We start from the raw sequence: 229,612 nt of genomic DNA, 5'->3' as shown, positions 1-229,612 counted from the left end.
GGATCCGGCCCAGCGCGGTTCCGGGGCGGTGTCGGGCCGGCCCTCGGCGAGGCCGGCGACGCTGTCGTGGCCGTCGCGGACGACGACCTTCGCCTGGCAGTCGCGGACCACGTAGTCGATCTCGTCCTCGGTGAAGTGCCAGTTCACCGGGACGTGGTAGGCGCCGATCTGGTAGGTCGCGAGCATGAGCGCGACCGCGTCGGGCCCGTTGCGCACCACGGTGACGACCGCGTCGCCCCGCCGTACCCCCCGGGCCAGCAGGCCGTGCGAGACGCGGTTGACCGTGGCCAGGAGGCGGCCGTAGGTCAGGTCGGCGTCGAGCAGGGCAGGTCGTCCAGGATCGGCTGCGGCGATCTCGTAGAAGCCCCTCATGGATCGGATCCTACAGAACAACGTTCTGTCGGCAAAAGGGTTCAAGGGGTGACGTAATCTCAAGCGCATGGGCGACCACGATCCCTACCACCCCTCGCACGAGGCCCCGACCACGCCGTTCCGCCGGATCGTGGTCCCTCAGGAGACCCCGCAGGCGCCCCCGCGGCCGGTCCCGGCGCCGCGGCCGCCGAAGCGGAAGCTCGGCGACGTCCCGATCCGGACGGTCTACCTGGTGGTGGCCGTCGTGGTGACGGTGCTCGCGGTCGTGGCCGTCTTCGCGCTCTTCTCCGGCGACCAGCCGGACAACCAGCCGATCACCACCGCCGCCGCGCCGCAGGCGACCGCCGCCGCGACGCCCGCGCCGACCGGGGTGGTCGCGGCCGAGCCGCCGGCGGAACTGGCGCTGCCGAAGCCCGAGGGCAAGGCCACCAAGGTCGTCGGCAGCTTCACCGACAAGAACACGTTGCTCACCTATCCGCGCCTGGGCAAGCCGTGGGACGCCAGGTCCTACAGCCCGTTCTCCATCGCCCAGCGGATCGGCGAGAAGGCCAGGCCGCACACGGTGATCGGCTCGGCGATGGTGCCGGTCGAGGTGAGCGCCAAGCCGAGCGGTGACGCCGACTACCGGGAGATCGCCTACCGGGCCACCCGCTGGGCCGCGCGCACGCATCTGCCCGACGGCGCGGTGATCGCCTGGACCGGTTCGCAGAAGCCGGCCAAGGGCAAGGGCTGGGTGCTCGGCTTCACCGCGACCTACCCCGGTGGCAGCTCGCAGGGCGTGGTCGCGGTCATCGAGGTCGGCAAGGCGAAGCCGGCGATGCTGCTGGCGACCGTACCGGACACCAGGCCCGATCAGCAGCCCGATCTGTACACGCTGGTCAAGGGGCTACGTAAAACATAGAAGCATCCTCTAGAATATCCTTCTAGGCTATGTCTGGGAGGACACGATGGCGATCGGGTTGAGCGAGGAGCACGAGGCGCTCCGCGAGTCGGTGGCGGGCTGGGCCGAGCGGCACATCACCCCGCGCGAGCAGGGGAGCGGCCGTCCCGGCTTCTGGGCGGGGCTGGCCGAGCAGGGCCTGCTCGGGCTGCACCTGCCGGAGGAGGCCGGCGGCTCCGGCTACGGCCTGCTGGAGACGGCCGTCGCCATCGAGGCGCTGGCCGAGCGGGTCGCCCCCGGCCCGTACGTGCCCACCGTGCTGGCCAGCGCCGTCATCCACGCCTCCAAGCGGCACGAGCTGCTGCCGGGCCTGGCCGACGGCACGCTGACCGGCGCCGTGGCGTTGCGCGGCGAGCTGACCGGCACCCGGGGCCAGGACGGCACCCTGGTGGTCTCCGGTACGGCGGAGCCGGTGCTGGGGGGTGACCTGGCCGACGTGCTCGTGCTCCCGGTGAGCACGCCGGAGGGCGAGGAGTGGGTCGCGCTCGACGCCGCCTCGGCCGCCGTGACGCCGGTCAAGTCCCTGGACATCACCCGCGCCGTGGCCAAGGTGGAGCTGGCGGCGGTAGCCGTACCGGCCGAGCGGGTCCTGGACGGCGTCGAGGGGTCCGACGTCCTCAACCTGGCCGCGATCCTGCTGGGCGCCGAGGCGGCCGGGCTGGCCTCCTGGTGCGTCCGGGCCGCCGCCGACTACGCCAAGGTGCGCGAGCAGTTCGGCCGGCCGATCGGCCAATTCCAGGGCATCAAGCACAAGCTCTCGCGCATGCTGGTCGCGCTGGAGCAGGCCCGCGCCACCGTGTGGGACGCCACCCGCGCGCAGGGCCGCGAGCTGGAGTTCGCCGCCGCGGTGGCCGGGGTCATGGCGCCCGACGCCGCCGTGCAGTGCGCCAAGGACGCGATCCAGACCTTCGGCGGCATCGGCTACACCTACGAGCACGACGCGCACCTCTACTTCCGCCGCGCGCTCACCATCCGCGCGCTGCTCGGCTCCTCCGCCGAGTGGTCGGCCTCGGTCGCCGAGCTCGCGCTCGACGGTGTCGCCCGCGAGATGGAGATCGACCTGCCGGAGGAGGCCGAGGAGCTGCGCGAGTCGATCCGCGCCGAGCTGGCCGAGATCGCCGGGCTGAGCACCGAGCCGAGCGGCCACGGCAACCGCGGCAGCGACCAGAAGCGGGCGCTGGCCTCGCGCGGCTTCGTCATGCCGCACCTGCCCAAGCCGTGGGGCCGCGACGCCAAGCCGCTGGAGCAGGTGCTCATCCACCAGGAGCTGCGCGCCGCCAAGCTCAAGCTGCCGCAGATGATCATCGGCGCGTGGGTGGTCCCGTCCATCGCCGTGTACGGCACGCCGGAGCAGCAGGAGCGCTTCCTGCCCGGCACGCTGAGCGGCGAGATGATCTGGTGCCAGCTCTTCTCCGAGCCCGGCGCCGGCTCCGACCTGGCGAACGTGCAGATGAAGGCGGAGAAGGTCGAGGGCGGCTGGCGGCTCAACGGCCAGAAGATCTGGACGTCCGTGGCGCACGTCGCCGAGTGGGGCATCTGCATCGCCCGCACCGACACCTCCAAGCCCAAGCACGACGGCATCACCTACTTCCTGGTCGACATGAAGGCGCCCGGGGTCACCGTCCGGCCGCTGACCGAGATGACCGGCGAGAACCTGTTCAACGAGGTCTTCCTCGACGACGTCTTCGTGCCGGACGACCTGGTCGTGGGCGAGGTCAACGACGGCTGGCGGGTGGCGCGCAACACGCTGTCCAACGAGCGCGTGTCGCTGTCGTCCGGCTCCGGCGGGACCGGGTCGTCGGTGCCCGACCTGGTCGGCCTGGCCGGCCGGCTCGGACGCGAGCTCACCCCGGCCGAGCGGCAGGAGCTGGCCGCGGTGGTCTGCGAGGGGCACTCGATCAACGCGCTGTCGCTCCGGGTGACGCTCAAGCAGCTCGCCGGGACCGAGCCCGGGGCGGACGCCTCGGTGCGCAAGCTGCTGTCCACCTCGCACGCGCAGCACGTCTCCGAGTGCGCGGTATCGCTGCTCGGTCCGGCGGCGACGATCGCGGCGGACATGCGGCTGGGCGACGCGGGCTACTGGAACCGCGCGGTCCTGGCCACCCGGGCGATGACCATCTACGGCGGGACCACCGAGGTGCAGCTCAACATCATCGGTGAGCGCATGCTCGGGCTGCCCCGCGACCCGGAGCCCGGCAAGTAACCGCGGGGAGCGGCTCCGGTGCTCGCCGGTCACCGGAGCCGCTACTCTGACCCGCTATGGGCAGGATTGTGCACGTCTGGGGGCCCGCGTTCCTGGGGCTCGCCCTGGGCGTCCTGGCCCTCTGGCCTGCCCTGGGTCCCGGCTTCGTGCTGCGCTACGACATGGTGTTCGTGCCGGACCCGCCGATCCTGCCCGACACCGGCGGCTTCCCCCGGGCGATGCCCAGCGACCTCGTCGTCGCGCTGCTGTCCGGGGTGCTGCCCGACCAGCTCGTGCAGAAGGGCATCCTCCTCGGGATCTTCGTCCTGGCCGCCTCCGGCGCCGCCGCGCTGGTCCCGGGCGAGCGGCTGCTGCCGCGCCTGGCGGCGGCGGCCTTCTACGCCTGGAACATCTACCTCGCCCAGCGTCTGCTCCTCGGGCAGTGGGCGCTCCTGCTCGGCTTCGCCGGCCTGCCGTGGGTCGTGCACGCGGCCGGCCGGCGCTGGTGGCACCTCGCCCTCGCCCTCCTGCCCGCCGCCGCGGGCGGCTTCCAGGCGATGCTCGTCACCGTGCTCACCTTGGCCGGGGTCGCCCCGCGCCGGCTCTGGCTGCCCGCCGTCCTCGCCCTGCCCTGGCTCGTCCCCGCGCTGGCCGCCGACGCCGCGACGGACCCGGCGGGCGTCGACGCCTTCGCGGCCCGCGCGGACGGCCCGTTCGGGACGCTCGGCAGCCTCCTGTCGCTCGGCGGCGTCTGGAACGCCGAGGCCGGCGTGCCCGGCCAGGACGGCTGGTGGCCGGCCAGCGCCCGGCTGCTGCTGGCCCTCGTGGGCCTGGCCGGTTTCGTACGGCTGCGCGGCAAGGTGACCTGGTGGCGCGGGCTGGCCCTGGCGGCGTCGGCGGGGCTGGTGATCGCCTGTGCTGGAGCCTTCGCGCCCGGCCTGGTCAAGGCGCTGATCGCCGGATGGCCCGGCTTCGGGCCGCTCCGTGACGGGCAGGCGTACCTCGCGCCTCTCGTGCTGGCGGCCGCCGTCGGGTTCGGCACGCTGGTGCCGCACTGGCTGGGGGTGCTCGCCCCGCTGCTGGTGCTGCCCACCTTCGCGCTGGGCGCCTTCGGGCGGCTGGCGGCGGTGGACTACCCGGCGGACTGGCTCGCCGTGCAGCGGATCGTCAACGCGGACCCGGCTCCCGGTGCGGTGCTGAGCCTGCCCTGGGGCGCGCACCGGGCTTTCGCGTGGAACGGGGGGCGGGTGGTGCTGGATCCGGCGACCAAGCTGTTCGAGCGGCGGGTGATCTGGGACGACGGGCTGTCGGTGAGGTTGCCGGACGGCCGGCGGCTGCGGGTGCGCGGCGAGGACCTCGGCGAACGGCCGCCGATCCGCTACGTGCTGATCGCGGGGGATGAGAACAGGTTCCTCGCCCAGTACCCCGGGTGGGGTGTGGCTTACCGGGGTCAGGAGGTGGTTCTTCTGCGAGTTCCAGGGGGTACCCGAGGGTAACTTACTCTGTTACGGTTTGAGCAAGCCTATGGCGATGATTGGGAACACGTTCTAATCTCGGGCCCATCCCGCTTCCGATCTGGAGGGAGAACCAAGTGGTTCGCATCCTCGCGGCACTCATCATCGGGGCCGTTCTGGCGGTCGGAGCCTCGGCAGCGGTCGTCAATGTCGCCGCGCCGACGGCGGAACCGCCCAACCAGCCGTTGTACAACTACGGCTCCCGGTGATCTGAGCGCTCAGGCGACACCGGAACTCCCTGTTCGACACCCCACGGCGATGAGCTGTGTTCAGCCATGCCCGCATGCGCCCTACCCCCCGTGGAGCAGACGTGACGAGATCAGGCGGGCCCAATCTCGGAGACATCCGGGTCGCCGTGCTCAACTTCCGCGAGCCCCTGCAGAGCGTGGCGGGCGGCGCGGAGGAGTACGCCTGGCAGGTGGCCAGGTACCTCGCCGAGCAGGGCGCCGGCGTGCACTTCGTGACCAGCCGGGAGCGCGGCCAGGTGGCCGCCGAGCGGGTGGACGGCATCGAACTGCGCCGGATGGGCAACCGCTACCTGGTCTACCTGCTCGTCCCGCTGTGGCTGCTGCTGCGGCGCCGGCGCTTCGACCTGGTCGTCGACGCCATGAACGGCATCCCGTTCTTCGCGCCGCTCGTGGTGCGCCGCCGTACCAAGGTCATCTCGCTGGTGCACCACGTGCACCAGCGGCAGTTCTACGCCTTCCTGCCGAAGCTGGTCGCCCGCGTCTGCTGCTTCGTGGAGGGCCCGCTGGCCAGGCGGCTCTACCGGCGTTGCACCACGGTGACCGTCTCGGAGTCGTCCAGGCGGGGCCTGCGTGAACGGCTGGGCTGGATCGCGCCGATCCAGGTGATCCACAACGGGGTGCGGGTCGTCCCGTCCGGGGTCGAGCCCACCGGCGAGCCGGTCATCACCTACGTGGGCCGGCTGGTCGGGCACAAGCGGATCGAGCAGGTGGTCGAGCTGGCCGAGACCCTGCGGCCGCAGTGGCCCGACCTGCGGGTGCACGTGATCGGCCGGGGTCCGGAGTACGCGAATCTGGCCGATCTCGTCGCGCGGCGCTCGCTCGGCGACCGGGTGACCCTGCACGGCTTCGTGCCCGAGGAGGACAAGAACCGGCTGCTCGGCGAGTCCCTGCTGCACGTCATGCCCTCGGAGTGGGAGGGCTGGGGCCTGACCGTCATCGAGGCGGCCGGCCAGGGCGTGCCGACCGTGGCCTACGACGTCGGCGGGCTGCGCGACTCGGTGCGCGACGGGATCACCGGCTGGCTGGTGCGCGAGGACGACACCCTGGCCAACGTCGTCGACCGCTCGCTCAAGCGGCTCACCGACCCCGTGCTGCGGGAGGAGACCGCGCGGCAGTGCCGGCAGTGGGCCGACAGCTTCCACTGGGAGCGCACCGGCGAGGCCTTCGCCCACCTGATCGTCGCCGAGCTGGCGGAGGTGCGCGCCACCCGGCTGGCCAAGGTGTCGCGGCTCAGTGCTTCCTGAGCACGATCACCAGGTTCCAGGTGACCAGCTCGCGCAGTCCCGGGACGCCGACCACGAACTTGGCCCAGCGTGGCAGGTAGCGGGGGAGCGCGTCCACGACCACGGCGTCGGGACGGCTGCGCGCCCAGCGGAGCATCCGGGCCACGGAGACGGCGTAGAGGCTCTCGCCGAACACGTTCTTGGGACGCCTGCCCATCTTCCTGGCATAGCGCCGGGCGGCCGTGTGCCCGCCGAGGTAGTGCCAGGGCGAGGTCTCGTGCCCGCCCCAGGGCGAGAGCCAGTTGGTGTAGGACAGGTACACCGTGCCGCCCGGCCGGGTCACGCGGAGCATCTCATCGGCCATCCGGATCGGGTCCGGCACGTGCTCCAGCACGTTGGAGGAGAAGCAGAGGTCCACCGAACCGGTGGCCAGGGGCAGGTCGAGCGCGCTGCCCAGGATCGAGTCCACCGGCATGCGGCCGTCGCGGGCGGTCATCTCGCCGGCGTCGCAGTCGACGCAGACCACCCGGGCCCCGCTGTCGCGCAGCGCGTCGGAGAAGTAGCCGGAACCGCCGCCCACGTCCACGATGAGCGTGCCCTTGAGCTCGGCGTAGGAGTCGAGTTGCGCGACGGTGTCCCGCGCGAGCAGGCCGTAGAAGAAGTCGGGATCGGTCTGTTCCTTGCGGAAGGCGCTGAACAGCCGGACCGAACGCGCCAGGGTCGCGCGGAAAGGGGTGGGCGAGGGCACGGCGAGAGCGTACTAGAACGTGTTGCGATTCAGCAGGCCCCCGCTTCTTTCCTGGCCAGTAACAATTGGAAGACGCGTCTGGTTCCGGCGGCGGAACGCGCTCTAGCCTCGGATCTGTCCAGATGAGGGGATATGACGACGTGGAACCGCGCTTCAGGCACTGGCTCAGGCTGTTCGCCGGATGCGTCGGGCTCCTCTGCGTCACCTTCTCCACCGCGCCCGAGCGGATCATCTCCGAGACCAAGCTCGACATGCCGGTCAACCCGCTGGGCTTCCTGGAACGGGCGCTGAGCCTGTGGGACCCGGCGCACTTCGGGCACCTGCAGAACCAGGCCTACGGCTACCTGTTCCCGATGGGCCCCTTCTACGCGGTGGCCGACTGGGCGGGGATGCCGGACTGGATGGCGCAGCGGCTGTGGATGGGGCTGGTGCTCTGCGCCGCGTTCGCCGGAATGATCTACCTCGGCCGGGCGCTGGGCATCGGCACGCCCGACACCCGGGCGCTGGGCGCCCTCGCCTACGCACTGGCCCCGCACGCGCAGGCACTGATCGGGGTCAACTCCTCGGAGTTCCTGCCCAGCGCCATCGTCCCGTGGATGCTCATCCCGCTGGTGCGCGGCAGCCGGGAGGGCACCGACGTCCGGCGCGCCGCCGCGCAGTCGGCCCTGATCTTCGTGCTGTGCGGCGGCATCAACGCCGCCGCCGAACTGGCCGTGCTGCTGATCCCGCTGCTCTACCTGCTCACCAGGAAGTCCGGGCCCCGGCGGCGCCGGCTGCTGGCCTGGTGGCTGGGCTGCATCGCCGCCGTCTCGTTCTGGTGGCTGGCCCCGCTGGTCATCCTGGGCCGCTACATCTTCTCCTTCATGCCGTTCACCGAGAACGCCGTCACCACGACCGGCGTCACCTCGCTGGCCAACACCCTGCGCGGCGCCGCCAACTGGCTGGGCTACCTACCCGTCGACGGGCTGCCCTGGTGGCCGGCGGCCTTCGAGCACTCCACCCGCCCGTGGCTGATCCTGGCCACCGCCGCGGTGGCGGCGCTCGGGCTGGTCGGGCTGATGCGGCGCAGTATGCCGGAACGGACCTTTCTGGCGCTCCTGACCATCCTCGGCACCGCGATCATGGTCACCGGGCACGTGAGCGTGATCGCCAACCCGCTCGCGCCCGAGGTGCGCGACCTGTTCGACGGGGTGCTGTCGGCCTTCCGCAACATCCACAAGTTCGACGCGCTGGTCCGGCTGCCGCTCGCGCTCGGCCTGGCCCACCTGCCGGTGCTGATCGCCTGGCGGCTGCGCCGGCCGCTCACGTTCGTCGCGGCGGCGCTGGTGGGCGCCACGCTGATCCCCATCGCCACCGTGGGCCTGGCCGCCCGCGGCTCGATGCAGGAGATCCCGCCCTATTGGCGGGACGCGGCGGCCTGGCTCAACGCCAACACCGGGCGGCAGAGCGTGCTGGCCGCCCCGGGGTCCCGCTGGGGCGAGTACCTCTGGGGCCGGCCGATGGACGAGCCCATGCAGCCGCTGCTCAACGTGCGCTGGGTGAGCCGCACCATCGTGCCGTGGGGCTCGCCCGGCATGACGCGGCTGCTGGACGCCATCGACGAGCGGATCGCCACCGGGCGGGGCTCGCGCGGGCTGTCGCAGGTGCTCGCCCGGATCGGCGTGCGGTACGTGCTGGTGCGCAACGACCTCGACAAGTTCTCGATCCAGGGCGCCTGGCCGGCCCGCGTCCACCAGGCCATCGAGGACACCCCCGGGCTCAAGCTGGTCAAGGCGTTCGGCCCGGCGGTCGGCGACCCCAACGCGGGCAGCGCGTCCAACTGGTTCAACCAGCCCTACCACGCGCTGGAGATCTACGAGGTGGCCGAGGCCGCGCCCATCGCCGCCACCGTCCCGGCGGCCGAGCCGCTGCGCGTCACCGGCGGGCCCGAAGCGCTGCTGCACCTGGCCGACCAGGGCCTGCTCCAGAACGACCGGCCCATCCTCATCGGGGACGAGGGTACGGCGGAGCAGATCCCCATGGCCGACACGGTCGTCACCGACACCCTGCGCCGGCGCGAGGTGGCCTTCAGCGACCTGCGCTTCGCCGGGTCGCAGACGCTCGCCGCCGACGAGCCGTTCCGCCGCAAGGCGGCCCAGCACGACCTGCTCGACCCGGAGTGGAACAGCCACATGGCGGTGGCGGAGCTGGCCGGGCTGGCGAGCGTGACGGCCTCCTCCTCGGCCGCCGACATCACCTCGGTGCCCAGCGGGCGCGACCCGGCTCGCATGCCGTACGCCGCGGTGGACGGCGACAGCCGTACCGCCTGGTGGTCGGACGGGTGGAAGGGCGCGGTCGGCGAGTGGCTGGAGCTGAAGTTCACCCAGCCGATCATGCTGCCGCACGTCGAGGTGACCTTCAGCAAGCTGGTCGGCCCCGCGGTGACCGAGGTGGAGATCGAGCTGGACGGCGGCCAGAAGCTGCGCCACCCGGTGACGGCCACCACGGGCTCCCAGCTCATCCCGGTGCCGCCGGTGGTCACGCAGCGGATGCGCATCACGGTGACCAAGATCGCCTGGCCGCCGAGGAGCCCGGTCGGCACCCGGGTCGGCATCGTGGACCTGAAGGTGCCGAAGCTGCTGAGCTCGCGCTCCGTCGCCGTGCCGCTCCCGGCGACGAAGGACCGCGAGCTGCCGGACTACCTGCTGACCGGCGGCACCGGCTCGGCGCCCGGCTGCATGCGCGGCTCGTCGATCTGGACCTGCTCGCCCGAACTGCAGATCCGCGGCGAGGACGGTTACGGCTTCAGCCGGACGATCACCTCGCCCGCCGACAGCAGGCGCGAGGCCGAGGGGCTGGCCGTGCTCAGCGACCCGGCCGCCGCCGCCAAGGCCACCACCTTCCCGAACCTCTACCCGAAGATCAGGGCCTCCTCCACGCTGGTCGAGCACGGCGCCGCGCTCGGCGGCTCGGCGTTCGACGGCGACCTCAAGACCATCTGGTACGCGGGCGGCTTCGACCCCCGGCCCAGCCTGACGATCGAGCTGGAGAAGCGGACCAAGCTCAACCGGATCCGGGTGCACTACGCCAACCTGCTGCTGGATCCGGCGCCCATGCGGGTGCTGCTGACCGCCGGCAACGAGACACGCACCGGCTACCTCGACGCCGACGGCTTCTTCCGGTTCAAGGCGCTGGCCGCCAAGCAGTTCAGGGTGCAGTTCCTGCCCGCCCCCAGCCAGCGGGTCCAGATCGCCGAGCTGGAGATCCCGGGCGTCGTGCCCGTGGGAGCGCCCGACGAGCTGCCGATCCGGACGGTCTGCGGCGCCGGGCCGGTCCTGTCGGTGAACGGCGCGGAGATCCCGACCCGGATCGTCGGCGGGACCGTCGACGACATCCTGCAGGGCCGGCCGCTGACCTTCCGCACCTGCGCGAACTGGGGCCTGGCCGAAGGCAAGAACCACCTCGCCTTCTCCGTGCAGGACCCCTACCGCGTCACCGCGCTGCGCGTCCACGCGCCGATCGAGAAGCCCCGCCCGCCGGTCGTGCGCACCGAGGCGAAGGTCGAGAAGTGGACCCCGGACAGCCGCGTGCTGACCTACACCGCGGCGACCCGCTCCTACCTGGTGGTCAACGAGAACTACAACGCCGGCTGGATCGCGACGGTCGCGGGCAAGCGGCTGCAGCCGGTCCGGCTCGACGGCTGGCGGCAGGCGTGGCTGGTCGAGCCGGCCGACGCGGGCCGGGTCGTGATCACCTACGAGCCCGAGGTCGCCTACCGCGCGGCCCTGGCGGCGGGCGGCGCGCTGGTCCTGCTCGTGCTCCTGCTGGCCGCCTGGCGGGGCAGGCCGGCCGGCTCGCGGACCCTGCCGGCGATACCGCCCGCGAGCGTGCCGGGCAGGCTGGTGCCGCTCGTCGCGGTCGCGACCGGCCTGTGGGTGGGCGGGATCTTCGGCGTGATCGGCGTCGCGCTCAGCTACGCCCTGCTCGCCGGCATGCGGGCGGCGCCGGCCCGGAACCCCGACATGGCGCCGGGGGTGCGCCGCTGGGTGCACGCGATCTGCTCGCCCGTGACCGGCGGCGCCTTCCTGATCCTGGCCGGGTGCTCCATGGCCCTCGGCCACCTGCTGGCCGGCGGACAGCACCTCGACCTCGCCGCGGCGCTGCGCGACGCGGTGAGCCAGATGCTCTGCCTGCCGCTGCTCGGGCGGCTGGTGCTGGCCCTGCACGGCGAGCCCGAGCCGGCCGGACCACCCGATGACATGACGACGAAGCCCCTGGCCGCAGAGCTGGCCGAGCCGGTGAGGAGCCTTCGATGACCCTGGTCGTGACCACGCAGCCGCCCACCCTGCGCCGGGCCTCGGTGCCGGGCCGCTGGGTGTTCCCGCTGGCCCTGGTCCTGCTGGCCGGTCAGCTGGCCCTGCTGGGCTGGGTGGTCGGCGGCTCGTTCTTCAAGGAGGACGACTTCCACCTGATGGTCCGGGTCACCGAGCCGGGCGCTGGGGTGGGCATGCTCTTCGAGTCGCACGCCGGCCGGTTCATGCCCGCGGTCCTCGCGCTCGGGTGGCTGCTGGCCAAGATCGACGCCTACGGCTGGGTGCTGGTCACGGCCGTGGTCCAGGTGGTGCAGGCGGCGGCCTCGCTGGCGGTGCTGCGGATGCTGACGACCGCGTTCGGCCGGCGCCCGACGGTGTTGCCGCCGTTCGCGCTCTACCTGTTCTGGCCGCTCGCGCTGCCCGCCCTGACCGCGTGGGCCGCGGCGATGCAGACCGTGCTGGTCCATCTGGCGATCGCCCTGGCCGTCACGTCCTACCTGCTCCTGGTGCGCTGGGGCGGGCGCGGCCACGCGGCGGGCGTGGCCGGCTGGAGCCTGCTCGGCATGCTCGCCGACGGCTCCGCCCTGCTGATCCCGGTCCTGCTGCTCGCGCTGCACGCGATCTTCCTGGCCGGGGAGCGCGGGCGGGGCGCGCTGGTGGAAGCCGTCCGCTCGCGGCCGGTCTTCTGGGCCCTGTACGGCTCGGCCACCGCGGTCGTGGCCCTGCTGCACCTGACCTACCGGCTGGGAGCCCGGCCCGCCGGCCTGCCGTCGGGCTCGGACGCCTTCGCGTTCCTGGTGCGCGTGGCCGGGGAGACCTTCGGCGCCGGTTTGGCCGGCGGTCCGGTGCGCTGGCACTTCCTGCGCTCCGACTACGGCGTGGCCCTGCCCGAGCCGCCGGTGACCCTGGCCGCCTGGATCCTGGTCCTGCTGGTGGTCTGGGCTTCGATCCGCACCCGTGGCCGCCGCCCGGCCCTGGGGGCGTGGGCGATCCTCGCCGGATTCCTCCTGGTCTCGACGGTGGTGCCCGCGCTGCTGTGGACGGTGCCCGCCGCCGGTTCCTTCGCGGGCACCGAGACCCGGCTGGTGGCGCACCTCACGCCGGTGGCGGCGCTCTGCCTGGCGGCGGCCTTCCTGCCGTTCGCCGGCGAGCACCGCACGGGGGAGCGGCATCCGGCGGGACGGGTGCTGACCTCGACCGGCCTGGTCCTGGTCGCCGCGGTGACCGCGCTGTCGTGCTGGAGCGCCGCGGCGCTCGCCCGGGGGATGGACAGCTCCCAGGTGCGGACCTACCTGGCCACCGCGGAGGCGGAGCTGGCCAAGGTGTCGTCGGGCACGCAGATCTACGACGGCTACGTGCCCAGGTTCGTCATGTTCCCCTGGTTCGGGGAGGACCGGCTGACCTCGAAGGTGCTCGCTCCGCTGGCGCGGCCTGCCGTACAGGACGTCATGCGGGACCCGAAGCCGGCCGCCGCCCCGGTCGTCTTCGACGAGTCGGGACGCCTGCGGCCGATGACCGTCGCGCCGATCGTCGCCGTGCGCGCGCCCAAGCAGGGCTGCTACCGCTCGGTCAAGGGGCTGATCGACGTGCCGCTCGGCGGGGACCTGCCGCCCCGGACCTACACCGTGGCGATGTCCTACATCGCCAGCCGTCCCTCGCTGGCCGTGCTCTCCTTCGGCGGCCGGCAGGTGCGCATGAACCTGGAGCGCGGCGTGCGCCTGGTGCAGTTGCAGGTGCCCGAGGCGGGCGGCCCGCTGGTGCGGATCGGCGGGCTCACCGAGGGCACCACGCTATGCGTCAGCGGACTCAACCTGGGCAGCCCGATCCCGGTCCCGGGCCGCTGAGGGCCGGCCGAGGTAGCGCCCCAGCTTGTGGAAGGGCTCTTCCACGGCGTGGTAGGAGAGCACCGACAGCACGATCGTGCCGGCGGCGGCGATGCCCAGCACCTGCCAGAAGTCGCCGCCGAGGAAGAGCGTGTTCCCGATGACGAGGTAGTAGCCGTAGATCACGACGAACTGCCAGAGGAAGATCCCGTAGGAGATCTTGCCGAGGTAGCGCACGACCGGGTTGCCGAAGATCAGCGTGGCCAGGCCGCGGCGACCGGCGAAGGCCGAGGGCGCCACGAGGAACAGGCCGACCAGCGCCGACAGCAGGGCCTTGCCGGTGCCTTCCTGCGCGGGCGCGACGCCCAGGTGCAGCGGGCCGGTCATCGGGGTGCTGGCGACGGCGTAGGCGGCCACCGCCACCGTCCACGACAGCGGGGCGAGCCGGCTCACGCCCGAGCAGAAACGGGCGAGCCTGCCGTCCGGCTCCAGCTCGGCCCAGACCGCCAGCACCGCCAGCGCCATGCCGGGAGCGAACCACAGCAGGTAGCGCGGCAGGATCATGTTGATCTCCGGCGGCACGCCGGGCAGGTGCGCCACGAAGACCACGCCCATGGAGAGCGCCGCCATGACCAGGAGCGCGACCAGCAGCCGCACCGCCCGCGCGGCCACGCTCACCGCCCGGCCGGCCAGCCAGGTCAGGACCGCGCCGAGCAGGGGCAGCACCAGGTAGAAGGCGATCTCCACCGACAACGACCAGACCTGTTCGATGCCGCGGCCCTCGGCGCGCTGCCACCAGGAGTCCACGTCGTAGATCTGCAGGAGCAGCAGCCACTTGGCCCAGAACCACTGCGAGGCGCTGTGCGCCTGGTTGAACAGGGTCAGCGCGACGGCCGCCACCAGCCAGTAGGCCGGCACGATGCGGAACAGCCGGCGCAGCAGGTAGGCCCGCGTGTCCGGTGCGTCCGTGCCCGCCAGCGCCGCCCTGGCCCACGGCTTGTAGAGCAGCAGGCCGGACAGGGTGAAGAAGATGGCCACGCCGATGTCGCCCCGCGAGGCGAGCCAGGCGCCCCAGCCCTCGGTCAGGCCGGTCTTGGCGGCCACGTGGAAGACCAGGACGGCCAGCGCTGCGACGGCACGGACGCCGTCGAGGGCGTCGATGTGCTCACCGGCGGGCCGCTTCACCTTCGCCGGCTTCACCGGCTTCTCCGGCTTCTCCGGCCGGGTCGGTCGCGGCTCGGCGGCCTTCGGCGCCTCCGGCCGCTTCTCGGGCAGCGGCGCGAGCGGGACGCTCTCCCGCGCGGGCGCGGCGGCCTGCGCGGTCATGCTGCCCTGCACCCGGGAGAACGGCGCTTCCAGCAGGTAGTAGGTGAGCGTGGCGAGCAGGAGCGTGATCAGCAGGCTCAGCGGCAGCACGTACCAGAAGCCGCCGCTGAAGTAGGGGGTGCCGGTGAACCGGTAGATCGCCTCCAGGGCCACGAACTGCCACAGGAAGATGCCGTAGGAGATCTGCCCCAGGAACCGCATCACCGGCCCGCTGAGCCGGCGCGCGTACCCGGTCTGACCCGGCCGCGCGCAGACGAGCGGCGCGATCAGCAGGAAGGTGATGCAGGTGTGCAGGACCAGCCGCACCTCCTCGTGCAGCAGCGTCGTGTACGGATCACCGAAGCGGCCGACGATCGGTGTGGACAGCAGCAGGTAGCTCACCGCCGCCGCCACCAGGCACAGCGGGGTCGAGGCGGCGATGGTGTCCCGCAGCCGGCCGGCCCGCCGGGCGCCGGGCGAGTCGCCGTCCGCCCAGACCAGTAGCAACGCGATCCCCATGCCGACCGCGAAGAAGACGGCGTGGTGGGGCAGGAGCGCGTAGAGCCAGTAGATCCGCTCGGGATAGAACATGACGATCGCGAACAGGAACGACACCGCGCCCATCGCGAACAGCGCGGTCATCGCGCGGGCGGCCCGCCGGTCCCTGGTCTCGCCGCGCCGGGCGTAGCGGCCGATGAGCCAGGCGATGACCGGCAGCAGGAGGTAGAAGGCGACCTCGACGGCCAGGCTCCACATCTGGCCGAGCGCCGCGGGCCCCAGCCCGCCGTTGGGCCACTGCGCCGCCGGGTCGTAGATGTGCACCAGCAGCAACATCTGGACCCACTGCTTGACCGAGTAGCCGCCCGCCTCGGCGATCAGCGTCATCGCCACGATGACCGTCGCCCAGTAGCCGGGCAGGATGCGCAGGGCGCGGCGGCGCAGGTAGAGGCCCACGCCGGGCGCGGGGGTGCCGTCGACGATCCGCCGGGCCCAGGGCCGGAACAGCAGTAGCCCCGACAGGCCGAAGAAGACCGAGACCGCCAGGTCGCCGCGGGCCAGCAGGGCGCCGGTCACGCCGCTGACGCCGATGAAGCCGGTGATGCCGGCGGCGTGGTAGACGAGGATGGCCAGCGCCGCCACGGCCCGCAGGCCGGTGATGGCGTCGACGCGGGCTTCGAGCCGGGGCGCCGCCGGGGGCGCCGTCGTGGTCGCGGTCATCGCGGCTTCGCCCAGGCGCGTTCGATCCGCTTGCCGAGGATCCGGCCGGGGCGCTCCACGAGGTGGTAGGTCACCCACGCCATGGCCAGCGAGCCGATCAGGACCGGCAGCAGGACCGGGAAGAACGCCATGTCCAGGTAGGGCCGGCCGGTGAGGTCGTAGTACAGCCAGAGCAGCAGGATGTGCCAGGCGAACAGGCCGTAGGAGAGGTTGGCCAGCCAGACCATCGCCCGGTTGCCCAGCACCAGGTTGACCCGGGTGCGGCCGGGCGGCTGGAAGGCCACCGGGGCGATGAGCAGCAGGGCCATGAGCGTGTAGGCCAGCAGGCGGAAGGCGCTGTGCTGGATCTCCGGCCAGCCGCCCGGGACCTTCGGGCCGCCCAGCTCGGTGGCCGCCAGGCCGAAGATCAGGGCGGCGAGCGCGAAGCAGATGCCGGCGTTGCGCGCCAGCTCCGAGCAGGCACGGCCCACGCGCTCGGACAGCGGCGTGCCGGCTCGGGCCCAGACCCGCAGCACGCACAGCGCCATGCCCGCCGCGAACCACGGGAAGTAGCGCGGCAGGATCCAGTCGAGCTGCATCGTGTAGCCCGGGAAGTGCACCACGAACAGGTAGCCGAACGAGGCGACGGAGAGCACGCCGAGCATGACCAGCACCCGGACCGCCCGCTGGTCCGGCGTGGGATCGCCGCGCCTGGCCAGCTTCGCCAGGCCCCACGCCAGCAGCGGCAGCACCAGGTAGAAGCTGAGGTCGACGGCGAGCGTCCACATCTGCTGCAGCCCGATCGGGCCGAGCTGGGCGCCCGGCCACCAGGGGCTGGGGTCGAAGAGGTGGACCAGCAGCAGCACCTTGACCCAGTCCCAGGCGTCCCGGATCTGCGGGAGGTTGTAGGCGACCAGGCAGGTGACCGCGACCAGCCAGTAGAGCGGGAAGATGCGCAGCAGGCGGCGGGTGAGGAAGGTCCGGGCGCTGGGCGGGCCGCCTTCGGTCAGCAGCGACCTGGCCCACGGCTGGTAGAGCAGAAGTCCCGAGATCGCGAAGAAGATCGCCACCCGCGCCTCGCCGCGGGCCATGAGCCAGGCCAGCGCACCGGTGCCGTACTGGAGCCCGACCACACCCGCCACGTGGAACACCAGCACGCCCAGCGCGGCCAGCACGCGCAATCCGTCGATGCCGTCCAGCCGTGCGGTGGAACGGGTATCAAGCTGGACCTGCATCAAGCTCCACCGGGGTGCGGGGGGAAGGTCGCATCAGGGTATCCCTAACCTAGAATCCGTTCCACTGTCGAGAAATAACGGGTGGGGCGCGGATGAGATCACCGGCGGGCATGGCCCTGATCGCTGCTGGCGCCTTCCTCGCGGGCCTCGCGCTCCTGCTGCCCGGCTACGTGGTGCGGGCGCTGACGGCGGCGCCGGCCGACCTGCGGACGACCTTCCTGATCCGGGCGGACGACGCCACCGTGCTCGACTCCGCCTACGGCCGGCTGCATCGCGGGGTCGAGGTGGAGGCGATCTCGGCGCTGGAGGGCGACGCCGACGCTGCCTCGGGCGACACGGTCGTCTGGAACAACGCCACGCTGCTGCGCAAGGGCGACCTGACCCTCGGCTACACCGAGCGGCGCTCGGCCTTCGACCGGTTCAGCGGCGAGTCGGTCAACTGCTGCGAGGCCCATGTCGGCGACCTGTCGGTGGTACGGCAGGCCGGACTGGCCTTCAAGTGGCCCGCCTTCACCCAGCCGCGCGCCTACCCGTTCTTCGACACCGTCACCCGCTCCGCGCTGCCCATGGAGTACGGGGGGAGCGAGGAGATCGACGGGCTGCTGGTCTACCGCTTCGTCCAGCAGGTGCCCGAGACCCGCACCGAGGCGGTGCCGGGCGGCGTGGCCGACACCAAGGGCCGCCGGCGCCCGGCGCACACGAGGGTGGAGCTGGAGCGGACCTTCTGGGTGGAGCCGGTGACCGGCACTCCGGTACGGCTGGCCGAACGCCGACGGCATACGATCGTCACCGACGACGGCGCGTTGCGGCAGCTCAGCCTGGAGGCCGACCTGGTCTCCGCGCCCGAGGAGGTCGCCGGGCGGGTGGCCGAGGTGCGGGACAAGGTGGGCGTGCTGCGGCTGCTGGACCGGCCGGAGCTGCGCTGGTCGCTGACCGGCGCGGGCGTGCTGGCGATCGGGCTCGGGGTCGTGCTGGCGCTGCGCCGGAGGCGACCGGTCAGGTAGAACCTGTTTCGGTCACTATTTGGCATCCCCATCGTGACGCGGATCACTCTCGTGGATAACATTACCGGTCAGTAGAAACTCAGTTCCATTGCATCTCGGGCCCTCAGAACCCCCAGCAGGAGGATCCATGCGCCGGGTCGTGACAGTCGTACTCATCGGGATCGGGGCCTTTCTCATCGCACTCGCGGCCCTGATCAAGTTCTGGGCCGCGGATCAGCTCATCGCCTCCGGCGTCAAGGCCAACCAGTACGGCGTCTCCCAGCTCGAGGCCAAGGGCGCGCAGTACTTCTCCCGCCAGGACCTCAAGGTCCTCACCGCCGACCTCGACATCATCGTGACGACCCGCGGCGACGTGAAGGAGGCCACCGGCGAGCGGGTGGTCTGGGACGAGGCGATGGTCGTCAACGACCGCACCAACAACCGCCGCCTGATCGACCTGAGCGAGCGGCGCAGCGCCTTCGACAAGACGACCGGCGCCGGGATCAACTGCTGCGGCGTCAACGTCGGCAAGGAGCCGGTGCAACTGGAGGGGCAGATCTACAAGTGGCCCTTCAACGTGGAGAAGACCACCTACAAGGTCTTCAACAGCTCGGTGAAGAAGGCGCTGGACGCCAAGTTCGTCCGTGAGGACGTGGTCAACGGGCTGCCGGTGTACGTCTTCGAGATGACCGTCCCGGCGACCAAGACCGAGACGATGGTGGCGCCGGCCTCGGTGTTCAACGTCGAGGGCATCACCGGGGACATCCAGCTCGAGCGGTGGTACGAGGGCAAGAACACGTACTGGATCGAGCCGGTGACCGGGTCGCCGGTGCGCCAGGAGCAGCAGCGCCACGAGGTGCTCAAGGGCGTCGACGGGGTCGAGCGGGCCAAGGCCTTCGTGGCCGACGCCAAGATGACCGACGAGACGGTCAAGGGCCTGGTGGACAACGCTGCCAGCGGCAAGAGCCAGATCAACCTGCTGACCACCGTGATCCCGCTGTCGTTGCTGGGCGCGGGCATCGTGCTCCTGGCGGGCGGGATCCTGATCGGCCGGCGCCGCCGGGCCTAGCGGGCGCTTGGTCTGGGCCTAGCTAGAACGCGTTCCAGTTTGTATCGTCGGTCGCATGCGGACCCGTGTGACCGACCAACTGGGTATCGAGTTTCCGATCTTCGCGTTCAGTCACTGCCGCGACGTCGTCGCGGCGGTGAGCCGGGCCGGGGGCATGGGCGTCCTGGGGGCGCTCTACTTCACCCCGGAGGAGCTCGAGACCGAGCTCGCCTGGATCGACGACCATGTGGACGGCCGGCCGTACGGCGTCGACGTGGTCATGCCGGCCTCCTACGAGGGGGCCGGGTTCGAGGCCGGGGAGCTGGTCGGCCGGCTCCAGGGCATGATCCCGGAGGGGCACCGGCGCTTCGTGGACGGCCTGCTGGCCGAGCACGGCGTGCCGGAGCTGTCCGGCGGCGAACCGGGCAAGGTCCTGCTCGGCTGGACGGACGCCACCGCCCGCCCCCAGGTCGAGGTGGCCCTGCGGCACCCGATCGCGCTGCTGGCCAACGCGCTCGGCCCCCCACCCGAAGACGTGGTACGGCAGGCGCACGAGCACGGCGTGCCGGTCGCCGCCCTGGCCTCCACCCCGCGGCACGCGATCAAGCAGGTCGAGGTGGGCGTGGACATCGTCGTCGCGCAGGGCACCGAGGCCGGCGGCCACACCGGGGAGATCACCACCATGGTGCTCATCCCGCAGGTCGTGGACGCGGTGGACGTGCCGGTGCTGGCCGCGGGCGGCATCGGCAACGGCCGCCAGATGGCCGCGGGCATGGCCCTGGGCGCCGAGGGCGTGTGGACCGGCTCGATCTGGCTGACCGTCGAGGAGGCCGACACCCCGGAGATGGCCCGGCGGCGCATCCTGGAGGCGACCTCGCGCGACACCGTGCGCTCGCGGTCGTGGACCGGCAAGCCGGCCCGGCTGCTGAAGAACGAGTGGACCGACGCGTGGGAGTCGGCCGGCTCGCCGGGCACGCTGCCGATGCCGCTGCAGTTCATGCTGGTCGCCGACGCGTTGCGGCGGATCGGCCGCTCCGACGCGGCCGAGCTCGCGACCTTCCCGGCCGGGCAGGTGATCGGGCAGATGAACCAGGTCAGGTCGGCCAAGGACGTGATCTTCGAGATGGTGTCGGAGTACGTCGAGACCATGGAGCGGCTGACCCGGCTCGGCGGCTAGCGGCCCTCGAAGCGCGCCGGGCGCTTCTCGGCGAACGCCCGCGAGCCCTCGCGGGCGTCCTCCGAACCGATCACCGGCCAGCCGAGCTCGTCGGACACCTTGAACGCCTCGGCCTCGGCCAGGCCCAGGGTGTCGCGGTAGGTGCGCAGGATGGCCTGGACGGCCAGCGGGCCGGAGGCGGCCACGTCCCCTGCCAGGTCGAGCGCGGCCGTCAGGGCCTGGCCGTCGGGCACGACCCGGTTGACCAGGCCCATCGCCAGCGCCTCGGCGGCGGTGATCGAGCGGCCGGTGAGCAGGAGGTCCATGGCGTGGCAGTAGGGGATCTGCCGCGGCAGCCGGATGGCCGCGCCGCCCATCGGGAACAGCGCGCGCTTGGCCTCGAACAGGCCGAGCGTGGCCGACTCGGCGACGACCCGCAGGTCGGTGCCGATGAGCAGTTCGGTGCCTCCGGCGACGGCGTAGCCCTCGACCGCGCAGACGATCGGCTTGGTCGGGACGTCCTGGCGCAGCAGGCCCTTCCAGTGGAAGTCGGGCAGGGCCGCGGCCCGGGCCTGGACCTCCGGGTCGGCGGAGGGCCGGCCCATGGCCTTGAGGTCGGCCCCGGCGCAGAAGGTGCCCTCGGCCCCGGTCAGCACGGCGACCCGGACCTCCGGCTCGGCCGAGACGTAGGCCCAGGCCGAGGCCAGGCCGACCAGCATGTCGGAGGACAGGGCGTTGCGGGCCTCGGGGCGGTTCATGGTGACGAGCACGACGTGGCCGTCGCGCTCGACTCGGCAGTGCGGGGTGCTGATCGGCAGGAGCTCCATGCGGCACAGCGTAAACAAGCGAGCGCTAGTTCACCAGCCGCCCGGGCTGAGCGTGGTCAGCTCACCAGGTGCGCATAGATGATGACGTTGTCCTCGTAGTGCCCGGTGGCCGGGTCGAACTCGCCGCCGCAGGTGATCAGCCGCAGCTCGGCCGCGTCGGCCGGGCCGTACACCTTCTGGGTGGGGAAGGCGTCCTTGTCCACCCGCTCCAGGCTGTCCACCGCGAACGTCGCGGTCGAGCCGTCGGCACGCGCGACCTCGATCGAGTCGCCCGGCTCCAGGGTGTGCGCCCGGTGGAAGACCGCGGGCTTGCCGTAGGCGTCCACGTGCCCGACCAGCACGGCCGCGCCCCGCTCGCCGGGGGTGGGCCGGTGCTTGTACCAGCCGACCAGGTCCGGCTCGCTCAGCGGCGGCACCTCGATCGTCTGGTCGGCGTTGAGCCCCACCGGGTCGATCGTCGCCGTCTTGACGCCGATCTTCGGGATGGAGATCGTGGCCGGCTCCGACTCGGGCAGCACCGCGGCCTCCTCGGTGAAGACCGCCGGCTCGGCCGCGGGACTGGCCGCCGCCACCGGCAGCTCGGCCGCGTGGGCCGGCTGGACGGGCGTGCCGCGCAGCGCCCCGGCCACCATCAGCAGCCCGCAGAAGACCAGCATCGCCGCGGCGACCTGGGTCAGTGTGCTCCTCATCTCGCTCCCCGTGGATGCCCCGAAAGGGGTACGGCTCGCGCGAGCCGTACCCCTTCCGAGTGAACTGCGGTGATCAGGCCTGCTCGGCCTTGCGGCGGCCGAACAGGGCCGAGCCGACGCCGCCGGCGATCAGCAGACCGCCGAGCGCCACGCCGGCCAGCGGGCTGCCGGACAGGCCGCCACCGGTGGCGGCGCCACCCTGCGGCGTGAGGGCGAGCGACTGGGCGACGACCTTCGGCTTGACGGTCAGCTTCTCGGCGTCGGAGGCGCCGTTGACGTAGACCTTGAACCAGTACGTGCCCGGCTTGACGCTGGTGGGCACGTAGAACTTCTTGCCGCCGACGCCGTGGCCGTTGAGCTTGACGGTGAAGTGCTTGCCGTTCGGGTCCACGATGGTGGCGGTGCCCTTGCCGACGTGCTTGGTGAGCACGAGGGCGGAGAACTTGCCGCCGGCGTTGACCTTGTTGGTGCTCAGGACCAGGTCGACCTGGGCCTTGGGGGCCGGCTTGACCACGGTCAGGGTCGCGGTGCCGGACTTGCCGGCCACCGTGGCGAGCACGGTGTAGCGGCCCGGCTTGACGCTCTTCGGCGCGGTCAGCTTGACGCGGGCGGTGCCGTAGGCGTCGAGCTTGGCGTAGTGCTTCTTGCCGCCCGGGTCCTTGACGGTGACCCAGGTGCCCGGCTTGACGTTCTTCGTGGTCACGCCGGCGTAGTAGCTCTGGCCGGGGTGGACGAAGGGCGGCTCCAGGCGCAGCGCGACGCTGGCGGCGGGGACCGGCGCGGCGACGACGGTGAGCGTGGCGGGCGCGCTGACCTGGCCCGAGGGCAGGACCGCGACGACCTTGCTCGCGCCCACGGCGGCGTCGGCGGGCACGTTGAGGACCGCGACGGCCTTGCCGTCCTTGACGGTGGCGGGGATCTCGCCGCCGGCCCACTTGACCTTCACCACGGTGCCGTCGGCGACGGCCTTGGTGGTGACGGAGGCGGTGGTGGACTTGCCCTGCACGACGGTGCTCGGGTCGAGCGTGACGCCGACGCCCACGATCGGGGTGGCGCTCTCGCCGACGGTGATGCTGCCGACGGCCTTGCCCCAGCGGCCGAAGTCGGCGCGGACCTCGGAGTAGCCGAGCTTGGCGTCCTTGGCGATGGTCACGGTGACCTGGCCGCGGCCGACGCCGTTGCCCTGGTCCTTCAGCGGGACGTGGTAGACGCGCTCGAAGGCGTCGCCGCTCAGGATGGCGGTGCCCTCGCGCAGGTCGCCGGCGACGTCCACGACGACCTGCTCGCCGCGGACGACCTTGTCCTTCATGCCGATGCGCGGCTCGATCGAGGCCTTCTCGGAGACCTTGAGGTCACGCGAGTCCTTGCCGTAGCGGCCGGCGTCGGCGCGCACCGCGAAGGTGCCGCTGTCGGCCTGGGCCGGGACGGTGAAGGTGTACTCGGCGACCGCGTAGCCGTCGCTGTCGCCCTTGGCCTGCACCGGCTTGGCGCCGAACAGGTCGGAGCTGAAGATGACGTCGCCGGCGCGGGAGTCCACGTGGGCGCGGACGGTGACCTGGTCGCCGGCCTTCGCCTCGTAGGTGCTCAGGCCGAGCTTGAGCTCCTTGGCGACGTGGGTGACCTTCAGGTCGGCCGAGGCCGAGGTGTAGCGGGTGGCCGCGGTGACCTTGAAGGTGCCGCTGTCGGCCTGGGCCGGGACGGTGAAGGTGTACTCCGCGAAGCCGCGGTCGGTGGCGACGGTCTTCGTGCCGAACAGGTCGGAGCTGAAGGTGACCGTGCTGGCGAAGCGGCTGGCGTGGGCGCGGACGGTGACCTGGTCGCCGGCCTTCGCCTCGTAGGTGCTCAGGCCGATCTTGACTGCGGCGTGGCGCTCCTCGGCCGCCTGCTCGGAGGGCTTGTTCTCCGGGGTCTGGCCGTTGCCGGGCTTGCCGGTCTCGGGCTTGGACGTCTCAGGGGCCTTGGTCTCGGGCGCCTTCTTCTCGGCCGTCTCCGGCTTGGGCGTCTCGGGGGTGACCGAGGTCTGAGGGTCGGCCGGGACCGGCTCGGCCAGGGCGGGACCCGCGGTGAGGACGGCCAGGCCCAGGGCTCCGGCTACCGCGAGGGACTTGTTGAAGCGCATGTTCTCCCAATCGACGAGAACGGCGCGGGGTTCGTTGAGACCCCCGATCTCGGGAACACGCCGTCTCGCGGGGGCCATCCTCTCTCACAAATCACACCTTTAACGGCCAAAACGGACATAAGGTCAAGTTTCTTTGCCGTTTCATTACCTTTAGGGCACAAAGTGATCTCGTGGGTGATATCTAACCACGCGTCCGGGTCTATCAAGCGCTTGCTAGGGGAAGCGCCCCGGGGTTACGCTGCGACGGCGAACGAGAACGTGTTCTCGCTGTCGACGGACCGATGAGGGAGCTGCGATGGGCACGCTCGGATTCTGGAGACTCGCACAGGCCGACCCCGAGTGGGTCGCCGCAGTGGATCCCGACGGCGTCGAGCACCGCGCGGGCGACCTGCTGGCCAGGGCCAACCGGCTCGTCCACGGGTTACGTGAGCTGGGCCTGCGGCCCGGCGACGGCTTCTGCGGGCTGGTGCCGAACGGGTCCGAGGGCCTGGTGCTCTACCTGGCCGCGCTGCAGGCCGGCTGGTACTACACCCCGGTCAACTGGCACCTGACCGGCCCCGAGATCGCCTACATCGTCGCCGACAGCGAGGCCAAGGCCTTCTTCGCCGACCAGCGCTTCGCCGCCGAGGCGGTCCGCGCGGCCGAGGTGATCGAGTCGCACCGGCGCTTCGCCTTCGGCGAGGTGCCGGGCTTCCGCCCGGCCGCCGAGCTCACCGCCGCCCAGCCCGCCACCTTGCCCGAGGACCGTACGGCAGGCGCGACCATGCACTACACCTCGGGCACCACCGGCAAGCCGAAGGGCGTGCGGCGCCGGCTCAGCGGCCTCGACCCCGACGACGGCGCCGAGCTGATGACCTTCCTGCTCTCGCTGTTCGGCATGACCCCCGGCAAGCCGAACGTGCACCTGGTGACCTCCCCCAACTACCACACCGCGGTCACCCAGTTCGGCGGCACCGCGCTGCACATGGGGCACACGCTGGTCTTCATGGACCGCTGGGAGGCCGAGGAGACGTTACGGCTGTGCGAGCGGCACCGGGTCACCAACTCGCACCTGGTCCCGACGCACTTCAAGCGGCTGCTCGCGCTGCCGCCTGCCGTACGGGACAAGTACGACCTGTCCTCGCTGCGCTGGATGATCCACGCGGCCGCCCCCTGTCCAGTGCCGGTGAAACAGGCGATGCTCGACTGGTGGGGCGACTGCGTCTACGAGTACTACGCGGCCACCGAGGGCGGCGGCACGCTGGCGACGCCGCAGGACTGGCGGGCGCACCCCGGCACGGTGGGCAAGGCGTGGCCGATCAGCGAGCTGCTCATCGTCGACGACGAACTGAAACCTGTTCCACCCGGCACCCCCGGCACTGTCTACATGAAGATGATGGGCGTCTCCTTCGAGTACAAGGGCGACGCGGCCAAGACCGAGGCCGGGCGGCTGGACGACTACTTCACCGTCGGCGACATCGGCTACCTCGACGAGGACGGCTTCCTGTTCCTCTGCGACCGCAAGGCGGACCTGATCATCTCCGGCGGGGCGAACATCTACCCGGCCGAGATCGAGAACGAGATCATGATCCACCCCAAGGTCGCCGACGTCGCCGTCTTCGGCGTGCCGGACGAGGAGTGGGGCGAGCAGATCAAGGCCGTCGTCGAGCCCGCGGCGGGCGTGGCCCCCGGGCCCGAGCTGGCCGCCGAGATCCTGGCCTCGCTGGACGGGCGGCTGGCCCGGATGAAGTGGCCGCGGACCATCGACTTCATCGCCGAGATGCCGCGCGAGCCCAACGGCAAGCTGCTCAAGCGCAAGCTGCGCGACCCCTACTGGGAGGGACACGGCCGTGCCATCTGAGGAGCCGCTGGTCGCCGAGCACGTCCTGGAGTTCCCCGGCGGCTACACCCGCAGCACCGGGCCGGTGATCGGGCGCTTCCTCACCGAGCTGCGCGAGCGGCGGCTGTACGGCGTGCGCACCCGCGAGGGCCGGGTGCTGGTGCCGCCGCTGGAGTACGACCCCGACACCGGCGAGGCGGTCACCGGCGACTGGACCGAGGTGGGACCCGCCGGAACGGTCACCGCCGCGTCCTGGGTCGCCGAGCCCCGCCCCGAGCATCCGCTCGACCGGCCCTTCGCCTGGGCGCTGATCAGGCTCGACGGCGCCGACACCGCCCTGGTGCACGCGCTCGACGCGGGCAGCCCCAAGGCGCTCAAGCCCGGCCTGCGGGTGCGGCCGGTCTGGCGCGAGCAGCGCACCGGCGACATCACCGACCTGGCGTGCTTCGTCCCCGAGGTCACGATGATCACCTCGGCGATCCCCGCGCGCTACCGCATCCGCGCGAGCGACTCGCTCACCCGCTTCCTGGAAGGCGTGCGCGACGGCTACTTCCTGGGCGCGCGCTGCGGCTCGTGCGCCAAGGTCTACGTGCCCTTCCGCACCTCCTGCCCGGAATGCGGTGTGGCCGTCGGCGAGGAGGTCCGCCTGCCGGACACCGGCACGATCACCACCTTCGCCATCAACAACCTGCCCGACCCGCGCGCCCCCGAGGTGCCGTTCGTCTCGGCCTACATCCTGCTCGACGGCGCCGACGTCCCGATGATCGCCCTGGTCGGCGGCCTGCCCGCGCACGAGGTACGGCAGGGCATGCGAGTGCGCGCCGAGTGGCTGCCGCCCGAGCAGCGCACCCTGTCGATGAGCAATGTCCGCTGGTTCGCCCCCACGGGCGAGGAAGACGTGGCCCTGTGATGCGAGAGGTAGCGATCGTCGCCTTCGCCCAGACCCGGCACACCCTCACCGACACCGGCCTGTCCGAGCCGGAGCTGCTGCTGCCGGTCCTCGACGAGGTGCGCGAGCGGACCGGGCTGCGGCGCTTCGGCTTCACCTGCTCCGGCTCCTGCGACTACCTGGCCGGGGCGCCCTTCTCCTTCGTCTCCGCGCTCGACGCGCTCGGCGCCTGGCCGCCGATCTCCGAGTCGCACGTCGAGATGGACGCCGCCTGGGCGCTGTACGAGGCGTGGGTCCGGCTGCAGCACGGCGACGTGGACACCGCCCTGGTCTACGGCTTCGGCAAGTCCACCCTCGGCGACCTGCGCTCGATCGCGACGCTCCAACTCGACCCCTACTACCTGGCCCCCCTCGGCCTCGACCAGCTCTCGCTCGCCGGGCTCCAGGCCGCCGCGCTCGGTGCGCCGCAGGCCGAGCTCGACGAGATCGTCCGGCGGAGCCGTACCGACGGGCTGGCCAACCCGCACGCGCCCGACCTGCCGCTGGAGGGCGACGCCCCACCGGTCACCGACGGCGCGGCGGCGGTCGTGCTGGCCGCCGGGGAGGCGGCCGGGGAGCTGTGCGCGCGGCCCGCCTACCTCACCGGCCTGGCGCACCGCATCGAACCGCACTACCTGGGCATGCGGGATCTCGCCCGGTCGGCCTCCGCCGCCGACGCCGCCCGCGCGGCGGGGGTCGGCAAGGGCCACGTGGACGTGGCCGAACTGCACGCCTGCTTCGCCCACGAGGAGCTCATCCTGCGCCGCGCGCTCGACCTGCCGCCCGAGACCGTGGTCAACCCGTCCGGCGGGCCGCTGGCGGCCAACCCGGTGATGGCCACCGGCCTCATCCGGCTCGGCGAGGCCGCGCGGCGCATCCACGACGGCGACGCCACCCGCGTGGTCGGCCACGCCGCCGGCGGCCCCTGCCTGCAGCACAACCTCGTCGCGGTGATGGAGGCCGGCCATGGGTGAGCGGTGCGCGGTGATCGGCGTCGGGCAGACGCGGTACACCACCAAACGCCAGGACGTCTCGATGCCCGGCCTGGTGCGCGAGGCCGCGCTGGCCGCGCTGGAGGACGCCGGGCTGACCTTCAAGGACATCGACGCGGTCGTCATCGGCAAGGCGCCCGACCTGTTCGAGGGCGTGATGATGCCCGAGGCGTTCCTGGCCGACGCGCTCGGCGCGGCGGGCAAGCCGATGATGCGCGTGCACACCGCCGGCAGCGTCGGCGGCTCGACCGCGCTGGTCGGCGCCTCGCTGATCCAGGCCGGCGTGCACGAGCGGGTGCTGGTGGTCGCCTACGAGAAGCAGTCGGAGTCCAACGCCACCTGGGCGCTGTCCACGCACCTGCCGTTCAACGCCTCACTGGTGGTGGGCGCGGGCGGCTACTTCGCCCCGCACATCCGCGAGTACATCCGGCGCAGCGGCGCGCCCGAGCACATCGGCACCCTGGTCGCGGTCAAGGACCGGCTGAACGCGCTGAAGAACCCCTACGCCCACCTGCGCATCCCGGGGATCAACCGGCAGATGGTCGAGTCGACGCCGATGCTCTGGGAGCCGATCCGCTACCTGGAGACCTGTCCGTCGAGCGACGGCGCCTGCGCGATGGTGCTGGCCGCCGAGACCAAGGTGACCGGCACCCCGGCCTGGGTCCACGGCGCGGCGATGCGCTCGGAGCCGATCTTCCGCGCCGGCCGCGACACGGTCAACCCGCAGGGCGGCAAGGACTGCGCGGCCGACGTCTACGCCCAGGCGGGCGTGAGCGACCCGCGCCGCGACCTCGACGTGGCCGAGGTGTACGTGCCCTTCTCCTGGTACGAGCCGATGTGGCTGGAGAACCTCGGCTTCGCCGCCGAGGGCGAGGGCTGGAAGCTGACCGAGTCGGGCGCGACCGCGCTCGACGGCGACATCCCGTGGAACGCCTCGGGCGGGGTGCTGTCCAGCAACCCGATCGGCGCCTCCGGCCTGATCCGGTTCGCCGAGGCGGCCCAGCAGGTGCGCGGGCAGGCGGGGGAGCACCAGGTGGACGGGGCACGGCTGGCGCTCGGCCACGCCTACGGCGGGGGCGCGCAGTTCTTCGCGATGTGGATCGTGGGGGGCAGGAAACCCTAGGCCCAAGGAGGAGCCGATGGAGTTCAACCACGCCGACCTGTTCGAGGGCCTGGCCGACACGATCGGCGACCGCGTGGCCGTGGTCTGCGGGACGGAGCGCCGGACCTACGCCGAACTCGACGCCGAGGCCAACCGGCTGGCGCACCACCTCCTGGCGCAGGGCGTCGGGCCGGGGCAGCACGTGGGGCTGCAGCTCTACAACGGCATCGAGTACATCGCCGGCATCCTGGCCGCGCTGAAGATCCGCGCGGTGCCGATCAACGTGAACTACCGCTACGTCGAGGCCGAGCTGAGCTACCTGTTCACCGACGCCGACCTGGTCGCGCTGCTCTACGACGCCGAGTTCGAGGAGCGGGTCTCCAAGGTCTCGGCGCCGCTGTTACGCCACCGGATCGTCGTCGGCGGCTCCTCCGCCACGGCCGTGCCGTACGGCGAGGCTCTGAAGGACCAGCCCTCGACCAGGGGCTTCCCCACCCGGTCCGGCCAGGACGTGTACATCATCTACACCGGCGGCACCACCGGCCTGCCCAAGGGCGCGATGTGGCACACCGAGGACCTGTTCATGGCCTTCGGCGGCGGCAACCCCTACGGCGAGCCGCGCGCCACCCCGCGAGAGGTGATCGACGAGGCGGTCAAGGCCACGCCGATGGTGATGATGGCGGCCCCGCCGCTGATGCACGGCGCGGCGCAGATGGCCACCTTCATCGCCTGGTGGATGGGCTCCACCATGGTCTACGTGCGCAAGTTCGACGCCGCCGAGGTCTGGCGCACGGTCGAGCGTGAGCGGGTGTTCACCATGAACATCACCGGCGACGCCATGGCCCGGCCGCTGGCCGAGGCACTGGCCGCCGGCTCCTACGACGTGTCGTCGTTGTTCGTGGTCAGCTCCACCGGGGCGATCCTGTCCGGCGCGGTGCGCGACCGGCTGCAGGAACTGCTGCCGAACGTGATGATCCTCGACAACTTCGGCTCGACCGAGTCGGGCTACACCGCCTCGGGCGTGGCTGGCTCCTCGCCGGAGAGCGGGCTGAAGTACCAGCCCAACTCGACCGCTCGGCTCGTGGTGCTCAACGAGAAGCTGGAACCGGTCGGGCCCGGCGAGATGGGCACCGTGGCCAAGTCGGGGCGGATCGCCTTCGGTTACTACAACGACCCGGCCAAGAGCGCGCAGACCTTCGTCACCGACCGCGACGGCACCCGCTGGCTGCTCACCGGCGACCTGGCCACCGTGCACGACGACGGCACGATCACCATCTACGGCCGGGGCTCGCAGTGCATCAACACCGGCGGGGAGAAGGTCTTCCCCGAGGAGGTCGAGGCCGTGCTCAAGGGCCATCCGGCGGTCTTCGACGCGGTGGTCACCGGGGTGCCGGACGAGACGTGGGGCACCAGGGTCGCCGCCGTCGTCGAGGCCAGGCCGGGCGCGGAACCCAGCGCGGCCGAGCTCGACGCGCACTGCCGGGAGCGGCTGTCCGGGTACAAGGTGCCGCGCAGCTACGCCTTCGTCCCCGAGATCGTCCGCTCGCCCGCGGGCAAGGCCGACTACCGCTGGGCGCGGAAGATCGTCGAAGCGTCAGCTCTTTGAGGCGGTGGCGAGGAAGGCGCCCATGCCCAGGTAGATGACGCCGCTGCCGATGTCGAGCCGGCGCCGGGCCCGCTGCGAGCTGCGCAGCCGCCCGGCCAGGCTGGACGACAACACCGCGAAGGCGCCGTCGGACAGCAGGCCGAGCCCGACCCAGAGCCCGCCGAAGACCAGCACCTGCGGCAGGATCGGCTCGGTGGTCGAGACGAACTGCGGCAGGAAGGCCAGGAAGAACAGGGCGGTCTTCGGGTTGAGCACGTTGACCACGAAGCCCTCCCAGAACAACCGCCGCTTGGAGTAGACCCGCAGCTCCGGGGTCTCGCCCGCGTCCTTGCGCAGCAGCGTGCGGACGCCGAGGTAGAGGAGGTAGGCGACGCCGAGGATCTTCACCACGGTGAAGGCGGTCGCCGAGGCGGCCAGGACCGCGCTGATGCCGAGCGCGGCGGCCACGATGTGCACCAGCGAACCGGCGTGCACGCCGGCCACCGAGACCAGCCCGGCCACCCTGCCCTGCGTCACGCTCCTGGTCACGATGTAGACCACCGCGGGGCCGGGCACCAGCAGGATGCCCATCGTCATGGCGCTGAACAGCAGCAGGGTCGCGAAGTCCGGCATGCTCTCATGCTAGGGAGCCCGTCAACGGGTTATCGGCGGCCAGCGCCTCCAGCAGGGCGAGGGTGCCGGGCTGGTCGGGCGGCTCGCCGTACACCGCGGCCATGACGTGCCGGGTGGAGCCGGGTATGGCGGCGATGCCGACCTCCGGGTTGCGGTGCGCGCGCAGCGCCAGGCCGGGCAGCACGGTGACGCCCATGCCCGCGGCCACCAGCGCCTGCACCGCCACGATGTCGTCGCTGGTGAAGGAGATCGACGGCTCGAACCCGGCCTGCTCGCACAGGTCGAGCAGGTGGCTGCGGCAGCGGTCGCAGCCGGCGATCCAGGAGGCGCCGGCGTGCCGGGCCAGGTCCCCGGAGACCTCCAGGTCGGGGGAGACGAGGTAGCTGGGGTCGTCGAGGAGCGGGATGAGCCGCAGGTCGCCCGCCTCGGGCGCGGTGTCGTCGTAGCGGAAGATCACCGCGACGTCGACGCGGCCGGCTCTGAGCAGGCGCAGCGCCTCGGGCGGTTCGGTCTCGGTGAGTTCGAGGCGCAGGCCGGGGTGGGCGGTGGCCAGGCGGCGGGCGGCCTGCGGGACGAAGGTGCCCAGCGCGGAGGGGAAGGCGGCCAGCCGTACGCGGCCGGAGCGCAGGCCCACGTGCGCGGCGAGCTCCTCGGAGGCGGCGTCGAGGCGGGCGATGATCTCCGCGGCGCGCTCGGCGAGCAGGCGGCCGGCCTCGGTGAGCCGGATCCCGCGCCCGGCTCGCTGCACCAGCTTGGCCCCGGTCTCGGCCTCCAGCCTGGACAGGTGGTGGCTGACCGAGGGCTGGGAGTAGTGCAGGTCGCGGGCGGCGGCCGTGACCGAGCCGCGCCGGGCGACGGCGAGCAGGACGCGGAGCCGGATCACATCAAGCACATCTATATATAACCCCAAATACTTCTGTTGGACCTATGGGTGCGGCGCAGGGCACTGTAGGAGGGGAAGGAGAGTTGGCTCCATTCCCTAGGGGGAAACTATGAAAACCCTCGTGCGTCCCGGCCTCGACCACCTGGTCGACGGCATCCGCGAGATCGTCGCCCTCGGGCGGCCCCGGCGGGAGACCGCCTTCGCCGTGGCCGACCACCTGCGCGCCCACCTGCCCACGCCGGAGATCCTGACCGAGGACGAGCGGCAGGGGCGGGCCGACAGCTACCACTCCTTCCCGCTGCACACCGAGACGGACTTCTCCGTCGTCGCCGTCGTCTGGCGGCCGGGACAGGGCACCGTGATCCACGACCACCTGTCGTGGTGCGCCTTCGGCGTGCTCAGCGGCAACGAGCACGAGACGCTCTACCGCGACCACGGCGACCACCTGGAGGAGATCGGCCGGGCCGACAACCGGCCTGGCGACGTCAGCGGCTTCGCGCCGCCCGGCGACATCCACTCGGTGCTCAACACCAGCGACGAGATCGGGATCTCCATCCACGTCTACGGCGCGGACGTCAGCGCCACCGGCAGCAGCGTGCGCCGCGTCTACGACCTGCCCGTCCGCTGAGCCTCGACGCGGCGGCCGATCCGGTCCACGTCGCCGCGCTCGCCCGGCGCCAGCGGCGCGCCGACCGACTCCCGCAGCGCGCCGGCCTCCGCCAGCAGGCGGGCCGCCCGCTCGGTCTCCCCGGCCAGGGACCACGCCCCGGCCAGCCCTTCCTTCGCGAGGGCCACGGCTCGCGGATCGTTCGTCGCCTCGGCCGCGGCCAGGCCCTTGAGCTGCAGCTCCAGCGCCTGCTCGGCGTCCTCGCGCAGTTCGGCGACGAAACCCAGCTCGGCGAGGACGAACGCGGTGCCGGCCGTACCCCTGACCTGGTCGAGCCAGCCCAGCCACCGCCGCAGCCGCGTCTCCGCCTCGTCCAGCCGCCCCTGCCGCCGGGCCACCAGGCCGAGGCCGACCTCGGCGAACTCCAGCGCCGAGGCGTAGGACTGCTCGGTCGCCAGCCGCAACGCCCGCTCGTGCAGCTCGCGGGCCTTCGCGTACTCGCCGGTCAGCAGGGCGATCCGGCCCAGCCCGGCCAGCTTGAACGAGACGGTCGGCCACAACCCCAGCTCCTCCGCGTGCCGCAGCCCCTCCTCGCGCAGCTCCCAGGCCCTGGCGTAGTCCCCGGCGATCTCGGCCGGCATGCTCAGCGCGTCGGCCGCCTCCGCCTGCCCCCACCGGTCGCCCAGCTCGCGGAAGAGCGCCCGGCTCCGCTCCCCGTCGGTACGGCAGGCGCCCAGATCCCCCCGCGCCAGCGCCAGCCTGGCCCGGGTGGAGAGCGCCGCGGCCTCCGTCCAGGTGTCACCCGCCGCTCGAGCCCGCGCCAGCACGTCCTCCACCCGGCGCAGGGTGGCGGTGAAGTCGCCGTAGGCCCACCGCACGTGCTCGACGAACCAGGCGGCCCGCGGCTCGGCGGTGGCCGCCTCGGCTCCGGGCGCGCCCAGCGCGACCGACAGGCCCATCAGCCACGCCGGGTCCCCGCCGGAAGCGGCCAGCGCGTCGCGGCCCTCGACCAGCCGGCCCCGCAGGTGCCGGTACCACGCCAGCGCGTCGGCCAGCCGCCGGTCACGCACCAGCCGCAGGTTCGCCGCCTCCGCGTCCAGCCGCGCCAGCCACTCGCGCTGGTTCGGCCCGCGCAGCTCCGGCTCGGCCGTGACGGCGAGGCGGACGAAGTAGTCGTGGTGCCGCGCCCTGACCTTCTCCTCCTCGCCGGAGGCGGCCAGCTTCTCCCGTGCGTAGGCGGCGATCGACTCCAGCAGCAGGTAACGCGGCCCGGGCGCGACGCTCACCAGGGAACGCTCGACCAGCCTGGCGACCTGCTCGGCGCTCGCGCCCACCGCCTCGGCCGCCTCCAGGGTGCAGCCCCCGGCGAACACCGCCAGCCGGCGCAACGCGGCGCGCTCCGGCTCGGCCAGCAGGTCCCAGCTCCAGTCGATCACCGCCCGCAACGTGCGCTGGCGGCCCGGCAGCCCGCGGATCTCCGGAGCCAGCGTGGCGAACCGGTCGTCGAGCCGCCTGGCCAGCTCCGCCACCCCCAGCGCGCGCACCCTCGTCGCGGCCAGTTCGAGGGCCAGCGGCAGCCCGTCGAGCCGGCGGCAGATCTCGCTCACCTCCGGGCCGGGGCCGACGTTGGCCCGCGTGGAGAACAGCTCCACCGCGGCCTGCTCGGTGAGCGGAGGCAGGTCCACCAGCCGCTCGCCGGGCAGGCCGAGCGGCTGACGGCTGGTGGCCAGGACGCGCAGGCCGGGCGCGGCGCCGAGCAGCGTTCCCGCCAGCTCGGCCGCCTCCTCGATCACCTGCTCGCAGTTGTCCAGCACGAGCAGCAGCTCCTTGCCGCGCACCGCCTCGGTCAGCGGGATGTCGTCGCGGATGCCGAGGGCGGCCGAGACCGCGCGGGCCAGGTCGGCGGCCTCGCGGGCGGAGGCCAGCTCGACCAGCCAGACGCCGTCCGCCGCGCCGCCCGGCGGCAGGCCGGAGGCGGCGGCGAGCGCCAGCCGGGTCTTGCCCACGCCGCCGGGGCCGGTGACGGTGACCAGGCGGTCGCCGGCCAGCAGGGCCTGGACCCTGGCGACCGCCTCCGCCCGGCCGATCAGCGGGGTGAGCGGCGTGCTGAGGTTGGTGCGGGCGGGCTCGTGGCGGAGCATCTGCTGATGCAGCTCGGCCAGTTCGGGGCCGGGGTCGGTGCCGAGCTCGTCGGCCAGCCGTACCCGGAGGGACTCGAAGGCGGTGAGCGCCTCGTGCCGGCGGCCGGCACGGTAGAGCGCCTTGAGGTGCGCGGCCTGCAGCCGCTCGCGGAAGGGGTGCAGCTCGGCCAGGTCGCCGAGCTCCACCGGCTCGCCGAGGGCCAGCCGTACCTCGGCCTGTTCCTCGACCAGGGTCAGCCGCAGCTCCTCCAGCCGGGCGGCGAAGGGCGCGGCGAAGTCGAAGTCGGGCAGCACCGGGCCACGCCACAGCGCCAGCGCGTCGGCCAGCAGCCCGGCCCGGGTGGTCAGGTCGGCGGCCGAGCGCGCCTGCCGGGCCAGCCGCTCGAACTCGGTGCTGTCGAGCCACTCGGCGGCCACCCGGTAGCCGCCCGGCTCCCGGACCACCAGCTCGCGAGCGCCCAGCGCGCCCCGGAGCTGAGAGATGCGGGCCTGGAGCACCGAGGTGGCGTTGCGCGGCGGCTCGTCGCCCCACAGGTCCTCGATCAGCATCCCGGCGGGCACCGGCCGCGGCGCGTGCACGAGCAGGTCGGCCAGCAGGGCCCGGACCTTCGCGTCGGGGACGGCGAGCGGACGCCCCTCGGCCGTCCACACCGTCAACGCACCGAGCACCCCGAACCGCACCTCACCAGGCTAGCCGTAGGAAACCCGTAGCCCGTTCCTGGAGAGTCGCAGCATGACGAAGAAAGTGACGATCGCCGGTCTGGGCGCGATGGGTTCGACGATGGCCGCGGTCTACCTCGACCGGGGTTACGAGGTGTCGGTCTGGAACCGTACGGCGAGCAAGACCGAGCCGCTGGTGGCCAAGGGCGCCAAGGCGGCCGATTCGGCCGCCACCGGCGAGCTGATCGTGCTCAGCCAGGTGGACTACCAGTCGATGTACGACAGCCTGGGTGAGGCCGACCTGACCGGCAAGGTGCTGGTGAACCTGAGCTCGGACACCCCCGAGACGTTGCGCCGCGCGGCCGGCTGGGTGCGCGAGCGCGGCGGTGAGCTGATCACCGGCGGCATCATGGTCCCGCCGCAGGGCATCGGCCTGCCCGGCGCCTACGCCTTCTACAGCGGCCCCGAGCACCTCGTCGAGCAGCACCGGGCGGCGCTGGAGGAGCTGGGCGCGGTCAAGTTCATGGGGGAGGACCCCGGTCTGGCGATGGCCTACTACACGGCCAGCCTGCACATGTTCTTCTCCATCCTGGCCGCCTTCGCGCACGGCGCCGCGCTCGTGGGGGACATCCGCGCCTTCCTGCCCTTCGCCCAGGAGACCGCCACCGAGCTGGGCGGCGACGGCCCGATGGGCTATTTCAAGATCTTCGCCGACGAGATCGAGAAGGGCGTCTACCCGGGCGAGTTCAACAACATGCACATGATGGCCGTGAGCATGGAGCACATCGTCCAGGCCAGCAAGGACGCCGGCCTGGACCTGGCCACCCCGGCGGCGCTGAGCGACCTGATGAACCGCACCGTCGAGGCCGGTTACGCCGCGGACGGCCTGTCCAGCATCTACGAGGTGATCCGGCCGCGCAGCAGCTCCAGCACCATCGCGTGAACCTGCTCGATCGGGCGGTCGGGATGCAGCACCGACCGCTCGATCGACACGGTCAGCACCATGCCGAACAAGCCGGTCGCCGCCGTCTCCACCTGGCCCTCGGGCAGCTTGTCCCGCAGCTCGCGCACGTACACCCCGATCGCCTCGGCCCGCAGCCGGGCGATCGCCTCCTGCCAGGCCGACTGCCACATCTGGCCGAGCAGCACCCGGGCGAACGGGCCGTAGTCGGCGAAGAACCGGAGCTGCGCCATCACGGCGCCCTCCAGGTTCTCGGCCGCCGCCATCTCAGTGGCCAGCAGGCCGATGCCGTAGTCGAGGAGCTGCGCGAACAGCGCCTCCTTGCTGCCGAAGTTGTAGAAGACGGTGCCCTTGGCCACCCCCGCCCGCTCGGCGATGGCCTCGACGGTCGTGGCGTTGTAGCCCTGCTCGGCGATCAGGTCGATGGCCGCGGCGAACACCTTCAGCCGCGTCTCGGCCCGGCTCACAGAGCCAGCTCCGGATGCAGGCGCTTGAGCGACCAGGTGCGGCCCTTGTGCACGGCCAGGACCGTGAGCGCCAGGCCGAGGGCGAGGAAGGCGGAGAGCACCCCGCAAGCCTGCCACACCACGGTCAGCTCGCCGCCGCTGATCAACCGGCGCAGCGCGGCCACCAGCCAGCTCATCGGCAGCCACGGCGAGATGGTCTGGAAGAACCCGGGCGAGGTCTCGATCGGGTAGGTGCCCGCCGCCGAGGTGAGCTGCAACATCAGCAGCGCCAGCGCGGCCACCCGGCCGGGCGGCCCGAGCAGCGCGTTGACCGCCTGGACCAGCGCCAGGAAGGCCGCCGTCGCCAGCAGCAGGATGCCCACCACGCCCCACCAGTGCGCCGCCTCCAGCCCCAGCGCGAACTTCAGCACCGCGACCAGCACGCCGACCTGCGCGAACCCGAGCGCCACCGCCGGCGCCCAGCCCGCCAGCGCCACCCGGAGCGCCCCCGCGGTACCGGCCAGCAGCCGCGGGTTGAGCGGGCGCAGCACCATGTAGGCGATCATCGCGCCGACCCACAGCGCCAGCGGCACGAAGAACGGCGCGAACCCGGTGCCGTAGTTCGGCACCTCGTTCCGCACCGACTTGGCCAGCCGGACCGGGTCGCTCATCGTCTCGGTACGGCTGTCGCGCTCGGCCTGGTCGTAGTCGGGGATCTGCCCGGCACCGTCGCCGAGCCCCTCGGCCAGCTCCTTCGAGCCGCCGGCCAGCTTGTCCAGCCCCTTGTCGAGGCTGCTCGCGCCGTCGCCCAGCTTGCCCAGGCCGCCGCTCAGCTTGCCCACGCCGTCACCGAGCTGGTCGAGCCCGCCGGCCAGCTTGGCCGCCCCGGCCACCACCTTGCCCGCGCCCGCCTCCAGCTTGCCCGCCGCGGCGCCCACCTCGCCGACCTTGCCGTGCACGGTCGCCGCGCCCTCGGCCAGCTTGCCGAGCCCGTCGTCCAGGGTGTTGTACTGCTCGCGCAGCCCGTCCAGCTTGGGGCCGAGCTCCGGCGCGACCGCGGCGATGCGCCGGGCCTGCCGGGCCAGGTCCCGGGCGGCGGCGGGCAGGTCGCCCGAGCCGCTCAGCCGTTCCTCCAGCCTGGCGGCCTTGGCGGCGGCCCGCTCGGCCGAGTTCGCCGCGTCCCGCAGTAGGGACCGCACCTGCGGATCGGTCTCCGGGCCCAGCCCGTCCAGCGCGGCCCGGGCCGACTGCGCGGCCTCCTGGGCGCTGCCGCCCGCCTCGGCCGCCAGCCCGTCGAGCCCCGCCGCCAGCCGGTCGGCCAGCTCGGCCACCTGCTCGGCCGACTCGGCCACCTGCGGGCCGTACTCGTTGAGGACCGGCACGTACTTGTCGGCGAGCTGGTTGACCTTGCCGCGCTGCGCGTGCACCTGCTCGTAGGCCTGACTGGTACCCGCCGCGAGCGCCCCCGTGCCCTCGCGGCGGAGCTTGTTGACGCCCTGCTCCAGCTCACCCAGCTTGTCCTGGAGCGTGGACAGTCCGCTGGTGAGCTGGCCGGCGCCGTTCTGCAGCTTGTTCACCCCGCTGGACAACTGCGCCGTCGCGCTGCTGGCCGACGCCAGGCCGACCTGCAGCCGGCCCGCGCCCTCCCCGGCCTTCACCGTGCCGTCCTGCAGCTTGCGCGCCCCGTCCGCCGCCTCCACGGTCTTGTCGTGGATGTCGCCGATGGAGATGAACACCTCGTCGAAGTAGCCCTGGATCGCCGTCCTGGCCGCCGCCGCGCGCACCTCGTTGAACACCGCGTCGGAGATCGACCCCATGATGTACGACCGGCCGGTGTCCACCGTCACCCCCAGCGACGCCGGGACCGCCCTGTCCGTGGACGGCGACTCCAGGCGGCTGCTGAAGTCCGCCGGGATGGTCAGGGACAGGTAGAAGCTGCCGTCCCTGACCCCGTCGGCCGCCTGCCGCGCGCTCACCTCGTGCCAGCCCAGCACCTCGCGCTCGCGCAACTCCTCGGCCAGCTCCTTGCCGTACTTGCCGGTGTCCTCCGTCACCAGCGCCACCGGCAGCCGGTCGAGATGATCCTGCGGATCCCAGAACGACCACAGGTACAGGCCCGCGTACAGCAGGGGCAGCAACACCACCGCCGCCAGCGCCAGCCGCGTGATCCGCGCCCGGGTGAACCTGCGCAGCTCCCTCATGACAACTCCACCACCTGATCGGCCACACCCGCGACCTGCACACACGACACGACGACCATCAGGCCGCCTGCTCGAACCAGCCCTCCGCGGGCCCCCCGCTCGTCTTCGCCGGGATCTCCCATTTCGGAGGCGGCCCCCTTGGCCACCCCTCGAGCCTTGGGGACGACACCGTGGACCTCGGGGGCCACTCCGCGGGCTGCCGGCCCGTCTCCCGGCGCTGCCGCCGATCGTCCCCCTGAGGCCAGTTCCGTCAGCAGGGCCCACACCGCGGCCCGCCCACTCTCCGGCAGCCCCACGTCCACGTTGTCAGCCACGATCACCTTCGGCCGATCGAGCAAGGCCAGCGCCAATCCGAGGCGCACCTGCCCCTCCCGATCCAGCTCCCCGACCGGCGTACGGTCACCCGCCGTGAACCCCACCCGCTCCAACACCTGCTGGTACGGCTGCCGCCCCCGCTCCCGCAGATGCTCCCGAACCGTCAACCGCCGATCGAAGTCGGTGACCCCGTCCACCAGCGCCAGCGCCGCCACCTTCCGGATCGCCCGCCGCCGCTCCACCCCGGCCACCGACAACTGACCCGCCGACGGCTTCATCCGCCCGGCCAGCGTCAGCAACAGACTCGTCCGCCCACTCCCACCCGGCCCCACCACCGCGGTGAGACTCCCGGGCTCCGCAACGAACGAGACCCCCTCATACACCCCAGCCACCGCCAGGTCTTTCGCGACGATCACTCCGCGCACTCCTTTGAACTGACCGGTCAGTACAAAAGATAGCGCATAGGACACCACCGCTTCCCCGCCACCCCCTCCCAGGCGCCCGCCGCCGACGCCCCTGATCTCAGGGACGCCTCCCGACGGCCTTGGGGAACCACGGCCCGCGCCTGCGCCTGGGGGACCTCAGGCCACGGACCCCTACCTCCGTACGAGGCCTCAGCCTCCGTCTCGAGCCGGGGGCCAAATCTCGCCTCCGACCCGGGCCGCCCGTGCCGTCACCGCTGACCGACCCCCCAAAGGCCCCGCCGCCCCGGAAACAGCGAAACCCCCGGGGTCCGGGGCCGGAAGGCCTCGGCGGGGGTGTGGGGGGCTCGGCCCCCCACCGAGGGGAGCCCGAGCTCAAACGCGCGAAGCGCGCCTCAGACGAAGGCCGAAGTAGTTCAGGCGAGGGTCAGCGGAGTTCGCCCTCCAGCAACCCCATGAGGACCATGTCATGCCACTTCCCCGCCCGCCGGAAGGACTCCCGCGCCACGCCCTCCTGCACGAAGCCCACCTTCTCGTACACCCGCCGGGCAGCCACGTTCTCCGCCACCACCCACAGCGTGATCCGGTGCAGGCGCAGTTCGTCGAAGCCGTACCGGCACATGGTCCGCATGGTGTCGGTGGCGAAGCCGCGTCCCCAGTGGTCCTTCTCGCCGATCCAGATGTCCAGCTCCGCGTCGCCGATCTCGGGCTGGGCGTCGCGCAGCCGGACGGCGCCGATGAGCTTGCCGGTCTCCAGGGTCTCGGCCCCGAGCAGGGTGTTGCTGTAGGTGTTGGTCGGCCGTTCGAGGTGCCGCTTGGTGAGCTGGGCGAGGGATTCGGGCTGGCCTGCGCCCATGTACCGGATCACCTCGGGGTCGCTGCCCCAGCGCCAGAGGGCTTCGGCGTCGCCGGGTTCGAGGGGGCGCAGGCGGATCAGGTCTCCGGTCAGCATGGGGTTCTCCTCAGAGTCGGGTTGTCCCGGCATTCGTAGCAGGAGGGGATGCCGGGTTCCACCGAGTTTCCGTCCCGGCCCTCTGAACGCCGGAAGCCGAAGCGCTCGCCCTGGCCCCCCGAACCCCGGAAGCCGAAGCGCTCGGCCCGGGTCACCAGGACCCGGGCCGAGCGCGACGACCGGAGGATCAGACGCCCAGCACCGAAGGCTGGCCGAGCTCGTGCAGGAAGAGCGCCTCGGCGGTAGCCGTACGACGGAGCTCTTCGAGGTCGACGCGCTCGTTCGGGGCGTGGATGTTCGCGCCCTCGTCCTCGGCGCCGAAGAGCAGGATCTCCGCCGCGGGGAACTGCTTGATCAGCGTGTTGACCAGCGGGATCGAGCCACCGGCGCCGACGTCGCGCGGGGTGCGGCCGAAGGCGCGCTCCATGGCGCGGTTGAGGGCGGAGCGGGCCTTGCCGCCGGAGTCGGCCTGGAAGCCGGAGCCGACGGTGAGGTCGCCGAAGGAGACCTGGACGCCCCAGGGCGCGACCTGCTGGAGGAAGCCCATCACGGTGTCGACCGTGGTCTTGGGGTCGCCGGACGGGGGGATGCGGACGGTGACGCGGGCACGGGCCAGCGGCTGGACGGCGTTGACCGCGCCGGAGACGGAGGGCACGTCGAGGCCGGTGACGGTGATCGCGTAGGAGGCCCACAGGCGGTCGGCCAGGGAGCCGGAGCCGACCAGGGAGACGCCGTCGAGGACGCCGGCGACCTGGCGGAACTCCTCCTCGGACGGGCCCTGCCCGAGGAAGGCGCCCCGGGGGAGGCCGGGCACGCGGATGTCGCCGTTCTCGTCGTGGAGCGCGGTGAGCATGCGCATGAGCGCGGCGAGGGCGTCGGGGGCCGCACCGCCGAAGGAGCCGCTGTGCTGGGCGGTCTTGAGGGTGCGGACCTCGATGGTGAAGGCGGCCATGCCGCGCAGCGAGGTGGTGACCGAGGGGTCGCCGACCTTGGGGTTGCCGGTGTCGGCGACCACGATGGCGTCGGCGCGCAGGAGTTCGGGGTTCTTCTCGACGAAGGCTTCGAGGCGCTCGCCGGCGTACTCCTCCTGGCCCTCGATGATGACCTTGATGGTCACCGGGAACCGGCCCTGGAAGGCGCGCAGCGCGGCGACGTGCGAGATGATGCCGGACTTGTCGTCGGCGGCGCCGCGGCCGAAGAGCTGCCCGTCGATGAGGGTCGGCTCGAAGGGCGGGGTGTTCCAGGCGGCGGGGTCGCCGGCGGGCTGCACGTCGTAGTGGGCGTACAGCAGCACGGTGGGCGAGCCCGCGGGGCCGGGGGCCTCGCCGTACACGGCGGGGAAGCTGCCCTCGACCGGGATCTGCTGGACGTGGTGGAGCCCCACCGAACGCAGCAGCTCCTCCGTCACGGCCGCGGCGGCGAGGACGGGCTCCTCCGGGTGACCGGGAAAGGCCACGGAGGGGATGGCGACGAGGCGCTTGAGCTCCTCGACCGCCTGAGGCATCGCGGCGGCGACAGCGCTCTCGATCTGATCTGGTGTCACCGGACTACTCTCCCGGGGTCGTTGCGTGGGTACAGCTCATTGCATCACACACAGTTACCTGGCCTGCAAACCGGGCGTTGTACCCCGATAACCTACCTGCGGATTTCGTTGTTGTTACAAGTCGAAACTGCGAATACCTGACTTCTTGCAGAGTGTTGCCACGCTTTCGCTTGGCAATCCGCAGCTCAGCAGGCAAACTGTGAGCAGTCCGACACAAGGGAAGATACGTATGGACGTCCAGACGGCGGCCCAAGAGCATCTCTGGTTGCATTTCACGAGACACGGCGCGTACAGCAAGTCCGACATCCCGATGATCGTCCGGGGTGAAGGGGTGTACATCTACGACGATCGCGGCAAGCGATACCTGGACGGACTCGGCGGACTCTTCGTCGTGCAGGCCGGGCACGGCCGCACCGAACTGGCCGAGGCGGCCGCCAAGCAGGCGCAGGAACTGGCCTTCTTCCCCCTATGGTCCTACGCCCACCCCAAGGCGGCCGAGCTGGCCGCGCGCCTGGCGGAGCACACCCCGGGCGAGCTGAACCGGATCTTCTTCACCACCGGCGGCGGCGAGGCCGTCGAGAGCGCGTGGAAGCTGGCCAAGCAGTACTTCAAGATGACCGGCAAGCCGCTCAAGCACAAGGTCATCAGCCGCCAGGTCGCCTACCACGGCACCCCGCAGGGCGCGCTGTCGATCACCGGCGTCCCCGCCTTCAAGCAGATGTTCGAGCCGCTGGTCCCCGGCCGGGTCGCGGTGCCGAACACCAACCACTACCGCGCCGACGAGATCACCGGCGTGCCGGGGATGACGCCGGAGCAGTTCGGGATCTGGGCCGCCGACCGCGTCGCCCGCGCGATCGAGATGGAGGGCCCCGACACCGTGGCCGCCGTCTTCGTCGAGCCGGTGCAGAACGCCGGCGGCTGCTTCCCGCCCCCGCCCGGCTACTTCAAGCGGCTGCGCGAGATCTGCGACGAGTACGACGTGCTGCTCGTCTCCGACGAGGTCATCTGCGCCTTCGGCCGGCTGGGCACGATGTTCGGCGGGCAGAAGTTCGACTACGTGCCCGACATCATCACCTGCGCCAAGGGCATGACCAGCGGCTACTCGCCGATCGGCGCGATGATCGCGCACGAGCGGCTGTTCGAGCCGTTCAAGGCCGAGGGCGAGATGTTCGCGCACGGCTACACCTTCGGCGGTCACCCGGTGAGCGCCGCGGTCGCGCTGGCCAACCTCGACCTCTTCGAGCGCGAGGACCTGCTGGGCCACGTCACCCGCAACGAGCCGGCCTTCCGGCAGACGCTGGAGCGGCTGTACGACCTGCCGATCGTCGGCGACGTGCGCGGCTCGGGCTACTTCTGGGGCATCGAGCTGGTCAAGGACAAGACCACCAAGGAGACCTTCAGCGCGGAGGAGAGCGAGCGGCTGATCCGCGGCTTCCTCAGCCACGCGCTCTACGACGCCGGGCTCTACTGCCGGGCCGACGATCGCGGCGACCCGGTCATCCAGCTCTCGCCGCCGCTCATCGCGGGCCAGAAGGAGTTCGACGAGATCGAGTCCATCCTCCGAGGCGTGCTCACGGACGCCTGGAAGTTGTTGTAACCACCCCCCGCCCGGCACGACGGCGTGCCGGGCACGTCCAGGAAAGGACCCACACCAATGAAGATCGGTGTGCCCGCTGAGGTCAAGAACCACGAGTACCGCGTCGCGGCGACGCCCGCCGGTGTCCACGAGCTCGTCCGCCACGGCCACGAGGTGTTCGTCCAGCGCGGAGCCGGCCTCGGCTCGCACATCACCGACGAGGAGTACCTCGCCGCCGGCGCCAAGATCCTCGACACCGCGGACGCCACCTGGGGCGAGTCCGAGATGGTGCTGAAGGTCAAGGAGCCCATCGCCGAGGAGTTCCACCGCCTGCGCGGCGACCTCGTCCTCTTCACCTACCTTCACCTGGCCGCGGGCGCCGCCTGCGCCGACGCGCTGCTCAAGGCCGGCACCACCGGCATCGCCTACGAGACGGTCCAGGTCGGCAACGCCCTGCCGCTGCTCGCCCCGATGTCGGAGGTCGCCGGCCGGCTCGCGCCGCAGGTGGGCGCCTACAACCTGATGCGCTTCAACGGCGGCCGCGGCGTCCTGCCCGGCGGCGTGCCCGGCGTGGCCCCCGCCAAGGTCGTCGTCATCGGCGGCGGCGTCTCCGGCCTCAACGCCGCGCAGATCGCCGTCGGCATGGGCGCGGACGTCACCGTCCTCGACACCAACGTCGACCGCCTGCGCTTCATCGACGCCGTCTACCAGGGCCGGCTCAAGACGCTGGTGTCCAACTCCTACGCCATCGAGCAGGAGGTCCTCCAGGCCGACCTGGTCATCGGCGCGGTGCTCATCCCCGGCGCCAAGGCCCCGACGCTGGTCTCCAACGACCTGGTCTCCCGCATGAAGCCGGGCTCCGTGCTCGTCGACATCGCCATCGACCAGGGCGGCTGCTTCGAGGACTCCCGCCCGACCACGCACGCCGAGCCCACCTACAAGGTGCACAACTCGATCTTCTACTGCGTGGCCAACATGCCCGGCTCGGTGGCCAACACCTCCACCTACGCTCTCACCAACGCCACGCTGCCGTACGCGGTCAAGCTGGCCGACCTGGGCTGGAAGGAGGCCCTGCGCGCCGACACCGCGCTGGCGCTGGGGCTCAACACGCACGCCGGGCAGCTCACCAACGAGCCGGTCGCGGAGGCCCTCGGCCTGCCGTACGTGCCGGTTTCCGACGTGCTGGCCTAGCTTCCAGGCCAGGTACGGCAGGCCGTGGTTATATCCCCTTGGGGGGCGAAGACCACGAGGAGGCCGTCGATGGCTATCGGAATCAGCCAGATCACGCTGTACGTGAAGGACCAGGAGGCCGCGAGGCGCTTCTGGTCCGAGCAGATGGGGTTCGACGTCGTCATGGACCAGTCCTACGGCGACGAGCGCTGGGTCGAGGTGGCGCCGGCCGGCGGCGGCCCGCGCCTGGTCCTGTACAAGGAGAGCGCGGACTGGCCCTCGCTCTCCGGCGAGCAGCCGAACTACGTGCTGTTCGAGGCCGACGACCTGGTCAAGACGCACGAGGAGCTCGCCGGGCGCGGCGTGGAGTTCGTGACCGAGCCCAAGCAGGAGCCGTGGGGCTGGTCCTCGACGTTCAAGGACAACGAGGGCCACCTGTTCCACCTCGGCCAGCGCCGCTAGCCCGCCTCGCCGCGGGCTAGCGCACCAGCCGGGCGCGCAGCAGCCTGGCGGTGTCGAGCACGTGCTCGATCTCGGCCCGGCTCGGCCACGGCGCCGTGCCGGGCCGCAGCAGCGTGGCCCGTACCGAGGCGAGGTGCTCGACCGCGGCGGTGTGGACCCCGCTGCGCTCGGTCAGCCAGACCACCACGTCCGCGTGGTCGCGCAGGGGCCGGGTGAGCAGGTCCCAGGTGCCCAGGATCTCCGTCAGCTCGGGCACCGGCAGCGGCACCCCGTCGCGCCGGCCGGTCGCCGCCGAGGCCAGCTCGGCCCTGGCGCTCAGCTCCGGCTCCGCCAGCCGGTCCCAGGTGGGCGGCGGCGGATCGGCCAGCCACCGCTCGGCTTCGCCCGGGTGACCCGTCGCGCTCAGCAGCCCGCCCAGCTCCATCGCCGCCCGGTGGTGGCCCGACAGCGCCGCCTGGCGGAACCAGTGCTGGCCGCCGGCCAGGTCGCCGTTCTCCGCGATCAGCAGGAGGCCGAAGTTGAAGGCCGACTCGGCGTCGCCGCTGGCCGCCGCGCGGCCGAACCAGTGGCTGGCCCCGGCCGAGTCGCTCAGCTCGACGCAGACGAACCCGGCCATGCGCTGGTCATCCAGCCGCCCGGCCGCCGCCGCGCGCTCGAACCACGCCAGCGCCGTGCGCAGGTCCCGGCGCGACAACGCGATCCCGCCGAGCTGCGAGGCCGCTCCCGGATGCTCGTGCTCGGCCGCCAGCCGGTAGTACCCCTCCGCGCCCTCCGGATCGCGGGTGGCCTGCAGGAACAGCCCCAGGTGGTAGGCCGCCTCCGGATGCCCGCCCCGGGCCGCGAACTCCCACCACCGCACCGTCTCGCCGCCGTCACCCGCCGCGTAAGCCAGGAACCCCAGGTCGTGCGCCGAGGCCAGGTCGCCGTCGGCCGCCGCCCGCCGGTGCCACTCCCGGCCGATCGCCAGCTCCCCGGCGTCCTCGCAGATCAGCGCCAGCTTCCGCGCCGCCGTACGTGACCCGTTGTGGGCGGCCCGCTCGAACCAGATCCGCGCCGCCGCCAGATCGCCCCGCTGCTCCAGCAGCAAGGTGGCCAGGTTCAGCGCCGCCTCGATGTCGCCCATCCCCGCGGCCAACTCGTACCACGTCACCGCCTCGTCGAGGCTGCCGTGCTTCTCGTGCCAGACGCCCAGGTTGAACGCGCTGTCCACCTGCCCGGCCGAGGCCGCCCGCTCCCACCAGTGCCGCGCCGCCGACCGATCCCCGCGCGCCGCGTAGAGCTTGCCCAGCCGATGCGCCGCGCCCGCATCACCCTGGTGCGCCGCCACCAGCAGATCGGGCTCGTCTCCGGACCGCGGCGCGGGCACCGCGGTCGCCTGCTCGAGTTGCCACCAGGACATGTCCCCTCCCGGGTGTGTAGGACAGGGTGACATGTAATCACTTCGTTGCGGAGGGTAATTGCGGTCTTTGCTGGGCCTGGCTTTCCGGTTGTCAGAGTTTCTTGTGGGAACCGTGCTATTTCTGACACCAGTGTTGACAGTTCCGGGAAAAGCCCGATATTGGCCGCAAATTGACTTTTCTCTGGAACGATCCCACCGAATGCACTCCTAAGGAAGGAATCCAGTGAGTCTCGCAGCACACGCGAGGCGCGGCATCGGGGGGCTCGTCCTAGTCCTGTCCGCCGTGCTCGCCGCCGGGGGCCTCGCCGCCCCCGCGAGCGCGGCCCCGGCACCTGTGGTGTTCGGTACGGCTGCCGCCTCGCCCAAGGTCCAGAGCGTGCCGTGCCCCGCCACCGTCAAACTCGCCACGGCGCTGAAGGTCAAGGCGCCGGCCACGCTGAAGTACCGCTGGCTCTTCAGCGACGGCGGCAAGAGCGTCGTCAAGACCTACCGCGTCGGCGGCAAGGGCATCAAGAGCCTCCGGCTGACCACCACGCTGAAGGTCGCCGACAGCCTGCGCGGCTGGGGCGCGGTCGGTCTGGTCGCGCCGGTGAAGAAGGTTTCCAGGAAGGCGCACTTCGCGGTCACCTGCACCACCGGCGGAACCGGCACGCCCGACCCGATGATCGCCGTCGGCTACGGACAATGGACCGCTCCACCCGCCACGGGTCAGCCCCAGCAGGACAACCCGCCGGCCACTGACCCCAACCCGGTGCGCGGGATCACGCTGGAGGCCACGCCCAAGAGCTACGCCGGGCGCTGCCCGACGAAGATCGCGCTCAAGGCCGGCTTCACCTTCGCCGTCGCGCCCAAGCCGGGCGCCACCGTCACCTACCGGCTGATCGGTTCCGACGGCAAGGTCTCCGACTGGAAGTCGCTCACCCTGCCGGCCGGCGCGAGCACCAGCCACCAGGCCGACCTCGGCCAGATCGAGGTCGCCAAGACCGGCTGGCAGCAGCTCGAAGTCGCCCAGCCCGACCAGATCAAGTCCAACCAGGCGCACTTCGCCCTGGTCTGCGGCGACCCCGAGGTCAGTGTCAGCAAGGCGGTCGCGCACCCGGGCGAAACGGTCACCGTCACCGCCAAGTTCGTCGGCGCCGACGTGAAGAGCATCGCCTCCAAGGCCTTCGTCCCCGAGACCCACGCGGTCCCGGCGGGCAAGAAGGAGTACTCCTTCGAGGCCAAGGTCTCCACGCAGCTCGGCGAGCACGAGGTCAAGGCGCTCTTCGCGGACAACGACAGCGCCACCACCAAGATCAAGGTCGTCGAGGACCCGAACCCGGTGAAGGGCGTCAAGCTCGCCCTCGACCCGGCCGCCTACGAGGGCCGCTGCCCGGCCCCCGTCAAGGTCACCGCCACCTTCGACCTCGGCACCTACCCGGCTGCCCCGCTGACCATCGCCTACCGCGCGGTCGGCACCGAGGCATGGAAGACGATCTCGGTGCCCGCCGGGCACAACGGCAGCCACACCGCCGAGCTCGAGCCCCTGCGCTTCGCCGAGAGCAAGAAGGGCGCCTACCAGATCGAGCTCAAGCAGGCCGACGGCGCCAAGTCCAACGCCGTCGCCTACGACATCGCCTGCGGCGAGCACTCCATCGTGCTGAGCAAGGCCTCGGGCCACCCCGGCGAGGAGGTCACCGTCACCGTCAAGGGCTTCGGCTCCGACGTCAAGACCGTCGTCTCCAAGGCGTTCACCCCCGAGACCCACCAGGCCCCGGCGGGCAAGCGCGAGTACACCTTCAAGGCGACGGTGTCCGCGGTCATCGGCGAGCACCCGGTCAAGGCCACCTTCGCCAACGGCGACGACGCCGGGACCGGCTTCACCGTCGAGGCGGTCAAGAACCCGGTCGCCCAGGTCGCCGTCGTCGTCGATCCCACGGGCTACCGGGGCGAGTGCCCGGTCACGCTCAAGGTGCGCGCGACCTTCAAGGGCATCCCGTCCTACGTCACGAGCATCCAGTACCGCCGCGTCGGCGCCGGCGCGTGGCAGACCCTCACCCTCCCGGCCGGCCACGGCGGGACCCACGTGGCGGACCTGCCCTCGCTCACCTTCACCTCGTCCGATGCGGGCAAGGTCCGGCTGGAGGTCAACCAGCCCGACGGCCTGAAGTCCAACGAGGCCGGCTATGAGGTCGTGTGCGGCAAGGCCGGCATCACCCTCGACAAGACCACCGCCCACCCCGGCGACAAGGTCGAGGTCAGGGTCGACGGCTTCCACTCCGACGTCAGGACGATCAGCTCCGAGGCCTTCGTCCCCAAGGACCACACCGTCTCGGGGACCAAGCGGGTGTACGAGTTCGACGCCACGGTGGGTGACAAGCTCGGCACCTTCACGGTGACGGCCAAGCTGGCCGACGGTTCCAGCGTCACCGCCTCGCTCAAGGTCGAGGCCGCTCCCATCAAGGTGACGGGTCTCAAGATCGAGTTCAAGGACGACGACGTGCGGGCCAGGTGCCCGGTGTCGCTGCCCATCTACGCGCTGTTCTCGGGGTTGCCGCGCGGATCGCAGACGCTGGAGTACCGCATCGTCGGCACCGCCACGTGGCAGTCCGTCACGGTGACCGGTGGACATGACGGCAAGGACCTCGTCTGGCTGGAGCCGCTCCAGGTGACCGCGAGCGGCAAGGGCAGCATCCAGATCGAGATCAAGGGCACCAGCGTGCGCTCCGACCAGGAGTCGTACGAGGTGACCTGCCTCGAGCGCTCGATCACGCTCAGCAAGTCCTCGGCCATGCCCGGCGAGAAGATCGAGGTCGAGGTGAACGGCGTCGACTCCAAGGTCGACAAGGTCGTCTCTCAGGCCCTGGACCCCTCGCCCAAGGACCCCACCTGGGAGGAGTACCGGTACTCCTACAACGCCGAGGTCAAGGAGATCGCCCCCGGCACTTACCCGGTGACCGCGTACCTGCGTGACGGCACCACGCTGGTCGCCCAGCTCACCGTGCTCAGCCCGGTCCACGTCAAGGGCGTCTCCTTGTCCGTCGCCCCGGACCTGCCGAGCAACGGCAAGGTCACCTGTGGGACCACCTTCCAGTTCAATGCCACCTTCGACCTGACGGGCGCGCCTGCCGGCGCGTTCACCATCCGCTACCGGTTCCCCGAGAACCGCGCGGTCAGGGAGATCGCGGTCCCCGCCAACCACGGCACCTCTTTCACGGCGGCGGTGCACAGCGTCACCATCCAGAGGAACGAGGGGTACAACACCCAACTGGAGCTCGTGGTCGACCAGCCCCGCCCCGTTTCTGACAGGTTCCATTTCAAGGCGCGGTGTGACTGATTGACCTGAAGGGTGGTCATTGACTCCGGTCAATGACCACCCTTCACTCTTTCCCCATAAATACCTCTAGTCACCTTTTGTCTGGAAGGATCGCTCCCCGGGGAGATGGGGAGATCTTCCGATGAGAGGGAAAGCAGTGAAACTCGCAAGTACGGCGAGGCGCGGCTTCACGGGATTCGCGATGGCTGTCGTCGCGCTCCTGGCCGCTGGGGGCCTCGCCGCCCCGGCGAGCGCGGCTCCGGCACCAGTGGTGTTCGGTACGGCTGCCGCCTCGCCCAAGACGCAGACCACGAAGTGCCCGGCCACGGTCAAGCTGTCGACCGCGGCCAAGGTGAAGGCCCCGGCGACGCTCAAGTACCAGTGGGTCTTCAGCAACGGTGACAAGAGCTCCGTGAAGACCTACCGCGTGGGCGGCAAGGGCATCAAGAACGTCCGTCTGCACACCGCCATCAAGGTCGGCGGCGACGCTCGCGGCTGGGGCGCGGTGCGCCTCCTCAGCCCGGTAAAGAAGGTCTCGAAGAAGGCCTACTTCGCGGTCACCTGCACCGGCGGCGGCGACAACGGCGGCGGCACCGGCCACGCGACGAGCGGCGGCTGGGTGCACCTGTCCTACGGCCACGTCGAGGAGCCCCCGGCCAACCCGGGCAACGGCGGCACCCCGCCGCCCGCCGAGCAGAACCACGTCAAGGCCGTGACCCTGCGGCTCGGCGCGGGCGGTGAGGAGAAGGCCGACCGCTGCCCGAAGGAGTTCGCCCTCGCGGCGAGCTTCGACATCACCGGCGCCCCGGCCACGGCGTTCACCATCAACTACCGCCTGCTGGCCTCCGACGGCACCGTCGGTGCGTGGGCGAGTACCTCCGTCCCCGCCAACCACGGCACGACGCACGAGGTCGACCTGGGCAAGATCAGCGTGAGCCAGAGCGGCTGGCGTCAGATCGAGGTCGCCCAGCCGAACGCGCTGAAGTCCAACCAGGCCGCGTACACCGTCGAGTGCGCCCAGCCGAGCATCACGCTCAGCAAGCCCGCCGGCAAGCCGGGTGAGACGGTGAAGGTCACCGTCAAGGGCATCGACGTCAACGTCAAGAGCATCACCTCCAACGCCTTCGAGCCGGCCGTGCACACCGTCGCGGGCAGCCACAAGGAGTACTCCTTCGACGCCAAGGTCGCCGTGCAGGCCGGAGCGCACGAGGTCAAGGCGGTCTTTGCCGACAACACCAGCGTGACCGCGACCTTCACCGTCGAGGTGGACGTCAACCCGATCAAGAGCCTCTCGATCGCGGTCGACCCGGTCAAGTACACCGGGCGTTGCCCCAAGCCTCTCGCCGTCACGGGCACCTTCGACGTCTCGGGCCTGCCGGCGGTGGAGTCCACCGTCCAGTACCGCCGCGTCGGCACGGAGGAGTGGCAGTCGCTGACCGTCCCCGCCAACCACGGCGCCACCTTCGTGGCCCAGCTCAAGCCGCTGACCGTCCAGGCCACGGAGAAGGGCACGGTCAAGATCGAGGTCAGCCAGCAGAACAAGCTGGTCTCGAACGAGGTCGCCTACGACATCACCTGCGTCGGCCCGACCATCTCGCTGGAGCCGGACACCGTCCGTCCCGGTGAGCACGTGACGGTGACCGTGGACGGCGTCGACAGCGAGGTCAAGAAGATCGAGTCGAGCGCCTTCCGCGACTCGGACTTCCGCGGTGAGACCCGGGTGGTCTACCGGGTAGGGGTGTCGCTCGATGCCCGCAGCGGTGAGCACACGGTGACCGCGCGGCTGGCGAACGGCGAGGTGCTGACCGCCAAGCTGTCGGTCTACCGCTCGCCCGTGCGGAGCCTGTCGGTGGTCGCCGAGCCGGCCCCGTCCGGCACTCCCGTGGCCTGCCCGCACCGGGTGAACTACAAGGTGACCTTCAATCTCGCCGGGGCTCCGGCAGGGGCGTTGAAGATCAAGTTCCGCGTCGCGATCTTCCCCGTCGACCTGGTGACGCCGTTCCGGGACCTGACCATCCCCGCGGGTCACGGTGACAGCTACACCGCGGTGATCGACTCGGAGGACTTCTACTCCACGACCCAGCATGAGCAGTATCGGCGGGTCGAGGTGCCGGAGTTCCTCGGTGCCGAGCTGAGCAACGCGCTCAAGTTCAAGATCACCTGCAAGTGACGACCCGGGGGACGGGTGGCGGTGCCGCCCGTCCCCTGCTGTTGACCGAACGGTTACCTGGGTCTGTCAGGATTCCGCCTTCAAGATCCGTTGGAAGAGGAATCCAGTGACCTTAGTGACCGCGGCCCGACGCCGGGCCGGGAGCGTTGCGGCCATCCTGGCCTTCGCCGCCGGCCTGCTCGCCGTACCGGCTCAGGCCGCCCCCACCCCGGTGGTGTTCGGTACGGCTGCCGCAAGCCCGAAGACCCAGGCCGGGACCTGCCCCGCCACCGTACGGCTGGCAGTCTCGGCCAAGGTGAAGGCCCCCGCGACCCTGAAGTACGTCTGGACCTTCAGCGACGGCGACACCAGCGCCGTCAAGACCTACCGCGTCGGCGGCAAGGGCGTGAAGAAGATCAGGCTCGCCACCACCCTCAAGGTGCACGGCGACGTCCGCGGATGGGGCGCGGTGCGCCTGCTCGGGCCGGCGAAGAAGACCTCCGCCAAGGCCGCGTTCTCCGTCGACTGCCCCGAAGGCTCGGGCGGCTCGGGCGGCGGCGCCGACACGTGGGAGCCGGTGGGCTACACCGTCGAGGGCGCGACCAAGCCGGTCACCCCGCCGCCGGCCGGCCAGGGGCAGGAGCGTTCGCTCACGCTGAGCAAGTCCACCGCGAACCCCGGCGACAAGGTGACCGTGACGGTCACGAACACCGCCGCCGACGTCCGGACCATCACCTCGGCCGCCTTCACCCCGGCCGTGCACCCGGTCAGCGGGCAGAAGCGCGCCTACAGCTTCCAGGCCACCGTGGCGGAGGCGCCGGGTGAGCACGAGGTGCGGGCGGTCTTCGCCGACAACTCCTTCGCCACGGCGACCCTCAAGGTCGTCGCCCTGGAAGGGCCGGTGAAGAAGGCCACGATCGACGTCGAGCGGGTCACTGCGGCCAAGTGCCCGGTCACGTTCAAGATCCGGGGCACCTTTGAGGGGCTGCCGGCGGGAGCGCAGACCGTCCGCTACCGCTATGTGGGCACCGAGGCGTGGCAGAGCGTCGAGGTCCCGGCCGGCCACAAGGGCGCGCACACCGCCGTGCTGGAGCCGCTGGAGCTGACCGCGGAGACCAGCAAGGGCTTCGTCCAGGTGGAGATCGACCAGCCCGGCCGGCTGAAGTCGAACATCGTCTACTACCTCAAGTGCCACGGCTTCCAGGGTGGCCAGGTGATCGGCACCGCGACCGCCGACATCGCCCTCACGCCCACCGGTGGTCCCGTCGTGGAACTGGTCGCCGACGCGCTGCTGGAGTCGATCAAGTCCGTCTCCGGCGCCCAGATCGCGCTGGTCAGCCGCAGGTCCGTCGAGGCCGGGCTCAAGGCAGGACCGCTCACCATCGAGGACGCCCACGGCACGCAGCCGCGGGGCAACTCGCTCCAGGCTCTGAACCTGACCGGAGCCCAGCTCAAGAAGCTGCTCGGCGAGGCGACCGCGCAGACCGGGCCGCTGACCCCGTCGGCCGGAGTGCGGTACACGCTGACCGGCTCCACCGTCACCGAACTGACCATCAACGGGGTGGCGGTGACCGATGCCCAGGTGATCCGGGTGGCGGCCACGCACATCCTGATGTCCGGCTACGACGGCTTCCCGACCTTCCGGGAGGGCACGGACCGGTTCACCGGAGGCCTCGACGACGGCGGCGCGGTGGCGACCTACATCGCCCGCAACACCCCGGTCCAGCCGCCGAAGGGGGACCGCGTCACCCTCGTTCCGTGACGAAGCGGATGAACCCCTGGTACATCCCCATCGAGCACACATAGCGCAGGGTGCCCGCCCGCTGAGGCGGCAGCCGTACGGTCGCCGGGAGGGAGTGATCCGTCCCGGCGATCGTCACTGTCCGGGTGCAGCCCGGTTCGGCCACCTTGAACACCAGGTCCACCGGCTGCCCGGCCGGGGCGGTGACCAGGGCCGGACGGTAGCCGGTGGCGGTGGCCCAGACGACGATCGGGCCCCGCGCGGGCGGGGCGGCGGCGGCCGGGCGGGTCGAGCCGGGCCACCAGCCGCCGAGGCTGAGGCCGGAAGTGATGGTCCACAGGGCGACGGCGACCGCTGCCACGCCTGCCAGGAGGGCGAGGCGGGTCTGGGAGAGCTTGCGGAGGAGGAGGGCCAGGAGGGCGAAGGCGGGGGCGGTGCCCACGACGAAGCCGGTCATGACGGCGGCGCCGCCCACGGGGGAGGCGCTGGTGACGGCGACGAGTTCCATGCTCAGGGTGACGCCGCAGGGGATGAGGATGGTGGCGGCGCCCAGGAGGAAGGCGCCCCGGGTGCGGGTGGGTGTGGGGGCGCAGCCGGTGGGGCGGTGGTGCTTGGCGCGGTCGTGGCGGATCAGGCGGAGGGCGAAGGCCAGGACGCTGAGGCCGGCGGCGACGAGCAGGACGGCGCGGACGGTCGGGGGCAGGCGGATGGCGGAGCCGGCCCAGCCGAGCAGGGCGCCGGCCAGGAGGTGCGAGGTCAGGCGGCCGGTGAGGAAGCGGGCGATGACCTGGGGGGTGGCGGCGCTGGGTGAGTGGCGGTGGACGAGGCCGACGAGGAGGCCGCCCTGCAGGGCCGTACAGGAGGCTGTGCCGGCGACGAGGCCGGCGGCCAGGCCGCTGAGGAAGAGGGAGATCGGCTCCACCGGGCCTCAGTCCTGCGCGGGAGGGGGTACGGGGGGCTGCATCGGGTCCCTCGCTCTCGGGGGAGGTCTGGGCGGAGGTCTCGGGGGAGTTCGCAGTGGCGGTCTCGGTGGAGGTCTCGGTGAACGGGGAGGTCTCGGTGGACCGGGAGGTCGCGGGCGAGGTCTCGGGGGAATTGGCGATGGAGTCCTGGGGTGAACCTAACGCGATGCTCCGACAGCGGCCAGTAACACTTGTTTCACCCGCGGGGACGATTGATGATCAGCTCGTGATCGACAAAGAGACCGGCTGGTACTTCATGCACGCCTCGATCAAGGCCGTGGTGCTGCACGAGGGGCGGGTGTTGTTGTGCAGGAACCCGCGGGAGAAGTGGGAGCTGCCCGGCGGGTGGCCGGATCGGGAGGACGGCACGCTGGCCGAGGTGGTGCGGCGGGAGGTGCGGGAGGAGAGCGGGCTGGAGGTGAACGTCGGCCCGGTGGCGGGAGCGGAGATCTTCACCATCGGCCAGGGGAAGGTGTTGATCGTGGCGGTGCGGGCGACGGTCTCGGGCGCGGTGGAGCTCTGGCTGAGCGAGGAGCACAGCGCGGTGCGGTTCTTCCCGGTGGGGGAGCTGCCGGCGGACCTGGAGGACGGCTACCGGCCGCTGATCGAGGCGGCTACAGCCAGCCCGGCCTGACCAGGCCGGACTCGTAGGCGATCACCACGAGCTGCGCCCGGTCGCGGGCGTGGAGCTTCATCATCGTCCGGCTGACGTGCGTCTTGGCGGTGGCCGGTGACATGAACAGCTTGGCCGCGATCTCGTCGTTGGTCATCCCGGTGCCCACCAGGGCCAGGACCTCGCGTTCGCGGTCGGTGAGCTGGTCGAGGCCGTCGGTGGCGACGGGTTCCTTGGCCCGGGAGGCGTACTCGGCGATCAGGCGCCGGGTGACGCCGGGCGACAGGAGGGCGTCACCGGCGGCGACGACGCGGACCGCCTGGATGAGCTCGGTGGGCTCGGTGTCCTTGACGAGGAAGCCGCTGGCCCCGCCGCGCAACGCCTCGAAGACGTACTCGTCGAGCTCGAAGGTGGTCAGGATGACGATCCGCGGCCCGGCGGGCATGAGGCGGGTGGCGGTGAGGCCGTCGACGCCCGGCATGCGGATGTCCATGAGCACCACGTCGGGGGTGTGCTCGGCGGCCAGCCGTACCGCTTCGGCGCCGTCGGCGGCCTCGGCGACGACGGTCATGTCGGGCTGGGCGTCGAGCAGCGCCTTGAACCCGGCGCGCACGAGCGCCTGGTCGTCGGCGAGCAGCAGTCTGATCATGTGTCCTCCAGGGGCGGCCGGGCGTCCACGCCGGACAGGGGCAGCCGCGCGTCGACGGCGAAGCCGGGTCCGGCGGGTCCGGCGGTGAAGTCGCCGCCGAGCGCGGTGACGCGTTCGCGCATGCCGGGGATGCCGTTGCCGCCGCCCTCGCCGGCGAGGACGGCGGGCGTGGTGCCGCCGGTGTCGGTGACGCGCACCCGCAGGGAGTCACCGTAGGTCAGGGTGACGGTGACCTTGGCACCGGGTGCGTGTTTGGTGACGTTGGTGAGCGCTTCCTGGACGATGCGGAAGGCGGCCCGGTCGACGCCGGGCGGCACGGGCCGGGCGCCTTCGCGCTCCAGGGTGACGTCGAGGCCGGAGCGGGCGATGAGCTCGTCGAGCCGGTCGAGCCCGGCGGTGGGGGAGCGGGGCGCGCCCTCGCGCAGCACGTTGAGGACCGAGCGCATCTCGCCGAGCACCTCCTTGGACGCGGTCTTGATCGTCGCCAGCGCGGTGCGCGCCTGCTCGGGGTGCTCGTCGATCAGGTGGAGCGCGGTCGAGGCCTGGACGTGGATGAGCGAGATGTTGTGCGCGAGCACGTCGTGGAGCTCCTGGGCCATGGTCAGCCGTTCCTCGCTGGCCTGCCGCCGGGCTTCCTCCTCCTCGACCCGGTGGAGCTCGCGGCGTTTCTCGCGGATGATGCGGGCGAGCTCGGAGGCGAGCATGACCAGCAGGATGAAGGCGGTGACGGCCAGGTTGTGGAACAGGTCGCGGCGGCCGATCACCCAGGCGTAGGTGAGGAAGGTGACCAGGGTGAGCCCGGCCAGGGCCCACGCCTGCAGCCGTTTGCGCTCGACCACGAGCAGGAAGGCGAACATCACGATCGGGCTCAGGAAGATCGGCCCGTACGGGTAGCCGCCCCACACGTAGGCGTAGGTCGCGGCCAGGGTGGCCAGCGTCGCGGTGATCGGGCAGTGCCGCCTCACCAGCAGCATGAGCGGCCCGACCAGCAGCAACGCGTAGGCGTAGGGGTCGAGCGGCTCGCGGAAATCCCTCTGTCCCCAGTAGGCGCCCTGGGAGGCCACCACCTGGACCACGGCGACGATCAGCGCCACCAGAGGGTCGTTCTTACGCACGGCCCCACGTTAGGCCACCGCTCCGACGAAAAGCATCCGCCCGGTGTGGGAGTGGGCCCTACCCCGGGGGGCGTACCTGAGTCATGGTGAGTGCATGATCCGACTCATCCTCGCCGGGACGCTGATCGTCCCGATCCATCCCGTGGAGCAGGAAAAGGTCCCGGTTCAAGAGGGGTACGGCGGAGCCGTCGCCACCGTCGACCACGACGCGAGCAAGGCCGCCGTCGAGATCCTGCGCCGGGGCGGCAACGCGATCGACGCCGCGGTCGCCGCGGGCGCGGTGCTGGGCGTGACCGAGCCGTACTCGGCCGGCGCGGCCGGCGGCGGCTTCATGGTCATCTACCAGCGCGGCCGGGTGCACACCATCGACGGCCGCGAGACCGCCCCGGCGGCGATGACCTCGTCCTCGCTGGAGGGCATCCCGTTCGAGGAGGCCGTCACCAGCGGCCTGTCCGCGGGCGTCCCGGGCGCGGTGGCCCAGTGGGAGCTGGCGCTGCGGCGCTTCGGCACCATGAAGCTGCGCGACGCGTTGCGCCCGGCCATCGAGGTGGCCGAGAAGGGCTTCGTCGTCGACCAGACCTTCCACTCCCAGACCGCCGCGAACGCCGCGCGCTTCCGCGACATCGCCTCCACCGCCAAGCTCTACCTGCCCGGCGGCCAGCCGCCCCCGGTCGGCTCGGTCTTCCGCAACCCCGAGCTCGCCGACACCTACCGCCAGCTCGCGCGCCGCGGACCCCAGTGGCTGTACGGCGGGCAGCTCGGCCGCGAGATCGTCGCCACGGTCAAGAACCCGCCGGTCACCCCCGGCGCCACGCGCAACGTCCGCCCGGGCCTGATGGAGGTCGGCGACCTGCGCGACTACCGCGCCCTGCTGCGCGAGCCCACCCGCGTCGACTACAAGGGCCTTCAGGTGTACGGCATGGCCCCGCCCTCCTCCGGCGGCTCGACCGTCGGCGAGGCGCTCAACATCGTCGAGGCGCTGCCCAAGGTCGGCCTGCACGAGTACCTCGAAGCCTCCCGCCTGGCCTTCGCCGACCGCGGCAAGTACGTCGGCGACCTCCCCGGCGTCCCGCTGCGCGAGCTGCTGTCCGACGGTTTCGCCAAGGAGCGCTCCTGCCTGATCGGTGAGCGGGCCATGGCCCACCCGGCCGCCCCGGGCTCGCCCGACGGCTCCTACTCCGGCTGTCCGGCCCCCGCCGAGACCGCCACGCCGGTCGCCGACGAGGGCCCGGAGACGACGCACCTGGTCGTCGCCGACCGCTGGGGCACGGTCGTGGCCTACAACCTCACCATCGAGTCCACCGGCGGCAACGGCATCGTGGTGCCCGGCCGCGGCCTGCTGCTCAACAACGAGCTGACCGACTTCACCTTCGGGCCCGCGCCGGGCGACCCCAACCTGCCCGGTCCCGGCAAGCGGCCCCGCTCGTCGATGGCGCCGACCATCGTGCTCGACGAGGGGCGGCCGGTGCTCGCGGTCGGTTCGCCGGGCGGGTCCACCATCATCACCACCGTGCTGCAGATCCTGCTCAACCGCTACGAGTTCGGGATGAGCCTGCCCGAGGCGCTCGCCGCGCCGCGCGCCACCCAGCGCAACACCGAGCAGACGCAGGCCGAGCAGGCCTTCCTCGACCAGCACCGGGCGTCGCTGGAGGCGCTGGGCCACAAGCTGGTCCTCAACCCGGAGATCGGCGCGGCCACCGCGCTGGAGTTCCTCGGCCGCGGCCGCGTCCAGGCGGTCGCCGAACCCACCCGGCGCGGCGGCGGCAGCGCCCTGGTCGTCCGGCCCGCCCGTCCCTGATCCCGCTCCCCGGTACGGCGGCGCGGAACCGCCGTACCGGGGTCAGCGGATCAGCTCGTAGGCCTCGCTCCTGACGCGCCGGGTGCGGGCCCAGTACTCGAAGGTGAAGCCCGGCCACAGGGTGCGGTTGACGCCGTGCTCGTCGAGGTACCAGGAGTCGCAGCCGCCCTCGGTCCAGACCCGCCGGCCGAGCCGGGCCCGCAGCCGCCGGTTGTACGCGCGCTGATGGCCGGGCCGCACGTCGAGCGCGCGGGCGCCGGTCCTGGCCAGCAGCCGCAGGCACTCCATGACGTACCGCACCTGAGCCTCGATCATGAAGACCACCGAGGTGTGGCCGAGCCCGGTGTTCGGCCCGAGCAGGAAGAACAGGTTGGGGAAGCCCGCGGTGCTGACCCCGTGGAATGCCTCGGCGCCCTCGCGCCAGGCGTCCTGGAGGCTGAGCCCGCCGCGCCCGGTGATGTGCTGCTCCCTGAGCTTCTCGACGACCTTGAACCCGGTGCCGTAGACGATCGCGTCCACCTCGATCCGCCCGCCGGTCCGGGTGCGCAGGGCCGTGGGGGTGATCTCGGTGATGCGCTCGGTGTGCAGGGTGACGTGCGGCCTGGTCAGCGTCGGGTAGTAGTCGCTGGACAGCAGGATGCGCTTGCAGCCGATGGTGTAGCCGGGGGTCAGCTTCGCGCGCAGCTCCGGGTCGGGCACCTGCGCCGCGAGGTGGTTGAGCGCCAGGCGCTCCTGCGCCTTCATCAGCCGGGGGTCGACCGTGAAACCGAGCGCGCGGGTCTCCAGGGCCCAGTAGAGCGTGTTGCGCAGGGCACGGGCGGCTCCGGGGAGGGCGAGAGTACGGCGGGCCCGCTCGGAGAAGGCGAAGTCGGGCTTGGGCTGGATCCACGGCGGGGTGCGCTGGAAGACGTGGAGCTCGGCGGCCTGGGCGGCCAGGCGCGGGACGAACTGGACGGCCGAGGCGCCGGTGCCGATGACCGCGACGCGGCGGCCGGCGAGGTCGGCGGTGTGGTCCCACTCGGCGGAGTGGAAGGCGGGGCCGGCGAACGACCCCCGCCCCACGATGTCCGGAAATTTCGGGATGTGGAGGGCGCCTAGGGCGGACACCACCGCCTTCGCGCGTAACGTCTCCCCGTCGGCGGTGCCGATCGACCACTCCCGGGCCGCGTCGTCCCAGTCGAGCGTGACGACCTGCTTGCCGTACCGCAGGTGGGGCTTGATGCCGTACTTGTCCACGCAGGCCCGCAGGTAGTCCCAGATCTCGGCCTGCGGGGAGAACATCCGCGACCACGAGCGGTTGAGCTCGAAGGAGAAGGAGTAGAGGTGCGAGGGGACGTCGCAGGCGCAGCCGGGATAGGTGTTGTCGCGCCAGGTGCCGCCCAGGTCGGCGGCCTTCTCCAGGATCAGGAAGTCGTGGAAGCCGGCTTCCTTGAGCTTGATAGCCATGCCGACGCCGGCGAAGCCGGACCCGATGATCACGATGCCCGGTCCGGCCACGTGCCCTCCCGCTATTGGACTTGCCGTCCAAGGTAATCGGCGGCCCGGGAGGGCTCAAGGGGTGCGGCTCAGCGCGCCACAGGCTGCCCGTGGCGCGACCGAGCGGTAGGTCACTTCAGCAGGAGGTAGGCCCCGACCGCGACGATCGCGATGAACAGGACGACCGCCAGGATCGGCAGCAGAGGGGATCGGCGCTTCGGCTGCTGGGCTGCTTCGTTCTCCACCCGGTGCGCGAACGCGCGGAACTGCTGGGTGTTGCCCGCGGGGTCGATGTGCTGGTCAGACATGCCCTGAACTCTAGCTGGGGGCCTTGGTTGATTTGTACCTTTTGATCGAATTTCGCGATCGGGGCTGGTGGGGAGACCGGTCCTGCCGGGAGATACCTTTGAGGCATGCTCCGAACCCTCCTGTCCCCCCGGCTCTGGGGTCTGCACCTGGTGGTCATCGGGGCTGTTGCCGCCTTCATCCTGCTCGGGCGCTGGCAGCTCGGCGTCTTCGAGGAGTCGGGCCGGCCGCACGCGAGCGCCGACCCCGCGCCGGTCGCGGTGGAGGAGCTGGTCAAGGCGGGCGCCACGTTCAGCGAGCCCGGCCGCCGCGTCGTCGCCTCGGGCGCCTACGACGCCGGACGGCAGCTCCTGGTGCCCGACCGCAAGCCGGACGTCGACGCCGTCGGCGGGCGGGCCGCCCGGGGTGCGGGTTTCTGGGTCGTGACCCCGCTGCGGCTGGCGGACGGCTCGCTCGTGCCGGTGGTGCGGAGCTGGGTCGCCCAGCCCGCCGCCGCGCCGCCCGTGCCCGCCGGGCCGGTCAAGGTCGAGGGGCGCACCCGGCCGCCGGAGCCCACCGACAGCGTGCAGCGCACCGCCAGCTCGCTGCCCGCCGGGCAGGTCTCCACGGTCACCCCGGCCGAGCTGATCAACCTGTGGCCGGGGGAGAGCGTGCGCAACGGGTTCGTGGTCGCCGCCGACTCGGGGATCAAGATCCCCTCGCCTCAGGTGGGCGGGAGCGTCACCTGGCGCAATCTGGCTTATGCCTTGAACTGGTGGATATTCGCAGTGTTCGCCGTGTTCATGTGGGTTCACTACGTACGCGAAGCCGTACGGACATCGAGAGGACAGCAGTGGAGTCAGCCCTCAAGCCCTTCCGAGTACTCGCCTACATCGTCGGCGTGATGCTCCTCGTGCTCTGCGTGGGCATGGTGCTGAGGTACATCGTCGGGGTGGACTGGTGGCCGTCGCTGATCATCGCGCAGGTGCACGGCTTCCTGTACATGATCTACCTGGTCGCGACGATGAATCTGGGCATGAAGGCCCGCTGGAGCTGGCCGAAGATCCTCGGCGTCATGCTCGGCGGCACCGTGCCGTTCCTGTCGTTCTACGTGGAGCGCAAGGTCACCGAGCAGGTGCTGGCCACCGCCTGAGCGGTGACGGGCCGATGGTTGGACAGGACCTCCCGCGGACGGGAGGTCCTGTGTCAACGGCCGATGCCGCGGCGGCGAACTCGCTTGAGCCGCGCGCGCTGGGACGGGTCGAGCATGAAGTAACCGACCACGGGTGCGGCGATCACGCCCAGGAAGACGAGGGTGGTGATCCACCCCCAGCCGAAGACGATCAACGACAGCAGGACGGCGGCGCCGGCGCCGATGGCGTACTTCTGAACGGGCGACATCTCAACTCCTAGGGACGCGGGCCCTTCCCATTGTGCAACGCCGAACCGCTCATGGCGGTTCCAGGCCGCGATATATCTCATCCGGATCAGTTCGGGCGCCTTCGGCGAAGTCGGCCTCGAAACCCGGCGGGATGGCGGCGGTGACCCGGTCGATGTCGAGCTGCTCGATCGGCGAGGCCGGAACCTCCCACTCGGCCTTGGCCTTCTGCGCCGTCCCCAGGCAGCGGGCCGCCTCGCCGTACCGCCCGGCCAGGGCCAGCGCGCCGGCGAGCCCGATGAGCGCTCCGGCCATGTCGCGCCGCGCCTCCAGCCGCCTGCCATCCTCGTAGCCGGCCCGGTGCAACTCCAGCGACCGTACGGCGTCGCCGAGCTCCTCGGCGACGAAGCCGAGCTCGGTCAGCACCATGGGGTGGTGCACCGCGCCCGGTTCGAGCAGCTCGCCCAGCCGGCGCTCGGCCTCGGCGTGCCGGCCGCCGCGGCGGGCGGCGAAGGCCAGCACGACCTGCGCGAAGTCGTGGCCGAGCTGGAAGCCCTGCTCCACGGCCAGCGTCAGCGCCCGCTCGGCCAGCTCGACGGCCTCCTCGTGGGCGCCGCGCTGCAGGGCGATCCAGCCGAGCCAGCACTGCCGCTCGGCGACCTGGGGCCACAGCCCGAGCTCCTCGGCCAGGGCCACGCTCTCGTGCGTCAGCCGCATGGCCTCGGCGTAGTCGGCGGCGATCTCCGCCCGCGCCGCCTGCCACTCGACCGCCTGGAGCAGCCCCCACCGGTCGCCCAGCCGCGCGAACAGCTCGGCGGCCCGGGCGGCGGCGGCCTCCAGGGCGGGCAGGTCCACCCGCACGTGCGCGTCGCGCGCCTCCAGGATCAGCGCCGCCGCCTCACCCCACTCGTCCCCCAGCTCACGGAAGTCCGCGGCCGAGAGCGCGGCCGAGCCGGAGTCCTCGGCCGCGACCAGGTTGAAGCCGTTGAACGCGGTGAACCAGCGGGCCCGCAGCCGCTCGCGCGGCCCCTCGATCTCCTCGTACGGCACAGCCGCCCCGGCCTCGCCCTGCGCGGCGGCGAACCCCGCCTGCCAGGCCAGCGCCCGCGCCACCGCGTCCGGCGTCCCGCCCCGCTCCAGCGCCGCCGCGATGGCCCGCCGGGCCTCCCCGAGCCGCCCGCGCAGGAACCAGTACCAGCCCAGCGCGTCCACCAGCCGCAACGCGTGCGGCCCGGCCAGCGCCACCCGCAGGTTGGCCGCCTCGGCGTCGAGCCGCGCCAGCCACTGCCGCTGCTCGCTCCCACGCACCTCGGCGCGTTCGGCGAGCGCGGTGTAGTACTCGGCGTGGCGCTGCCGTACCTCCTCCAGCTCGCCCGCCTCGCGCAGCCGGTCGGCGCAGAAGGCGGCCACCGACTCCAGCAGCCGGTAGCGCGGCCCGGCGGGGCCGTGCACGACGGTCACCAGCGAGCGGTCGACCAGCCGGACGAGGTGGTCGAGCACGTCCACCCCGCACACCGCCTCGGCCGCCTCCAGCGTGCAGCCGTCCACGTGCACGGCCAGCCGGCGCAGCACGGCCTGCTCGGGCTCGCCGAGCAGGTCCCAGCTCCAGGCGATCATCGCGGTGAGCGTCTGCTGCCGGGGCGGCGCGCCGCGGTGCCCGGTGGCCAGCAGCCGGAAGCGGTCGTCGAGCCGCGCGACCAGGCCGTCCACGCCGAGCGCGCGGGCGCGGGTGGCGGCCAGTTCGAGCGCGAGGGGGATGCCGTCCAGGCGGCGGCAGAGCAGGGCGAGCGCCTCCGACTCCGGCACCCGCGCGCGGGCGGTGAACAGCCGCATCGCGTCCGGCAGGTCGAGCGGCGGCACGCTCCACACCGCCTCGCCGGGCAGGCCCAGCGGCTCGCGGCTGGTGGCCAGCACGGTGAGCCGGGGCGCGGCGCGCAACAGGGCACGGACCAGGTCGGCGGCCTCGTCCACGAGGTGCTCGCAGTTGTCCAGCACGAGCACCATGTCGCGCTCGCGCAGCGCGGTCTCCAGCGGCACGTCGTCGCGCAGCCCGAGCGTGGCGGCGACGTGCGCGGCGAGGTCCCAGGTGTGGTCGAGGCCGGCCAGCTCGACCAGCCACGCCGCGCGGGCCGTGGCGCGGGCCGCCTCGATCGCGAGGGTGGTCTTGCCCACTCCTCCGGAGCCGGTCAGGGTGACCAGCCGGTCGCCGGCCAGCAGCTCGCCCACCTCCGCCAGGGCCGTCTCGCGGCCGACCAGCTCGACCAGCGGGGCGGGCAGGTTGGGCGTGGGGGCGGTGCGCGGCGCGGCCGGCGCGGGGGAGAGCGTGGGGTCCTGGCGCAGGATCGCCTGGTGCAGCGCGGCCAGCTCGGGGCCGGGGTCCAGTCCGAGCTCGTCGGCCAGCCTCTCGCGCAGGTCCTGGTAGGCGGCCAGCGCCTCGCCCTGCCGCCCCGCGCGGTAGAGCGCGGTGATCTGCACCGCCCGCAGCCGCTCGCGCAGCGGATGCGCCGCGACCAGCTCGCTCACCTCGACCGACAGGCCCAGCTCCAGCCGGGCCTCGGCGAGCGCCTCGTGGCAGCTCAGCCGCTGCTCCTCCAGCCGGGCGACCGCCGCCCGCGCGAACTCCTCGTCGGCGAAGTCGGCCAGCGCCGGGCCGCGCCACAACTCCAGCGCCCGCTCCAGCAGCTCGGCCCGCTCGCGCGGATCGGCGGCGGCCTCGGCCTTGGCGACCAGGTCGGCGAAGTCGGCGGTGTCGAGCGAGCCGCCGTCGACCAGGTAGCCGGGCGGGCGCGAGACGATCAGGCCCTTGTCGCCCAGCGCGGCACGCAACTGCGAGACCCGCACGTGCAGGCTGGCCCGGCTCAGCGCCAGATCCTCGGCCAGCCGGTCGGCCGAGACCACCCGGCCCGGCGTCAGCAGCAGGTCGGCCAGCAGGGCTCGCACCTTCTGCCCCGGAATGGCGACCGGCTCGCCGTCGTCACCCCAGACGGCGAGCGGACCCAGCAGCCCAAAGCGCATGTAGGCCACCTTAAGACTTCGGTAAGGGCACTCGGTCAGGGTGAAGACATGGAAGAGCTGCGGATCGCGGTCATCATCGCGAGCACCAGGCGCGGACGGTTCGGCCCCACGGTGGCCGGCTGGTTCGCCGCCAAGGCGCGCCGCCGGGTGACGGTCGACCTGATCGACCTGGCCGAGACGCGGCTCCCCGAGACGCTGGAGGACACGGCCCCGCCCGCGGTGGCCGAACTCGGGCTCCGGCTCGGCGAGGCCGACGGCTTCGTGATCGTCACCCCCGAGTACAACCACAGCTTTCCCGCGCCCCTGAAGACCGCGCTCGACTGGTACTTCGACGAGTGGCACGCCAAGCCGGTCACCTTCGTCTCCTACGGGAGGGAGACCGGCGGGCACCTCGCGGTGGCGCAGCTCCGGCAGATCTTCATCGAGCTGCGTGCCGTACCGATCAGGGAGACTGTCTCCCTGCCGAACTACTGGGACCTGTTCGCCCCCGACGGCGGCTGGCCCAGGGCGGGAGCCGACTGCGAGCTCGCCGCCAAGACGACCCTCGACCAGCTCATCTGGTGGGCCAAAGCCCTCCGCACCGGAAGGACGACCTCATGAGGAAGATCATCAACTCCACCTACGTCTCGCTCGACGGCGTGCAGAGCAACCCGCACGAGTGGTCGCTCAAGTACTTCAACGAGGAGGCCGGGGCCCTGGCCTACGAGCAGCTCTTCTCCAGCGACGCCATGCTCATGGGCCGGCTGACCTACGAGGGCTTCGCCGAGGCGTGGTCGGCCCGCGCCGGGCAGGACGAGTTCGCCGACCGGTTCAACTCGATGCCCAAGTACGTCGCCTCGACCACGATGGACAAGGCCGACTGGACCAACACGCAGGTCCTGGAGGGCGACCTCGTCGAGGCGGTGCGCGGGCTGGAGGGCACCATCCTGATGTACGGCTACGGGCCGGTCGCCCGCACGCTGCTGGAGAACGGGCTCCTCGACGAGCTGCGGCTGTGGGTGCACCCGGAGATCGTCGGGCGTGGTGGCCTCGACGGGCTCATCTACCACGAGGGCAGCGCCGGGCAGCTCGAGCTCGCCGAGGTCAAGACCTTCAGTAACGGGGTGGTCGTGCTGTGCCTGCGTCCGAAGGCTGAGAGCTGATCAGTCTCAGCTCCTCGCGCAGCGCCTCCGGAGCGGGGCGCTGCGCCGGGTCGCCGGCCAGCAGCCGGAACAGCAACGGCGCCAGGCCCTCCGCCCTGGTCAGCGGCGCACCGGGCGACGGCGGCCGGCCTTCCACGGCGGTGTACAACGTCGCGCCCAGCGACCACAGGTCCGAGGCCGGGCCCATCCGGCCCTCCGGCGGCGTGTACGGGCTGTTGCCCAACTGTGGCTGCGGGGGCGCGAGCGAGGCCCGGCCCTCGGCGTCCAGCAGCACGCTGGCCGGGCGGACGTCGCCGTGCTGGCCGCCCTGCGCGTGCAGGCCGGCCAGGTGCTCCAGCAACGCCAGCCCCACCCCGGCCACCTCCGCGGGCGGCAAGGGGCCGTCGGCCCCGATCAACTGATCCAGCCGCACCTCCTGGGACTCCACCTCGGGTACGGCAGGCGGTACGGGCACCGGCTCAGGCACGGCAGGCGGTGCGGGCTGGGGCTCAGGTACGGCAGGCGGCACGGGCTCGGGTACGGCAGGCGGCTCGGGCATCGCCAGCGGCGCCGCGGGCGTCCCCAGCACCGGCGCGGGCGGACGCAGCACCGGCGCGGGCGGACGCAGCACCGGCGCGGGCGGACCCATGGCCGGGGCGGGCGCGCTCACCGCAGGCGCCGGGGCGTCGTTCCGCTTGCGCCGGAACCTCCCGAGGAGCCCCCGCTTGGGCGGCTCGACCAGGTCCGTCCTCGGCCGCTGCTGCACCGCCGCCTCCTCCCATGCGGGCGGCGGCGGCCCGACCGGCCCGGGCAGTGGCGGCGGCGGGGGCGGCGGAGCAGGGGGCTGCGGCAGAGCCAGGTTGTTGAGCACCACCCCCACCGTCTCCGCCGGCACCTGCCCGTCCAGCATGTCCCGGATGAGCGTCCGCAGCGGATCCCCACCGGCGGCCGGCTCGTTACCGGGCGGCCGCCCTTCGAGCGCGAAGTGCAAGGTGGCCGCCAGCGACCAGAGGTCGGCCGACGCCGGGAGCCCGGGCCGCGGCCCGCACAGCCCGGTGAGCACGGCCCGCCCGGTGGTGGTGAGCAGCACGCTGCCCGGGTTGACCCGCCCGTGCACCAGCCCGGCCCCGTGCGCGGTGGCCAGCGCGTGGAAGACCTGCAACCCCATCCGCGCCGCCTGCGCGACGGGCAGCGGGTGCCGGGAGGCGACCGCCGCCTCCAGCGACCCGCCGGAGACGAACTCCATCACCACCCAGCCCTCGTCCAGCACCTCGTGCACGGGGACGAGCGAGGGGTGGCGCAACCCGGCGGCGGCACGCGCGTCGTGCACCGCGTTCTGTCGCAGTTCCGGCGGAACCCGCAGCTCTTTGACGGCCACGTCCCGATGCAGCGCCTCGTCGAAGGCCAGCCGTACGGCACTGTCCGTGTCGCCGAGGGGGTTCAGTAGCCGATAACGCCCGGCCAGCTTCATGAAAGTGAACGATATCTGGAGTTCGACCGGCATAGCCATCGAGTGTTGTGGTTTGCGAAGGTTGCCATTAGTGTCGATCTCCAGCTCGACCAGGACAAAAGCCCTTAGGAGGTGAGGACGCCGTGTTTTCCGCAGTCTCCCGGCGCTCCCGCCTCAGGGAGCGCTCCTAGCCTTCAGGAGCAAGTCCCGTGACCGATCTGGTCTTCCGCCCTCTGCGTGACGAGGGCGAGTTCAAGCTGTTCTCCGCGATCACCGCTCCGCTGCCCGTGACCGGCGTCGGCGTGCGCGCCAAACCGTTCGAGGACCTGCTGGAGGAGTACCGGCCCGACTGGCTGTGGCTCGCCCAGCGCGGCGACGAGGTGGTCGGCCGCGCCGCCTTCTGGGGTCCGGCGGGGGCCGAGCACCCGTGGGCGCTCGACCACTTCGACTTCGACACCGTCGAGACCGGCGCCGCGTTGCTCGTCGCCGCCTACGTCGCGCTGGTGGGGCCGGACTACGTGCATCCGTGGGGGTCCAAGCGTCCCGAGTACAGCCTGTTCCTGCCGCCCGACTGGCGCGAGCGGCCGGACGCGTTCGCCGAGGCGAGCGTCCGCATCGAGGCCGCCGAGCGGGCCGGCCTGACGCTGCTGGTCGAGCGGCTGGCCGAGCGCTGGGAACCGGAGTGGGGGCTGCCGCCCCGCTCCACCCGGCTCACCTTCGAGCCGGTCGGCCCCGGCGACGAGCCGCTGCGCGGGCTGCTGGAGCAGATCGTCAGCGGCAGCCTCGACGCCTACGACCTGCGCGACGTGCGCGAGCTGGGCGTGGAGGGCGCGGCCGGGCACGCGCTGGAGTCGCTGAACGACATGGACCCCGGGCGGAGCCGCTGGCGGTACGGCTACGACGCCGCCGGGGACCTGGTCGGCATGGTCCTGCCGGTGGACAACGGCCGCTTCGCCACCATCGGGTACATCGGCGTCGACCGGCGCCACCGGGGCCGGGGCTACGCCTTCGACCTGCTGGCCGAGGCGCTGCACCTGTTCGCCGCCGAGGGCCGGCCGTACGTGCTGGACAACACCGACGTCGGCAACCACCCCATGGCCGCCACCTTCGCCCGCGCAGGCTACCGAGTCACCGGCCGCCGGATGATCTTCACGTGACCGCCGGGTCCGTGCCGTTCAGCCAGGCCTGGTGGGCGGCGTGGACCCGCTTCCACAGCAACGCCTTCTCCTCCTCGGTCGCGTCCTCCAGGGTGAGGCCGAAGACGTCGGCGAGGGCGGCGAAGTAGTCGGCGGCGGTCTCCAGCGTCGTGCGATGGGCGCCGTGGCCGAGCCGGGTCAGGACCAGCCCGCGCAGGTTGTCCACCCCGGCCCGGTCGCGGCGCTGGACCACGGCGGTGCGGACGAAGCCCGACTCGGGCGAGGTGGTGAGGTGCTCGTGCATGGCCGTGAAGGCCGACATCTTCGTCTCCTCCAGGGCGAAGTCCATGCCGGCGAAGCTGCCGCTCGGGTCGTGCTCCAGCCGCCAGCCGCCCGGCGCGACCACCGAGGGACGCATGCCGTACTCGAAGGGGCCCTGCCGGTAGCGGCCCTCCGCCAGCGGCAGCGGCTCGTGCAGCGCGTCGCCGAGCCCGAGGTCGGCCAGGTAGCGGCCCTCCGGCAGCTCGACGGTGAGCACGAGGTGGTTGCCGGTGATGGCGGGCGGGGCGTCGGCGGTGTGCACGCCGCCGACATGCCGGCCGACCCGGAAGCCCATGGCCGTGGCCAGCGCGGCGAAGGCGCCGTTGAGGTGGTAGCAGTAGCCGCCGCGCCCGCTCACGATGCGCGCGGCCGACTCGGCCGGGTCGATCCCGGTGGGGCGGCCCAGCCAGATGTCGAGCACTTCGTACGGCACGCGTTCCACGTGGGCGGCGTGCAGGGCGGTCAGGGTCTCCAGCGTCGCCGGAGCGCCGAGCAGGTCGGGGCGGCCGAGCCGGCGAAGGTACGAGGGGATGTCCACTGCCCCAAGTCTGCACGAGATGTGCACAACCGGGGCATGCCTTTCTGCACGCCCCGTCTCTACGCTCTAGACCTGTGAAACGGGTTCTGCTGGTCGAAGACGACGAGACGATCGCCCTGGCGGTACGCGACCGGCTCGCGGCCGAGGGGTTCGACGTGCGCGTCGCGGGGGACGGCGCGGAGGCCGTGGCGGAGTACGGCAGGTCCGACCCCGACCTGGTCATCCTCGATCGGCTGCTGCCCGGCCTGGACGGCCTGGAGGTGTGCCGCCGGATGCAGGCGGCCAGGCCGGTGCCCGTGCTGATGCTGACCGCGCTCGGCGAGGAGACCGACGTGCTCGTCGGCCTCGGGGTCGGCGCCGACGACTACCTCGCCAAGCCGTTCAGCATGCGCGAGCTGGTCGCCCGCATCCACGCGCTGCTGCGCCGGGTGGAACGGGCCGCGCAACTGGCCGTCGAGGACACGGTGATCCGGGTCGGCGAGGTCGAGATCGACACCGCCGCCCGCCGGGTCTTCGTGGCCGGGACGGAGGCGCAGCTCACCAGGACCGAGTTCGACCTGCTGCGCCGGCTGGCCGAGCGGCCCGGCCAGGTCTTCGAGCGCGACCGGCTGCTGTCGGACGTGTGGGGCTTCTCCGAGGCCGCCGCCACCCGCACGGTGGACAGCCACGTCCGGGCGCTGCGCCGTAAGCTCGGCCCCGACGTGGTCCGTACTGTCCACGGGGTCGGCTACGCGCTGGTGCGCCGGTGAGGCCGCTCGACTTCCTGGGCCGGATCAAGGTCAAGCTCGGCCTGCTCATCGTGGCCGCGCTGGCCGTGGCCTTCTTCGTCTACGAGGTGCTGCTCACCGACCTGGCGCGCGGCTGGCGGATCGCCGTCGCCGTCGCGCTCGGGCTGGCCATGGTCCAGGTGCTGGCCTGGGGGATGACCCGGCCGCTGCGCGAGATGGCCCGGGCCGCCCAGATCGTCGCCAAGGGCCGCTATGACCTGCGCGTGCGCGCGACCTCCCGCGACGAGGTCGGCGAGCTGGCCCGCGCCTTCAACGCGATGGCCGCCGACCTCGGCGCGGTCGACCGGCAGCGCCGCGAACTGGTCGCCAACGCCAGCCACGAGCTGCGCACGCCCATCACCGGGCTGCGCGCCGTCCTGGAGAACGTGATCGACGGCGTCTCGCCGCCGGAGGCCCTGCGTACCGCGCTCGCCCAGACCGAACGGCTCGGCCGGCTGGCCGCGCAACTCCTCGACCTGTCGCGCCTGGAGTCCGGGGCGCGGTTGATCGAGGAGGACGAGGTCGAGCTGGCCGCCCTGGTCCGCCAGGCGGTCGAGGAGGCCGCACCGGCGCGCGAGGACGTCCGGGTGGAGATGGCGGTGCCGCGCGGGCTCGTGGTCCTCGCCGACCCCGACCTGCTCGCGCAGGTGCTGGCCAACCTGCTGGACAACGCCGTACGGCACAGCCCCGCGGGCGGGGTCGTGACCGTGCGCGCCGACGAGCGGGAGCTCGTGGTGGCCGACGAGGGGCGGGGGATCCCCGAGTCGGCCAGGGCCAGGGTGTTCGAGCGCTTCTCCCGGCTGGACGCCGCCCGCGCGGCCGACGCCGGGGGCGCGGGGCTCGGGCTGGCCATCGTCAAGGAGATCGTCGAACTGCACGGCGGCTCCATCCACATCGGCGACGGACCGGGGTGCCGGATGGTCGTCGCGTTACCGGGGAGGCTTGTGATGGCACTCGACGGACCGCAGGACGCGGAGCTGGGCAAGCAACCCTCGCCCACCGAACCCCCAGCAACCGACCCCGGCCCGGCATCCCCGGCCACCTCCCCTGCCGCGTCGGCGGCCGGGTCGTCGGCCGCGTCCCCAACCGTCTCGGCGGCCGCGTCGCCGGCCGGGGAACCGGTCGCGGCCGGGTTGCCCGCCGGGGCGGCCCCGACCACCCCCGCGGTCGCCCCTTCCGCCGCCCAGCCCGCCGATCCCTCCACCGGCCCCTCAGTCGGCCCCTCAGTCGGCCCCTCCACCGGCCCCTCCACTGTGCCGTCCACCGGCCCCGCCGTCGGCCCGGTCCCTGCCGGCTCTCCCACCGACCTGGTGACCGTCCCGGCGGGGGTCGGGGCGGCCACCGGGCCGGGGACGGACGTGCGGCCGGACGAGGCCGGGGCCGGGGCGGAACCGCGGGTCCCGGGGGTCCCGGGGGTCCCTGGGGTCCCTGGGGGTCCTCGGGTCCCGGGGGTGCCGGGCGGGCCGGGCAGCCCGTCGGTTCCGGGTGTCCCGGCCGTGCCGCCGGTGCCGGTGTTGCGGGCGGGCGAGACGCCGGTGCCCGGGCTGGCGCGGGTGGTGTTCGGCGGGCTGCTCGGGTCGGTCGTCGGCTTCATCCTCGGCATGGTCGCCGCCGTCTTCGCCGTAGTCGCGATAGACGAGGAGGGCGCCGGCGCCGTGGCGCTGGTGCTGGTCACGCTGGGGGGCGCCGTGGTGGGCGCCGCGTCGGGAGCCTCCAGCAGGGCCAGGGTCTACCAGCAGGCCACCACCCCGCCCCCATCCCCCGGCCAGCCGCTCCCGCCGTACGTGCCGCCACCGCTGTTCCCCCGCCCCGACCTGCCGGACACCCCGCGCTGGCTGCTCCCGGCGGCGGCGGGGGCGGGCGTGTTCGGCGCGATCGCGCTGCCCGAGTCGCAGGCCGGCCTGGGTCTGGTGCTCACCTTCCTGGTCCTGGCCGGCGCGGCGGTCCCCGCGGCGCTCAAGCGCATGACCCCCTGGACCGCGGCACTGGGCGCGGTCGCGCTCGCCCTGGTCGCGGTGGCCGCCTGGCGCGACGCGACCTGGTACGTGCTGCCCGCGCTGGCGCTGGGCTGCGCGGTGGCCGCACTGGCGATCTCCGGCGCCGGGGCGGGCTGGCTCGGCGTGATCAGGGGCGCCGCCGCGGCGCTGCTGTCGCTGGCGCCCGCGCCCTGGTTCCTGGCCGAGCCTCTGCGCCGCCCCGCCACCCGCAAGCGGTTGCTGCCCGCGGTGGGCGCGGTCGGCATCACCACCGTGCTGCTGCTGGTGTTCGGCGCGTTGTTCGCCTCGGCGGACGCGGTCTTCGCCAGCTTCGTGGAGCGGGTGCTGGCCACGCCGGAGTGGGCGGAGTCGATCCCGGGCCGGCTGGTGGTGTTCGTGCTGATCGCGGTCCTGCTCGCCTCGGTGGTGCTGGTCGCGTTGCGGCCGATCAACGACCCGGCCAGCCCGTCGCTCAAGCTGAAGCTCAGCCCGAGCCTGTGGATGCTTCCGCTGACCGCGCTCAACCTGCTGTTCGGCGTCTTCGTGGTGCTGCAGATCGCGGTGCTGTTCGGCGGCGCGGAGCGGGTGGTGCGCACGGCGGGGCTGACCTACGCCGAGTACGCCCGGCAGGGCTTCTTCCAGCTCGCCGTGGTCAGCTTCATCGTGCTGGCCATCGTCACCGTGGCCAGCGTGGTGGTGCGGGCGCGCGGCCGGGCCCGGCTGGTGCTCGCCGCCGAGCTCGGCACGTTGTGCGCGCTCACCCTGGTGATCCTGTTCTCCGCGCTGCACCGCATGGACCTCTACACCGAGGCCTACGGCCTGTCGCGGCTGCGCATCTCGGTGCAGGCCGCGATCTGGTGGCTGGCCGCGATCTTCGCGCTGGTCCTGATCGCCGGCGCGGTACGGCTGGCCGGCCGCGGCACGGTCTGGCTGCCGCGCACGGTGGTGCTGGTCAGCGCCCTCGGCCTGGTCGGCTTCGCCGCGGTCGACCCCGAGGCCCGGGTGGCGGAGTCGCAGGTGGCCCGCGGCGTCGACCGGGTGGACTACGGCTACCTGCGCGACCTGGGCGCCGACGCGGTGCCGGCGCTCGACCGGCTGCCGGAGCCGCAACGCTCCTGCCTGCTGCGCGAGATCGCCACGGGGGTGCGCAAGGCGCCGGAGTGGAACTCCTGGAACCTCGCCCGGGTGCGGGCGCACGACGTGCTGGTCAAGCGCCCGATCGTGGAGTCGGCCAGTTGCCCGTCCCGGTGATCGCCGGGTCACAGGCCGGTGGGGGTGCCCTCCTCGGGGACCAGGACCTCGGTGTCGGCGGTGAGCGTGCGCCCGCGGAAGTAGGCGGGCTCACGCAGCCAGCAGAGCATCATCAGCACCACCCCCACCGCCAGCGAGCCGATGCCGATCACGAAGACGCCGCCGACGCCGAGCAGGGAGGTCTCGCCGTACTCCGGGTCCCACATGTCGATCGCGCTCCGCACGAAGGCGGCCAGCATGATGATGCCGCCGAGCAGCGGGAAGATCCCCTTGAACCACAGGTCGCGAGCCGACCTGCGCAGGTCGCGGCGGAAGAACCAGACGCAGGAGAAGGCCACGATGGAGTAGTAGAAGGCGACCGCGAGGGCGAGGGAGGCCACGGAGTCGTAGAGCACGTTCTGGCTGATCAGCGACAGGCCCACGTAGTAGCAGATCGCCACGATGCCCATGACCGTGGTGGAGAACGACGGCGTGCCGTACTTCGGGTTGACCTTGGCGAAGCGCTGCGGCAGCGCCCGGTAGGCGGCCATCGCCAGCAGGCCGCGGGCGGTGGGCAGGATGGTGGTCTGCGTGGAGGAGACCGCCGAGATCAGCACCGCGATGACCACGATGATCGCCAGCGGGCCGAGCACCGAGTCGCTGAGCGCGGCGAAGACGTCGTCGGCGATGTCCTCGTTGCCCAGGCCGGTCGGCCCGTCCCCGGCTCCGCCGTACGCCAGGAGAGCGACGGTGGTCAGCGTGTAGACGCCGAGCAGGATCACCGAGCACAGCAGCGCGGCGCGGCCCGGCGTGTGGTGGCGGTCGGTGGTCTCCTCGTTGACCGCCAGGCAGGAGTCCCAGCCCCAGTAGATGAAGAGCATCAGCAGGAAGGCCTGGGTGAAGCTGGAGACCGAGTCGAAGGCGAACGGGTTGAACCACTCCCAGCTCGGCCGCACCGAGGTGTCCAGGGCGTCGCCGGCGTAGACCCGCCACAGCGCGACCACGCTGAACAGGATCAGCGCGCCGATCTGGATCGCGGTCAGCCAGCGCTGCATCTTCGCGCCGAACTCCAGACTGCGGGTGCTGACCCAGGTCATCACCGCGATGCTGGCCGCGCCGATCACCGTCAGCGCGACCCGGTTCCCGGCCAGCTCGTCCTGGCCGATCAGCCGCAGGCCGTACTGCGCGGCCACCTCGGCGACGTTGGCCAGGGCCAGCGTGCCGGACATCGCCACGCCCCAGCCGCCCAGCCACCCGACGACCGGGCCGAAGGCCTTGGCGCCCCAGGTGAAGGCGGTCCCGCTGTCGGGCACCGCCCGGTTGAGCTCGCGGTAGGCGAAGGCGGTGAACAACATCGGCACGAACGCGACGATCGCCGCGGCGGGCGCCTGCAGGCCGACGGCGATGACGACATAGCCGATCGTGCAGGCGATGGAGTAGGCGGGGGAGGTGGACGCGATGCCGATGATCGCGTTGTCCCAGAGGCCGATCGCGTCGTGGCGCAGCCCCTTGTCCGCCAAGGCTCCCCGCAGCCCCTTGTCCTTCAATCAGTCTCCCGGGTGGTTCAATCCTTTGCGTGACTTTTGACGTGGTCATCACCGGCGGGCGCGTGCTGGACGGCACCGGAGCCCCGGCCTTCAGGGCCGACATCGGCATCAACGGCACGCGCGTCACCGCCGTGGGGCGGCTGGAGGGCGCGGCGGCGGGCGAGGTGATCGACGCCACCGGGCGCTTCGTGGCGCCGGGTTTCGTCGACTGCCACGCCCACGGAGATGCGGTGGTGTTCGACCCCGAGGTCCAGCTCGCCGCGCTGCGGCAGGGCGTGACCACGTTCGTGCTCGGCCAGGACGGGTTGTCGTTCGCGCCCGGCTCGGCGACCACCGTAGCCTATGCGACCAGGTACTTCGCCGCGGTGAACGGGTCGTTGCCGCGCCCGGAAGGGCCGCTGTCGGTGGCGGAACTGCTCGACGCCTACGACCGGGCGACCGCGCTCAACACCGCCTACCTCCTGCCGCACGGCACGATCCGCTACGACGTCATGGGGGCCTCGCCCGAGGAGCCGTCGCGCGAGCAGCTCGCCGCGATGGTCCGGCACGTGGAGACCGGGCTGGCCGAAGGGGCGGCCGGGCTGTCCACGGGGCTGGAGTACCTGCCGGGCCGCTACGCCGGCACCGCCGAGCTGGCCGCGCTCTGCCGGCCGCTGGGCCGCCTGCCGTACGTGACGCACATGCGCGCGTACGGCGTGCGAGCCGGGGTCGGCATGGCGGAGGTGGCCGAGATCGCGAAGGCGTCGGGCGTCGCCGCGCACGTCTCCCACCTGCACGGCCCGGCCGACGTGCTGCTGCCGCTGGTCGAGCGGGCGCTCGGCGAGGGCGTCGACCTGAGCTTCGACAGCTACCCCTACCTGCGCGGCAGCACGATCCTGGCGATGGTGGTGCTGCCGCCGTCGGTGCCCGCCGCCGAGGTGGAGCGGGCGATCGAGGTGCTGGAGTCCGACGGGCTCGACGAGCACTGGGCCTCGCTGGCCGACACCTGGCCCCGGCTGACCGTCTCGCACGCGCCCGGCTCGGAGTGGGCCGAGGGGCTGACCGTCCCGGAGGCCGCCGAGCGGGCCGGGACCACCCCGGCGGAGTTCTGCCGGCGGCTGCTGATCGACACGCGGCTGGAGGCGGGCTGCGTCTCCGCCAGGCCGGACGAGGGTCCCGAGGGCGAGGAGTCGGTGCGGCGCGTGCTGCGGCATCCGGCGCAGACCGGCGGCTCCGACGGCATCTACGTGGGCGGCCACCCGCACCCGCGCGGCTTCGGCGCCTTCGCCCGCTTCCTCGGCCGGCACGTGCGCGAGCTGGGCGACTGGAGCTGGCCGGAGGCCGTGGTCCACCTGGCCTCGCACCCCGCCCGGCGCTTCGGCCTGGACGGGCGCGGGCTGGTACGGCCCGGCTTCGTGGCCGACCTCGTGCTGATCGACCCGCGCACGGTCGGCGACGTGGCGACCTACGCCCAGCCGCGGGCGGTGGCGACCGGCGTGGACGACGTGCTCGTGTCGGGCACCAGGGTGCTGGCCGGGGGAGCCCTGACCGGGGCGACCGCAGGCCGGGCCCTGCGTTGATAGGGTCGGACGCGGACAAAAGGGGGTTTCGGTGGGGTCTGTTTTCGACGGGTCGTATGAGTTCCCCCTGATGGTCGTGCACCGGGCCGCGCTGGAGCACAACATCGCGACCATGGCCGCCTTCACCCGCGACCACGGCCTCGCCTTCGCCCCGCACGCCAAGACGCACCTGTCGCCGGAGATCGCCCGGATGCAGCTCGACGCGGGCGCGTGGGGGCTGACCGTGGCCACGCCGGCGCAGGCCCGCATCGCCCGGGGCTTCGGGGCCCGGCGGCTGATCGTGGCCAACCAGCTCGTCGACCCGGCCGGGCTCGACTGGGCGCGCGCCGAGCTGGAGCGCGACCCCGGCTTCGAGCTGTACAGCTTCGTGGACTCGGCCGCGAGCGTCGAGCTGCTGGCCGCCCGCGCGGGCGGCCGGCCGTACCGGGTGCTGGTGGAGCTGGGGCACGCCGGCGGGCGGGCCGGCTGCCGGACGCTGGAGCAGCTCCTGGAGCTGGCCGCGCTGGTGCAGCGGACGCCCGGGGTGGAGCTGGCCGGCGTGGCCGGCTACGAGGGCTCGCTCAAGGACGCCGCGGAGGTGCGCAAGTACCTGGGCGTGCTGCAGGACGCGGTGGAACACCTGCGCGTGCGCACCCCGATCCTGTCGGTCGGCGGCAGCCAGTGGTTCGACGTGATCGCCCGCGAGCTGGTCACCACCCAGGCCCGCGTGGTGCTGCGCAGCGGCGCCTACGTCTCGCATGACGACGGCTACTACCGCGAGCGCACCCCGTTCAACCGCGTCGAGGGCGAGCTGCGGCCCGCGCTGGAGGTGTGGGCGCACGTGCTGTCCACGCCCGAGCCCGGCCTGGCGATCGTCGGCATGGGCAAGCGCGACGCGCCCTACGACGAGGGGCTGCCGATCCCGCGCCGCCCCGGCGTCGAGGTGCTGAAGATGCAGGACCAGCACACCATGGTGGCCGGGACGCTCCAGGTGGGTGAACTGCTCGCCTTCGGCATCTCCCACCCGTGCACCGCCTTCGACAAGTGGCGCGAGCTGCCGCTGGTCGACGAGGACTACCAGGTTGTCGGAACGATAAGGAGCCTGTTGTGAAGAAGGAACTGAGGACGACCGAGGGCGCGGCGCCGGTCGGCGCCTACTCGCAGGGACTCGTGGTGGGCGACTTCGTCTACACCTCGGGCGCCGGGCCGCTCGACCCGGTCACCGGCGAGGTGGTCGGCGACGACATCGAGACGCAGACCCACCAGACGATGCGCAACCTCGGCGCCATCCTCGCCGCGCACGGGCTCGGCTTCGACGACGTGATCAAGGCGACCGTGCACCTGCAGCACCTCAAGCGGGACTTCCCTGCCTACAACGAGGTGTACAAGTCGTACTTCAGCCAGCCGTACCCGGTGCGGACCACGGTCGGCTCCGACCTCATGGACATCCTGGTCGAGATCGACTTCGTCGCGCACAAGAGCGCGTAAGGTTCGCCTGTGGACAGTTCGGTGTACGTCTTCGCCGAGGACCTGCGAGGCGAGGGCACGGAGCGGGTGCTCGACCGCATCCGTGGGTACGGCGTGGCCGGCGTGACGGTCGGCGCGGTGCACCACGGCTCGCGGGACGTGACGCCGCACGGGCTGTCCAAGCTGACCCTGCGCCACGACGGGGCGCACTTCCCGCTGCCCGGCGACCTGTTCGCGGGGCAGCGGCTCCGGCCGCCGGCCGGGTACGCCGACGTCTTCGACGGGCTCGGCGAGGCGTGCCGGGCTCGCGGGCTCAAGCTGCACGGCTGGACCGTCTTCCTGCGCAACGGCAGCCTCGGCGCCGAGCACCCCGACGTGACCGTGCGCAACTGCTTCGGCGACCGCGGCTACCCGACCGACCTGTGCCCGGCCCATCCCGACGTGCGGCAGTACGCCGTCTCGCTGGCCCGCGCGGTGGCCCGGCTCGGAGTGGACAGCGTCGTCGCCGAGTCGCTGCACTATCGGCCGCTCAAGGCCGAACGCTCCTTCGTGCCGCTCGGGCCGATGGACGCCTACCTGATGGCGTTGTGCTTCTGCGACTACTGCATGAGCCGCGCCGCCGACCTCGGGGTCAACGCCGAAGGCGCGCGCGAGGAGTGCGCGCGCATCGTCGGCGGCGTCCTGGGCGGCGACCCGGCCGCGCAGGGCGAGGTGACCCGCGCAGCGCTCACCGCCTACGCCGGGCCCGAGGTGGTCGCCTACGCGCGGGCCCGCTCCGAGACGGTGACCTCGCTGGTCGCCGAGGTCTCCCAGGCGGTCGCCGCCGAGGGCAGCCGGTTGGTCTTCGTCGACTCCACCGGCTCGGTCAAGGGCTACCAGGACGGCCTGCCCACCCCCGGCCTCGCCGCGCACGACGCCTGGCAGTTCGGGGTGGACCTGGTCGCGCTCGGCGACCTCGTGCCCTCCTTCGCCGTGCTCGCCTACGCGCGGGACGCGGCCCGCGTGGCCGACGACGTGGGCGCCTACCTGCGTTCGGTCGGCAAGGACCGCGAGGTCAGGGCGGTGCTGCGGCCCGGCTACCCGGACAGCGACTCCGCCGACCGGCTCGCGGCCAAGGTGCGCGGGGTCAAGGCGGCCGGCGCCTGGGCGGTGGACTTCTACGCCTACGGGCTGATGTCCTTCCCGGTGCTCGACCGCATCCCGGCCGCGCTCATCTGACCGCCTCGACCAGCATCGGCAGGGCCTTCTCCAGCTCCCGGGTCCAGTAGGGCCACGCGTGCGTGCCGGGGCCGTACAGGTTCACGGTGAGTCGCACGCCGGCCTTGCGGGCGGCCTCGACGAAGGTCCGGTTCTGGCGTTCGATGACCGCTTCGCCGTCGTCGCGGCTGGTCGTGCTGTCCAGCGGGCCGGGCTCGCCGTTGCCGCACGAGACGTAGACCGGCAGGCCCTTCAGCTTGGCGGCCAGGGCGGTCGGGTTGCGCCGGGCGATCTCGGCGTCGTCGGCCCACAGGTCGCGCGACTGCTCCTGGGCGATGTAGTCGGCGTCGGACCTGGAGGCGTCCAGCAGACCGGAGAAGGAGGCGGCGGCGCGGAACAGGCCGGGGTGGCGGGCGGCGTAGGACAGCGCGCCGAACCCGCCCATCGACAGGCCCGCCACCGCCCGGCGGTCGGTCGCGCCGTACTTGCGCTCGATCAGCGGGAGCAGCTCGGTGAGGTGGAAGCTCTCCCACTTCGGGCCCTTCGCCCAGTCGCTGTAGAACCCGGCGCGGCCCCCTTCCGGCACGACCACCACCAGGTCGAGGTCCTCGGTGAGATCGTCGGCGTGGCCGCGGGAGATCCAGTCGACGCCGGTGTGGCAGCAGCCCTCCAGCAGCAGCAGGAGCGGATGACGGCTGCCCTCTCGCCAGCCCTTCGGCAGGAGCACCTCCACCGTCGCCTCGCGGCCCAGCGCCGGGGACTCCACGGTGAGCGTGCGCCGGCGGCCGTCGGCCTCCTCGTCGACCACCTTCAGCGCCGCCGGTGGCTTTTGGTACGGCTCCTTTTGGTACTGCTCCGCCGCCGGGGCGCACCCGGGCAGGAACAGGACGAGCGCCAGCAGCAGCCGCTTGATCACGCGAGGATTGTTCCCCGTGCGGTCACCGGCGTCCAGCGAGCGCGGTCACCGCGCCCAGCCCCAGGTACACCACGCCGCTGAACAACCGCAGCCCGCGCGCCTTGGCGGCCAGTTTCGTGCCCAGCGCCCCCGCGGCGAAGGCGTAGACCAGGTCGGAGATCAGGCCCAGGGTGAAGAGGATCACCCCGAACACCGCGATCTGCGCCGCCGGGGCGCCCCGGCCCGGGTCCACGAAGGCGGGCAGGAAGGCCAGGAAGAACAGCGCCACCTTCGGGTTCAGCACGTTGACCAGCACGCCCTCCAGGAACACCGCCCTGAGCGGCTGCGCTTTCACCGCCTGCTCGCCGCCGCCGTCCCTGCCCGTCAGCGCCCTGACGCCCAGGTACACCAGGTAGGCCACCCCCGCCCACCGGACCACCTCGAACAACGTCGCCGACTGCCGGACCAGCACCGACAAGCCCAGCGCCGCCGCCGCGACGTGCACCAGCGTCCCGCACTCCACCCCCAGCGCGCTCGCCACCCCCGCCCGCCGCCCCTGCGCGAGCGCCCTGGTGGTGATGTACAGGTGGTTGGGGCCCGGGATCAGGACCAGGGCGAGCGAGGCGGTGGTGAAGACGACCAGCGTCGACCAGGCGAACATCTACCCGACGCTAGGCCGCCCGCCGCCCCGAGGACAGATCCATTCCCCCTGCCCGTCCCCGGACCATTCCTATGTGGGGGCCCGCCTCCCCTTGGTCCTCTATGCGGTCCGCACCCCCACGGCGGATCATGCCGCGCACAAAGCCCCCACCCAGCCACAAAATCCAGGTTGTCACCGGCCCATGGCATAGTGGCAGCGTGACCAGGGTTTTGATCGGCCGTTCCACGGAGCTGGACGCGCTAGTCCAGGTGCTGGACGCCGCCGCGTCCGGCACCGCCGGCGTAGCGCTCGTCGGCGGCGACGCGGGCATCGGCAAGACCCGCCTGGTCACCGAGCTCGCCCAGGAGGCCCGCGACCGCGGCTTCCACGTCCTGGTCGGCCAGTGCGCCGAGCTGGGCGACGCCCTGCCGTACCTCCCGCTCCTCGACGCCCTGCGCGAGCCGTCCATCCGCGAGGCGGTCGAGGCCAGGCCGATCCTGCGCGGGGAGATGCTCGACGGCGGCGCCTCCTCCGGCCTGACCCAGCAGCGCCTGTTCGGCTCCCTGCTCGACCTGCTGGGCGAGGTCCAGCCGGTGCTGCTGGTCCTGGAGGACCTGCACTGGGCCGACCGCTCCACCCGCGACCTGCTGATCTTCCTCAGCCGCATGATCCAGTCCGGCCGCGTCTGCGTGGTCGGCACCTACCGCACCGACGACCTGCACCGCCGCCACCCGCTCCGCCCCGTGCTGGCCGAGCTGCAGCGCCTGCCCACGGTGACCGCCCTGGAGCTGCGCCCGCTCGCCGCCGACGACATGACCGACTTCCTGTCCACCCTCGGTGAGGTACGGCAGGCGGTGATCAGCCAGGTCGTCGCCCGCGCCGAGGGCAACCCCTTCTACGCCGAGGAGCTCTTCGCCGCCGCGGCCGACGGCGAGTCGATGCCCGACACCCTGGCCAGCCTGCTCATGTCCCGGGTCGAGGTGCTGTCGGAGGAGGCCCAGCGCGTGCTCCGGGCCGCCGCGGTCGCCGGGCGCAAGGTGAGCGACGGGGTGTTGCGCGAGGTCACCGGCCTGGGCATCGCCGAGTTCGAGGAGGCGGTCCGCGAGATCGTCTCGCGCGGCCTGCTCCGCGTCGACGGCTACGGCTACATCTTCCGTCACGCCCTGCTCCAGGAAGCCGTCTACACCGACCTGCTGCCCGGCGAGCGCACCCGCGTCCACGCCGCCTTCGCCCGCCTGCTCACCGACCCGGCCGAGCTCGCCCACCACCACCTCGCCGGGCACGACCTGGCCGGCGCGCTCAAGGCCTCCGCCGAGGCCGGCCGGCTGGCCGAGCGGTACGGCGCGCCCGCCGAGGCGCACCGCCACTACGACCAGGTGCTCAGCCTGTGGGACCGAGTCCCGGACGCCGAGACCCTCGCCGGCGAGGACCGCCTGGCCCTCGCCCTGCGCAGCGCCGTCATGGCCTCCGACAGCGGCGACAACCACCGCGCCGTCGCCCAGCTCCAGGCGCTGCCGGCCACCTCCGAGGTGGAGGAGCGGCTGGCCTACTACCTCTACGAGCTCAACCAGGACGAGTCCGCCACCGCCATCGCCGAGAACGCCGTCCGCACCGCCCCCGACGACGGCCGCCGCGCCCGCGCCCTGTCCACCCTCGCCCGCTGCCTGTGGTGGGGCCCGAGGCACAGCGAGGCCCGCCCGGCCGCCGTCGAAGCCCTCGAAGTCGCCCAGCGCAGCGGCGCCCGCGAGGCCGAGGTCAGCGCCCTCATCACCCTCGGCGTCTACGAGGAGCTCGAAGGCGACCTCGAACGCGGGCTCAAGTACCTCGACGCGGCCCTCGACTCCTCCTCCGGCGACCTGGCCACCGACCTGCGCGCCCTGTTCATCCGCAGCCGCGTCTCCTTCGACCACGGCGACCTGTCCGGCGCCGCCGAGTTCGCCTCGCGCGGCATCCGCCTGGCGCAGGAGACCGGGCTCACCTGGAGCACCTACGGCACCGACCTGCGCTTCCTCCGCTTCCTCGTGCACTACGCGGCGGGCGAGTGGGACCACGCCCAGACCGTCGCCGCCGGCTTCGGCGCCCGGGTCGGCACGGTCCAGGAGGCGTTGCTGTCGTCCTTCGCGCTCTTCATCGAGGTCGGCCGCGGGCTCGACGGCGTGGAGGAGCGGCTCGACCTGCTCCGGCCCTTCTGGACCGACGACCTGATCGCGTACATGTCCCGGGGCATGGCCGCCGAGCACGCCCTGTGGAACCGCGACCCGGCCACGGCCATGGAGCACGTCGAGGCCGTCCTGTCCTCGCTCACCCCGGCCGACCCCGGCATCATCCGCGTCGCCGCCACCGGCCTGTGGGCGCTCGCCGACCTCGGCCGCACCGACGGCGCCGACGCCCTCATCGAGGCGGCGCGGCACGGCTACACCACCGGCCCGTCCGGCCGCCGCAACGCCATGGGACCCGAAGGCCAGGCCTGGATGGCCCGGGCCGAGGCCGAATGGGCCCGCCTCCACGGCCGGGACACGCCCGACCAGTGGCGGGGCGTCGTGGCCGCCTTCGACTACGGCTTCACCTACGAGGTCGCCCGGGCCCGGTGGCGGCTTGCCGAATCCCTCGCCGCCGCCGGTGACCGGGACGCCGCCCAGGCCGAATGGGCCCTCGCCCGTGACGCCGCCACCCAGCTCGGGGCCCGGCCCCTGGCGACCGCGCTGGAGGAGTTCGGGCGCCGTGCCCGCTTCGTCGAACGGCCCGCCGGGGTGCTCACCGCCCGTGAGCTGGAGGTCCTTCGGCTGGTCGCCGAGGGGTTGCCCAACCGGGAGATCGCGGGGCGGCTCTTCATCGCGCAGAAGACGGTCAGCGTGCACGTGTCCAACATCCTGGCCAAGCTCGGCGCCTCCACCCGCACCCACGCCGCCGCCGAAGGCCGCCGCCTCGGCCTCCTCTGACTGCTCGGCCCTTCGCCTCCTTTAACTGCTTGGCCCTTCGCTCGGCGCGCTTCGCGCGTTTGGGCTTGGACTCCTTTCATGGAGGAGCCGAGCTCCCCCACACCCCCTAGCCGGGGGCCTCCCGGCCCCCGGACCCCCGAGTCTGGGGCAGTGGCACACAGGTCCTTCGAAGCGAGTAGAGCCGGGCGGTAGCTGGCTCGAGTGGAGCGCGGTGAGTTTGGAGGCGGCCGGGAGTCGGTATCGGTGAGCACTGCACCTGAACCGAGAGAAGGGCCAGTGGCATGGCGAAGTTCGTGACCATCGGATACGGCGATCAGGACGGCTACGACCGCACCGACGCGGCGGTGCGGGATGAGGCGCACGCCCATGACGCACGCCTGATTGAGGGAGGGGCCACGGCGGGGATCGCTGGGGTGCCGGTGCAGGTGCGGAACCACGACGGGGCCGGGGTGAGGGTGGAGCGGGGGGCGTTCATGTCCTCGGAGCTGCCGGTGGCGGGGTTCGGGATCATCGAGGCCGACACCCTGGAAGAGGCGATCGAGCTGGTGTCGAAGACGCCGTGCGCGGTGGCTCAGGGAGTGGTCGAGGTGTGGCCGCTGCGGGAAGCGCCCTGAGGCGTGTTCTGTAAGTCGCGGAGCCATTGGTTGATCGCAGCGATCGTCGCGGTGCCCTCGAGGGGAACGGCGAGCCTTTCGTGGCGAGTGGCTTTGCCACGACCGCGGCCCCAAGAGGCCCGAGGCGCTCGCGAGAAGGCGGCGTCGTGGTCAGCGGCTTGGCACGGCGGGTGAGCCTGCTGTTGAGGCGGACGCTGACGGAACCAAGACCATGGGCACCCCGGAGTGGCAGGCTGCCGTCCGAGCGCTCTGAGACGGCCTTCATCCAGGGTGCCGGGCACCTCGTTCCGGCGGAGAAACCGGTCGAGTACAACGCGCGAGTCCTGGAGTCCCTGAAGAAGTGAGCCCCCGTCACCGGCCTGCGAAACCCGGGAGCAGGCCGGGTGACCGGCTCGCGCGAGGCCGATGGCCGAACCCGACCTGGAGGGCCGGAGACGCCTGCCGTACAGGAGAGGGTCCTAGAGGGCCGGAGACGCCTGCCGTACGTCAAGAGTCGGGAAGGAGCCGTCGCCGAAGAGGACGCGGGCGGCGAGGGCGCGGCCCGGCGGGGTGCGGAGGAGGGCGACGGCGGCCTCGGTGGCGGCGGGGGAGCCGAGGGCGGCGAAGGTACGGCGGAGCAGGAGCCGGCCACGGAAGCGGCGGCGCAGGGCCCGGCCGTCGTAGCGGCGGAGGATGGTCTCGTCGCCGGTACGCAGGTAGGCGAGGGTGATCGCGGCGGCCCAGGCGGACATGCGGCAGCAGGGGTCCAGCCCGCCGGCGGTGAGCGGGGAGACGGCGCCGGCGGCGTCGCCGACGAGCAGGCCGGTGGGGCAGGCCAGCCGGCGGAGGACGCCACCGACCGGGATGGGCCCGCCACGGCGCTCGATCGGGCCGGTCGGAGCCGCCAGGCCGGGCGCGGTGGCGGCGAAGGACTCCAGTAACGGCCGCAGCCCGGCGCGCATGGCGTGCGGGTAGCCGGCGATGCCGACGTGCGCGTGGTGGCCGTCGTCGATGACCCAGCCGAGGTAGCCGGGGGCGTATCGGGGGTCGAGGACGCAGTGGAAGGCCGGGGTGGTGGTGCCGGTGGCGATGGGGTGCAGGAGTTCGGCGCCGACGAGGAGGTGCCGGTTGACGTCCAGGCCCAGGTCGCGGGCGACGGCCGAGCGGGCGCCGTCCGCGCCGACGAGGAAGCGGGCCCGCACCGGCTCGGCGCCGTCGAGGTGGACGAGGGTGCGCGGGAGCCTGGCGTCGGCTCCGCGGGCACCGGCAGGTCTGCGGCGGGGCTCTCGCGTGCTGCCCGTGTAGCGGACGCCCAGCAGGACCCGCGCCCCGGCGGTCTCGGCCGCGCGGTGTTCGTGCCGGTAGATCCCGGCCATGTCGGCCACGCGGTACTCGTCGCGGTCGCTGGTGAGCCGGATGGGGGAGCGGCGCGAGGGCGGGTAGAGGAGCACGTCGCGGATGCCGGGGCCGAGCAGGTGGCCGGGCAGGTCGAAGTCGTCCAGGGTGCGGCGGACGAAGATGCCCGTGGTCCGGATGCCGGAGGCCAGGGAGCGGCGGCGGTCGACCACCAGGACGTCGAGGTTGCGTTGCGCGAGCAGGCGGGCCGTCCGCAGCCCGGCGAGGCCCGCGCCGACGACCAACACGTCCACTGTCTGCATGGTCAGGACGATAGGAGGGATGCCCCGGCGAAGGGGCCGATGCACCGGACCTGACCAGGAGTTTCACACCGCCGCCACATCCTCTGCATCGTTTCGGGCGGCGACGGCACCGGGCATGAGTGCCATGCGGCTGACCGAATGTTGACGCTGCACACATTCCGGCTAATATAAGCGGTGTAAACATCGATCGAGGGGAAGTCACATGAAGGCGATCACGATCAAGGAGCCGGGCGGCCCGGAGGTGCTGGAGTGGACCGAGGTCGACGACCCGGCGCCCGCACCCGGCGAGGTGATCGTCGACGTGGCCGCCACCGCGCTGAACGGCGCCGACGTCGCCCAGCGGCTGGGGCTCTACCTCGTGCCGCCGGGCGCCTCGCCGTACCCCGGGCTGGAGGTGTCCGGCCGGATCAGCGCCCTCGGCGAGGGGGTGAGCGGCTGGCAGGTGGGCCAGGAGGTGTGCGCGCTGCTGACCGGCGGCGGGTACGCGCAGAAGGTCGCCGTCCCCGCCGGGCAACTCCTGCCCTTGCCCAAGGGGGTCGGGCTGGTCGAGGCCGCGGGGCTGCCGGAGGCGACGGCGACGGTGTGGTCCAACGTGGTCATGACCGCGCGGCTGGCCGAGGGCGAGACCTTCCTCATGCACGGCGGGGCCGGCGGGGTCGGGACGATGGCGATCCAGATCGCCAAGGCGCTGGGCGCGCGCGTCGTCACCACCGTGAGCGGCGCCGGCAAGACCGCCCGGGTGCGGGAGCTCGGCGCCGACACGACGATCGACTACCGCACCGAGGACTTCGCCGACTTCGGCCCCTACGACGTGATCCTGGACGTCATCGGCGGGCAGTACCTGGAGCGCAACGTGCAGTCCCTGAACGTCGACGGGCGGCTGGTGATCATCGGCATGCAGGGCGGCTTCGAGGGCAAGCTCAATCTCGTCGAGCTGGTCTTCAAGCGCAAGTCCGTGTTCGGCACCACCCTGCGGTCGCGATCGGGCGAGCAGAAGGCCGAGATCGTCGCGGCGCTGCGCGAGCACGTCTGGCCGATGATCGAGGCCGGTGCCGTGCGCCCGATCGTCGACCAGATCCTGCCGCTGTCGCAGGCCGCCCAGGCGCACCAGCTCATGGCTGACTCACAGCACGTCGGCAAGATCCTGCTGGTCAACGAGTAGGTCGAGCAGGCTGTCGATCAGTACGGCCCGGCGTTCTGTGTGGTCGTCGAGCGCGATGAGGACCAGGCACAGGTCCAGCTCCGGCACCCGCGCATGCAGCAGGCGCAGCCCCGGCCACCCGCCTCCGTGGCGGTAGACGCGATGCCCGGCATGCGACCGCACCCCGATGCCGCAGGCGTAGTCGAGAGGCGTCCCGTCGTCGAGGCGCCCCGGCGTCTCGAGGAGCGCCGAGACGCCGAGCTCGTCGCGATTGAGAGCATGCCCCCAGCGCAGCAGGTCGAGGGCGGTGCTCCACACCCCACCGTCCCCCAGCGACAGCGGAGCCGGACGCGGCCGGACCAGCGGGGAGCGCGTAGACGGCCGAGTCGGCCGGCAGGCCCGCCGTGTGGTGGACGAGATGCCGGAGCCGGACATCATCCGCCCACCCCGGCAACTCGGGCAGCCAGCGTGACAAGGCGGATTCCGGATCCAGCCCGCCCTCCTGGACGAGCAGCGCGACGCAGGCGGCGGTCATCTGCTTCGACAAGGAGGCCGCGTAGGCGAGCGTCGCCGCCCCTACCGGCTCGCCGCGAAGCGTCGCCCCCTGGCACAGCAGCACGGGCGGCCGGTCACCGTGCCCGATCCCCACCACAAGCGGCTCATCGGGCCGGTAACCGGCATTGCCCACCACAGCAGCCAAGGACCACACGGAAGTGATCCTTCCAGGACCGGTCCCGGCAAAGCGAAGTATTGGCCCATCCCGGGGCTCGCCATGGCCGGCGGGCGGGGATCCCTTCCGCCATGGGTGTCGTTTCGCGGGGCTTCTCCGGCAAGCACTTCCACCGCCCCGGACCCGAGCTGGCCGGCCGCGTGCCGCCGGGGCAATACCTCGCGTCCGGCTTCCCGGTGCTGACCGCGGGCGCGACGCAGCACGTGAGCACCGGCCAGTGGAGCTTCACCATCCGCGGCGGCACCACGGAAGCCCGCTGGACCTGGGACGACCTGCTCGCCCTGCCCGCCGAGGAGATCACCACCGACATCCACTGCGTGACCCGCTGGACCAAGCTCGACACCCACTGGACCGGCGTCCCGCTCGACACCCTGCTCGCCGCGGCGGGCGAGGTGCCGGAGTTCGCGCTGCAGATCAGCCACGGCGGCTACGCCACGAACCTGCCGGTGAGCGAGCTGACCGGCGGCAAAGCCTGGCTGGTCTATCGGTACGAGGGTGAGCCGATCACCGCCGAGCACGGCGGGCCGGTGCGCATGCTGGTGCCCGCCCACTACCTGTGGAAGAGCGCCAAGTGGATCCGCGAGCTCTGGCTCAGCGCCGAGGACCGACCGGGCTTCTGGGAGCAGTCCGGCTATCACCACTTTGGGGACCCATGGCGGGAACAGCGGTATTTCAACGACTGACCTGGCTGCCCGCCACCGTCGCCGACGTCGTGACCGAAACCCCGCGGGCGCGCACGTTGCTGCTGGAGGTGCCGGGCTGGCCGGTGCACCGGGCGGGCCAGCACGTCGACGTACGGCTGACCGCGCCCGACGGCTACCAGGCGTCGCGCGCCTACTCCCTGGCCTCCGCGCCCGGTGAGGGCCCCGCGCTCACCGTGGTGCGGGTGGAGGACGGGGAGGTCTCGCCGTACCTCGTGGACGTGGCCTCGCCGGGGGACCGGCTGGAGGTCCGCGGGCCGGTGGGCGGCTACTTCGTCTGGGAGCCTGCTCCGCCGTACCGGCCGGTTTTGCTGGTCGGCGGCGGGTCCGGGGTCGTGCCGCTGCGCGCCATGCTGCGCCACCGGGCGCGGCTCGACGACACGACGCCCATGCGGCTGCTCTACTCCGTGCGCGACCCGGCGAGCGTGATCTACCGCGACGAGCTGGTACGGCAGGCGGACCTCGTCACCTTCCACTACACCCGCACCGCCCCGCCCGATGCGCCGCACGCACCGGGACGGATCGACCGCGCGACGCTCGAACGGGCGAGCCGGCCGGCGGCCGAGGAGCCGATCGCCTACGTGTGCGGCCCCACCGGCTTCGTCGAGCACGTCGCCGCCCTGCTGCTCGACCTCGGCTACCCGGCCCCCGCCATCCGCACCGAACGTTTCGGCTGACCCAAAACACGAAAGGCCCACTCCTCATGACAGAGCTGGACGCCAACTCGGCCGCAGGACCGCTGACCCTGCTCTTCGGCCGCGACGTCACCCTCGCCGTCGGCATCTGCGCCATGTGCGGCACCACCGGCCCGCTCGGCGAGACCGTGATGTACGGCCCGGCCCCGGGCGCGGTCCTGCGCTGCCCCCAGTGCTCGAACGTCCTGATGACCATCGTCGAGGCCCCGGACCGGCTGCTGGCCACCATGCCCGGCCTGCGGCTGCTGAGCGTGCCGACCGGGGGGACGAGCTGACATGGGCATCGTCTCCAGCGGATTCACCGGCCGCCGCGAAGCCGACCACCGGCTCCCGCCCGGCCAGTACGAGACGCACGACTTCCCGGTGCTGTCCGCCGGGCCGACCCCGTTCATCTCGCTCGCCGAATGGACCTTCACCGTCGTCAGCGAGCTGGGCGCGCGGCAGCGGTGGAGCTGGGACGAGCTCATGCGGCTCCCGCAGTCGCACCCCGAGGTGGACATCCACTGCGTGACCCGCTGGTCGAAGTTCGGCACCCGATGGACCGGCGTCTCCCTCGACCTGCTCCTGGCCGACGTCGAGACCGGCGCCGACTACGCCGTGGCCTACAGCCACGGGGGCTACACCACGAACCTCCCGCTGGAGGACCTGCTGGACGGCAAGGCCTGGATCGTCCACGAGTTCGACGGCGAACCGCTCAGCCCGTCGCACGGCGGCCCGGCGCGGCTGCTCGTCCCGCACCTGTACTTCTGGAAGTCGGCCAAGTGGATCCAGGGCCTGCGCCTGCACACCGTGGACGAGCCCGGCTTCTGGGAGACCGCCGGATACCACAACTACGGCGACCCCTGGCGCGAGCAGCGCTACTGGGGCGACTGACGCCGCTGAAGCCCGGCCGGGCCGATCAGCGCGCCTTCTGCCCGCGCCCCTGCCCGGCCGCCGCCAGCTCCCGCACGATCCTGATCAGCTCGGCCGGATCGAACGGCTTGGTGAGGTAGGCGTCCACCCCGATGCCCAGACCCCGCTTCTTGTCGTCGTCCTGCGCCCGCGCGGTGATGAGCACGACCTTGATGTGCCGTGTCTCGTCATCCGTCCGCAGCCTCGTCGCGGTCACCCACCCGTCGAGGTACGGCATCATCACGTCCAGCGTGATCACGTCCGGCCTCACGTCGAGCACCCGCTCGAGGCAGTCCTGCCCGTCCGTCGCGGTCTCGACCTCGAACCCCTCCAAGGTCAGATTCACCGCGATCAACTGACGGATCACTTCGTCGTCGTCAACGACCAGTACCCTGCCCAATGCCTCACCCACGGCCGCCAAGCTAACTCCTCCCGAGGGGGTCACGCGCGGTTTTCGAGGGATGTGGGCGGAGCTGTTTCATGCGGTGCAGAGTGGTGCGGGAAAGCTGATAGCCTTGTCACGCATCGCTCCCGTAGCTCAGGGGATAGAGCACCGGCCTCCGGAGCCGGGTGCGCAGGTTCGAATCCTGCCGGGAGCACCGCCGAACAGCCGGGTCAGATCTCATCTGGCCCGGCTTTTTGCATGGCCGGCCGGAGGACGTCTCGCCCGTCGGGCCCGCAGGGGATCGGCCCTCACACCGAGTGATGACACCGCGCAAAGCCGGAACCACTGGGGCCTTGGCGAACGTGCGTGACTTCAATGAATTGCCGATTCGAACGTTCTGCCGCCATTTTCGAAAGACTGAGAAAACCCGCTCGCAGAGTGCTGTGAATATGCCTTGACGGATTTCCTTGTCTCGGGTGAAGGTGAAACGCAGATGATATGACCCCTGGCCGTCAGGATGAGGGTTGTATGGCGACGGGAACCTCCGCAGACCTGTTGAACGATCTCGACCGCAACGCTCAGTCCCTGTTCAAGCACGCCATCCTGAGTCACTATCTGGAGCCGTTCATCGCGATGACCGGTTCCACCGCCCGTGGTAGACGCGTGGTGGTCATGGACGGATTCGCTGGTCGAGGCCGCTATGACGATGGAAGCCCCGGCTCCGCCGAGCATATCCTGCAGGCCATTCTCCGACTCAAGGCGAGGCGAAATGTCTCAGCCTTTTTCGTGGAAAAGGACCCGAATCATTTCGCCGTGCTCGCCGAGGTCGTCGATGAATACGCCGCGCAAGGACTGGCGGTCACCGCATGGAATGGTCGTGCGGAGAACCATCTGGCGACCGTGGTCGCCGCCGCATCCGGAGTGCCGCTTTTCCTGTTCCTGGACCCCACCGGCGCCGGAGTGTCTTTCGAGCCGCTCTCGGAAGTGCTGAGAGCGCGACCGCACAAGGGTCCTGCCACTGAGGTGCTGGTCAACTTCAGCGCCGACCTGTCACGCCGTGTGGTCGGCGCGGTGGAGAGCGGCCGGAGCAATCAGCGAGTCATGGACGACTTCTGCGGTGGCACGTGGTGGCGGCAGACTGCCAAGGACGTCCTGTCCGCCGCTTCCGGTGACAGGCGTTTCGAAGCGGTCGCTGACGCCCTCGCCGCGGAGTACGCGGCACGGCTCAGCGAGGCGGGGCAGATGACCCCGGTGTGCGTTCCGGTGCGCCGTCAGTTGAGCCATCAACCCATCTACCACCTGGTGTTCTTCACCAGAAGTCCCTACGGGTTGTGGGTGTTCGCCAACGCGGTGGGCATGGCACGGCGTCAATGGCTCGCGCACCTGGACCAGCAGGTTCAGCAGCAGGCTACGACCGAGCCGCTGTTCGAGTTGCATGATCATGTAGCGCAGGCCGAACAGTGCAGAGCGATCGAACGATTGCGCGCCAACCTGCTGGTTCCGCTCCAGGACGTGGCTGCCTACAGACTGGTCACTCGGACGACTCAGGTCTTTGACGGGGTGTACGGCATCGCCACCGACGACATGGTCCGCACGGCCATGACGGAGCTCGAGGCGGCAGGACGCGTGCGACTCGGCCCCGGAAAGTTCGTACGGGACTGGTACGTGCGCCGTCCTTAGGGAGGGCTCAGCGAGCGGCCGGCGCAGGCATCTGGTCCCAGACGACCCCTTCCAGCTGGCGCCCGCCGGCCTTGGGGGTGTGGCCTCCCCACTGTTTGAAGAAGAACGGCACACCCGCGTCCAGGCATCGGTCGCGCAGATCAGTGACCCAAGCAGGGTGGATCGGGCGACGCCCCGGCCCGGATTCTCCGCCGACGATGACCCAGCCGACTCCGGCGAGGTCCAGGGTGGGCAGAGGCCCGAGCAGGGGTTCGAGCGACAGGAACCGTAGGGCCGAGGGGACGGTGCGCAGATCGTCGATGCGGTGGGTTTGGGTGTGGTCTTCGACCGATACACCCATCCACACGTTCGGCGGCCAGTCCAGGAGCGGCGCCAGGTGGCGCAGCCGGCGGCTGCGTTTGGTGAGGATCTGATAGGTGTGCTGCGGAGTGGCGGCCATCACGTCGAACACCTGCCGGAGGTAACCCAGAGGAACGCGGGCATGGAACAGGTCGCTCATGGAGTTGACGAACACCATCCGCGGGCTGCGCCAGCGCAGCGGCTGGCGGAGCGTGTCCGGATGGGTGGTGAGAGCGAACCCGGGGCCGGAGGTCCGCGGGTCGCCGTCGGCCTGGTACTTGGCCGCGCCCATCGCCTTCAGGCGGGCGGAGAGGGTCAGTGCGTAGCAGTTGTCGCAGCCGGCGGAGATCCGATCGCAGCCCGTGGTGGGATTCCAGGTCAGCTCGGTCCACTCGATGGACGTCGTTTGAGCCATGCGGTGGTGACCTCCGTTTCGGTCGCGGCTCAGCCGGTGCTGCGACGCTTTCAGGTCTACCGCCGGCGGACCACCGATGCCAGGCGGTCAGCGAAATCGGCCCGGGTTCCCGTCTGTCATGAGCCGGACGGGCTTTCAGGGACACTGCTGGGACAACACGGGAAACCTGAGGAAGGCGGCCGTCCCCCATGAAGACCGCGATCGTCACCGGCGTGAGTCGCCGGATCGGCATCGGTTACGCGATTGCCCGGCGGCTGGCTGCGGCCCCCATGAATGTGTTCGTCTGTTCGTGGGAGCCGCATGATGCGGGTCAGGACTGGGGGGCTGATCCGCTGGGGGCGGAGGGGGTGGTGGCGGCGCTGCGGGAGGAACTGCCCGAGGGGGCGGGGCAGGTGGAGCATCTGGCGGTGGATCTGGCGGAGCCGGGGGCGCCGGGCAGGGTGGTGGCGGCGGCGCGGGAGTGGTTCGGGCGGGTGGAGGTGCTGGTGGCCAACCATGCGCGAAGTGCCGAAGGCGGGCTGGGGGAGCTGACGGCGGAGGAGCTGGATCTGTGCTGGGCGGTGAATGTACGGGCGACGTTGTTGCTGGTGCAGGAGTTCGCGGCGCAGGCGGATCTGGAGGGTGGGCGGGTGATCACCTTCACGTCGGGGCAGCATTTGGAGCCCATGCCGACGGAACTGCCGTACAGCGTGACGAAGGGGGCGATCGAGCAGATGACGCGGAGTCTTGCCGCGCCGCTGTCCACGCGGGGGATCACGGTGAACTGCGTGAATCCGGGGCCGGTGGACACGGGGTACGCGGCGCCGGAGGACGTGGTGGAGCTGGCTCGGCGGCATCCGCAGGGGCGGTGGGGGACGCCGGAGGACACGGCCCGGCTGGTGGGGTGGCTGGCTGGGGAGGAGAGCGGCTGGGTGACCGGGCAGACGCTGGTCAGTGACGGCGGGTGGTCGATACGGACCGGGGTGCCGCCGAGGGACTGACGAGTCACCAGAGGTCTTCAGGTGAGGGGGCGCTTGCCGTACACGAAGGAGTGGATGCGGAGGCCCGCCCAGACCAGGGCGGCGAGCACGGCCACCAGCACGTACTCGATGGCGGGGATGCGCACTGCGACCAGCAGAGCGCCCATGAGCAAGGCCGCGATGACGTACACGCCGCCCAGGCCCCAGCGGATGCCGGCGCCCAGGCCGAGGCCGTGCATCTGGGTGATGACGAAGATGCCGAGGAAGCCGAAGAGGAACATCGCCCAAGGCCCGTCGGTGCTGAGGTAGGCGACCAGGGTGCCGTGCACGGCGACCATGAGTTCGAGGGTGAGAGTCCACCAGCGGTTGGTGTGCGCGCGGGTGAGGAACAGGCTGCCCTGCACCAGCAGCAGGAACATGTAGAAGAAGCCGACCAGGTGCCCGGGCGTGGCGACGGCGGGGTGGTACCAGAAGGTGTAGACGGCGGCCCAGCTGAACAGGTAGCCGTGGTAGCGCCGCACGAAGGCGACGACCTCGGTGCCGAGCGGGGCGGGACGGCCGAAGAACAGGCCGCGCCGCCGGTTCTCCATGAGCAGGACGGCGACCAGGAGCAGGATCACCGAGCCCTGCGAGCTGAAGATGGAGACGTCCTGGGCCAGGCCGTCGTAGAACAGGTGCGTCTGGAGCAGGTGCAGGAGGATGAATCCGGCGTTGACCGCGAGGGCGGCGACGTTCACCCGGTGCAGGCCGGAGGTGTAGGTGCGCACGCGCGTCTGGGCGTAGTAGATCAGGCCCCAGAAGGCGAGCTGGTGCAGCGCGTATCCGGCCCAGGCCGTGAAGCGGGTCCAGAAGGTCGGGTCGGGGAGCTTCCAGTAGTACCAGGCCGCGCCCCGGTCCGGGAGGAGGGCGACCGCGTCGAGGCGCGCACCCAGCAGCCAGATCGCCGCCGTGAACAGCGCGCTGGCGGCTACGCCGTACAGGAGGGTTCTCGACGAATTGCTCAGCATGCTGAACATTATGACTCTGGAACAATGGGCGTGTGGTCGAGGACATTCACTCCTGGCCGACCGGACGCCTGCTCTCGGTCGCCGCCCGCCTGGTGGAGGGCCGCTTCCACGACTTCCTCGTCGAGCACGGCTTGACCCATGCCGGGCTGATCGCGCTGCACCACCTGGAGGGCGGCCCGCTGACCCAGCGCGAGCTGGCCAGGCTCTGCCGGGTGACCGACCAGACCATGAGCCGCACCGTCGAGCACCTCCGGCGCGCGGCATACGTGCGCAAGGAGGCCGACCCGCAGGACCGGCGGCGCTTCCTGGTGAGCGTCACCGCTGACGGCGAGAGCGTGCTGGAGCGCGCCCGCGCCGCCGAGCGCGGCTCGGACCGGCTGCTGGGCGCGGTCGACGACTACGAGCAGTTCCGAGCCCAGCTCATCAAACTGATCACCTTCGACTGACCGGTCGAGCCGTCAGGAAACCGAGAGGTCCGCTCCCGCCAGGCGGAGGGCGTACGTGGCGTAGGTGTCCGCGATCTCCTCCGGGCTGTACGGCAAGCCGTCCTCGTACCAGCTGGCCACCCGCATCCCCATCCCGCTGATCGCGGTCACCGCGAGGAAGGCGTCGTCGAGGTCGAACACCCCCGCGGCGATGCCCTGGTTGAGGATGTCGGTGAGGAGCTGCCGCCCGTCGGCCCGCAGGAGCAAAGCCTGGGAGGCCATGTCAGGCGAAAGGGCGTGGAGCTCGTTGTTGGCGACGACGGCGAGCAGCGGGTAGCTGGCGTGGGACAACACGTGCGCACGGACGACCGCGCGCAGGTGGCTGACGGGGTCGGGGCCGTGGGCGGCCATGAGCTGGGCGTGGTGCGCCTCGTGTCCGATCCGCACGAGCTCGGCGAGGATGTGCTCCTTGGTGGGGAAGTGCGCGTAGAGGGTGGCGGACCGGATCTCGCAGGCCAGCGCGAGTTCGCGGATGGAGGTGCCGTGGAAGCCGCGTTCGGCGAAGAGCAGCAGCGCCGCCCGCAGGATCCGGCCCGAGGTGCCTTCCAGCAGTACGTGCGGCGGCAGCCGTACCTCGGAGGCGGCGATCCGCCCCTCGGCTGCCGATCGATCGTTCGTCACGCCCTCATTCTGCCGTGAGGTCGGCCTGGTTCGTCTCGCGCAGGGCGAGGGCGGACACGAGCGAGACGAGCATCGACGCCGCGACGTAGGCGGCGACCGCCCAGGGTCCGGCCGCGGCGAGCAGGGCGGTGGCGATGAGCGGGGCCAGGCCGCCGCCGAGCACGGCGCCGATCTGGCCGGCCAGGGAGGCGCCGCTGAAGCGCACCGACGTCGGGAACTGCTCGGCGATGAAGGTGATCAGCGGCGAATAGAGGATGGTGACGAAGCCGAACATCACCGCGAAGGCGGTGTAGATCAGGCCGGTGGAGCCCGTCCCGAGCAGCCAGAAGAACGGGAAGGCGAACAGGCCGGTGAGCGCGGAGCCGGTGACCACGAGCGGGCGGCGGCCGAGGCGGTCCGACAGCTTGCCGAACAGCGGTCCGAGCACGATCACCACGACCGAGCCGATGGCCACCGCGACCAGCGGCACCTGGGTGGGCAGCTTGAGCGTGGTGGTGAGGTAGGAGCCGGCGAAGACGAGCAGCACGTAGAAGACGACGTAGAAGCCGAAACCGGTGCCGGTGCCGAGCAGCACGGTGCGGGTGTGCCGGCGGAAGACCTCCAGGATGGGCGCGCGGTGCCGAACGGTCGAGCGGGTGAAGGCCGGGCTCTCCGGCGCGGTGGCGCGGATGGCCAGGCCGACCACGACGAGCAGCGCCGAGACCAGGAAGGGGATGCGCCAGCCGTACGAGAGGAAGTCGGCCTTGTCCATGCCGGCGACGATCATGATCGCGATGGTGGCGAGGAGCAGGCCGGCGGGCCCGGCGGCGGGGATGAAGCTGCCGACGTAGCCACGCCGGTGGCGCGGGGCGAACTCGGTGGTCATCAGGACGGCGCCCGTGACCTCGCCGCCGTAGGAGAAGCCCTGCACGATGCGGAGCGCGATGAGCAGGGCCGGCGCCCACAGGCCGATGCTCTGGTAGGTGGGCAGCAGGCCCATCGCGGTGGTGGCGACGCCCGCCACCAGGAGCGTCATGACCAGCATCGACTTGCGGCCGACGCGGTCGCCGTAGTGCCCGGCGACGATCGCGCCGATCGGCCGGGCGATGAAGCCGATGGCGAAGCCCGCGAAGGCGACCATGGTCCCGGCGACCGGATCCGAGCTGGGGAAGAACAGGGTGTTGAACACCAGGCCGGACATGAAGCCGTAGAGCAGGAAGTCGTACTGCTCGATGACGGTGCCCACGAAGCTGCCGGCGGTGACGCGGAGGAGGGCGGGTCTGGGGGGATTCTCGATGATCATTTCATTCCTATCGATCGATCGGTAGGCGCGACTCTACCGATCGATCGATCGGGTGAAAAGGGCCTCAGAAGCCCTTGATCCGGACATCGGAGAAGGTACGGCTGCGCAGGCTCACGTCGAACAGCCACGCCCGCGCCTCCGCATCACCCATGAGCTGGGCGCGGAACCATGCGGTGGTCGGCCCGGCGAACGGGCCGGGGTTGCCGACGATGGTGAAGTGGTCGGCGCCCCGCACCTCGCCGTAGATCGCCGGGATGTTGTCGGCGTCGTTGTAGAAGGCCTTGACCAGCCAGGGCATCACGATGCTGTCCCACTGCCCGGCCATCAGGAACGCCGGAACCCGCACGTCGTCGATGTCGGCCAGCGGTCCGGGCTGGATCGGCAGGATCGCGTCCACCCGCGGGTCGGCGCCCACGACGATCGCCGCCGCACCGCCCTGCGAGTGGCCGGCCGCGCCGATGTGCGCCAGGTCCACCTTGCCGTGGAAGGCGCTCGCCGGGTCGGCGTCCCGCCGGGTCAGCTCGTCGATGCCGGCGCGCATCGAGATGCCCAGGTTGGACATCGGGGTGTTGGCCGCCGAGACGATGAAGCCGTGGCTGGCCCAGCGCAGCAGCAGGTCGCGGTAGACCAGCGGGGCGCCGCCGGTGCCGTTGCCCCACACGATCACCGGGTGCCGGCGCGGGCTTTGTGCGATGTCCCGAGGGAAGTAGAGCGTGTTGACCGCGCCGATCTCCACGTCCGTGGCGTACGGCCCGGCCGCGCCGTAGTCGACGGCGGCGTGCGCCGGTGCGGGCGCCACCACCGCGGCCAGCACGATCGCGAGAGCGGGGAGCAGGCGTCTGAACATCTGGAGCCTCCAGGCGTTGGGGGGTTGCTCGCATCCTGGAGAATTCGGAGCCCGCCGTCTTTGCGCACTTGGGGCAATGATTGACGGCTCGGTTTGGGCGATGTGACGATCCGCGGATGGGCGACGACCTGCACACCCGGCTGGCCCCGCGAGTCAGAGAGCTCACCGCGGCCGTCGTGGCGCGGTGCGCCGCCGAGGTGCCCTTCTACCGTGACCTGCCCAGAGAGGCGCTCGACGGCGAGGTGACCCGGTCGGTCACGGCCGTCTTCGGGCTGCTGCTGCGCTCGGTGCGCGACCCCGGCTCGGTCGGCGCCGCCGACCTCACCCGGATCATCGAGTGGTCGGCACGCCGGGCCGAGGAGAGCCTGCCGCTGGAGGCCGCGCTGACCGCGTACCTGATCGGGGCCGAGGTGTGGTGGGCCGCGCTCACCGAGGTCGCCGAGCCGGAGGAGGTGGCCGCCGCCGGGGCCGGGCTGCTGGGCTGCCTGCACACCGCGGTGCCCGCCGTCGCGCTGGCCCACGTGCAGGCGCAGGAGGACATCCGGGGCGAGGACCGGCGGGTACGGCGGGCCTTGCTGGACGCCCTGCTGGAGGGCCTGCCGTACGCCGGGCTCGCGGAGGCGGCGCGGGTGGAGGTCGGCGGCGAGCACGACGTGGTCGTGCTGGAGTTCGGGCGGGCGCCGCAGCCGCGGCTGGTGCAGTCGGCGCTCGACGCCTACGCGGGCACGCTCGTGCTCGCCGACCCCGCCGCGGGCCTGGCCCTCCTGCCCGTACGGCCCGGCGGCTCGCTGGAGGCGTTGCGCCGGGACTGCGGCGCGACCCTGGCCGCGGCGGCCCGCGCGACGGAGCCCGCGGCGATCCCCGCGGCGGCCGAGGAGGCCCGGCAGGTGCTCGACCTCGTGCGCCGCCTGGGCCGGCCGCCCGGCCTGTACCGCTTCGACGACGTGCTCCTGGAACACCAGCTCGCCCGGCCCGGCGCGGGCCTGACCCGGCTGGCGGCCAAGCTGGACGCGCTGGAGGAGCACCCGTACCTGCTGGAGACGCTGCGTGTCTTCGTCCACCACGGGCACAACCGGCGCAGGACCGCGCTCGACCTGCACGTGCACCGCAACACGCTCGACTACCGGCTGCACCGGGTCACCGCGCTGACCGGCCTGGACCTCGCCGTCCCGGCCGAGGCCCGGCTCCTGGAGGCAGCCCTCACCGCGCGTGAGCTGGCTCCGCCTAGAGCCAGACCTTGAGCTCCTCGGCCCGCGGGTCGTGCATCACCTCGCTCCGCCGGTCGAAGATCATCACCGGCCGCGAATCGTCCCACGCCGGCCAGCCCGGATCCCTGTCCCGCGCGAAGCCGACCCACGCCCGGTGCATCTCGTCGGCCAGGTGCTGCGGCGCGTCCGGGCCGGCGAGCTCGACGTTGTGCCGCAGGGTGTCGAAGACGAAGCCGATCTCCAGCCCGTGGCAGGCGCCCAGGTCGAGCACCGGCGAACGCCAGGCGAACTCGTACACGTGCGCCTTCGGCGAGCGGGAGGCCAGCTTGGCGAGCGGGCCGCGCAGCAGGAAGTCGTTGGCCATCTCACCCAGTAGCTCGCCGGGCAGCATGCCGGGCCGGGAGGAGCGGTAGAGCTTGGCCACCCGGCCGGGGATCTTGAGCTTGAGCATCGCCAGCCGCAGCGCCACCGCGCCGATCTTCTGGACCACCCCGGTCGGCACGAACCACAGCCGGTACTCCTCCCGGTTGTAGCCCAGCAGCAGCTCGACCTCGGGCATGACCACCTCGCCGGTGACCACCTCGCCGTCGGCCACGATGCTGAAGCCCGGCCCGCCGCCGATCGGGTTGGACTTCGAGGTCACCTCGACCTGCGCGTCCAGCAGCCGCTCGCGGTCGACCGCGGCGAACGCCTCGGCCGTCGGCGCGACGCCCAGGACCTTGGCCATCAGCGCGACGATCCGCCCGCCCTCGGCGCGGCTGACCGTGTGCGGCGGCCCGCTCTGCAGCGCCGCCCGCCGGAACAGGCCCCTCGCCCGCGGGCTGGTCAGCAGCGCCGCGATGCTGATCGCGCCCGCCGACTCGCCGAAGACGGTCACGTTGGCCGGGTCGCCGCCGAAGGAGGCGATGTTGTCGCGCACCCACTCCAGCGCCGCGAGCTGGTCGAGCAGGCCGCGGTTGTCGGGGGCGTCGGGGAAGGAGCCGAAGCCCTCGATGCCCAGCCGGTAGTTGATCGACACCAGCACGACGCCGTCGCGGGCGAACGCCGAGCCGTCGTAGAGCGGCAGGCTGTTGGAGCCGTTGCGCAGCGAGCCGCCGTGGATCCACACCATGACCGGCCGCGCGCCGTCGTCGGCCGCCGGGGTCCAGACGTTGAGGTGCAGGCAGTCGTCGCCGGGGCGGTCGGGGTCGGGGATGATCTCGTCGAGCGGCGGACGGTAGGGGCGCTTCGCGGCGGTCGCGCCGTACTCCAGGGCGTCCCGCACGCCGTCCCACGGCTCGACCGGCTCGGGCGCGCGGAAGCGACGCCTGCCGTACGGCGGGGCGGCGTAGGGGAGGCCGAGGAAGGTCGCGATCCCGTCCTCGCTCCGGCCACGGACCTTGCCCTGCCGGGTGATCGCGATGGTGTCCATGCCGCCGATCCTACCGATCGATCGATCGGTAGCCTAGAGGTCAGCCCGCGGCCAGGGTGGCTTCCAGCCGCGCCGCCAGCGCGGTGTTGCGCCGCCCGCCGATCCGCTCCACCGCCAGCTCCAGCGCCTTGCGCTGGCCCACCAGCACGACCCAGGACTTCGCCCGGGTCACCAGCGTGTAGAGCAGCCGCCGCCGCAACATGATCCCGCCCGCCTCCACCACCAGCGGCGCGACCACGAACGGGTACTCGCTGCCCTGCGCCCGGTGCACGCTGATCGCGTAGGCCTGGGTCAGGTCGTCGAGCTCGTCGAAGCCGTAGCTAACCGTCTCGCCGTCGTCGATGCGCACCTCGACCGTGCGCTCCTCGGCCGAGATCGCGGTCACGACCCCCGTCTCGCCGTTGAAGACGCCCTTGTCGTAGTTGTTGCGGATCGGCATGACCCGGTCGCCCACCCGGTAGACGTTGCTGCCCGCCCAGTGCTCGGCCTTGCCCTCGGCGGGCGGGTTGAGCCGTTCCTGCACCATCCGCCCGAGCTCCGCCGTCCCGGCCAGGCCCTTGCGCATCGGGCACAGCACCTGCACGCGGGCGGGGTCGACGCCCTGCTTGCGCGGGATCGCCTCGGTGGCCAGCTCCACCACCCGGTCCGCCGCCCGCGCCGGATCGTCCACCTCCTCGAACCAGAACCCGCCGCCGCCGGGAAGGTAGGGGAGCTGCCCGGTCCGGATGTCGTGCGCCGCCCGCACGATCGAGCTGCCCTCCGCCTGCCGGAAGACGTGCGTCAGCCGTACCCGCGGGACCTCGGCCACCCGCAGCAGGTCGGCGAGCACGCTGCCCGGGCCGATGCTCGGCAGCTGGTCGCTGTCGCCCACCAGCAGCAGGTGGCTGCCGGACGGGATCGCCGAGCACAGCCGGACCGCCAGCCCGAGGTCGAGCATCGACGCCTCGTCCACCACGACCAGATCGGCCTGCACCGGAAGCTGGTCGAACAGCGCCTCGGGGTCGGGTTCGAAGCCCAGCATGCGGTGGACGGTCATCGCCGGCAGCCCGGTCAGCTCCGACAGCCGCTTGGCCGCCTTGCCGGTCGGCGCGGCCAGCGTCACCGAGCCGCCCATCGCCCGCACGGTCGCGGCGATCATCCGCACGGTGTGGCTCTTGCCGCAGCCCGGCCCACCGGTCAGCACCGACACCGTGCTGGTCAGCGCCATGTTCACCGCGGTCTGCTGGTCCTCGTGCAGGCTCGCGTCGTCCTCGAACAGGCGCAGCCGCAACGTCGAGCGGGCCCGCAGCAGCCGGGTCAGCTCGGCGGCCAGCTTGACCTCCCGGCCGTGCAGCTCCTTCAGGAACACCGCGTCCGGCTCGGCGACCACGCGGTGCTCGGCGCGCAGCGCGTCGAGCTGCGCGCGCACGGCCTCCTCGTCCTGTTCGAGGAGCTCGACCGTCTGCGTGACCAGCGCGGTCGGCGACAGGTAGCAGTGCCCGCCGCCGCTGGCCGCCGACTCCAGCCGGTCGACCAGCGCCGCCTTGATCCGCTGCGGGCTGCTCTCCGGCACGCCCGAGCGCAGCGCGATCCGGTCGGCGGTGGCGAACGCGATGCCCCGCACCCGGCCCACCAGCCGGTACGGGTCCTCTTTCAGCACGGTCTCGGCGTCGGCGCCGAACACCTGGAAGATCTTCGCGGCCAGCAGCGAGCTCACCCCGAAGCCCTGCAAGGTCACCATCAGCGCGGCGATCGAGCGCTGCTCGCGCCACGCCTCGACGATCTGCTGCTGCCGTACCGGACCGATGTTGACCACCTCGACCAGCCGCTGCGGCTGGGTGTCGATGACGGTCAGGCTGTCGGCGCCGAAATGGTCGACGATCGCGTGCGCCAGCCGCGGCCCGATGCCGCGGATCAGACCGGAACCCAGATAGAGCTGGATGGCCCGGACCGTCGACGGCATGACCCGCTCACAGGCCGTCACGGTCAGCCGCTGTCCGAAGCGCGGGTGTTCCTCCCACTCGCCGGAAAGCTCCAGCCGCTCGCCCGGCTGCACCCCCGCCAGCGCCCGGCCCGCGGCGACGAACGACTGCTGCCCGTCGACGCTCACGCGGGCGACGGTGTACTCGTCCTCCCGCACGTAGACGAGCTGTTCGACGGAGGCCTCCACGGAAGAACAGTACGGCACGCGCCGGGTGTGAGCGCTCGCCTCCTGGGCATGAAGCGCGCATGAAAACGCGGTTAACCTGTGGGGCCCTGGCCCTGGGACTGCTGCTCACCGGATGCGCCAAAGGCACCGGCGGGCAGAACGCACCGCAGGCGGCCGGCAGCTTCGACCCCGCCGCCAAGCACACCGGCACGCTGACCGTCATGGGCTTCGGCGGCGTCGACGAGATCGCCACCACCCGCAAGGACCTCGCGCAGGCCGCGCTGGGCGGCGCGCAGGTCAAGCTGGTCGAGGGCGACCTCGACCTGCAGCAGTTCCTGTCGTCGGTCGCCTCCGGCACCCCGCCGGACCTGATCAACGCCAGCCGCGAGCAGATCGGCACCTTCGCCTCCCGCGGCGCGATCATCCCGCTGACCGCCTGCATCGCCGGCGAGAAGATCGACACCAGCATGTACGGCAAGGCGGCCCTGCAACAGGTCACGCTCGGCGGCCAGGTCTGGGCCATCCCCGAGTTCAACCAGCCGCAGCTCACCATGGCCCACGCCGGCCTGCTCAAGGAGGCGGGCCTGACCGTCGCCGACGTCAACGGCTCGAACTGGGAGGCCATCACCGCCGCGGCCGGCAAGCTGCACCAGGCGCCCGGCGGCAAGCTGAAGGTCATCGGCTTCGACAGCAAGCTGCCGGAGTTCCTGCCGCTCTGGGCCAAGGCCAACGGGGCCGACCTGCTGTCGGCCGACGGGCGCACCGCGCAGCTCAACCACCCCAAGGTCGTCGAAGCGCTCACCTTCGCGGCCGGCATCTACACCGCCCAGGGCGGCTTCGCCAAGGTCAAGGCGCTGCGCGACTCGGCCGACTTCTTCGGCAAGGGCAACCAGTTCGCCGAGAAGCAGCTCGGCGCGATGCCGATGGAGCACTGGTACCTCAACGTGCTCAACAACATGTCGCCCAAGGAACCGCTGGCCTTCGACGCCTTCCGCGACCGGCAGGGCAAGCCCCTGGCCTACACCAACGGCAACGCCTGGGCCATCCCCAAGGGCGCCAAGAACGCCGCGGCCGCCTGCCGCTTCGCCAAGACCATGACGCTCGTCGACACCTGGAAGGCCGCCGCCGACAAGCGCCTGGCCGCCCGCAAGGCCGAGAACAAGGCCTTCACCGGCCTGCTCACCGCCAACACCCGGGCCGACGAGGCGGTCAAGACCATGGTGACCAGCGCCGGCGAACCCTGGGACTCCGGCGTGCGCGCCATGTACGAGGCCAACGCCGCCAGCTTCAGCATGCCCGCCAACCCGGCCGGCGAGGAGTTCAAGAAGGCCTGGCAGGACGCGGCCAACCGGGTGCTCAACGGCCAGGAGACGCCCCAGCAGGCCCTCGACCGGGCGCAGCGGGAAGCGCAGACCGCGCTCGACCAGGCGTGGGCGAGCTGGGCGAAACGAACCGACTGAGATGCGCGAGACCAGAGCGGCGCTGCTCTTCATCAGCCCGTGGATCGCCGGCTTCCTCATCTTCACCTGCTGGCCCGTGCTCTACAGCGGCTACCTCTCGCTGACCGACTACGACGTGATCAACGACCCGAACTTCGTCGGGCTCGACAACTACCGGCAGCTCTTCGAGGACCCGAAGATCGGGCTCGCCTTCCGCAACACGCTGATCTTCGCCGCCCTCTCGGTGCCGGCCCAACTCCTCGTCTCGGTCGCGCTGGCCCTGCTGCTCAACTCGGCCGTGCGCGCCTCCGGGCTCTTCCGCACGGTGTTCTTCCTGCCCAAGATGACGCCGCCGGTCGCGGTCGGCATCCTGCTGCTGATGCTCTTCAACGGGCAGAACGGGCTGATCAACAGCTTCCTCGGCATCTTCGGCATCCAGGGGCCGGCCTGGACCACCGACCCCGCCTGGATCAAGCCGGGGCTGGTGCTGATGAGCCTGTGGACCGTGGGGGCCTCGGTCATCATCCTCTTCGCCGCGCTGCGGGCCGTACCCCAGGAGCTGTACGACTCCGCCCTGGTCGACGGGGCCGGCTGGTGGCGGCGGACCACCCGGATCACCCTGCCGATGATCAGCCCGACGCTCTTCTTCCTGGTCGTCGTGGACAGCATCAACGCGCTGCAGTCCTTCACCGAGGCCTACACCGCCTTCTTCGGCTCCGGGAACACCACCTACAGCAACGACGCCGCGCTGTTCTACGTGATCTACCTCTTCCAGCAGGCCTTCGAGTTCCTGCACATGGGGTACGCCTCGGCCATGGCCTGGGTGCTCTTCGTCGTGATCATGGCGATCACCGCGGTGCAGGTGCTGGTCAGCCGGCGGGTCGTGCACTACGAGGGGCCGCGGACATGAACGGCCGCGCGCTGCTCAAGACGCTGAAGTGGGGCCTGCTCACGCTGGTCTCCATCGCGTTCATCTACCCCTTCGTCTGGCTGCTCAGCGCCTCCTTCAAACCGCGTGGCGAGGTCTTCGACCACCGGATCATCCCCGAGACCTTCACCTTCGACAACTACCTCAAGGTGTGGCAGGAGGCGCCGATGGGGGTGTGGCTGCTCAACACCGCCTTCGTCACCGTCCTGGCCGCCGTCGCGGTCACCATCAGCAGCGCCATGGTCGCCTGGGGGTTCGCCTACTTCCGCTTCCCCGGGCGCAACCTGCTCTTCGGCATCGTGCTCGCGACCATGATGTTGCCCGGGGCGGTGACCATGATCCCGACCTACCTCATCTGGAACTCCCTGGACATGGTCGGCACCCTCACCCCGCTCTGGGCCCAGAACCTCTTCGGCAGTGCCTTCTACATCTTCCTTCTCCGGCAGTTCTTCCTCGGGCTGCCGCGTGACCCCTTCGAGGCCGCCAAGATCGACGGGGCCGGCAACTGGGTGATCTTCACTCGGCTGGCGTTGCCGCTCTGCCGGCCGGCGATCGTGGTCACCTGGCTCTTCGAGTTCCAGGCCGCCTGGACCGACCTCATGCGGCCGCTCATCTACCTCCGGGACTCCTCGACCTTCACCATCCCGCGGGGGTTGAAGTCCTTGCTGGACGCTTACGGCTTCGGCGGGGAGTGGCACTGGGAGATCGTCATGACCGCCAGCGTCATCGCCACGGTGCCCATGGTCGTGCTCTTCTTCCTGGGGCAACGGCACTTCATCCGCGGCATCGCCACCACCGGCAGCCGCAACTGACCCTTCTCGCGGTACGGCCCGCCACCGGCGACCACCACCGACTCGCCCTACTATCTCCTTCCATGGAGCAAGCTGAACTGTTGGACCGGGTGCGCGAACTGCGGGCCGAGGGCAAGTCCCCCAAGCAGATCGCCCGGACCCTGGGCCTGGCCCCCGCCGCCGTCGCCCCGCTGGTGCGCGCCGTCGCCGCCGCCACCGCCCAGGAGACCGGGAGTACGGCCGGCGAACTCCTCGGCAGTTGGGCGAACGCCGGCTGGAGCGTCGGCCTCTCCTTCGACCCCGCCCTCGGCTGGACCGACGACCTGCCCGGCCACGAGGAGACCGGGGGCATGGTCAGCGTCCTCGTCGCCCGCCGCCACGGGTTCGACAAGGTCGCCGTCTGCGGCTACCTCGCCGACGTGTGGTGCCTGGGCGTCAAGGGCGCCATGGGGCCGCAGATCATGGACGAGCGTGAGTTCAGCCGCTTCCGTGAGTACTTCTTCGGCGAGTACGCCGCCTGGCAGGCCGTTCCGCTCGACCTGGCCCGGCAGATCGTCCTGGGGTCGGTCGAGTACGCCAAGGGCTTCGGCTTCGAACCGCACGACGAGTTCACCCCGGAGGCCACGGCCCACCTCGGCGAGTGGGAGCCCCCGTCCGCCATCACCTTCGGCCGCGACGGCCGCCCGTTCTACGTGCCCGGCCCCCAGGACGAATCGCGCCGCATCGAACGCACCCTCGCCCAACACCGCTACGCCTGACCCAAGTCCACCCCAGCCCGCGCACCCCGGAGCACCCGCGCACCCCGGAGCACCCGCGCACCCCGGAGCACCCGCGCATCCCGGGGGACCCGCCACGGCCTGGAGGACCTGCCAAGGCCCAGAGGACCGCGCACCCGTGGGAAGCCGCCACCCCTCCCCTGGAGGACCCGCACCCCTTCCCCGGAGGACCCGCACCCTTTCCCAGGAAGACCCGCACCCTTTGGGGCCCACCCAGCCCTCTGACCCGGTCAGCCCCGCCTCTGCTGCGTCCGACCGGGTCCGGTGAGTTAGAAGGGCCCTGTCAGGGACGGAACGCCAGCCCGTGCTCGGCCAGCGACTCTCGCAGAATACGGACCGCCTTGGGCCCAACCCCGTGCAAGGCCAGCAGATCCTTCTCGCTGACCCCGTTGAGCTGCTCGAGCTGGGTGTAACCGACAAGGGCAAGGGCCTGCGTGGCAGGGCGGCCGATCTTGGGCAGCGGCGTCATGGCCTCAGCGTGCCAGACCCCACCGACAGTCCGGCCGTCACGGAAGCCACCGCCGTTGAAAAGCCCGCGGCCAAATGGGCAGCCTCCCGTGGATACGGAAGCTCACCGCCGATACGGAAGCTCACCCCCGATCCCCAGCCGTGCCAGCCGAGCCTCGATCGCCCACCGACTCCGCCCGAAAGCATCCATCAGCCCCGAAATACTGGCATCAGCGGCCGAGGCAAGCTCACGCAAGCACTGCTCATCCTCCTCCGTCCACGGCTGGTTGGCGTTCGGGTGCCGGGCAGGACGACCACCCGCGGAGGCGGCCGCACCGAGCAGCCGCGAGAGAACACGCAACTCGCCTACAGGCACATGCCCGGACAGCGAGGCGATGGGCAGCCCGGCATCGTCAGAGCCGGTGACCTGAACCCGCAGGTCACCGCTGTCGGTGACATCGGCGCACAGGTCGTAACGACGTCCGTTCTCGGAGACGTGCAGGGCGAGAGCCTCGGCGGCCATGGGGACCTCCATCGAGTCGGGGGGTAGGAGCCACCACATGTATCAGCCGCCTGCGACAGAATCCGCACCCTGAGTAATCACTCATCAGCATCCGCACTCGGAGTGATCCCTCGACCAGACCGCACCCTGAGTAATCGCCCAACCGCACTTGCTACTGTTGTTGCGATCGAGTCGCAACAGGAAGAGAGGCGCAGGAGTGAGCGGTCCGCCCGTCACTGTCGAGGTGATCGTGCTGCGCGTGACCGAGGACGGCTGGGCCTACCGGCCGGAGTCCAAGCTCCTTAAAGACGGCGACTCGCCCTGCGACGTGGCCCGCGAGGTCGCGGAAGGCCCGGCGATCCTGCACTCGACGAGCTGGCGGCACGAGCTGGGCCGGGGCGTGATCCTGACCTATGCCGCCTACCCCGACCGGCGTCCGGGTGCCGGGGCGCGCGGGCTGGACGAGGCCGCGGTCGCCTTCGGGGAGAGCGCCGACACGCCGCGGCCTGCCGTACTGGCTCTGGGGAACGTGACCGCGCACGCCATCCGCCACCTGGCCTTCCTGGCCCGGACGGACCCGGCGGTCAGCGCGGCCGTCGCCGCCGACCCGCCGCTGGCCGCCAGGCTGGCCGGGGCTCCCGCCGAGCCGGCCGCCCAGTTCTGAGCCCCCGCCCGGTCGAGGGAGCGGTTTTGTCGGTGGGACCCGGCACACTGAGCGCCATGAATGTGGAGAGCATCAGGATCGTCGGCGCCCGCGAGCACAACCTCAAGGACGTCTCCCTGGAGATCCCGAAGAACAAGATCACCGTTTTCACGGGCGTCTCGGGCTCGGGCAAGTCCTCGATCGTGTTCGACACTCTGGCGGTCGAGGCGCAACGCCAGCTCAACAGCACCTTCAGTTGGTTCATCCGCAACCAGCTCCCCAAATACGAGCGTCCGCACGCGGACGTGGTGGAGAACCTGACGACCCCGGTGATCGTCGACCAGAAGCCGGTCGGCGGCAGCAGCCGCTCGACGGTGGGCACGATGACCGACATCCTGCCGGTGATCAGGGCGTTGTTCTCCCGCGCGAGCGGCCTGCCGGCGAACCTGTTCTCCTTCAACGACCCCACCGGCATGTGCCCGGAATGCGATGGTCTCGGGCGCAGCGTGGTGCCCAACGTCGAGCTGATGATCGACCGGGACAAGTCGCTCAACGAGGGCGCGATCCTGCTGCCCAACTACAAGGTGGGCGGTCCCGACTGGCAGGTGTACGGCCTGCGGTTCGACCCCGACAAGCCGCTGAGAGACTTCACCGAGGCGGAGCTGGCCGACTTCCTGCACGGCAGCGGCGGCAAGGTCGAGGTGTCCTTCAAGAACGGCAGCTTCGGCGTCAACTACGAGGGCTTGGTCACCAAGTTCACCAGGCAGGCACTCAAGCGCGACACGAGCCAGTTGAGCGAGCGCACCCGCGAGCAGATCCAGCGCTTCATCAAGGAGGGCGTCTGCCCGGCCTGCGAGGGCGCGCGGCTCGGCCCGGCGGCGCTGGAGGCGCGCATCGACGGGCGCACCATCGCCGACTGGTCGCGCCTGCAGATCGCCGACCTGCTGCCGCTCGTCCCGGAGGGCAACGCGGCGCGCACCGCGCTGGAGCGCGTGGCCGCGATCGGCCTCGGCTACCTCAGCCTCGACCGGCCCAGCGCCACCCTCTCCGGCGGCGAGGGACAGCGCCTCAAGCTGGTGCGGCACCTCGGCAACACGCTGACCGGGATGACGTACATCTTCGACGAGCCCAGCATCGGCCTGCACCCCCATGACGTCGGCCGCCTCAACGACCTGCTGCGCGAGCTGCGTGACAAGGGCAACACGGTGCTCGTCGTGGAGCACGACCCCGACGTCATCGTCATCGCCGACCACGTCGTCGACGTCGGCCCCGGCGCGGGCGTGCACGGTGGCGAGATCGTTTTCCAGGGCACCATCGACGAGCTGCGCCAGGCCGACACCAAGACCGGCCGGGGGCTCCGCCGTACCGTCGGGTTCAAGGAGCAGGTGCGCGTCGCGGACGGCAAGCTGCCGATCGTCGACGCCCGGCTGCACAACCTGCGCAACGTCTCGGTGGACATCCCCACCGGCGTGCTCACCGCGGTCACCGGCGTCGCCGGGGCGGGCAAGAGCAGCCTCATCGACGTCTTCGTCGAGACCTATCCCGACACCATCTTCGTCGACCAGTCCGGGATCGGCGCTTCGTCACGATCCACCCCGGCCACCTACCTCGGCCTGATGGACCCGATCCGTACCCTCTTCGCCAAGGCCAACGGCGTCGCGCCCGGGATGTTCAGCTTCAACTCCACCGGCGCGTGCGAGGAGTGCCAGGGCCGGGGCGTGATCATCACCGAGATGGCCTTCATGGACCCCATCACCACCCACTGCGCCTCCTGCGACGGCCGCCGCTTCAAGGAGTCCGTGCTCGCGCACACCCTGCGCGGCAAGTCCATCGCCGACGTGCTGGAGCTCTCGGTGGAGGAGGCGCTCGGGTTCTTCACCGAGAAGGCCCTGCTCACCAAGCTGCGGGCGCTCGCCGACGTCGGCCTCGACTACCTCAGCCTGGGCCAGTCCCTCAGCAGCCTGTCCGGGGGTGAGCGGCAGCGGATCAAACTCGCCGTCCAGCTCCACCGCACCGGCAGCGTCTACGTCCTCGACGAGCCCACCACCGGCCTGCACATGTCCGACGTCGACACTTTGCTCGGCCTGCTCAACCGCCTGGTCGACCGTGGCAACACCGTCGTCGTCATCGAGCACAACCTCGATGTCGTACGGCAGGCGGACTGGGTCATCGACCTCGGCCCCGGCGGCGGGAGGGATGGCGGCCAGGTCATCTTCACCGGCACCCCGGAAGACTTGCGCTCCTTCCCCGGCTCTCTCACGGGCCACCACCTCAAACTGGAGGCCTGACGACGCCGAAGCAGCAGAACTAGCTCGGCCACCAGGTGAAGCCTGGTGGCCGCCCTCTTACCAGAGCCCCCGCCGACCGCGCGAGGCGAACACCGCGCCTAGCCGGCCTCCCGGCCACCCTGCACACCCGGCTAGCCAGCGCCCGGCCACCACCGCATCGGTAGCCCGGCCCCCGCCGCCACCGCGCCGGGCCGCCACCACACCCGCTGGTCAGCCGCTCTAGTCAACGCCGCGGCCAGCCAGAGGCGGGTGCGGTCGCTTGGCAACCACCCACCCGGCTGGCCCCCGGCCATCGTTGCGGCCAGCGGGAGGCGGGTCCGGTCGCTCGGGCACCGTCGCGGCCGGTGGGAAGGTGAGGCCGGTCGCCAGGTCAGGCACGTCGGTCGTCCCCGCGTGGTGACGCTGTCCACCGGGTGGAGCAGCTCCGTCATGCCCGCGGGGTGACGCCGCCCTCCGGGTGGAGCAGCTCTGTCGCCCCTGCATGGTGATGGACCCCACCGGGTGGAGCAGCTCCGTTACCCCCGCATGGTGACGCCGTCCACTAGGTGGAGCAGCGTGGCCACCTCTGCATCATGACGCCGCCCTCCAGGTCGAGCGGCTCGGCCACCCCTGCCTCGTGGCACCGCCCGACAGGTGACGGAAGCGTAAGTGTCCGGTTAGTCCGGCGAGCCGATGACTTTTCGGCGACGTGAACGTCTACAAAGGCAAGGGGAGGTGAGGCCGATGCTCGGCGGGTACATCGGAACGCCGTGACGGGGGGACTCGCGCTACTGGAACGCGCGATCTCCTACACGCTTGGCAGTCTGGTGCTGGTGACGCCCGAGGCGTTCGGACGGGCGACACCGTGCCGGGGGTGGCGGCTGGTGGACCTGCTGGTGCACATGGACGACTCCCTGGCCGCGCTGAGCGAAGCCGCGGGGCTGGGGGAGATCGCCCTGGAGCCCCGCCCGGTGCACAGGGGCCGCCATCGTGCCCCTGAACCACCCGCCGACCAGCTACCGCAAGGGGCCGGGGAGCCGTGGGACAACGGGTGGGTGCCGGATCCGGTGGCGAACATCCGGTTGCGGGCCTGCCGGCTGCTGGGGGAGTGGGCGTACGCGGGGGAGGAAGGCACGGTCACCGTCGGCGGGTGTCCGCTGACCGCGATGACCGTGGCGGCGGTGGGGGCGATCGAGATCGCGGTACACGGCTGGGACGTCGCCAGGGCGTGCGGGACGGATCGTCCACTGCCGGAAGGGCTGGCGGGCGAGCTGCTGGATCTGGCGCCGGTACTGATCGATGACGAGGATCGGCCGCTGCGGTTCGGGGCGAAGGTCGAGGTCAGCGTGGGGGCCGGCAAGAGCGAGGAACTGCTCGCGTACCTCGGCCGACGATCCCGATTGCCTTGACAGAAAAATTTGTCGGTGGCATCGTGAGGGCATGTTCGACGTCGCGGTGATCGAGGATGCGCAGGCCGCGGAGGTCTCGCTGGACCCGGTGCGGGCACGACTGCTGGCCGAACTGGCCGGGGGGCCGGGGTCGGCGACGACCCTGGCCGCCAAGGTGGGCCTGCCGAGGCAGAAGGTCAACTACCATCTCCGGATCCTGGAGCAGCACGGGCTGGTGGAGCTGGTCGAGGAGCGCCGGAAGGGCAACTGCACCGAACGGATGCTCCGGGCCAGCGCCGCCTCGTACGTGATCTCGCCCTCGGCGCTGGCCGCGGTGGAGCCGGATCCGGACAAGGCGCCGGATCGGCTGTCGGCGCGGTGGTTGCTGGCGCTGGGCGCTCGGATGATCAAGGAGGTCGGGCTGCTGCTGACCGGGGCTCATCGGGCCGGCAAGAAGGTCGGGACGTTCGCGCTCGATGCCGAGGTGCGGTTCGCGAGCGCCGGGGATCGGGCGGCGTTCGCGGAGGAGTTGGCGGCGGCTACGGCTGCGCTGATCAGCAAATATCACGACACGACGGCTGAAGGCGGGCGGCCTCACCGGCTCCTGCTGGCCGTACATCCGCGAGCCGTACACCCGGCAGCGGAGCAGGCAACAGCCGGGCGCGCGGCAGCCGTACAGCCGGAAGCCGAGTAGGCAACAGCCGGGCGCGCGGCAGCCGTACAGCCGGAAGCCGAGTAGGCAACAGCCGGGCACGCGACAGCCGTACCGCCGGAAGCCGGGCACGCGGCCAGAAGTCGTGCACACGACAGGCGAAGAGCCACAAGACGGGTAATCCGCAGGGAAGGAGCCAGCAGATGGCCAAGGAATTCGAGATCCGCAAGCAGGTGGAACTGCCCGCCAGCCCCGAGGAGGTGTGGGCGGCGATCGCCACCGGGCCGGGGCTGAGCTCCTGGTTGTTCCCGTTCGAGGTCGAGCCGGGCCAGGGCGGTGTGCTGCGCCTGGTGGTCCAGCATTACCGCGAGGAGTCGACGATCACCGCCTGGGAACCGGGCGAGCGCCTGGTGGTCGAGGGCACGCCGGGCGAGGACGGCACGACGATGGCGTACGAGTACCTGATCGAGGGCCGCGACGGCGGGACGACCCTGCTGACCTTCGTGCACAGCGGCCACCTGGGCGACGGCTGGGGCGACGAGTACGAGGCCATGACCAGCCACGGCTGGGACCAGTACCTGCACACGCTCGACCAGTACCTCCGCTACTTCCCCGGCCGTCGCGCGGTCTACGTGCTGGCCGAGGGGCCCAAGGGCGGGAAGGACATCTGGCCGCGCTTCGCCGAGGCCCTCGGACTGAGCGAGATGCCGCAGCCGGGCGCGACGGTACGGCTGCCGCACGGGGAGGAGGGCGTCGTGGACTATGTCGTCCCGCCCGCTTTCTACGGGTTCTTCCTGGGTGTCCGCACCGGCGACGCGCTCTACCGCTTCCACGGCAAGCCCGACGGCGTGGACGTCGAGAACCGGTTGTTCGCCGCGGACGCCGATCAGAAGGAGGCCGAGCGGTACTGGACCGAGTGGCTCGGGCGCACGTACGCGTGACCGGCCAGCGCCGCCAGCGCGGTCAGGGCCAGCCCGTACGGCAGGGCGGCCCCGCCGACGCCGAAGCTGACGGCGGCGCAGGGGAGCAGCACGGCCAGGGCGGTCTTGCGGTGTCCGAGCAGGAGCGCGACGACCGCCACCAGGCCGCTCAGGCCGGACCCGGTGAGGAGATCGGCCACCATCAGCGGGTCGAGCAGGCCGAGGCCGGCCAGGGTGCGCAGGGTCGAGTCGGGTAGCCAGGGGGTCCAGGCCCAGGGCATGGCCGGGTTCAGCAGGGGCGGGAGGGCGGCCAGTGCCGCCGCGCCCAAGACCAGGAACGGGCTGCGCTTCCCTAAGAACACCTTCAAAGGCTGACATGTCGCCACCGTGGCCCGCAGGCGAACGCCCGTTCTGGCCCGGCGGAGGCTCGGTGGCAGGGAACCACGGCCCCGGGTCGGGAACCGGGGACCTGCGGCGGGGGTTGGAGCCCGGAGCCGGGGGCCGGTCGGGGTGGTGGCGGGGTTGGTCAGGGGTGGTGGCGGTGGTAGGCGAGCAAGGTCAGCGTCCCGAGGAGGCAGGCTGCGGCCACCGCGCACATGACCACCGGGTAGCCCGCCGCCTGGGCGGTCGCCGCCGCCGCGAGCGGGGCGGTCGCCTTGGCGGCGAAGATGGGCAGCGCGGTGGCCCCGCTGATCGAGGCGTAGGCGGCGGTGCCGTACCGCTCGGCGAGCAGGGCCGGGCGGGCGATGGTGGCCACCCCGAAACCCAGGCCGAACCCGACCACCGCACAGACCGCGCCCACCGGGCTCCGGCCGACCACCGGAAGGGCCAGTGCCGCCAAGCCCTGGACGGCGAAGACGGCGGCGGTGATGAGGGAGATCGGCCAGCGGCTCTGCAACCCGGTGGTCACCAGCCGCCCGGTGACCGACAGCACGCCGAGCAGGCCCGCGACGGTGGCCGCGAAGACGGGGGAGTGGCCGAGCGCGATCAGGTAGGTCACCAGGAGGACCGCCACGACCGCCACCGCGCCGGTCTGGGTGAGGAAGGCCGCGGTCAGCAACCAGAACGGCCGCCCCCGCACCGCCGCCCTCACCCCGACCTCCACGACACCGGCACCCGCCGAGCCACCCGCTTTCTCGTGGAGTCCGGGCGGTGGGGAGGGGGACGGCGGGCGACGGAGCAGAGGCCGGCGGGGAGTCGTGGGGAGGAGGGCGTGCAAGGGCACCGCGGTCACCCCGTAGCCAAGGGCGAGCACGACCAACGCCTGCCGCCAGCCGTACCGCTCGACGAGCACCCCGGTGAGCGGCAGGAAGACGGTGGAGGCGAAGCCCGCCACGATGGTGACCGCGAGCAGGGCACGGGAACGACGGGCGGCGTCGAACCAGGCGATGACCACCGCGAAGGCCGCCTCGTACAGGACCATCGCCGAGGCAAGCCCCAGCACGACACACACCAGGTAGAGCTGAAGCGGCGACCGCACCTGCGACCAGGCGAGCAACGCGACGGTCCCCAGGAGCGCGCCGACGGTCATGACCCCTCGCCCACCACGCCGGTCGAGCAGCCGCCCGACGACCGGGGCGGCCAGGCCGGAGACCAGCACGGACAGGGTCAGCCCGACGGTGAGCTGGGCGACGCCGGTGCCCAGGTCACGAGCCATCGGGGTGAGAAAGACCGAAAAAGCGTAGTAAAGGACGCCGAAGCCGATGGTCTGGGTCACCGCCAGAGCGGCGACCAGCCTGACGTCGGTGGTCCGCACATGAAGGACCCTGCCCCCCGGAAATGCCGAAAAATCGTGACTATCGTCACGGTATGAGCAGCTCGTATGTCGTCACCGGAGGCGCCCAAGGAATCGGCCAGGCCATCGCCCGTCGTCTCCCAGGCACGGTCGTGGTCATCGACACCGTCCCGGCCGAGGGCCTGTCGGTGCTCGGGGACGCGGGCGACCCCCACATCGCCGAGCAAGCCGCCGACCTGGCCGAGAAGCACGCCCCCCTGGCCGGCTGGGTCAACAACGCGGCCGTCTTCAAGGACGCCAGCCTCCATCTCGCCCCGCCCGAGGAGGTGCTGGCGCTCATCTCCGCCAACCTGCGCCTGGCGGTGACCGGCTGTTCGGTCGCGGTCCGGCGCTTCCTGGCCGCCGGCCGGGGCGGGGCGATCGTCAACCTCAGCTCGCACCAGGCCGCCCGGCCCGTCCCCGGCGCCCTGCCGTACGCGACGGCCAAGGCCGGGATCGAGGGGCTGACCAGGGCGCTGGCCGTGGAGTACGGCAGGCGGAACATCCGGGTCAACGCGGTCGCCCCCGGCACCGTCGCGACCGAGCGGTACGCCGGCCTGCTGGACGAGCGGGGGACGGAGGCGGCCGCCGACGTGGCCCGGCTGCAACCGCTGGGCCGTGCGGCGGAGCCGGGCGAGGTGGCCGACGTGGTGGCCTACCTGCTGTCGGAGGCGGCGAGCTTCGTCACCGGCGCCGTGCTCCCGGTGGACGGCGGCCGCGCCGCCCTCGGCCTGGACCCCGAGGCCCGCCCGGGCCCCTGAGCAGGTGGACAGCGGCGTCGTGGAAAAGCGAAGGCCCGGCTCGCATGCACGAGCCGGGCCTTCGGAGCGCTTCAGCCGGTCAGAACCGGCCGGACGCGGTCAGGTCAGCGGTGGTGGTACCAGCGGACCACGCGGACGTAGTCGTAGTTGCTGGCGGAGCCGTTGAGCTCGTCGTCACCGTCGAACACGGCCTTGAAGGTGCCGCTGCGGTAAGCCTTCGTCTTGGCGTAGAACTTACCGTTCTCGTCGGTGTCGGTGGAGGTCACGTACTTCCAGCCGCTGTGCCCGTTGGCGCGGTAGTAGATCTCGACCTCGGCGTCCTCGACCCCGCCCCACGCGTCGTCATGCGCCTGGAGCCGGCCGGAGAAGTAGATCTTCTTGCCCTTCTTCACCGTGCCGGGGTCGGCCGAGAACCGCTTGAAGCGGGTGTCGAGCTTGCTCTTCGGGACCTCCAGGGCGAAGGTCGCCTTGTCGCTGTCCTTCTTGCCCGTCTCGTTGTCCGTGCCGACGGCGGTGGCCAGCCACTTGCCGGCCGGGTCGCCCGCGTTGAACGGAACGGAGAAGACCCACTTGTCCTGAGTGATGTTCCTCGCGGACAGGGTGCGAGCCTGCGCGTCCTTCGGCTTTACGGACACCTCGACCTTGTCGACATCGGGCGAGGTCTCGACGGTGATCTTGACTACGATCTCACCGGTCTTCGGGACGACGACCGGGTTCGGTGCGATGTCGACGATCTCCACGGAGGGATCGGTCGCGGCGTTGGCAGCTCCGCCCGTAACGAGCAGGGCGCCGCCCACCACGGCGGATGCCAGTGCGGCAGTCATCTTCTTCATGAGGGTGCTGATTCCTCTCCCCGTACTGCGGGCCGGCCGGGACTGCCGACCCTCTATCTACTTTGAGGCAGAAAATTGGGGAAAGGTTGACGCAAGTGACAGGAAGTTTTTGATCATTCGTCTGACCTGGGGGAAGATCTCAAAAATCCGTAACCCTAATTTCGGACGTCCGTAAGCAGGCCCACCGGCTTAAAGATCGTTCCCATCTGGGCTTTCCCCTGGTTGGCGCGCTCCAAGGCCCGCTCATGGCCCGCGCGGAGGCCGAATCGTGACCGCAAGCGAGTGCAAGAACTTGCGTGCACCGCCGTACCATTTGCGAGTGACCAGACGACTCGCAGAGGTGGCCAAGAAGGTCGGCGTGAGCGAGGCGACCGTGAGCCGGGTGCTCAACGGCAAGCCCGGCGTCTCCGAGGCCACCAGGGAGGCGGTGCTCACCGCCCTCGACGTGCTCGGCTACGAGCGGCCCACGCAACTGCGCGGCGACCGCGCCCGGCTGGTCGGCCTGGTGCTGCCCGAGCTGCAGAACCCGATCTTCCCCGCCTTCGCCGAGGTGGTCGGCGGCGCGCTGGCCCAGCAGGGCTTCACCTCGGTGCTGTGCACCCGCACGCTCGGCGGGGTGACCGAGGCCGAGTACGTCGACCTCCTCCTGCAGCAGCAGGTCTCCGGCGTGGTCTTCGCCGGCGGCCAGTTCGCCCAGGCCGACGCCGCGCACGCGCACTACGAGCTGCTGCAGGAGCGCCGGCTGCCGACCGTCCTGATCAACGCCGCCGTCGAGGAGCTGCGCTTCCCGCAGGTCTCCTGCGACGACGCGGTCGCCGCCGAGATCGCCCTCGCCCACCTGCGCGCCCTCGGCCACGAGCGGGTCGGCATGGTGCTCGGCCCGCGCGACCACATCCCCTCGCGCCGCAAGTACCGCGCGGTGCGCGACTCGGTCGACCCGGCCCTGGTCGAGCACTCGATGTTCTCCCTGGAGGGCGGGCACGCCGCCACCACGCGGCTGCTCCGGCGCGGTGTGAGCGCCGTCGTCTGCGCCAGCGACGTGCTCGCGCTGGGCGCGGTCCGGTCGGTACGGCGAGCCGGCCTGTCGGTGCCCGGCGACGTCTCCGTGATCGGCTACGACGACTCGGCGATGATGAACTGCACCGACCCGCCGCTCACCACCGTGCGCCAGCCCATCGACGCCATGGGGCGGGCCGCCGTGGAGCTGCTCGTGGCCCAGATCGACAAGGCCGAGGTGCCCGCCGAGGAGCTGCTGTTCGACCCCGAGCTCGTGGTGCGTTCCTCCACCGCCCGCGCCCGCTGACCCCTGCTCCGCCAAGCGCCTGCCGGATTCCGGCAGGCGCTTTCGTCATGTCACGCAAACGGCTTGCGCGAGCCGTACTTCCGCAATGAAGTCGTTATTTTGCAGTGCACAGTCGAGATATTGCGTCCACCTGTCGCCAAGCCTATGGTGAGGGCTCCCCCTGCCAGAAAGGTCGCGCCAATGAACAGACCGTTGAGGTTCGTCCTCGTGGCCGGACTCGGGCTGAGCGCCGCCGCGTGCGGTTCCAGCAGCGAGCCGGCCAAGCCCGCCGCCCAGGGCTCGGCGGGCGCCGCCGCGCCGGTGTCGATCACGGTCGCCTGCCAGCCCGCCAAGACCGCCCCGGCGCAGCGCAAGGCCTGGGACGACGACGTGGCCGAGTTCCAGAAGATGTACCCGAACGTCACCGTGAAGAGCACCGACCAGCAGCCGTGCTTCGACCCCAAGACCTTCGGCCCGAAGCTGGCCGGCGGCCAGATGGAGACGGTCTTCGTGGTCCCGGTGACCACGTACCAGCAGGTCATCAGCCAGGGCCAGGCCCTGGACATCACCCCGTACACCGGCGAGATCAAGACGTGGGGCGACCTCCGCCAGGACGTCAAGGACCTGGTCACCAAGGACGGCAAGGTGTACGGCGTGCCGAACGTGCACTACAGCGTCGGCCTCGTCTACAACCGCAAGCTCTTCACCCAGGCCGGCCTCGACCCGAACAGCCCGCCCAAGACCTGGCAGGAGGTGCGCGACGCGGCCAAGAAGATCGCCGCGCTCGGCCCCGGCCACGTCGGCTACGGCGAGTACTCCGGCGGCAACACCGGCGGCTGGCACTTCAACCAGGCCATCTACGGCCGCGGCGGCGAGATGGTCAACCCCGACGGCAAGACCGTGGCGTTCAACTCGCCCGAGGGCAAGGCCACCCTGCAGTTCCTCAAGGAGCTGCGCTGGACCGACAACAGCACCGGCGCCAAGCTGCACAACGGCTGGGAGGCGCTGATGCAGGCGATGGGCGGCGGCAAGGTCGGCATGATGCTCGGCGCGCCCGACGTGGTGACCGACGTGGTCAACAAGTTCAAGGGCAGCAAGGAGGACTACGGCATCACCGGCTTCCCCGAAGCCAAGTACTCCCTGTCCGGCGGCGAAGCGTTCATGATCAACCCGAAGGCCACCCCCGAGGAGGCCAAGGCCGGCCTGGCGTGGGTGAACTTCCAGTACAACACCGTCGGCAAGGGCCGCTTCAACTTCGAGCGCGGCAAGGCGATGGGCAACCCGGTCGGTGTGCCGGACAACGATGTCTTCGGCGCCTCGCCCACCGGCCAGGCGATCCAGGCCGAGCGCAAGAAGTGGGCGACGCTCCCGGTCGAGAACTACCAGACGTACGTGGACGCCTCGGCGACCATCCAGCCCAAGATGGAGCCGCCGCACGCGCAGGAGCTCTACGCCATCCTCGACGTGGCGATGTCCGCGGTGCTGAGCCGCCAGGACGCCGACGTGGACCAGTTGCTGGCCGACGCCGAGACGAAGGCCAACGCGATGCTGGCCGCCAAGAGCTGATGCGGCTCAAGCAGAACCTGACGGCCTACGGCTTCCTGTGCGCGGCGCTGGCGTGCTTCGCGGTCTTCGCGTGGTGGCCGATCGTGCAGGAGTTCGTCCTCAGCTTCCAGAAGACCAACCTGGTCGATCCGCCGGAGTGGGTGGGCCTGGACAACTTCAGGACCGTCGTCCAGGATCCCGCCTTCGGCGAGGCGTGGCTGAACACGCTGAAGTTCACCGCCCTGGCGTTGCTGTGCGGATACGTGGTCCCCTTCGTGGTGGCCCTCGTCCTCAACGAGCTGCGGCACGCCAGGGCCTACCTCCGGTTCGTGGTCTACCTGCCGGTCATGCTCCCGCCGATCGTGGCGGTGCTGCTGTTCCGGTGGTTCTTCGACCCGGGGCCCGGCCTGTTCAACCAGCTTCTCGACGGCGTGGGCCTGCCCGCCCTGGCCTGGCTCGACTCGGCCGACACCGCCCTGATCTCCCTGGTCATCGTCTCGACCTGGATGAACATGGGCAGCGCGACGCTGATCTACCTGGCCGCCCTGCAGAACATCCCCTCCGACCTGTACGAGGCGGCCGAGCTGGACGGGGCGGGCATCTTCCGCCGCATCCGGCACGTCACCATCCCGCAGACGCGGCTGATCCTGCTGCTCATGCTGATGTTGCAGATCGTCGCGACGATGCAGGTCTTCATCGAGCCGTACATGCTGACCGGCGGCGGTCCGGAGAACGCGACGCTCACCGTGGCGTACCTGATGTACCAGTACGCCTTCGTCTACGGCGGCAACTACGGCGCCGGCGGGGCGCTCGGGATGATGCTCATGATCGCTCTGCTCGCCTTCGCGGCGGTGCAACTGCGCCTGACGCGCGAGGAGAAGGTGTGACATGGCGGACCTAGCCGTCCCGCGGCGGGCGAGGCGCCGGCGGGTGAAGAGCCCCAAGAAGATCGAGGTGCAGTTCCGCACCATCGTCTCGCCGCACCAGCTCAACAGCCGGTGGGGCCGGCGGATCTACTGGGCGGTCCTGGCCGCCACCGTGGTGCTCTTCACCCTGGCCTTCGTCTTCCCGCTCTACTGGATGATCACCGGGGCGATGAAGACCCCGGAGGAGCTGGCGCAGATGCCGCCCACCCTCATCCCCGCAGATCCCGATTTTTCGGCATTCGCGGAGGCGTGGGAGCTCTTCGACATCGGCCTGCTGCTGAAGAACACCGCCTTCTACGCGCTGGGCGGCTGGCTCTTCACCATGGCGGTGGACGTCAGCGCCGCCTACGCCCTGTCCAAGCTGCGGCCCATGTTCGGCAACGTCATCCTCGGCGCCATGCTGGCGACGCTGATGATCCCGCCCATGGTCGTGCTCATCCCGACCTACGTGACGATCGAGAGCCTCGGCCTGCTCAACAACCCGTGGGGCCTGTGGTTCCCCGCGGCGGCCAACGGGTTCAACATCTTCCTGCTCAAGCGCTTCTTCGACTCGATCCCGCGCGAGCTGGTCGAGGCGGCCCAGATCGACGGCGCCGGGCCCGTGCGGGTGCTCCTGTCGGTGATCCTGCCCGTCTCGCGGCCCATCCTCGGCGTCGTCTCCATCTTCACCGTGGTCAACGCCTTCCGCGACTTCGTCCTGCCCTTGCTGGTCATGTCCGACAGCGAGAACATGACGCTCAGCGTGGGCCTGTCCCAGACCGCCGGCGCGGTCGGCCAGAACGCCGTGATGGCCGGGCTCGTCCTGGCCGGAATCCCGACGATCATCGTGTTCTTCATCTTCCAGCGACACATCATGGCGGGACTCACCGCCGGAAGCCTCAAGGGGTAGTCAATGCCGCAAACGTGGTGGCGGGGGGCCGCGATCTACCAGGTGTACCTGCGTAGCTTCGCCGACGGCAACGGCGACGGGATCGGCGACCTCGCCGGGCTCCGGGAACGCCTGCCGTACCTGAAGGAGCTGGGGGTCGACGCCGTCTGGCTGAACCCGTGGTACGCCTCGCCCATGGCCGACGGCGGATACGACGTGGCCGACTACCGCCGGATCGCCGCGGAGTTCGGGACGCTGGCGGAGGCCGAGGCGTTCATCGCCGAGGCCCACGCCCTCGACCTGCGCGTGATCATCGACATCGTGCCGAACCACGGCTCCACCGAGTCCGACTGGTTCAAGGAGGCGCTGGCCGACCCGGCCAAGCGCGACCGCTTCCACTTCGCCGACACGCCGCCGAACGACTGGCAGTCCATCTTCGGCGGCCCGGCCTGGACGCAGGTGGCCGACGGGCAGTGGTACCTCCACCTGTTCGCCGCCGAGCAGCCCGACTTCAACTGGGCCAACCCGGAGGTGCACCAGGAGTTCCTCGACGTGCTGCGCTTCTGGCTCGACCGCGGCGCCGACGGCATCCGCATCGACTCGGCGGCGTTGCTGGTCAAGTCGGAGGAGGCCTGGGAGGACGTCGACGGCGTGCACGACATCTACCGCTCCTGGCGCGAGCTGTCCGACAGCTATCCCGGCGACCGGGTGCTCATCGGCGAGGTCTGGCTGCCCGACCAGGAGCGTTTCGGCCGCTACCTGCGTGACGACGAGCTGCACACCGCCTTCAACTTCGACTTCCTGGCCTGCCCGTGGGACCCGGATGCGCTGCGCCGCTCCGTCGACGCCGCCCTCGCGCTCGGCGCGCCGGCGAGCTGGGTGTTGTCCAACCACGACGTCACCCGCCCGGTGACCAGGTACGGCAGGGCCGACACCTCCTTCGCGCACGGCGGCGCCCTGCACGGCGTGCCGTCCGACCTCGCCCTCGGCTACCGCCGGGCCCGGGCCGCCGCGCTGCTGGCCATGGCGTTGCCCGGCGGTGTGTACGTCTACCAGGGCGAGGAGCTGGGCCTGCCCGAGGTGGAGGACCTGCCGGAGGCCGCCCGCCAGGACCCGATGTGGTTCCGCTCCAAGGGCGCCAACCCCGGCCGGGACGGCTGCCGCGTTCCCTTGCCCTGGTCGGGGGACGAGCCGCCCTTCGGCTTCGGGACCGGCACGCCCTGGCTGCCGCAGCCGGAGGAGTGGCGCAAGCTCACCGTCGAGGCGCAGACCGAGGACCTCGGCTCCATGCTCACCCTCTACCGCACCGCGCTTCGCCTTCGCGCCGGCCTGCTCGGCGACGGCACGTTGAGCTGGCTCGACCTCGGCCCGCGGGTGCTGGCCTTCGCCCGGGAGTCGGGGGTGACCTGCGTGGTCAACTTCGGTCCCGATCCGGTACGGCTCCCGCCGCACAGCCGGCTCCTCCTGGCCAGCGGGCCGGTGGACGGCGGTGTGCTGCCTTCGGACACGACGGCCTGGCTTCTGGCGTAACCTGGTCTCTGTAGGAGACAATGTTTTTGGCTGGAAGGGGCGGCTCATGGCTGACCGCTATCTCGGCATGCTCGGACTCGCCGAAGCGCTGGGCGTGAGCCGCCACGCGGTCCACAAATGGCGTGCTCGCCACCCCGCGGGGTCCGAGCACGCCTTTCCCGAACCCGACATCGACCTCGACGGCGCGCCCGGCTGGCGGCCCTGGCGGCTGAGCGAGATCTCCGCCTGGCGTGCCAGCCTCCCCGGCCGTGGGGTCGGCGGCGGGCGGCCGACCCTTGCGCGGCAGGAGTACCTTCAGGAGGCCTACCACCGCGGCTTCGACCGCGAGGAGGCGCTCCGGGCCCTTGCCGTGTTCGCGGCGGACTTCCCGGAGATGAGCGAACCGGAACTGTGCGCCTGGATCGTCTCCAAGTGGCGCTGACCTTCCGCCTCCCAGTCCCCGCCGCCTGACCCAGGAGCCCCCGTGAGCCGCCTCAGCCCCCAGCCGCCGGACACCCCCGAAGCCCGCGCCCTCGTCGACCGGCTCACCACCGGCCCCCGCGGCACCTCCGTCCTCGCCCCGGACGGCAGTCTGGTCGGCCCCTTCCCGGCCATGCTGCTGAGCCCGCCCGTCGGCGACCCGCTCCAAGCCCTCGGCGCCGCTCTCCGCTACCACTCCAGCCTCCCCGACCGGGCCCGCGAACTGGCCACCCTGGCCATCGCCACCCACTGCCGCAGCCCCTTCGAGGCCGCCACCCACCGCCGCCTGGCCTCCGCCCTCGGCTGCACCGCCGCCCAGCTCGACGCCGTCGACTCCGGCGGCCCGGTGGGCGACGAGTACGAGGACGCCGTCCTCACGGTCACCCGCGCCCTGCTCACCACCGGCGACCTGGACGACGAGCAGTACACCCTGCTCGCCGAACGCGAGATCTTCGAACTCACCACCCTGGTCGGCTACTACAGCCTGCTCGCCCTCCAGATGCGCGTCTTCCGCGTCTGATCCGTCGTCATGAGTTGCCTGACCCGGAGTGGGATGCGCTCTAGGGGTTATTGCCCACTGGCCGGCGTGGTCGTCCTCGCGAGGATGACCGGCGCCCGGTTTCGGCGCCGGCCGTTGGACGGCACCTTCATCCGTATGCTGCAGGCCGTCCAGGCGGCTGGTCGCGGTGGACTCCGCCATCGTCCGCGCGCATCAGCACGCGGCCGGAGCGTGAAAGGAGGGCCCGGCCAAGGGGCAGATCGCGCACTCGGACGATCCCGTGGCGGACTGACCAGCAGGATCCCCCTGGCGTGCGACGGCAAGGGCCGGCCGCTCGCCTCCCTGGTTACCGGCGGGAACGTCAACGACTGCACCCGCCTGCGCCACGTGCTCCGAAACCGGGAACGGCCATAACCAGCGGCCGGCCGCAGGTTGCCGTAGGCAACCGCGGTGCCTCGGTGGGGCGAGCTGCCAGAGGACCCCAGCCACAGCAGGACCGGGGGCGGGAGGGTGGGTGGGCGGCGGGTGGGGGACCGGGGACGAGCGGCTGTTGGGGAAGGGTCAGGCGGAGTCGCGGATGATGAGTTCGGTCGGGAGGATGACCGGTTCGGCGGTGCCGGTGTGGAAGAGGCCGAGCAGCAGGCGGACCATGGTGGAGGCCTGCTCGGCGACGGGGTGGCGGATGGTGGTGAGGGGCGGGTCGGTGTACTTGGCCGCCTCGATGTCGTCGAAGCCGACCACCGCGACGTCGTCCGGCACGCGGCGGCCGGCCTGGCGCAGGGCCTGGAGGGCGCCGACGGCCATGAGGTCGTTGGCGACGAAGACGGCGTCGAGCTGGGGGTCGTCCCGGAGGAGCTGCCGCATGGCGACCGCGCCGGACTCGCGGGTGAAGTCACCGACGGCGACGATCGAGCGGGCGTCGGAGTCGCCCACGACCCGGCGATAGCCGGCCAGCCGGTCCTGGCCGCCGATCATGTCGAGGGGCCCGGCGATGGTGGCGATGCGGCGCCGGCCCAGCGAGACGAGGTGGCGGACCGCCGCGGAGGCCCCGCCGATGTTGTCGTTGTCGACGTAGGGGATGTCGATCGGTACGGCAGGCCTGCCGTACGAGACGACGGGCACGCGCATGCGCGCGATGGCGGCCGGCAGGGGATCGGCGCCGTGCATGGAGATGAGCATGACCCCGTCGACATGCCCCCCGGCGATGTACCGCTCCACCCGGGCGTGCGACTTGGCCGACCCGGCCAGCATGAGCACGACCTGCTTGTCGGCGGCTTCGAGCTCGACGCTGGCCGAGCGGATGACGGTGGCGAAGAGCGGGTCTTCGGAGAAGACCCGGGTGGGCGGCTCGGAGACGACGAGCGCGACGGAGTCGGTGCGCTGGGTGACCAGGCTGCGCGCCGCCGAGTTGGGGACGTACCCGAGTTCTTCGACCGCGCGGAGCACGGTGTCACGGATGTGCGGGGCGACCGTGGTCTGCCCGTTGACGACGCGGGAGACGGTGGCGCGGGAGACGCCCGCCCGGGCGGCCACCGCCTCCAGGGTCGGCCGCTTCATCCCTTGATCCCTCCGGCGAGGAGTCCGCGGACGAAGTAGCGCTGCATCGAGAGGAAGACCACGAGAGGAATGATGACAGAGACGAAGGCGCCGGAGGTGAGCCGTTGCCATTCGTCGCCGCGGGTGCCGGCCATCTGCGCCAGCCGTACCGTCATGGGAGCGGATTCGGCGGTGCCGCCGGCGAAGATGAGCCCGACGAGCAGGTCGTTCCAGACCCAGAGGAACTGGAAGATCGCGAAGGTGGCCAGAGCGGGCGCGACCAGCGGCAGGACGACCCGGCGGATGATCGCGCCGTGCGTCGCGCCGTCGACCCGGGCGGCCTCGATGAGCTCGCCGGGCAGTTCGGCCATGAAGTTGTGCAGCAGGAAGACGGCGAACGGCAGGGCGAAGCAGGTGTGGGCGAACCAGACCTGGACGAAGCGTCCGCTGTCGCCGAGGTCCCAGGCGGGCAGCACCTGCAGCCCGAAGATCTCCACCCCCTGGGAGAAGAAGGACAGCAGCGGGACGAGCGCCATCTGGAGCGGCACGATCTGCAGGGCGAAGATGCCGATGTAGATCCAGTTGCGCCCGCGGAAGTTCAGCCACGACAGCGCGTAGGCGGCGAAGGCGGCCAGGGCCAGCGGGAAGAGCACCGAGGGCACGGTGATGACGATCGAGTTGATCAGGAAGCGGAACAGCTGCCCGGAGGAGGACGAGGTGCCGAAGAGCACGTCCTGGTAGTTCTCCAGGGTGAAGGACGGGCTGCCGAAGAAGGTCCACCAGCCGGTGGACTTGATCTCGTCCTCCGGCCGGAAGGACGACAGCAGCAGGCCGAAGGTGGGGGTGGTCCAGAGGACCGCGATCAGCAGGGCGGCCAGGCTCGCGGTCCTGGTGGCCAGGCGGCTGCGGACGCGGACGGTTGAGCTGCTCATCGGGTCCTCTGCAGTTTCCTCTGGTACCAGACGATCGGCATGACCAGCACGAACAGGAAGACGGCCAGGGCCGCGCCCTTGCCGGTCTCGCCGAAGCGGAAGGCGTTGTTGTACATGTCGACCGCGATCACGCTGGTGTCGAAGTTGCCGTTGGTCATCGTGCGCACGATGTCGAAGAGCTTGAGCGTGCCGATCGCCTGGGTGACCAGGACGACCAGGACCGCCGGGCGGATCGACGGCAGCGTGACGCGGAAGAACATGGCGAACGGGCCCGCGCCGTCCAGCCGGGCGGCCTCGATGATCTCGGACGGGATGCCCTTGATCGCCGCCGACAGCACCACGGTGGCGAAACCGGCCTGGATCCAGATCAGGACCACCATCAGGAAGAAGGTGTTCAGCGGCGGCTCCTGGAGCCACTGCCTCGGCTCCATGCCCAGCCAGACGACGATCTGGTTGAGCAGGCCGATCTGGTCGGCGTCCTCGGGGCGGTAGGTGTAGACGAACTTCCAGATGATGCCCGCGCCGACGAAGGAGATGGCCATGGGCATGAAGACCAGCGACTTGGCCAGCGCCTCGAAGCGCGAGCGGTCGACCAGCACGGCGTAGACCAGGCCGATGCTGGTGACCAGCACCGGCACGAGCACCACCCACAGCAGCGTGTTGCGCAGCGTGAGCAGGCCCTCGGGCTGGGTCAGCATCCAGAGGTAGTTGTCCACGCCGACGAAGCGCCGGCTGTCGCCGCTCATGAACGACAGCAGCGCGGTCCGCACGGTCGGTACGGCGAGGCCGATGGTCAGCAGCACCAGGGCGGGGGTCAGCAGGATCAGCCCGGGCCGGGAGGAGAACCGGTCGAGCAGCAGCAGGATCAGGCCGACCACGGCGAGGAAGGCGACGACGCCGAGCAGCAGCACTACCAGCTTGGGCTGCTCGGCGCCGAAGTCGAAATCGTGGTTCATCGACTAGTCGGTGGGCCAGGACTTGTCGATGGCGTCGAGCGCCGACTTGGTGTCCTTGCCGTTGATCCAGGCGGTCATTTCCTTCCAGAAGGTGCCCGCGCCCACGGCGGCCGGCATCAGGTCGGAGCCGTCGAAGCGGAAGACCGTCTGCGGGTCGGCCAGGATCTCCATCGACAGCTTGTCGATCGGGTTCTGGGCGTTGGCCAGGTCGACGCCCTTGCGGGCGGAGACGTAGGTGGCCAGCTTCATCCGGGCGTTGGCGAAGTCGGCGGTGGCGAGGTACTGCTGCATCGCCTTGACCTCGGGCCGGTCGGTGAAGGCGGCGACGAACTCGCCCGCGCCGAGGACCGGCTTGGAGCTGGTGTCGTTGCCGGGCAGGTAGAAGGCGAAGACGTCGCCGTCCTCGGCCACCTTGGTGCCCTCGGGCCAGAAGTTGGCGTAGAAGGAGGCCTGGCGGTGCAGGCCGCACTTGCCGGTGGTGATCGGGACGCCGCCCTCCTGGAAGGCGGTGGAGGCGATCGACTTGACCGGGCCGTAGCCGCCGTTGACGTACTTGTCGTTCTTCAGGATCGCGCCCACCTTGTCGACCGCCGCGACGACCTTGGGGTCGTTGAACGGCAGCTTGTGCGTGACCCACTGGTCGTAGGCGTCTGCGCCGAGGTCACGCAGGATGATGTCCTCGATCCAGTCGGTCGCCGGCCAGCCGGTGGCGTCGCCCGACTCGATGCCCGCGCACCAGGGCTTGATGCCCTTGGCGGCGATGGTGTCGGTCAGCGTCATGAGCTCGGCCCAGGTCTTGGGGACCTGCCAGCCGTTCTCGGTGAACATCTTGGGCGAGTACCAGACGAACGACTTCACGCTCGCGCCCAGCGGGGCGGCGTAGAAGGTGCCGTCGACGGTGCCGTACTTCTTCCAGTCGGGCGACCAGCCCTCGTCGGTGAGCTTGGTGACCTCGGGGGAGGCGGGCTTGAGCTTGCCGGCCTTGGCGAAGCGCTCCAGGAGGCCGGGCTGGGGGAAGAAGGCCAGGTCGGGCGGGTTGCCGCCGTCGACACGGACCTGGATCTGCGCCTCGAACTCGCCGGTGCCCTCATAGGTGACCTTGATGCCGGTGCACTCGGAGAACTGCTTCCAGGTCTCCTGGAACAGGTCGGCTTCCTTGTCGCGGATGGGGGAGTAGATGGTGACCTTGGTGCCCTCGTGCTTGCCGTACGTCTCGTAGGGCTTGCACTCGGCCGAGACCGGGGCGGGTGCGCCGCCGGTGGCGGCGGGCTTGTTCTCGGGGGTACTGCTGCCGCAGCCCGTCGCGACGAGGGCGAGGCCTATGGTTCCGACCAGGAGTGGGCGCTTCGACATGGGGTGAGCCTCCATAAATGTGGGAGCGCTCTCTAAGCTGTTAAACCCGTGTAACGATGTCAATACCGGGATGATTACGGAGAGCGCTCCCATGTGCTTACACTGCGTTGGCGCTGACGGCGTCCCTGTACCAGAGGGCGCTGTCTTTCGGGGTTCTGGTGAGCGTGCCGTAGTCCACGTGCACGATGCCGAAGCGTTTGCGATAGCCCTCCGCCCATTCGAAGTTGTCCAGCAGCGACCAGACGAGATAGCCGCGCACGTCCGCGCCCTCGCCGATGGCGTCGTGCACGGCCCGCAGGTGGGTGCGCAGGTAGTCGAGCCGGTCGGCGTCGTGCACGCGGCCGTCCTCGACGGTGTCGTCGAAGGCCGCGCCGTTCTCGGTGACCATGAGGCCGACCTCGGGGTAGTCGCGCCCCAGCCGGACCAGCAGCCGCGACAGGCCGCTGGGCACGATGGGCCAGCCCATCGCGGTGGCCGGCCCGTCGACCGGGCAGAAGCGCACGCCCTGCGAGCCCGGCCAGGCCGGGTCGGCGGGCGTGCCGGGAGCGGCCTCGACGACGGTCGGGTTGTAGTAGTTGATGCCGACGAGGTCGATCGGCTGGTTGATCAGTTCCAGGTCGCCGTCGCGGACGTGCGGGGCGTGCGCGGCGACGAGTTCCTCGGGGTAGCGCCCGCGGAGCGCCGGGTCGAGGAACTGCCTGGTGAGCAGCGCGTCGATCCGCGCGACCGCCTCCGCGTCGGCCTCGGACACCGGCGCGGCCGGGTCGTGCACCTGCGCGGGGGTGAACACCGGCGCGCTGTTGATCACCAGCATGATCCGCTCGGCGCCGGCCTCGCGCAGCACCTTCGTGCCGAGCCCGTGCGCGAGCAGCAGGTGGTGGGCCGCCCGTAGCGCGTCGGCGGGCTCGGTGCGCCCCGGCGCGTGCACGCCGTTGCCGTAACCGAGGAAGGCGGCCACCCACGGCTCGTTCAGCGTCGTCCACTCGCGCACCCGGTCGCCCAGCTTGTCGTGGACGGCCTGCGCGTACTCGGCGAAGCGGTAGGCGGTGTCCCGGTTCGCCCAGCCGCCGCGATCCTCCAGCGCCTGGGGCAGGTCCCAGTGGTAGAGGGTGACGTAGGGCGTGATGTCGCCGGCCAGCAGTTCGTCCACCAGCCGGTCGTAGAAGCCCAGCCCCAGCGGGTTGACCGCGCCTCCGCCGTCCGGCTGGACGCGCGGCCAGGCCACCGAGAACCGGTAGGCCCCCAGGCCGAGCGAGCGCATCAGCGCCACGTCCTCGCGGTAGCGGTGGTAGTGGTCGGTCGCGGTCTCGCCGGTGTCGCCGCCCGCGACCTTGCCCGGTGTGGCGGAGAAGGTGTCCCAGATCGACTGACCGCGCCCGTCCTCCTTGGCGGCCCCCTCGATCTGGTAGGCGGCCGTGGCGGCGCCCCAGACGAAACCGGCGGGAAAAGTCCTCATCGATGCAGCCCCCGAAATGATCAAGGAGAGAGCGCTCTCTCGCATGAGAGTGGCGCACCGGAGGAATCCTGTCAACGGTGGAAAATGCTACGGAAGCACGCGGCCGAGCAGCCGGGCGTACATCCGCTCCGGGCTCGGGTCCTCGGTCAGGAAACCGGGGAGCATCCCCAGGTCGACCGCGAACGGCTCTAACCGCGCGTACAGCGCGTCCATGTCGGCCGGCCGGTCCTCCGGCTTCTTCTCCAGCAACGCCCCCAGCAGCTCCGCGAGCTCACGGGAGATTCCGGGTACGGCCGGCGGCAGCTCCTTGACCTGCTTCTCGAAGACCACATAGTCGGTCGGGCCGGTGAAGATCGGCTCGCCGGTGAGCATCTCGTGCAGCACGCAGCCCAGCGAGTACAGGTCGCTGCGCGCGTCGGAGACGCCCTCCTGGATCTGCTCGGGCGCCATGTACGCGGGCGTGCCGAGGATCTGCCCGATCCGGGTGAGCTGCGGCTTGCCGGGCGGCAGGTTCATGTCGGCCTCGCGCAACATCGCCAGGCCGAAGTCGAGCACCTTGACGCTGCCGTCCGGGCAGAGCATGAGGTTGGTCGGCTTGAGGTCGCGGTGCCAGATCGACAGCGCATGCGCGGCGGCGAGGACGGCGGCGGCCTGGGCGGCGATCGCGCACGCCCACGGCACGGGCAGCGGTCCGTGCTCGCTCACCACGTCGGCGATGGTGACGCCCTCGATGAACTGCATCACCTGGAAGAGCCGCTGCTCGTGGGTGCCGAAGTCGTAGAGCACCGGCGCGCCCGGGTGTTCGAGCCGCGCCAGGATGCGGGCCTCGCGGATGAAGCGCCGCTCCAGCTCCTCGTCGGGGTCGCTGTGGAAGCGCAGCAGCTTCACCGCGACGCGGCGGTCGAGATGGCGGTCGTGGCCGGCGTAGACGGCGCCCATGCCGCCCTGGCCGAGGGGAAGGTCGTCGAGAACGTAGCGGTCTCCGATGACCATCTCTCCCCCTCCCCAGTCGTTCCCGGCAAAACTACACCGTCATGGGCGCAGGTGGCCTTCCGTCAACCCCTCGAAACCCAGGCGGACAAGTGTCTGCCCAAGAGAGGCGCTTTCACGCTGCGCGTCCTCCATCGCGACGAGCGCGCGGAAGGCTTCGCCGTAGCGGCGCTGCTCCTGGAGCGGCACCCGCGGCAGGCGGGTACGGCGGGCGTCGAAGCGGCTGGAGCCGGTGCTGGCGCGGCTCCCAGCGGCCCGCAGGAAGCCGGCGAGGAAGTCGGGGTCCACCCGGTCCGGATCGACCCGGTAGAGCGTCAGATGCGGCCCCAGGAAGGCGCCCGGCGCGGTGATCACGCGGACGCTGGAGTAGGAGGCGACCACGTCGCCCGGCTCGACCGCGACCAGTTCGGCGCCGGGGTCGACGCGGCCCGAGGGCGGCGTGCCGTACAGCAGGTCGTCGGCGGTCAGGACGGGCAGCTCGCCGCCGGTGAGCGCCAGTCGCGGCGGGGCGAGCAGGACGGTGACCAGCCCGGCCTTGACCAGGTCGCCGACGGTGGTGGACGGGTGCTCGTCCGGTCGGTCGAGCACTTCCAGGTCAGGCGGAGGCACGCTGGTGGCCAGGAAGCGCGCGCGGGTCTCGGCGAAGCGCCGGCCGACGTCGTCCTGGCGCCGGTGGCGGGCCGGGGTGAGGTCCACGTCGTCGGTGAGCAGGTCGATGATCCGCACGTTCTGCTCGTGCTTGGCCAGGGCCTCGGCGACGGTCGCGGCGTCGCCCTCGGTGAGCAGCACCTCCGACGGCGGCCGCTCGCCGGCCCGGGGGCGGCGCAGCACCCACAGATCGACCGCGCCCAGGCCGGCCACGGCGCGGAGCGCGCCGGCGCGCAGCAGGTTGGCGCGGATGCGGCGACCGGCCTTGCGGCTGGCCGCGGCGGGCGGCATGAGGATGGCGACCAGGCCGCCGGGCCGTACGTGGGTGAGGCAGTGCTGGACCCACGCGAGCTCGGGCTCGCCGCGCGGCGGCACGCCGTACTCCCAGCGGGGGTCGCCGGTCAGCTCCTCGTAGCCCCAGAACCGCTCGCCGAAGGGCGGGTCGCAGATCACCCCGTCGGCGCGTTCGCCGGGGAAGCCGTCCTGGCGCATGGCGTCGCCGGCGACGATCTCGGCCTCGATCCCGCGCAGCCGCAGCCGGGCGGCGGCGATCCGGGCGGAGGTGGGGCTGAGCTCCTGGCCCAGCGCGCGCTGCGGCGCGGCGGCCAGCAGCAGGGTGCCGACCCCGCAGGCCGGGTCGAGCAGCGTGCCCTCGCCGACGACGCCGAGCATGAGCGCGGCGAGCTCCTCGCGGGTGACCGAGAGCTGGCGCGAGTGCGCCTCCAGGTAACGTTCGCAGAGCGTCTCGTAGGCCCGCGCGGCGCCCTGCTCGGCGGCGAGTTCGCTCACCAGGGCCGCCACGTCCGGCTGCAAAGCGTGATCTTGGCCGGTCAGGAGCGCCCCGGCCTCGGCGAGCACGTCGCCGAGGTGCAAATCTCCTGCCGCTTTCAGGCGTTGCCACACCCGGTCGGCGAGCGATACCTGGTAGGACTTGCCGTAACGGCGAAGCCATCCCTCGATCTGGCGCAGCGAGAACAGGGGCTGGCTGGCCGTCCCGCCGATGGGCTGGGGGAAGTCGTCGTGGCGACGCCGCCAGTTGCTGACCGCGGCCCGGCCGACACCGGCGAGCCTGGCGATGTCGCCGGCGTTCACGGTGTCGTAGGCGGGATCCTGGTCCATGAATCCACCGTAGCACGCTTGTGAAGTCTTTCAACCAATGATTTACTGGTGTCCATGAAGCACAACATCCGCTATGCCGCAGGATCAGACGTGGGCCGCCGCAGGGAGCAGAACGAGGACGCGGGCTACGCGAGCGCGCGCCTGCTCGCGGTGGCGGACGGCATGGGCGGCCACGCGGCGGGTGAACTGGCCAGTTCCGCGGCCATCGCGGTGATGCGCGAGCTCGACACGAAGCTGCCCGAGACCGGGGCCGACCTGGAGGCCGCGCTGGAAGGCGCGATCCACGAGGCCGGACGCCGGCTCGTCGAGCTGGCGGAGATCGACCCGGCCCGCCGCGGCATGGGGACCACTGTGACCGCTCTGCTGTGGGACGGCTACGCCTTCGCGCTGGCGCACCTCGGCGACTCGCGGGGCTACCTGCTGCGCGACGGCGCGCTCTACCAGATGACCAAGGACCACACCCTGGTGCAGTCGATGGTGGACGAGGGGCGGATCACCGAGGACCAGGCGGCGGTGCACCCGCGCCGGTCGATGGTGTTGCGCGTGCTCGGCAGCGAGGGCAGGGCGGAGCCCGACATGGCGCTTCGCGAGGCGCAGCCTGGAGATCGCTACCTCCTGTGCTCCGACGGGCTCACCAACGTGCTCGGACCGGAGACCCTGCACGAGGTGCTGACCACGTTGGCAGACCAGGCCGCCGCCGTCCAGCGGTTGATCGATCTGGCCAACGACGGCGGCTCGCCCGACAACGTGACCGTGATCGTGGCCGATGTGGTGGCGCCCGGGGAGGGCGACGAGACGGTCTTCCGGGTGGGCGCCGGCGCCTGATCCGTCACACCCGCGGTATTTCACCTCAGAGATTGACAACTTCGGGATGTCCGGCGCAGGTCGGCGAAGCGGCGATTACAGTCCATCGATAGCCGCTCGTTTCTCTTCTTCGCAAAGGGAGTCGTCCTGGATCCGATCGGTGAAGATCTCCTCGAAGTGGTGCGCCCCGAACTCGGTTACCGGGAGAAGGGCGGCCAGCACACCAAGTTCGGCGAGTGGTACGCGGATCGTCTCAACGACTCCCAGTACCGCAACGCGCCCTGGTGCGACATGTTTCTCGCCTGGGCCGCCGACAAGGCGGGGGTCGCGCAGTATGTCGGGCAGTTCGCCTGGACCCCCTCCCACGCCGCCTGGTTCATCAACCAGAACGCCTGGTCGGCCACCCCGGAGCCGGGCGCGCTGGTCTTCTTCGACTGGCAGGGCGGCAAGTCCTACAAGGGCATCGACCATGTCGGCATCGTCGAGCGGGTGGCGGGCAAGAAGATCCACACGATCGAGGCCAACGTCGACCGCGTCTGGCTCAAGCGCAAGACCCGCACCGACGAGAAGGTGGTCGGCTACGGCTTACCCCGCAAGGTCAAAGAGGCCCTCCAGGCCCCGCGTACGGTTCCCAGTGCCGACGCGCAGAGCCCGCTGGAGACGGTCAAGGTGCTGAGCGAGCGCGACGCGCCCGAGCCGTTCCTCGCCGGGCCGATCATCCCGCTGACGCTGCTGCTCGGCATGGTGCTCAGCATCGTGGTTGGAGCGTTCCGGTTCACCGGCCGCCGCGGCGTTCACCGCCGGCCGATCGCCGAGCCGGCACCCCTGCCGACACCGGTTCGACTGCATCCTTACGAGAAGCGGGAGAAGGCGGGAGCTGGGAAATAGTAGGACGTCCTAGTATCTTTCGTAGCGGCACCTCACGAAGGAGTGACAGGACGTGCACGTACCGGCCCACCCCGTACGGTTCGTGACCGCAGCGGCGCTGTTCGACGGCCACGACGCCGCGATCAACATCATGCGGCGCATTCTCCAGACCCAGGGCGCGGAGGTCGTGCACCTGGGGCACAACCGCTCAGTCCAGGACGTCGTGACCGCCGCCATCCAGGAGGACGTGCAGGGCATCGCGATCAGCTCCTACCAGGGCGGCCACGTCGAGTTCTTCAAGTACCTCGTCGACCTCCTGCGCGAGCGCGGCGCCGGGCACATCAAGGTGTACGGCGGCGGCGGCGGGGTGATCGTGGCCGAGGAGATCGCCGAGCTGCACGCGCACGGCGTCACCCGCATCTTCTCCCCGGAGGACGGCCAGCGTCTCGGCCTGCCCGGGATGATCAACCAGCTCATCGCCGAGTGCGACGAGCCCCTGGTCGAGCCGCCCGCGGTCGAGGCCGTGCTCTCCGGCGACCAGGCCGCCCTGGCCCGCGCGATCACCCTCATCGAGACCGGCATCGCCTCCGACGAGCTGCTGAGCGGCCTGCGCTCGGCCGGGCGCAGCGCCCCCGTGCTCGGCATCACCGGCACCGGCGGCTCCGGCAAGTCCTCGCTCACCGACGAGCTGCTGCGGCGCTTCCGGCTCGACCACGACGACAAGCTGCGCATCGCGGTCATCGCGATCGACCCCACCCGGCGCAAGGGCGGCGGCGCGCTGCTCGGCGACCGCATCCGGATGAACGCGCTCGGGCCGCAGACCTACTTCCGCTCCCTGGCCACGCGCGGCGCGGCGGCCGAGGTGCCGCCGCACCTCGACGACGTGATCACCGCCTGCCGGGCGGCCGGATACGACCTGATCATCGTCGAGACGCCGGGCATCGGCCAGGGCGACGCGGGCATCGTGCCGCACGTGGACGTGCCGATCTACGTCATGACCCCCGAGTTCGGCGCGGCCTCCCAGCTCGAGAAGATCGACATGCTCGACTTCGCCGAGGCCGTCGTGATCAACAAGTACGAGCGGCGCGGCGCCGAGGACGCCCTGCGCGACGTGCGCCGCCAGCTCGTCCGCAACCGCGGCGCCTTCGGCGTCAAGCCCGACGACATGCCGGTCTTCGGCACCATCGCCGCCCGCTACAACGACGCCGGGGTCACCGCGCTCTACCAGCACCTCCGCGGCCTGCTCGCCGAGCGGGGGCTGCCCGCCGGACCCGGCCTGCTGGCCCCCGTCGAGGGCCGCACCTCGCAGACCGCCGCCGCCATCGTGCCGCCCGCCCGGGTGCGCTACCTCGCCGAGATCGCCGAGACCGTGCGCGGCTACCACGACGAGACCGCCGCCCAGGCGGCCATCGCGCGCCGCCGCCAGCAGCTCGCCGCCGTCCGCGACCTGCTCGACGCCGGTACGGCAGGCGAGGTCGAGCGGCTGCACGGCGTGGCCGAGAACGAGCTGTCGGAGGAGAGCCGCCGCCTGCTCGCCGAATGGCCCGCGTTGCGCGAGCAGTACAGCGCCGAGGAACTGGTGGTGAAGGTCCGCGACCGGGAGATCCACACCCCGCTCTGGCGCGAGACCCTCAGCGGCAACCGCATCCCGCGCGTGGCCCTGCCGCGCTTCGAGGACCACGGCGACCTGCTGTCCTTCCTGCGCCGGGAGAACCTGCCGGGCCGCTTCCCGTTCACCGCGGGCGTCTTCCCGTTCAAGCGCGACGACGAGGACCCGACCCGGATGTTCGCCGGCGAGGGCGACCCGTTCCGCACCAACCGCCGCTTCAAGCTGCTGTCGGAGGGCCAGCCGGCCACCCGCCTGTCCACCGCCTTCGACTCGGTCACCCTCTACGGCAACGACCCCGACCTGCGCCCCGACATCTACGGCAAGGTCGGCACCAGCGGGGTGTCCATCGCGACCCTCGACGACATGAAGGTCCTCTACGACGGCTTCGACCTGAGCGCGCCCAACACCTCGGTGTCGATGACCATCAACGGGCCCGCTCCGACCATCCTGGCCTTCTTCCTCAACGCCGCCCTCGACCAGGCCGTCGAGCGCTTCCAGGCCGAGCACGGCCGCGCGCCCTCCGACGCCGAGGCCGCCGACCTGCGCGCCCGCACCCTGGCCACCGTCCGCGGCACCGTGCAGGCCGACATCCTCAAGGAGGACCAGGGCCAGAACACCTGCATCTTCTCCACCGAGTTCAGCCTGCGCATGATGGCCGACATCCAGGAATGGTTCATCGCCAACGGTGTGCGGAACTTCTACTCGGTCTCCATCTCCGGCTACCACATCGCCGAAGCCGGGGCCAACCCGATCAGCCAGCTCGCCTTCACCCTGGCCAACGGCTTCACCTACGTCGAGGCCTACCTCGCCCGCGGCATGAAGATCGACGACTTCGCGCCCAACCTGTCGTTCTTCTTCTCCAACGGCATGGACCCCGAGTACTCCGTCCTCGGCCGGGTGGCCCGCCGCATCTGGGCGGTGGCCATGCGCGAGAAGTACGGCGCCGCCGAACGCTCGCAGAAGCTGAAGTACCACATCCAGACCTCGGGCCGCTCGCTGCACGCCCAGGAGATGAACTTCAACGACATCCGCACCACGCTGCAGGCGCTCATCGCCATCTACGACAACTGCAACAGCCTGCACACCAACGCCTACGACGAGGCGGTCACCACCCCCTCGGCCGAGTCCGTACGGCGGGCCATGGCCATCCAGCTCATCATCAACCGGGAATGGGGCCTGGCCCGCAACGAGAACCCGCTCCAGGGCTCCTTCATCATCGACGAGCTCACCGACCTGGTCGAGGAGGCGGTCCTGCGCGAGTTCGAGCGCCTGTCCGACCGCGGCGGCGTGCTGGGCGCGATGGAGACCGGCTACCAGCGCGGCAAGATCCAGGACGAGTCGATGGTGTACGAGACGCGCAAGCACGACGGCTCGCTGCCGATCATCGGCGTCAACACCTTCCGCGGCGCGGCCGAGGAGGCGCCCCGCAAGCTCGAACTCGCCCGCGGCACCGAGCAGGAGAAGCAGTCGCAGCTCCAGCGGCTCACCGGCTTCCAGGAGCGCAACCGCAGCGAGGCCCCCGAGGCGCTGCGCCGGCTGCGCGAGGCGGCCATGTCCGACCGGAACGCCTTCGAGGTGCTGATGGAGACGGCCAGGGTCTGCTCACTCGGGCAGATCACCGACGCCCTCTTCGAGGCGGGCGGGCAGTACCGGCGGAACGTGTAGCTACTCCTCGCTCCACACCTGCCACGACCCGGTCGGGACACTCACCCCGATCGGGTCGGGCAGCACCACGGTCTCGCCCAGCTTCCACGCTTCGGTGTGCAGGTAGGCGCCGGCGGCTGCGTCGGGGATGGAGTGCAGGGTGACCTGAGCGACCTTCGGATCGAGGTCGATCAGCAGGTAGTAGGGGATCTCGGCCCGGGCGTAACCGCACCACTTGCCGCGGCCCGACGTCTTGCCCGTCGGGGGCCGGTCCTGGACGGCTGTGCTGGGCGAGGTCACCTCCACGACCAGTTCCACCTGGTCGGGCACCAGGTGGCGGAGGTTGGCGTTCCAGGCGTCCTCGTACAGGTCGACGTCCATGACGACAAGGTCGGGGATGTACCCGTTCTCCTCGGCCATGAAGGCCAGGCTGTTGTTCTGGACGCAGCGCCACCGGTAGCCGGGGTCCTTCACCAGCTCGCGGTCGAGCAGGTTGGAGAGCTGCTGGAGGATGCCGCCGTGCCGGAAGCGGGGGGCTGGGGACACGATGATCTTCCCATCGATGATCTCGACACGGGAACCGTCGTCGGGGATGTGAAGGTAGGCGTCGAGCTCGCCTGACAGCCACATCTGGAACGCCGTGTCGGGAAGCTGCACCCGGTGCGGCGAGACGTCGGCGATGGTCATCCTCTGTGACTCCTCCCTCACGCGATGCTCCCGTTCATCGTAGGGACCGGCCTTCCTCAGCGTACGCCGAACGCCGGAAGGCCCCTGGCCGCTAGGCTGGGCGATCCCGGCAAAGGAGGTCGAATCCGTGCTCCGGCGACTCGTGGTACTCCTCGCGCTTGCCGTACTGGCGGCCGGCTGCGGCGGCTCCTCGTCCGCGACGGGCGAGCAACTCGCCGCGGACGGCGAGAAGATCATGGCCTGGAAGGACTGGGTCGCCCCGAAGATCACCGCACGGGCCGACGCCGACCAGCCGTGCGACGGCGGGTCCAAGCGGGTGTTCGCCGCCACCACCGGGATCGCCTACGCCGAGGCCGACCCGGACAACCGGCTCGACAGCCTGCAGACCCTGGTCAGCGACCGGTTCACCGAGGTGGGCTACACCCCGGCGACCGCCGCCGACCAGGCGGACAGGACCGACTCGCGCACCCTCACCTGGACCAAGGAGGGCCTGACCTTCACGGCGGTCCTCACCCCCGGCGCCGGGGACGAGGTCGCCGTGCAGGTCAAGGGCGAGACCGCCTGCGGCTAGGCCCGGCGGCTCACTTCTTCTTCTCGTACTTGGTCTTGGCCTCGGCCTCCGCCTCGCGGCTGCTGCCCGTGGCGGAGGCGATGTCCACCTTCTTGTCGAAGGTCGAGCCGTCGCCGTCCACGTCGTTCTTGTCCATCCAGTCGGAGATCTGGACCAGCTTGTCGGCGGCGTTCTTGTCCTTCATGAGCTCCTCGATGGGGATGGGCTTGCCGTCCTTCATCAGCTCGGGCGGGAACGGGTGCTCGGTGGGGTAGCCGGCCTCCAGCAGGATGTAGGCCAGCTCGTAGCGCTGGATCACCGTCGCCGCGTCCCGGCCGTTGTTGAGCTTGGCCACCCGGGTGGCGTCCTGGTCGCCCTCCACCCACGAGTCCAGGCCCTTGCCGGTGGCGAACTTCAGCGCCTCCCAGCCGACCAGCACGGCCCCGCGGCCGCCGGGGATGCGGTCGATCACGCCCACGGTGAGCAGGTCCTTCATCAGGCCGCGGAACTTCTTGTCGCTCTCGTCCATGTCGCCGCGGACCTTGGCGGTCGCCGCGTACTCCAGCCCGGCCAGGTTGCCCATGACGCGCGAGGCGAGCTGGAAGTAGCCGGGGTCCTTGCCGGTCCTGGCGATGGCGTCGGCGTCGGCCCGGGCGGCCTCGGTGAGCAGCTCCCTGCGGAAGGCGCCCATCTCCACGTCGAAGTCCTGGGTCGCCTGGTCGTGGTCGACGAAGGTCTTGAGGAAGTTGTAGGTGTCCTGCTGGCTCAGGTAGAAGCTGGGCGTCAGGCCGGGCACCTTGGAGAAGTTGGGCGGCTCCTGCCGGCTGGAGCCGCGGCCCAGGGCGTCGTCGAAGCGCGCCCCGGTGGCCAGCTCGTGCTTGTAGGAGACGCCGAGCTTCGACAGGGAGTCCTTGAGGCTCCAGTTGACCTCCGGGCCCTTGGCGCCGGCGGCGAGCATGAACTCGAAGGCGAACTGCGAGGCGCCGGGGGAGTGCTTGCCCGGCTGCTCGTCGTGCACGCCGGAGCCGGCCTCGACGGCGCGGCCGAGGGCGTCGCCGACATCGTCGTTCATCCGCGAGTAGCCGAGCAGCGCGTCGAAGGTCTTGCGGTAGTCGCCCGGGTTCATGCCCCACAGGGTGTCGCGGGCGGCGACGGGGTCCTTGCCGAGCAGGTTGAGGGCGAGCGCGACGTTGTCCTCCGAGACGGCTCCGCCGTACCCGCGGGAGGTGGCGAAGCCTCCGCGGAAGTCCTGGTCGGGATTCTTGGCGAAGTCGTTGAGGGTGGCGCCGGCGACGGCCTTGACGACGTCGGTGGGGAACTTGCCGTACTGCAGGAGGGCGAGCTTGTTCCAGGCGTCGGCCTTGTTGCGCGGGTCGCCGGGGTCGGTGAGGAGCGTCTTGACCTTGTCCATGCCGGGCGTGGCGAGGTTCTGGGCGCTGAGCGCGACGCCGAGGGCCTTGGAGAAGATCTCCAGGTCCTGGGCGGCGGTCTTGCTGCCGGTGGCGTAGAGCAGGCTCGGGAGCATGGTGAGCCGGTGGGGCGGGTCGAGGCTGGTGAAGAAGGCCGCCATGACCTCGGGGTCGGCGAGGTACTTCTCCAGCTCCTGGGCGACCTTGTGCATCTCCTCGGCGCTGGCGCCGTCGGTGCGGTTGAGGGCGTTGAGCCGGGCGGCCAGTTCCTTGCCCTTGGCCTGCGCCTCGGCGAGGGTCATCGGCGGCTCGGGCACGAAGGTCTTGCTCTCCGGCTGGGTGGCCCAGGGGTCGCGGCGTTGTTCGAGGGCGATGCCCAGGTCGAGGCGGCGCCGGGCCTCGGGGACGATCCTGGCGATGTCATCGCCGATGGCGGCGAGCTGGGTGAGCAGCGAGGTGTCGATCCCGAGGTCGCCGAAGTCGCGGGAGAAGCGGCCCTTGACCGCGCTCAGCGTGCTCGCGCCGGTGGACATGGCGCTCACGGTCATCTTGAATTGGCCGCAGTGCATGCCGCTGAAACCGGACATCAGATGTTCCCCTTGCGCATCCAGCGGAAGGTCTGCGCCTCCGATTCGGTGACCTCCGCGGGCTCCGCCGCGATGGCGGCGTCGATGGCGCCGAGCACGGACTCGGCCAGCTTGTTCACCCTGTCGCGCCGGCCGGTGACCTCGGGCGCCACCTTGTCACGCCACGGGCCGCTGATGACCTCGCCGCCGCCGAAGTCCTTGGCCGGCCGGTCCAGGGCGGTCTTGACCGATTCGTGCTGGGCCAGCCATTGGCCCCGAAGCTGTTTCAGCGCGGAGAGTTTGGGGTTGGGCACCATTTTGTCCCCCATGGTGGCTGCCTCCCTTCTGCATCCGGAGTGGCACCCGATCCTAGGGAGACATAAGTGCATCATTCCCGCGAATTGTGGATCCAGCGTGAAAGTGCCGTTCAACCGGCTCGCAACCGGCACCCGTCTCACTGGACCCGATAGGGGGTTACACCGATGGTGAGCGATGTGCGCCAGTCCGACGGGTGCCCGGACCTCGAGTTCACGCTCAAGGGCGGCGAGCACGCCCTGCACGCCGAAGGCGACCTGCGCGCCGGCCGGCGCTGGTTCGAGTCCGCCTACCGGGCGGCCGAACTCGGCGGTGACGGCGAGGGGCTGGCCCGCGCGGCACTCGGGCTGGGCGGCGTCTGGGTGCACGAGCACCGCACGGCCGCCGAGGCCGCGGCGGTCCGCGCCCGCCAGAAGCGCGCCCTGGCCGCCGTCGAGCCCGGATCGCCGCTGGCCCTGCGGTTACGCGCCCGGCTGTGCGCGGAGGAGGACTACCGCACCGGCCGGCACACCGCGATCCTGCACGTCCTGGCCCAGGCCCGGCTGGCCGGCGACATGGTCGCCGTCGCCGAGGCGCTCAGCCTCGCCCACCACTGCCTGCTCGGCCCCGCGTACGGCCCGCTCCGCCTCGAACTGGCCGAGGAGCTCATCGGCCAGGCCTCGCACACCGGACGGCACGGCGACCTGGTCATGGGCCTGGTCTGGCGGACCGTCGACCTCTTCCTCGCCGGCGAGCCGCACGCCACCCGCTCCCTGGCCGAACTCCGCGGCACGCTCAAGCGCCGCGAGCACCTGGCCGGCTCCTTCGTGGTCCGCGCCATCGACGTCATGCTCGCCATCCGCGCCGGCCGGCTGGCCGAGGCCGAGGAACTCGCCCTGGAATGCGCCGAGAGCGGCGCCGCCGCCGGCGACATCGACGCCACCATCTGGTACGGCGCGCAGATCCTGACCATCCGCTGGTTCCAGGGCCGGCTCGGCGAGCTCGTCCCCGCGCTGACCGAACTGGTCAACTCGCCCGACCTGTCCACCCTCGACTACTCCTACACCGCCGCCCTGGCGATGGCCGCCGCCGGCACCGGCAACCGCCGCCTCGCCTCCGGCCTGCTAGCCCGGCTGCGCGGCGGCGACCTGCCGAGCTCCAGCATCCTGCTCGTCTCCCTGTACGGCATGGCGGAGACGGCCTGCGAGATCGAGGACGCGGGGACCGCGGCACAGCTCTACGAGCGGCTGCTGCCGTACGCGAAGCTGCCCATGATCGTCAGCCTGGGTGCGACCTGCTTCGGCTCGGCGCAGCACGCCCTCGGGGTCGCTGCGCTGACCACGGGGGCGGTGGACCTGGCGATCCAGCACTTCCGGGCCGCGGTGCGCGACAACCTGGCGCTCGGGCACTGGCCGGCGGCGGTGCTGTCCCGCTGGCGGCTCGCCCAGGCGCTGGCCCGGCGGCACGGACCCGGCGACGAGAGCGCGCGACGCGAACGCGCCCAGGCCGAGGACGAGGCGGCCGAGCTCGGGATGGCGCTGCCGGCCGAGTCCACCCCGCGCGCGCACGTCGAACGGCGGGGCCGCCAGTGGCACGTCGAGCTCGGCGGGCGCGTCGCGCTGGTCGACCACAGCGTGGGGATGGGCTACCTGGCCACGCTGCTGGCCAACCCAGGACGCGAGATCCGCGCCGCCGACCTGGCCGGCGGGTCGGAGGACGGGGTGACCAACCAGCCCCTGCTCGACGGGCAGGCCGAACGCACCTACAAGGAGCGGCTCAACGAGCTGGAGAGCGACATCGAGGAACTGGAGGCGATGTACGACACCGAGCGGGCCACCGCGCTGCGGGCCGAGCGGGACTGGCTCATCGCCGAACTCGCCGCCGCCACCGGGCTGGGCGGGCGGGTGCGTAGCTTCACGGGCAGCGACGAGCGGGCCCGCATCGCGGTCGGCAAGGCCATCCGGCGGGCGCTGGCCCGCATCGCCGAGGTGGACCCCGTCATCGGGGCCGAGCTCAAGGCCGGCGTCCACACCGGCCTCCGCTGCAGCTACCGCCCCCGCTGACGCGCCTCGCGCCACCTTCGCCCCGCCTTCCACCCGTGGACTGTGCACGGCCCGCGCTCGTCTGCGGTTCCTGCCGCGTGGACGCCCGCCTGCCCGCACTCTGTCGCTTGGGCGGTCCGCCTCGGCTGCCGGTTTCTGTCGGCGGGGCGGCGTACGCTCGCCCTGATGATTACCACCCTGGCCGTCGAGAACTACCGCTCCATCCGCAGCCTGGTGCTCGAGCTCTCCCAGCTCACCGTGATCACCGGCGCCAACGGCAGCGGCAAGTCCAACCTCTACCGCGCCCTGCGCCTGCTCGCCGACGCCGGGCTCGGCGGGGCCGTGGGCGCGCTGGCCAGGGAAGGCGGCCTGGAGTCCACCCTGTGGGCCGGCCTGGAACACCCCGGCGGGGCGGTCCGCCGGGGCGAGCGCCCGGTCCAGGGCACCGTCCGGTCCGGGCGGATCAGCCTCAAGCTCGGCTTCGCCGGCGACGACCTCGGCTACGCCGTCGACTTCGGCATCCCGATCCCCGGCGAGAGCCTGTTCAACCACGATCCCGAGATCAAGGCCGAGTCCGCCTGGGGTGGCCCCATCCTCCGGCCCGCCACCCTCCTGGCCGAACGCCGCGGCCCGGTCGTCCGCCTGCGCGGCTCCGACGGTTGGGAGCACGTGCCGTACCGTCTCAGCCCCTTCGACAGCATGCTCACCGAGGTGATGGACCTCGACCTCGTCAGCGTCCGTGAGCGGCTGCGCTCGTGGCGGTTCTACGACCACCTGCGCACCGACGCCGCCGCCCCGGCCCGGCACGCCCAGATCGGCACCCGTACCCCCGTGCTCGGCCACGACGGCGCCGACCTGGCCGCCGCCCTCCAGACCATCAACGAGATCGGCGACGCCGACGCGCTCGCCAAGGCCGTCGAACACGCCTTCCCCGGCAGCCGGGTCGAGATCGTCCCGCTGGGTGGCGGCCGCCTCGAACTCGGCTGGCGCCAACACGGCCTGCTGCGCCCGTTGACCGCCGCCGAGCTTTCGGACGGCACCTTGCGTTACCTGCTCCTCGTCGCCGCCCTGCTCACCCCCCGGCCGCCCGCGCTCCTCGTCCTCAACGAGCCGGAGACCAGCCTCCACCCCGACCTCCTCACCCCCCTCGCCGACCTGGTGGCGACTGCTTCACGTACCACCCAGATCGTCTTGGTCAGCCACGCCCGCCCTCTCGTGGCCGCCTTGCGTGACCAGGGGGCACAGACGGTTGAGCTGGTGAAGGAGCTCGGCGAGACCACCATCTCCGGCCACGGCCCCCTCGACGGCCCCGCCTGGACCTGGCCCAAACGCTGACCCACCGCTTTCCAGCCTGGGGATGCCCCCTGTACGGCGACCACCCCGCACCCCCACCCCACCGATGCGGCGAGAGGCCGTGCGGGAGGGTGGTGCTCCTGTGCGGTGGGCAGCCCGCCCGCCGCCCCACCGATGCGGTGAGAGGTCGTGCGGGAGGGTGGTGCTCCTGTGCGGCGGGACCCCGCCACCACCCCACCGATGCGGCGAGAAGCCGTGCGGGACGGTGGTGATCCTGTGCGGCGGGGACCTGGCCGCCGCCCCACCGATGCGGCGAGAGGCTGCGCGGGAGGGTGATGATCCTGTGCGGTCGCGAGCGGGGTGACTACAGAGTCCGGCTCAGCCCCGGCGCTCGGGTCGGATCGCCGGTGTGCAGAGCGCGCAGTGCGGGCGGCGGGGGTGGACGCGCTGGTGGCGGCGAGGGCGGGGCGGCGATTCGGGAGGTGGGGCAGCCGGTGGCGGGCCACCGAGGGCAGAAGGCGACGCTGGGTTAGCAGGGGCGGGTGCAGGGGCGGACGCGGGGGTGTTGGCGGAGGCGGCATCGGGGTCAGTGGTGAGGCCGGGGGTTGCGGCGGCGCCCGGGTTAGCGCTGGGGCTGGGGGTCGCGGCGGGGTGGGCGGGGAGGGGGTCAGAGGTGGGATTAGAGGTGGCGGGGCCGGCGGCGGGACTAAAGGGGGGCGTGGGGGCGGAGGCGGAGGCGGCAGGGTCGGGGGTGGGGCTGGAGGTGGCGGCGAGGCGGCGGGTGGGATCCGGGGTGTGACCGGGGTTGGGGGTGGTGGGGCTGGCGGTGAAGCCGGGGTTGGGAGTGGCGGTGGAACCGGGAGTCGTGCGGGGGCCGGGGGCGGGACTCAGGGTGGGGGTGGAGCCGAAGGTTGAGGGAGCGCCGGTGGCGGGGGTGGAGTCGAAGGTTGAGGGAGCGCCGGTGGCGGGGGTGGAGTCGAAGGTTGAGGGAGCGCCGGGCGTGGGGGTGGAGTCGAAGGTTGGGGGAGGGCCGATATTGGGCGTCCCGAAGGTTGACGGAGCGCCGACAGTGGGCGTGGAGACAACCAGGGGGGCGGGGAGGATGAGGGGTGGGCGGTCGGTGGGGTTGAGGGAGGAGTCGTTCGTGAGGATGGCCAGCTCCAACCGCCGAAGCTCCGCCGACGGCTCAAGCCCAAGCGCCTCGCAAAGGTGCCGCCGAGCGTCCCGGTACGAGGCGAGGGCCTCGGCCTGGCGGCCGGAGCGGTAGAGGGCAAGCATCAACTGCGCCCGGAACCGCTCCCGCAAGGGATGCTCCCGAACGAGCACGGACAGCTCCCCGATGAGCTCGGAGTGGCGGCCAAGGCGAAGGTCGGCGTCGATGCAGTCGCCATGAACGGCCAGCCGTTCCTCCTCCAGCCGGGTGGCCTCCTGGTGAAGGACGGGGGTGGCGTCCAGGCCGGACAAGGCGGGGCCACGCCAGAGGCCGAGGGCGGCACGGAGGAGGTCGCTGGCCCCGGCGAGCCGACCTGCCATGAGGGTCTGGCGCCCTTCGTGGGCGAGGCGTTCGAAGCGGCGGGCGTCGACGGCGTCGATCGGGGTGCGCAGGGCGTAGCCGTTGGTGCGGTGGACGATGACCTCGGCGGTGCCGAGGAGCCGGCGCAGGCGGTGGAGCTGGAGGCGGAGCCGCCGACCGCCCTGGTCGCCGGCGTCGGGGCCCCAGAGCGAGTCGATGAGCAGGTCGCTGTGGACGACCGCGCCCGGGCGGCACAGGAAGAGCGCCAGCAGGGCCTGCTGCTTGCCTGATCGGACGGGCAGCACGCGGTCGCCTTCGCTGACTTCCAGAGCGCCCAAGATTCCGAATCGCAGCCCGAATTCCATGGTCGCTCCAGGAGGATGCGCAGTGATTTTTGACTAAAGGAGGATAAAGCCTGCCTGGGTGCCGCATTGGCTGATCGGCGAGAAACGGGCCTGGAACTCAAGTGAAACTCTCTGATCTCACACTGTCTTCATCATTCGGCTGCCTAAGTCGCTAATGGCGGCACGTAGGAGATAAATCCGTGAAAAAAGGCTATATAGCGTGGACCGCCCTCCCGATAGCACTCGGCCTCACGGCATCGCCATTGCCGCAGAAGCCGCTTAAGCAAGAAAACGGGCAAACCCCAGCGCATGCCGCACCGGATCGGGGCGAGGTGGCCCGGCCCAAGGTGGAGAAGGGCAAGCCCCTGCCCAAGGCGACCGGCCTGGCCCCGGTGCCGGTCGACGGCCGGTTGAAGGCCGGGGCGGAGGCCGGGGCGGAGGGCGCGACCCGGTCTCTCGCCACCGCGGGCGAGGTCCAGGCGGCGCCGGTGACGTCGAAGGTGGGGCTGCGCGCCCTGGTGGTGGGGGTGGACGCCGACGACTTCGGGGTCGCGACGTGGAAGGCGGTCCTGGACCGGGTCGGCCTGCCGTACGACGTGGTCCTGACCAGGACCGAGGCGCTGCCCGAACTGCTGCGGGCGGACGGGGCGGGCCGGTACAACGCGATCCTGCTGACCAACAACGCGCTGCTCTACCACGACGGAAACGGCTATGTGAGCGGCCTGGACGCCCAGGAATGGAACGGTCTATGGGCTTACGAGCGTGACTTCAAGGTCCGCCAGGTCTCGCTCTACACCGCCTACGGCACCTACCCCGAGGACTACTGCCTGCGGCCGGGCAGCGAGGGCGGCAACCCGCTGACCGCGACGATGACCGGCCAGGGCGCGCCGATCTTCGACTACCTCAAGCCCACGGCGAGCATCCCGATCACCCTGTCGTACGTCTACAAGAGCACGATCCAGCCCGGCTGCGCCGCCGAGCCGATCCTGCAGTCGGGCTCGGACGTGCTGGGCGTCAAGAGCACGAGCGCCGACGGCCGCGAGCGCGCGGCGCTGACCTTCACCTCGAACCAGTACCTGCCGCAGGCCGACCTGCTCACCTACGGCCTGCTGCGCTGGGCGACGCGGGGCCTGATGCTGGGCGAGCGCAAGCACTACCTGAACGTCGACGTCGACGACTGGTTCTCCTACACCGACCACCTGCAGGCCAACGGCACGGTCAACAGCAACCCGGGCTTCCGGATCTCCCAGGCCGACGCGCAGAGCACGCTCAACCAGCAGAACGCCTTCCGCGGCGCCAACCCGCTGGCCGGCGCCTTCAAGCTGAACATCGCCTACAACGGCGAGGGCTCCAACCCCAACGGCCTGACGCTGTGCCTGCTCAACCTGGGCGGCGAGCCGCTGAGCAACTGGTCGAGGTGCAACCAGAGCGTGTTCACGTGGATCAACCACACCTTCACCCACCCGAAGATGAACACCACCGACTACGCGACCAGCCTGAACGAGATCAACCAGAACCTCGCCCGCGCCGGCCAGCTCGGCCTGGCGGTGGACAAGACGGTGCTGAAGACCGGCGAGTACTCCGGCCTGGGCGTTTACCACCCCGACCCGAACAACGACATCGACCCGCCCACCGACTACGGACTGAACGCCTCCAACCCGCACCTGCTCAAGGCGGCCAAGGACGCGGGCGTGAAGTACCTGCACGGGAACATGTCGTTCCCCAGCCACAGGCCGAGCTGCTTCAACTGCGGCACCTACCACCCGATGGAGCCCTCGCTCCTGGTCGTCCCGGACTGGCCGGTCAACATCGCCTACCACGTGACGACTCCGGCCGAGGAAACGCTCTTCTACAACTCCTATTACGGGCCTAACGGTAAATTCCCCTACTGGCCCACCGACCAGACGTATACCCAAATAGTCGGGCACGAGGCTGATGTCGCGCTTCAGCATGTGATGTCGGGATCTGTCTATGCGCACACCTTCCACCAGGGCAACCTGCGCAACTACGGCGGGAACAAGAACCTGACCTTCGACTGGCTCAACGCCGTCGCCGCCAAATACAAGAACTGGTACAACGTCCCCCTGCTCACCCCCGACTGGGGCGGCCTGGCCGGCTACGTCGCCGGCCGCAACGCGCACTTCACCGCCCTGTCCGCCGGCGCGGACGCCGTCCACGACCGCACCGCGGGCACGGTCACCTTCACCTCCCCGGTCAACGGCTCGGTCCTGGCCACCAACGCCGGCGGCACCGCCTACGGCACCGACAGGACCGCGACGATCACCCTCACCGCGAACACCCCTGTCACCGTCCCGGCGGGTGCGCGTCCGTGAAGGTGACCCTGGTCTCCGAAGGCACCTACCCCTTCGCGATGGGCGGCGTGAGCGTCTGGATGGACCAGCTCATCCGCGGCATGCCCGACCACCGGTGGGGCGTCGTGACGCTCACCGTGGACGGCGCCGAACGCCCGGTCTGGGAGCTCCCGGACAACCTCGACGAAGTCGTCTCGATGCCTTTGTGGCCGACCACCCCGCTCCGGCGCTCCACGCGGGCGCCGGAAACGGGGTTCCACGAGCCCTACGGCGAGTTCCTGCGCATGATCCTCACCCCGGCGGTGATGGGCGACGGCAGCAGGGAGTTCCTGGACATCCTGCGCCGCCTGTCCGCCTGCGAGGACCTGGTCGGCGCGCTGACCAGCGCGGAGGCGCTCACCCAGCTCATGGACTGCTGGTACTGGAACCGGCTCGACGGCATCAACCTGGCCGACGGCATCACCGCCTCGCACCTGCTGGGCCACATGCTGCGCCCGCTGGCCGCCGAGCCGATCCGCACCGACCTGACGCACGTGGCGATGAACGGCCTGAGCATGCTGGTCGCGATGGCCGCCAAGTGGCGGTACGGCACGCCGATCGTGCTCTCCGAGCACGGCGTCTACCTGCGTGAGCGTTACCTGCAGTACCTGACCGAGCCGGTGAGCCACCCGGTCCGCGTGCTGCTGCTGAGCTTCTTCCGCCGGCTGGCCGGCGCCTCCTACGCCATCGCCGACCGCATCGCGCCGCACTCCTCCTACAACAAGCGCTGGCAGGTGCACGGCGGCGCCGACCCCGAGCGCATCCACGTGATGTACAACGGCGTCGACCCGGCCGACTTCCCGCTCGCCACGAGCGAGCCGGAGCGCCCGACGCTGGTCTTCATGGGCCGGATCGACCCGCTCAAGGACCTGCACACGCTGATCCGCGCCTTCGCCATCGTCCGCGACAAGCTGCCCGACGCGGTGCTGCGCATCTTCGGCGGCACGCCCGAGGGCAACGAGACCTACCACGCGAGCTGCGTGGCGCTCATCGCCGAGCTCGGGCTGGAGGGCTCCGCCGTCCTGGAGGGCCGGGTGTCCACCCAGGTGGAGGCCTACCACGCCGGGCACGTCGTCGCGCTGACCAGCATCTCCGAGGGCTTCCCGTACACCGTGGTCGAGGCGATGGCGTGCGGGCGGCCGGTGGTCTGCACGAACGTCGGGGGAGTGGCCGAGGCGGTCGCCGACGCCGGGCTGGTCGTCGCGCCGCGCGACCACGTCGCGGTCGCCGAGGCGGCGATCCGCCTGCTGACCGACCACCACCTGCGCCACCGGCTGGGCGCGGCCTCGCGCGAGCGCGTCATGGAACGGTTCACCCTCCAGCAGTCGCTCGACGACTACCGACAGGTCTACGAGGAGCTCCTGCCATGAGCGAGGAGCTGGCCCGCCGGCTCAACCCGAAGCTGGTCCAGGCGGTCGAGCCGCTCCAGGTGGCCGCGGCCCTGGAGTCCGAGGGGCTGAACGACAAGATCGCCCGCGACCGGTACGGTCACCACGACGTCTTCTCCCTGGCCGAGGCGGTCTACGCCCGCCTGGTGCGGGAGTCGGAGCCGCCACCGGGCGGCGTGCGGCGGCGCTCGCGGGCGTTCGCGCAGCTCAGCCACGGCCTGCTGTACGCGATGCCGGGCGCCCTGCTGCCGGCCGCCTCCGCGCTCGTCGGGGCGCGGTGGCTGATGCCCGGCCTGGTGCTCACCACCGGCGCGGGCTGGGTGCTGGGCGGCTGCCTGGCCAGGTTCGGGTACGGCACGCCCGCCGCGGCTGGCACGGCGTTACGCCTCGGCCTGCTGCTGGGCGCCGGGATCGCCGCCGCGATCGGCCTGGCGTTGCAGGCCCCGCCCGCGCTGCTGGCGCTCTGCGTCGCCCAGATCACCTTCCAGCTCTGCTCCGGGATGTTGCTCATGCACCGGCGCGAGGGCGTCATGGCGGTGCTGATGGCGCCCGGCGTGCTGGCCGGGGCGCTGTACCTGGCGATCGGCGAGCCTGTGGCGGCCGTCCTGGCCGTGACCGTGGGCGCCGGGTGCATCGCCGCGGTGGCCTGCGCCGCCGTACTGCTCACCAGGGAGCAACGCGCACCGGTCCGGGCGCCGGCGGGACTGCCGGCCGGGCTGGCGCACACCGCGCTGACCGCGCTCTTCCTGCTCCAGGCGGAGGCGCGGTACGTGGTCGAACGGCCGGACCTGGCGGTGGCCGGGGCCGGGCTGGTGCTGGGCATGGGGGTGCTCGAGTACCGCGCGCACTGTTTCGAGGACGACGTCCGCGGGGTGACCAGGCAGGTCTGCTACCCCGTCGAGTTCACCAGGCAGGCCCAGCGCCTGCTGCTGCACGGGCTCGGCTGGTGCCTGGCCGCGCTGGTGGCGCTGTCGGCGCTGCCGTTCCTGTTCGTCGCCCTCACCCCGGAAGGGGTGGTGATGGCGCTCGCGCACGTCGTGCTCGGCGGCGCCTACTACCTGTCCTTCCTCCTGGCCAACCAGGGCCGGGTGGCCGAGCTGTGCCTGGCCCAGGGGGCGGCGCTGGTGCTGCATCCGGGCATCAGGCTGGCCGCGCCGCTGCCGGTGCTCTCCGACACCCTGCTCTTCCTGGCCGCCTGCCTGCTCTTCCTGTGCCTGCTGCTCGTCCTGACGGCCTCGCGGCTGCGGGACGTGTGGGCCTACCGATAAGGAGAACTTCCCCATGCACGTGGTCATCCTCGCGGGCGGAAAAGGCGTGCGCCTGCGCCCCTACACCTCGGCGCTGCCCAAGCCGCTGGTGCCGATCGGGGAGGAGTACGCCATCCTCGACATCATCCTGCGCCAGCTCACCGCGCAGGGCTTCAGCAGCGCGACGCTGGCCGTGGGCCACCTGTCACCGCTGATCAGGGCCTTCGTGGGGGACGGCTCGCGATGGGGGCTGCGGGTGGACTACACCGAGGAGGTCCAGCCGCTGTCCACCATCGGCCCGCTGTTCTCCATCCGCGACCAGTTGCCCGAGCACTTCCTCGTCATGAACGGCGACGTGCTCACCACGCTCAACTACGCCGAGCTGCTGGCCTCGCACAGCGGCTCCGGCGTGCCGCTGACGGTCGCGACCGCGCCCCGCGTCGTGAAGATCGACTTCGGCGTGCTGGAGGCCGGGGCCGGGTTCATCACCGGCTTCCGGGAGAAGCCGCTGCTGTCCTACCTGGTCAGCATGGGCGTCTACGCGCTGTCCAAGCAGTCGATCATGCATTACCCGGAGGGCATGGCCTTCGGCTTCGACGAGCTCGTCCTCGACCTGCTGGCCCGCGACACCCCGCCCGCGGTCTACGAGTTCGACGGCTACTGGCTCGACATCGGCCGCCCGGACGACTACGACGAGGCCAACGCGCGCTTCGACGAGTTCCGCGGCCTGCTGCTGCCGCAGGAGCCGGAGCCGGTCCGATGACCGCGATCCTGCTGCTCGGCGGCTCGGGTTTCATCGGCCGGCACGTTCGCGCGCTGCTGGAGGCCGACCCGCGGGTCACCTCCCTGACCTGCGCCGGCCGCGCCCGGCTCGACCTGCTGAACGCGGGCACCGCCGAGGTCGCGGAGCTGCTGAGGGAGAGCGGCGCCTCGGTGGTCCTCAGTTGCGTGGGCCGCCTGACCGGGCCCGCCGACCTGCTCCTGCGGGCCAACGCCGGGGTGGTCGCGCAGCTCATCGAGGCGATGGGCCAGGTCTGCCCGCGGGGCCGCCTGGTCCGGCTGGGCTCGGCGGCCGAGTACGGCGTGACGCCGCCCGGCACCGCCGCCGGGGAGGACGACCCGGCCCGGCCGGTGAGCTTCTACGGCGTCAGCCACCTGGCCGGGACCGGCCTGGTCGGGAACGCCCCGGTCGAGGCGCTCTCGCTGCGCGTCTTCAACCCGGTCGGGCCGGGCGTCTCCGCCCAGAACGTGCTGGGCCGGGCCGCCGCGCTCTTCGCCGAGGCGGTCGCGACCGGCCAGCGTGCGGTCCGGATGGGCTCGCTCGGGGCGATGCGCGACTTCGTGGACGTGCGCGACGTGGCCGCCGCGGTGGTCGCCGCCGCCTTCGCCGGGCCCGCCGGGGTCTACAACGTCGGCAGCGGCCAGGCCGTGCCGGTGCGCCTGCCGGTGCGGCTGCTCGCCCAGGAGGCGGGCTTTTCCGGGGAGATCCTGGAGGAGGAGGACGAATCGGCCCGCTCGGCCGGCGTCACCTGGAGCCAGGCCGACATCGCCCGGGCCCGCCGCCTGCTCGGCTGGTCGCCGCAGATCCCGCTGACCGCCTCGGTGCGGGAGATGTGGCTGGAGCTGGAGGGCGCCCGGTGCGCGGCCTCCTCGCCCTGACCCTGGTCCTCGCCACGGCCTGCTCGCCGTCCGGCGCGGTTCCGGGCCCGGCCTCCGGTACGGCAGGCAAGCCGGTGCGCTCGTTCGCCTACCAGCTCCAGGGCTACCCCGGCGGCAGGCTCGACCACCTGGCGAAGGCGCCGCACGACCTGGCGATCATCGACCTGTCGCGGGACGCCACCGTCCCGGGCTACTTCGGCCGCGAGGAGATCGAGCGGCTTCGCCGTACCGGCAAGAAGGTCCTGGCCTACTTCGAGATCGGCTCGATCGAGGAGTTCAGGACCGAGTTCCCCGCCACCGACGGCCTGCGGCTCAACCGCTGGGACGAGTGGCCGGACGAGCACTTCGTCCGCTTCTGGGAGCCGGCGTGGTGGGACCGGGTGATCCGCCCGCGGGTGGACCAGGCGGTCCGGGCCGGGTTCGACGGCGTCTACCTCGACACCCCGCTGGCCTACGAGGAGATCGACCTGAAGCTGGTGCCGGGGGAGAGCCGGGCCTCGCTGGCCCGGCGGATGGCCGACCTGGTCATCCGGATCTCCCGGCACGCACCCGGCCTGCTGGTCTTCCCGCAGAACTCGCCGGAGCTGCGCGAGCAGCGCGGCTACACCGAGGCCATCGACGGCATCGGCATGGAGGACCTGTTCTTCCGCGACGACCGGCCCTGCACGGAGGACTGGTGCGCCGAGAACCTCGCCGGCGCGAAGGCCCTGCGCGAGCTCGGCAAGACCGTGCTCGCCACCGACTACGCGACCTCCCCGGCCAACGTCCGTGCCGCGTGCGCCAAGTACGCCGAGCACGGCTTCGCCGGCAACGTCACCACGCTCGATCTCGATCACATAGGGAGACCCTGCAATGCCTGAAGTCGTAGGTGTCGTCGGCCTGGGCTACGTGGGCCTGACGCTCACCGCCGCCCTGGCCCGCAAGGGCTACGTCGTCCACGGCGTGGACGCCAATCCGGCGGTCGTCGAGGCGCTCTCGCACGGCCGCATCCACCTGTTCGAGCCGGGCGTCGAGGAGGTCTTCGCCGAGCACCTGGGCAAGACCGTCTTCATCGGCTCGGCCCTGCCCGACGTGCCGCTGGACGCGGCGATCCTGTCGGTCTCCACCCCGGTGTCCGGCGGCTCGCCCGACCTGGCCAACCTGGAGGCCGCGGCGCGCTCGGTCGGCGCCGCGTGCGGCCCGGAGACCCTCGTGGTGGTGCGCAGCACCGTGCCGGTCGGCGCCAGCCGCGGCGTCGTGCTGCCCCACCTGGCCGAAGGCGCGCGGCTGGTCATGGCGCCCGAGCGCACCATCCAGGGCCAGGCGCTGCGCGAGCTGGTCGAGCTGCCGCAGGTGGTCGGCGGCCTCGACGAGGCGTCCCTGGCGGCGGGCGTCGCGCTGTTCGAGGGGCTGGCCGACCAGATCGTCCCGGTGTCCTCGCTGGAGGCGGCCGAGCTGGTCAAGCTCTCCAACAACTGCCACACCGACCTGATCTACGCCTACGGCAACGAGCTCGCCCTGGTCGCCGAGCGGCACGGGCTCGACCCGCTGGAGGTCATCCGCGCCTGCAACCTCGACTACCCGCGGCCCGACCTGGCCAAGCCCGGGTACGTGGGCGGCGGCTGCCTGTCCAAGGACCCGTACATCATGCTCGCCAGCGGGGGCTCCGACCTGGTCCGCGCCGCCCGCGCGCTGAACGAGCGGCTGCCCGTGCACGTCGCCGAGCGCCTGGTGGCGCAGGTGCGGGAGGTCTTCGGCAGCACGGAGGGCATCCGGCTGTCGGTGCTCGGCTGGGCCTACAAGGGCTGGCCGGCCACCGACGACATGCGCGGCACCCCGATCGAGGCGATGCTGCCGGTCTTCGCCGCCGCCGGGCTGATCGTCCAGGGCCACGATCCGCTCGTCCCCGAGGAGGTGATCCGGCAGTACGGCGGGCAGCCGATGAGCCTCGACAAGGCGATCTCCTCGGCCGACGCGCTGCTGGTGATCAACGACCATCCCGACTACCGGGAGCTGGCGGTGGACTGCTCGCGGATCCGCGTCGTCTTCGACTCCTGGCGCATCCTCGACGAGGCGGCGGTGCGCGCCCAGGGCGCCCGCTACGCCGGGATCGGATACGCGCGATGAGGGCCCTGCTGCTGGGCGGCGCCGGCTTCATCGGCCTGCACCTGGCCCGCCGGCTGCTGGCCGACGGGCACTCGGTCACCATCGCGGACGACTTCTCGCGCGGCAGGCACGACTTCACCGACTTCACCGACATCCGGTCCTGCGACCTGACGGATCCGGCGTCGTACGCCGACCTGGACCCGGCCGGGTGGGACCACGTCTACCTGCTGGCCGCCGTGGTCGGCGTGCGCAACGTCGAGGCCGACCCGGCCCGGGTGCTGCGGGTCAACTCGCTCGTCGCCCTCCACCTGCTCGACTGGATCCGGCCCGGCCAGCGGCTCTTCTTCGCCTCCACCAGCGAGGCCTACGCCGGAGGCGTCTCCACCGGGCTCGTGCCCGTCCCCACCGCCGAGGACGTGCCGCTGGTCATCGAGCAGGTCGCCGCGCCGCGCTTCAGCTACGCCATCAGCAAGACCTTCGGCGAGGCCGCAGTTCTGCACAGCAAGGCGAGCGCGGTGGTCGGGCGCTTCCACAACGTCTACGGGGCGCGGATGGGGGTGGACCACGTCATCCCGGAGCTGTCGCTGCGGGCGTTGCGGGGCGAGGACCCGTTCGTGCTCTACGGGGCCGACCAGTCGCGGGCCTTCTGCCACGTCGACGACGCGGTCGAGGCGATGGTGCGGCTGATGGCCTCGCCGTACGAGGGGGTGGTGCACATCGGCAATCCCGAGGAGACGAACATCGGCGACCTGGCCAAGCTGATCCTGCGCATCGCGGGGGCGGACCCGGCCGTCCGGGAGGTGCCCGCGCCCGCGGGCTCGGTCGCGCGGCGCTGCCCGGACATCTCGCTGCTGCGCGAGGTCACCGGCTTCGTGCCCCGGGTCGGGCTGGAGGACGGGGTGGCGCGGACCTTCGCGTGGTATCGCGAGCACGTGTTCCAGGAGGTCTCGTGAGGGAGCCGATCTGCTTCTACTACGGCGACGGCGAGCTCGACCGGCTCTCCCGCTTCGAGAAGGTCGTCCTCCAGGCCGACTTCTACAGCCCCGCCCAGCTCGGCCGGCTGCGCGGGCGAGGCGTGCACACGCTGGGCTACCTGTCGCTGTCGGAGGACGTCGGCCCCTCGGCGCCCTGGCAACGGGCCGAGCGCAACCCCGACTGGGGCGGCGCGTTCGTGCACGTCGGCGACCCCGGCTGGATGGCGCACGTCGTCTCCCAGGCGCGGGACGCGATCGGCCGCGGCTTCGCCGGGCTCTTCCTCGACACGCTCAACCTGGAGCAGACCTACCCCGAGGACCTGCCCCACCTGCTCACCCTGATCGCGGCCATCCGGGAGGAGGCGCGGCCGGACTACCTGCTGGCCAACCGGGGGTTCGGGCTGTTGCCGCAGCTCGCGGCGCTGGTGGACGGCATCCTGTTCGAGTCGTTCTCGGCCCGGTGGGTGGACCTGGAGACCTACGCGCCCTGGCCGGACGACGTGCTGTCCTTCCACGGCGTGGTGGCCGAGCAGTTGCTGGAGTACGACCTCGACCTGTACGCCCTGGACTACGCGGACAACGAGGAGCTCACCCGGTTCGCGTATCAGCGGGCCCAGGAGTTCGGGATGCTCTGCTTCGTCAGCGACCGGGCGCTGTCGAGGGTGTGAACCGGCCGGTGGCGGATCCCGTCGGACTCCGCCACCGGCCTCCGTCCTACGGCTTGCGGCCGATCGCGCCGTGCGCGTCGATCGGCGTGACCTCCTCCGCGCCCTCCTCCAGCCGCCAGTGCGAGATCGGCGCGAGGCCCGGCTCGACCAGCTCCAGGCCGGCGAAGAACTCGCCCATCTCGGCGAGCGAGCGCAGGTGGTACGGCACGGCCCCGCTCTCGGCCAGCTTCTCGCTGCCCTCGGCCACCGCGTCGCCGGTCGCCGTGCCGTCCCACAGGACCAGGTGGCTGCCCGACGGCAGCGCGCCGACGACGCGGTCCACGATCGACCTGGCCGCCTGGTGGTCCTCGACGTAGCCGAGCACGCCCATGAACATCACCGCGATCGGCTTGGTGAAGTCGAGCACGTTGTGCGCGTCCTCGACGATCAGCTCTGGCTCGTTGTAGTCGCCGTCGAGGTAGGCGGTGACGCCCTCGGGCGTGGTGTTCTTCAGCAGCGCCCGCGCGTGCACCAGCACCAGCGGGTCGTTGTCGACGTAGACGATGCGCGAGTCCGGGGCGAGCCGCTGCGCGATCTCGTGCGTGTTCTGCATGGTCGGCAGGCCGGTGCCGATGTCCAGGAACTGCCGGATGCCCGCCTCGCCGGCCAGGTAGCTCACCGCGCGGGTCAGGAACTTCCGGGACTGCTGCGCCATCCGGACGATGTCCGGGTACACCGCGGCCACGGCGTCGCCGGCGGCGCGGTCGGCCTCGAAGTTGTCCTTCCCGCCCATCCAGTAGTTCCAGATCCGGGCGGCGTGCGGGATCTCGGGGTGGATCCTCGCTTCGAGGTCCAGGCGCTCGTTCGGCATGGTCGGTGGCTTTCTGGGTTGTTCGCGCAGGGATGTTACGAAGATCGTAAGCCGCGGCACCGTTTCGGACCGCCGAATCCACATAAATGCCCACAGAGCGACTTTGGAACGATCCATATGCGAGCTCGCGCGAAGCCGCCTAGCCTGCCCCGGGTCCGGGATCGCCGCCGCGAAAACCATGGCCACGGACGCGGCGGCGCTCCCTCTGTCCAGCCTCGAAAGCCCATGAGGAGAACCATGACGATCCTGGTGACGAGCGCGACCGGCACCGTGGGACGGCACGTCGTGACGGAACTGCTGAAGGCCGGCCAGTCCGTCCGCGCGCTCACCCGCCGTCCTGAGACCGCTGCCCTCCCGGCCGAGGCCGAGGTGCGCGGGGGCGACCTCGACCAGCCCGACACCCTCCGCGCCGCACTCGCCGGGGCGGAGCGGCTCTACCTGTTCCCGGTCCCGGAGACCGCGGCCGAGGTCGTGGCGCTCGCCGTCGAGTCCGGCGTGCGCCGCATCGTCCTGCTGTCCGGCGCGGGTGCGGACGACGACGCCTTCGACACCGGCTACCGCGTCGTCGAGGCGGCCGTCCAGTCCTCCGGCGTGGACTGGACCTGCATCCGTCCGGGCGAGTTCGCCGCCAACTGGCTCGACTGGGCCCCGGCGATCCGCGCCACCCGCACCCTGTCCCGGCCCTACGCCCAGGCGGTCACCCAGCCGACCCATGAACGCGACATCGCCGCCGTGGCCGCCGCCGCCCTCCTCCAGGACGGCCACGAAGGACGCACCCACACCTTCGCCGGGCCCGAGGCCCTGACCGTCGCCGCCCAGCTCGACACCATCGCCAAGGCGCTCGGCGAGCCCATCCGTCTCGACGAGCTCGACCCCGCGGCGGCCCGGACCCAGTGGATCTCCGACGGCTACCCGCCCGAGGTCGTCGACTGGCTCTTCGGCCTCTGGGCCACGCCCGCCTCGCTCAACGCCGAGTGGGCCGAGGTCGTCCCCGCCCTCACCGGCCGCCCGGCCCTGACCTTCGCCGACTGGGCGAACGAGCACGTGGCCGCGTTCAGATAGCCCGCGTCCTGACGCCGAGTGGCGCGGCCCGCCGGACCGCGCCGCTCCTTTCTCGGGGCCGCTTTCAGAACGTCAGCACCACCTTCCCGCTCAGCCCGCCCTGGTGGAACCGCTCGTGCGCGGCCCGCACCTGCTGCAGGCCGTACTGCGAGTCGACCCGGACCCGCAACCCACCGCCGTCCACCGCGGCCGCCAGCAGCGCGAGGCCCAATCCGTCCTCCCGAACCTGATGGACCGTGGTGCGCACCCCTCGATGCGACAGATCGGGCACCATCCCGGCCTGGGTGGCGATCGACGCATACCGCCCACCGTCGGCGACAGCATCCACCACGAAAGCCCCGAACGTATCGAAGACCGCGTCATACCCGCCCGCCCGCAGCTCGCTGACGTCGGTCGTGGCAGACCTGGCCCCCAACCCCTGCACCACCGCCACCTGCTCCGGCCTCGCCACCAGCCCGTCCACATGCGCCCCGCGCGCGGTCGCGAGCTGTACGGCCAGCCCGCCCACCGCCCCCGCCGCCCCGGCCACCAGCACCCTGTCGCCTGGCCCGACCTCCAGCCAGTCGAGGGTCTGCAACGCCGTCAGCCCCGGCAGCGGCAGTCCCGCCGCCTCCGCCAGACTGATCGACCCCGGCGCCCGCGCGATCGACCCCGCCGCAACCGCCACCAGGTCCGCCCATGTCCCCCGCCCGGTCTCGAGCTGGTGCACCATCCCGAACACCCGCTCGCCCACGGCCAGCCCGCTCGTCCCCGGCTCCACCACGACCCCGGCCAGCTCCCAGCCCAGCGTCATCGGCACCGGCGGCGTCCCCTCCCCGATGCCCCCGCTGCGGGTCTTGTCGTCCACGGGGTTGACGGCCGAGGCCACCACCCGCACCAGCACCTCCCCGTCCCCGGCGACCGGCTCCGGCACCTCCACCAGCCTGAGCTCGTCAAGCCCGCCGAAGCGGTCGATCTGTACGGCCCGCATGTCCAGCCCCCACTTGTTGGATGAGCATCCAACAATAACCCCGCCCGGCGATCACCTCCTCAGCGCCCACAGGGCGACCACCATGAGCAGGGCGACCAGCCCGCCGCACACCATCACGGCCGAGACGGAGAAGGCGTCGACCACCCGCCCCCCGAGGAACGCGCCGAGCGCGAAGGTCGCCTGGAAGGCCGAGGTGAAGACGACGGTGGCGGCTTCGGGCGCGTGCGGGGCGGCGGACATGAACGACGCCTGCGAACACACCGGCACCCCGCCGTAGGCCACGCCCCAGACCATGAGCAACACCACGGCCCCGACGGCCGTGCCGCCGATCGAGGGCAGCAGCAGGGTGGCCGCCGCGATCAGGGCTCCCGCGGTCGCGTAGGCGGCTCGCAGGCGGGTGGCGGTGGCCTTGCCGGCCAGGAAGTTGCCGGCGATCCCGGCGACGCCGTACGCCAGCAGGACGGCACTGACCGCCGCCGGAGCCAGCCCGGTGACGTCCTGGAGGAAGGGCGTGACGTAGGTGTAGGTGCCGAAGTGGGCCAGCACGATGAGGAAGGTGGCCACCAGCGCGACGGCCGCACCCCGGCTGCGCAGCAGGTCGAGCAGCACGCGAAGGCTGGTGACCTGATGGGCCGGCAGGGGCGGCAGCAGCACCAGCAGCGCGACCAGGACCACGACCGCCAGCGCGGCCAGGACCCAGAAGGCGGTCCGCCAGCCCGCGAGGTCGCCGATGAACGTCCCGGCCGGAACCCCGAGCACCGACCCCAGCGGCACCGCGGAGAAGATCACCGCCGTGGCGGTCCCGACCGCGCGCGGCGGCACCAGGCGCCCGGCCAGTCCCGCCCCGATCGACCAGAACCCGCCGATGGTGAGGCCGACCAGCACCCGGGAGGCCAGCATGACCCAGTAGGACGTCGCCGTCGCGGCCAGTACGTCGGCCACGGCCAGCACCGCCATGAGGACGCACAACATCATCCGCCGGTCCAGCCGCGCGGTGGTCAGCGTGACGACCGGCGCGGCGACCGCCGCGACGATCCCGGGCAGGGACATGGTCAGCCCGGTCGTGCCGTCGGAGATGCCGAAGTCGGCGCCGATCGCGGTCAGCAGGCCGATGGGCAGGATCTCGCTGGTGACGATGGCGAAGATGCCGAGCATCAGCGCGGTGATCGCGAGCCAGTCGATCAGGGGCGAGCGGGTGCGGGCGAGCGTGGCGGTGGACATGGTTCCCGTTCAGGCTGGTGGGCGAGTGAGGCGGCACCCAGCCAAACAGCGATCGACCCCTCGCCACCGGCACGTTTCGGACGCGACCAGTGGCCGCCCTCGCCCGCTACCGGGAGCCGTCGGGCAGCCCGAGTGACCTGATCAGGTCCTTCATCTCGGCCCGGTACAGGTCGCCCGGCCGCAGGGCCTGCGGCCCGAGGTGCCCGTAGATCTCCAGCGCGACCAGCCCGTGCATGCGCCCCCACAGCCGCAACGCCAGGGCGAGCGCCGCCGGGGGCAGGTCGGGGAAGGCCTCCCGGACGGTGGCCACCAGCCCGGGGGCGAACGCCTCCCAGGCCACGTCGTCGTCCTGCACCGCCTCGGCGTACGGCCAGGCCGCGGCGGCCAGCCCGGTGAGCCCGAGGCAGGCCCGTTTGGCGGCCTTGGGCGCCGGCCCGCCCTCGGGCGGCTGGTAGCCGGCCACCGGATCGCCGTAGATCAGCCGGAAGCCCTGCGGGTTGGCCAGCGACCACTCGCGCAGCGCGGTGGCCCAGGCCAGGATCCGCCCGGCGACGTCCTCGTCCGGCAGCGCGTCGCGGGCGGCCTCCACATGGTCGACGAGCGCGCCGTACACGTCGTTGATCAGCTCGGTGATCAACGCGTCGCGGGTGTCGAAGTAGCTGTAGACGGCGCTTCCGCTCATCTCCAGGTCCCGGGCGATGGCCCGCAACGAGATCGCGTCCGGGCCTCCCTCGGCCAGGTGCCGCAGGGCCGTCGCCTTGATGTCGGCGGTCGTCTGCGCCCGCAACCGCGCCCGTCTCCCCAGAGTCTGCTGTCCCACGGTTGACATCGTACAGCGCTCCGATACAGTGCGGCGTATGAAAGTTGTGCGCCGCACGGAAATCGTTCGGCGCACAATGCTAGCTGTCTACCAGGGAGAATGACGTGGCGAACGTGGTGCTGTTCGATCGGCTGGGCGGTCCCGAAGTGCTCCGGCTCGCGGAACTGCCGCTGCCCGAGCCGGGCGAGGGCGAGGCGCTGGTCCGCATCGACGCGATCGGGCTGAACCGGGCCGAAGCACTGTTCCGCTCCGGCGGGTACTACTACCAGCCCACCCTTCCCGCCTCCCGCCTGGGCAGCGAGGCAGCGGGCCTGGTGGAAGCGGTCGGCCCCGGGGTGACGGACTTCGCCCCGGGCGACCAGGTGAGCGTGCTGCTGGTCGGCATGGGGATGTCGGAACTCGGCGTCTACGCCGACCGCGTGGTCGTGCGGGCGGAGGCCCTGCTGCCGCGGCCCGCGTGGGTGGACGCCCCCGTCGGGGCCGCGACCTGGCTGTCCCACCTGACCGCCTACGGCGCGCTGCTGGAGGTCGGCCGCCTCCAGCCCGGCGACCCCGTGCTCATCACCGCCGCCTCCAGCAGCGTCGGCACCGCGGCCATCCAGGTCGCCGGCCAGATCGGGGCCGTGCCGATCGCCGTGACCCGCAGCTCCGCCAAGACCGAGCGCCTGCTCCAGGTCGGGGCCGCGCACGTCATCGCCACCGATCGCGACGACCTGGCCGAGCGCGTCCGGGACCTCACCGGCGGCAAGGGGGCGCGCGTCGTGTTCGACTCGGTCGGCGGACCCGGCCTCACCGCCCTCGCGGAGAACGTCGCCGAGGACGGCGCGCTCATCGTGTACGGCTGGCTGGACCCGCGCCCGGCGCCCCTGCCCATGAACTGGCCGCTCAACGTGCACGGCTACGGGGCGCACCACGTCACCCGCGACCCCGCCCGGATGCGCCGGGCCACCGCCTTCATCACCGCCGGTCTGCGCACCGGCGCGCTCACCCCGGTGATCGACCGCACCTTCGACCTGCGCGACATCGCCGAGGCCCACCGTTACATGGAGACCAACGGCCAGACCGGCAAGATCGTCGTCACCGTCCAGCACTGAACCCGACCGTGCAGCACTGGACTCGGAGGAGCCCCCTGATGAGCACCACGCCCGCGGACACCATCCAGCGCCTCATCGACGCCATCAACGAGCGCGAACCGGGCCGCCGCCGATCCCTGATCGAGCAGACCTTCACCCCCGACGGCGCCTACACCGACCCCGACGACGACGTCCAGGGCTACGACGCGCTCGACGCCCTCTTCGACCGGCTCCAGCACCAGGCACCACCCGAGCTGCGCTTCAGCCTGCTCGGCCAGGTCGACGCCCACCACCACCAGGCCCGCTTCACCTGGCAGTACGGGCCCGCCGACGCACCGGCCGCCCTGGCGACCGGCGGCGACGTCGCCGTCTTCCACGAGGGCCGCATCCACCGCCTGTACGCCTTCTTCGACCAGCCCTGATCCCTCGTCTGTGCGTGTTCCTTGCCACCAGGCGGGGCACCCGAGCAGCCGGCCCCTCCCCACATCCCACCTCGCTGCCTTGCGGAGATCACCCCACCCCTTGGGGGTCCGGGGCCGGGAGGCCACCGGTGTGGGGGAGCTAGGCTCCCTCACGAGGGGAGCCCGAGCCCGAACGCGCGTAGCGCGCTGGAACGAAGGACCATGCCGGTGCAGGACGATCTGGGCAATGTCGTGAAAATTCCGGCCAAAGTCCGGCGGGTGGTCTCGCTGGTGCCGTCGCTCACCGAATCGGTGGCGGACACAGGACTGCTGGTCGGGGCAACGGAGTGGTGCACACATCCCGAAGGGCTGGACGTCACCCGGGTGAAAGGGACGAAGAACCCGGACGTGGCGAAGATCGTGGAGCTCCAGCCCGACGTGGTGCTGGCGAACTTCGAGGAGAACCGCGAGCCCGACCTGCAAGAGCTGAGGGAAGCCGGGATCGCGGTGTGGGTGACTCGCATCCGCACGGTGGAGGAGGCGTTCCAGTCCCTCGGCCGGATGTTCACCGAGGCCTGCCGTACCGGAAAACCGGGCTGGCTGGCCGAGGCGGAAGCGGTGTGGGCGGAGGTCAGGCCGGAGCGGCGGCGGACGGCGGTGGTGCCGATCTGGCGCAGGCCGTGGATGGTGGTGGGAAGCGGCACGTTCACCGGTGACGTGCTGCGCCGGCTCGGGGTGGACAACCTGTTCGAGGAGCACGAGGAGCGGTACCCGAAGGTCCCGGTGGCCGAGATCGCGGCGATGCGGCCGGATCTGGTGGTGTTGCCGGACGAGCCGTACTCCTTCACCGCCGACGACGGACCCGAGTGTTTCCCCGGCCTGGACACCGCGCTGGTGAGCGGACGGTTGCTCACCTGGTACGGCCCGTCGCTGGTGCAGGCGCCGGCGACGCTGCGGGCGGCGCTCGGCACCTGAGCGGCACGTCGGACGGAGACGGGTCCACGCATGGCAGCCGGTTAGGCGGGTAGCCAGAGGCGGGTGCGGCTCGAAGACTGGTTCCTGACCGAAGAGGAGCGAGGCAACCCCGCGACCAAGCTGGACGCCTGGTCCACGGGGAATCTGGTACGCCCGCTCATCCACGGCGCGACCTACTTCAAGGAGCTGAAAGCCTGCATAGACGCCCTGGAGAAGGACGACCTGCTGCTGTTCTCCGACTGGCGAGGCGACCCCGACGAGCGGCTGACCGACGACGGGCCGGGCGTGGCCAAGGTCATGGCCGAGGCGTCGGAGCGCGGCGCGCTGGTACGGGGCCTGATCTGGCGCTCGCATCTGGACAAGCTGCGCTTCTCCGCCGAGGAGAACCGGCATCTGGGTGAGGAGCTGGAGGAGCACGGCGGCCAGGCTCTGCTGGACACGCGGGTGAGGCCGGGCGGCTCCCACCACCAGAAGTTCCTGATCATCAGGCACGATCGCCGCCCCGAGGACGACATCGCCTTCGTCGGCGGCATCGACCTGTGCCACAGCCGGCGCGACGACGCCGAGCACCACGGGGATCCGCAGGCCGCGCCGATGCCGAAGGTGTACGGCGAGCGTCCGCCCTGGCACGACGTGCAGGTGGCGATCAGGGGCCCGGCGGTGGCCGAGGTGGAGAAGGTGTTCTGCGAGCGCTGGGAGGACCCGGCGCCGGAGACCCGCCAGCCGATCAGGCGGCTGCGTGACCACCTGGCCCGCATGGACGACGTGCCGCCGCTGCCGAAGCCCGGGCCGCCGCCCGAGCCGGTGGGGACGCATGCCGTCCAGTTGCTGAGGACTTATCCCGCCAAACACCCGCCTTACCCCTTCGCGCCGGAGGGGGAGCGGAGTGTGGCGCGGGCTTACCACAAGGTGCTGCGGCGTGCCGAGTCGCTGGTCTACCTGGAGGACCAGTACCTGTGGTCGACGGAAGTGATCGAGCCGTTCGCGCGCGCGCTGGAACGGAACCCGGGGCTCAGGATGATCATCGTGGTGCCCCGCTATCCGGACCAGGACGGCTGGCTGGCGGGGATCGCCAGCGAGATCGGCCGGGCCGACGCGCTGGAGCGGCTTCTCAAGGCGGGAGGTGACCGGGTGGCCGTCTACGACCTGGAGAACCGGGCCGGGGTGCCGATCTACGTGCACGCGAAAGTGTGCGTGGTCGACGACACCTGGGCGACGGTGGGGTCGGACAACGTCAACCTGCGTTCGTGGACGCACGACTCGGAGCTGAGTTGTGCGGTGCTGGATCACGACTTCGCCCGAGGGCTGCGGCAGTTGCTGGCGGCCGAGCATCTGGAGGCCGACCGGCCGCCGGAGGAGATGTTCGAGGCGTTCGCCGAGTCGGCGGAGCGGCTGGAGGCGTGGCACCGGGGCGGGCGCAGGGGCGCGAGACCACCCGGACGGCTTCGGCCGCATCCGAAGGTCGAGCTGACGAGGTGGCGGCGGACGGTGGTGCTGCCGCTGTACAAGCTGGCGGTGGACCCCGACGGCCGGCCGCCGCGCCTGCGCCGGGCGGGTGAGTTCTGATGGCAGGACAGCAGACCGCCAAGAACCCGTGGGCCAACCTGGCCGTGGACCTGACCGTCGCCTCGCTCGTGGTCGCGCTGGTCAGCGTGCCGTTCCTGCTGATCGCCGTCCTGGTCAAGGTGACCTTCGAGCCGTTGCACGGCCTGGACCAGACGGTGGCGGCGAACCTGCACGCCTACGCGCTGGCCAATCCGGACCGCACCGAGTTCGTCTGGTGGTGGAGCGAGATCTTCGGCCCCTGGCCGTGGCGCATCGCGGTCCTGCTGCTCGCGGCCTGGGCCGGGTGGCGCGGGGCGACGAGGGTGGCGTTGTGGGCGATCACCACGATCACCGTGGGCGGGCTGCTCGGCCTGCTGCTGAAGATCATCACCGATCGGGCCCGGCCCGAGTTCCCCGACCCCGTGGCGTTCGCGCCGGGGGAGTCGTTCCCCTCCGGGCACGCGTTGAGCGCGACCCTGGGCGCGGGAGTGATCGTCCTGATGCTGCTGCCCTTCATGTCACGGAAGATCAAGATCGTGGCCTGGGCGCTCGCCGCCTTCCTCGCCCTGTCCGTGGCCTACACCCGCATCGCGCTCGGCGTGCACTGGGTGAGTGACGCCGTCGGCGGGGTACTGCTGGGCATCGCCGTCATCGCGGCGACCACGATCGCCTTCGAGCGCTGGCGCCGGGAGCGGGGCCGCCCGCCCGCCGACCCGCACCTCGAAGGTGTCGAACCTGAGATGACCCGGAAGTGAGGCATGGCCACATATTTACGAGAATTCGGCAAGACTCTGCTCGCCCCGCTGATCGCCCTGGCCCTGGTCACCTTCGCTGTGGGCAAGGCCGTGCTCGCCCTGGGGCTGTCCTCCGCGGAGTCGGGCCTGATGCGCGATCTGGCCGCGGCGCGCAACGGCGACCTCAACGCCCTGTCCGACCTGGGCAGCAGCCTGTCGGACACGCCGTACATCGTGGCCGGGACGGCGATCCTGGCGATCGTCTTCCGGCTGGTGTTCAAGCGCTGGCTGGAGTCGCTCTTCCTGATCGCGGCGGTCTGGTCGCAGTCGCTGGTCTTCCTGGCCACGACGCAACTGGTCGGCCGCGACCGGCCGCCGGTCGAGCACCTCGACCCGGCGCCGCCCACGTCGAGCTGGCCCTCGGGCCACGTCAGCGCGGCGGTCTGCTTCTACGCGGGCGTGGCCATCGTGCTGACCCTGCACACGCGCCGCTCGCTGCACGCGCTGTGGTGGGTGCTCGCGGTCGCCGCGACGCTGGCGGTCGCGCTCTCGCGCCTGTACCGGGGCATGCACTTCTTCAGCGACGTGCTGGGCGGTGTCGTGCTGGGCACGGTCTGCCTGGTCGTCGCCACCCGGGCGGTGCTGCTCAGGAGAGAGCGAGCGCGGCGTCGACCGTCTCCGGTGCCAGCACGTGCTCCATCACCATGACGGCGGTGCCGATGATGCCGGCCCGATCGCCCAGCGCGCTGGTGACGATGTTGAGGTTACGGGTGGTGTACGGCAGGCTCCGCCGGTAGACGCTCTCGCGGATGCCGGTCAGGTAGTGCTCGCGCGTCTCGGCCATGTCGCCGGCCAGCACGAGCACGCCGGGGTTGAGCAGGCTGACCGCGGTGGCCAGCACCACGCCGAGGGTCCGGCCGGCTTCCTGGGTGCGCGCGATCGCCTCCGGGTCGCCGGCGTGGACCAGGCGGACCACGTCCCGGCTGGAGTCCAGCCCGAGGTCTCCGGCCAGGGCGTGACCGGAGGCCAGGGAGGCCACGCAGCCGCGTGAGCCGCAGGTGCAGACCCGGTCGTCGGTCTCGCGCAGCCGTACGTGGCCGATGTTGCCCGCGCCCTCGTCGACGCCGCGGTAGATGCGGCCGTCGAGGATGAGGCCGGCGCCGATGCCGGTGGAGACCTTGATCAGCAGCAGCGAGCGCGTCTTGCGGTGCACGGACCACCACTCGCCCAGGGCCATCGCCTTGGCGTCGTTCTCCACCAGGATCGGCACGTCGAACTCGGTGCGCAGGGTGTCGCAGATCGGGTGGTCGTCCCAGCCGGGCATCAGGAAGGACCTGATCACCCGCCCGGAGGTGTGGTCCACCGAGCCGGGCAGGTCGAGACCGATCGCGCACACCCGCGACCGGTCACGGCCGGAACGGTCGAGGAGCCGCTGGAACGCCTGCCGTACCCAAGTCATCACCTGCTCGGGCCCGCGCTCGATGCGCATCTCGGTGAACTCCTCCGCTAAGGGCCGCGCGGCCAGGTCGGTCAGCGCGGCCCTGGCGTGGCTGGCGCCCAGGTCGGCGACGAGCGCCAGGTGGGTGCCCGCGTCCACGTCGAGCACGCTCGGCGGGCGCCCGCCTGCGGAGGAGGCCACTCCCGACTCGTGGATGTACCCGGCCTCGATGAGCCGGTCGACCCGGTCGGTGATGGTCGAGCGGGACAGCCCGCTGTACTCGATGAGCTCCTTGCGCGTACGGCAGGAGCCCTCCCGGATCAACTGGAGGACCTGGCCTGCCGTCAACATCTGAGGGTTATCCCTTCTCTGCTCCCGCGGTCAGCCCCTCGGTCAGGAGCCGCTCGCTGGCGAAGAACACGATCACGATGGGCAGCGTCAGAACCACCGATCCTGCCATGAGAACGGTGGTCGGAATCTCGATACTGCCCGCAAGCTGAGAAAGACCCAGGCTGACCGTCCACCGGTCGCGCCGCTCGACGAGGAAGAGCAGGGCGAACAGGAACTCGTTCCAGGCGATCATGAAGGCGTAGAGCCCGGTCGCCATCAGCGCGGGTTTCGACAGCGGCAGCACCACCCGCCAGATGGTGGAGATGCGCCCGCAGCCGTCGATGGCGGCGGCCTCCTCCACGCTCGGCGGGACGGTCTCGAAGTAGTTGCGCAGCATGTAGACGGTCACCGGCACGGTCTGCGCGATGTAGACCAGGATCAGCCCCGGCAGCGAGCCGCGCAGCCCGATCATCGTGAAGAGCACGAAGAGCGGGATGGCCAGGATGATGGCCGGGAAGAGGTAGACCGCCAGGAAGAGGAAGTGCACCTGGCGGCGGCCGAAGAAGTTCAGCCGGGCCACCGCGTAGGCGCCGGGGATGGAGATCAGCAGGGTCACCGCGACCGAGGCGACCGCGACGATGGCGCTGTTGGCCATGAAGGTGAGGAAGCCCTGCCGGGTCAGCACGTCGTGGTAGGTGGCGAGGGTGAAGCTGCGCGGCAGGAGCGAGCCCGGGTCGAGGATCAGCTCCTGGATGTCGCGGATGGACAACATCACCATGTAGAAGAACGGGAAGGCCGTGGCCAGGAAGAGCACGGCGATGGTCAGCGGCTTCAGCACCCGCAGGACGCCGCGCTCGACGCTATCCCTGCTCATCGGCCCTCCCGAAGAAGCGCAGGTAGATGACGAGGAAGACGACCAGCACCACGGCCAGCACGATGGCCTGCGCGGCGGAGGCGCCGATGTCGTCGCGGGCGGTCAGGAAGTTGTAGACCCGCACGCTGACCACCTCGGTGCCCGCGCCGCCGCCGGTGAGCAGGTACACGTCGTCGAACTTGGTGAAGGTGAAGACGAAGCGCAGCACGCTGAGCAGCGCCACGATCCGCCAGAGCTGCGGCATGATCACGTATCGGAAGCGCTGGGTCGGCGTCGCCCCGTCCACGGTGGCCGCCTCCTCCAGCTCGTGCGGCATCGCCTGCAGCCGGGCCAGGATGAACAGGAAGGCGAACGGGAAGTACCGCCACGCCTCGAAGGCGATCACCGTGAGCAGCGCGACCGGCACCTCCAGCCCGAGGAAGGTGCCCTTGGCCTGGGTGAGGAAGGCGATCGGCTCGTCGAGCCAGCTGTTGACGATGCCGTACTGCGGGTTGAGCATGACCTCCCACAGGAAGGCCACCGCCACCACCGGCGCGACGTAGGGGATGAGGATGGCCGCGCGCACCGCCGTCCGGCCGGGGAACCGGTCGCGCAGGGCGAGCGCGGCGACCAGGCCGATCGCGATCGACAGCGCGGTGCCGGCCACGGTGTAGGCCAGCGTGTTGCCCAGCGCGCCCCAGAAGCCGGGCTCGGCCAGGACGTAGCTGAAGTTCTCCAGGGTGTAGTTGCCGAACAGCCCCGCCTGGCGGATGTTGATCAGCCGGACGTCCTGGAAGGCCAGCATGATCGCCCACAGCAGCGGGAGCACCACCACGACCAGCGTGATGATCAGCGTGGGCGAGATGAGGGCCAGGCCCGCCCGGCCCTCCTGCTCGCGCAGTGTCCGCCCCCGCCGCGGCGGGCGGGGACGGGCGGTGGTGGCGCCGGTCACTGGCGGATCCCGCGCTTGATCGTCTCGACGTCGGTCTTGGCCTGGTCGGCCGCGGCCTGGGCGGTCAGCGAACCTTCGACGATGCCGCTGAGCGCCTTCGGCACCGGGAGCTCGCCCATGGCCGCGCCGACGAGCTTGCCCTGGCCCTGCGGGATGCCCCAGCGGGCGATGGTGTGGGGCGCCTTGCGCAGCGCGTCGAGCACGTCGGCCGGGTAGATCTCCGACAGCGGCTTCTTGCTGTCCACCCCGGCGGGCAGCTTGTCCCACTTGGTGGCGAAGCTGGTGCGGGTCGGGAACTTGCCTTCCGGCGCCATGCCGAGCCAGCGCTCGTAACCCTCGTTCATCATGAACGCCACGAACTTCTGGGCGGCGTCCTTGGAGGCGTCCCGGGTGATCGCCCACGAGACGATCTCGCCGTACTGCGCGGGGGCCGCGCCGTCGGGGCCCTTCAGCGCGGTGACCACGCCGGTGTTCTTGGCCAGCCACTCCTTGTCCGAGCGGCACTCGGCGCACGAGGGCAACGCGTCGTTACGGAGCGAGGCGAGCTCGTCGAGGATGAAGGAGGACCAGATCGTCATCGCGGCCTTGCCGGAGAAGTAGGTCGCGCGGGTGGAGTCGACGTCCTGCTTGCCCTTGACCGAGTACTGCGTGCCGAGCTTGGAGTAGAAGTCGAAGGCCCGCACGCACGCCGGGCTGTTGAGGGCGACGTTCCCGGACTTGTCGACGAGCTCGCAGCCGTTGGCCAGCGCCACGTGCTCGAAGCTCTGCGCGGTGAAGGAGTCCTTGGGCGCCACCGCCAGCGTGATCCCCGCGACGCCGCCGGTGTTGAGCTTGGCCGCCGCCGCCTCCATCGCCTCGTAGGTCTCCGGCGGCTCCAGCCCGGCCTTCTCGAACAGGTCCTTGCGGTAGAGCACGAGCTGGGCCCACGCGTCGCTCGGCACCGCCAGCAGCTTGCCGTCGCTGGTGTTCAGCTCCAGCGCGCGGGCCGAGAAGTCGCCCCGGCCGAGCTGGTCGACGACCTTGCCGGGGGTCTCGGTGTCGAGCAGGTCGTTGGCCTCCAGCTCGCGCACCGCCGACAGCGGCAGGGCCCCGATGACGTCGGGGAGCTTCCCGGCCGCCGCGGCGGCGGTGATGGACTGGCTGAACTGGTCCTCGGCCATGCCGACCAGCTCCACCTTGATGCCGGTCTTCTGGGTGAACTCGTTGACGATCTGCTGCTGGACCGCGATGCGGTCGGCGAGGTTCTCCTCGGTCCAGACGGTGATCTGGCTGGCCTGCGACCCCTCGGGCTCCGCGTCGCCGCCGCACGCCGTGGCCGCGAGGGCCAGGAGTGCGGCGGAGAGGACGGCGGTCACCTTGTACGGCATGGCACGCTCCTCCGGTTGTGCAGACGGGAGCGCCCAGAGAGAGGGACGGGCCCTCCCGAATCAACGGATGAGCCCGGACCTACCCTCTGATGAGCGGCCGCAACGTGTGGTAGGCGATTCCGAGACCGGTTTGCACCCGACTCGTGCTCCCGCTCCACACCGGATCCTCATGTTCCACAGAGACCACACCGTCGTAGCCGCCCTCCTGGAGGGTGTCGATCAGCCGGGTCCAGTCGACGCTGCCCCGGCCGGGCACGCGGTAGCGGAACCAGCCCTTGGAGCCGTCGATCGGGCCGTAGAAGCCGTAACGATCGATCTTTCCGGGCAGTATTTCCGTGTCTTTCGCCTGGACGTGCGAAATATCCGAAATGTACGGCTTCGCTGCGGCGATCGGGTCGATCCCCAGCGCGACCAGATGCGACGGGTCGTAGTTCAGCTTGAGCCCGAGTCCGAACATCCATTCCCACAGTTCGGGGGAGTAGGCGAGGTTTCCCGGATAGCCGTCGGGGTGCCACGACTTCATCGGGCAGTTCTCGATGACGATCTCCACGCCGTGCCGCCGGGCGTACTCGGCCAGCGGGCCGAGGAGGTCGGTGCCGCGCTTGAGGTTCTCCGAGACCGGCAGCGCCGGATCGCGCCCGACGAAGGTCCCGACGGTGGGGCAGCCGAGCGCCGCCGCGGCCTCGACGCAGCGCTTCACATGCTCGTTGACCTGCGGATCGATGAGGTTGTTCTCGTAGTACGCGAGCGACGACAGGGTCAGTCCCGTGTCGTCGAAGATCTTCGCGACACGGGCTTGTTCCGCGTCGTCGAAGGCGTCTGCTCTGATGTGATTTCGGTCATCCGTTGCCGGCCATGCCGCCACTTCCAGGGCCTCGAAACCCTGGTCGACGGCCCACTGCGCGATGTCGGAAAGGTTGCTTTCCGGAAGACACGCGGTGAGGAACCCCAATTTCATTTGTCGCCTCCTATCTAAGCCGTAGACTTACGAGTGCCAATCACGCCACTATCGCATGCCAAGAAGCGTTAAATACTCAACTTTTGATTGATCAAAAAGCGTAAGTGTGGGGAATGCACGTCATCACGATTGAAGAGCCTGGCGTCGTCGGCCTCCGCGTGGAACGGTCCGGTGCGCTTCAGCCGGGCTGCGTGCGGGTCCGCACTCGCTATTCAGGCGTTTCGGCGGGGACAGAACTCACCGCCTACCGGGGCACCAACCCCTACCTCAGCCGGAAGTGGGACACCGAGCGACGGCTGTTCGTCGAAGGCCAGACCCACGCCTACCCGCTGGCCGGGTGGGGCTACCAGGAGGTCGGCGAGGTGGTCGAGGCCGCCCCCGACGTGACCGACCCGCCGGTCGGCAGCCTGGTGTGGGGCGTGTGGGGACATCGGGCCGAGGCGGTGCTGCCCGCCGACCGCCTGGCCGGGCACGTGCTGCCGCCCGGCGTCGACCCGCTCGTCGGGGTCTTCGCCCGCGTCGGCGCGATCGCGCTCAACGCGGTCCACGCCGCCGACATCCACCTGGGCGACCAGCTCGCCATCTTCGGCCAGGGCGTCATCGGCCTGCTCGCCACCCGCCTGGCCCGGCTCAGCGGCGCCCGCGTCATCGCCGCCGAGGGCATCCCCGCCCGGCTGGAGCTGGCCAAGGCCTTCGGCGCGGTCGAGACCTTCGACGTGGCCACCGGAGCCTCGTGCGCGGAGTTCGTCCGCAAGCGGATCACCGGCTGCGACACCGCGATCGAGCTCAGCGGCAACGTGCGCGCCCTGCACGAGGCCATCCGCACCGTACGGCAGGGCGGCCGCGTGGTGGCGGCCGGCTTCTACCAGGGCGACGGGCTCGGCCTGCGGCTCGGCGAGGAGTTCCACCACAACCAGGTGCACCTGGTGTCCAGCCAGATCGGCGGCGTCGCCTCCTGGCTGTCCCACCGCTGGGACGTCGAGCGGCTCCAGCGCACCTTCATGGAGCTGGTCTACCGCGAGGAGGTGGACGTCGCCCGGCTGGTCACCCACGTCCTGCCCGCCACCCAGGCCGCCGAGGCCTACGAACTGCTCGACCATCATGCGGCCGACGTGCTGCAGCTCGTGTTCAGCTTCCCCGACCCCCCGGACGACGACTGCCCAGAAGAGTCCCAACACCAGGAGGTCACGTGAGGCTCGCCGTACAGGAACAACTGCTGCCCGGGCGGACGCTGCAGGAGAAGTTCGCCTTCGCCGTCGACGCCGGCTTCGACGCGATCGAGCTGAGGGGCAAGGGCGACTTCCACTTCGCCAGCCGGCTCACCGAGCTGAAGCGGGCGCTGGCCGACGGGGTGGTCATGCCCACGGTCTGCGTGGACATGCCGCACTTCATCGGCGACTTCGACCCGGCCAAGCGCAAGGACGCGGTGCAGCAACTGCGCTCGCAGCTCAGCGTGATCGGCGAGCTCGGCGGCATGGGCGTGATGACCCCGGCCTCCTGGGGGCAGTTCTCCCGCCGCCTGCCGCCCTTCGAGCCGCCGCGCAGCGCGAGCGAGGACCGCGAGGTGCTGGCCGAGGCGCTGGCGGTGCTGGGCGAGCACGCCCAGCGCAACGGCGTGCTCATCATGCTGGAGCCGCTCAACCGCTACGAGAACCACATGGTCAACACGCTGGCCGAGGCGGTCTCCTACTGCGCGATGGACTCCATCCGGGTGGCCGGCGACACCTACCACATGAACATCGAGGAGGACGACCCCTGCCGCTCGCTGGTGGAGGCCGCGCCGTACCTCGCGCACATGCAGATCAGCGAGTCGAACCGGAACCAGCCCGGCACCGGTCACCTCGACTGGGCCGCGCAGCTCGCCACGCTCGACGCGGTCGGCTACGACGGCTACCTCGCCCTGGAGTGCCGCCTGCGCGGCGAGCCCGAGATCGTCCTTCCCCAGACAGCCTCCTTCATCAGGAAATTCCTATGATCTTGAGAGACGCGGTGCGCGTCCTGGTCGCCAACTGGGACGGCTCCTACACCGTCCCCTCGCGGCGCCTGTACCCCCACCAGTGGAGCTGGGACTCCGCCTTCATCGCCATCGGCAACGCGCGCTGGTCGCCGCGCCGGGCCCGGGTCGAGCTGCTCAGCCTGTTCGGCGCGCAGTGGCGCGACGGCCGGGTGCCGCACATCGTCTTCAACCCGGTCGTGCCCGAGGGCGCCTACTTCCCGGGTCCCGACTTCTGGCAGGTCCGGGCGCCTTCCGGGAGCGCCACCTCGGGGCTGGTGCAGCCGCCGGTGCACGCCCTGGCCGCCTGGCGGGTGCACCAGGCCGCGCCCGACGCCGCCTTCCTGCGCCGCATCTACCCGCGCCTGGTCGCGCAGCAGGAGTTCCTGCGCTCGGCGCGGCGTTCGGCCGACGGCCTCATCTCGATCGTCCACCCCTGGGAGTCGGGGATGGACAACAGCCCGGCCTGGGACCAGCCGCTGGCCGCGGTCGAGGCCGCACCGATCGGCTCGGCCCGCCGCGACCTGGCCCACGTCGACCCGGCCGAACGGCCCACCGACCGCGACTACGAGCGCTACGCCGCGCTCGCCCGCGCCTACCGCGACACCGGTTACCGCCGCGCGGGCGCCTTCGAGGTGGAAGACCCGCTCTTCACCACCGCGTACGGCGTAGCCGAGTCGTGCCTGGCGAGGATCGCCGCCGAGATCGGCGCCAACCCCGCCCCGCACGAGGCGGAGGCCGCCGCGACCACGCGGGCGATGGTCGAGCACCTCTACCACGACGGCCTGTTCCACGCACGCTACGCCGGAACCGGTTGCCTGATCCGCTCGCACAGCGCCGCCGGCCTGGTGCCGCTCATGCTGGCCGACCTGCCCAAGGAGATCGCCGGCGCGCTGATCGGCACCGCGCTCGACCGCTTCGAGGTCAAGGGCGGCCTCATCCCGAGTTACGCGCCGGGGGCGCCGGAGTTCGACGCCGCCCGGTACTGGCGCGGGCCGAGCTGGATCAACCTGACCTGGCTGATCTGGCAGGGCCTGCGCGAGCGCCGTCCCGACCTGGCCGCGCTGGTCGCCGACGGCATGCTGCGCGCGGTCGCCCGGGCGGGCTTCCGCGAGTACTTCGACCCGTTCACCGCCGCCGGGCACGGCTGCCGCGACTTCAGCTGGTCAGCGGCCCTCGTCCTCGACGTCGCGGCTGAGCACGGCCTGGACGGTGTGGCGGCGCCGGGCGGCCAGGTCGAGCAGGAACTCGGGCGCCTGGCCGAAGCCGAGCACGTCGGTGACCACGTGCCGGCGTAGCTCCTCACCCCTGGACCGCAGCAGCTCCAGCGTCTCGGCCGAGAGCCGCTCGCGGTCCCAGGAGTGGGCCAGGCCGCGCGGCACCCGGCCGATCTGCGCGCAGCGGACGGCCAGGCCGTTGTGGTGGAACTCCTCGCCGAGCCGGACCTCGTCCGCGCCGCCGGGGTAGAAGGCCAGGTCGATCACGGTGCCCTGCGGGCGGAGCAGCTTCAGCGCCAGGGCCAGCGCCCTGGCCTGACCGCGGCACTGGAAGACCACGTCGGCGCCCCGGTCGTCCTTGGTGTGCCGCCAGCGCAGCTTGAGCGCGACCAGTTCCTCCTCCGTGACGGTCATGGTGGACAGGCCCAGCGCCCGCGCGACCGCCAGCCGCTCGGCGGTCTCGTCCACGACCACCACCTCGGCCGCGCCCTGCTGGACCGCGAACAGCGCGACCAGCAGGCCGACCACGCCGGCCCCGGTCACCGCGACCCGCCGGCCGCGCACCCCGTCGCCCAGCTCGCGCACGTCGGGCCCGTACAGGTCGTGCGCGGCGTGCAGCAGGCCGTTGGCGCAGATCGGCCCCATGTGCGCGACGTAGATGCCGAGCAGCGGATCGAGGTCGTCGGGCAGCTCGACGAACCGCTCGTCGGCGGCGCTGGCCAGGTGCTCGGTGCGGTGCCCGTAGGTCATGGCGACCAGGGCGCCCTCCTTGACCGCGTCGGTGGCGCTCTCCACCACCCGGCCCACCTGCATGTAGCCGAAACCGCGCACCGGGTACGGCGTCGCCGGCTCACCCGCCCGGAACAGGCCCTGGACCGGGTCCCAGGAGCCGAGCTGGAAGGGGTTGGTGCCCTTGACGAAGGTGAGCTCGGTGCCCGCGGAGATGCCGCTGTAGACCGTCTCGACCCGGAACTGGCCCGGCTCGGCCGGGGGCAGCTCGCGTTCGACCCAGCTGATCACGCCCGGCCCGTCGACGCTCAGCGTCTCAGCCATCGAGCGCCCCCTTTCCGAAACCGTCCAGCGTCACCGGTTCACCCCGCCGGGCCGACTCGGCCACGGCCAGGGCCAGCCGGTGCGTCCGCAACGCCTCCTCGTACGGCACGCGGATGTCGGCGCGCTCGCCGCGCACCGCGTTGACGAACTCCCGGTCCACCGCCTGCTTGGCGGCGCCGGAGTCCTCGCGCACCACTTCGCCGTTGACCACCAGCCGGGTCTCGCCGATCTCCAGGGCGATGCCCTCGGCGTGCACCTCCAGGCCGGCGCGGTGCTTGTGCTCCAGCAGGCAGGTGGTGGCCAGCATCCCCGCCGCCCCGCTCTCGAAGCGCAGCACGGCCGCGGTGGCCCAGTCGACGCCTTCGCGCGCCGCCGGCACCGCGTGCACCATGGCCACCTCGCCGACCAGGACGCGGGCCAGGTCCAGCACGTGGACGGCCTGCTCGACGATCTGGCCGCCGGACAGCTCGGGGTCCAGCCACCAGCCCACCGGGGGCACCTTGTCGAGCCAGTGGCCGAGTGCCAGCCGTACCTCCCGGCCGGCCAGCCGGTCGGCGGCCTCGGCGAGGACGTCGAGGTAGCGCCAGTGGTGCCCGACCGCGGACGGCAGGCCGCGGCGGGCCAGCTCGGCGGCGATCTTCTCGCCGGTGGCCAGGTCAAGCGCCAGTGGCTTTTCCACAAATATCGGCAGATTGCACGACAGGGAGTCAAGTTCGGGGTTACCGTGCGCGAAAGGAGGCACACACACGTAAACCGCATCAAGACCGCCGGCATCCAGCAGGTCGGCATGGCCGCCATAAGTGGGGGCGCCATGTTTCGAGGCCAGAGCCTCGGCCTTGTGGGAATCGGGGTCGGCGATCCCCACGATGCGCACGTCGGGGAAGCCGGAGAGGACGTCTGCGTGGCGGGCGGCGACGTTTCCGGCACCGATGAGGCCGATTCGGGCTTTTTCGAGGGGCATGGTCGGCATATCCCACGCTGGGGGCCAAGCAAACGAGATGTTCTAAATGCGCAGGCTCGGGCAGGGAAAGGCGGCCATACACAGGAGGCTTCATGCAGACAGATTCCCTGGCGCGGGCCAGGCAGTGGCTGGAACCCCACACCAGCCGGGCCGCCGACTGGCCGGTCGAGACGCTGTGCAAGGCCAAGGGCTCCACCACGGTCAGCGTCGTCCTGCCCGCGCGCGATGAGGAACGCACCGTCGGCGAGATCGTCCGTACGATCCGCCGGGACCTCCCCGAGCTGGTGGACGAGGTGCTGGTGGTCGACTCCCGCTCCACCGACGCCACCGCGGCGGTCGCCGCGGCGGCCGGGGCGAAGGTGGTCCACCAGGACGCCGTCCTGCCCGCGCTGCCGCCCATGTCGGGCAAGGGCGAGGCGTTGTGGAAAGGCCTGGCCGCCTCCACCGGCGACCTGGTCGTGTTCATCGACGCCGACCTGCGCAACTTCGAGGCGCACTTCGTCTCGGGCCTGCTCGGCCCGCTGCTCACCGACCCGTCGGTGCACTTCGTGAAGGGCGCCTACGAGCGGCCGCTGCGGGGCCGGCGCGGCGAGGGCGGGCGGGTCACCGAACTGGTGGCCCGGCCGGTGCTCAACCTGTTCTGGCCCGAACTGGCCGGCTTCATCCAGCCGCTGGGCGGGGAGTACGCCGCCCGGCGCGAGGTGCTGGAGCGGATCCCGTTCGTCACCGAGTACGGGGTGGAGATCGGCCTGCTCATCGACCTGCTGGACCTGGTCGGCCTCGACGCGATGGCCCAGGTCGACCTGGGCAGCCGCGAACACGGTCACCAGTCCACCGCCGCGCTGGGCCGCATGTCCGGGCAGATCCTGCTCACCGCCTGGTCGCGGCTGGAACGGGAGGGCCGCATCGTCGCCTCGGAGGCGCCCGCCTCCACGCTGTTGCAGTTCACTCCTTCCGGCAAGGAGCGCCCGGCCGAGGTGTCGGTCGCGGAACGCCCCTCGCTGGCCTCGGTGAGGACGGCCATATGAAGATCCTGATGAACGCCGGGCCGTGGCTGCCCGTGCCGCCCGCCGGATACGGCGGGATCGAGAACATCGTCGCGACCCTGGTCCCGGAGCTCCGGGCCAGAGGGGTCGAGGTCGTGCTGGCCACGGTCGGCGGCAGCACGATCGAGGTGGACGAGGTGCTGCACGTCTTCGACGAGGGGCAGTTCGCCCATCTGCAGAAGCCGTACAACCAGGTGATGGGCCTGGCGCACGCGCACCAGGCCGGCGTGGTGGCCGAACTGCGCCGCCGCGACGACATCGACCTGGTGCACGACCACCTCGAAGTGGTCGGCCCGGCGGTGCTGTCGGCGCTCGGCACCCACCGGGCGCTGCACACCCTGCACTGGGACCTGCACAAGCACCCCGACCTCTACGGGAACTGGCCGCGCGGCATCGCCGTCAACGGCGTCTCGCGCTCGCAGCTCGCGCGGGCGCCGCAGTCGCTGCAACGGGCCTCGCTGGGCGCGATCTACCTGGCCACCCCGCTCGCGGGAACGGTCCCGCCGATGGAGCGCAACGACCACCTGATCGTCATGGGCCGGGTCTGCGGGCTCAAGGGCCAGCACATCGCCGCCCGGCTCTGCCAGAAGCTGGGGCTCGGCCTGGTGCTGGCCGGGCCGGTGAGCGGGCTCAACGACGCCGCCGAGCTGGAGCAGGTGCTGGGCGACCCCGAGCATCCGCTGCACGGCCATCCGGACGTCCGCTACCACGCCGAGGAGGTGGCCCGCTATCTCGACGGCGACCTGGTGCGCTGGGTGGGCGGCGTCGCCGGCGAGGAACGCGACCGGCTGTACGGCTCGGCCCGCGCCGCGCTCTTCCCCATCCAGTGGGACGAGCCCGGCGGCACCGCGGTCGTCGAGGCGATGGCTCTGGGCGTGCCGCCGATCGGCCTGCGCCGCGGCTGCCTGCCCGAGCTGATCGACCACGGCCGGACCGGCTTCCTGGCCGACACCGAGGAGGAACTGGCCGAACTGGTGCTCCGGGCCGACGAGATCGACCCGGAGGAGTGCCGCCGCGAGGCCCGGGCCCGCTTCTCGCCCGGCGTGATGGCCGAGCACTACCTGGAGCTCTACGAGCGGCTCATCGGCCAGGCCCGGCCGCGCAGGAGCGGCCAGGAGTGAGCGCTCAGGTGTAACCACGCGGCAGCACGGCCACCGGGCAGACCGAGGCCCGCACCACCTTGGTCGCCGCCTCGCCGAGGAAGACCCGGTGGGCCTGGGCGTCCTCGCTGGCCGCGCAGACGAGGATCTCGCCCGGGAGCCAGTCGAGTGACTTCATCGCGGCGGGCACGTCGAAGCCCTCGGCGAGCTCCGCCTCGGCCTCGACGCCGGCGCTCTCCCAGGCCAGCCGTACGGCCAGGGCGAGGTCGTCGCGGAGCGGGCCGGGCTCGCCGGTGCGCAGGTCGAGGGTGACCAGCCGGAGCGGGACGCCCAGGCGCAGGGCCGCCTGGGCGACCCGCTCGACGGCCTCGTCGGCCTGGGGCCGGCGCACGTACATCAGGGTCAGCCGCTCGGGCTCACCGGGCGGCTCGTACCCCTCCGGGGCGAGCATGACCGCCTCCGGCGACAGGTGCAGCAGGTGGTCGGCGACGCTGCCGACGGTGATGCGCCCCTTCTGCCCGCCCGCCGCCGAGCCGATCACGATCAGGTCGGCCTTGATCCGGCTGGCCAGCACCGCCAGGCCGCGGCCGGTGCCGCGGCTCTCGAAGGTCAGGTACTCCGCCGGGACGTCGCCGAGCAGTTCGGCGGCGTGGGCGACGTTGGCCTGCGCCTCGACCGCCAGCCCGGGGCTGCCCGGCGGATAGATCGAGGCCACCGTGAGCTCGCCGCCGGTGACCAGCACGATCGCCGCGGCGAGGGCGAGGGCTTGCCGTCCCTCGGGGGTGTCGGCGTACCCGACGACGATGTGCGATCCGATCACAAACGCCTCCGTACCCCATCTGACCAGGGAATATTCGAAAAGAATCGGTGGTTTTCACTATACGGAGGCGTTAGACGTTGAAGATCACACTTGACACTCAGATCCCCGGTTCCCACGGTCTGACCACCCTTCGTGAGGCGGTCACCAACCTACGCACCCGCGACCTGGCGTGCCACGTCGACCCCGAGGTGCTCGACATCAAGCTCGCCCACTTCGCGCAGTGCGTCGAGTACGGCTTCACGCCGCTGCGCAGCGAGATCATGGCCGCGTACTACGTGGCCAGCCGCGACGAGGCCGAGGCGGCCTTCGAGCGCGGCCTCATCACCGAGAGCGAGCTCTGGCAGCGCCGGGCGGACGTGTCCCGCCTCGTCCTCGGCGCCTAGCCCGCCCGGCCGCCCGGCGGCGGACCGCATAGGCGGCCCGCCCGGCGGGCATGGACACGGCCATGCGTGTCCTCACCCTCAATCTCTACAGTCACCACGCGTCCTGGCCCGAGCGCCGCAAGGTGCTCACCGACGGGCTGGCCGACCTCAACCCCGATCTGGTGGCCTTCCAGGAGTCCTTCGTCGAGGACGACCTGCTCCCGCCCGGCTACCACTACTTCCACCAGAGCGCGCGCGAGAACGGCGTGGGCTGCACCATCGCCAGCCGCTGGCCGCTCGGCGCCCCGCACGAGCTGGAGTTACCCGAGGCCGAGCCGGGCGAGTTCGCCGGCTGGGCCGGGCTCGTCGAGGTCCAGGGGCCCGAGCCGCTCTACTTCGTCAACCACAAGCCGTCCTTCCGGCTGGCCGATGAGTGGCGCCGCGAGCGCCAGGCGGTGGCCACCGCGCGGCTGGTCGAGCGGGTCGCCGGTGACGCCCCGGTCGTGCTGGCCGGCGACTTCGACGCCGTCCCCGACTCGGCCGCCCTGCGCTTCTGGCGCGGGCTGCAGTCGCTGGACGGCATGAGCGTGGCCTACCGCGACACCTGGGAGTGGATCCGCGGCGCCGCGCCCGGCCACACCTTCACCCCGGTCAACCCGCTGGTCGTGCGCGGCAACTGGCCGCTGGAGCGCGGCCGGCGCATCGACTACGTGTTCGTGCGCTGCACCGGCAACGGGCCGTCGCTGCGCATCAAGGCCTGCCGCCGGGTGTTCACCGAGCCGGTCGGCGGCATCTGGGCCAGCGACCACTTCGGGGTGGTGGCCGACCTGCTCCCGCTCAGCTCCACGTGAAGCGCTCCAGGAAGCCCCGCTCGCCGCGGGCGTACTCGTCGAACGCCTGCCGTACCGCGTCGAGGTCGGCGACCTCGGTACGGCGCAGCAGCCCCTCCTTGTACTCAAGCTCGTACCCGGGCGAGACCTGCAGGAAGTGGCTGCCGAAGACGACCAGCGCGGTGAACGGGTTGCCGGCCGACAGCGTGCCGAGCACGTCGTGGACGAGGCCCAGGTCGGGATCGGCCACGATCATGCCGTCCCCGGTGTGCAACTGGAGCTCCGGGTAGACGCCGCGCGGGGCGAGGTTGTGCACGAGGTCGCGTTGCGGGTCGTAGCAGACCAGCCCCGCCGAGCGCGCCTCGGCGAAGACCCGGTTGGAGATCTCGTCCATCTCCTCCGGCTCCATGGCGACGAGCACCGCGTCCGGGTAGGTGGTCGCGTGCTCGGGAAAGGCCTTGGCCAGCGCGAGCAGGCCGGGATCGGCCGGCTCGCCGGGGGTTCCGGCGAGGATGGTCCGGTAGGCGATCCTGGCCCGCTCGCGCGGGATCGGCTCTGCTTCGCGCCAGACGGTCAACTCAACGCTCATCGGCACATTGTTACAGGTCACGCGGGGGGTTTGTCGGATTCGGGAACCAGCTCGACCGTGCAGAAGGCGCATCGCCTGGCTTCCACGGGGATGTCGCTGCGACACTCCGGGCACTTCTTCTCGGTGGCCTCCTTGTTCCGGTCGAACAGCGAGACCAGCCGGGTCATCGGCATGACGATGAGCCAGTAGACGACCGCCGCGATGATCAGGAAGGTGATCAGGTGGTTGAGGAAGTCGCCGTACTTGAAGACGCTGCCGTTGACGGTGAAGGAGTACTGCGAGAAGTCCGGCTGGCGCCCGCCGGTGATCGCCCCGATCAGCGGCGTCACCAGGTCCCTGACCAGCGCCTGGACCAGCCCGCTGAAAGTCGCGCCGATGATGACCGCGATGGCCAGCTCGACGATGTTGCCGCGTAACAGGAATTTCTTGAAACCGCCCATGAGCATGCCTGATTGCCTCCAGCGGGATGGTCAAACCCGCGGTCGTGCGTAAACATGGGGCTGAGTGGCAAGGGAGCTCTGCATGATGGAGATCTGGCCGGGAGACCCCTACCCTCTCGGCGCCACGTATGACGGAGCGGGCACGAACTTCGCCCTTTACACCGAGGCGGCCGATCGGGTCGAGCTTTGCCTGTTCGACGAGCACGGGCAGGAGACCAAGGTCACGCTGACCGAGTGCGAGGGGTTCGTCTGGCACGGATACCTGCCGGGCGTCGGCGCGGGCCAGCGGTACGGCTACCGCGTCCACGGCCCCTACGACCCGGCGCGCGGCGTGCGCTGCAACCCGGCCAAGCTGCTGCTCGACCCCTACGCCAAGGCGATCGAGGGCGGGGTCGACTGGAACGAGGCGGTGTACGGCTACCGCTTCGGCGAGCCCGACAGCCGCAACGACGCCGACTCGGCGCCGTACGTGCCGCGCTCGATCGTGATCAATCCCTTCTTCGGCTGGGGCCACGACCGGCCGCCGGCCACGCCGTACCACGACACGGTGATCTACGAGGCGCACGTGCGCGGCCTGACCATCCAGCACCCGAAGATCCCCGAGCACATGCGCGGCACCTATGCCGCCCTGGGCCACCCGGAGATCGTCGAGCACCTGACCAAGCTGGGCGTCACCGCGCTGGAGCTGATGCCGGTGCACCAGTTCGTCACCGACCACCACCTGGAGCAGAAGGGGCTGAGCAACTACTGGGGCTACAACTCCCTCGGCTTCTTCGCCCCGCACAACCGCTACTCCAGCCAGGGGCAGCGCGGCGGCCAGGTGCTGGAGTTCAAGGCGATGGTCCGCAACCTGCACGAGGCCAACATCGAGGTCATCCTCGACGTGGTCTACAACCACACCGCCGAGGGCAACCACCTGGGGCCCACGCTGAGCTGGCGCGGCATCGACAACCAGAACTACTACCGGCTGGTCGACGACGACCCGCGCTACTACATGGACACCACAGGGACCGGCAACAGCCTGTTCATGCGCAGCCCGCACGCGCTGCAGATGATCATGGACTCGCTGCGGTACTGGGTGACCGAGATGCACGTCGACGGCTTCCGCTTCGACCTGGCCTCCACCCTGGCCCGCGAGCTGCACGCGGTCGACCGGCTGAGCGCCTTCTTCGACCTCGTCCAGCAGGACCCGGTGCTGTCGCAGGTCAAGCTGATCGCCGAGCCGTGGGACGTCGGCCCGGGCGGCTACCAGGTGGGCAACTTCCCCTCCCGGTGGACCGAGTGGAACGGCCGCTACCGCGACACCATCCGCGACCTGTGGCGCGGCGAGCCGCAGACGCTGCCGGAGTTCGCCTCCCGGCTGACCGGCTCCAGCGACCTCTACCAGGACGACAGCCGCCGCCCCGCCGCCTCGATCAACTTCGTCACCTGCCACGACGGCTTCACCCTCACCGACCTGGTCTCCTACGACCACAAGCACAACGAGGCCAACGGCGAGGACAACCGCGACGGCGCCGACGACAACCGCTCCTGGAACTGCGGCGAGGAAGGCCCCGCGGGCCCGGCCATCGAGGCCCTGCGCGAGCAGCAGAAGCGCAACCTGCTGGCCACGCTCTTCCTGTCGCAGGGCGTGCCCATGCTCAGCCACGGCGACGAGCTCAACCGCACCCAGGGCGGCAACAACAACGCCTACTGCCAGGACAACGAGATCAGCTGGGTGGACTGGTCCGACGTCCGGGACAACTGGCTGCTCATGGAGTTCACCCAGCGCCTGGCCAAGCTCCGCCGCGAGCACCCGGTCTTCCGCCGCCGCCGCTTCTTCTACGGCCGGCCGGTGCGGGGACTCAACGACATCGCCTGGCTGACGCCGGAGGGCGACCCCATGACCGACGCCGACTGGAACGTCGGATACGCGCGCTCGCTGGCGGTCTTCCTCAACGGCGAGGCCATCACCGAGCCCGACCGGCGAGGGCGGCGCATCATCGACGACTCCTTCCTGCTGCTGTTCAACGCCCACCACGACACGATCACCTTCACCGTGCCCAAGGACTACGGGGAGCTCTGGCTGACCGAGATCGACACGGCCATGCCGTACAGCGTGGAGTCGCGGATCTGCCGCGCGGGCGAGGGAGTGCCGGTCAACGGGCGCTCGCTGCGGGTGCTGCGTCGTGTCTAGGCCGCCGATCTCGACCTACCGGGTGCAGCTCACGCCCGACTTCGGCTTCGCCCAGGTCGCCGAGCTGGCGCCCTACCTGCGCGATCTCGGGGTGAGTCACGTCTACCTGTCGCCGGTGCTCCAGGCCACGCCCGGCTCGCGGCACGGCTACGACGTCACCGACCATTCACGGGTGCGGGAGGAGTTCGGCGGGCTCAAGGGGCTGCGCGAGCTGGCCGAGACGCTGGCGGCGCACGACCTGGCGATCGTGCTGGACATCGTGCCGAACCACATGACCGTGCCGGTGCCCGAGTCGGGCAACGCGGCGCTGTGGTCGGTGCTGCGGGACGGGCCGGCCTCGCCGTACGCGAGCTGGTTCGACATCGACTGGAACGGCGGGAAGGTGGCGATGCCCGTGCTGGGCGACGCCACCGAGCCGCGGGTGGACGGCCCGGTGCTGCGCTACCACGACCACGAGTTCCCGCACCCGGGCCACTACCGGCTGGTCGACTGGCGGCAGGGGCCGGGCTACCGGCGCTTCTTCGACGTCTCCTCGCTGATCGGGCTGCGGGTGGAGGACCCGGCGGTCTTCCTGGCCACGCACGAGGTGATCCTCTGGCTGGTCGACGAGGGGCTGGTCGAGGGGCTGCGGGTGGACCACCCCGACGGCCTGGCCGACCCGGCGGGCTATCTGGCGCGGCTGCGGCGGCGCACCGGCGGCCTCTGGACGGTCGTGGAGAAGATCCTGGTCGGCGAGGAGCGGCTGCCCGGCGACTGGGCCTGCGACGGGACGACCGGCTACGAGGTGCTCAACCGCATCACGCGGCTGTTCGTGGACCCGGCCGGCGAGCGGCCCCTGGTCGAGCTCTTCCACGAGCTGACGGGCTGGCCGGACGGCTGCCGCGACACGATGATCCGCGCGAAACGCGAGGTCGTCGAGCTGTTCTTCCAGTCGGAGGTCTCGCGGCTGGCCCGCGCCGCCGGCGCCGACCCGGCCGCGGTCGCCGAGCTCCTGGTCGCCATGCCGGTCTACCGCACCTACGTGGTGCCCGGCCACGGGCCGCCGCCCGAGGCGGTCGAGATCGTCCGGCGGGCCGCCGCGACCTGCTCGCCCGCCGTCCGGCCCTTCGTCGAACAGGTCCTGTACGGCGACGCCGAGACGATCACCCGCTTCCAGCAGACCACCGGCCCGGTGATGGCCAAGGGCGTCGAGGACACCGCGCTCTACCGCTGGTTCCCGCTGGCCTGCCTCAACGAGGTGGGCGGCGAGCCCGACCACTTCGCCCTCGACCCGGCCACCTTCCACGCCTTCTGCGGCGAGCTGCCGCCGCACACCATGACCACCCTGTCCACGCACGACACCAAACGCTCGGAGGACGTGCGCGCCCGGCTCGCGGTCCTGTCGGAGCTGCCGGACGAATGGGCCGAGGCGGTGCGCGGCTGGTCCGCCCAGGTCGGCTCGGGCGACCCGCATCTCGACTACCTCGGCTGGCAGAACCTCATGGCCGCCTGGCCGATCAGCGCAGAACGGCTGGCCGACTACCTGCTCAAGGCGGCCCGCGAGGCCAAGACCCGGACCTCCTGGGTCAAGCCCGACCCGGCCTACGAGGCGGCGCTGCGCGAGTTCGCCGCCCGCGCGGTGGAGCTGCCGGTGGGCGAGTTCACCGCGCGGATCGACGCCCACGCGATGGCCAACTCGCTCGGCCAGAAGCTGGTGCAGCTCATGCTGCCCGGCGTGCCCGACGTCTACCAGGGCAACGAGACCACCGACTTCTCGCTGGTCGATCCGGACAACCGGCGGCCGGTCGGCTATCCGCGGACGCCGGCGGGGGAGTGGGACGAGGCCAAGCTGCTGCTCACCACCCAGGCGCTGCGGCTGCGCCGCCGCTTCGAGGCGGCTCTGCCGTACACGCCGCTGGCGGCGGAGGGGGCGGCGGCCGAGCACGCGCTGGCCTTCGCCCGCGGCCGGCGCGCGGTCGCGGTCGCCACCCGCCTGCCGGTACGGCTCGCCAGGAACGGCGGCTGGGGCGCGACGAGCCTGCGCCTGCCGCCGGGCACCTGGCACGACCTGCTGACCGGCGGCACGCCGTACACCGGCAAGATCCCTCTGGCCCATCTGCTCCACAGGTATCCGGTCGCACTCCTGGAGAATCATGATCTTTGAGGTCTGGGCGCCACGCGCCACGACGGTCGAGACCGACCTCGGCTCCGGGCGGCGGGCGCTCGGCCCCTCCCGCCCCGGCTGGTGGGCGGTGGAGGCGCCCGAGGCCGGCCACGGCACGGACTACACCTACTGGGTGGACGGCGAGGGGCCCTTCCCCGACCCGCGCTCGCTCCGCCAGCCGGAGGGCATCTTCGGCCCCAGCCGGGTCTACGACCACGGCCGCTTCACCTGGGAGGACCACGACTGGAAGGGGCGCGACCTGCGCGGCTCGGTGATCTACGAGCTGCACATCGGCACCTTCACGCCGGAGGGGACCTTCGCCGCGGCGGCCGGCAAGCTGGCCCACCTGGTGGAGCTCTGCGTGGACTTCGTGGAGATCATGCCGGTCGCGCCGGTGCCGGGCTCGCGCAACTGGGGCTACGACGGCGTCGACCTGTACGCGGTCAACGAGACCTACGGCGGCCCCGACGGGCTGAAGACCTTCGTGGACGCCTGCCACCGCGCGGGCCTGGGCGTGCTCCTCGACGTCGTCTACAACCACCTCGGGCCGTCGGGCAACTTTCTGCACCCGTTCGGCCCCTACCTGACCGGCACCCAGGGCAGCTACTGGGGCGAGGCGGTCAACCTGGACGGCCCCGACTCCGACGAGGTGCGCCGCTACTTCATCGACAACGCGGTGCAGTGGCTGCGCGACTACCACCTCGACGGCCTGCGGCTGGACGCCGTGCACGCGCTGCACGACCGCCGCGCCACGCACTTCCTGACCGAGCTGGCCGGCGAGGTGGACGCGCTGGCCTGCCACCTGGGCCGGCCGCTGACGCTGATCGCCGAGTCGGACCTCAACGACCCGTTCATGGTGGACCCGGCCGGGCACGGCATGACCGCCCAGTGGAACGACGACCTGCACCACGCCATCCACGCGGCGGTCACCGGGGAGAGCCACGGCTACTACGCCGACTTCGCCCGCCCCGAGGCGCTGGTCAAGGCACTGACCAGCGGGTTCGTGCACGACGGCGGCTACTCCAGCTTCCGCGCGCGCTCGCACGGGCGGCCCTTCACCGGCCCGGCCTACCGCCTGGTGGGCAGCGCCCAGAACCACGACCAGATCGGCAACCGGCCGCGCGGCGACCGCATGACGCCCGCCCAGCTCCGGGTGGCGGCCGGGCTGCTGCTGACCTCGCCGTTCACGCCGATGTTGTTCATGGGCGAGGAGTGGGGCGCGAGCACGCCCTTCCTGTTCTTCACCGACCACGTCGAGCCCGCGTTGCGCGAGGGCGAGGGGGAGCGGCGGCGGCGCGAGTTCGTGGGCTTCGGCTACGACTGGGACGCGCCGGAGCCGGGGGACCTGGAGACCTTCGAGCGCTCGAAGCTCGACTGGACCGAGCTCAAGGAGGAGCACCACCGGTCGTTGCTGTGCTGGTACCGCGACCTGATCGCGCTCAGGAAGGCCCTGCCGGAGCTCACCGATCCGCGGCTGGGTCTCGCCCGGGCCGAATTGGGGGAGGGCGGCAAGTGGCTGCGGATCACGCGGGGTCGGATCGGTGTGTGGGTAGATCTTTGTCAGGATTCGATAACACCTCCGCTGCCCGACGGAGCGGTCGTTCTCCTCGATGACAGCGACGTTTCCGCAGGTCCGGAGGGGGATCCCCGCTCGGGTCCCAGCGTGGTGGTCTATCGTCTCGTGGGGTGAGACGGGTTATCTGCGACTTATGTCTAGATATGCTGCGCATGTCGTCATACGCAGGTAAACATGCTTTCTGAGCGTATTGGCGGCTTCTTCTCCCGGGGGCGGGTTCGATGGTTGATCGGCGTGCGCCCCTGCATGACCCCGAAGGAGCATGTACGTGTCTTTTTCACGCAGGGCGGGGGGCGCCCTTGCCGTCGCGGTCAGCGCCGCGCTGGTTCTGAGCGCCTGTGGCTCGACCTCCGGCACCCCCGAGGCCAAGCCGTCTGACGCGGGCAGCAAGCCCGCGGCGAGCAACGCCACGGTGACCTTTGCCTTTGACCAGGAGATCAGCTCCTACAACGGCAACACCCCCGAGGACTACTCCACGAAGAACCACATCATCACTCAGCTCGTGCAGAGTGACATGTGGAAGTACTCCAAGAGCGGCGGCGTCGAGCCGAACACCGACATGGGCTCGTACGAGAAGGTCTCCGACAGCCCGCTGACGGTGAAGTACACCTTCAACCCGAACGCCGCCTGGTCCGACGGCAAGGCCATCGGCTGCACCGACGTGCTGTTCAAGTGGGCCGTCGCCTCGGGTGAGTTCCCCGAGTTCTCCTACATCTCGACCGACCCGTGGGACAAGATCGAGATGCCGTCGTGCAAGCCCGGCGACAAGGAGATCACCCTCAAGTACTCCAAGACGTACGCCGACTGGGCCGGCACCTCCGTGGTGGACATGCCGCCGCACGTCGTCGCCGAGCAGGGCGGCCTGACCGTCGACGAGATGCTCGCGGCGATCCAGGCCAAGGACCACGCCAAGCTGAAGAAGGCCGCCGAGTTCTACAACAAGGGCTGGATCTTCAACGGCAAGCTGCCCGACGCCAAGCTGATCCCCAGCTCTGGACCGTTCCAGTTCGAGAGCTTCGCGGCCGGCCAGAACGTCACCCTGGTCCCGAACCCCAACTACTGGGGCGAGAAGGCCAAGATCGGCAAGCTGGTCGTCCGCCAGATCTCCGGCCCCGAGCAGGTCCAGGCGCTGCAGAACGGCGAAGTCAACATCATCGAGCCGCAGGCCAACGCCGACGTGCTCACCCAGGTCCAGGGCCTGCCGGGCGTGAAGGTGGAGACCGGGTCGCAGTTCCTCTACGACCACCTGGACTTCAACTTCAACAAGGGCGTCATGAAGGACGCGAAGGTCCGCCAGGCCTTCGCGCTCTGCGTGCCGCGTCAGCAGATCGTCGACAACCTGGTCAAGCCGCAGGACCCGAACGCGGTCGTCATGCAGGCCCGCAACGTCGCGCCGTTCCAGGAGAACTACGCCGACACCGTCGCCGGCATCGGCACCCACGGCTACGAGAACGTCGACCTGGAGAAGGCCAAGAGCCTGCTCGCCGAGGCCGGCCAGTCCGGCAAGGTCAAGGTCAAGGTCGGCTACATCCAGCCGAACCCGCGCCGCGCCCAGACCGTCGAGCTGATCAAGGCCTCCTGCGACCAGGCCGGCTTCGAGGTCGTCGACTCCGGCTCCGAGAAGTTCTTCGACCCGGCCGGCGCGCTGGCCACCGGCGACTTCGACGTGGCCCTGTTCGGCTGGGCCGGCTCCGCGCTGGTCTCCGGCTGGCCGGCCGCCTACAAGACGCCCACCGCCTGCACCGCGGAGAAGAAGTCCAACAACAAGGGCTGCTACTCCAACCCCGAGGTCGACAAGCTCCTGGACCAGATCGTCAGCGAGACCGACCTGGCCAAGCAGAAGCAGCTCACCATCGAGGTCGAGAAGCTCCTGTGGAAGGACGTCGCCACCATCCCGCTGTTCAGCCACCCGCGGATGACCGCGTGGAGCGAGAACATCACCGGCGTGACCCCGAACCCCACCCAGGCTTCGGTCACGCTCAGCGCTCCCCAGTGGGCCGTCAACTAGTCCGCTAACTCACGCCGCGGGGCCGGGATCGAACCCCGGCCCCGCCGCGTAGGTCAACTGCCCGCCGAACGTCCCAGGCCACCCCCTCCACGGCCGGCGGGAGCCGCACTCAGGAGGACGGTGACCCCTTGCTCGCCTTCATCGCGCGCCGGCTGGCCACAGCCACGCTGGTTCTGCTCGTCGCGACGTTCATCATGTACGTCCTGGTCGCCCTGTCCGGTGACCCGCTCGCCGACCTTCGCGAGCAGAACACCCCGGAAGCCCAGCAGAAGATGGCCTTCCGGACCAAGAACATGCAGCTCGACGTGCCCGTCCCGCTGCGCTACCTGTCCTGGCTGGCCGGCGTGTTCCGCGGCGACCTGGGCATTTCCAAGAACGGCGAGGACGTCGCCAGCATGGTCGGCTCGGCCATGACCGCGACCCTCCAGCTCGTCGTCATCGCGACCGTCCTGGGCGCGGTGATCGGCATCACCATCGGCATCGTCTCCGCGCTGCGTCAGTACAGCGCCTTCGACCACGCCATCACCTTCGCCGCCTTCGTCTGCTTCTCGCTGCCGCTGTTCTGGGTGGCCACGATGCTCAAGCAGTACGTCGCGATCGAGTTCAACACCTGGCTCAAGGACCCGACGATCCCGATCGGCGTCATCGCCGCCATCGCGGTGCTCGCCGGGCTGCTGTGGGCCGCCGTCTTCACCGGCTCGGCCAAGCTCCGCCTGTCGGCCTTCGCGATCGGCCTGGTCAGCACCGGCGCGGTGCTGTTCTTCCTGTCCGAGACGCACTGGTTCGCCGACCCCGGGCTCGGCCTGCCGTTCATCGCGATCGTCTCGCTCCTGGCCGCCGCCGGGCTCGCGCTGCTGATCTCCGGCTACGAGCACCCCCGCCCGCTGTACGCGGCCCTGGCCGCCGCCGCGGTCGGCATCCTGCTCTACCTGCCGCTGCAGAGCCTCCTGGCCGACCCCAGCGTGCTCGAACTGCTCGGCTTCGCCCTGCTGACCGCCGTGGTCTGCGCGGCCATCGGGTACGGCGTGGGCGGCCTGCTGCGCCGCCAGGCGATCCCGCTGGCCATCGCCAGCGGCCTGTTCACCGCCGCGCTGATCTTCGTCGACCGCCTGCTCCAGGCTTGGGACAGCTACTCCGCGTCGGTCAACGGCCGCCCGATCGCCACCATCGGCTCGGCCACGCCGAACTACACCGGCGACTTCTGGCACGTCTCCCTCGACGCCGCCACCCACCTGCTGCTGCCGACCCTGGCGCTGATCCTGGTGGGCCTGGCCAGCCACTCGCGCTACAGCCGCGCCTCGATGCTCGAGGTGATGAACCAGGACTACGTCCGTACGGCTCGCGCCAAGGGCCTGCCCGAGCGCACGGTCATCGTCAAGCACGCCTTCCGCAACGGCATGATCCCCATCACCACGATCCTGGCGCTCGACTTCGCCGGAGTCGTCGGCGGCGCGGTGGTCACCGAGTCCGTCTTCGGCTGGAAGGGCATGGGCTCGCTGTTCACCAAGGCGCTGCACGAGGTGGACCCGCTGCCCGTCATGGGCTTCTTCCTGGTCGTGGGCATCTCGATCGTGCTCTGGAACATGATCGCCGACGTCGCCTACGCCTACCTCGACCCGAGGATCCGTCTGTCATGAGCGCAACCACCGAGACCCCGCACACCAGCGAAGCCCAGGGCATGGCCATCAAGGCCAAGACCCAGCGCCAGCTCGTCGTCCGCCGGTTCTTCCGCCATCGCGGCGCGATGGTGGGCATGGTGCTGTTCGCGCTGGTCTTCGTGCTGGCCTTCAGCTCCATCGGCTTCGGGCCGCTGCCCGGCTGGTGGAAGCACAGCTACGACGTGACCGGCACCGTGATCGCCGGCGGCCGGCCGACGCTCACCGTGTGGCCGTTCAGCCTCGGCGAGCACCCCTTCGGCCAGGACAACCTGGGCAAGGACTACTTCGCCCTGGTGATGCGCGGCGCGCAGATCTCGATCATCGTCGCCGTCATGATCGGCCTGGTCTCGACGCTCATCGGCACGGTCATCGGCGCCCTGGCCGGCTACTTCCGCGGCCGGGTCGAGACGCTGCTCATGCGCTTCACCGACGTGATGATCACCATCCCGACCCTGGTCATCGCGGCCGTGGTCGGCATGATCGCCGGCAACCTAGGCCCATACTTCCTGGCCGCCATGCTCGGCGTCATCACCTGGACCGGCGTCGCCCGCCTGGTCCGCGGCGAGTTCCTCTCCCTGCGGGAGAAGGAGTTCGTGGAGGCGGCCCGCGCGGTCGGCACCCCGGCCAAGCGCATCATCTTCAAGCACATCCTGCCCAACTGCCTGGGCGTGATCATCGTCTCCGCGACGCTGGCCATCTCCTCCGGCATCCTGCTGGAGTCCGGGCTGTCCTTCCTGGGCTTCGGCGTGAAGTTCCCGGACACCTCCCTCGGCGTGCTCATCAACGAGTACCGCTCCGCGATGACGGTCCGCCCGTGGTTGTTCTGGTGGCCCGGCATCTTCATCATCGCGATCGCCCTGTCGGTCAACTTCATCGGCGACGGCCTGCGCGACGCGTTCGACCCGCGACAGAACAGGGTGCGTGGCTGATGAGCGACCTTCACATCGCCAAGACGCTGAGCGACGCCAAGCGGCCGAGCGAGACCGAGGTCCTGCGGGTGGAGAACCTGCAGGTGAGCTTCCCCACCGACGACGGCCTGGTCAAGGCGGTCCGCGGGGTCACCTACTCGGTGCGCGAGCGCGAGGTCCTGGGCATCGTCGGCGAGTCCGGCTCGGGCAAGTCGGTCTCCTCCATGGCGGTCATGGGCCTGCTGCCCAGGAGTGCCCGGATCACCGGCTCCATCCACTACCGCGGGCAGGACCTGCTCGGCATGTCCGAGCGCAAGCGGCGCGACCTGCGCGGCCGGAAGATCGCCATGATCTTCCAGGACCCGATGACCGCGCTCAACCCGGTCCACACCATCGGCGACCAGCTCGCCGAGGCGGTCCTGGCGCACTCCCTGATCCCGCGCAAGCAGGCCTTGGCCCGCGCCAGGGAGATGCTCGACCTGGTCGGCATCCCGCAGGCCGAGGCGCGGCTCAAGGCCTACCCGCACGAGTTCTCCGGCGGCATGCGGCAGCGCGCGATGATCGCCATGGCGGTCATCAACAACCCGGACGTGATCATCGCCGACGAGCCCACCACGGCCCTCGACGTGACCGTCCAGGCGCAGATCCTGGAGAAGCTGCTGGAGGTCAAGGACGCGGTCGACGCGGCGATCGTGCTCATCACGCACGACCTCGGCGTCATCGCGGGCATGGCCCACCGCGTGCTGGTCATGTACGCCGGGCGGCCGGTGGAGGTGGGCGAGGTCGACCCGGTCTTCACCACGCCTCGCATGCCGTACACCGCGGGTCTGCTGGGGTCCATCCCGTCGCTGGAGAACTCCACCCAGGGGCGGCTGCGGCCGATCAAGGGCACGCCGCCCAGCCTCATCCACCTCCCGCAGGGCTGTCCCTTCTCGCCGCGGTGCCCGCTGGTCACCGAGGAGTGCCGTACGGCGGAGCCCGAACTGGCCCCGACCGACCACGCCGGGCACTTCGCGGCCTGTCACCGCTGGCCGGAACTGGCCCGCGTGGCCGACCCGACCGTGTTCTTCAAGGGAGGCAACTGATGGCTCTGCTCGAGGTCTCCGACCTGGTCATGAACTTCCCGGTCAAGAGCAAGGGCTTCCTGCGCCGCACGGTCGGCCACGTCCAGGCGGTCAGCCACGTCTCCCTGCGGGTGGAGGCGGGCGAGACGCTCGGCGTCGTGGGCGAGTCGGGCTGCGGCAAGTCCACCACCGGACGGGCCATCCTGCAGCTCCACAAGCCCACCGCAGGCTCGGTCCGCTTCGACGGCAAGGAGCTGACCACGCTCAGCCCCAAGGGCCTGCAGGCGGTCCGCCGGGACATGCAGATCGTCTTCCAGGACCCCTACGCCTCGCTCAACCCGAAGATGCCGGTCAACGACATCATCGCCGAGCCGCTGAAGGTGCACGGGCTCTGGGACGCCAAGAAGGGCCCGGCCCGGGTGGCCGAGCTGCTGCGCCTGGTGGGCCTGTCGCCCGAGCACGGCAACCGCTACCCGCACGAGTTCTCCGGCGGCCAGCGCCAGCGTGTCGGCATCGCCCGCGCGCTGGCCCTGGAGCCCAAGCTGCTCATCCTGGACGAGCCGGTGTCCGCGCTGGACGTCTCGGTGCAGGCGGGCGTGGTCAACCTGCTGGAGGACCTCCAGGACAAGCTGGGGCTGGCCTACGTCTTCATCGCGCACGACCTGTCGGTGGTCCGGCACATCTCCGACCGGGTGGCCGTCATGTACCTGGGCAAGGTCGTGGAGGTCGGCCCGCGCGACGAGCTGTACGACCGGCCGATGCACCCCTACACCCAGGCGCTGCTGTCGGCGGCCCCGAGCGCGAACCCGGAGGAGGAGCGCCGGCGCGAGCGGATCATCCTCACCGGCGACGTGCCGAGCCCGCTCAACCCGCCCACCGGATGCCGCTTCCGCACCCGCTGCTGGAAGGCCCAGGACATCTGCGCCAGTCAGGAGCCACCGCTCGCCGAGCAGGGCTCCGGACACCAGGTGGCCTGCCATTTCCCGGAAGTGCGGCAACACGGTGAGTAGTTCGTGACAATGTCCGGGTTTTGTGACACTTAGCCCTTCCCGACAGCGTTACTGACCGCGAAAAGTCCTGGTCAAGTGGACAAAATCCGCTTGACTGGGACTTTTTGTGTCTTGGTCCGGTGACCATCCCGTTATGTGGGACGTGGCGGACTGTTACATCCAGCCGATTAATCTGCGCGGTGTAGTCACGGAGCTGTCAAACGATTATCAAGTCGGCTCCGATGTCGGGCGGCGTTCGGGTGGCGACCCACCCTCCGTCCGTCAGGTGATCGGAGGGTGATGGGCAAGTTCCTGCTACGGAAGCTGGTCACACAGCTCGTGCTGGTGGTGATCGCGACCAGCTTCGCCTACATGCTGGCGGCTTCCACGCTCAATCCGCGGGTGAACTTCGCCAACCGGCAGCCGCCCGTCTCGGCGGAGGTCATCGAGGCCACGCTGAACGACACCAACCTCAACGACCGCACCCCCGTCTTCGAGCGGTACGTCCGCTGGGCGGGCGACGTGGTCCAGGGTGACTTCGGCAAGACCTTCATGGGCGGCAACGTCAACGACGAGCTGGGCCGCCGGGTGGGGGTCAGCCTCCGGCTGATGATCATCGGCACCGTCCTCGGCGCCACGCTGGGCGTGCTGATCGGAGCCTTCACCGCGATCAAGCAGTACGGCATAGCGGACCGGTTCTTCACCGGCGTCGCCTTCGTCATCCTCTCCACGCCCACCTTCGTCATGGCGACCCTGCTCATCCTGGTCACCACCATGGGCAACGAGTCGTGGGGGCTGGGCATCGAGTTCGTCGGCGAGTACTCGCCGGGGCTGACCGGCTGGGATCAGTTCACCAACCGGATCAACCACCTCATCCTGCCGACCATCACGCTGGCCGGCATCCAGATCGCGGTCTTCAGCCGCTACCAGCGCAACATGATGCTCGACGTGCTGAGCCAGGACTTCATCCGCACCGCGATGGCCAAGGGCCTGCGCAAGCGGACCGCGCTCTACAAGCACGCGCTGCGCACCGCGCTGATCCCGACCGCCACCTACTTCGCCTTCACCGTCGGCCTGGTCTTCACCGGCGCCACCTTCACCGAGTCCATCTTCGGCTGGCACGGCATGGGCGCCTGGCTGATCCAGTCGATCCAGAGCCAGGACGTCAACGCCGTCGCCGCGGTGGCCTGCTTCACCGGAGTGTGCGTGTTGTTCGCGGCCTTCCTGTCCGACGTCTTCGTCGCGATCCTCGACCCGAGAGTCCGGGTGAACTGACATGCGGACGAAGATGATCCTGCGTCGCGTCGTGCGCGACCCCCAGGCCATCCTGGGCCTGACGCTCCTGCTCGCGCTGGTGCTGCTCGCCTACGTCGGGCCGCACCTGGGCGCCTGGGAGTGGAACCAGAAGGACTTCCGCGCCTTCCGCAAGCCGCCGTCGGAGTCGCACTGGTTCGGGACCACGCAGATCGGCGGCGACGTCTGGGCGATCACCCTGCGCGGCATGCAGAAGTCGATCATCGTCGGCCTGCTGGCCGGCGTCATCGCCACCTTCCTGGCCGCGATCGTCGGCGCCGTCGCCGGCTACTTCGGCGGCTGGGTCGACCGCACCCTGATGTGGTTCACCGACCTGTTGCTCGTCCTGCCCAGCTTCCTGATCATCGCCATCCTCAGCCCCCGGCTGAAGGGGGAGAGCTGGCTCTGGTTCGTGCTGCTGCTCGCGCTGTTCGCCTGGATGCTCACCGGCCGCGTGGTCAGAGCGATGACGATCTCGCTGCGAGAACGCGAATACGTGCTGGCCGCGGTGTACGCGGGCGTGCCGACCTGGAAGGTCATCACCCGGCACATCCTGCCCAACCTGGCCTCGCTGCTGATCATCGACGCGACTTTGGGAGTCGGCGGCGCGATCCTGGGCGAGACCGGCCTGTCCTTCTTCGGCTTCGGCATCCAACCCCCCGACGTGTCGCTCGGCACCGTCATCGCCGACAGCGCCCGGCAGGTGGTGGCCTACCCGTGGATCTTCCTGCCCGCGGCCGGCCTGCTGATCCTGCTCGTGCTGAGCATCAATCTGGTCGGCGACGCCCTTCGAGACGCCATGGACCCGGGGAAGGCCTGATGAGCAAGAACACTGTGCTGGAGGTCGCCGACCTCTGCGTCACCTTCCCTGGCGACATCCAGGCCGTCCGCGGAGTCAGCTACTCCCTCGCCGGCGGCGAGGTGCTGGGCATCGTCGGCGAGTCCGGGTCGGGCAAGTCGGTGACCTCGCTCGCGGTCATGGGCCTGCTCCAGGACAACGCCAAGGTCGACGGCTCGGTCAAGCTGCTCGGCGAGGAGCTGATCGGCCGCGGCGAGGCCCAGCTCGCCAAGGTGCGCGGCAAGTCGATCGGCATGATCTTCCAGGACCCGCTGTCGGCCTTCACGCCGGTCTTCACCATCGGCTACCAGATCGCCGAAGCCATCCACGTGCACCAGAAGGTGAGCAAGGAGAAGGCCTACAAGCAGGCCGTCGACCTGCTGGACCTGGTCGGCATCCCCAACCCGCAGCAGCGGGTCAAGTCCTTCCCGCACGAGTTCTCCGGCGGCATGCGGCAGCGCGCGATGATCGCCATGGCGATCGCGAACGACCCCGACGTGCTGATCGCCGACGAGCCCACGACCGCCCTGGACGTGACCATCCAGGCGCAGGTGCTGGAAGTGCTCAAGAAGGCGTGCCGGGAGACCGGGGCCGGGCTCATCATGATCACGCACGACCTCGGCGTGGTCGCGGGGCTGGCCGACCGGGTCATGGTCATGTACGCCGGGCGGCCGGTGGAGACCGGGACCGTCGACCAGGTGTACTACAAGCCACGCATGCCGTACACGATGGGGTTGCTGGCCTCGATCCCGCGCGTGGACGAGAGCCACGGGCGGCGCGAGCCGCTCGTGCCGATCGAGGGCAACCCGCCCTCGCCCTCCAGCCTGCCCCCCGGCTGCCCGTTCGCGCCGCGCTGCCCGATGCACGTCAGCGCCTGCGACGACGAGGAGCCGGAGCTCGTGCCGGTGGGCGGCGGCCAGGCCAGCGCCTGCATCCGGGTGCACGACATCCTGCAGAAGAACCTGACCAGCGCCGACGTCTTCGTCCGCCCGGAGATCCCGCGCGACGAGCGCATCGAGATCCCGCGCGAGCAGCGGCCCACCGTCCTCGCGGTGGACGGGCTGAAGAAGCACTACCCCCTGATGAAGGGCGCGGTCTTCAAGCGCCGCGTCGGCACCGTGTACGCGGTCGACGGCGTCTCCTTCGACATCGCCGAAGGCGAGACGCTCGGCTTGGTCGGCGAGTCCGGCTGCGGCAAGACGACCACGCTGCAGGAGATCATGAAGCTCATGCCGGCGGAAGGCGGCAAGATCGTCGTCCTCGGCAAGGACACCGGCACGCTCAAGGCCGGCGGGCGCAAGACCCTGCGCGGCGACGTGCAGATCGTCTTCCAGGACCCGATGGCCTCGCTCGACCCGCGGATGCCGGTCTCGCAGATCATCGCCGAACCGCTGTACGCGCACGGCCGCAAGAAGGAAGAGGTCGAGGCCAAGGTCGCCGAGCTCCTCCGCCTGGTCGGCCTGTCGCCCGAACACGCCTCCCGCTACCCGCGCCAGTTCTCCGGCGGCCAGCGCCAGCGCATCGGCATCGCCCGCGCGCTCGCCCTGGAACCGAAACTGGTCGTCCTCGACGAGCCGGTCTCCGCGCTCGACGTCTCCATCCAGGCCGGTGTCATCAACCTGCTGGAGGAGCTCAAGACCCGTCTGGGGTTGTCCTACCTGTTCGTGGCGCACGACCTGGCCGTGGTCCGGCACATCGCCGACCGCGTCGCGGTCATGTACCTCGGGCGCATCGCCGAGATCGGCAAGGTGGACGAGGTGTACGCCAAGCCGGCGCACCCCTACACCCAGGCGTTGCTGTCGGCCATTCCGATTCCCGACCCGGACAAGGAACGGGCCAGGAAGCGGATTCTGCTCAAGGGAGATCTGCCGAGCCCGGCCGATCCGCCCTCGGGCTGCCGGTTCCGCACTAGATGCCCCAAGTTCGCGATCCTGCAGGAGAGCGAGCAGGCCCGGTGCATCAACGAAGAACCCGCCGTCTTGCGGGTGCCGCAGGATCCCGACAAGGATCACGCGGCCGCCTGCCACTACGCGCGGGAGATCGAGGTCGTCTGACCTCCCCCCATGAAGGAGAGAGTTGTGAAGGTGCGAATCACGGCGGTAGCCGGTGTCGCCGCCCTCGCGCTGGGTCTGACCGCCTGCGGTGGTGGCGGCACGACTCAGGGCGGCGGACAGGCCAGCACGCCGGCCGGGCAGCCGGCTTCCAGCCCCGCGGCCAGCGACGGCGCGATCAAGGAACTGCCGCCGCAGGACATCAACGAGCAGCCGCGTGAGAAGGTCAAGGACGGCGGCACGCTGCGCCTGGCCATCAACAACCTTGGGCCGCAGTTCAACCGTCTGCACGCCAACGGTGGTCTGGCCGACACCGACAACCTGGCCGACGTCCTGCTCCCGCAGGCGTTCGACTCCGACGGCTCGGGCAACCTCAAGCCGAACAAGGACCTGCTGGTCAGCGCCGAGCAGACCTCCACGAGCCCGCAGACGATCGTCTACAAGATCAACCCTGCGGCCAAGTGGTCGGACGGCAAGCCGATCACCGCCAAGGACTTCATCGCCCAGGCCAACGCCATGAGCGGCAAGGACAAGAAGTTCCAGGCGGGCTTCACGACCGGCTACGACCAGATCGAGTCGATCAAGCAGGGCGCCGACGAGCGTGAAGTCATCATGATCTTCAAGGCTCCGTTCCAGGCGTGGCAGGGTCTGTTCGGCCCGCTGATGTCCGCCGAGGACACCGGCACCCCCGACGCCTTCAACAAGAACTGGCTGAACAAGGTCGGCGTCACCGGCGGCCCCTTCAAGCTGGACAAGATCGACCAGACCGCCAAGACCTTCACCGTCGTCCGCGACGACAACTTCTGGGGCGACAAGGCCAAGCTCGACTCGATCGTCTTCCGCACCCTCGCGGTCGACGCCGAGACCGGCGCCTTCGCCAACGGTGAGATCGACTTCACCGACATCGGCCCCGACGCCGCCGCCCTCAAGCAGGCCGAGGCCGTCCCCGGTGCGGTCATCCGCCGCGCCGCCGGCCCCGACATCCGCCACATCACCCTCAACGCGGGCGGCAGCGAGATCCTGAAGGACCAGAAGGTCCGCCAGGCCGTCTTCATGGGCCTCAACCGCGAGGCGATCACCGAGTCCGACCTCAACGGCCTCGGCGTCCCGGTCAAGACCCTGGACAACCTGATCTACGTCAACACCCAGCCGGCCTACAAGCCGAACGCGGGCGAGTTCGGCACCTACAACCCCGACAAGGCCAAGGCCCTGCTCGAGGAGGCGGGCTGGAAGCTCGAGGGCGCGACGCGCAAGAAGGACGGCAAGGAGCTCGTGCTCCGCTACGTCATCGGCGCCGGCGTCCCGATCACCAAGGCCGAGGCCGAGCTGGCCCAGGCCATGCTGGGCGAGATCGGCATCAAGGTGAACATCGAGCAGGTCCCGCTGGAGAAGTTCTGGGACGACTACGTCTACGCGGCGAACTTCGACCTGTGCTCCTTCTCGCTGCTGGGCACCCCGTTCCCGATCTCTGACACGGTCTCCTCCTACAAGAAGCCGGAGATCAAGGACGGCAAGCCGGTCTACGTCAACAACACCACCCACTTCGGCACCGACGAGATCGACCAGATGCTCGCCACCGCCGCCAGCGAGCTCGACCCGGCCAAGGCCGCCGAGCTGGCCAACGCCGCCGACGTCAAGCTGTGGGAGCAGGCGCTGCGCATGACGCTGTTCCAGCGTCCGCAGATCAAGGCCGCCAAGGCGAACCTCGCCAACCTGGGCGCTCCCGGGTTCGCGGACTCGTCGGAGGTCTGGGAGAACGTCGGCTTCACCGAGTAACCTCCCTCCCTTCCGGGGTCTCCTGACCGGCCCCGGAAACCTGATCCCGGCCAAGCGCACCGCTTGGCCGGGATTTTTCTTTGTCTCCCATCGAGGTCACTCAGCGCCCCTCCGCCGCGCGGCCCTCTTCCCTCTTCCCCTTGCCCCTGCCGCCCTGCCTCGCCCCTCTGCCACACCCACCCCCGGCCACGGCCCCTCCGCCGCGCTTCCCTGCCCTCACCCCGACCCTCCGCCGCCGACCCCTCCGATCCACCATGCCGCCCCGTCCCGCCTTGCCCAGTCCCGTCCCGCTCCGCCTTCCCAGTCCCGTCCCGTCCCGCTCCGCCTTGCGTCCCGTCCCGTCCTGTCCCTGCCGGAGGCCTCCGCTGCCTTGCTGCACACCCCCTTGCCCCAACCCACCCGAACCCCGTCTGGCCCACGCTCCACCCCGACGCCAAGGCACCGGTCACCTAACCGCCGCTCCCACGCCAAACCCACCCCGCCTGCCGGTCCCCACTTGCCGGTCACCCAACTACCGGTCATTCACTCGGCTGCCCACCCACCCCCGGGCCGCCCAACCCCCGGGCCGCCCAACCCTCGGGCCGCCCAACCCTCGGGCCGCCCAACCCTCGGGCCACGTAACCCTCGGGCCACGTAACCCCCGAGCCGCCCGACCCCGGCCTACGTAACCCCCGTAGGCCCCACCCGCCCAACAAACCCCCACATCCCACCCACCCCACCCCCGAGTTATCCCCAGAACCCCATTCGGCCCCCCACCGCCGACCAAACCTTCCGCATCCTGCAGTCATGGCCATCACCTACAAGCTCCCCACCCTCCTGACCACCCTCTTCGTCGTGGCCCTGGACCGCCTCCCCGTAGCCGCCGACACCCTCCTCCCATGGCGCATAGGCCGCCCCTACCGCCGAGCCGCCCGCGACGCCCTGGGCACCCCGGCCCTCACCCTCACCCACCGCCGCAGCACCTGGCGCCCAGCCGGCCTCGACCTCCCACCCGACGACCGCCGCCTGCTCCGCCGCTCCCGCCACCACATCCTGGTCTCCACGACGGCGCCGCCGTACGAACAGCCCTTCCGCACCCAGGTCGCCCGAGCCACCGCCCGAGCCATCGCCGAGGAGTCCGGCGGCCTCGTCATCGACCCCCTGGCTGCCCGCGGCGTCTTCACCTGCGACGGCTGCCCCGGCGAACGCGCCGAGTTCCGCCTGGACGACGACTGGCTGGGCTGGGACATCACCGTCCAGGACCACGCCACCTGCCCGCCCTGGAACCCGGCCGACAACCGCGCCTGCGCCTGCCTGCGCGTCACCTCCCGCGGCCTGCGCCGTTTCGCCCTCCCCGAGATCACCCTGGACGGCGCCGCCTGTGCCCACACCCTGTGCGCCGTCACCCTCCTCCGCGCCGTCGCCGCCCGCCTCGCCGCCGACCACTTCGCCTACCTCGCCACCCACCCCACCGCCCGTTCCCGCACCATCGACGACCACCTCCTCGTCGACCGCGACCCCGTCCCCTTCCTGGTCCGCCTCACCCCCTACACCCCCACCACCAAGGCCCCCTACGCCTTCACCGACGAGACCCCCTACGCCTTCACCGACACCGCCGCCCAGGGCTCCACCGACGCCACCCCCTACGGCCCCACGGACACCGCCTTCTTCGGATCCACCGCCACCGCCCCCTCACCCCCAAGCCTCCGCGTCCACCCCACCCCCGGCGACACCGCCGTCACCTGCCTGAAGGTCGACCCTCCGAGCACCTTCCCCGGCACCGTGAACGATTGGCTCTGCGCCACCCAACGCCTAGACCTCCCCATCCCTGCTCCAGCCACGGCCACCGCTGTCACGCTCACCCCTGCCACGCTCACCCCTGCCACGCTCGCCGCAGCCTCGACCACCCCTGTCACGCCCACCCCTGTCACGCTCACCCCAGCCCCGGCCACCGCTGTCGCGCTCACCCCAGCCCCGGCCACCGCTGTCGCGCTCACCCCTGCCACGCCCGCCCCAGCCCCGGCCACCGCTGCCACGCCCGCCCCAGCCCCGGCCACCGCTGCCACGCCCGCCCCAGCCCCGGCCACCGCTGCCACGTTCACCGCAGCCCCGACTCCCTCCACCCCCTCCGCCGAGATCCCACCCACCACGCCGGCTTCCCTACCAGCCCCCGCTCTGACCTCAGCCACGGCCGCACCCTTTCCACAAAACGCCACGGCCGTGCCCCTCCCACGAAACGTCGTCCCTCTCATTCCAGCCACGACCCAACCTCCGCCCGCATCACCGCCCCTCGCCGAACCACCCACTTCAGCGGCCCGCCCCACCGCGCCCAGCGCCCTTCCACGCCTCCACCACCAGCCCCCAAGCCCCTCCCGCTTCCGCCAGCCGTCTGACGGAACCCTGCACCCCCTCCACCTGGACGACGCCGCATGACCAGGCCCCGCCCACCCCTCCAGGTCCAGCCGCCATGACGGCACGGGAAGCAGGCGCCGATGACCGCCCTCTTCGTCCACCTCCCCCTGACCGCCACCCCCTTGCCCACCCCGCCTGGCTGCCCACCCCCCGGGCGTGCAGGAGCCGAGGGATGCAGGGGAGGAGGCGGGGCCAGGCGAGCAGGTTAGGGCGAGCTGGTGAGTGAGCGGAGGCGGGCCAGACGACGAGAAGAGCGGCGGATCAACGGGGGCCGGGTATGCCGGGGTGGGGCTTGGCAAACAGCGAAGGCGAGCCGAATGACGGGGCCGGTGGGCGAGCTGGTCGCGCGGCAGGAGAGGGAGCGCTCGGGGGAGGACGCGCAAGCCTGGGAGGGAACGAGCACACCTCAGGAGGAGTGAGCACACGCAGAGGAGGCGAGCACAGCTCATGAGGACTGAGCGCAGCTCAGAAGGGGCGAGCACTGCTCATGAGGAGCCGGCACAGCTCAGCTGCACAAGACCAGCTCAGCTGCACGAGCTCCGCTCAGACCGCAGAAACGGGAACCCGCCCCAGGATGCGGCCGAGCACATCCTCCAGAACCCCGACCGGATCACCCACACCCCCCGAGCTACGCCAAGCGATATACCCATCGGGCCGCACCAGCACCGCCCCGTCGGGCCCAACGCCATAGACGTGCTGCCAGAACCCGGTGACATCCATCAGCTCGTCATTGATGAGGTGCGGCGCCAGCCGTACCCCCAGCCGGTCCCGAACCTGCCGCCCCGCCTCAGCCCAGTCCCGCCCCCGCGGCCCAGCGAGAAGAACGAACCCTGCCCCGAAGAGGTCGAGCGTCGAGATCGCCCGCCCATCCCAGTCGAGCGGAAGATGAGGTGCTCGGCTACCCGGCCGTGCGGTCGGAGTACGCGGATCCTCGCGAAGGCCAAGGTCATCCCCAGGCTCAGCGAGGATCGCGGAGGAGTGAACCCGAAGCCCGAGAACAGCCGCAACCGGATCCTCAACCGGCTCCGGATAACCCACCCGCAGCGCAGGAGGCATCCGGAACCCGAGGTTCCCGAGCTGCGCATTGGCGGTGAACTCCCCGATGGGCCGCCGCTCAGCGTCATAGGTGTCGAGGAAGGAAGGATGAGCCTGTCCGGTGAGAACGAGCCAGAGCCGCCAGGCGATGTCGCACCCGTCCTGGAGCGCAAGGCTGCCGCCTTGGCCTCCGGTGGGCGGCATGGTGTGCGCGGCGTCCCCCGCGAAGAACACCCGCCCGGCCCGGTACTGCTCGGCCAGGACGTGCCCCAGGTCGAAGGTCGCGTGGTCGAGAAGGCGTACGTCGAGGTCAGGGGTCCCCGTGGCGATGCGGACGAGCTCCACGCAGTGCTCCGGGGTGAAGTCGTCCTCGGTCTGTCCCTCGGCGAAGTTGATGCCGACCACGTGCGCCCCGACGCCGGTGCCGGTGATGAAGACGCCGGTGAAGGTGTCGTTCCGGAGGTACCAGAGGGTGACCTCCCGGTCGCGGACCAGGTCGGTCAGGTCGGCCTCGAACATGATCGAGCGCATCCGCCCCAGCAGCCCCTTACCGATGGTGGAGACGCCCAGGCGCTCACGCAGGGGACTCCGCCACCCATCGGCCGCGATCACGTAGTCGGCCCGGACGATGGTGTCGACGTAGCTGGCGGACTCCGGGGAACTGGGCTCACCGGCGGAGCTGCTGGAGTCAGGAGAACTGGCCCCACTGAGGGGGTTGAAAGAGCTGAAGGGGCTGGCCGAGCCACCCGAGCCGCCCGAGCTGACCCAGTCGGCCGAGCTGGCTGAGCTGGCCGAGTCGCCCGGGTGGGCTGAGTCGGCGGGAGTGGTCCGGCTGGTGGAGGTGGTCGGTCCCTGGGCTGGCGCGGGGGTGGAGGGGGCGGGGGAGACGAGGGTGCGGAGGGTGACGGTTACGCCGTCGGGGTCCTGGACCAGGTCGATGACCTCGGTGTTGAAGCGGAGGTCGGCGCCCAGTTCTTCGGCCTTGCGGCGGAGGGCGCGTTCGACCTCCGATTGGGGTGCGCCGGCGTCGCGGGCGGGGGTGAGGCGGGCGAGGGCGGCGATGTCCTGGGCTTGTTCCTCGTCGAAGAGGATGTGCGGGTTCGGGTCGCGCAGGCTGGTGGCGATCGCCATGCGCATGCTGTCGCCGCCGACCTTCGCGGCGATGGAGGCGAGTTGGTCTTCGATGCCCGGGATGGGGCGGAGGAGTTCCATGGCTCGCCAGTTGACGCCGAAGGCCTTGGGCTGGATCGAGGTGCTGGGGTGGCGTTCGGCCAGGATGACGGGGACGTCGCGCCAGGCCAGGGAGGCGGCTGCGCTGAGACCGGCGTAGCCGGCGCCGACGATGAGGACTGGCACGTGTTCGTGGTGCATGACGCCTCCTGGGTCGCGACATATCGTGTCTACTGGAATGGGCAACACGATATGTCGCGTGACAGAGCTCGTCAATGGATATTCGAAGTCGAATATTTGTTGGGCGCTGTGCTGGGCCTAGGGCTTCCCCAGGGGGCGAACGCTGGGTGCCGCGTGTGGTTCGGCGGATGCCCTGGTGGGGTGATGGCTCAGGCGGATCTGCGGGAGTTTGGAGGGATCGAGCCCGATCTGCGGGGCGATCAACCTGGGGCTTAGGGCTCAAGCCGGGACTCGCAGCTCAGTTTCGGGAGGCAAGCGTTGGTCGCAAGGTGGGCGTTGCTCGGCCGCTGGGTTGGCGGGCGAAGCCCGGACGACGGACGTCCCTGTGCTGAGGGCGATCGTGTCCTCGGGGGTGAACGGGGGTGCCGCTAGGCCGCAGCTCTAAAGGGGTTAGCCAGGCAGACCGGGGGCTCAACGGAGGGCTCGATCAGGGATCCATTACGGGCTCAGCCGGTGTGTGCAGCGTGGCTCGGCTGCCTGCGTGGGAGGTCGTCTGAGGGCTGCAGCTCTAGGGGGCGGTGGTGGTGGCCGACTGGCTGAGCGATCCGGGGACGGGGCGACGACGTGGTGAGACGTATGGCGCAGGTGGCTCGGTGAGACGGGTGATCGGTGAGACGGGTGATGGGTGAGGCAGGTGATCGGCGAGGCAGGTGATCAGTGAGGCGGTTGATCGGCGAGGCGGGTGGTGGTGGACGCCGCGGCAGAGGCGGAGTGTTGGGTGTCGGTGGGAGTCGGTGGGAGTCGGTGGGCTTGGTGCTGGGGTGGGGGACGCGGGTTAGGCGGCGGGGGCCAAGGTGCGGGTTGTGGGGGTCTTGGGGTGGGGGCGGGGGGTGAGGAGGAGGGCGCTGTAGGCGTGTTGGGCTGTGAGGCACCAGGTGATCACCTTGGGGAGGGTTACCGCGAAGGCCAGGCCGATCAGGACGCACATGGGGGTCCAGAGGGTGTACGGCAGGGCCCAGCCGTACAGGGGGTAGGACAGGCCGGCAAGGGCGAGGGTCCACCAGGTGAGGGTGGTGAGCAGGCCGCCGAGGAAGACGACGAAGGCGGTCAGGGCGTGGAGGAGTTCGGCCCAGCGTTGGGGGGTGGTGAGGACGGTCAGGAGGCGGGGCCGGGGGTGGTGGCCGGGGGACTCGGGGTGGGGCGCTGTCTCGGGGTGGGGTGCTGTCTTGTGGCGGGGGGCTGAGGAGGGGCGGGGTGTTGGGGGCTTGGTGGGGTGGGGTGCTTCCGGCTTGGTGGGGTGGGCGGTGAGGTGGGTGGTGGTTAGGAGGGTCGCGGCCAGGGTGAGGGGGGCGACGAGGGGGCCGAGGAGGCCGATGCCGGGGAGGAGCAGGGGGAGGAGGAGCAGGGCCGTGGTGGTGGCGAGGCCGAGGGTTGAGACGGTGAACGCGGCGGCGGCTCGTGCTGTGCCGGTCAGTAGGTCTCTGGTGTCTTGGTAGATCGACTGCTGCCCCATGGTGTCCACGGTAGGGAACTGGGGCGGGGGCCACCATCTCGCTAGCAACCGGTTGGGGGTAGGGAAAACCCCACCCGTGGACGTCGGGCCTGAGGGCGTGGCGGCGTTGGGCGGGGGCGCTGGCGATCGGCGGAGGGGTGGTGCCGTGGACGGAGGAGTGCTGGCGTTGGGCTGGAGGGTGCGGTGGCTCTGGGCGGGGGCGTTGGGCCGGGGTTGAGGGGCACTGGGTGGGGGCGTTGGGCGGGGTCGAGGGGCTCTGGGTGGGGGCTTCGGGCGGGGTTGAGGGGGCTCTGTATGGAGGTGGGGGTCGTTGGGTGGGGCGGCGGTGGGTGGAGGAGGGGGTTGGGCGGGTGGGGGTTAGTCGGTTGTGAGGTGGCGTTCTAGGGATTCCAGTTTGGTGGTCATGGCGTCTGTTACGCCGGGGCGGAGGTCGGCCTTGAGGACGAGGCTTACGCGGGGGGCGACTTCGGCTACGGCGTCGACTGCTTGTTTGACGACTGCCATGACCTCGTCCCAGTCGCCTTCGATGGTGGTGAACATGGCGTCTGTGCGGTTGGGGAGGCCGCTTTCGCGGACGACCTTGACGGCGCGGGCGACGGGTTCGGCGACGGCCTCGCCGACGCCCAGGGGTGTGATGGAGAAGGCGATGATCATGGGGGTAATGGTACGGACGCGGGGGTGGTGTGGGGTGGAGGGGCGGCGCGTCGTGGGGTGCGCGTGGGCTGGGGGGCCGGATGTTGGGGCTGCCGCGTGCTGAGTGGGGGCAAGCGAAGAAGTCGGCGGCCGGAGAACGCGGTGGCCGGACAACGCGGAAACCCGAGAGTGCGGAGGCCGGGGAGCGCGGAGGCTAGGGAGCGCGGGAACTAGAGAGTGCGGAGGCCTGGGAGCGCGGAAACCAGAGAGCGAGGAGGCCGGGGAGCGCGGCTGCCTGGGGGCTCAAGGGCCGGGGAAGAGCCCGGGACGCGAGGGCTTGGGGACCTCAGATGCTGAGAGAGCTCGAGGTGCCGGGAAGCGGCGGGCGCATAAGAAGGGCGGCCGGCTCAGAAGGGCGGCGAGCTCAGAAGAAGAAGGTCAAAAGGGGGTCAGAAGGGGGCGGGACGGGCTCAGGAGGAAAGGGGCAGAGGGGCCGAGTTGCCCGGGTTGGACGGGCAGAAGGCGGAGCGCTGCGCCTCAAGGAAAGAGAGGCGCAGCGCGGCGAGCCTCAGTGGTCGTGGTCGTGCTCGTCGTCCTCGTCGCTCGGCCCGTCGGACGGCTCGACGCCCAGGACGGCCTCACGCGGTTCGACCTCGTCGATGTGCTCGACCAGGGCCAGCACGTGGTCGGGCTCGATGAGCCACTGCAGCGAGCTGGCGCCGGTGTCGTCGGAGGTGACCAGCTCGGCCTGCTCCTTGCGCTCCTCGTCGGTGAGGTCGGCCTCGGGGTGCCGGATCTCGGCCAGGGCGGCGGCCTGGAGGGCGTTCACATCGAGCACCTCGACGGTCAGTTCGACCGTGAGGCGCAGGAACTTCGGTTCATCACTCATGGTGAATGAGCCTAGGGCAGTTTCCATTCGACCGGGGCGGCGCCTTGCTGGACGAGGAGCTGATTGGCCCGGCTGAAGGGCCGCGAGCCGAAGAAGCCGTTGCGCGCCGACAGCGGGGAGGGGTGCGCGGACTCGATGCGGGGGACGTCGCCGAGCAGCGGGGCGAGGTTGCGCGCGTCGCGGCCCCACAGGATGGCGACCATGGGCTTGTTGCGGGCGACGAGGGCGCGGATGGCCTGCTCGGTGACCTCTTCCCAGCCCTTGCCGCGGTGGGAGGCGGGCTTGCCGGGGGCGACGGTGAGGACGCGGTTGAGCAGGAGCACGCCCTGCTCGGTCCAGGGGGTCAGGTCGCCGTTGCCGGGCGGCGGGTATTCGAGGTCGGCCATGTACTCCTTGTAGATGTTGACCAGGCTGCCCGGCAGCGGCCGCACGTCGGCGGCGACGGAGAAGGACATCCCGATGGGGTGTCCGGGTGTCGGGTAGGGGTCCTGGCCCACGATGAGGACTTTGACCTCGTCGAAGGGCTGGTTGAAGGCCCTCAGGACGTGGGGTCCGGAGGGAAGGTACTGCCTTCCCTCGGCGATCTCCTTGCGGAGGAACTCGCCCATCGCGGAGATGCGCTCGCTGACGGGCTCCAGTGCTTGGGCCCATCCGGCTTCAACGACTTCGTGCAGGGGACGACCGGCCATGGCCGTTCACCTTATCTCTGGTTGGTACGGCTTGCGCTGGGAACGGGGGCGCAAGCCGTACCAAAAAGATCACAGAGCGGGCTTGCCGGGCTGGAAGAGCCAGGCGTCGAAGAGGGTGTCGAGCTGGGCGCCGGAGATCTGCTCGGACAGGGCGAGGAGGTCGGCGGTGGAGGCGTTGCCGTACCGGTAGGTGCTCGCCCAGCCCTTGAGGATGGCGAAGAAGGCGGTGTCGCCGACCTTGGCGCGCAGGGCGTGCAGGGTCATGGCGCCGCGGTCGTAGACGGGGTCGTGGAAGAGGTCGGCCGGGCCGCCGGGGTCGGCGGGGGGCGTCTGCCAGAAGGCGTCGCCGGCGGGCACGGCGTAGGCGGCGTCGAAGGCGGCCTGGACGGTGCGGACGCCGCGCCGGTCGGCCCAGAGCCATTCGGCGTAGGTGGCGAAGCCTTCGTTGAGCCAGATGTCCTGCCAGCGTTCGGGTGTCACGGAGTCGCCGAACCACTGGTGGGCCAGCTCGTGCGCGAGCAGGTTCTCGCTGGGCACGCGCGGGTAGATCGGCCGGGTCTGGGTTTCGAGTGCGTAGCCGACGTTCGGTTCGTGGTCGACGATGCCGCCGGTGGAGCTGAACGGGTAGGGCCCGAACAGGCTGCTGAAGTAGTCGAGGACCGGTGCGTGGCGGGCGGCGAAGCCGGTGGCCTGGCCGGCGAGTTTGGGGTCGACCGCGGTGATCGTCCGGTAGCCGCCCAGGGTGGTGTCGGTGAGCTCGAACTTGCCGATCGAGACCGTGGTCAGGTAGGAGGCCATCGGCTGGCGCGCGTCCCAGACGTAGGTGGTGCGCCCGCCGCCGGAGCTGCGCGAGGTGAGGTCGCCGTTGGCGACGGCGACGCGGGTGTCGGGGACGGTGACCGAGAAGCGGTAGGTGGCTTTGTCGGTCATGTGGTGGTTGCCGGGGTACCAGGTCATCGCGCCCTGCGGCTCGTTGGCGTTGTAGACGCCGTCGCTGGTGCGGATCCAGCCGTCGCGGGAGCCGTCGGGGTCGAGGACGTGGGTGGGTTTGCCGTCGTAGCGGACGACGGTGGTGAAGGTCTGGCCGGGCGCGAGCGCCGCGGTGACGGTGAGTTCGCTGCCCGACTGGGTGAAGGCGGCCGCGGCGCCGTTCACCGTCACCGAGCGGACGGTGAGGGTGTCGACCAGGTCGAGGTTGAAGGCGCTGAGGTCCTGGGTGGCGCGCGAGGTGATGGTCGCGGCGCCCTGCAGCGCGTTGGAGCTGGGGTTGTAGTCGAGGGCCAGGTCGTAGTGCTGGGTGTCGTAGCCGCCGTTGCCCTGCGTGGGGAAGTACGGGTCGCCCGCGCCGGGGCTGCCGGGCGTGCCCGCGACACCGGCGGAGGCGGGCGTGGAGGCCAGCGGGAGGCTCAGCAAGACAGCAGTGGATAAAGCAAGAAAGCGCTTCATGACACTTCTTTCGTTGGCTTGAGCGAATTGTGATACTTGCGAGCCCGCTGAGGAATAGCCGCCGTAGGATTTCCCGTCATGAGCGACCTGCCGCCCGACGTGGCCGAGGTGATCTCCCGCTACCTCGATCTGATCGACCGTGCCGCGCCCGGCCACCTGGCCGCCCTGTACCTCGTCGGTTCGCTGGCGCTGGGCGACTACCGGCCCGGATCCAGCGACGTGGACTTCGTCGCGGTCACCGAGGGCGAGGTGGACCCGGTCGGGCTGGCCGCCGTGCACGAGGCCCTGCGCCCGCCGATGAACGTGGACGGCGTCTACGTCACCGCCGCCGACCTGGCCGCCGACCCCGAGACCGTGGGCGAGCGCCCGCAGGCGTTCGAGGGCCGCGTCACCGTGGGGCCGGCCTTCGAGATCAACCCCGCCGTCTGGCAGACCCTCGCGCAGGGCCCGATCGTGGTCCGGGGCGAGCCGCCGCAGGTCACCGTCGACCCGGTACGGCTGGCCGCGTGGACCCGCGGCAACCTGGACACCTACTGGCGCCAGTGCCGCGACGGCGTGGCCGCCCTCCCCGCCGAGCTCGTCGACGACACCGTCGTGGTGTGGTGCGGGCTGGGCCCGGCCAGGCTGGTCCACACGCTGGAGACCGGCCGGGTGACCTCCAAGCGCGGCGCGGGCGAGTGGGCGCTCCGCACCCGCGGCGACAGCGCCATCCTGCGCGAGGCGCTCACCCTGCGCGGCGGCGGCCGGAGCGCCTACGAGGCACCCGCCGACCGGCAGCGCGACCTGGTGATCCACATGGACGCCCTCCTCGGCGGGGTACAATAGCCGCATGCATTACTACTTCCTCTGATGACGGCGAGCGCCCCACGGTCGGCTCGTCTCTCGGAGGAAGTGTGTCTTCTTTGTCGTTCATCCATGCCCACGAAGTGTCGATCGCTCGTGCCGGCAGGCCGGTTCTGACCGGCGTCTCCCTCACCGTCTCGCCCGGCGAGCGCCTCGGCGTCGTCGGGGAGAACGGCCGGGGCAAGACCACGTTGTTGCAGGTGCTGGCCGGTGTCCTGCCGCCCGACTCGGGCACGGTCACCAGGGCCGGCAGCCTCGGCGTGGCCGATCAGGAGATCCCGGCCGGCGCGGGCCGTACCGTCGGTGACCTGATCGACGTCGAGCTCGCCACCGTCCGCCGGGTCCTCGGCCAGGTCGAGGCGGCCGCCGCCGCGCTGGCCGCGGAACGGCCCGGCGCCGACCACGCGTACGCCGAGGCGCTCGTCGCGGCCGACGCGATCGGCGCCTGGGAGGCCGACCACCGCGTCGGGCTCTCCCTGGCCGCGCTCGGCGCGGTCGGCGACCGGGACCGGCCGCTGGCCGAGCTGTCGGTCGGCCAGCGTTACCGCATCCGGCTGGCCTGCCTGCTGGGCGCGGGCCACGACCTGCTGCTGCTGGACGAGCCGACCAACCACCTCGACGCCGCGGGCCTCGACCACCTGACCGAGCGGTTGCGTGCCCATCCGGGCGGGATCGTCCTGGTCAGCCACGACCGGGCCCTGCTCGCCGACGTCAGCACCGCGGTGCTCGACCTCGACCCCTCGCGGGACGGCCGGCCTCGCCTCTACGGCGGCGGTTACGCCGGCTACCGCGAAGGGCATCGGGCCGAGCGGGCGCGCTGGGAGCAGGAGTACCGCGCCCAGATGGAGGAACGCGACCGGCTGGCGCAGGACCTGTCGGCGGCGCAGGACCGGCTGATCACCGGCTGGCGGCCGGACAAGGGCACCGGCAAGCACACCCGCGCCACCCGGGCCCCGGCGCTGGTCCGCTCGGTGCACCGCCGGCAGGAGGCCCTGGAGGCGCAGGTGCTGGCGGTGCCCGAGCCGCCGCAGCGCTTCGAGCTGCCCGAGCTCGCTCCGGAGCCGGGTGTGACGTTGCTCCAGGCCGACGGCGTGCGGGTGAAGGGCCGGCTCGACCGGCCGGTCTCGTTGCGGTTGCGCGCGGGCGAACGCCTGGTCGTCACCGGGGCCAACGGCGCGGGCAAGTCCACCCTGCTCGCCGTCCTGGCCGGCGCTCTCCAGCCCGACGAGGGCGAGGTACGGCGGAGCCGTACCGGCTGGCTGACGCAGGAGTCACCCCCGCCCACCCGGCGGACGGTCGCCGAGGTGCTCGGCGAGGAGGCCGGCCTGGGCCTGCTGCCGGCGGAGTCCCTGCGGAAGCAGGTGAGCGAGCTGTCGGTCGGCCAGCAACGCCGCCTGGACCTGGCCCTCCTGCTGGCCGCCCGGCCGGACGTGCTGCTGCTCGACGAGCCCACCAACCACCTGTCGATGACGCTGGTGGAGGAGCTCACCGAGGCGCTGGAGGCGACCGGCGCCGCGGTGGTCGTGGCCACGCACGACCGGAGGCTGTTGCGCGACACGGCCCACTGGCCGCACCTGGCGGTGTGAGCCGGGGCCGGGCGCCCGCCTGCCCCCTCGGAAGGCGGGCGCCCGGAGCCCCCTACTTGACCGAGCCGGCCATCATGCCCTGGACGAAGTACCGCTGGAAGGCGAAGAACAGCACCAGCGGGATCAGCAGGGACAGGAAGGCGCCCGGTGCCAGGATGTCGACGTTCGTCCCGAACTGCCGCATCTCCGACTGCAAGGCCTTGGTCATCGGCTGGGCGTCGGTGTCGGCGAAGACCAGGGCGATCAGCATGTCGTTCCACACCCACAGGAACTGGAAGATGCCCAGCGAGGCGATCGCCGGCTTGCCCAGCGGGAAGACCACCCGGGCGAAGATCTTCCACTCCGGCGCCCCGTCCATCCGGGCCGCCTCCAGCAGCGAGGACGGGATGCCGACGAAGAAGTTGCGCAGCAGGAAGATCGCGAACGGCAGGCCGAAGGCGACGTGGAACAGCACCACGCCGGGGATCGACCCGAAGATGCCGAGCCCGCCGTAGAGCGAGGCGATCGGGATCAGCGCGATCTGGATGGGCACGATGAGCAGGCCGACCACGATGAGGAAGAGCAGGTCGCGGCCGGGGAACTCCATCCACGCGAAGGCGTAGGCGGCCATCGCCGCGATCCCGATGACCAGGATGGTCGTCGGGACGGTGATGAGGACGGTGTTCCAGAAGGAGGCGGTGAACCCGGTGGCCAGCAGGCTGCTGTAGGCGTCGAGGGTGAGCTGCGCGGGCTGGGTGAAGACCGTCCACCAGCCTTCGGCGGCGTTCACCTTCTCGTCGCGCAGCGAGACGATCAGCAGGCCGAGCGTGGGCACCAGCCAGAACAGCCCGAGCAGGACCATCAGCACCTGGACGGCGCCGCTGCCCAGGAGGTCCACCAGTCGGCCGACCGGGCCCCGCTTGATCTCACCGGCCTGCTGGGGTGCGGTGGCGGTCACGACTGCTCCCTTCTGAACCGGCGGATGTTCATGATCATGAAGGGCAACACCAGGATCAGCAGGAAGATCGCCAGAGCGCTGCCGAGCCCCTGGTTGCCGCCGCCGCCGAAGGAGACGCGCCACATCTCCAGGGCCAGCACCATCGCCTCGTCCTGCACGGAGGCGGGCGCGATGATGAAGACCAGGTCGAACACCTTCAGGGTATTGATGATCATCGTGACGAAGACCACCAGGAGCACCGGCGACAGCAGCGGCACGGTGATCCGGCGGAACACCTGCCACTCGGTCGCGCCGTCGATGCGGGCCGCCTCCAGCGCGTCACGCGGGATGGCGGCCAGGCCGGCCGCGATGAGGACCATGGCGAAGCCGGCCCACACCCAGACGAACGCGCCGATGATCGCGGGGGTGATGAGCGTCGGGCCCAGCCAGCTCAGCCCGTTGTAGGGCGCGGTGAAGTTGGACTGCGGCAGCCGTACCTGATAGGCCCCCGAGACGCCCTCGAAGGCGAAGGAGCCGTCGTCGGCGGTCGTGGTGGTGGCCACCACGGCGCCGTTCTGCACGGCCTCGACGGTCACGCCGGGCAGGCCCTTCTCCGAGGCGTCGATCTCGCCGTTGCGTCCGCCGCCGCCCGGGGTGAAGTCGAACCAGACCGCGCCGGAGGCCCCGGCCTTCGCCGGCTGCGCGCCGGAGGGCAGGTTGTCCTGCCGGATGCCGACGATCGGGATGAGCGCGGGGCTGCCGCTGGCGACGATGCCGCCGCCTTCGGCCTTGACCGTGTCGCTCTCGCGGGGCCGGGCGTTGGGGTAGCCCTGGGAGGCGGAGAAGGTGTCGTGCACGGTGGTGAGGATGGCGTTGGCCACCCCCTTGTCCGGGTCCTGCTCATAGACCAGGCGGAAGATGACGCCGGCGGCCATCAGCGAGACGGCCATCGGCATGAAGACGATCAGCTTGAACGCGGTCGCCCAGCGGATGCGCTCGGTCAGCACCGCGAAGATGAGGCCGAGCGTGGTGACCAGGATGGGCGCGACGACCACCCAGATCAGGTTGTTCCTGATCGTGGTGAGCAGGTTCTGGTCGGTGAAGATCGTCGCGTAGTTGCCCAGGCCGACGAAGTCGGTCGGGAGCGTGCCGAACAGGCTGCGGTAGAGCGAGTAGCCGATCGGATAGATCACCCAGATGCCCAGCAGCACGGCCGCGGGCAGGAGGAAGACGTAGGCCAGGACGGGTGAGGGTCCCAGGCGACGCTTGGCGGAGGCTTGGGGGGTGGGTCCGGGGACGGGCCCGTCCGCGATGGGGGACGGGCCCTGCGGACCGGTTGACCGTTCAGTCACGGCTGGTCCTTCCGGAGGGGGTTATTTGGTCCAGGCCTTCTTGGCTTCCGCCTCGAGCTGTTCCTGGATGTTCTTGACGTCGCCGGGGTTGCGCAGCAGGTCCTGGAGGAGCTTCCACTCGCCCTTGCCGTCGGTGCCGCCGAAGGCGCTGGGCGCGAGGTCCGACATGTCGTAGCGGACGCTCTCACCGGCCGAGATGATCGTCTGGCCGAGCTGCTTGGTCAGCGGGTCCGGGTAGTTGTCCGGGGAGACGTTGCGGTTGGGCGAGAGGTAGCCGGGGAGCTTGGCCCAGATCTCGCCGCCCTCCTTGGAGGCGAGGAACTCCAGCAGCGCCTGCGCGCCGGGGGAGTCCTTCATGATCACCGCGATGTCGCCGCCGAGCACGACCGGGGCGGTCTCGCCGACCTTCGGGAAGGCGAAGGACTTGGCCTCCTCGCCGACCTTGGCGCCGGCCTCGACCGCCGAGACGGCGACGAAGTCGGCCTCGATCACCATGGCCGCCTTCTTCTGGCCGTAGACCTGGGTCACGCAGGTCGGGAAGTCGGTCTGGAGCGCGCCGGATGAACCGCCGTTGACGTACTCCTTCTTGCTGAACAGCTCGGCCATCTTGGTCAGCGCGACGCCGACCGAGGGGTCGGTCCAGGGGATCTCGTGCTCGGCGAGCTGGTCGTACTTCTCCGGTCCGGCGCTGGACAGGTAGACGTTCTCGAACAGGTCGGTGAGCGTCCAGCCGGAGGCGCCGCAGAAGGAGAAGGGCGCGGTGCCGGAGTCGGCGATGGTCTGCGCGGTGGCCAGCAGCTCGTCCCAGGTGGTGGGCGGCTGGGCGCCGGCCTCGTCGAAGGCGGACTGCCGGTACCACACCAGCGACTTGTGCGCCGCCTTGACCAGCACGCCGTAGAGCTGGTCGTCGGCCGAGCCCAGCTCCTTCCAGTACTCGGTGTAGTTGTCGTCGAGCTGCTTCTTGACCGCGTCGTTGAGCGGCTTGAGCGCCTTCTGGTCGGCGTACTGCTGCACCAGGCCCGGCTGCGGCAGGATCGCCACGTCCGGCGGGTTGCCGCTGGTGACGCGCGGGCCGAGGTAGGCGCCGGTGTCCTCGCCGGTGGAGGCGTAGGTGACCTCGGCGCCGGTCTTGTCGGAGAAGGCCTTCAGCACCTGCTGGAAGTTCTTCTGCTCCTCGCCGGTCCACTTGGCGGCGACCTCGAGCTTGACCCCTTCCAGGGTCTTGCCGCCGCCCGCGGCCGGCGCCGAGGAGGCGCCGCCGGCCGGTTGCGTGGGGGTGGTGGTGGGGGCGTTACCGCAGGCCGCGAGGGCGATCGCGAGTCCGGCGGCGGTAAGGGCTTTGCGCATGGTTCCTCACTGGGTTTTGAGAACCTCGGAGAGTTCCGCCTTCAGGGCGGCCGCGACGTCGGACGCGGACTCCGTGTACGGCGGGGCGAGAGCCTTGGCGACGTTGCTGGCGATCACCAGGCTCAACTGGTTGTAGTTGGCACTCGCCGGGCGGCGTTTGGCCGCGAGAATGCTCTCCTTCAGGGCCGGCAGGTAGGGGAATCGTTCGATCAGCCCGGGATCGTCGTAGAGCTCGGTCCAGACCGGCGGGAAGGACCCGTCGGTGAGCACGCGGCGCTGGTTGTCCAGGCTGGTGAAGTAGTGGATGAACTCCTGGGCCGTCTGCGGGTGCTTGGAGTACGCGCTGATGGCCAGGTTGTTGCCGCCCAGGACGCTGGGCCCGGGCAGCCGGGTGACCGCGAACCGCCCGCGGACCGCCGAGCCCGGCGCGGTGGCCGGACCGTAGGCCGGCGGCCAGTTGCGGGCGAAGGCGAGGCGGCCCTCCTGGAAGGCCAGGCGGGACTCCTCCTCCTTGTACCGAAGGGCCTCCTCGGGGATCCACTTCTCGCGCAGCCCCTGCTGGAGCCGGCTGATCGCGGTCTCGACCGGGCCGGACTCCGCGGTGACGCGGGTCCCGTCGGGGTCGAGAAGCTGGCCGCCGGCGGCCTGGACGGCTTCGGAGAAGTTGACGGTGAGTCCCTCATAGGCGAGGAACTGCCCCGCATAGCCCTGAATATCATGCTTCTTTTGGATTTCCAGAGCTTGTCTGCGCAGCTCGTCCCACGTCTTGGGCGGTTTCCGCACCAGATCGGTGCGGTAGAAGAGCAGTCCGGCGTTGCTCGTGTACGGCACCGCCCACAGCTTGCCCTCGTAGATCGCGGTCTCGACCACCGGCGGCAGGAACCTGTCGAGCGGGAAGGCCGCCCGTTCCAGGGGGATGATCCAGCCGCTGTCGGCGAACTCCGCGGTCATCGTGACGTCGAGCCCGAGCACGTCGTAGCGGTCGCTCTTGGCCTGCAGGTTGGCGACCATCTGCGCGCGTTGCTCGTCGGCGGCCTCCGGCAGCTCGATCAGCGACACCGTCTCGGCCGGGTGGGCCTGGTTCCAGCGGTCCAGCAGGGGTTGCAGGTACGCCGTGGTGTCGCGGCCGGTGGCGAAGGTGATCGGGCCCTTGCCGCCCGCGGTGGGACCGGCGCCGTCGCGCTCACCCGTCCCCGTGCACCCGGCCATCACCAGCAGGGCGACGGCCAGGGGAAGCGGGCGAAACACCGGCGACCTCCACATTACATACGTGTTAGGTAGATGCATTCATGTTATGCACACCCGTAAACTGGACGTCAACGGAAGGTCATGTAACGCCTGCATAACAGGGAGGCCCGCGTGCGGCTGCACCTTCTGGCCCTGCTCGCGAAGGAGCCCGCGCACGGCTACGAGCTGAAGCAGGCGCTGGAACTGACCTTCGGCGCCGCCTACCCCTCTCCCAACATCGGGCAGATCTACGTCACCCTCGCCAGGCTGGAGAAAGACGGCCTGGTCAGAGCGGTCGACGTCGAGCAGTCCAACCGGCCGAACAAGAAGGTCTACTACCTGACCGCCAAGGGCCGGGAGACGCTCACCGCCTGGGTGGAGGAACCCACCGAGGGCCCCCGGGTCCGCGACGAGTTCTACATGAAGCTCATCCTCGCCCCGCTCACCGGCATCGCCGACCGCATGGTCCTGATCGGCCGGCAGCGGCGGCACTACCTCGTGCTCATGCGCGAGCTCAACGAGCTGTGCGAGAGCACCGACCCGGCCAACCGGGTCGCGCTCCTGCTCATCGAGGGGGCCATGCTGCACCTGCAGGCCGACCTCGACTGGCTGCAGCGCTGTCAGGAGGAGCTCCTGTGACGTTGAAGGCGCACAACCTCGTCAAGATCTACTCCAACACCGGCGTGCCCGTGCACGCCGTACGCGGGATCGACCTGGAGGTCGACGACGGGGAGTTCGTCGCGATCATGGGGCCGTCCGGATCGGGCAAGTCCACCCTGATCCACATGCTCGGCGGCCTCGACGTGCGCACCAGCGGTGAGATCTGGCTGGACGGCAAACGGGTGGACAGCCTCACCGAGAGCGCCTGGGCGGTGCTCAGGCGCCGCAAGATCGGCTTCGTCTTCCAGGGCTTCAACCTGGTCGCCAACATGACCGTCGCGGACAACGTCGAACTGCCCGCGCTGCTGGCCGGGGTCTCGCCCCGGGAGGCGCGCGAGCGGCGCGAGTTCCTGCTGGAACGCCTCACCCTGACCGACCGCGCCACCGCCTCGCCCGGCCGGCTGTCCGGCGGCGAGCAGCAGCGGGTCGCGCTGGCCCGGGCGCTGGCCAACCAGCCGAGCCTGCTGCTGGCCGACGAGCCGACCGGCAACCTCGACAGCCGCAACACCCGCGACGTGCTGCGGCTGCTGGGCGAGGTGCACCGCGACGGGCAGACGATCGTCATGGTCACGCACGACGCCCGGGTGGCCGCTCTGGCCGACCGGGTGATCTCGCTGCTCGACGGCGAGATCATCGACGACGGGCGCATCCCGCGCCGCCGCTCGGCCACCGGCACCGCCGGCGAGGTGATCGACCTCCGATGAGCGTCGTCCGGGCCGGGGGCCGGTTCATCCGGTCCGACCTGCGCGCGCGTCCCGCGCAGGCCCTGCTGACCGTGCTGTCGGTGGCCGGGATCGTCGCCGCGCTGCTCACCGGGGCGACGCTGCTGGAGGAGGGCACCAACCCCTGGCGCAGCCTGTTCGCCCAGACCGACGGCGCGCACATCTGGATCCACACCACCGACCCGCCCGACGTCGCCCGGTTGCGCGAGCTCGACGGGGTGGTGCGGTCGGCCGGGCCGTACCGTTCGGCGCCGGTGACCGTGGTGCAGGACGGGAAGAAGGCCCCGGCGGCGTTGCGCGCGCTGCCCGCCGCGCTGCCGGAGGTGGCGCACCCGGTGGTGCGCGAGGGCGCCTGGCTGAGCTCGGCCCAGCCGGACGGGGTGGTCGTCGAGCAGTCCTTCGCCCGGGCGCTGGGCCTGCGGCTGGGCGCGCCGCTGACGGTCAACACGCTCGGCGGCGCCCGTCGCGTGCTCTACGTGCGCGGCGTCGCCGACTCCGCAGAACAGGGCTTCTACCCCGAGTGGACGCCCGGCCTGGCCTGGGTGCTGCCCGGCACGCTCGACCAGGTCGAGCCGAAACACGGCCTGAGCGAATGGGTCACCGGGTTGCGCCTGGCCGACGCGGACGCCACCCAGGTGATCTCCCAGCGCGCGGTGGTCCGCCTCAGCCGGCTGGAGCGCGTCTACACCTGGCGCGAGGTGCGCGCGGCGATGGAACTGGACAACCGGCTCCTCGGCACGCTGCTCGCGCTCTTCGGCGTGGCCGGCCTGGTCGCCGCGGCGCTCGCGCTGGCCAACGCGGCCGGCGGGCGAGTGCTCGGCCAGCTTCGCGACCTGGCCACGCTCAAGTCGCTCGGTTTCACCAGGCACCAGATCGCCGCCCTGCTGGTCGTCGAGCACGGCGCGCTGGGCCTGCTCGGCATCGGGCTGGGCCTGTCGGCCGGCTGGGCGGCCTGCGTCTGGGTGCTCGGCGCGACCTCGGCCGCGCCCCTGCCGGTGCTGGCCATCGCGGTGGGCGCGGCACTCGTCGTGCTGGCCGCGGTCGGGCTGCCCGCCTGGCGCGGCGGGCGCACCCCGCCGATCCCGGCCGCGCCCGGCGCGCCGCCGCGCGGCCACCTGTCGCGCCTGGCCCGCCTCGCCCTGCTGGTACGGCTGCCGCCCGCCCTCGTGCTCGGCACCCGCGACGCCTTCACCCGCCCGGTCCCGGCCTTCCTGACCGCCTTCGGGCTCGCGGTGCCGATGATGATGATCACCATCGGGCTGGGCGTGTGGTCCACCCTCGACAACTTCCTGAAGCACCCGGAGCAGGTGGGCCAGTCGGCCGGCCTGATCGTCAAGAAGGGCAAGCTCACCCCCGCCGAGACCGAACTCCTGCTGCGGCAGAACCCCGACATCCGCAAGGTCTACCAGGGCAGCACCGTCAACGCCCTGGCCCCCGGCGAGGCCCGCTCGGTGCGGGTGCGCGCCATCGGCACCTCCCTCGACCCCTACCCGTATCCGGTCGCCGAGGGCAGGGGCTACACCCAGCCCGGCGAGGCCGTGGCCGGGCAGGGCCTGCTCGACCTGCTCGGCATCCGGATCGGCGACCGCGTCCGGCTCACCGTCGGCGGCACCCCGCTGATCGTCCGGGTGGTCGGCCGGGTGGTCGAGCCCGAACTCGACGGCCAGGTGCTGTCCGTCGGCCTCGACACCCTGGAGGCCAAGGACACCGTCCCGCCCGCCTTCTACGCCCTCGACCTGCGGCCGGGCGCCGACCCCGCCGAGGTCGCCCCGCGCCTGCTGGCCGCCTCGGGGGAGGCGCTCGACGTGCAGCGGGTGATCAACCCCGCCGAGCGGCTGGGCGTCATCCGGATGATCATCGTGGGCCTCATCGTGGTGCTCGCCCTCATCGCCCTGGCCAACCTGCTCACCGCCATCGCCCTCGGCCTGCGCGACCACGCCTCCGACCTGGCCGTCCTCAAGGCGATGGGGCTGACGCCGCGCCAGGTGACCGCGACCCTGGTGACCGCCACCGGGTTGCTGGTCATCCTCGGCGTGCTGGCCGGGACGGCGGCGGGCGCGCTGGTGGTGACCTGGCTGATCGACCTGCAGGGGCACACCAGCGGGGTGGGCGCGGGCATCGGGCGGCCGCCTGCCGTACCGGCGGTGGTGGCGGCGGTGCTGACGGCGGTCGGGGCCGCGCTGGCGGTGGCGCTCATCCCGGCCCGGCGGGCGGCGCGCGCGTCCGTCCCGGCGGCGGGGACTAGGCTCACCGGATGACTGTGATCCGCCCCCTGACGCTCGACGACGTCCCCGCCCTGACCACGTTGATCCGCGAGAACCGCGACTTCCTGGCCCCCTGGGAGCCCGAGCGGCCGGAGAGTTTCTTCACCGAGGAGGGCCAGCACGAGGCGGTCGCCGGAGTGCTGGCCCAGGACGACTGCCGGCCCTTCGTGATCCTCGACGAGCAGGGCGAGGTGGCCGGGCGCATCATCATCAACGGCATCGTCCGCGGGGCGTTCCAGTCGTGCTACGTGGGCTACTGGCTGGCCGAGAAGGCCGGCGGGCGCGGCCTGGCCACCCGGGCGCTGCGCGAGGTCATCGAGGTCGCCTTCGACGAGCTCGGCCTGCACCGCATCCAGGCGGACACGGTGCTCGACAACGTGCGCTCGCAGCGGATGCTGGAGCGTAACGGGTTCGTCCGTTACGCCCTCGCACCCACCTATCTGAAGATCGCGGGGAGGTGGCAGGACTGCTACCTCCACCAGTTGATCAATCCTCGGTCCGCCTGAGGGCGAACCAGTAGAAGCCGTGCCCCGGCAGGGTGAGCAGGTACGGCAGCGACCCGATCTTCGGGAAGTGCACCCCGCCCCTGGCCTCGATCGGCGTCATGCCCTCGAAGCGGCGCAGGTCGAGCTCGACCGGCTGCGGGAACTTGGCGAGGTTGTTGACGCACAGCATGAGGTCGTCGCCGTCCTCGCGCATGAAGGTCAGGACCGCGGGGTTGTTCGACCACATCTCGGTGTAGGCGCCGGTGCCGAACACCGGGTGCTCACGCCGGATCTGCAGCATGCGCCGGGTGAAGTGGAGCAGCGAGCCCTCGCTGCGCAACTGCGCCTCGACGTTGACCGCCTGGAACCCGTAGATCGGGTCCATGACGGCCGGCAGGTAGAGCCGGCCCGGGTCGGCCTGCGAGAAGCCGGCGTTGCGGTCCGGACTCCACTGCATCGGAGTGCGGACCGCGTCGCGGTCCTCCAGCCAGATGTTGTCGCCCATGCCGATCTCGTCGCCGTAGTACATGACCGGCGAGCCCGGCAACGACAGCAGCAGCGCGGTGAACAGCTCGATGCGGTCGCGGTCGTTGTCCAGCAGCGGCGCGAGCCGGCGGCGGATGCCCAGGTAGGCCCGCATACGCGGGTCCTTGGCGTACTCCGCGTGCATGTAGTCGCGCTCTTCCTCGGTGACGGTCTCCAGGGTGAGCTCGTCGTGGTTGCGGAGGAAGATGCCCCACTGGGCGGTGTCGGGCAGCTTGGGGGTGCGCGACATGATCTCGGAGATCGGCTCGCGCGACTCCTTCTTGACCGCCATGTAGATGCGCGGCATCAGCGGGAAGTGGAAGGCCATGTGGCACTCGTCGCCGCCGACCGTCGGGTCGCCGAAGTACTCGACCACGTCCTCGGGCCAGCCGTTGGCCTCGGCCAGCAGCACCCGGTCGGGGTAGAGCCTGTCGACCTCCGCGCGCACCTTCTTCAGGTAGGCGTGCGTCTCCGGCAGCCCGCTGCAGGAGGTGCCCTCCCGCTCGAACAGGTACGGCACGGCGTCCAGCCGGAAGCCGTCGATGCCCAGGTCGAGCCAGAAGCGCAGGACCTCCAGCATCGCCTCCTGCACCGCCGGGTTGTCGTAGTTGAGGTCCGGCTGGTGGTGGAAGAAGCGGTGCCAGTAGTACTGCTTACGCACCGGGTCGTAGGTCCAGTTGGACTCCTCGGCCCCGATGAAGATGATCGGCGCGTCGGGGTAGCCCGTGGGCTTGTCCGACCAGACGTAGAAGTCGCCGTACGGGCCTTCCGGATCGTGCCGGGAGGCCTGGAACCAGGGGTGCTTGTCGCTGGTGTGGTTCATCACCAGGTCGGTGATGATCCGCAGCCCCCTGGCGTGCGCGGACTCGATGAGCTGCACGAAGTCGGCCAGGTCGCCGAACTCGGGCAGGATCTTCATGTAGTCCGAGATGTCGTAGCCGCCGTCTTTCAACGGCGACTCGTACAGCGGCAGCAACCACAGGCAGTCGACGCCGAGCCACTCGAGGTAGTCGAGCTTCTCGATCAGACCGCGAAGGTCGCCGGTGCCGTCACCGTTGGAGTCCTTGAACCCCCGGACCAGCACCTCGTAGAACACCGCCCGCTTGTACCAGCTAGGGTCCTCCGAGACGAAGGACTCGCTGACCGGATCCGGCGACGGGGATGCATAGCTCATTGGACGCTCACAGAAGGAGATGTGGGCAGGACGAAGTCACCGGTTCCCCGGCGTGAATTGTGGTGACCGCGCCGCCTGGAGCCGTCATCCCTGCGATCTCCATGCCCGTTCCGGGGGTTGCCCGGTTGTACGCGGCGCTTACGGGCCGAACACTACCAGCCCCGCGGGTATCCGGAACCACCTTCCGAACGTGCCCACGACGACTGTTCGTAATCTTCCTGTTACCTAGCGGTCACTCGAAGGGTGTTTGCGGTGCACAGTCGAAGTCACGCAGCCAGGCGCCGAACAGCGTCAGCCCCCGAACCCAGAACCGGTCGTTCCACCCGTGGAAGCGCGCCAGCGCGTCGGGGCCGTCGGCGATGACCGCGTGCGCCTCGGGGGAGAGCAGCCCGGGCACCCGGGAGGCGACGACGCTCAGCAGGTCGTGCGAGTAGACCCGGGCCGGCGCGGCGGTCGAGCGCAGCGGGACGCGGCGCAACGGCTGCTTGACGACGTTGGTCGAGGGCAGCGCGGCGACCCGCGGGCCGGCGGCGTGGAGCAGCTCGCGGTAGAACCGGCCGCCGTCCTTGCGCCCGACGCCGACGGAGAGCGCGGCGTCGAAGAAGTCGGGGTGGATGAAGGGTGCGGCGAAGGACGCCTCGGGGCCGACCAGGTTGACCGCCGAGCGCGCGATGCCGCGCACGGTGCGGGTGTGCAGCACCGACAGCGGCAGCTCGGCGCGATGGCCGTGCAACATGGAGGTCGACTCGGCGAACGCGTCGCGCACGGTTTCGGACATCCACTCCTGCGCCCGCTCCGACAGGAACGGCATCGACGGCGCGCCCAGCGAGAGCGAGTCGAGCAGGGCGGCCGAGCGCTCGGCCTGCGAGGAGGCGGCCAGGGCCGAGCCGCTGACCATGAAGTTCTTCAGCAGCGGGCCGCCGGCCAGGCCGTCGACCAGGACCCGGCCGGAACGCTGGACCTCGCGGGCGAAGGGCGCGTACCAGGCGTGGTGCGGGGTGAGGTACTCCAGCCGCCGCGCCACCTCCAGCGCGTCGCGCGGGTAGTCGGCGGCGTCCTGGGTGATGACGCGGTGCGGGATGCCGAGCTCGCGGGTGATCGCCCGGGCGAAGGCGATGTCGGTGTCGGTGCCGTCGTCGGGGCTGGTCGTCCACGACTCCACGTCGAAGCCGCGCGCCACCGCCACGCTGGCCAGCAGCCGCGAGTCGTACCCGCCGCTGACCGGCACCAGCAGCGGCCGGCCCTCGTAGTCCTTGTAGACCTCGTGCAGCAGGTCGAGCAGCTCGCCCGCGCTGGTCCAGGCCTCGTACGGCTCGCGCCGCAGCCAGCGGGGCAGCCGCCGCTCGGTGCGCAGCACCCCGTTCTCCAGCACGATCGCGCTCGACCCGGGCAGCCGCTTGACCCGCGAGTACGGGGTGGCCTCGCCCAGGGGGAAGGTCACCTGGAGGATCGCGGCCCACGCCGACCAGTCGATGTCCACCTCGACCAGCTCCAGCAGCGGCCAGATCAGCGAGGAGAAGTAGACCGCGTCGCCCTGCCGTACGTAATAGAGGTCGACCAGCCCGAGCCCGCCGGTGTGCAGCACGTGCCGGCCGGGCGAGCCGATCAGGCCGGGCGTCTCGAAGGTCTCGGCCACCGAGATCCACTCGTCCCCGCCGTACGGCTTGCGCTCGCCCCACGCGAAGGCGAAGTGCTCGCCCGCGCGGTGGTAGGGCGGCAGCGGGACGCTGCTGTACAGCGCCGCCTCCTCCGAGCGCAGCGCGGGCTTGACCCGCGGGCCGGCGCCGGTGAGCTTGTCCAGCAGCGTGCCGTCGATCCGGCCGAGAGCGCCGCAGATGTAGGGCCGCACATTGAACTGCACCGGATCTCACCCCTTCGAGCCATCAATGGGCAAAGAGTATCCTTCCCAATCGTGAGCACGGAGCTGGAGAGCACTCGTCGGGCCCTTCGGGAGGCCATCGCCCAGGCGGGGCAGGCGGCCGAGCTGGCCCGCCTGCTGGACGCCGCCCAGGCCAGGCTGGCCGAGGCCGAGCGCAGCGGCGAGGAGGCCAGGGTGCTCGCCGCGCGCCTCGAAGAGGCCGAGGAGCAGCTCAGGCGTGAGCGCGCCGCGGCCGAGAAGCTGCGCAAGGAGGCCGCCGAGCAGCGCTACCAGGCCGAGGTCGCGCAGTGGAAGCTGTCGTCGATGAAGGTGGCCCGCTGGACGCGGATCGGCGACGCCATCAAGTCCGGCAAGAGCAACCCGGTGCGCCTGGCCAAGGGGCTGCGGGTGGCGGCCAAGCCGGTCAAGCGGCCCTCGGCGCCCAAGCGCAAGCCGCTGCCGGTGGCCAAGGGCGCGGAGAAGTCGCACTTCCAGGCGACCAGCTCGATCCGCACGGTCGAGGGCGCCTCCTTCCGGCTCAAGCCGTTCCGGGTGCCGACCGGCCCCAACACCCGCCCGCACCTCACCGCGGCGGTCATCGCCGATCCGCACGTCGAGGCGCTGCTGCGGTACGAGTGGCGGCAGACGGTGGGCTTCACGCCGCGTGACTTCGCCCGGGTGCTGCCGCTGGAGACGCCGCACCTGCTGGTCGTCGAGTCCGTGACCGAGGGTCCGTGGGCGCAGGAGCTGCTCGGCGAGCCCGGCGAGGGGCTCCAGGCGCTGCTGGCCTGGTGCGCGGAGCGCGGCATCCGTACGGTCTTCTGGCACACCAAGGGCAACCTCGCCGACTACGCGGCGGCCGCGGCGCTGTTCGAGCACCGCTTCACCGTCGAGGACGCCTCCGGCTGGCCGCGGTTGAAGTTCGGTGTGCAGCCGCGTGTGCACAACCCGCTGCCGCTGCCCGGCGGGCGGATCGACCGGGTGCTGAGCCTGGAGCAGCTCCTGCCGGACGACCTGCCCTACCCCGACACCCTCACCTCCTACCGCTGGCCGGCCGCGGTCGAGGCGCCGCCCGGCACGCCGCAGTGGCGGCTGGCCGAGATCGCCGCCTGCGGCACGCCGATCGGCCCCGAGCCCGACTCGCGCCGCGCCCACGTCGCGCTGCGCCGCGCCTACGCCGGCGGCACGATGACCGAGCGCGTGGACGACCTGCTGGCGGCCATCGGCCTGCCCAGCCACCGGGCGACCCTGAACATCTCGGTCATGATGGTCGTGCACGACGACGTCGAGCAGGCGCTCGCGCAGGTGGCCCGGCAGGCCGGCGTCACCCAGCTCGTCGTCTTCGGCCCGGACGAGGCCGAGGAGCGCGCCCGCGAGCTCATGCCGGCCACCGACGTCGTCTTCCGCCCGCTCGACCCGGCGCTCACCACCGGCGCGATGCTCAACCGCGGCCTCGACCTGTGCGAGGGCGACCTGGTGGCGGTGATGGACCCGCGCGACGTCTACGGCAAGTACTACCTGTCCGACCTCACGCGCGCCTTCCTGTTCGCCAACGCCGACCTGGTCGGCAAGGCGGCCTTCTACGCGCACCTGCGCGCGCCGCAGGCCACGCTGCTCAAGCAGCCGGAGGCGGAGTACGCCTACCTGCCGGAGATCAACGGCGCCACCCTGCTGGGCCGCCGCAACACCCTGCGCGAGCTGGGCATCGCCGACCTCACCGACGGCTGGGACACGGTGCTCATGCGCCAGTGCCGCACCGACGGCGTCAAGGTCTTCTCCGCCGACCGCTTCGGCTACGTGCGGGTCCGCCAGGAGGACCGCTGGCTGCTGGGCGCGGCGCACCTGGTCGAGTACGGCTCGGCGGAGCCGCACGCGCTGATCTAGCCTGCGAGGGTGGAGTTTCGCGTGCTGGGGGAGCCCGCCGACCCCGAGGGGGACTGGGCGGGCGAGGCGGTCTTCGTGTCGAGGGCCGCGCTGCGGCAGCGGCGCGACCCGCACGAGGTGGCCGCGGCCGTCCCCGGCGCCGAGGTGCTGCCCGGCGGGCTGATCCGGATCGTCGTGGCGCACCCGGGGGAGCTGCTCGGCGCCGAGCCGGGCGCGGTGCCGCAGGGCGAGTGGCCGGACCTGCCGCGGACGTGGGACAACCCCGGCTTCGTGGTGCGCTACGCGCACGTGCGCGCCCTGAACACCGAGCGGTGGGCGGCCGAGCTGGGGGTCGCCCGGGAGCCGTTCAGGGGCGAGCTGCTCGACGGGGTATGGGACCGGCGGGTGCTGCGGGTGCTGGCGGAGCTGCCCGCGCGACAGGGCGCAAGAAATGGTGGCTGGGCGTCGTATTCGGTGCGGCTGGCGCTGGCCTACCATGACGCGCACGAGCGGGCGCCTGCCGTACCGAAGGGGGACGAGCCGGCGTCTGCCCTGCACACAGCCCGGGTACGGCTGGCGGAAGCCGTACGAAAAGTACTTCCTGGGCCAGACCGGTTGTAAAGGAAAATCTTTCGTGGACCGTCTCGACAGGTGGGCAGCGGGTCCAGCCGAAGCCGCCGGTCCGATAGCCTCGATCGGGTGAGTCGATTCGCCCATCCCGCCGGGGACCGGCACGCCGAGATGCTGCCCCATGAGCGCCCCCCGCTGGCGCCCGCCGACCTCAACCAGATCAACCCCGCGATCTGGCCGCGAACGTCCGGCCGGCGCGACGGCGCGCTCACGATCGGCGGCGTCGACGTCCGTGACCTGGCCGGACAGTACGGCACGCCGCTCTTCGTGGTCGACGAGGAGGACGTGCGCTCGCGGATGCGCGACTACGCCACCGCCTTCGCCGGATCCGACGTGCACTACGCGGGCAAGGCGTTCCTGTGCCGCGAGATCGTCCGCTGGCTCCACCAGGAGGGCCTCGGCCTCGACGTGGCCAGCGGCGGCGAGCTCGCCGTCGCGCTGAGCGTCG

194 protein-coding genes, 1 tRNA gene and 3 pseudogenes (2 of these 198 only partly in view) are annotated in these 229,612 nt (G+C 71.3%); 117 read left to right on the top strand and 81 right to left on the bottom strand.

The window, feature by feature from the left end:
- Positions 1–372: the 5' end (the start) of an AMP-binding protein gene (locus ACIBG7_RS02535; RefSeq protein ID WP_357916944.1), read on the bottom strand. 1,056 nt of this gene lie to the left of the window's left edge; the window shows 372 of its 1,428 coding nt (coding positions 1–372); it begins with the start codon at positions 370–372; the stop codon falls past the left edge of the window.
- A gap of 67 nt (positions 373–439) precedes the next feature.
- Here ACIBG7_RS02535 and ACIBG7_RS02530 point away from each other — a divergent pair, with 67 nt between their 5' ends.
- The 5 genes from ACIBG7_RS02530 (at position 440) to ACIBG7_RS02510 (ending at position 6,500) form a co-directional block, all read left to right on the top strand.
- Complete coding sequence (locus ACIBG7_RS02530; RefSeq protein WP_357916947.1) at positions 440–1,273, top strand: hypothetical protein; 834 nt, start codon at positions 440–442, stop codon at positions 1,271–1,273.
- Positions 1,274–1,319: 46 nt separating this feature from the next.
- Positions 1,320–3,515, top strand: a complete 2,196-nt coding sequence (locus tag ACIBG7_RS02525) for an acyl-CoA dehydrogenase (RefSeq protein ID WP_397334935.1) — start codon at positions 1,320–1,322, stop codon at positions 3,513–3,515.
- Positions 3,516–3,571: 56 nt separating this feature from the next.
- Positions 3,572–4,990, top strand: coding sequence for a hypothetical protein (locus ACIBG7_RS02520; RefSeq protein WP_397334934.1), 1,419 nt, complete (start codon positions 3,572–3,574; stop codon positions 4,988–4,990).
- Between the two features lie 95 nt (positions 4,991–5,085).
- Entirely contained in the window at positions 5,086–5,217 is a 132-nt protein-coding gene (locus ACIBG7_RS02515; RefSeq protein WP_357916955.1) for a hypothetical protein, read from the top strand.
- Between the two features lie 101 nt (positions 5,218–5,318).
- Positions 5,319–6,500: a glycosyltransferase family 4 protein gene (locus tag ACIBG7_RS02510; RefSeq protein ID WP_357916958.1), complete on the top strand. Its 1,182-nt coding sequence runs from the start codon at positions 5,319–5,321 to the stop codon at positions 6,498–6,500.
- Here ACIBG7_RS02510 and ACIBG7_RS02505 read toward each other — a convergent pair.
- Complete coding sequence (locus ACIBG7_RS02505) at positions 6,487–7,227, bottom strand: class I SAM-dependent methyltransferase (protein ID WP_397334933.1); 741 nt, start codon at positions 7,225–7,227, stop codon at positions 6,487–6,489. The two genes, ACIBG7_RS02510 and ACIBG7_RS02505, sit on opposite strands and share 14 nt — an antisense overlap.
- A gap of 122 nt (positions 7,228–7,349) precedes the next feature.
- On the opposite strand from ACIBG7_RS02505, the gene ACIBG7_RS02500 reads away from it, so the two are divergent.
- Together ACIBG7_RS02500 and ACIBG7_RS02495 are read left to right on the top strand one after the other, a co-directional pair.
- Complete coding sequence (locus ACIBG7_RS02500; protein WP_397334932.1) at positions 7,350–11,522, top strand: alpha-(1->3)-arabinofuranosyltransferase; 4,173 nt, start codon at positions 7,350–7,352, stop codon at positions 11,520–11,522.
- The gene (locus ACIBG7_RS02495) at positions 11,519–13,363 is read left to right on the top strand and encodes a hypothetical protein (RefSeq protein WP_397334931.1); all 1,845 of its coding nucleotides are present in this window, start codon (positions 11,519–11,521) and stop codon (positions 13,361–13,363) included. The genes ACIBG7_RS02500 and ACIBG7_RS02495 overlap by 4 nt, the downstream gene beginning before the upstream one ends.
- Here ACIBG7_RS02495 and ACIBG7_RS02490 read toward each other — a convergent pair.
- Complete coding sequence (locus ACIBG7_RS02490; protein WP_397334929.1) at positions 13,310–15,865, bottom strand: acyltransferase family protein; 2,556 nt, start codon at positions 15,863–15,865, stop codon at positions 13,310–13,312. The two genes, ACIBG7_RS02495 and ACIBG7_RS02490, sit on opposite strands and share 54 nt — an antisense overlap.
- Positions 15,862–17,079: an acyltransferase family protein gene (locus ACIBG7_RS02485; RefSeq protein ID WP_397334928.1), complete on the bottom strand. Its 1,218-nt coding sequence runs from the start codon at positions 17,077–17,079 to the stop codon at positions 15,862–15,864. Before ACIBG7_RS02485 ends, ACIBG7_RS02490 begins: the two co-directional genes overlap by 4 nt.
- A 92-nt stretch (positions 17,080–17,171) precedes the next feature.
- Between ACIBG7_RS02485 and ACIBG7_RS02480 the strand changes: the two genes are divergently transcribed.
- The 3 genes from ACIBG7_RS02480 to ACIBG7_RS02470 all read left to right on the top strand — a co-directional run bounded on the left by ACIBG7_RS02480 (position 17,172) and on the right by ACIBG7_RS02470 (position 20,287).
- Positions 17,172–18,083, top strand: a complete 912-nt coding sequence (locus ACIBG7_RS02480; RefSeq protein WP_397334927.1) for a DUF3068 domain-containing protein — start codon at positions 17,172–17,174, stop codon at positions 18,081–18,083.
- Positions 18,084–18,222: 139 nt separating this feature from the next.
- Positions 18,223–19,131: a DUF3068 domain-containing protein gene (locus tag ACIBG7_RS02475; RefSeq protein WP_357916977.1), complete on the top strand. Its 909-nt coding sequence runs from the start codon at positions 18,223–18,225 to the stop codon at positions 19,129–19,131.
- A gap of 55 nt (positions 19,132–19,186) precedes the next feature.
- The gene (locus ACIBG7_RS02470; RefSeq protein WP_357916980.1) at positions 19,187–20,287 is read left to right on the top strand and encodes a nitronate monooxygenase family protein; all 1,101 of its coding nucleotides are present in this window, start codon (positions 19,187–19,189) and stop codon (positions 20,285–20,287) included.
- On the opposite strand, the gene ACIBG7_RS02465 is transcribed toward ACIBG7_RS02470, so the two are convergent.
- The 3 genes from ACIBG7_RS02465 to ACIBG7_RS02455 all read right to left on the bottom strand — a co-directional run bounded on the left by ACIBG7_RS02465 (position 20,284) and on the right by ACIBG7_RS02455 (position 23,901).
- Complete coding sequence (locus ACIBG7_RS02465; protein ID WP_357916983.1) at positions 20,284–21,093, bottom strand: crotonase/enoyl-CoA hydratase family protein; 810 nt, start codon at positions 21,091–21,093, stop codon at positions 20,284–20,286. The genes ACIBG7_RS02470 and ACIBG7_RS02465 overlap by 4 nt on opposite strands.
- Before the next feature lie 56 nt (positions 21,094–21,149).
- Positions 21,150–21,782, bottom strand: a complete 633-nt coding sequence (locus ACIBG7_RS02460; protein ID WP_357916986.1) for a class F sortase — start codon at positions 21,780–21,782, stop codon at positions 21,150–21,152.
- Positions 21,783–21,855: 73 nt separating this feature from the next.
- Complete coding sequence (locus ACIBG7_RS02455; RefSeq protein WP_397334926.1) at positions 21,856–23,901, bottom strand: hypothetical protein; 2,046 nt, start codon at positions 23,899–23,901, stop codon at positions 21,856–21,858.
- A gap of 295 nt (positions 23,902–24,196) precedes the next feature.
- Here ACIBG7_RS02455 and ACIBG7_RS02450 point away from each other — a divergent pair, with 295 nt between their 5' ends.
- From ACIBG7_RS02450 to ACIBG7_RS02430, 5 genes are read left to right on the top strand one after another with little or no spacing between them, the layout of a single operon-like run.
- A complete protein-coding gene (locus ACIBG7_RS02450) occupies positions 24,197–25,741 on the top strand; it encodes an acyl-CoA synthetase (protein WP_397334925.1) in 1,545 nt (514 codons plus the stop codon).
- Positions 25,731–26,630: an OB-fold domain-containing protein gene (locus ACIBG7_RS02445; RefSeq protein WP_357916995.1), complete on the top strand. Its 900-nt coding sequence runs from the start codon at positions 25,731–25,733 to the stop codon at positions 26,628–26,630. The genes ACIBG7_RS02450 and ACIBG7_RS02445 overlap by 11 nt, the downstream gene beginning before the upstream one ends.
- Complete coding sequence (locus ACIBG7_RS02440; protein WP_397334924.1) at positions 26,630–27,622, top strand: lipid-transfer protein; 993 nt, start codon at positions 26,630–26,632, stop codon at positions 27,620–27,622. The genes ACIBG7_RS02445 and ACIBG7_RS02440 overlap by 1 nt, the downstream gene beginning before the upstream one ends.
- Positions 27,615–28,763, top strand: a complete 1,149-nt coding sequence (locus tag ACIBG7_RS02435) for a thiolase domain-containing protein (protein WP_357917001.1) — start codon at positions 27,615–27,617, stop codon at positions 28,761–28,763. The genes ACIBG7_RS02440 and ACIBG7_RS02435 overlap by 8 nt, the downstream gene beginning before the upstream one ends.
- Positions 28,764–28,779: 16 nt before the next feature.
- Complete coding sequence (locus ACIBG7_RS02430; RefSeq protein WP_397334923.1) at positions 28,780–30,348, top strand: acyl-CoA synthetase; 1,569 nt, start codon at positions 28,780–28,782, stop codon at positions 30,346–30,348.
- Here the strand turns inward: ACIBG7_RS02430 and ACIBG7_RS02425 are convergent.
- A complete protein-coding gene (locus ACIBG7_RS02425) occupies positions 30,337–30,960 on the bottom strand; it encodes a LysE family translocator (RefSeq protein ID WP_397334921.1) in 624 nt (207 codons plus the stop codon). The genes ACIBG7_RS02430 and ACIBG7_RS02425 overlap by 12 nt on opposite strands.
- Positions 30,961–30,964: 4 nt before the next feature.
- On the bottom strand, positions 30,965–31,852 hold the full coding sequence (locus ACIBG7_RS02420) for a LysR family transcriptional regulator (RefSeq protein WP_357917007.1): 888 nt from the start codon (positions 31,850–31,852) through the stop codon (positions 30,965–30,967).
- A 100-nt stretch (positions 31,853–31,952) separates the two neighbouring features.
- Here ACIBG7_RS02420 and ACIBG7_RS02415 point away from each other — a divergent pair, with 100 nt between their 5' ends.
- Positions 31,953–32,471 (top strand): cysteine dioxygenase family protein, encoded by a 519-nt coding sequence (locus ACIBG7_RS02415; protein WP_357917009.1) that lies wholly within the window; start codon positions 31,953–31,955, stop codon positions 32,469–32,471.
- Here the strand turns inward: ACIBG7_RS02415 and ACIBG7_RS02410 are convergent.
- Positions 32,450–35,272, bottom strand: a complete 2,823-nt coding sequence (locus ACIBG7_RS02410; RefSeq protein ID WP_397334920.1) for a BTAD domain-containing putative transcriptional regulator — start codon at positions 35,270–35,272, stop codon at positions 32,450–32,452. The genes ACIBG7_RS02415 and ACIBG7_RS02410 overlap by 22 nt on opposite strands.
- A gap of 52 nt (positions 35,273–35,324) precedes the next feature.
- On the opposite strand from ACIBG7_RS02410, the gene ACIBG7_RS02405 reads away from it, so the two are divergent.
- Positions 35,325–36,194: an NAD(P)-binding domain-containing protein gene (locus ACIBG7_RS02405; protein WP_357917014.1), complete on the top strand. Its 870-nt coding sequence runs from the start codon at positions 35,325–35,327 to the stop codon at positions 36,192–36,194.
- Here ACIBG7_RS02405 and ACIBG7_RS02400 read toward each other — a convergent pair.
- The 5 genes from ACIBG7_RS02400 to ACIBG7_RS02380 form a co-directional block, all read right to left on the bottom strand.
- Positions 36,149–36,679, bottom strand: coding sequence for a helix-turn-helix domain-containing protein (locus tag ACIBG7_RS02400; protein WP_357917017.1), 531 nt, complete (start codon positions 36,677–36,679; stop codon positions 36,149–36,151). The genes ACIBG7_RS02405 and ACIBG7_RS02400 overlap by 46 nt on opposite strands.
- Positions 36,676–38,859: a YhgE/Pip family protein gene (locus ACIBG7_RS02395; protein ID WP_397334919.1), complete on the bottom strand. Its 2,184-nt coding sequence runs from the start codon at positions 38,857–38,859 to the stop codon at positions 36,676–36,678. The genes ACIBG7_RS02400 and ACIBG7_RS02395 overlap by 4 nt, the downstream gene beginning before the upstream one ends.
- A complete protein-coding gene (locus tag ACIBG7_RS02390) occupies positions 38,856–39,590 on the bottom strand; it encodes an ATP-binding cassette domain-containing protein (protein WP_397334918.1) in 735 nt (244 codons plus the stop codon). The genes ACIBG7_RS02395 and ACIBG7_RS02390 overlap by 4 nt, the downstream gene beginning before the upstream one ends.
- 433 nt (positions 39,591–40,023) lie before the next feature.
- The gene (locus ACIBG7_RS02385; RefSeq protein ID WP_357917026.1) at positions 40,024–40,548 is read right to left on the bottom strand and encodes a GNAT family protein; all 525 of its coding nucleotides are present in this window, start codon (positions 40,546–40,548) and stop codon (positions 40,024–40,026) included.
- Positions 40,549–40,735: 187 nt separating this feature from the next.
- The gene (locus tag ACIBG7_RS02380) at positions 40,736–42,091 is read right to left on the bottom strand and encodes a dipeptidase (RefSeq protein ID WP_357917028.1); all 1,356 of its coding nucleotides are present in this window, start codon (positions 42,089–42,091) and stop codon (positions 40,736–40,738) included.
- Between the two features lie 229 nt (positions 42,092–42,320).
- Here ACIBG7_RS02380 and ACIBG7_RS02375 point away from each other — a divergent pair, with 229 nt between their 5' ends.
- From ACIBG7_RS02375 to ACIBG7_RS02365, 3 genes are all read left to right on the top strand, one after another.
- The gene (locus tag ACIBG7_RS02375; protein WP_357917030.1) at positions 42,321–43,688 is read left to right on the top strand and encodes an aspartate aminotransferase family protein; all 1,368 of its coding nucleotides are present in this window, start codon (positions 42,321–42,323) and stop codon (positions 43,686–43,688) included.
- Positions 43,689–43,745: 57 nt separating this feature from the next.
- Positions 43,746–44,858, top strand: a complete 1,113-nt coding sequence (ald, locus tag ACIBG7_RS02370; RefSeq protein WP_357917032.1) for an alanine dehydrogenase — start codon at positions 43,746–43,748, stop codon at positions 44,856–44,858.
- Between the two features lie 69 nt (positions 44,859–44,927).
- Entirely contained in the window at positions 44,928–45,299 is a 372-nt protein-coding gene (locus ACIBG7_RS02365) for a VOC family protein (protein WP_357917034.1), read from the top strand.
- Between the two features lie 16 nt (positions 45,300–45,315).
- Here the strand turns inward: ACIBG7_RS02365 and ACIBG7_RS02360 are convergent, their stop codons facing one another.
- Positions 45,316–46,698 carry a sel1 repeat family protein gene (locus ACIBG7_RS02360; RefSeq protein WP_357917037.1) on the bottom strand — a complete coding sequence of 461 codons (1,383 nt, stop codon included), beginning with the start codon at positions 46,696–46,698 and terminating at the stop codon, positions 45,316–45,318.
- A gap of 223 nt (positions 46,699–46,921) precedes the next feature.
- Here ACIBG7_RS02360 and ACIBG7_RS02355 point away from each other — a divergent pair, with 223 nt between their 5' ends.
- From ACIBG7_RS02355 to ACIBG7_RS02345, 3 genes are all read left to right on the top strand, one after another.
- Positions 46,922–50,014: a hypothetical protein gene (locus ACIBG7_RS02355; RefSeq protein WP_397334917.1), complete on the top strand. Its 3,093-nt coding sequence runs from the start codon at positions 46,922–46,924 to the stop codon at positions 50,012–50,014.
- 181 nt (positions 50,015–50,195) lie between these two features.
- Entirely contained in the window at positions 50,196–52,163 is a 1,968-nt protein-coding gene (locus ACIBG7_RS02350) for a hypothetical protein (protein WP_397334916.1), read from the top strand.
- A gap of 115 nt (positions 52,164–52,278) precedes the next feature.
- The gene (locus ACIBG7_RS02345; protein ID WP_397334915.1) at positions 52,279–53,904 is read left to right on the top strand and encodes a 5'-nucleotidase C-terminal domain-containing protein; all 1,626 of its coding nucleotides are present in this window, start codon (positions 52,279–52,281) and stop codon (positions 53,902–53,904) included.
- On the opposite strand, the gene ACIBG7_RS02340 is transcribed toward ACIBG7_RS02345, so the two are convergent.
- On the bottom strand, positions 53,888–54,805 hold the full coding sequence (locus tag ACIBG7_RS02340; RefSeq protein WP_397334913.1) for a sulfite exporter TauE/SafE family protein: 918 nt from the start codon (positions 54,803–54,805) through the stop codon (positions 53,888–53,890). The genes ACIBG7_RS02345 and ACIBG7_RS02340 overlap by 17 nt on opposite strands.
- A gap of 266 nt (positions 54,806–55,071) precedes the next feature.
- Here ACIBG7_RS02340 and ACIBG7_RS02335 point away from each other — a divergent pair, with 266 nt between their 5' ends.
- Complete coding sequence (locus ACIBG7_RS02335) at positions 55,072–55,479, top strand: NUDIX domain-containing protein (protein WP_397334912.1); 408 nt, start codon at positions 55,072–55,074, stop codon at positions 55,477–55,479.
- Here the strand turns inward: ACIBG7_RS02335 and ACIBG7_RS02330 are convergent.
- Entirely contained in the window at positions 55,460–56,107 is a 648-nt protein-coding gene (locus ACIBG7_RS02330; protein ID WP_357917051.1) for a response regulator transcription factor, read from the bottom strand. The genes ACIBG7_RS02335 and ACIBG7_RS02330 overlap by 20 nt on opposite strands.
- On the bottom strand, positions 56,104–57,222 hold the full coding sequence (locus ACIBG7_RS02325) for a histidine kinase (RefSeq protein ID WP_357917054.1): 1,119 nt from the start codon (positions 57,220–57,222) through the stop codon (positions 56,104–56,106). Before ACIBG7_RS02325 ends, ACIBG7_RS02330 begins: the two co-directional genes overlap by 4 nt.
- Before the next feature lie 94 nt (positions 57,223–57,316).
- Here ACIBG7_RS02325 and ACIBG7_RS02320 point away from each other — a divergent pair, with 94 nt between their 5' ends.
- Positions 57,317–59,020 (top strand): gamma-glutamyltransferase family protein, encoded by a 1,704-nt coding sequence (locus ACIBG7_RS02320; protein WP_397334911.1) that lies wholly within the window; start codon positions 57,317–57,319, stop codon positions 59,018–59,020.
- Positions 59,021–59,062: 42 nt separating this feature from the next.
- Here ACIBG7_RS02320 and ACIBG7_RS02315 read toward each other — a convergent pair whose 3' ends face one another.
- Together ACIBG7_RS02315 and ACIBG7_RS02310 are read right to left on the bottom strand one after the other, a co-directional pair.
- Positions 59,063–60,517, bottom strand: coding sequence for a flavin-containing monooxygenase (locus ACIBG7_RS02315; RefSeq protein WP_397334910.1), 1,455 nt, complete (start codon positions 60,515–60,517; stop codon positions 59,063–59,065).
- Positions 60,518–60,627: 110 nt separating this feature from the next.
- On the bottom strand, positions 60,628–60,804 hold the full coding sequence (locus ACIBG7_RS02310) for a hypothetical protein (RefSeq protein WP_357917063.1): 177 nt from the start codon (positions 60,802–60,804) through the stop codon (positions 60,628–60,630).
- Positions 60,805–60,909: 105 nt separating this feature from the next.
- Between ACIBG7_RS02310 and ACIBG7_RS02305 the strand changes: the two genes are divergently transcribed.
- Complete coding sequence (locus ACIBG7_RS02305; RefSeq protein ID WP_397334909.1) at positions 60,910–61,686, top strand: SURF1 family protein; 777 nt, start codon at positions 60,910–60,912, stop codon at positions 61,684–61,686.
- Positions 61,686–61,934 (top strand): DUF3817 domain-containing protein, encoded by a 249-nt coding sequence (locus ACIBG7_RS02300; protein WP_357917069.1) that lies wholly within the window; start codon positions 61,686–61,688, stop codon positions 61,932–61,934. The genes ACIBG7_RS02305 and ACIBG7_RS02300 overlap by 1 nt, the downstream gene beginning before the upstream one ends.
- A gap of 53 nt (positions 61,935–61,987) precedes the next feature.
- On the opposite strand, the gene ACIBG7_RS02295 is transcribed toward ACIBG7_RS02300, so the two are convergent.
- Together ACIBG7_RS02295 and ACIBG7_RS02290 are read right to left on the bottom strand one after the other, a co-directional pair.
- Positions 61,988–62,182 (bottom strand): hypothetical protein, encoded by a 195-nt coding sequence (locus tag ACIBG7_RS02295; RefSeq protein WP_357917072.1) that lies wholly within the window; start codon positions 62,180–62,182, stop codon positions 61,988–61,990.
- Between the two features lie 49 nt (positions 62,183–62,231).
- Complete coding sequence (locus ACIBG7_RS02290; RefSeq protein ID WP_397334908.1) at positions 62,232–65,174, bottom strand: BTAD domain-containing putative transcriptional regulator; 2,943 nt, start codon at positions 65,172–65,174, stop codon at positions 62,232–62,234.
- 48 nt (positions 65,175–65,222) lie between these two features.
- On the opposite strand from ACIBG7_RS02290, the gene ACIBG7_RS02285 reads away from it, so the two are divergent.
- Both ACIBG7_RS02285 and ACIBG7_RS02280 read left to right on the top strand, forming a co-directional pair.
- Positions 65,223–65,774: an NAD(P)H-dependent oxidoreductase gene (locus ACIBG7_RS02285; protein ID WP_357917078.1), complete on the top strand. Its 552-nt coding sequence runs from the start codon at positions 65,223–65,225 to the stop codon at positions 65,772–65,774.
- A complete protein-coding gene (locus tag ACIBG7_RS02280; protein ID WP_357917081.1) occupies positions 65,771–66,316 on the top strand; it encodes a dihydrofolate reductase family protein in 546 nt (181 codons plus the stop codon). The genes ACIBG7_RS02285 and ACIBG7_RS02280 overlap by 4 nt, the downstream gene beginning before the upstream one ends.
- Here ACIBG7_RS02280 and ACIBG7_RS02275 read toward each other — a convergent pair.
- Positions 66,267–67,766 (bottom strand): protein kinase, encoded by a 1,500-nt coding sequence (locus ACIBG7_RS02275; RefSeq protein WP_397334907.1) that lies wholly within the window; start codon positions 67,764–67,766, stop codon positions 66,267–66,269. The genes ACIBG7_RS02280 and ACIBG7_RS02275 overlap by 50 nt on opposite strands.
- A gap of 188 nt (positions 67,767–67,954) precedes the next feature.
- On the opposite strand from ACIBG7_RS02275, the gene ACIBG7_RS02270 reads away from it, so the two are divergent.
- A complete protein-coding gene (locus ACIBG7_RS02270; RefSeq protein WP_397334906.1) occupies positions 67,955–68,902 on the top strand; it encodes a GNAT family N-acetyltransferase in 948 nt (315 codons plus the stop codon).
- Here ACIBG7_RS02270 and ACIBG7_RS02265 read toward each other — a convergent pair.
- Positions 68,895–69,740, bottom strand: coding sequence for an arylamine N-acetyltransferase (locus ACIBG7_RS02265; RefSeq protein ID WP_397334905.1), 846 nt, complete (start codon positions 69,738–69,740; stop codon positions 68,895–68,897). The two genes, ACIBG7_RS02270 and ACIBG7_RS02265, sit on opposite strands and share 8 nt — an antisense overlap.
- A gap of 74 nt (positions 69,741–69,814) precedes the next feature.
- Between ACIBG7_RS02265 and ACIBG7_RS02260 the strand changes: the two genes are divergently transcribed.
- Together ACIBG7_RS02260 and ACIBG7_RS02255 are read left to right on the top strand one after the other, a co-directional pair.
- Complete coding sequence (locus tag ACIBG7_RS02260; RefSeq protein ID WP_357917093.1) at positions 69,815–70,489, top strand: response regulator transcription factor; 675 nt, start codon at positions 69,815–69,817, stop codon at positions 70,487–70,489.
- On the top strand, positions 70,486–73,734 hold the full coding sequence (locus ACIBG7_RS02255) for a DUF4153 domain-containing protein (protein ID WP_397334904.1): 3,249 nt from the start codon (positions 70,486–70,488) through the stop codon (positions 73,732–73,734). The genes ACIBG7_RS02260 and ACIBG7_RS02255 overlap by 4 nt, the downstream gene beginning before the upstream one ends.
- Positions 73,735–73,742: 8 nt before the next feature.
- Here the strand turns inward: ACIBG7_RS02255 and ACIBG7_RS02250 are convergent, their stop codons facing one another.
- Positions 73,743–75,260 carry an APC family permease gene (locus ACIBG7_RS02250; RefSeq protein ID WP_397334903.1) on the bottom strand — a complete coding sequence of 506 codons (1,518 nt, stop codon included), beginning with the start codon at positions 75,258–75,260 and terminating at the stop codon, positions 73,743–73,745.
- Positions 75,261–75,289: 29 nt separating this feature from the next.
- Between ACIBG7_RS02250 and ACIBG7_RS02245 the strand changes: the two genes are divergently transcribed.
- From ACIBG7_RS02245 to ACIBG7_RS02230, 4 genes are read left to right on the top strand one after another with little or no spacing between them, the layout of a single operon-like run.
- Complete coding sequence (locus ACIBG7_RS02245; protein WP_357917102.1) at positions 75,290–76,819, top strand: amidohydrolase family protein; 1,530 nt, start codon at positions 75,290–75,292, stop codon at positions 76,817–76,819.
- 31 nt (positions 76,820–76,850) lie between these two features.
- Positions 76,851–77,909, top strand: a complete 1,059-nt coding sequence (locus ACIBG7_RS02240) for an alanine racemase (RefSeq protein ID WP_357917105.1) — start codon at positions 76,851–76,853, stop codon at positions 77,907–77,909.
- Positions 77,906–78,286, top strand: a complete 381-nt coding sequence (locus ACIBG7_RS02235; RefSeq protein WP_357917108.1) for a Rid family detoxifying hydrolase — start codon at positions 77,906–77,908, stop codon at positions 78,284–78,286. The genes ACIBG7_RS02240 and ACIBG7_RS02235 overlap by 4 nt, the downstream gene beginning before the upstream one ends.
- A 9-nt stretch (positions 78,287–78,295) precedes the next feature.
- A complete protein-coding gene (locus tag ACIBG7_RS02230; protein WP_357917111.1) occupies positions 78,296–79,483 on the top strand; it encodes a hypothetical protein in 1,188 nt (395 codons plus the stop codon).
- On the opposite strand, the gene ACIBG7_RS02225 is transcribed toward ACIBG7_RS02230, so the two are convergent.
- Positions 79,476–80,378, bottom strand: a complete 903-nt coding sequence (locus ACIBG7_RS02225) for an alpha/beta hydrolase (RefSeq protein WP_397334902.1) — start codon at positions 80,376–80,378, stop codon at positions 79,476–79,478. The genes ACIBG7_RS02230 and ACIBG7_RS02225 overlap by 8 nt on opposite strands.
- A gap of 22 nt (positions 80,379–80,400) precedes the next feature.
- Entirely contained in the window at positions 80,401–81,018 is a 618-nt protein-coding gene (locus tag ACIBG7_RS02220; protein ID WP_357917117.1) for a LysE family translocator, read from the bottom strand.
- Positions 81,019–81,215: 197 nt separating this feature from the next.
- Between ACIBG7_RS02220 and ACIBG7_RS02215 the strand changes: the two genes are divergently transcribed.
- Both ACIBG7_RS02215 and ACIBG7_RS02210 read left to right on the top strand, forming a co-directional pair.
- Positions 81,216–83,936, top strand: a complete 2,721-nt coding sequence (locus tag ACIBG7_RS02215; RefSeq protein WP_397334901.1) for an ATP-binding protein — start codon at positions 81,216–81,218, stop codon at positions 83,934–83,936.
- Between the two features lie 281 nt (positions 83,937–84,217).
- On the top strand, positions 84,218–84,550 hold the full coding sequence (locus ACIBG7_RS02210; RefSeq protein WP_397334900.1) for a YciI family protein: 333 nt from the start codon (positions 84,218–84,220) through the stop codon (positions 84,548–84,550).
- A 458-nt stretch (positions 84,551–85,008) separates the two neighbouring features.
- Here the strand turns inward: ACIBG7_RS02210 and ACIBG7_RS02205 are convergent, their stop codons facing one another.
- The gene (locus tag ACIBG7_RS02205) at positions 85,009–86,187 is read right to left on the bottom strand and encodes an FAD-dependent oxidoreductase (protein WP_397334899.1); all 1,179 of its coding nucleotides are present in this window, start codon (positions 86,185–86,187) and stop codon (positions 85,009–85,011) included.
- Positions 86,188–86,389: 202 nt separating this feature from the next.
- Between ACIBG7_RS02205 and ACIBG7_RS02200 the strand changes: the two genes are divergently transcribed.
- Positions 86,390–87,349, top strand: a complete 960-nt coding sequence (locus ACIBG7_RS02200) for an NAD(P)H-quinone oxidoreductase (RefSeq protein ID WP_397334898.1) — start codon at positions 86,390–86,392, stop codon at positions 87,347–87,349.
- On the opposite strand, the gene ACIBG7_RS02195 is transcribed toward ACIBG7_RS02200, so the two are convergent.
- Both ACIBG7_RS02195 and ACIBG7_RS02190 read right to left on the bottom strand, forming a co-directional pair.
- The gene (locus tag ACIBG7_RS02195; RefSeq protein WP_397335337.1) at positions 87,311–87,763 is read right to left on the bottom strand and encodes a serine hydrolase; all 453 of its coding nucleotides are present in this window, start codon (positions 87,761–87,763) and stop codon (positions 87,311–87,313) included. The two genes, ACIBG7_RS02200 and ACIBG7_RS02195, sit on opposite strands and share 39 nt — an antisense overlap.
- Positions 87,719–87,947 (bottom strand): annotated as a pseudogene (locus ACIBG7_RS02190) (serine hydrolase); the annotation flags it as partial. The gene ACIBG7_RS02195 and the pseudogene ACIBG7_RS02190, both read right to left, overlap by 45 nt.
- Before the next feature lie 182 nt (positions 87,948–88,129).
- On the opposite strand from ACIBG7_RS02190, the gene ACIBG7_RS02185 reads away from it, so the two are divergent.
- The 4 genes from ACIBG7_RS02185 to ACIBG7_RS02170 are packed head-to-tail and all read left to right on the top strand — an operon-like array spanning position 88,130 to position 90,327.
- Positions 88,130–88,741: a molybdopterin-dependent oxidoreductase gene (locus ACIBG7_RS02185; protein ID WP_397334897.1), complete on the top strand. Its 612-nt coding sequence runs from the start codon at positions 88,130–88,132 to the stop codon at positions 88,739–88,741.
- On the top strand, positions 88,711–89,436 hold the full coding sequence (locus tag ACIBG7_RS02180; RefSeq protein ID WP_397334896.1) for a ferredoxin reductase: 726 nt from the start codon (positions 88,711–88,713) through the stop codon (positions 89,434–89,436). Before ACIBG7_RS02185 ends, ACIBG7_RS02180 begins: the two co-directional genes overlap by 31 nt.
- Positions 89,437–89,462: 26 nt before the next feature.
- Entirely contained in the window at positions 89,463–89,729 is a 267-nt protein-coding gene (locus ACIBG7_RS02175) for a DUF6510 family protein (protein ID WP_397334895.1), read from the top strand.
- Between the two features lies 1 nt (position 89,730).
- A complete protein-coding gene (locus ACIBG7_RS02170) occupies positions 89,731–90,327 on the top strand; it encodes a sulfite oxidase-like oxidoreductase (protein WP_357917148.1) in 597 nt (198 codons plus the stop codon).
- A gap of 25 nt (positions 90,328–90,352) precedes the next feature.
- Here ACIBG7_RS02170 and ACIBG7_RS02165 read toward each other — a convergent pair whose 3' ends face one another.
- The gene (locus ACIBG7_RS02165) at positions 90,353–90,745 is read right to left on the bottom strand and encodes a response regulator (protein WP_357917150.1); all 393 of its coding nucleotides are present in this window, start codon (positions 90,743–90,745) and stop codon (positions 90,353–90,355) included.
- 127 nt (positions 90,746–90,872) lie between these two features.
- On the opposite strand from ACIBG7_RS02165, the gene ACIBG7_RS02160 reads away from it, so the two are divergent.
- Together ACIBG7_RS02160 and tcmP are read left to right on the top strand one after the other, a co-directional pair.
- Positions 90,873–90,944: transfer RNA gene (locus ACIBG7_RS02160), tRNA-Arg, on the top strand.
- Between the two features lie 314 nt (positions 90,945–91,258).
- On the top strand, positions 91,259–92,410 hold the full coding sequence (tcmP, locus tag ACIBG7_RS02155) for a three-Cys-motif partner protein TcmP (RefSeq protein WP_357917153.1): 1,152 nt from the start codon (positions 91,259–91,261) through the stop codon (positions 92,408–92,410).
- 7 nt (positions 92,411–92,417) lie between these two features.
- Here the strand turns inward: tcmP and ACIBG7_RS02150 are convergent, their stop codons facing one another.
- Entirely contained in the window at positions 92,418–93,164 is a 747-nt protein-coding gene (locus ACIBG7_RS02150; protein WP_397334894.1) for a DUF5131 family protein, read from the bottom strand.
- A gap of 188 nt (positions 93,165–93,352) precedes the next feature.
- Between ACIBG7_RS02150 and ACIBG7_RS02145 the strand changes: the two genes are divergently transcribed.
- Positions 93,353–94,144: an SDR family oxidoreductase gene (locus ACIBG7_RS02145; RefSeq protein WP_397334893.1), complete on the top strand. Its 792-nt coding sequence runs from the start codon at positions 93,353–93,355 to the stop codon at positions 94,142–94,144.
- Positions 94,145–94,161: 17 nt separating this feature from the next.
- Here ACIBG7_RS02145 and ACIBG7_RS02140 read toward each other — a convergent pair whose 3' ends face one another.
- A complete protein-coding gene (locus tag ACIBG7_RS02140; RefSeq protein WP_357917162.1) occupies positions 94,162–95,130 on the bottom strand; it encodes a hypothetical protein in 969 nt (322 codons plus the stop codon).
- 32 nt (positions 95,131–95,162) lie between these two features.
- Between ACIBG7_RS02140 and ACIBG7_RS02135 the strand changes: the two genes are divergently transcribed.
- On the top strand, positions 95,163–95,576 hold the full coding sequence (locus ACIBG7_RS02135) for a MarR family transcriptional regulator (RefSeq protein ID WP_357917164.1): 414 nt from the start codon (positions 95,163–95,165) through the stop codon (positions 95,574–95,576).
- Between the two features lie 12 nt (positions 95,577–95,588).
- On the opposite strand, the gene ACIBG7_RS02130 is transcribed toward ACIBG7_RS02135, so the two are convergent.
- The 3 genes from ACIBG7_RS02130 to ACIBG7_RS02120 all read right to left on the bottom strand — a co-directional run bounded on the left by ACIBG7_RS02130 (position 95,589) and on the right by ACIBG7_RS02120 (position 98,365).
- Positions 95,589–96,236, bottom strand: a complete 648-nt coding sequence (locus ACIBG7_RS02130) for a TetR/AcrR family transcriptional regulator (protein ID WP_397334892.1) — start codon at positions 96,234–96,236, stop codon at positions 95,589–95,591.
- 4 nt (positions 96,237–96,240) lie between these two features.
- On the bottom strand, positions 96,241–97,518 hold the full coding sequence (locus ACIBG7_RS02125) for an MFS transporter (protein ID WP_397334891.1): 1,278 nt from the start codon (positions 97,516–97,518) through the stop codon (positions 96,241–96,243).
- A gap of 64 nt (positions 97,519–97,582) precedes the next feature.
- Positions 97,583–98,365 (bottom strand): alpha/beta hydrolase family protein, encoded by a 783-nt coding sequence (locus ACIBG7_RS02120; protein WP_397334890.1) that lies wholly within the window; start codon positions 98,363–98,365, stop codon positions 97,583–97,585.
- 116 nt (positions 98,366–98,481) lie between these two features.
- Between ACIBG7_RS02120 and ACIBG7_RS02115 the strand changes: the two genes are divergently transcribed.
- Complete coding sequence (locus tag ACIBG7_RS02115; protein WP_397334889.1) at positions 98,482–99,606, top strand: PucR family transcriptional regulator; 1,125 nt, start codon at positions 98,482–98,484, stop codon at positions 99,604–99,606.
- Here the strand turns inward: ACIBG7_RS02115 and ACIBG7_RS02110 are convergent.
- The gene (locus ACIBG7_RS02110; RefSeq protein ID WP_397334888.1) at positions 99,590–100,984 is read right to left on the bottom strand and encodes a carboxylesterase/lipase family protein; all 1,395 of its coding nucleotides are present in this window, start codon (positions 100,982–100,984) and stop codon (positions 99,590–99,592) included. The genes ACIBG7_RS02115 and ACIBG7_RS02110 overlap by 17 nt on opposite strands.
- A gap of 40 nt (positions 100,985–101,024) precedes the next feature.
- Positions 101,025–103,133: an ATP-dependent RecD-like DNA helicase gene (locus ACIBG7_RS02105; RefSeq protein ID WP_397334887.1), complete on the bottom strand. Its 2,109-nt coding sequence runs from the start codon at positions 103,131–103,133 to the stop codon at positions 101,025–101,027.
- Positions 103,134–103,192: 59 nt separating this feature from the next.
- On the opposite strand from ACIBG7_RS02105, the gene ACIBG7_RS02100 reads away from it, so the two are divergent.
- From ACIBG7_RS02100 to ACIBG7_RS02085, 4 genes are all read left to right on the top strand, one after another.
- Positions 103,193–104,572: a hypothetical protein gene (locus ACIBG7_RS02100; protein WP_357917186.1), complete on the top strand. Its 1,380-nt coding sequence runs from the start codon at positions 103,193–103,195 to the stop codon at positions 104,570–104,572.
- Between the two features lies 1 nt (position 104,573).
- Positions 104,574–105,461: a carbohydrate ABC transporter permease gene (locus tag ACIBG7_RS02095; RefSeq protein WP_397334886.1), complete on the top strand. Its 888-nt coding sequence runs from the start codon at positions 104,574–104,576 to the stop codon at positions 105,459–105,461.
- Positions 105,458–106,291 (top strand): carbohydrate ABC transporter permease, encoded by an 834-nt coding sequence (locus ACIBG7_RS02090; RefSeq protein ID WP_357917190.1) that lies wholly within the window; start codon positions 105,458–105,460, stop codon positions 106,289–106,291. The genes ACIBG7_RS02095 and ACIBG7_RS02090 overlap by 4 nt, the downstream gene beginning before the upstream one ends.
- Positions 106,292–106,353: 62 nt before the next feature.
- Positions 106,354–107,028, top strand: coding sequence for a helix-turn-helix domain-containing protein (locus ACIBG7_RS02085; protein WP_397334885.1), 675 nt, complete (start codon positions 106,354–106,356; stop codon positions 107,026–107,028).
- A gap of 301 nt (positions 107,029–107,329) precedes the next feature.
- On the opposite strand, the gene ACIBG7_RS02080 is transcribed toward ACIBG7_RS02085, so the two are convergent.
- Together ACIBG7_RS02080 and ACIBG7_RS02075 are read right to left on the bottom strand one after the other, a co-directional pair.
- The gene (locus ACIBG7_RS02080) at positions 107,330–107,515 is read right to left on the bottom strand and encodes a DNA-binding protein (RefSeq protein ID WP_397334884.1); all 186 of its coding nucleotides are present in this window, start codon (positions 107,513–107,515) and stop codon (positions 107,330–107,332) included.
- A 102-nt stretch (positions 107,516–107,617) separates the two neighbouring features.
- Positions 107,618–108,016: a hypothetical protein gene (locus ACIBG7_RS02075; RefSeq protein ID WP_357917198.1), complete on the bottom strand. Its 399-nt coding sequence runs from the start codon at positions 108,014–108,016 to the stop codon at positions 107,618–107,620.
- Positions 108,017–108,212: 196 nt separating this feature from the next.
- Here ACIBG7_RS02075 and ACIBG7_RS02070 point away from each other — a divergent pair, with 196 nt between their 5' ends.
- The 5 genes from ACIBG7_RS02070 (at position 108,213) to ACIBG7_RS02050 (ending at position 113,886) form a co-directional block, all read left to right on the top strand.
- Positions 108,213–108,659, top strand: a complete 447-nt coding sequence (locus ACIBG7_RS02070; protein ID WP_397334883.1) for a hypothetical protein — start codon at positions 108,213–108,215, stop codon at positions 108,657–108,659.
- Between the two features lie 56 nt (positions 108,660–108,715).
- Positions 108,716–110,926, top strand: coding sequence for an ATP-binding cassette domain-containing protein (locus ACIBG7_RS02065; RefSeq protein ID WP_397334882.1), 2,211 nt, complete (start codon positions 108,716–108,718; stop codon positions 110,924–110,926).
- A gap of 749 nt (positions 110,927–111,675) precedes the next feature.
- Positions 111,676–112,314 (top strand): maleylpyruvate isomerase family mycothiol-dependent enzyme, encoded by a 639-nt coding sequence (locus tag ACIBG7_RS02060; protein ID WP_357917204.1) that lies wholly within the window; start codon positions 111,676–111,678, stop codon positions 112,312–112,314.
- Positions 112,315–112,345: 31 nt separating this feature from the next.
- Positions 112,346–112,987, top strand: coding sequence for an ArsR/SmtB family transcription factor (locus ACIBG7_RS02055; protein WP_397334881.1), 642 nt, complete (start codon positions 112,346–112,348; stop codon positions 112,985–112,987).
- A 161-nt stretch (positions 112,988–113,148) separates the two neighbouring features.
- Positions 113,149–113,886 carry an SRPBCC domain-containing protein gene (locus tag ACIBG7_RS02050; protein ID WP_397334880.1) on the top strand — a complete coding sequence of 246 codons (738 nt, stop codon included), beginning with the start codon at positions 113,149–113,151 and terminating at the stop codon, positions 113,884–113,886.
- Here the strand turns inward: ACIBG7_RS02050 and ACIBG7_RS02045 are convergent.
- Positions 113,832–114,227 carry a hypothetical protein gene (locus tag ACIBG7_RS02045; protein WP_397334879.1) on the bottom strand — a complete coding sequence of 132 codons (396 nt, stop codon included), beginning with the start codon at positions 114,225–114,227 and terminating at the stop codon, positions 113,832–113,834. The genes ACIBG7_RS02050 and ACIBG7_RS02045 overlap by 55 nt on opposite strands.
- A gap of 164 nt (positions 114,228–114,391) precedes the next feature.
- A complete protein-coding gene (locus tag ACIBG7_RS02040; protein WP_397334878.1) occupies positions 114,392–115,621 on the bottom strand; it encodes an MFS transporter in 1,230 nt (409 codons plus the stop codon).
- Positions 115,622–115,674: 53 nt separating this feature from the next.
- On the opposite strand from ACIBG7_RS02040, the gene ACIBG7_RS02035 reads away from it, so the two are divergent.
- Positions 115,675–116,400 carry an SDR family NAD(P)-dependent oxidoreductase gene (locus ACIBG7_RS02035; protein ID WP_397334876.1) on the top strand — a complete coding sequence of 242 codons (726 nt, stop codon included), beginning with the start codon at positions 115,675–115,677 and terminating at the stop codon, positions 116,398–116,400.
- A gap of 104 nt (positions 116,401–116,504) precedes the next feature.
- Here the strand turns inward: ACIBG7_RS02035 and ACIBG7_RS02030 are convergent, their stop codons facing one another.
- Positions 116,505–117,233, bottom strand: a complete 729-nt coding sequence (locus ACIBG7_RS02030) for a hypothetical protein (protein ID WP_397334875.1) — start codon at positions 117,231–117,233, stop codon at positions 116,505–116,507.
- 319 nt (positions 117,234–117,552) lie between these two features.
- Here ACIBG7_RS02030 and ACIBG7_RS02025 point away from each other — a divergent pair, with 319 nt between their 5' ends.
- From ACIBG7_RS02025 to ACIBG7_RS01990, 8 genes and pseudogenes are all read left to right on the top strand, one after another.
- Positions 117,553–118,536 carry a LacI family DNA-binding transcriptional regulator gene (locus ACIBG7_RS02025; RefSeq protein WP_357917223.1) on the top strand — a complete coding sequence of 328 codons (984 nt, stop codon included), beginning with the start codon at positions 117,553–117,555 and terminating at the stop codon, positions 118,534–118,536.
- A 180-nt stretch (positions 118,537–118,716) separates the two neighbouring features.
- Positions 118,717–120,081 (top strand): ABC transporter substrate-binding protein, encoded by a 1,365-nt coding sequence (locus tag ACIBG7_RS02020; RefSeq protein ID WP_397334874.1) that lies wholly within the window; start codon positions 118,717–118,719, stop codon positions 120,079–120,081.
- Positions 120,081–120,947, top strand: coding sequence for a sugar ABC transporter permease (locus ACIBG7_RS02015; protein ID WP_357917229.1), 867 nt, complete (start codon positions 120,081–120,083; stop codon positions 120,945–120,947). The genes ACIBG7_RS02020 and ACIBG7_RS02015 overlap by 1 nt, the downstream gene beginning before the upstream one ends.
- Position 120,948: 1 nt before the next feature.
- Positions 120,949–121,875 carry a carbohydrate ABC transporter permease gene (locus ACIBG7_RS02010; protein ID WP_397334873.1) on the top strand — a complete coding sequence of 309 codons (927 nt, stop codon included), beginning with the start codon at positions 120,949–120,951 and terminating at the stop codon, positions 121,873–121,875.
- 3 nt (positions 121,876–121,878) lie between these two features.
- The gene (locus ACIBG7_RS02005) at positions 121,879–123,384 is read left to right on the top strand and encodes an alpha-amylase family glycosyl hydrolase (RefSeq protein WP_357917235.1); all 1,506 of its coding nucleotides are present in this window, start codon (positions 121,879–121,881) and stop codon (positions 123,382–123,384) included.
- 46 nt (positions 123,385–123,430) lie between these two features.
- Positions 123,431–123,805 carry a hypothetical protein gene (locus ACIBG7_RS02000; protein WP_397334872.1) on the top strand — a complete coding sequence of 125 codons (375 nt, stop codon included), beginning with the start codon at positions 123,431–123,433 and terminating at the stop codon, positions 123,803–123,805.
- A gap of 42 nt (positions 123,806–123,847) precedes the next feature.
- On the top strand, positions 123,848–124,363 hold the full coding sequence (locus tag ACIBG7_RS01995) for a carboxymuconolactone decarboxylase family protein (RefSeq protein WP_397334871.1): 516 nt from the start codon (positions 123,848–123,850) through the stop codon (positions 124,361–124,363).
- A gap of 96 nt (positions 124,364–124,459) precedes the next feature.
- Positions 124,460–124,735: pseudogene (locus tag ACIBG7_RS01990) on the top strand (IS5/IS1182 family transposase); the annotation flags it as partial.
- Between the two features lie 168 nt (positions 124,736–124,903).
- Here the strand turns inward: ACIBG7_RS01990 and ACIBG7_RS01985 are convergent.
- From ACIBG7_RS01985 to ACIBG7_RS01955, 7 genes are all read right to left on the bottom strand, one after another.
- The gene (locus ACIBG7_RS01985; protein WP_357917244.1) at positions 124,904–125,899 is read right to left on the bottom strand and encodes a LacI family DNA-binding transcriptional regulator; all 996 of its coding nucleotides are present in this window, start codon (positions 125,897–125,899) and stop codon (positions 124,904–124,906) included.
- The gene (locus tag ACIBG7_RS01980) at positions 125,896–126,810 is read right to left on the bottom strand and encodes a carbohydrate ABC transporter permease (RefSeq protein WP_357917247.1); all 915 of its coding nucleotides are present in this window, start codon (positions 126,808–126,810) and stop codon (positions 125,896–125,898) included. Before ACIBG7_RS01980 ends, ACIBG7_RS01985 begins: the two co-directional genes overlap by 4 nt.
- On the bottom strand, positions 126,807–127,766 hold the full coding sequence (locus tag ACIBG7_RS01975) for a sugar ABC transporter permease (RefSeq protein ID WP_357917250.1): 960 nt from the start codon (positions 127,764–127,766) through the stop codon (positions 126,807–126,809). The genes ACIBG7_RS01980 and ACIBG7_RS01975 overlap by 4 nt, the downstream gene beginning before the upstream one ends.
- Positions 127,767–127,769: 3 nt before the next feature.
- Positions 127,770–129,119: an ABC transporter substrate-binding protein gene (locus ACIBG7_RS01970; RefSeq protein ID WP_357917253.1), complete on the bottom strand. Its 1,350-nt coding sequence runs from the start codon at positions 129,117–129,119 to the stop codon at positions 127,770–127,772.
- A gap of 97 nt (positions 129,120–129,216) precedes the next feature.
- Positions 129,217–130,575, bottom strand: a complete 1,359-nt coding sequence (locus ACIBG7_RS01965) for a GH1 family beta-glucosidase (protein ID WP_397334870.1) — start codon at positions 130,573–130,575, stop codon at positions 129,217–129,219.
- 87 nt (positions 130,576–130,662) lie between these two features.
- Positions 130,663–131,568 (bottom strand): serine/threonine-protein kinase, encoded by a 906-nt coding sequence (locus ACIBG7_RS01960; RefSeq protein ID WP_357917259.1) that lies wholly within the window; start codon positions 131,566–131,568, stop codon positions 130,663–130,665.
- Positions 131,569–131,607: 39 nt separating this feature from the next.
- The gene (locus ACIBG7_RS01955) at positions 131,608–133,332 is read right to left on the bottom strand and encodes an N-6 DNA methylase (protein ID WP_357917261.1); all 1,725 of its coding nucleotides are present in this window, start codon (positions 133,330–133,332) and stop codon (positions 131,608–131,610) included.
- Between the two features lie 54 nt (positions 133,333–133,386).
- Here ACIBG7_RS01955 and ACIBG7_RS01950 point away from each other — a divergent pair, with 54 nt between their 5' ends.
- The 3 genes from ACIBG7_RS01950 to icmF all read left to right on the top strand — a co-directional run bounded on the left by ACIBG7_RS01950 (position 133,387) and on the right by icmF (position 138,277).
- Positions 133,387–134,157 (top strand): PP2C family serine/threonine-protein phosphatase, encoded by a 771-nt coding sequence (locus ACIBG7_RS01950; protein WP_357917263.1) that lies wholly within the window; start codon positions 133,387–133,389, stop codon positions 134,155–134,157.
- Between the two features lie 159 nt (positions 134,158–134,316).
- A complete protein-coding gene (locus ACIBG7_RS01945; protein ID WP_357917266.1) occupies positions 134,317–135,024 on the top strand; it encodes a CHAP domain-containing protein in 708 nt (235 codons plus the stop codon).
- Positions 135,025–135,076: 52 nt separating this feature from the next.
- Complete coding sequence (gene icmF, locus ACIBG7_RS01940) at positions 135,077–138,277, top strand: fused isobutyryl-CoA mutase/GTPase IcmF (protein WP_397334868.1); 3,201 nt, start codon at positions 135,077–135,079, stop codon at positions 138,275–138,277.
- Here the strand turns inward: icmF and ACIBG7_RS01935 are convergent, their stop codons facing one another.
- Positions 138,278–138,943 carry a Uma2 family endonuclease gene (locus ACIBG7_RS01935; RefSeq protein ID WP_357917272.1) on the bottom strand — a complete coding sequence of 222 codons (666 nt, stop codon included), beginning with the start codon at positions 138,941–138,943 and terminating at the stop codon, positions 138,278–138,280.
- Positions 138,944–139,070: 127 nt separating this feature from the next.
- Between ACIBG7_RS01935 and ACIBG7_RS01930 the strand changes: the two genes are divergently transcribed.
- Positions 139,071–139,514 carry a hypothetical protein gene (locus tag ACIBG7_RS01930; protein ID WP_397334867.1) on the top strand — a complete coding sequence of 148 codons (444 nt, stop codon included), beginning with the start codon at positions 139,071–139,073 and terminating at the stop codon, positions 139,512–139,514.
- A gap of 10 nt (positions 139,515–139,524) precedes the next feature.
- On the opposite strand, the gene ACIBG7_RS01925 is transcribed toward ACIBG7_RS01930, so the two are convergent.
- Together ACIBG7_RS01925 and ACIBG7_RS01920 are read right to left on the bottom strand one after the other, a co-directional pair.
- Positions 139,525–141,489, bottom strand: a complete 1,965-nt coding sequence (locus ACIBG7_RS01925; RefSeq protein ID WP_397334866.1) for a hypothetical protein — start codon at positions 141,487–141,489, stop codon at positions 139,525–139,527.
- Entirely contained in the window at positions 141,489–141,797 is a 309-nt protein-coding gene (locus tag ACIBG7_RS01920) for a hypothetical protein (RefSeq protein ID WP_357917280.1), read from the bottom strand. Before ACIBG7_RS01920 ends, ACIBG7_RS01925 begins: the two co-directional genes overlap by 1 nt.
- A gap of 153 nt (positions 141,798–141,950) precedes the next feature.
- On the opposite strand from ACIBG7_RS01920, the gene ACIBG7_RS01915 reads away from it, so the two are divergent.
- The gene (locus tag ACIBG7_RS01915; protein WP_397334865.1) at positions 141,951–143,825 is read left to right on the top strand and encodes a hypothetical protein; all 1,875 of its coding nucleotides are present in this window, start codon (positions 141,951–141,953) and stop codon (positions 143,823–143,825) included.
- A 165-nt stretch (positions 143,826–143,990) separates the two neighbouring features.
- Positions 143,991–145,139, top strand: coding sequence for an AAA family ATPase (locus tag ACIBG7_RS01910; RefSeq protein WP_357917286.1), 1,149 nt, complete (start codon positions 143,991–143,993; stop codon positions 145,137–145,139).
- Positions 145,140–145,475: 336 nt separating this feature from the next.
- Here the strand turns inward: ACIBG7_RS01910 and ACIBG7_RS01905 are convergent, their stop codons facing one another.
- A complete protein-coding gene (locus ACIBG7_RS01905; protein ID WP_397334864.1) occupies positions 145,476–146,948 on the bottom strand; it encodes a BTAD domain-containing putative transcriptional regulator in 1,473 nt (490 codons plus the stop codon).
- Positions 146,949–147,286: 338 nt separating this feature from the next.
- On the opposite strand from ACIBG7_RS01905, the gene ACIBG7_RS01900 reads away from it, so the two are divergent.
- The 9 genes from ACIBG7_RS01900 to ACIBG7_RS01860 are packed head-to-tail and all read left to right on the top strand — an operon-like array spanning position 147,287 to position 157,326.
- A complete protein-coding gene (locus ACIBG7_RS01900; RefSeq protein WP_397334863.1) occupies positions 147,287–149,287 on the top strand; it encodes a hypothetical protein in 2,001 nt (666 codons plus the stop codon).
- Positions 149,284–150,675, top strand: coding sequence for a GT4 family glycosyltransferase PelF (pelF, locus tag ACIBG7_RS01895; RefSeq protein ID WP_357917294.1), 1,392 nt, complete (start codon positions 149,284–149,286; stop codon positions 150,673–150,675). The genes ACIBG7_RS01900 and pelF overlap by 4 nt, the downstream gene beginning before the upstream one ends.
- A complete protein-coding gene (locus ACIBG7_RS01890) occupies positions 150,672–151,961 on the top strand; it encodes a hypothetical protein (RefSeq protein WP_397334862.1) in 1,290 nt (429 codons plus the stop codon). Before pelF ends, ACIBG7_RS01890 begins: the two co-directional genes overlap by 4 nt.
- Before the next feature lie 13 nt (positions 151,962–151,974).
- A complete protein-coding gene (locus tag ACIBG7_RS01885; protein ID WP_357917300.1) occupies positions 151,975–152,703 on the top strand; it encodes a sugar phosphate nucleotidyltransferase in 729 nt (242 codons plus the stop codon).
- The gene (locus ACIBG7_RS01880; protein WP_397334861.1) at positions 152,700–153,599 is read left to right on the top strand and encodes an NAD-dependent epimerase/dehydratase family protein; all 900 of its coding nucleotides are present in this window, start codon (positions 152,700–152,702) and stop codon (positions 153,597–153,599) included. Before ACIBG7_RS01885 ends, ACIBG7_RS01880 begins: the two co-directional genes overlap by 4 nt.
- A complete protein-coding gene (locus ACIBG7_RS01875; RefSeq protein WP_397334860.1) occupies positions 153,578–154,459 on the top strand; it encodes an endo alpha-1,4 polygalactosaminidase in 882 nt (293 codons plus the stop codon). The genes ACIBG7_RS01880 and ACIBG7_RS01875 overlap by 22 nt, the downstream gene beginning before the upstream one ends.
- Positions 154,452–155,705, top strand: coding sequence for a nucleotide sugar dehydrogenase (locus ACIBG7_RS01870; RefSeq protein WP_357917308.1), 1,254 nt, complete (start codon positions 154,452–154,454; stop codon positions 155,703–155,705). Before ACIBG7_RS01875 ends, ACIBG7_RS01870 begins: the two co-directional genes overlap by 8 nt.
- Entirely contained in the window at positions 155,702–156,637 is a 936-nt protein-coding gene (locus ACIBG7_RS01865) for an NAD-dependent epimerase/dehydratase family protein (protein ID WP_397334859.1), read from the top strand. Before ACIBG7_RS01870 ends, ACIBG7_RS01865 begins: the two co-directional genes overlap by 4 nt.
- Positions 156,634–157,326 (top strand): hypothetical protein, encoded by a 693-nt coding sequence (locus ACIBG7_RS01860; RefSeq protein WP_397334858.1) that lies wholly within the window; start codon positions 156,634–156,636, stop codon positions 157,324–157,326. Before ACIBG7_RS01865 ends, ACIBG7_RS01860 begins: the two co-directional genes overlap by 4 nt.
- A gap of 46 nt (positions 157,327–157,372) precedes the next feature.
- On the opposite strand, the gene ACIBG7_RS01855 is transcribed toward ACIBG7_RS01860, so the two are convergent.
- Positions 157,373–158,176, bottom strand: a complete 804-nt coding sequence (locus tag ACIBG7_RS01855) for an SAM-dependent methyltransferase (protein ID WP_397334857.1) — start codon at positions 158,174–158,176, stop codon at positions 157,373–157,375.
- A gap of 237 nt (positions 158,177–158,413) precedes the next feature.
- On the opposite strand from ACIBG7_RS01855, the gene ACIBG7_RS01850 reads away from it, so the two are divergent.
- Positions 158,414–159,238: an NAD(P)H-binding protein gene (locus tag ACIBG7_RS01850; protein WP_397334856.1), complete on the top strand. Its 825-nt coding sequence runs from the start codon at positions 158,414–158,416 to the stop codon at positions 159,236–159,238.
- A 64-nt stretch (positions 159,239–159,302) separates the two neighbouring features.
- On the opposite strand, the gene ACIBG7_RS01845 is transcribed toward ACIBG7_RS01850, so the two are convergent.
- The 3 genes from ACIBG7_RS01845 to ACIBG7_RS01835 form a co-directional block, all read right to left on the bottom strand.
- Entirely contained in the window at positions 159,303–160,208 is a 906-nt protein-coding gene (locus tag ACIBG7_RS01845; protein WP_357917321.1) for an NADP-dependent oxidoreductase, read from the bottom strand.
- Positions 160,209–160,259: 51 nt separating this feature from the next.
- A complete protein-coding gene (locus ACIBG7_RS01840) occupies positions 160,260–161,429 on the bottom strand; it encodes an MFS transporter (protein ID WP_397334855.1) in 1,170 nt (389 codons plus the stop codon).
- Between the two features lie 106 nt (positions 161,430–161,535).
- On the bottom strand, positions 161,536–162,249 hold the full coding sequence (locus ACIBG7_RS01835; RefSeq protein WP_357917325.1) for a TetR/AcrR family transcriptional regulator: 714 nt from the start codon (positions 162,247–162,249) through the stop codon (positions 161,536–161,538).
- 104 nt (positions 162,250–162,353) lie between these two features.
- On the opposite strand from ACIBG7_RS01835, the gene ACIBG7_RS01830 reads away from it, so the two are divergent.
- The 6 genes from ACIBG7_RS01830 (at position 162,354) to ACIBG7_RS01805 (ending at position 167,685) form a co-directional block, all read left to right on the top strand.
- Positions 162,354–163,343: a zinc-dependent alcohol dehydrogenase family protein gene (locus ACIBG7_RS01830; RefSeq protein WP_397334854.1), complete on the top strand. Its 990-nt coding sequence runs from the start codon at positions 162,354–162,356 to the stop codon at positions 163,341–163,343.
- Between the two features lie 38 nt (positions 163,344–163,381).
- Entirely contained in the window at positions 163,382–163,744 is a 363-nt protein-coding gene (locus ACIBG7_RS01825) for a nuclear transport factor 2 family protein (protein ID WP_397334853.1), read from the top strand.
- Positions 163,745–163,945: 201 nt separating this feature from the next.
- Entirely contained in the window at positions 163,946–164,698 is a 753-nt protein-coding gene (locus ACIBG7_RS01820) for a helical backbone metal receptor (RefSeq protein WP_397334852.1), read from the top strand.
- A gap of 63 nt (positions 164,699–164,761) precedes the next feature.
- The gene (locus ACIBG7_RS01815) at positions 164,762–166,264 is read left to right on the top strand and encodes a phospholipase D family protein (protein ID WP_357917334.1); all 1,503 of its coding nucleotides are present in this window, start codon (positions 164,762–164,764) and stop codon (positions 166,262–166,264) included.
- The gene (locus ACIBG7_RS01810; RefSeq protein ID WP_357917337.1) at positions 166,264–166,998 is read left to right on the top strand and encodes a phosphatase PAP2 family protein; all 735 of its coding nucleotides are present in this window, start codon (positions 166,264–166,266) and stop codon (positions 166,996–166,998) included. Before ACIBG7_RS01815 ends, ACIBG7_RS01810 begins: the two co-directional genes overlap by 1 nt.
- Positions 166,999–167,001: 3 nt before the next feature.
- Positions 167,002–167,685: a phosphatase PAP2 family protein gene (locus ACIBG7_RS01805; protein ID WP_357917339.1), complete on the top strand. Its 684-nt coding sequence runs from the start codon at positions 167,002–167,004 to the stop codon at positions 167,683–167,685.
- Here the strand turns inward: ACIBG7_RS01805 and ACIBG7_RS01800 are convergent.
- From ACIBG7_RS01800 to ACIBG7_RS01780, 5 genes are all read right to left on the bottom strand, one after another.
- Positions 167,624–168,766 (bottom strand): ROK family transcriptional regulator, encoded by a 1,143-nt coding sequence (locus ACIBG7_RS01800; protein ID WP_357917342.1) that lies wholly within the window; start codon positions 168,764–168,766, stop codon positions 167,624–167,626. The genes ACIBG7_RS01805 and ACIBG7_RS01800 overlap by 62 nt on opposite strands.
- Before the next feature lie 7 nt (positions 168,767–168,773).
- A complete protein-coding gene (locus ACIBG7_RS01795; protein WP_357917345.1) occupies positions 168,774–169,619 on the bottom strand; it encodes a carbohydrate ABC transporter permease in 846 nt (281 codons plus the stop codon).
- Entirely contained in the window at positions 169,606–170,550 is a 945-nt protein-coding gene (locus tag ACIBG7_RS01790) for a sugar ABC transporter permease (protein WP_357917348.1), read from the bottom strand. Before ACIBG7_RS01790 ends, ACIBG7_RS01795 begins: the two co-directional genes overlap by 14 nt.
- On the bottom strand, positions 170,547–171,917 hold the full coding sequence (locus ACIBG7_RS01785; RefSeq protein WP_397334850.1) for an ABC transporter substrate-binding protein: 1,371 nt from the start codon (positions 171,915–171,917) through the stop codon (positions 170,547–170,549). The genes ACIBG7_RS01790 and ACIBG7_RS01785 overlap by 4 nt, the downstream gene beginning before the upstream one ends.
- Positions 171,918–171,996: 79 nt before the next feature.
- The gene (locus ACIBG7_RS01780) at positions 171,997–172,875 is read right to left on the bottom strand and encodes a sugar phosphate isomerase/epimerase family protein (protein ID WP_357917354.1); all 879 of its coding nucleotides are present in this window, start codon (positions 172,873–172,875) and stop codon (positions 171,997–171,999) included.
- Positions 172,876–173,066: 191 nt separating this feature from the next.
- Between ACIBG7_RS01780 and ACIBG7_RS01775 the strand changes: the two genes are divergently transcribed.
- The 3 genes and pseudogenes from ACIBG7_RS01775 to ACIBG7_RS01765 all read left to right on the top strand — a co-directional run.
- Positions 173,067–174,068, top strand: a complete 1,002-nt coding sequence (locus ACIBG7_RS01775) for a zinc-binding alcohol dehydrogenase (protein ID WP_397334849.1) — start codon at positions 173,067–173,069, stop codon at positions 174,066–174,068.
- Positions 174,065–174,850, top strand: coding sequence for a sugar phosphate isomerase/epimerase family protein (locus tag ACIBG7_RS01770; RefSeq protein WP_357917360.1), 786 nt, complete (start codon positions 174,065–174,067; stop codon positions 174,848–174,850). The genes ACIBG7_RS01775 and ACIBG7_RS01770 overlap by 4 nt, the downstream gene beginning before the upstream one ends.
- Positions 174,847–176,025: pseudogene (locus ACIBG7_RS01765) on the top strand (MGH1-like glycoside hydrolase domain-containing protein); the annotation flags it as partial. The gene ACIBG7_RS01770 and the pseudogene ACIBG7_RS01765, both read left to right, overlap by 4 nt.
- Before the next feature lie 9 nt (positions 176,026–176,034).
- On the opposite strand, the gene ACIBG7_RS01760 reads toward ACIBG7_RS01765, so the two are convergent.
- Together ACIBG7_RS01760 and ACIBG7_RS01755 are read right to left on the bottom strand one after the other, a co-directional pair.
- Positions 176,035–177,138, bottom strand: coding sequence for a zinc-binding alcohol dehydrogenase (locus tag ACIBG7_RS01760; RefSeq protein ID WP_357917362.1), 1,104 nt, complete (start codon positions 177,136–177,138; stop codon positions 176,035–176,037).
- The gene (locus ACIBG7_RS01755; RefSeq protein WP_397334848.1) at positions 177,131–178,099 is read right to left on the bottom strand and encodes a Gfo/Idh/MocA family protein; all 969 of its coding nucleotides are present in this window, start codon (positions 178,097–178,099) and stop codon (positions 177,131–177,133) included. Before ACIBG7_RS01755 ends, ACIBG7_RS01760 begins: the two co-directional genes overlap by 8 nt.
- Positions 178,100–178,191: 92 nt before the next feature.
- Here ACIBG7_RS01755 and ACIBG7_RS01750 point away from each other — a divergent pair, with 92 nt between their 5' ends.
- The gene (locus tag ACIBG7_RS01750) at positions 178,192–179,127 is read left to right on the top strand and encodes a glucosyl-3-phosphoglycerate synthase (protein ID WP_397334847.1); all 936 of its coding nucleotides are present in this window, start codon (positions 178,192–178,194) and stop codon (positions 179,125–179,127) included.
- The gene (locus tag ACIBG7_RS01745) at positions 179,124–180,266 is read left to right on the top strand and encodes a glycosyltransferase (RefSeq protein ID WP_397334846.1); all 1,143 of its coding nucleotides are present in this window, start codon (positions 179,124–179,126) and stop codon (positions 180,264–180,266) included. Before ACIBG7_RS01750 ends, ACIBG7_RS01745 begins: the two co-directional genes overlap by 4 nt.
- A gap of 4 nt (positions 180,267–180,270) precedes the next feature.
- On the opposite strand, the gene ACIBG7_RS01740 is transcribed toward ACIBG7_RS01745, so the two are convergent.
- Positions 180,271–181,065 carry a universal stress protein gene (locus ACIBG7_RS01740; protein WP_357917373.1) on the bottom strand — a complete coding sequence of 265 codons (795 nt, stop codon included), beginning with the start codon at positions 181,063–181,065 and terminating at the stop codon, positions 180,271–180,273.
- A gap of 77 nt (positions 181,066–181,142) precedes the next feature.
- On the opposite strand from ACIBG7_RS01740, the gene ACIBG7_RS01735 reads away from it, so the two are divergent.
- Together ACIBG7_RS01735 and ACIBG7_RS01730 are read left to right on the top strand one after the other, a co-directional pair.
- Positions 181,143–181,448, top strand: coding sequence for a hypothetical protein (locus ACIBG7_RS01735; protein ID WP_357917376.1), 306 nt, complete (start codon positions 181,143–181,145; stop codon positions 181,446–181,448).
- 62 nt (positions 181,449–181,510) lie between these two features.
- Positions 181,511–182,278 (top strand): endonuclease/exonuclease/phosphatase family protein, encoded by a 768-nt coding sequence (locus ACIBG7_RS01730; protein ID WP_397334845.1) that lies wholly within the window; start codon positions 181,511–181,513, stop codon positions 182,276–182,278.
- Here ACIBG7_RS01730 and ACIBG7_RS01725 read toward each other — a convergent pair.
- Together ACIBG7_RS01725 and mscL are read right to left on the bottom strand one after the other, a co-directional pair.
- Positions 182,265–182,846 (bottom strand): hypothetical protein, encoded by a 582-nt coding sequence (locus ACIBG7_RS01725; RefSeq protein WP_397334844.1) that lies wholly within the window; start codon positions 182,844–182,846, stop codon positions 182,265–182,267. The two genes, ACIBG7_RS01730 and ACIBG7_RS01725, sit on opposite strands and share 14 nt — an antisense overlap.
- Positions 182,847–182,863: 17 nt before the next feature.
- The gene (gene mscL / locus ACIBG7_RS01720; RefSeq protein WP_397334843.1) at positions 182,864–183,292 is read right to left on the bottom strand and encodes a large conductance mechanosensitive channel protein MscL; all 429 of its coding nucleotides are present in this window, start codon (positions 183,290–183,292) and stop codon (positions 182,864–182,866) included.
- A 76-nt stretch (positions 183,293–183,368) separates the two neighbouring features.
- On the opposite strand from mscL, the gene glgX reads away from it, so the two are divergent.
- The 13 genes from glgX (at position 183,369) to ACIBG7_RS01655 (ending at position 204,178) form a co-directional block, all read left to right on the top strand.
- The gene (gene glgX, locus ACIBG7_RS01715) at positions 183,369–185,462 is read left to right on the top strand and encodes a glycogen debranching protein GlgX (RefSeq protein ID WP_357917388.1); all 2,094 of its coding nucleotides are present in this window, start codon (positions 183,369–183,371) and stop codon (positions 185,460–185,462) included.
- On the top strand, positions 185,455–187,605 hold the full coding sequence (gene treY, locus ACIBG7_RS01710) for a malto-oligosyltrehalose synthase (RefSeq protein ID WP_397334842.1): 2,151 nt from the start codon (positions 185,455–185,457) through the stop codon (positions 187,603–187,605). The genes glgX and treY overlap by 8 nt, the downstream gene beginning before the upstream one ends.
- Complete coding sequence (gene treZ, locus ACIBG7_RS01705) at positions 187,595–189,295, top strand: malto-oligosyltrehalose trehalohydrolase (RefSeq protein ID WP_397334841.1); 1,701 nt, start codon at positions 187,595–187,597, stop codon at positions 189,293–189,295. Before treY ends, treZ begins: the two co-directional genes overlap by 11 nt.
- A gap of 154 nt (positions 189,296–189,449) precedes the next feature.
- Positions 189,450–191,189 carry an ABC transporter family substrate-binding protein gene (locus tag ACIBG7_RS01700; protein ID WP_357917397.1) on the top strand — a complete coding sequence of 580 codons (1,740 nt, stop codon included), beginning with the start codon at positions 189,450–189,452 and terminating at the stop codon, positions 191,187–191,189.
- A gap of 128 nt (positions 191,190–191,317) precedes the next feature.
- Positions 191,318–192,826 (top strand): ABC transporter permease, encoded by a 1,509-nt coding sequence (locus ACIBG7_RS01695; protein ID WP_397334840.1) that lies wholly within the window; start codon positions 191,318–191,320, stop codon positions 192,824–192,826.
- Positions 192,823–193,776 (top strand): ABC transporter permease, encoded by a 954-nt coding sequence (locus ACIBG7_RS01690; RefSeq protein ID WP_397334839.1) that lies wholly within the window; start codon positions 192,823–192,825, stop codon positions 193,774–193,776. Before ACIBG7_RS01695 ends, ACIBG7_RS01690 begins: the two co-directional genes overlap by 4 nt.
- On the top strand, positions 193,776–194,840 hold the full coding sequence (locus tag ACIBG7_RS01685) for an ABC transporter ATP-binding protein (protein WP_397334838.1): 1,065 nt from the start codon (positions 193,776–193,778) through the stop codon (positions 194,838–194,840). Before ACIBG7_RS01690 ends, ACIBG7_RS01685 begins: the two co-directional genes overlap by 1 nt.
- The gene (locus tag ACIBG7_RS01680) at positions 194,840–195,829 is read left to right on the top strand and encodes a dipeptide ABC transporter ATP-binding protein (protein WP_357917408.1); all 990 of its coding nucleotides are present in this window, start codon (positions 194,840–194,842) and stop codon (positions 195,827–195,829) included. The genes ACIBG7_RS01685 and ACIBG7_RS01680 overlap by 1 nt, the downstream gene beginning before the upstream one ends.
- A 279-nt stretch (positions 195,830–196,108) precedes the next feature.
- On the top strand, positions 196,109–197,083 hold the full coding sequence (locus tag ACIBG7_RS01675) for an ABC transporter permease (RefSeq protein WP_357917411.1): 975 nt from the start codon (positions 196,109–196,111) through the stop codon (positions 197,081–197,083).
- Between the two features lies 1 nt (position 197,084).
- Entirely contained in the window at positions 197,085–197,921 is an 837-nt protein-coding gene (locus ACIBG7_RS01670) for an ABC transporter permease (protein ID WP_357917414.1), read from the top strand.
- Complete coding sequence (locus tag ACIBG7_RS01665; protein WP_357917416.1) at positions 197,921–199,993, top strand: ABC transporter ATP-binding protein; 2,073 nt, start codon at positions 197,921–197,923, stop codon at positions 199,991–199,993. Before ACIBG7_RS01670 ends, ACIBG7_RS01665 begins: the two co-directional genes overlap by 1 nt.
- 24 nt (positions 199,994–200,017) lie before the next feature.
- Positions 200,018–201,766, top strand: coding sequence for an ABC transporter family substrate-binding protein (locus ACIBG7_RS01660; protein ID WP_357917419.1), 1,749 nt, complete (start codon positions 200,018–200,020; stop codon positions 201,764–201,766).
- Between the two features lie 786 nt (positions 201,767–202,552).
- Positions 202,553–204,178, top strand: coding sequence for a hypothetical protein (locus ACIBG7_RS01655; RefSeq protein WP_397334837.1), 1,626 nt, complete (start codon positions 202,553–202,555; stop codon positions 204,176–204,178).
- Positions 204,179–204,700: 522 nt separating this feature from the next.
- Here ACIBG7_RS01655 and ACIBG7_RS01650 read toward each other — a convergent pair.
- From ACIBG7_RS01650 to ACIBG7_RS01625, 6 genes are all read right to left on the bottom strand, one after another.
- Complete coding sequence (locus tag ACIBG7_RS01650; protein ID WP_397334836.1) at positions 204,701–206,563, bottom strand: FAD-dependent monooxygenase; 1,863 nt, start codon at positions 206,561–206,563, stop codon at positions 204,701–204,703.
- 814 nt (positions 206,564–207,377) lie between these two features.
- The gene (locus ACIBG7_RS01645; RefSeq protein ID WP_397334835.1) at positions 207,378–208,055 is read right to left on the bottom strand and encodes a hypothetical protein; all 678 of its coding nucleotides are present in this window, start codon (positions 208,053–208,055) and stop codon (positions 207,378–207,380) included.
- A gap of 357 nt (positions 208,056–208,412) precedes the next feature.
- Positions 208,413–208,709 carry an MTH1187 family thiamine-binding protein gene (locus ACIBG7_RS01640; protein WP_397334834.1) on the bottom strand — a complete coding sequence of 99 codons (297 nt, stop codon included), beginning with the start codon at positions 208,707–208,709 and terminating at the stop codon, positions 208,413–208,415.
- A 547-nt stretch (positions 208,710–209,256) separates the two neighbouring features.
- Positions 209,257–209,577, bottom strand: coding sequence for a hypothetical protein (locus ACIBG7_RS01635; protein WP_357917433.1), 321 nt, complete (start codon positions 209,575–209,577; stop codon positions 209,257–209,259).
- Between the two features lie 11 nt (positions 209,578–209,588).
- Positions 209,589–210,266 carry a uracil-DNA glycosylase gene (locus ACIBG7_RS01630; RefSeq protein ID WP_357917436.1) on the bottom strand — a complete coding sequence of 226 codons (678 nt, stop codon included), beginning with the start codon at positions 210,264–210,266 and terminating at the stop codon, positions 209,589–209,591.
- Between the two features lie 69 nt (positions 210,267–210,335).
- The gene (locus ACIBG7_RS01625) at positions 210,336–211,679 is read right to left on the bottom strand and encodes a M1 family metallopeptidase (protein WP_397334833.1); all 1,344 of its coding nucleotides are present in this window, start codon (positions 211,677–211,679) and stop codon (positions 210,336–210,338) included.
- 111 nt (positions 211,680–211,790) lie between these two features.
- Between ACIBG7_RS01625 and ACIBG7_RS01620 the strand changes: the two genes are divergently transcribed.
- Both ACIBG7_RS01620 and ACIBG7_RS01615 read left to right on the top strand, forming a co-directional pair.
- Positions 211,791–212,537 (top strand): nucleotidyltransferase domain-containing protein, encoded by a 747-nt coding sequence (locus ACIBG7_RS01620; RefSeq protein ID WP_397334831.1) that lies wholly within the window; start codon positions 211,791–211,793, stop codon positions 212,535–212,537.
- A gap of 68 nt (positions 212,538–212,605) precedes the next feature.
- Complete coding sequence (locus ACIBG7_RS01615; RefSeq protein ID WP_397334830.1) at positions 212,606–214,141, top strand: ABC-F family ATP-binding cassette domain-containing protein; 1,536 nt, start codon at positions 212,606–212,608, stop codon at positions 214,139–214,141.
- Between the two features lie 52 nt (positions 214,142–214,193).
- Here the strand turns inward: ACIBG7_RS01615 and ACIBG7_RS01610 are convergent, their stop codons facing one another.
- From ACIBG7_RS01610 to ACIBG7_RS01595, 4 genes are read right to left on the bottom strand one after another with little or no spacing between them, the layout of a single operon-like run.
- Positions 214,194–215,078 carry a carbohydrate ABC transporter permease gene (locus tag ACIBG7_RS01610; RefSeq protein WP_397334829.1) on the bottom strand — a complete coding sequence of 295 codons (885 nt, stop codon included), beginning with the start codon at positions 215,076–215,078 and terminating at the stop codon, positions 214,194–214,196.
- Positions 215,075–216,409 carry an ABC transporter permease subunit gene (locus tag ACIBG7_RS01605; RefSeq protein ID WP_397334827.1) on the bottom strand — a complete coding sequence of 445 codons (1,335 nt, stop codon included), beginning with the start codon at positions 216,407–216,409 and terminating at the stop codon, positions 215,075–215,077. The genes ACIBG7_RS01610 and ACIBG7_RS01605 overlap by 4 nt, the downstream gene beginning before the upstream one ends.
- A gap of 21 nt (positions 216,410–216,430) precedes the next feature.
- Positions 216,431–217,756 carry an ABC transporter substrate-binding protein gene (locus tag ACIBG7_RS01600; RefSeq protein ID WP_357917448.1) on the bottom strand — a complete coding sequence of 442 codons (1,326 nt, stop codon included), beginning with the start codon at positions 217,754–217,756 and terminating at the stop codon, positions 216,431–216,433.
- 6 nt (positions 217,757–217,762) lie between these two features.
- The gene (locus ACIBG7_RS01595) at positions 217,763–219,004 is read right to left on the bottom strand and encodes an ABC transporter substrate-binding protein (protein ID WP_397334826.1); all 1,242 of its coding nucleotides are present in this window, start codon (positions 219,002–219,004) and stop codon (positions 217,763–217,765) included.
- Between the two features lie 111 nt (positions 219,005–219,115).
- Here ACIBG7_RS01595 and ACIBG7_RS01590 point away from each other — a divergent pair, with 111 nt between their 5' ends.
- Genes ACIBG7_RS01590 through ACIBG7_RS01575 form a run of 4 tightly spaced genes read left to right on the top strand, consistent with a single transcriptional unit; the run spans position 219,116 to position 223,135 of the window.
- Positions 219,116–219,622, top strand: a complete 507-nt coding sequence (locus ACIBG7_RS01590) for a PadR family transcriptional regulator (protein WP_357917453.1) — start codon at positions 219,116–219,118, stop codon at positions 219,620–219,622.
- The gene (locus ACIBG7_RS01585) at positions 219,619–220,347 is read left to right on the top strand and encodes an ABC transporter ATP-binding protein (protein WP_357917456.1); all 729 of its coding nucleotides are present in this window, start codon (positions 219,619–219,621) and stop codon (positions 220,345–220,347) included. The genes ACIBG7_RS01590 and ACIBG7_RS01585 overlap by 4 nt, the downstream gene beginning before the upstream one ends.
- Positions 220,344–222,623, top strand: coding sequence for an FtsX-like permease family protein (locus tag ACIBG7_RS01580; protein WP_357917459.1), 2,280 nt, complete (start codon positions 220,344–220,346; stop codon positions 222,621–222,623). Before ACIBG7_RS01585 ends, ACIBG7_RS01580 begins: the two co-directional genes overlap by 4 nt.
- Positions 222,620–223,135, top strand: a complete 516-nt coding sequence (locus ACIBG7_RS01575) for a GNAT family N-acetyltransferase (protein ID WP_397334825.1) — start codon at positions 222,620–222,622, stop codon at positions 223,133–223,135. Before ACIBG7_RS01580 ends, ACIBG7_RS01575 begins: the two co-directional genes overlap by 4 nt.
- Here ACIBG7_RS01575 and treS read toward each other — a convergent pair.
- Both treS and ACIBG7_RS01565 read right to left on the bottom strand, forming a co-directional pair.
- Entirely contained in the window at positions 223,116–224,813 is a 1,698-nt protein-coding gene (gene treS / locus ACIBG7_RS01570) for a maltose alpha-D-glucosyltransferase (RefSeq protein ID WP_357917464.1), read from the bottom strand. The two genes, ACIBG7_RS01575 and treS, sit on opposite strands and share 20 nt — an antisense overlap.
- Before the next feature lie 232 nt (positions 224,814–225,045).
- Positions 225,046–226,674 (bottom strand): asparagine synthetase B family protein, encoded by a 1,629-nt coding sequence (locus tag ACIBG7_RS01565; protein WP_397334824.1) that lies wholly within the window; start codon positions 226,672–226,674, stop codon positions 225,046–225,048.
- Positions 226,675–226,725: 51 nt separating this feature from the next.
- Between ACIBG7_RS01565 and ACIBG7_RS01560 the strand changes: the two genes are divergently transcribed.
- The 3 genes from ACIBG7_RS01560 to lysA form a co-directional block, all read left to right on the top strand.
- Positions 226,726–228,555 carry a hypothetical protein gene (locus ACIBG7_RS01560; RefSeq protein ID WP_397334823.1) on the top strand — a complete coding sequence of 610 codons (1,830 nt, stop codon included), beginning with the start codon at positions 226,726–226,728 and terminating at the stop codon, positions 228,553–228,555.
- A 9-nt stretch (positions 228,556–228,564) separates the two neighbouring features.
- Entirely contained in the window at positions 228,565–229,155 is a 591-nt protein-coding gene (locus tag ACIBG7_RS01555; RefSeq protein ID WP_357917472.1) for an anticodon-binding protein, read from the top strand.
- A 78-nt stretch (positions 229,156–229,233) separates the two neighbouring features.
- Positions 229,234–229,612: the beginning of a diaminopimelate decarboxylase gene (gene lysA / locus ACIBG7_RS01550; protein ID WP_357917475.1), read on the top strand. It continues 1,004 nt past the right edge of the window; only the first 379 of its 1,383 coding nucleotides appear in the window; the start codon lies at positions 229,234–229,236; its stop codon lies beyond the right edge, outside the window.

The sequence above is a fragment of the Nonomuraea sp. NPDC050328 genome (assembly GCF_044459405.1).
Lineage (GTDB): Bacteria > Actinomycetota > Actinomycetes > Streptosporangiales > Streptosporangiaceae > Nonomuraea.
The sequence above is the reverse complement of the archived record's forward strand: the minus strand, read 5'-3'. Positions and strand labels throughout refer to the sequence as shown.

Bases quoted from the DNA above. Each gene is read 5' to 3' on its own strand.
- ACIBG7_RS01680 (WP_357917408.1), top strand. From the start codon at position 194,840: ATGGCTCTGCTCGAGGTCTCCGACCTGGTCATGAACTTCCCGGTCAAG.
- ACIBG7_RS02020 (WP_397334874.1), top strand. From the start codon at position 118,717: ATGAACAGACCGTTGAGGTTCGTCCTCGTGGCCGGACTCGGGCTGAGC.
- ACIBG7_RS02065 (WP_397334882.1), top strand. From the start codon at position 108,716: ATGAATGTGGAGAGCATCAGGATCGTCGGCGCCCGCGAGCACAACCTC.
- ACIBG7_RS02055 (WP_397334881.1), top strand. From the start codon at position 112,346: ATGTTCGACGTCGCGGTGATCGAGGATGCGCAGGCCGCGGAGGTCTCG.
- ACIBG7_RS02385 (WP_357917026.1), bottom strand. From the start codon at position 40,548: ATGCTGACCGGAGACCTGATCCGCCTGCGCCCCCTCGAACCCGGCGAC.
- ACIBG7_RS02000 (WP_397334872.1), top strand. From the start codon at position 123,431: ATGGCTGACCGCTATCTCGGCATGCTCGGACTCGCCGAAGCGCTGGGC.
- ACIBG7_RS02220 (WP_357917117.1), bottom strand. From the start codon at position 81,018: ATGTTCGCCTGGTCGACGCTGGTCGTCTTCACCACCGCCTCGCTCGCC.
- ACIBG7_RS01955 (WP_357917261.1), bottom strand. From the start codon at position 133,332: ATGGACCAGGATCCCGCCTACGACACCGTGAACGCCGGCGACATCGCC.
- ACIBG7_RS01925 (WP_397334866.1), bottom strand. From the start codon at position 141,489: ATGTCCGGTTTCAGCGGCATGCACTGCGGCCAATTCAAGATGACCGTG.
- ACIBG7_RS01690 (WP_397334839.1), top strand. From the start codon at position 192,823: ATGAGCGCAACCACCGAGACCCCGCACACCAGCGAAGCCCAGGGCATG.
- ACIBG7_RS02310 (WP_357917063.1), bottom strand. From the start codon at position 60,804: ATGTCTGACCAGCACATCGACCCCGCGGGCAACACCCAGCAGTTCCGC.
- ACIBG7_RS02290 (WP_397334908.1), bottom strand. From the start codon at position 65,174: ATGCGCTTTGGGCTGCTGGGTCCGCTCGCCGTCTGGGGTGACGACGGC.
- ACIBG7_RS02100 (WP_357917186.1), top strand. From the start codon at position 103,193: ATGAAAACGCGGTTAACCTGTGGGGCCCTGGCCCTGGGACTGCTGCTC.
- ACIBG7_RS01965 (WP_397334870.1), bottom strand. From the start codon at position 130,575: ATGAGGACTTTTCCCGCCGGTTTCGTCTGGGGCGCCGCCACGGCCGCC.
- ACIBG7_RS02150 (WP_397334894.1), bottom strand. From the start codon at position 93,164: ATGGCTCAAACGACGTCCATCGAGTGGACCGAGCTGACCTGGAATCCC.
- ACIBG7_RS01755 (WP_397334848.1), bottom strand. From the start codon at position 178,099: ATGCCCCTCGAAAAAGCCCGAATCGGCCTCATCGGTGCCGGAAACGTC.
- ACIBG7_RS01580 (WP_357917459.1), top strand. From the start codon at position 220,344: ATGAGCGTCGTCCGGGCCGGGGGCCGGTTCATCCGGTCCGACCTGCGC.
- ACIBG7_RS02450 (WP_397334925.1), top strand. From the start codon at position 24,197: ATGGGCACGCTCGGATTCTGGAGACTCGCACAGGCCGACCCCGAGTGG.
- ACIBG7_RS01665 (WP_357917416.1), top strand. From the start codon at position 197,921: ATGAGCAAGAACACTGTGCTGGAGGTCGCCGACCTCTGCGTCACCTTC.
- ACIBG7_RS02015 (WP_357917229.1), top strand. From the start codon at position 120,081: ATGCGGCTCAAGCAGAACCTGACGGCCTACGGCTTCCTGTGCGCGGCG.
- ACIBG7_RS02415 (WP_357917009.1), top strand. From the start codon at position 31,953: ATGAAAACCCTCGTGCGTCCCGGCCTCGACCACCTGGTCGACGGCATC.
- ACIBG7_RS02180 (WP_397334896.1), top strand. From the start codon at position 88,711: ATGGCGGGAACAGCGGTATTTCAACGACTGACCTGGCTGCCCGCCACC.
- ACIBG7_RS02205 (WP_397334899.1), bottom strand. From the start codon at position 86,187: ATGCAGACAGTGGACGTGTTGGTCGTCGGCGCGGGCCTCGCCGGGCTG.
- ACIBG7_RS01805 (WP_357917339.1), top strand. From the start codon at position 167,002: ATGGCCACATATTTACGAGAATTCGGCAAGACTCTGCTCGCCCCGCTG.
- ACIBG7_RS01825 (WP_397334853.1), top strand. From the start codon at position 163,382: ATGAGCACCACGCCCGCGGACACCATCCAGCGCCTCATCGACGCCATC.
- ACIBG7_RS01630 (WP_357917436.1), bottom strand. From the start codon at position 210,266: ATGGCCGGTCGTCCCCTGCACGAAGTCGTTGAAGCCGGATGGGCCCAA.
- ACIBG7_RS02200 (WP_397334898.1), top strand. From the start codon at position 86,390: ATGAAGGCGATCACGATCAAGGAGCCGGGCGGCCCGGAGGTGCTGGAG.
- ACIBG7_RS01750 (WP_397334847.1), top strand. From the start codon at position 178,192: ATGCAGACAGATTCCCTGGCGCGGGCCAGGCAGTGGCTGGAACCCCAC.
- ACIBG7_RS02050 (WP_397334880.1), top strand. From the start codon at position 113,149: ATGGCCAAGGAATTCGAGATCCGCAAGCAGGTGGAACTGCCCGCCAGC.
- ACIBG7_RS02395 (WP_397334919.1), bottom strand. From the start codon at position 38,859: ATGAGGGAGCTGCGCAGGTTCACCCGGGCGCGGATCACGCGGCTGGCG.
- ACIBG7_RS01795 (WP_357917345.1), bottom strand. From the start codon at position 169,619: ATGAGCAGGGATAGCGTCGAGCGCGGCGTCCTGCGGGTGCTGAAGCCG.
- ACIBG7_RS01730 (WP_397334845.1), top strand. From the start codon at position 181,511: ATGCGTGTCCTCACCCTCAATCTCTACAGTCACCACGCGTCCTGGCCC.
- ACIBG7_RS02520 (WP_397334934.1), top strand. From the start codon at position 3,572: ATGGGCAGGATTGTGCACGTCTGGGGGCCCGCGTTCCTGGGGCTCGCC.
- ACIBG7_RS02080 (WP_397334884.1), bottom strand. From the start codon at position 107,515: ATGACGCCGCTGCCCAAGATCGGCCGCCCTGCCACGCAGGCCCTTGCC.
- ACIBG7_RS02485 (WP_397334928.1), bottom strand. From the start codon at position 17,079: ATGCAGGTCCAGCTTGATACCCGTTCCACCGCACGGCTGGACGGCATC.
- ACIBG7_RS01950 (WP_357917263.1), top strand. From the start codon at position 133,387: ATGAAGCACAACATCCGCTATGCCGCAGGATCAGACGTGGGCCGCCGC.
- ACIBG7_RS01745 (WP_397334846.1), top strand. From the start codon at position 179,124: ATGAAGATCCTGATGAACGCCGGGCCGTGGCTGCCCGTGCCGCCCGCC.
- ACIBG7_RS01890 (WP_397334862.1), top strand. From the start codon at position 150,672: ATGAGCGAGGAGCTGGCCCGCCGGCTCAACCCGAAGCTGGTCCAGGCG.
- ACIBG7_RS01880 (WP_397334861.1), top strand. From the start codon at position 152,700: ATGACCGCGATCCTGCTGCTCGGCGGCTCGGGTTTCATCGGCCGGCAC.
- ACIBG7_RS02470 (WP_357916980.1), top strand. From the start codon at position 19,187: ATGCGGACCCGTGTGACCGACCAACTGGGTATCGAGTTTCCGATCTTC.
- ACIBG7_RS02035 (WP_397334876.1), top strand. From the start codon at position 115,675: ATGAGCAGCTCGTATGTCGTCACCGGAGGCGCCCAAGGAATCGGCCAG.
- ACIBG7_RS02085 (WP_397334885.1), top strand. From the start codon at position 106,354: ATGGAGCAAGCTGAACTGTTGGACCGGGTGCGCGAACTGCGGGCCGAG.
- ACIBG7_RS02500 (WP_397334932.1), top strand. From the start codon at position 7,350: ATGAGGGGATATGACGACGTGGAACCGCGCTTCAGGCACTGGCTCAGG.
- ACIBG7_RS02350 (WP_397334916.1), top strand. From the start codon at position 50,196: ATGGCTGTCGTCGCGCTCCTGGCCGCTGGGGGCCTCGCCGCCCCGGCG.
- ACIBG7_RS02005 (WP_357917235.1), top strand. From the start codon at position 121,879: ATGCCGCAAACGTGGTGGCGGGGGGCCGCGATCTACCAGGTGTACCTG.
- ACIBG7_RS01780 (WP_357917354.1), bottom strand. From the start codon at position 172,875: ATGAAATTGGGGTTCCTCACCGCGTGTCTTCCGGAAAGCAACCTTTCC.
- ACIBG7_RS01845 (WP_357917321.1), bottom strand. From the start codon at position 160,208: ATGCGGGCCGTACAGATCGACCGCTTCGGCGGGCTTGACGAGCTCAGG.
- ACIBG7_RS02095 (WP_397334886.1), top strand. From the start codon at position 104,574: ATGCGCGAGACCAGAGCGGCGCTGCTCTTCATCAGCCCGTGGATCGCC.
- ACIBG7_RS02425 (WP_397334921.1), bottom strand. From the start codon at position 30,960: ATGCCGGACTTCGCGACCCTGCTGCTGTTCAGCGCCATGACGATGGGC.
- ACIBG7_RS02320 (WP_397334911.1), top strand. From the start codon at position 57,317: ATGATCCGACTCATCCTCGCCGGGACGCTGATCGTCCCGATCCATCCC.
- ACIBG7_RS01975 (WP_357917250.1), bottom strand. From the start codon at position 127,766: ATGAACCACGATTTCGACTTCGGCGCCGAGCAGCCCAAGCTGGTAGTG.
- ACIBG7_RS02285 (WP_357917078.1), top strand. From the start codon at position 65,223: ATGGAAGAGCTGCGGATCGCGGTCATCATCGCGAGCACCAGGCGCGGA.
- ACIBG7_RS01810 (WP_357917337.1), top strand. From the start codon at position 166,264: ATGGCAGGACAGCAGACCGCCAAGAACCCGTGGGCCAACCTGGCCGTG.
- tcmP (WP_357917153.1), top strand. From the start codon at position 91,259: ATGGCGACGGGAACCTCCGCAGACCTGTTGAACGATCTCGACCGCAAC.
- ACIBG7_RS02195 (WP_397335337.1), bottom strand. From the start codon at position 87,763: ATGTCCGGCTCCGGCATCTCGTCCACCACACGGCGGGCCTGCCGGCCG.
- ACIBG7_RS01655 (WP_397334837.1), top strand. From the start codon at position 202,553: ATGGCCATCACCTACAAGCTCCCCACCCTCCTGACCACCCTCTTCGTC.
- ACIBG7_RS02210 (WP_397334900.1), top strand. From the start codon at position 84,218: ATGGCGAAGTTCGTGACCATCGGATACGGCGATCAGGACGGCTACGAC.
- treZ (WP_397334841.1), top strand. From the start codon at position 187,595: ATGATCTTTGAGGTCTGGGCGCCACGCGCCACGACGGTCGAGACCGAC.
- ACIBG7_RS01870 (WP_357917308.1), top strand. From the start codon at position 154,452: ATGCCTGAAGTCGTAGGTGTCGTCGGCCTGGGCTACGTGGGCCTGACG.
- ACIBG7_RS01935 (WP_357917272.1), bottom strand. From the start codon at position 138,943: ATGACCATCGCCGACGTCTCGCCGCACCGGGTGCAGCTTCCCGACACG.
- ACIBG7_RS02530 (WP_357916947.1), top strand. From the start codon at position 440: ATGGGCGACCACGATCCCTACCACCCCTCGCACGAGGCCCCGACCACG.
- ACIBG7_RS02030 (WP_397334875.1), bottom strand. From the start codon at position 117,233: ATGAAGAAGATGACTGCCGCACTGGCATCCGCCGTGGTGGGCGGCGCC.
- ACIBG7_RS01820 (WP_397334852.1), top strand. From the start codon at position 163,946: ATGCCGGTGCAGGACGATCTGGGCAATGTCGTGAAAATTCCGGCCAAA.
- ACIBG7_RS01850 (WP_397334856.1), top strand. From the start codon at position 158,414: ATGACGATCCTGGTGACGAGCGCGACCGGCACCGTGGGACGGCACGTC.
- ACIBG7_RS01985 (WP_357917244.1), bottom strand. From the start codon at position 125,899: ATGAAGCGGCCGACCCTGGAGGCGGTGGCCGCCCGGGCGGGCGTCTCC.
- ACIBG7_RS02170 (WP_357917148.1), top strand. From the start codon at position 89,731: ATGGGCATCGTCTCCAGCGGATTCACCGGCCGCCGCGAAGCCGACCAC.
- ACIBG7_RS02295 (WP_357917072.1), bottom strand. From the start codon at position 62,182: ATGTCGCCCGTTCAGAAGTACGCCATCGGCGCCGGCGCCGCCGTCCTG.
- ACIBG7_RS01620 (WP_397334831.1), top strand. From the start codon at position 211,791: ATGAGCGACCTGCCGCCCGACGTGGCCGAGGTGATCTCCCGCTACCTC.
- ACIBG7_RS01855 (WP_397334857.1), bottom strand. From the start codon at position 158,176: ATGCCGAACGAGCGCCTGGACCTCGAAGCGAGGATCCACCCCGAGATC.
- ACIBG7_RS02490 (WP_397334929.1), bottom strand. From the start codon at position 15,865: ATGACCGCGACCACGACGGCGCCCCCGGCGGCGCCCCGGCTCGAAGCC.
- ACIBG7_RS02275 (WP_397334907.1), bottom strand. From the start codon at position 67,766: ATGAAGCTGGCCGGGCGTTATCGGCTACTGAACCCCCTCGGCGACACG.
- ACIBG7_RS01600 (WP_357917448.1), bottom strand. From the start codon at position 217,756: ATGCGCAAAGCCCTTACCGCCGCCGGACTCGCGATCGCCCTCGCGGCC.
- ACIBG7_RS02465 (WP_357916983.1), bottom strand. From the start codon at position 21,093: ATGGAGCTCCTGCCGATCAGCACCCCGCACTGCCGAGTCGAGCGCGAC.
- ACIBG7_RS02495 (WP_397334931.1), top strand. From the start codon at position 11,519: ATGACCCTGGTCGTGACCACGCAGCCGCCCACCCTGCGCCGGGCCTCG.
- ACIBG7_RS01960 (WP_357917259.1), bottom strand. From the start codon at position 131,568: ATGGTCATCGGAGACCGCTACGTTCTCGACGACCTTCCCCTCGGCCAG.
- ACIBG7_RS02365 (WP_357917034.1), top strand. From the start codon at position 44,928: ATGGCTATCGGAATCAGCCAGATCACGCTGTACGTGAAGGACCAGGAG.
- ACIBG7_RS02480 (WP_397334927.1), top strand. From the start codon at position 17,172: ATGAGATCACCGGCGGGCATGGCCCTGATCGCTGCTGGCGCCTTCCTC.
- ACIBG7_RS02405 (WP_357917014.1), top strand. From the start codon at position 35,325: ATGACGAAGAAAGTGACGATCGCCGGTCTGGGCGCGATGGGTTCGACG.
- ACIBG7_RS01725 (WP_397334844.1), bottom strand. From the start codon at position 182,846: ATGAGCGTTGAGTTGACCGTCTGGCGCGAAGCAGAGCCGATCCCGCGC.
- glgX (WP_357917388.1), top strand. From the start codon at position 183,369: ATGATGGAGATCTGGCCGGGAGACCCCTACCCTCTCGGCGCCACGTAT.
- ACIBG7_RS01785 (WP_397334850.1), bottom strand. From the start codon at position 171,917: ATGCCGTACAAGGTGACCGCCGTCCTCTCCGCCGCACTCCTGGCCCTC.
- ACIBG7_RS02175 (WP_397334895.1), top strand. From the start codon at position 89,463: ATGACAGAGCTGGACGCCAACTCGGCCGCAGGACCGCTGACCCTGCTC.
- ACIBG7_RS01840 (WP_397334855.1), bottom strand. From the start codon at position 161,429: ATGTCCACCGCCACGCTCGCCCGCACCCGCTCGCCCCTGATCGACTGG.
- ACIBG7_RS02110 (WP_397334888.1), bottom strand. From the start codon at position 100,984: ATGGACACCATCGCGATCACCCGGCAGGGCAAGGTCCGTGGCCGGAGC.
- ACIBG7_RS02305 (WP_397334909.1), top strand. From the start codon at position 60,910: ATGCTCCGAACCCTCCTGTCCCCCCGGCTCTGGGGTCTGCACCTGGTG.
- ACIBG7_RS01575 (WP_397334825.1), top strand. From the start codon at position 222,620: ATGACTGTGATCCGCCCCCTGACGCTCGACGACGTCCCCGCCCTGACC.
- ACIBG7_RS02010 (WP_397334873.1), top strand. From the start codon at position 120,949: ATGGCGGACCTAGCCGTCCCGCGGCGGGCGAGGCGCCGGCGGGTGAAG.
- ACIBG7_RS02185 (WP_397334897.1), top strand. From the start codon at position 88,130: ATGGGTGTCGTTTCGCGGGGCTTCTCCGGCAAGCACTTCCACCGCCCC.
- ACIBG7_RS01650 (WP_397334836.1), bottom strand. From the start codon at position 206,563: ATGCACCACGAACACGTGCCAGTCCTCATCGTCGGCGCCGGCTACGCC.
- ACIBG7_RS02525 (WP_397334935.1), top strand. From the start codon at position 1,320: ATGGCGATCGGGTTGAGCGAGGAGCACGAGGCGCTCCGCGAGTCGGTG.
- ACIBG7_RS01800 (WP_357917342.1), bottom strand. From the start codon at position 168,766: ATGTTGACGGCAGGCCAGGTCCTCCAGTTGATCCGGGAGGGCTCCTGC.
- mscL (WP_397334843.1), bottom strand. From the start codon at position 183,292: ATGCTCATGGGCGGTTTCAAGAAATTCCTGTTACGCGGCAACATCGTC.
- ACIBG7_RS02280 (WP_357917081.1), top strand. From the start codon at position 65,771: ATGAGGAAGATCATCAACTCCACCTACGTCTCGCTCGACGGCGTGCAG.
- treS (WP_357917464.1), bottom strand. From the start codon at position 224,813: ATGAGCTATGCATCCCCGTCGCCGGATCCGGTCAGCGAGTCCTTCGTC.
- ACIBG7_RS02075 (WP_357917198.1), bottom strand. From the start codon at position 108,016: ATGGCCGCCGAGGCTCTCGCCCTGCACGTCTCCGAGAACGGACGTCGT.
- ACIBG7_RS01980 (WP_357917247.1), bottom strand. From the start codon at position 126,810: ATGAGCAGCTCAACCGTCCGCGTCCGCAGCCGCCTGGCCACCAGGACC.
- ACIBG7_RS01760 (WP_357917362.1), bottom strand. From the start codon at position 177,138: ATGGCTGAGACGCTGAGCGTCGACGGGCCGGGCGTGATCAGCTGGGTC.
- ACIBG7_RS01685 (WP_397334838.1), top strand. From the start codon at position 193,776: ATGAGCGACCTTCACATCGCCAAGACGCTGAGCGACGCCAAGCGGCCG.
- ACIBG7_RS02360 (WP_357917037.1), bottom strand. From the start codon at position 46,698: ATGTCCTGGTGGCAACTCGAGCAGGCGACCGCGGTGCCCGCGCCGCGG.
- ACIBG7_RS01645 (WP_397334835.1), bottom strand. From the start codon at position 208,055: ATGGGGCAGCAGTCGATCTACCAAGACACCAGAGACCTACTGACCGGC.
- ACIBG7_RS01885 (WP_357917300.1), top strand. From the start codon at position 151,975: ATGCACGTGGTCATCCTCGCGGGCGGAAAAGGCGTGCGCCTGCGCCCC.
- ACIBG7_RS01910 (WP_357917286.1), top strand. From the start codon at position 143,991: ATGATTACCACCCTGGCCGTCGAGAACTACCGCTCCATCCGCAGCCTG.
- ACIBG7_RS02435 (WP_357917001.1), top strand. From the start codon at position 27,615: ATGGGTGAGCGGTGCGCGGTGATCGGCGTCGGGCAGACGCGGTACACC.
- ACIBG7_RS01920 (WP_357917280.1), bottom strand. From the start codon at position 141,797: ATGGGGGACAAAATGGTGCCCAACCCCAAACTCTCCGCGCTGAAACAG.
- ACIBG7_RS01670 (WP_357917414.1), top strand. From the start codon at position 197,085: ATGCGGACGAAGATGATCCTGCGTCGCGTCGTGCGCGACCCCCAGGCC.
- ACIBG7_RS02300 (WP_357917069.1), top strand. From the start codon at position 61,686: ATGCTCCTCGTGCTCTGCGTGGGCATGGTGCTGAGGTACATCGTCGGG.
- ACIBG7_RS02440 (WP_397334924.1), top strand. From the start codon at position 26,630: ATGCGAGAGGTAGCGATCGTCGCCTTCGCCCAGACCCGGCACACCCTC.
- ald (WP_357917032.1), top strand. From the start codon at position 43,746: ATGAAGATCGGTGTGCCCGCTGAGGTCAAGAACCACGAGTACCGCGTC.
- ACIBG7_RS02145 (WP_397334893.1), top strand. From the start codon at position 93,353: ATGAAGACCGCGATCGTCACCGGCGTGAGTCGCCGGATCGGCATCGGT.
- ACIBG7_RS02115 (WP_397334889.1), top strand. From the start codon at position 98,482: ATGGGCGACGACCTGCACACCCGGCTGGCCCCGCGAGTCAGAGAGCTC.
- ACIBG7_RS02430 (WP_397334923.1), top strand. From the start codon at position 28,780: ATGGAGTTCAACCACGCCGACCTGTTCGAGGGCCTGGCCGACACGATC.
- ACIBG7_RS02460 (WP_357916986.1), bottom strand. From the start codon at position 21,782: ATGAGGAGCACACTGACCCAGGTCGCCGCGGCGATGCTGGTCTTCTGC.
- ACIBG7_RS01675 (WP_357917411.1), top strand. From the start codon at position 196,109: ATGGGCAAGTTCCTGCTACGGAAGCTGGTCACACAGCTCGTGCTGGTG.
- ACIBG7_RS02120 (WP_397334890.1), bottom strand. From the start codon at position 98,365: ATGTTCAGACGCCTGCTCCCCGCTCTCGCGATCGTGCTGGCCGCGGTG.
- ACIBG7_RS02455 (WP_397334926.1), bottom strand. From the start codon at position 23,901: ATGCGCTTCAACAAGTCCCTCGCGGTAGCCGGAGCCCTGGGCCTGGCC.
- ACIBG7_RS02140 (WP_357917162.1), bottom strand. From the start codon at position 95,130: ATGCTGAGCAATTCGTCGAGAACCCTCCTGTACGGCGTAGCCGCCAGC.
- ACIBG7_RS02375 (WP_357917030.1), top strand. From the start codon at position 42,321: ATGGACGTCCAGACGGCGGCCCAAGAGCATCTCTGGTTGCATTTCACG.
- ACIBG7_RS01970 (WP_357917253.1), bottom strand. From the start codon at position 129,119: ATGTCGAAGCGCCCACTCCTGGTCGGAACCATAGGCCTCGCCCTCGTC.
- ACIBG7_RS01915 (WP_397334865.1), top strand. From the start codon at position 141,951: ATGGTGAGCGATGTGCGCCAGTCCGACGGGTGCCCGGACCTCGAGTTC.
- ACIBG7_RS02090 (WP_357917190.1), top strand. From the start codon at position 105,458: ATGAACGGCCGCGCGCTGCTCAAGACGCTGAAGTGGGGCCTGCTCACG.
- ACIBG7_RS02330 (WP_357917051.1), bottom strand. From the start codon at position 56,107: ATGATCAGACTGCTGCTCGCCGACGACCAGGCGCTCGTGCGCGCCGGG.
- ACIBG7_RS02125 (WP_397334891.1), bottom strand. From the start codon at position 97,518: ATGATCATCGAGAATCCCCCCAGACCCGCCCTCCTCCGCGTCACCGCC.
- ACIBG7_RS01635 (WP_357917433.1), bottom strand. From the start codon at position 209,577: ATGAGTGATGAACCGAAGTTCCTGCGCCTCACGGTCGAACTGACCGTC.
- ACIBG7_RS01640 (WP_397334834.1), bottom strand. From the start codon at position 208,709: ATGATCATCGCCTTCTCCATCACACCCCTGGGCGTCGGCGAGGCCGTC.
- ACIBG7_RS01865 (WP_397334859.1), top strand. From the start codon at position 155,702: ATGAGGGCCCTGCTGCTGGGCGGCGCCGGCTTCATCGGCCTGCACCTG.